Here is a 225,123-nt window from a genome sequence, read left to right as displayed (position 1 = left end):
GGGTTGTGGTACGTGTTCGAGCATTTCCATGCAGGTCACGACATCGAAGCTTTCGGGCTGTTCGGCCGCCAGGGCCTCGACGCTGACCGACCGGTACTTCACGCCGCGCGTCCCGGCCTCCAGCGCATGCAGCTGCGCCACCTTGAGGGCCTTGTCGGCCAGGTCGATGCCCAGCACCTCGGCGCCCTTGCGCGCCATGGAGTCGGCGAGAATCCCGCCGCCGCAGCCGACATCAAGCACCTTGCGCGCCGCGATCGGCGCGATGCCGTCGATCCACTCCAGTCGCAGCGGATTAATTTCGTGCAGCGGGCGGAATTCACTTTCGAGATCCCACCAGCGGTGCGCCAGTTCGGAAAATTTGGCCAGTTCTGCTGGATCGGCATTCACGGTATCAGTCATCCAGCGATTATGAATCGACGGAATTGCGGACACACGCTCGCGAGGCCTTGCCCGCGTCGCGATCGACCATAAAAAAACCCCGCCGAGGCGGGGTTTCATTAGCGATTCTTGCGAATCACTTGTTGGGGCGGGTACCGACCACTTCGATTTCCACGCGACGGTTCTTGGCGCGGCCTTCGGCAGTGCGGTTGTCAGCGATAGGCTGGCTCTTGCCCTTGCCTTCGGTGTAGACGCGGTTCTTTTCGATGCCCTTCGAGACCAGATAGGCCTTGACGGCTTCAGCGCGGCGAACCGACAGCTTCTGGTTGTAGGCAACGGTACCGATCGAGTCGGTGTGACCGACAGCGATGATCACTTCGAGGTTCACGTCCTTGATCTTCGAGACCAGGTCGTCCAGCTTGGCGCGGCCTTCGGGCTTGAGAACGTACTTGTCAAAGTCGAAGAATGCGTCAGCTGCGAAGGTAACCTTCGAAGCGGCGACAGCCGGGGGCACAGGTGCCGGCGGGGTGGGGGCTGCTGCTACGGGCGGGGGCGGGGGAACCAGCGCGCCGTCGCAACCGGCGGCAGCCGTTGCGGGCGTCCAGTTGGCATCGCGCCAGCAGAGTTCGTTGGTGCCATTTTTCCAAACCAGTTCGCCGGTGCCGTTTTGCCAGTTGTCGATCACCGGACCGCCATTCGCTGCGGTGACACGGTTCTGCGCGCCGGCGGCAGTGGCGAGCGCAGCGACTGCAAACATCATCGCCACTTTATTCAGTTTCTTCATGGTTCTCCTCTTGGGGAAAAAGCCGCAGCCGCGCTGCGAATCAAGGACGCTTTAAGTGACCACCACCCAAAACGTTGAGGCGATTGTGCCATAGGGTCTTTGGCAAACAGCCCGGCGGGCACCCCTGAAGCGTAGGACGGAGGCGGAATACCGGCCTTGTGTTGCGGCGGTGCGACACCCCAGGCAGCGTAAAATTTCGCCTCCTTGCCGTCTGCCCGCCGCCCATGACCTCGTTCGCCAAAGAAACTCTACCCATCAGCCTCGAAGAGGAAATGCGTCGCAGCTATCTCGACTACGCCATGAGCGTGATCGTGGGACGCGCTCTCCCGGATGCCCGGGACGGCCTCAAACCGGTGCACCGGCGCGTGTTGTATGCGATGCACGAACTCAACAACGACTGGAACCGGCCCTACAAGAAGTCGGCCCGTATCGTCGGAGACGTCATCGGCAAGTACCACCCCCACGGCGACCAGTCGGTTTACGACACCATCGTGCGGATGGCGCAGAACTTCTCCATGCGCCACATGCTGGTGGATGGCCAAGGCAATTTCGGTTCGGTTGATGGCGATATGGCAGCCGCCATGCGCTATACCGAGATTCGCCTTGCCAAAATTGCGCATGAAATGCTGGCTGATATTGACAAGGAAACTGTCGATTTCGGCCCGAATTACGACGGCTCCGAAAAAGAGCCTTTGGTATTGCCGAGCAAGCTGCCGAATCTGCTGGTCAATGGCGCCGGTGGTATCGCGGTGGGCATGGCGACCAATATTCCGCCGCACAACCTGAACGAAGTTGTCGACGCCTGCCTGCACCTTCTGCGCCATCCGGAAGCCAGCATCGACGACTTGATGGAGATCGTGCCGGCACCCGATTTCCCCACGGCCGGGATCATCTACGGCATCAACGGCATCAAGGACGGCTACCGCACCGGCCGCGGCAAGGTCGTGATGCGCGCCAAGTGTCACTTCGAGGACATCGATCGCGGCCAGCGCCAGGCGATCATCGTCGACGAGCTCCCCTATCAGGTCAACAAGAAGACGCTCCAGGAGCGCATGGCCGAGCTGGTGCACGAGAAGAAGATCGAAGGCATCAGCCATATCCAGGACGAGTCCGACAAGTCGGGTATGCGCTTGGTCATCGAGCTCAAGCGTGGCGAAGTGCCCGAGGTCGTACTCAACAACCTCTACAAGCAGACGCAGCTACAGGACACCTTCGGCATCAACATGGTGGCCCTCGTGGACGGCCAGCCGAAGCTGTGCAACCTGAAGGACTTGATCGAGGTCTTCCTGCAGCACCGTCGCGAAGTCGTGACCCGCCGCACCGTGTTCAACCTGCGCAAGGCCCGCGAACGCGGCCACGTGCTGGAAGGCCTGGCCGTCGCCCTCGCCAATATCGACGAGTTCATCGCGATCATCCGCAATGCGCCGACGCCGCCGGTCGCCAAGGCCGAGCTGATGAGTCGCGCCTGGGACAGCAAGCTGGTGCGCGAGATGCTCACCCGCACCCGCGCCGACGGTGGCGTGATCAACGCCGACGACTACCGCCCGGATGGTCTCGAACGCGAATTCGGCATGAACACGAACGGCCTCTACAGGCTGTCGGACACGCAGGCTCAGGAAATCCTGCAGATGCGACTGCAGCGCCTGACGGGTCTGGAGCAAGACAAGATCGTCGCCGAGTACAAGGAAGTGATGGCCGAGATCGACGATCTGCTCGACATCCTGGCCAAGCCCGAACGCGTCTCGGTGATCATCGGCGACGAGCTCGCCACGATCAAACAGGAATTCGGCCAGACCAAGCTGGGCGTGCGCCGCAGCCAGGTCGAGCACAGCGCCTTCGACCTTTCCACGGAAGACTTGATCACGCCGACCGACATGGTCGTGACTCTCTCCCACAGCGGCTATATCAAGAGCCAGCCATTGGGCGAGTACCGGGCCCAGAAACGCGGCGGCCGCGGCAAGCAGGCCACGGCGACCAAAGAGGACGACTGGATCGACCAGCTCTTCATCGCGAACACGCACGACTACATCCTCTGCTTCTCGAATCGCGGTCGCCTCTATTGGCTCAAGGTCTGGGAAGTGCCCGCAGGGTCGCGCGGCTCCAGGGGTCGGCCGATCGTCAACATGTTCCCGCTCCAGGAGGGCGAGAAGATCAACGTCGTGCTGGCGCTGACCGGCGAGAAGCGTACCTTCCCCGCCAACCAGTATGTGTTCATGGCGACCTCGATGGGCACGGTCAAGAAGACCGCGCTCGACGAGTTCAGCAACCCGCGCAAGGCCGGCATCATCGCCGTGGATCTCGATCCGGGCGACTACCTGATCGGCGCAGCGCTGACCGACGGCGCACATGACGTGATGCTGTTCTCCGACGGCGGCAAGGCGGTCCGTTTTGACGAAAACGACGTGCGCCCCATGGGCCGCAACGCCCGCGGCGTGCGCGGCATGACGCTCGAGGACGGCCAGGGCGTGATCGCCATGCTCGTCGCCGAGGACGAGCAGCAAAGCGTCTTGACGGCCACGGAAAACGGTTACGGAAAAAGAACAAGCATTACCGAGTACACGCGTCATGGCCGGGGAACCAAAGGCATGATCGCTATTCAACAGAGTGAACGTAACGGCAAGGTGGTGGCCGCGACTCTCGTGCATGCCGACGACGAGATCATGCTCATTACCGACAAGGGTGTGCTCGTGCGCACACGGGTCGCCGAAATTCGCGAACTCGGTCGCGCGACGCAAGGCGTCACTCTGATCGGGCTCGACGAAGGTGCCAAGCTCAGCGGGCTGCAGCGTATCGTCGAGAACGACGCGAACGTCGAGAACGAGCCCGGCGCCGACGACACTTCCTCATCATCTTCAACGGAGAATCCTCAGTGAAAAAAATCAAACTCGCGCTCCTGACGGTCGCGCTCGCCGGCAGTTCGCTGGCCATGGCCCAGGACAAGGCCGCGCTCATCAAGCAGTTCGTCGATCTGCAGAAGCCCGGCATCGAATCGCTGGCGCGCGGTCTGGTCGAGCAGTCGAGCGCCCCTATCGCCCAGGCAGGCTCGCAGTACCTACAGACGCAGGTTCCCGCCGAGAAGCGTGAAGCAGCAGCCAAGGCGGCCGACGCCGAACTCAAGAAGTACTTCGATGAGGCCTATCCCATCGTGCGCGACAAGGCCGTGCAACTCGCGCCGGGCGCCCTGACGCCCATCATGGAACAGAACTTCAGCGAAGAAGAAATGCGCCAGCTGCTGGCGTGGATCAACTCGCCGCTGAGCAAGAAGTACCAGGAGATGAATCCCAAGCTGCAGACCGCTTTGACGGAAAAGCTGGTTGCCGAAACGCGTGCCTCGATCGAACCCAAGATGGTCGCTCTCGACAGCAGCGTCGCCAAGGCGCTGGGCGCTCCGGTGGGTGGCGCAGCAGGAGCCAAGGCAGCGCCCGCCAAGGCGCCCGCCAAGAAGTGACGCAGCCAGCGGGTCCGCGCCCGTACAACTTCTCCGCCGGTCCGGCTGCGATGCCGGAGGCGGTGCTACAGCGTGCCGCCGCCGAGATGCTGGACTGGGAAGGCAGCGGCATGAGCGTGATGGAGATGAGCCATCGCGGCAAGGAGTTCGGCGCGATCTGCAGGCAGGCCGAAACCGACATCCGCGATCTCCTCGCGGTGCCGGAACAGTTCCACATCCTCTTCATGCAAGGGGGCGGGCTGGGCGAAAACGCGATCGTTCCGATGAACCTGTCGCGCGGTACCAGCGCGGATTTCGTGGTCACGGGCAGTTGGAGCGCCAAGTCGCAGAAGGAAGCGCAGCGCTACTGCAAGGTGAACATCGTGGCGACCAATGCTGCGGAGCAGCACACGCGCCTGCCCGACCCGTCGACCTGGAAGCTTTCGAACGATGCGTCGTACGTGCATATCTGCAGCAACGAGACGATCAACGGCGTCGAATTTCAGGCACTGCCCGACCTTGCAGCCCTCGGCAGCAAGGCCCCCTTGGTCATGGACTTCTCGTCCCACGTGGCTTCGCGGCCGGTGGATTGGCGCCGCGTCGGGCTCGCTTTCGGCGGAGCCCAGAAGAACCTGGGTCCGGCCGGCCTCACGATCGTGATCGTGCGGGATGACCTGCTCGGCCATGCACTCGGGATCTGCCCCAGCGCTTTCAACTACAAGACGGTCGCCGACAACCAGTCGATGTACAACACGCCCCCCACGTGGGGCATCTACATCGCCGGGCTGACCTTCCAGTGGCTGCGTCAGCAGACCGAGGGCGCGCTCACCGGTGTCGGTGCCATGGAAGCGCGCAACATCGCGAAGGCACGCCTCCTGTACGACTTCATCGACGGGTCCGGCTTCTATGACAACAGGGTCGACGCCGCCTGCCGATCGCGCATGAACGTGCCCTTCTTCCTGCGCGACGAAAGCCGCAACGACGCGTTCCTCGCAGGCGCGCGCGAAGCGGGCCTGCTGCAGCTCAAGGGCCACAAGTCCGTCGGCGGCATGCGCGCCAGCATTTACAACGCCATGCCGCTGACCGGAGTGCAGGCGCTCGTGTCCTACATGCGAGAATTCGAACGGTCGCATGCCTAGACGCTGCGCACCTCAACGATGACCGCACCCGCCCCCCAGCCCTCCACCCCTGACATCTCCTCCAGCCTTGCCGATCTGCGAGTGCAGATCGACTCGCTCGACCAGCAACTTCTCGATCTCCTGAACCGGCGCGCGCATGTCGCCGAGCAGGTCGGCGAGGTCAAGAAGCGCGAAGGCACGCCCTTCTTCCGCCCAGATCGGGTCGCGCAAGTCATCGAAAAGATGCAGCAGAGCAACGGCGGTCCGCTCAAGGACCTGCACGTGGCGGCCATCTGGCGAGAGATCATGTCGGCCTGCCTCGCGCTGGAGTCGCCCCAGCGGGTGGCCGTGCTGGGCCCCGAAGGCACGTTCTGCGAACAGGCCGCCGTCGAGTACTTCGGCGGCGCCGCCGACCTCATCTACTGCGCGAGCTTCGACGAAGTCTTCCACGCTACCGCCGCAGGGAGTGCTCAATACGGCGTGGTCGGCGTCGAGAATTCCACCGAGGGCGTCGTCACCCGCTCGCTCGACCTGTTCCTGCACTCGCCCACTCACGTCGTCGGCGAAGTCAGCTTGCTGGTGCGGCATCATTTGCTGCGCACCAGCAATGAACTCGAAGGCATCGAGGCGGTCCTCGCCCATCCACAAGCGCTCGCCCAGTGCCAGACCTGGCTTTCCAAGCATCTCCCGCACGCGGAACGCCGTGCAGTCTCCAGCAATGCCGAAGGCGCCCGGCTCGCAGCCGGCAATCCCGCCTGGGCCGCGCTCGCTAGCGAACGCGCCGCCACGCGCTTCGGACTGCACATCGTGGCGCATGCGATCCAGGACGACTCGTACAACCGCACCCGCTTTGCCGTCATTTGCCTGCCGCAGACCCTCGCGATGCCACCCTCGTCCGGCAAGGACTGCACCAGCCTCGTCGTGTCGGTGCCCAATCGCCCCGGCGCGGTCCATGACCTGCTGGTGCCGCTCAAGAACAACAACGTCTCGATGACCCGCTTCGAGTCGCGCCCCGCGCGCACTGGCCAGTGGGAGTACTACTTCTACATCGACCTGGACGGGCATCCCTCGCAGCCCAACGTGGCTGCCGCGCTGGCCGAACTGCGCAAGCTTTGCGCGTTCTACAAGGTCATCGGCGCCTATCCCGTCACCGCCTGAGGCCCAGCGATGTTCGAACAGTTGGGTCTGATCGGCTGCGGATTGATGGGCGGATCTTTCGCCCTGGCACTCAAGCGCGCCCGTCTGGTCAAGCGCGTGGTCGGCTACAGCAAGTCGCCTTCCACCACCGAGCGCGCCAAGCAGTTGGGCGTGATCGACGTGGCCGCGCCTTCGGCCCTGCTCGCGGTGTCGGGGGCCGATCTGGTCCTGATCGCCGTGCCGGTCGGCGCCTCCGAACAGACATTCAAGGCGATCCGCCACGGCATCACCGAGCAGATGCTGGTGATGGACGTGGGATCGACCAAGGGCGACGTGATCGAGGCCGCGCGCCGCGGACTGCAGGACCAGCTCGGTGCATTTGTTCCGGCGCATCCCATCGCCGGCAAGGAAGTCGCCGGTGTCGAGCATGCCGATGCCGGCCTCTACACCGGACGCCAGGTGGTGCTCACGCCGATCAAGGCCACGTTGCGCTCCAACGTCCAGCGGGCCACGCAGGTCTGGACCGGCATCGGCGCCAAGGTGGTGACGATGACCTACGAGGCGCATGACAGCGCCTTCGCCGCCGTCAGCCACTTGCCCCACCTGCTCGCCTTCGCTTTCACCAATGCCATTGCCGCGCAGCCACAGGGCGAACGCTTCCTGGAGCTGGCCGGCCCCGGCTTTCGCGACTTCACGCGCATCGCGGCCAGCGATCCGGCCATGTGGCGCGACGTCCTGCTCGCCAATCGCGAACAAGTGCTGCTCCAGTCGCAGGCGTTTCGCGACGCACTGACGCAACTTGAAGCCATGGTGGCGTCGGGCAATGCGCAAGCTCTCGAGGACGCCATCGCCGCGGCGAGCCGCACTCGTGCGCAATGGCAGCCGGGCGCGGCGGCTTCGCCCGACTGACGATGTTCTCGACCCCCTTCCTCGATATTCCGCCGCTCGCAGCGGCAGCCGGCACCGTCCGCCTGCCAGGCTCCAAGAGCATCTCCAACCGAGTGCTGCTGTTGGCGGCGCTCGCCAGCGGCACGACGACGGTGCGCGATCTGCTCGACTCGGACGACACACGGGTCATGCTGGATGCGCTGGCCGCGCTCGGCTGCGGCATCGACCGGTCCGACAACACCCTGCGCATCGAAGGGCTCGGCGGCAAGCTCCGCACACCTGAGGCCTCGCTGTTCCTGGGCAACGCCGGTACGGCGATGCGCCCGCTTACCGCCGCACTGGCGCTTCTGGGAGGCGATTTCGAACTGCGCGGCGTGCCTCGCATGCACGAGCGTCCGATCGGTGACCTCGTCGATGCGCTGACCCAGCTTGGCTGCCACATCGACTATCTCGGCAACCCGGGCTATCCCCCACTGCGGATTCATCCCGTCGCGCTCGATTCGCTCCAACTCGATGCACCGATCCGCGTACGCGGTGATGTGTCCAGCCAGTTCTTGACCGCGCTGCTGCTGGCCCTGCCTCTCGCGGCACGCCGGGACATCGTGATCGAGGTGGTCGGCGAACTCATATCCAAGCCTTACATCGAGATCACGCTCAACCTGCTCGCGCGCTTCGGCATCGTCGTGAAGCGGGATGGCTGGCAGCGATTCACAATTCCGGCGGGCAGCGAGTACCGCTCGCCCGGAGAGATTCACGTCGAGGCCGACGCGTCGTCGGCGAGCTACTTCATCGCGTTCGGCGCCATTGCCCACGGTTCGGGAATCCGGATCGAAGGCGTCGGCGCCGACTCGATCCAGGGCGACATCCGCTTCGTCGAGGCCGCCCGCCAAATGGGCGCCCGCGTCGAAAGCGGACCGAACTGGCTCGAGATTTCGCGGGGGATATGGCCGCTCAAATCGATCGACATCGACGCGAATCACATTCCCGACGCAGCCATGACCCTGGCCGTGATGGCGCTCTACGCGGACGGCCCCAGCACCCTGCGCAACATCGCGAGCTGGCGCGTGAAGGAAACCGATCGCATCGATGCCATGGCGAACGAGTTGCGCAAGCTCGGTGCCACGGTCGAGGACGGCCCGGACTTCATCCGCGTTCATCCGCTGGCCCCGGCGGATTGGCGCGCAGCAAGCATCCGCACCTACGACGACCACCGGGTGGCGATGTGCTTCTCGCTGGCAGCGTTCAATCCGGCCGGCGTGGCGGTGCGCATTCTGGATCCGCACTGCGTCGCCAAGACCTTCCCCGACTACTTCGAAACCTTGTTCTCGGTGGCCAGTGCCGTCGAAGTGCCGGTGATCTGCATTGACGGCCCGACCGCGTCCGGCAAGGGGACGCTCACCGTCGAAGTGGCACGCCGCCTCGGATACCACTACCTGGACTCGGGTTCGCTCTACCGCGTCACCGGCCTTGCCATGCGTCGCAGCGGCCTGGATGCCACCGCCGAGCACGAGGCCCGGATCGCCGAACTCGCCCGTACCTTGCCCTTGGGCTTCAGTGAAGGCAGCGTCCTGCTGGCCGGCGAAGACGTGAGCGACGCGATCCGCAGCGAGGCCGCCGGCATGGATGCCTCCCGCGTATCGGCGCTGCCCGCCGTTCGCACCGCCTTGCTGGCGCTGCAAAGAAGCTTCCGTCGCCTGCCGGGCCTGGTGGCCGATGGCCGCGACATGGGCACGGTGGTCTTTCCCGACGCCAAGCTCAAGGTTTTCCTCACCGCCAGCGCCGCTCACCGGGCCGAACGGCGCTATAAGCAATTGATTTCAAAGGGTATTTCGACTACAATTGATACCCTTCGCGCCGACCTGGAAGCGCGTGACCTCCGGGATTCGTCCCGCAGCGTCGCGCCACTCAAGCCGGCGCCTGACGCCCGCCTCCTGGACAACTCCTTCCTTTCGGTCGAGCAATCGGTCGAACAGGTGCTGGACTGGTGGCAGCAAGTACAGCCTTTCGAGTCTTCTTGATCGGCGTTTCGGTCCAGCAGGTCCCCGCCGCGCGACAGCGCACCGGCCTGCTGGTTGTTCAACCTCAACCGGGCCCCAAGCCCAAACAACCGCCGTCTCCAGATACAAGTCAGCCGCAATGGTGCGTCTGCAAACCCTGCGTGACGGAAGGAAAACACAATGTCTGAATCTTTTGCCGACCTATTCGAAGAATCCCTGAAGCGTTCCGAAATGCGCACCGGCGAGGTCATCACCGCCGAAGTCGTGCGTGTCGAACACAACCACGTCGTGGTCAACGCAGGCCTCAAGTCCGAAGCCTACGTGCCGATCGAAGAGTTCAAGAACGACAAGGGCGAGCTCGAAGTCCAGGCCGGCGATTTCGTTTCCGTTGCCATCGGCAGCGTTGAAAACGGCTACGGCGACACCATCCTCTCGCGCGACACCGCCAAGCGTCTGGCTTCGTGGCTCGCGCTCGAGAAGGCCCTCGAATCCGGCGACTTCGTCACCGGCACGACGAGCGGCAAGGTCAAGGGCGGTCTCACCGTCCTGGTCAACGGCATCCGCGCATTCCTGCCGGGTTCGCTGATCGACACGCGTCCCATCAAGGACCTGACCCCCTACGAGAACAAGACCCTCGAATTCAAGGTCATCAAGCTCGACCGCAAGCGCAACAACGTGGTGCTCTCGCGCCGCGCCGTGGTCGAAGCCAGCATGGGCGAAGAACGCGCCAAGCTGATGGAAACCCTGAAGGAAGGCGCAGTCGTGCGCGGCGTCGTCAAGAACATCACCGAATACGGTGCGTTCGTCGACCTCGGCGGCATCGACGGTCTGCTGCACATCACCGACATGGCATGGCGCCGTGTTCGCCACCCGAGCGAAGTGGTTCAGGCTGGCCAGGAAATCACCGCCAAGATCCTCAAGTTCGACACTGAGAAGAACCGTGTCTCGCTGGGTCTCAAGCAAATGGGCGACGACCCGTGGATGGGCGTTTCGCGCCGCTACCCACAGTCGACCCGCCTGTTCGGCAAGGTCACGAACATCGCCGACTACGGCGCGTTCGTCGAACTCGAACCCGGCATCGAAGGCCTGGTGCACGTCTCCGAAATGGACTGGACCAACAAGAACATCGCTCCGAACAAGATCGTCTCGCTGGGCGATGAAGTCGAAGTCATGGTCCTCGAAATCGACGAAGACAAGCGCCGCATCAGCCTGGGCATGAAGCAGTGCAAGGCAAACCCGTGGCAAGAGTTCGCGCAGAACACCAAGCGCGGCGACCGCGTCAAGGGCCCGATCAAGTCGATCACCGACTTCGGCGTGTTCGTGGGTCTGGCTGCCGGCATCGACGGCCTGGTTCACCTGTCCGACCTCTCGTGGAACGAAGCCGGCGAAACCGCCGTTCGCAACTACAAGAAGGGCCAAGAAGTCGAAGCGATCGTGCTGGCCGTCGACGTCGACCGCGAGCGCATCAGCCTCGGCATCAAGCAGCTCGATAGCGATCCGTTCACGACGTTCACGACCGTGAACGACAAGGGCCAGATCGTCACCGGCAAGGTCAAGACTGTGGACGCCCGCGGCGCTGAAATCGACCTCGGCGAAGACATCATCGGCTACCTGCGCGCCAGCGAAATCTCCCGCGACCGCGTGGAAGATGCACGCAACGTGCTCAAGGAAGGCGACGAAGTCACGGCCGTGGTGGTCAATGTGGATCGCAAGACCCGCAACATCCAGCTGTCGATCAAGCAGAAGGACATGGTCGACGAACAAGGCGCCATGGCCAGCCTGAGCCAGCAGTCGGCACGCGAAAACGCGGGCACGACCAGCCTCGGCGCCCTGCTACGCGCAAAGCTGGACAACAGCGACAAGTAAGCTGCGTCCGGGGACAGAGTGGGCGCATGCTCCGCTCTGTCCTTTTTTTTCGTCTCCGTTTTTTCTTGCCATGACCCGCTCCGACCTTGTCGAAGAACTCGCAGCGCGCTTCGCGCAGCTGACACACCGCGATGCCGAATACGCCGTCAAGACCATTCTTGACGCGATGAGCGACGCGCTGGTGCGCGGGCACCGGATCGAGATCCGTGGATTCGGAAGTTTCACCGTGAACCGGCGCCCTCCGCGCATCGGGCGCAATCCGCGCTCAGGCGAGAGCGTGCAGATTCCGGAGAAGCGTGTGCCGCACTTCAAGCCGGGCAAGGCCCTGCGCGAAGCGGTCGATGCACGAACCGTCGAGCTCGACGCCGCGAAACAGAAACGCGGCTGAGGCGATTGGGGTCCGCGACAGGCGGGCATAGAATTCCCCCGCCAACGGGGACGCGCATGAAATACCTCCTGTGGCTGCTTAAGGCAGCCATTTTTTTTACCCTCTTCGCCTTCGCGCTGAACAACCAGCACGACGCCACTGTCTACTTCTTCTTCGGCACCTCCTGGCGCGCCCCGCTCGTGCTCGTGGTCCTCGCAGCCTTTGCGGGCGGACTCGTGGTCGGCGCCCTCGGCATGCTGCCGGGCTGGTGGAAGCATCGCAGCGCGGCAGCCCAGTTGCCCACCACCCCGACGCCGACCGGAACCACCGCCACGACGCCCGCCCAGCCTGTCGTCACCACCGACCTACCCGCCGTACGCCAACATGGACTTTGATCTCAGCTGGTTGCTCCTCGGCCTTCCTATCGCCTTCGTCCTCGGCTGGCTCGCATCGCGCTTCGACCTCCGGCAACTGAAGATCGAGAACCGCCAAGCCCCGAAGGCCTATTTCCGCGGGCTCAACTTCCTGCTGAACGAGCAGCAGGACCAGGCCATCGACGCCTTCATCGAAGCGGTGCAGAACGACCCCGACACGCAGGAACTGCACTTCGCGCTCGGCAACCTGTTCCGCCGCCGTGGTGAATACCAGCGCGCCGTGCGCGTGCACGAACATCTGCTGGGGCGCGGCGACCTGAGCCGCGCCGACCGCGACCGCGCGCAGCACGCACTGGCGCAGGACTTCCTGCGCGCCGGTCTGCTCGATCGCGCGGAAGCCGCACTGCAAAAGCTCGAGGGCACGCGCTACGAGAACGAGGCCAGGCTGTCGCTGCTCGCCATCTACGAGCGTTCGCGCGAATGGGCCCAAGCCGCCGCGGTAGCGCAGAAGCTCGACGAATCCGAGCAGGCCAGCTACAGCGCGCGCCGGGCCCACCATCTCTGCGAACAGGCCACCGAACGCGTGGCAGCGGGCGATCTCGATGCCGCAGCGGTATCGCTGCGGGAAGCCGTGGCGCTGGCACCGCACGCGCCACGGCCGGCCATCGAGACAGCCACCCTTCAGTTGCGAAACGGCGATTCCGCCGCCGCCTTCGACACGCTCGAAGCGCTCAGCGAGAACGCGCCACTGGCGCTGCCGCTCTACGCCGCCATGCTGCAACAGGCTGCCGTCGCTTCGCAGCGTTCCGGCGAAGCGCTGGCTCTGCTGCAACGCCGGTACGTCGCATCCCCCTCGATCGACGTGCTTGAAGCGATCATCGCGCTGGGTGGCACGCCGGCCTTGCCCGACGACGCGCAATCCACGGCAGACGTCATGCTGGAGCCGCGCGACGGGTACATCGCTCATCTCGCGCACCACCCCTCCCTGGTGGCCGCATCGCGCTGGCTCAGCGGCGAGCGCTTCGAGCACGAGCAGTTTCATCCGCAGGTGCAGCGCTCGCTCGACCAGGCCACCCGACCGCTCATGCGCTATCGCTGCGCTGCATGCGGCTTCGAGGCCCATCAGTATTTCTGGCATTGCCCGGGCTGCCAGGCCTGGGACAGCTACCCTCCCCGAAGAGTCGAGGAACTCTGACCGCGTCCGGCAAGTTGGCCAGCTTGCACGCGACGGCGTCGCCGCTATCATTTTCGGCGCCAGTGCGCACGAGGCGCCTGGTGGAACGCTCCGGCGTTTCTCACAAAACAATGTCAGGGAGTTTGTATGCTGAAAAAGATCGTGGCCATCACGGCCATGTTGTTTGCTGTCGCATCCTGGGCGGCCGTCGATGCCAACAAGGCGTCGGACGCGGAGCTCGATTCGCTCAGGGGCGTCGGGCCCGCGCTCTCCAAGCGCATCGTCGAGGCGCGCAAGCAAGGTGAGTTCAAGGACTGGCCCGACTTCATGAGCCGCGTGAAGGGCGTGAAGGAAAAAGCCGCGACCAAGCTGTCGGCCGAGGGCCTCACGGTCAACGGCCAGAGCTTTGGCAATGCGCCCGCAACGGCCAAGGTCGCCAGGAACGAGTCGAGGAAGGCCGACAAGCCCGCCGTCAAGCCTTAAGCCCGCATATTGCGCGGTGCGCCGCGCTGATTCGAAGGCCGCCCCACGGGCGGCCTTTTCGCTTCGATCGCATGCGATTCGGGCCTGGGCCATGGCAGGGAAATGCCCGAGCGATGGCCCGATATTTGCACGTATGCTCCCCGTCGCCTTTTTACTTTCGCACGTTCTGGAGAGCCCATGAATCACAAGTTCGGCATTGCAATCGTTGGCCTGACCCTCGGCGCAGCCGCCTTCGCGCAGGCCAAGTGGGACCTGCCCACCGCCTATCCCGCCACCAACTACCACACCGAGAACATCGCGCAGTTCGCGAAAGATGTCGATGCGGCAACGGCCGGCAAGCTGAAGGTCACGGTGCATGCCAACGCCTCGCTCTTCAAGGCTCCCGAGATCAAGCGTGCCGTGCAGAGCGGCCAGGCCCAGGCCGGCGAGATCCTCCTGGCCAACTTTGCCAACGAGAACCCGATTTACGCGCTCGATGGCGTGCCGTTTCTGGCAACCACCTATCCTGAAGCGAAGAAGCTCTACGACGCTTCGAAGCCCGCCATGGAGAAGCTGCTCGCAGCCCAAGGGATCAAGGTCCTGTTCATGGTCCCGTGGGCCCCACAGGGCATCTATTCGAAGAAAGAGATCGGCTCGGTGGCCGACCTGCGCGGCATCAAGTGGCGCGCGTACAGCCCGGCGACGGCCAAGATCGCTGAACTGATCGGCGCGCAGCCGGTGCAGATCCAGCAGGCCGAACTCAGCGCCGCGATGGCGACCGGAGTGATCGAAAGCTACATGAGCTCCGGCTCCACCGGCTATGACACCAAGACCTACGAAAGCATCAAGAACTTCTACGACACGCAGGCGTGGATCCCGAAGAACGCGGTGCTCGTGAACCTCAAGGCGTTCGACGCGCTCGACCCCGCCACGAAGGCTGCCGTCACCAAGGCCGCTGCCGACGCAGAGGCACGCGGCTGGAAAGTCGCGCAAGAGAAGAACGACGAGTACAAGCGCCTCCTCGCCGAGCGAGGCATGAAGATCCACAAGCCCTCGCCCAAGCTCGACGCCGACATGCGCCAGGTCGGTGGGATCATGCAGGCCGACTGGCTGAAGGCCGCCGGCGCGGATGGCGCAGCCATCGTCGACGCCTTCAAGAAGAAGTAATCGATGCGCCGCTTCCTCGACCGTCTCTATGACGGCGCGGGTGCGCTCGCCGCGTTCTGCGTGTTCCTGATCTTCGTGCTCATGATCGTCGCGGGCGTCGGCCGGCAGGTGAACTGGCACGTGAGCGGGCTCAACGACGTGGTGGCCTGGCTCTGTGCCGCGGCTGCGTTCTTCGCGATGGCCCACGCCTTCCGGCACGGTGACTTCGTCCGCGTGACGCTGCTGCTCGACGTCGTTTCGCCCAAGCTTCGGCGTGCGCTCGACGTCACCTGCCTTCTGATTGCCGCGATCGCCGTGACCTACCTCGCCTACTCGGCCACCAGCTTCACCTGGGAGAGTTACGAGTTCGCGGAGATGGCTACCGGCCTCGTCGTCATTCCGATCTGGATTCCGCAATCGACCTTCGTGCTGGGCTGTTGGCTACTGCTGATCGCGATGATCGACGAGCTCGTGGGCGTCGTGCGCGGCGAGAAGCCCAGCTACCAGCGCGCAGTCGAAGAGCGCCACGCCGCAGGCGATTTTTCCTCCGACGTCTAGAAGGCAAGCAATGCTCGAAACCCTTTTGATGGGCGCGCTGCTGCTCGCCATCATGCTCGTGCTGCTGGCCGGCGGTGTCTGGATCGCGATGACCCTGGCCATCGTCGGCTGGGTCGGCCAGGCCTTCTTCACCAACACGCTGCCGGCCAAGAACCTTTTTTCTTCCTTTTGGGAATCGAACGCTTCCTGGGAGCTGGCCGCGCTGCCGCTCTTCATCTGGATGGGCGAGATCCTGTTTCGCACCAAGCTGAGCGAAGAAATGTTCGAGGGCCTGCGTCCCTGGCTCAACCGCGTGCCCGGGCGGCTGATGCACACCACGATCCTCGGCTGCGGCGTGTTCGGCTCGGTGTCCGGATCGTCCGCCGCGACTTGCGCCACCATCGCGAAAGTCGCGCTGCCTGAACTTGTGCGCCGCGGCTACAACGAGAAGCTCGCCATCGGCTCGCTCGCCACCGCCGGCACGCTGGGCATCCTGATCCCCCCTTCGATCACGATGGTGGTCTACGCGGTGGCGGCCGATGCGTCGATCATCCGCATCTTCCTGGCAGGCTTCCTGCCAGGGCTGCTGTTGATGGTGCTGTTCTCGGGGTACATCGGGTGGTGGAGCCTGCGCCATCCCGACCAGGTGCCACCGGCCGATCCGCCGACCAGCTTCATGGAGAAGATCCGCCTGTCGGGCAACCTGATCCCCTGTGCACTGTTGATCATCTTCATCGTCTGGGTGCTGGTCGCAGGTTGGGCCACGGCCACGGAATGCGCGGCCTTCGGCGTGCTGGGCTCCCTGGCCATCGCGGCCTGGGGCAAGAGCCTCACGTGGCGGAACTTCAAGGACGGGATCATGGGCGCCACGCGCACCAGCTGCATGATCATGTTCATCCTGGCTGGCGCCGCCTTCCTGACCAAGACCATGGCCTTCACCGGCATCCCGCGCGAACTGGCCGAGTGGGTCGACAGCATGCACCTTTCGCCCTACGCGCTGATCGGTGCGCTCGTCGTGGTGTACCTCGTGCTCGGCACGGCGCTCGACGGCATCTCGATGATCGTTTTGACCAGCGCGGTGGTGCTTCCGATGATCCAGAAGGCCGGCTTCGACCTGGTGTGGTTCGGCATCTTCATCGTGCTGCTGGTCGAGATCGCAGAGGTCACACCGCCGGTCGGCTTCAACCTTTTCGTGCTGCAGAACATGACGGGCAAGGACAGCAACGTGATCGCCAAGGCGGCGATTCCTTTCTTCTTCTGCCTGGTGCTCTGCATCGTCTGCATCACGGTGTTCCCGAGCATCGTGACAATCCTGCCCGACGTGGTGATGGGCGCAGAGAAGTAGCAGGCGTCCGGCTGAAGATAATCGTCTGATGCTGTTGAATGTCGTCGTCATTTGCGTCTCCGCCTGCATCGGTGCACTGCTGCGCTGGGGATTCGCGATGTGGCTCAACCCGGGCGGCCTGTTGCCATGGGGAACGCTCGCGGTGAACCTCATCGGCGGCTATCTTGTCGGCCTCGCGATCGCAGGATTCACCGCATTGCCCGACATCGATCCCGCATGGCGCCTCATCGTGGTCACCGGCTTCCTGGGCTCGCTGACCACCTTCTCCAGCTTCTCGGCCGAAGTCGTCGGCATGATCGTGGGCGGACGTCCCGGCCTCGCGCTCGGCACCGTGGCCCTGCATCTGGGCGGCTCGCTTCTGCTGACGTGGCTGGGCTTCCGGACGGTGCAGCACTTCATCGGCTGAACGAGTTCGGTGCAATGGTCGGTCGATAGAATCGATCGCAATGCCCCTCGTATTTCTCGTCGCGCTTCCCTTCATTGCCAGCGTGCTCGCGGCTCTGCTGCCGTCGAACGCGCGCAACCGGGAATCGACACTGGCGGGGTTGGTTGCACTGGGCTGCGCAGTCCAGGCCGCATGGTTTTTTCCGCAGGTCGCCCATGGCAACGTGATCCGGCAGGAGATCGAGTGGCTGCCTGCGCTTGGCCTCGATCTCTCATTCCGCATGGACGGCTTCGCATGGTTGTTCTGCATGCTGGTGCTGGGCATCGGCGCGCTGGTGGTGCTCTATGCGCGCTACTACATGTCGGCGTCGGATCCGGTGCCGCGCTTCTTCTCGTTCCTTCTCGCATTCATGGGCGCGATGATGGGCGTGGCGCTCTCGGGCAACCTGGTGCAGATGGTGTTGTTCTGGGAGCTCACCAGCCTGTTTTCTTTTCTGCTGATCGGCTACTGGCACCACCGGCGCGATGCGCGGCGCGGCGCCAGCATGGCGCTCGCTGTCACCGGCGCGGGTGGCCTGTGCCTGCTGGCGGGCGTGCTCGTGCTGGGCCGCATCGTCGGCACCTACGAACTCGACGTCGTGCTGGCCTCGGGCGACCTGATCCGCGCGCATCGGCTCTACCCTGTCGTGCTGGTGCTGGTGCTGCTCGGCGCCTTTACCAAGAGTGCGCAGTTCCCCTTCCATTTCTGGCTCCCACGCGCCATGGCCGCGCCCACACCGGTGTCGGCCTACCTGCATTCGGCCACGATGGTGAAGCTCGGCGTGTTTCTGATGGCGCGCCTGTGGCCCGTGCTCTCCGGCACCGAGCAGTGGTTCTGGATGGTGGGCGGCGCCGGCGCCATCACCTTGCTGCTCGGCGGCTACGTGGCGATGTTCCAGCGCGACCTCAAGGCGCTGCTCGCCTACTCGACCATCTCGCATCTCGGGCTCATCACCTTGCTGCTCGGGCTCAACAGTCCGCTGGCGGCCGTCGCTGCGGTGTTCCACATCATGAACCACGCGACCTTCAAGGCATCGCTCTTCATGGCGGCGGGCATCATCGACCATGAAAGCGGCACGCGCGACATCCGCAAGCTCAGTGGGCTGCTCAAGCTGATGCCGATCACCGGCACGCTGGCCATCATCGCGAGCGCGTCGATGGCGGGCGTGCCGCTGCTCAACGGCTTCCTGTCCAAGGAGATGTTCTTCGCCGAGACCGTCTTCATCCAGTCGACACCCTGGGTCAATAGAAGCCTGCCTGTCATCGCGACGATTGCGGGCATCTTCAGCGTCGCGTATTCGGCGCGCTTCGTGTTCGACGTGTTCTTCGGCCCACCGTGCGCCCCCCCTGACGTGCCGAAGCAGCCGCACGAGCCGCCGCACTGGATGCGCGTGCCGGTGGAACTGCTCGTGTTGATCTGCCTGGTGGTCGGCGTGGCGCCGGCGTGGTCGGTGGGCGCGTTCCTCGCCACGGCCGCGACGCCGGTCGTCGGCGGCGAGTTGCCGGTGTACAGCCTGGCGGTGTGGCACGGCTTCAACCTGCCGCTGCTGATGAGCCTCGTTGCGCTGGCGGGCGGGGCAGCGCTCTATCTGCTGCAACGCCGAGGTCGCGAGCGCGGCGCGCTCGAATCCACGCCCCTCATGCACGGCCTCGACGGCCAGCGCATTTTCGAGAACGCTCTCGCGCGGCTTAGCGAAGCCGGTCGCCGCAGCCGTCGCCTGCTCGGCACGCGGCGCCTGCAGACGCAATTGCTGCTGCTCGTCGCGGTCGCGCTGGCGGGCGCGGGTGCATCGCTCTGGTTCACGCCAGCCGCGCGCGGCTCCCGCGAGTTGCTCCCCTTCTCGCCGATGTTCGCGATGACCTGGCTCATCGGCTGCGTCTGCGCCGTCAGCGCGGCATGGCAGGCCAAGTTCCACCGCCTCGCTTCGCTGATGCTGGCGTCCGCCGCCGGACTGGTGTGCTGCATCACCTACATCTGGTTCTCGGCGCCCGACCTCGCGCTCACGCAGCTGGTGGTGGAGGCAGTGACGACGGTACTGATCCTGCTCGGACTCCGCTGGCTCCCGATGCGCACCGCCAAGCCGGAACCGATCCGAGCGATGCTGCGGCCCTGGGGCCGGCGCGGGCGCGACCTGATCGTCGCCATCGCGGCCGGCGCCGGCATGGCCGCGATCGCGTGGACGGTGATGACGCGACCCTTCCCGCAGAGCATCTCTCCTTTCTTCCTGGACAACGCCCTGTCCCTGGGCGGCGGAACCAACGTGGTCAACGTCATGCTGGTCGACTTCCGCGGCTTCGACACCTTGGGCGAGATCACCGTGCTCGGTGTCGTCGCGCTCACGGTGTATGCGCTGCTGCGACGCTTCCGCCCGGCGCCCGAATCGATGGCGCTGCCGCCACAGCAACGCGTGCAGCCCGATGACGGCAGCAGCGACTTGCTCAATCCGCGCCGCGCCAAGGACACCGCCGTGGGCTATCTCATGGTGCCTGCCGTGCTGGTCCGGCTGCTGCTGCCGCTGTCGGTGCTGGTGTCGGTCTATTTCTTCATGCGCGGCCACAACCAGCCAGGGGGCGGCTTCGTCGCCGGGCTCGTGATGTCGGTGGCGCTGGTACTCCAGTTCATCGTCTCGGGCACCGAGTGGGTCGAGGAGCACCTGCGCATCTATCCGCGACGCTGGATCGCGGTCGGGCTGATGCTCGCGCTTGCCACGGGCGGCGGCGCGGTGGTGCTCGGCTACCCCTTCCTCACGACGCACACGGCGCACCTGCATCTGCCGCGGCTCGGCGAGGTGCACGTGCCCAGCGCGCTGTTCTTCGACATGGGCGTGTTCGCGCTGGTCCTCGGCGCGACCATGCTGATCCTTACGTCGCTGGCCCACCAGTCGATCCGCAGCCATCGCTGGGTCGACGAGCAGGCCGAAAAAGAAGCCGCGCGTATCGCGGCCGAAACGGAGGGCGCGGCCTGATGGAAATCGTCCTTGCCATCGCTATCGGCGTACTCACCGGTTCTGGCGTGTTCCTGTTGCTGCGTCCGCGTACCTTCCAGGTGATCATGGGCCTGACGCTGATCTCCTACGCGGTCAATCTTTTCATCTTTAGCATGGGCCGTCTCAAAATCGACAGCGAGCCGGTGCTGATTCCCGGCTTCACGGCCACGCTGGCCAATACGGCAGATCCGATGCCTCAGGCGCTGGTGCTCACGGCGATCGTGATCGGCTTCGCGATGACGGCACTGTTCCTGGTCGTGCTGCTGGCCTCGCGCGGTCTCACCGGCACCGACCACGTGGACGGCGAGGAACGGCGGGGGCAGCAGGAATGATGACCCAGCTCTTCCGCCTGCTCGACCAGCTGCTCGACTTCAGCATGCCGCACCTGATCGCCGTGCCGATCCTGGTGCCGATGCTGACGGCCGCGTTGATGCTGATGCTCGGCGAGCAGCGCCGCCGTACCAAGTCGGCCCTGAGCGTGGCGTCGGGCCTCATCGGCCTTCTCGCCGCGCTCGCGCTGCTGCGCTGGGTCAATGCCGCGGACACCGGCAGCGGGCCCGGCTCGATCGGGGTCTACCTGCCCGGCAACTGGCGTGCGCCCTTCGGCATCGTGCTGGTGGCCGACCGGCTGTCGACGATGATGGTCGCGCTCACCGGTGTGGTGGCATTTGCGGCATCCATCTATTCGACTTCGCGCTGGGACCGGGCGGGCGTGCATTTCCACCCGCTGCTGCAACTCCAGCTCATGGGCCTCAACGGCGCCTTCCTGACCGGCGACCTGTTCAACTTGTTCGTCTTCTTCGAGGTGATGCTGGCCGCGTCCTATGGCTTGCTGCTGCACGGCTCCGGGCGCTTGCGCGTGCAGGCCGGCCTGCACTACCTGGTGATCAACCTGGCCGCGTCGTCGCTGTTCCTGATCGGCGCCGCGCTGCTCTACGGTGTGACCGGCACGCTCAACATGGCCGACCTCGGAGTGCGCATCGCGCAACTCGCACCGGCCGATCGTGGACTGGTGCACGCCGCCGCCGCCATCCTCGCGACAGCCTTCTTCGCCAAGGCCGGGGCGTGGCCACTCAACTTCTGGCTGGTGCCGGCCTACAGCGCCGCCGTGTCGCCGGTAGGCGCCGTCTTCGCGCTGCTGACCAAGCTGGGCATCTACACCGTGCTTCGCCTGTGGACCGTCCTCTTCGCGCCCGACACCGGCGCTTCCGCGCAATTCGGCCAGGGTGTACTGGTCACGGTAGGGCTCGCTACGCTGTTCGTCGGCGCGCTCGGCATCCTCGGGACGCAGCGGCTCTCGAACCTTGCCGGCTTCAGTGTGCTGGTCTCGGCCGGTACCTTGCTGGCGGCCATAGGGTTCGGCCAGCCGGCCATGTGGGCCGGAGCGCTCTACTACCTGCTGAGTTCGACACTGGCGGCAAGCGCCTTCTTCCTGTTGATCGACATGATCGAGCGCTGGCGCAACGCCGGCTTGAGCATTGCCCCGCACGAGGCGGCGGGCGGTGCGCCCTTCCTGTCGGAAGACCTCAGCCGGCTGGACGACGTGAACCTCGACGACGACGCGCAAGCCCTCTACGGACGCGCCATACCTGCCGGAGTGGCATTTCTCGGCCTCAGCTTCGTCGGCTGCACGCTGTTGCTCACGGGCCTGCCGCCGCTGTCCGGCTTCGTCGGCAAGTTCGCGATGTTGTCGGGCATGTTCGGCGCCGAACGCATCACACCGGCCGCCTGGACCTTCCTGGCGCTGCTGCTCGTTTCGGGCTTCTTCACGCTGCTCGCCCTGGGACGCACCGGGATTCGTCATTTCTGGACACAGGTGCACGCCACCATGCCAGCGCTCCCTGCGCTCGAAGTGCTCCCGGTTGCTGCGCTGCTGGCAGCCTGCTTCGCGCTGACCTGGGAAGCAGGGCCCGTGATGCAGCATGCCATCGCCACCGCGGAGGGCCTGCACTCGCCGACCGCCTACCGCAACGCCGTACTGGGCGCCCGGCAGGTGCCCAGCCCTGCTGCGAAACCGGAGGCTGCGAAATGAAGCGCTGGATCCCCTCCCCGCCGTTGTCGCTGGGCCTCTTCGTGGTCTGGCTGCTGCTGAACCAGTCGATGGATGCGGCCACGCTCCTGCTCGCCGCCATCCTTGCCTTCGCGGTGCCGCTCCTGACCCAGTCCCTGCGTCCCGCCACGGCGAAGATGCGCCGGCCGGGCCTCGCGCTGCGACTCTCCGGCGTGATCGTCTTCGACTTGGTGCATTCGGCGCTGACGGTGGCTCGCCTGCTGCTCACGCGGCGTAGCGCCCGGATGGAGCCGCACTTCGTGCGCGTGCCACTGGAGATGCGCGACCCCAACGCGCTGGCGGTGCTCGCGATGATTCTCTGCCTCACACCCGGCACCGCATGGGGCGAGATTTCGTTCGACCGTTCGAGCCTGCTGATCCACGTGTTCAACGAGGACGACGAGCAGGCCTTCATCGCCATGATCAAGTCGCGCTACGAGCGCCCGCTGATGGAGATTTTCGAATCATGACGCCAGTTCTCTTCTGGGCGCTCAAGCTCGCGCTGTTCCTGCTGGCGGTGGCGATGCTGTGCGCCGTCGCGCGCCTGCTCATCGGCCCCACCGCCCAGGACCGCGTGATGGCGCTGGACTGTCTCTACATCAACGGCATGCTGATGATGCTGGTCCTCGGCATCGTGTACGCGAGCAACGTCTACTTCGAAGCCGCGATGCTGATTGCGCTGTTCGGCTTCGTCGGCTCGACCGCCCTGGCGAAATTCCTGCTGCGGGGCGAGGTGATCGAATGATCCAGGGAGCGACGCCATGACGGATTTCATCATGGGCCCGCTGCCGCTCTGGGCGGAGATCCTGACGGCCGTGTTCGCCGTGCTCGGCGCCGCGTTCGCCGCCATCGGCTCGTTCGGACTGATCCGTCTCCCCACCTTTTTCCGCCGCATCCACGCACCCACGCTCGGTGCAACGGTCGGCGTGTGGTGCATCACGCTCGCCACCATCGTCTACTTCTCCGTGCAGGGCGGCAGCCTTTTCCTGCACGCGACGCTCATCGCGCTCTTCGTCGCGCTGACCGCGCCGGTCACCACCATCTTCCTGATGCGCGCCGCGCTGTTTCGCGAACGCCAGAAGGGCGGCGACGTTCCCTCGCCCGATCGGGCACCGCCTGCCGATCGCACTCCGTAGGCTCCGCCAGGCGCTCGACCTGCGCGATGCCGCGCTCATCTCACTGGCCGGTAGGGATAGCCGCTACTGCCCCCAAGGGCAATTGGCATGTGGGGCACGAAAGAGGATCATGGGATGTCCCTTCGATGAAGGTTTTCTGGAGATTTGAATGAAGAAGATTCTTGCCCTGTCCCTTGCCATGGCCATCGGCCAGATGCTCGCCATCAGCGCGCACGCTCAAGCCATAGGTGTCGACGACAAGGCCGCGGCCCGCGCCGAGCGCAAGAAGGAAGGGTCCGAAGCCGCACGCGGCCCGCAAATTGGCGAAGGCCAACCGATCCCCGCCGCCAAGCCCAAGACCTCTGCCCAGGAACGTTCCGCTGCGCGCAGCTCACGCAAGGCTGTCGGCGCCGAAGCGGCCAAGGGTCCGCAGCTGGGCGAAGGCGATCCCATACCTCACGCCGAGCCGAAGGTCTCGGGCGCCGACCGCTCATCGGCCCGCAAGACGCGCAGGACCGCGGCCGCGCAGGCCAACAAGTCCGGCCAGATCAAGTCCAAGGGCGAGACGAGTTACTGACCCGGTCGGGGCGAAGCCCACTGCGCCAGCAATGCATCGGCGGCCCGCAGGTCCGCCGTGGCGAAGCCTTCGGTGAAGCGCGTCCTCACCGATCTCAACAACTTGCGCGCAGGGGCCACGCGCCCCTGCTCCTCCCACAGGCGGCCGAGACTGGTGGCGCTGCGCAGCTCCCATGACAAGGCGCCCTGGCGGCGCGCCAGTTCCATCGATCTCTGAAAGAGCGACTCCACTTCGCCGGCGACGACACCGCGCGCCTTCAGGTTTTCCCCGTGAGCGCGAAGGATCTCCGGCGCACACCAACCGACCGTGCCGTTCTCCACACGCGCGATGCTCGCCGCACCGACCTCCGCCGCCACGAGCGTACCGAACATGTCCGACTGCTTGGGGTCTGACGGCGACACGAGCGGAACTTGCTGCGACAGCACGCGTTCGTAGTTGCGTGCCCATGATTGCCAGTATTCGAGCGCGTACTTGGTGGACTGCTCGCGCAAGGTCTGCGTCAGGCCCCGCGCGGCAACAATGTCTCCCGTCCACAAGGCCACCGGACATGCCGCCCAGCCCAACGCGTGGCACACGCCGAAGGCCACGTCCGACAGCGCGAGTTCAAAGGCCTCGGCTGCCGTGCTGGCGGCCTGTTCCGGATAGCCCTCGATCCACTGGACGCGCGCCAGGATGATGCGCATCGACACGCGGCGATCGACCGACGGCAGCTTGCTCTTCACGAACTGAAGCTGCTCCAGGGAACGGTCCAGCACGCGTTCGGCGAGATCGCGCGCCACCGCGTGATGGCCCAGGCTGTGTTGCGACTGCGCCGTCATCCTGTCGGCGATCAACGCGGCGACCGCGTCGGCATCGACCTTCGCTTCGGCAGCCATGGCCTCGGCGAGGCGAAGGGACTCGGCGTACTCTCCGGTCGCGAACGCGCCGACCCACAAGCCGAAGAGCGATTCGATCCGGTGCTGCGTCTGGCCCGTCTGCTCCGCGAGTTCGAAGGCGCGCCTGAAGGCCCGCCTCGCCACGTCATGCGCGCCGCGCGTCTGTCCCGCGAAGGCGCCGAGAGCGACATGCAGCCGGAGTTCCACCAGCGGTTGCGGCGTTTCGAGGGACGCAATGTCGCCGAGCGCCCGCTCGACGCGAACGCGGTACTCGTCGAGCAGCGACAGCTGGTACGCGAGCGACGTCGACGCTTCCGTCAATCGCACGCCGAGCGCGGGATCGCCGGCGAACGAGAACGCCCAGTCCAGGGCGGCGCGCACCTCGTCGATCAAGCGGCCATAGGTCGCCAGCCATTGCGAGCGCACCGTCGCCGGCGCATCGACGTTCGTGGCGCCGAGCAATTCACAGAGATGCTCGGCATGCCTGCGGCAGATCTTCGGACCCTCGTCGCTGCGCACCAGCTTCTCCAGCGCGTAGGTACGCGTCGTGTCGAGCAGCCGGTAGCGGGTGACCTCGTCGTTCACATCGACCGTCACGAGCGACTTGGCGGCCAGCGCGGTGAGATCGCCCAGCACGTCGACGACGCCGAAGGTACTGTCCACCGCGACCGCACCGGCCGACTCCAAGGTGAAGCCGCCCTTGAACACGGCGAGGCGCCGAAGTGTGACGCGCTCGCTGTCGGACAGCAGTTCGTAGCTCCAGTCGAGCAAGGCACGCAGGGTCTGGTGTCGTGCAAGCACGGTGCGGCGTCCGTTGGTCAGCAGGCGAAAGCGGTCGTCCAGGCGCGCGACCAGTTCGCGGATGCCGAAGAATCCGACGCGCGCCGCAGCGAGTTCGATCGCCAGCGGAAGGCCGTCGAGTCGACGGCACAGTTCACCGGCCAGCGGCGCATCGGCATCGGTGAGCTCGAAGCTGTCCAGCGTGGCAACCGCGCGTTCGACAAAGAGCTGCACGGCCGGGTAACCCAGGGCTGCTGCGGCGGTCAGATGAGGCGATTCCGGGGGCGCGGCCAACGAGGCGAGCCGGACCACCCGTTCGCCCTCGGCGCGCAGCGGTTCGCGGCTGGTCGCCAGCAGGTGAATGCCGGGCGCCGACTTGAGCACGCGCACCGCAAGCGCGGCGGCGGCCTCGATCACGTGCTCGCAGTTGTCGAGCACGATCAGCAGGCGCTTGTCTTGCAGATGAGTCACCAGGCCGGCCACCGGATCGTGGATGGCAACCGAGACGTCGAGCGCCGCGGCGAGCGCACTCGGCACGAGTTGCGGATCCGCGAGCAGCGCGAGGTCGACGAAACGCGCGCCGTGCGCGTAGCTCGCCAGCGTGTCCTCGGCCACGGCGAGCGCGAGCGTGGTCTTGCCCATGCCACCCGGCCCCACGACGCTGACGAAACGGTGTCGAGGCAACGCGGCTGCCAGCGATTCGACGAACTGCGAGCGCCCGATCATTCGGGTGAGGCGCACGGGCAGGTTGTGAATCGGCCGCTCCGCCGCCGGGGATTCGCTCGCGACGACCCGCTTCGAAGGCCGGAACACCGGTGCGACGAAGCAGTAGCCCCGTCCCGGCACGTTGGCGATGTAGCGCAGCCCATCCTGGCCGTCGCCGAGCGTCCGTCTCAGCGCCGCAATGTGCACGCGCAGGCTGTTTTCTTCCACGATCGTGTCCGGCCATGCGTGGGCGATGAGTTCGTCCTTGCTCACGACGTCGCCGGCCTGTTCGGCCAGGGCCGTGAGGATGTCGAAGGCGCGGCTGCCCAGGCGCAGCGGCTTGTCTCCTTCGAGCAGCAGCTTTTGCGAGCGCAGCAGCCGGAAAGGTCCGAAATGCAGGGCGCCTTCGATGGCCGGCATGAGTACTTCAGTCATGGAATGCGCAGCCTACATCCATCCAGGCTTCGCTTTCCTTACGCGTCCGTGCCTGCATGATGGCGTCCATGCATCTCTCGGAACTGCTCCAGCAATATGGCTATGCCGCCGTCTTCGTCGCGGGCCTGTTCGAGGGCGAGACCATCCTCATGCTCGGCGCCTTTGCCGTGCATCAAGGGTATCTCTCGCTGGTGCCGCTGATCGCCTGCGGGGCGGCGGCGGCCTTCGTCACCGACCAGTTCTACTTCCACCTCGGACGCCGCAAGGGCGTGGACCTGCTGGCCAGCCGCCCAAAGCTCCGGGCCCACATGGAACGTGTCGACGGGTTCGTTTCGCGTCATCCTGTCGCGACGATCTTCCTCATGCGGTTTGCGTGGGGATTGCGCATCGCGCTGCCGGCCACGCTGGGCATGGGCAGGATGTCAGCGGCGCTCTATGCGGCGCTCGGTGCGGTGGCGGCAGTCGTCTGGGCGACCGTGGTGAGCCTGTTCGGCGTGAAGCTCACAAGCTGGATCCACGCGGCGGTCGGCCACTTGCGACCGTACGAGCATGATCTGATCGTGGCGGCGCTGGTCATCACGCTGGCGATCGCGCTGCTCAGGCAGTGGCGGTCCCGGCGCTGAGCCGCGCCACCGCACCGGTTCAATCGCGGATTTCGAGGGAGCGGTTGACTCGCAGCGCAACGAGCGTGCAGACCGCGCCCGACAAAAGGTAGAGGCTCACGTAGCCCAGCCCGAAGTTTGCGGACAAGCCCAGGGCCACCAGCGGCGCGAAAGCGGCGCCGAGCAGCCAGGCCAGGTCGGAGGTCAGCGCGGCGCCGGTGTAGCGGTACTTCGACTCGAAGTTGGCCGTCACGGCCCCTGCGGCCTGCCCGTAGGACAACCCCAGCAGCACGAAGCCCAGCAGGATGAAGACGTCCTGGCCGAGCCGGCCGCCGTCGAGCAAGGTCGGCGCGAATCCGCTGAAGACCGCGATGAGCGCGGCGAGGCTGCCCAGCGTCTGGCGCCGGCCGACGCGGTCGGCGATGACGCCCGAAGCGACGATGCCGATGGCCGCGAGGACGGCACCGATCATCTGGATCACCAGGAATTCGGTGATGGATTGATTCGAATACAGCGTGATCCACGACAGCGGGAACACGGTGATCAGGTGGAACAGCGCATAGCTCGCCAGCGCTGCGAATGCGCCGATGACGATGTTGTAGCCCTGCGAGCGCGTCAACTCGACGACGTTGGTCGGCTGCAGTTCGCGCGCTTCGAGCAGGCGGTCGTACTCATTGGTGGACACCAGACGCAGCCGTGCGAAGAGCGCGACCACATTGATGGCAAACGCAACGTAAAAGGTGTAACGCCATCCCCAGTCCAGGAAGTCCTCGGTCGAAAGGCTGGAGTAGAGGTAGGCGAACAGCGCGCTGGCCAGGAAGAAGCCGACCGGCGCTCCCAATTGCCCCAGCATCGCGTACCAGCCGCGGCGGTTGGCCGGGGCGTTGAGTGCGAGCAGCGAAGGCAAGCCGTCCCACGAGCCGCCGAGCGCCAAGCCCTGCCCCACGCGCAGGATCGACAGCAGCACGATGGACGCAAAGCCCATGCTCGCATAGCCCGGCAGGAAGGCCATTCCGGCGGTGGAAATGCCCAGCAGGAACAAGGCGATCGTCAGCTTGGCCTCCCGCCCGAACCGGCGCTGGACGGCCATCGAAATCACGGTGCCGAAGGGGCGTGCGATGAACGCGAACGAGAAGATCGTGAAGGCGAAGAGCGTGCCTTCGAGGCGGTTCTCGAAGGGGAAGAACACCGCCGGGAAGACCAGGACCGAAGCGATCCCGTAGACGAAGAAGTCGAAGTATTCGGAGGCGCGGCCGATGACCACGCCGACGGCGATCTCCGAAGGGGTGACGTGCGAATGATCCGCGTCGCCCTCGGGGCCTTCGTGGAGAGTTTCGTGCAGCGGGGATTCGGTGCTGGAGGGACTGATGCCGGACATCATCATTTCTACTGTGGTTCGTGTGTCATCTGTACATGACGAGCGTCTCACTGAATGAAGATTGCCGCCATAGGACAAAACGTCCAATATCCGGCACGGGCCAAAACAAGTAGATTGTGGTCTCTTTGCGCTCCCTACGCTCATTCTTCGGCATGCCTCCCCTCAAGAACCTTCGCGGACTGCTCCTGCTCCCGCTCGCCCTGTTGGCGGGCTGCAACACGGTGGTGCTGAACGCGTCCGGCGACGTCGCCCGCCAGCAGGGCAACCTGATCGTCATTTCCACCGTGCTGATGCTGCTGATCATCGTGCCAGTGATAGGACTGATCGTCTTCTTTTCATGGAAGTACCGGCAGTCCAACAAGCAAACCACCTATTCACCGGACTGGGACCACTCCACCGAGCTGGAACTGGCCATCTGGGCAGCGCCGCTGCTGATCATCATCGCCCTCGGCGCGATCACCTGGATCAGCACGCACACGCTGGACCCCTACCGGCCGCTGCGACGCATCGACGTTCAACGCCCCGTGCCGGAAGGAACCAAGCCCCTGACCGTCGAAGTGGTCGCGCTCGACTGGAAGTGGCTGTTCATCTATCCCGAGCAAGGCATCGCCACCGTCAACGAACTGGCCGCGCCGGTGGACCGGCCGATCGTCTTCAAGATCACGGCTTCGTCGGTCATGAATTCGTTCTTCATCCCGGCGCTGGCGGGGCAGATCTACGCCATGCCCGCCATGGAGACCAAGCTCAATGCCGTCATCAACGAGCCGGGCGAATTCGAGGGCTTTTCCGCCAACTACAGCGGTGCAGGCTTTTCAGGCATGCGCTTCAAGTTTCACGGACTGGCCAACGCCGACTTCGACCAGTGGGTGCAAAAAGCCAAATCGGGCGGCGACGAGTTGACGCGCGAGCGCTACATGGAACTCGAGCGCCCCAGCGAACGCGACCCGGTGCGCCGATTCGGGACCGTCGCTCCCGACCTCTACGACGCGATCCTCAACCGCTGCGTCGACCGCAACAAGATGTGCGTGAAGCACATGGCGGCCATCGATGCGAATGGCGGTGTGGGCGGCGCAGTCGGTGCCTACAACATCACGACGAAGCCCTGGCAGGCTGACCAGAAGAATTCTCCGATCCGAACCTATGTCACGGCAATGTGCACGGTCGACGATCCCGCCGGCATGTCCATTCCGCGTACCAACCTTCGCATCCAAGAGTAAAGATGCCTGACCATCCTGAACTGACGAAGCTCATCTTCGGCCGCCTCTCCTGGGAGGCGATTCCGTTTCACGAGCCGATCCTTCTCGCGACCTTCATTGCCGTCATCCTTGGCGGCATGGCGCTCCTTGGCGCCATCACCTATTTCCGGGTGTGGGGCACTCTGTGGCGCGACTGGATCACCAGCATCGACCACAAGAAGATCGGCATCATGTACATCATCCTCGGGCTGGTGATGCTGCTGCGCGGCTTCGCCGACGCGATCATGATGCGTGCCCAGCAGGCCGTCGCCTTCGGCGGCGAAGCTGGCTTCCTGCCGCCGCACCACTATGACCAGATCTTCACCGCGCACGGCGTGATCATGATCTTCTTCGTGGCGATGCCGCTCGTCACGGGCCTGATGAACTACGTCGTGCCGCTGCAGATCGGCGCACGCGACGTGGCCTTCCCCTTCCTGAACAACTTCAGCTTCTGGATGACCACCTTCGGCGCCGGGCTGGTGATGGCGTCGCTGTTCGTCGGCGAGTTCGCCCGCACCGGATGGCTGGCCTATCCGCCGCTGTCCGGAATCGAATTCAGTCCGGACGTAGGGGTCGACTACTACATCTGGTCCCTGCAGATTGCGGGGGTGGGCACGCTGCTCTCCGGCGTCAACCTGATCGCGACCATCGTGAAGATGCGCGCCCCGGGCATGACGCTGATGAAGATGCCGGTGTTCACCTGGACCGCGCTCGCCACCAACATCCTGATCGTCGCCGCCTTCCCGGTGCTGACCGCCGTGCTCGCGCTGCTGTCGCTGGACCGCTACGTCGGCACGAACTTCTTCACCAACGATCTTGGCGGCAACGCCATGATGTACGTCAACCTGATCTGGATCTGGGGCCACCCGGAGGTCTACATCCTGATCCTTCCGGCCTTCGGCATCTTCTCCGAAGTGGTGGCGACCTTCTGCGGCAAGCGGCTCTTCGGCTACGCGTCGATGGTCTACGCCACGCTGGTGATCACCATCCTCTCGTACCTCGTCTGGCTGCACCACTTCTTCACGATGGGCTCCGGTGCCAGCGTGAACTCGTTCTTCGGCATCACGACGATGATCATCTCGATCCCGACGGGCGCGAAGATCTTCAACTGGCTGTTCACCATGTACAAGGGCCGCATCCGCTTCGAGCTGCCCATGATGTGGACGATCGCCTTCATGATCACATTCGTGATCGGTGGCATGACCGGCGTGCTGCTGGCGGTCCCGCCGGCCGACTTCGTGCTCCACAACAGCCTCTTCCTGATCGCGCACTTCCACAACGTGATCATCGGTGGTGTGCTGTTCGGCATGCTGGCCGGCATCACCTACTGGTTCCCGAAGGCCTTCGGCTACAAGCTCGATCCGTTCTGGGGCAAGTGCTCGTTCTGGTTCTGGGTCGTCGGCTTCTACTTCGCATTCATGCCGCTCTATGTGCTCGGCCTGATGGGCGTCACGCGCCGCGTGAGCCACTTCGAAGACCCCTCGCTGCAGATCTGGTTCCAGATCGCCGCCTTCGGCGCCGTGCTGATTGCGCTGGGCATCGCGTCGATGATCATCCAGTTCGTGGTGAGCTACATCCGCCGCGACCAGCTGCGCGACTTCACGGGCGACCCGTGGGATGGCCGCACGCTCGAGTGGTCGACGTCTTCGCCGCCGCCCGCATACAACTTCGCCTTCACGCCGCGCGTGCACGACAACGATGCCTGGGCCGACATGAAGAAGCACCACTATGTGCGCCCCGAGGAAGGCTTCATCCCGATCCACATGCCGAAGAACACTGGCGCGGGCTTCATCATTGCCGCGCTGGCCGCGGTCTGCGGCTTCGCCCTGATCTGGCAAATGTGGATCTTTGCAGGCGTCGGCTTCTTCGCGATGCTGGCCGCCATCATCACCCATACCTTCAACTACAAGCGCGACTACCACGTCCCGGCGGACGAGGTCGTTCGCACCGAAGGCGCTCGCACTCGCCTTTTGGCCGCCCATGTCTGACGTCACCGCCCTTTCAACGCCCGGCGCGATCAGCGCCAACCCGAGCGCCCGCTACTACGTGAGCGGCGAGCACCATCCCGAGAACGGCACGATGCTCGGGTTCTGGCTCTACCTGATGAGCGACTGCCTCGTCTTCGCCTGCCTGTTCGCCATCTATGGCGTGCTGGGGCGCAGTTTCGCGGCAGGGCCTTCCGGCGCCGACCTGTTCGACCTGCGGCTGATCGCGCTCAATACTTCCCTCCTGCTGCTGTCGTCGATCACCTACGGCTTCGCAATGCTGGAAATGCAGCGCGACAAGGTGCGGGGCACCATGATCTGGCTAATCGTCACCGGCCTTCTGGGCGCCGGCTTCATCGGCATCGAGCTCTTTGAATTCGCGCACCTGATCCATGAAGGCGCCGGACCGCAACGCAGCGCGTTCCTGTCCTCGTTCTTCGCACTGGTGGCCACGCACGGCCTGCACGTGACCTTCGGCATCGTCTGGATCATCGTGCTGATGGCCCAGGTGGCAAAGCACGGCTTCATCGCAGCGAACCGCCGTCGCCTGATGTGCCTCTCGATGTTCTGGCACTTTCTGGACGTGGTCTGGATCGGCGTCTTCACCTTCGTCTACCTGATGGGAGTGCTGCCATGAGCGCGCATACCGATACTCCAGCCCATGGCGCCCATCACGGTGCGCACGACGACCACCACGGCCACGACGACGGCGCCCCGCACGCCACCTTCAAGGGTTACATGACGGGCTTCGTGCTGTCGGTGATCCTGACGGCCATTCCGTTCTGGCTGGTGATGGGCAATGTGTTCGACAAGTCCAGCACCACGGCGATGGTCATCCTCGGCTTCGCGGTCGTGCAGATCCTCGTGCACATGATTTACTTCCTGCACATGAACGCCAAGTCCGAGCACGGCTGGACGATGCTGGCGCTGATCTTCACGATCGTGGTGGTCGTCATCACCCTGAGCGGCTCGTTGTGGGTCATGTATCACATGAACCACAACATGATGCCGGGCATGATGCACGACATGCACAAGGTGCCTTGACCCAGCCCCGCTCCAGCGCCGTCCTCGCCGCGCTGGCGCTCTGCGCCCTTCTCGCCTTCGCGGGATTCGTGGCGTTGGGCATCTGGCAGGTCGAGCGTCGGGCCTGGAAGCTCGACCTCATCGCCCGAATCGACCAGCGCGTGCACGCACCGGCCGTCGCGCCGCCCACGACCGACCGATGGCCGAAGCTCAATGCAACCGATGACGCGTATCGGCGCGTGCGCGCCACCGGCACCTTTCTCCACGATCGCGAAACGCTCGTTCAGGCCACGACCGAACTCGGCGCCGGGTACTGGGTCCTGACGCCGCTGCGCATGACCGACGGCAGCATCATGCTGATCAACCGCGGCTTCGTGCCGCCCGAGGCGCGGGATCGCGCGGCACGCGGTGCGGCCGACCCCGAAGGCGAGTCCACGGTCACCGGACTGCTTCGAATCACCGAGCCGGGCGGCAGCTTCCTGCGGCGCAACGATCCGACCGCCGACCGCTGGTATTCGCGCGATGTCCAGGCCATCGCGGCGGTTCGCGGCCTGAGCGGCGTCGCGCCCTATTTCGTGGATGCCGAAGCCGCCCCGTCGCGCCCCGGCACAGGCGCAGCGAACGTCCCGCGCACCTGGCCGGTCGGCGGCTTGACGGTCATCAGCTTTGCCAATAACCATCTGGTCTACGCATTCACCTGGTTTGCCCTGGCCCTGATGGTCGCCGCAGCCGCCTGGTACGTGGGGCGCGACGAGCGACGCGTGCGGCAGGGGCGCATGAACGAAGATGCCGGGCATGACTGAAGTCACTGTGATCGCTCCCGGCTCGCCCTCCGACCGGGCCGAAACCGTGAGCCACGGCGACGCGACCGGCCTCAAGAACATGCAGCAGCTCATCCAGCTGCGATGGATTGCCGTGGTCGGGCAGATCGCCACCATCCTCGTCGTTCATTTCGGCTTCGGGATCAGGCTGCCGCTCGACCAGATGCTGGCCGTGCTGGCATGCCTCGCCGCCTTCAACGCGGCGAGCCAGTTCCGCTGGCGCATCCACCGCGACGTGTCCAACACCGAGCTGTTCGTCGCGCTGCTGGTCGACGTGGCCATGCTCACCGCCCAGCTCTACCTCAGCGGCGGCGCAACGAACCCGTTCGTCTTTCTCTATCTGCTTCAGGTCATCCTGGCTGCGGTGTTGCTGGAGGCCTGGTCGACGTGGACGATGGTGGGCGTCACCACCGCCTGCTTCGCCGGGCTGGCCCTGTTCTCGGGACCGCTCTCGATTCCGCTCAACCATGACCGCGGCCTGCTCAGCCCCTACATCCTGGGCGTGCTGATCTGCTTTGCGCTCATTGCGGCCCTGCTGGTGGTCTTCATCACGCGGATCAGCCGCAACCTCCGCGGTCGCGATGCGCGCCTGGCCGCGCTTCGCCAGCGCGCCGCCGAGGAGGAACACATCGTGCGCATGGGCCTGCTCGCCTCGGGCGCCGCGCACGAACTCGGCACGCCGCTCGCCACGCTGGCGGTGATCCTCGGCGACTGGCAGCACCTGCCTCACTTCACTTCCGACCCCGAACTACTGGCCGAGGTCAGCGAGATGGAAGCGCAGGTGCAGCGCTGCAAGAGCATCCTGAGCGGCATCCTGCTGTCGGCAGGCGAGGCGCGAGGCGAGAACTCGGTCGAGACGACCGTCAGTACCTTCCTCGACGACCTGGTCGACGAGTGGCGCGATACGCGCCCCGTGACGTCCTTCACCTACGAGAACCGGTTCGGCCACGACCTGCCCATGGTTTCCGATTCGGCGCTGAAGCAGATGATCTGCAACGTGCTCGACAATGCCCTGGAAGCCTCTCCACGTTGGGTGGCCCTCGAAGCGGCACACGACGGCGACGACCTGACCCTGACGGTCAGCGACCGCGGGCCCGGTTTCGCGCTCGGAATGCTCGCGCAGTTCGGCAAGCCCTATCAGTCGACCAAAGGCCGGCCCGGCGCCGGGCTGGGTTTGTTCCTCGTCGTCAACGTCGCGCGCACGCTCGGTGGCAGGGTCGAGGCGCGCAACCGGCCGGAAGGCGGCGCGGTCGTGACGCTCACGCTGCCGCTGGCCGCCATCACCCTCGAAGAGGATGAGGACGACGAATTGGAAGACGAAGGACATGGAAGCTGAACGCCTGCTGCTGATCGTCGAGGACGACGCGGCTTTCGCGCGGACGCTCGGACGCTCATTCGAACGTCGCGGCTATACCGTGATGCTCGCCGCGAACCTGGACCAAGTGTCGACGCTCCTGAAGGAGCACTCGCCCGGCTATGCGGTGGTCGATCTCAAGCTCAACGGTGACGCTTCGGGGCTCGCGTGCGTCCAGACGCTCAACCAGCACGACCCGGCGATGCTCATCGTGGTGCTCACCGGCTTCGCCAGCATCGCCACCGCGGTCGAGGCCATCAAGCTCGGCGCCTGCCACTACCTCGCAAAGCCGTCGAACACCGACGACATCGAGGCGGCCTTCGGCCGGGCCGAAGGCAGTACGGAAGTCGAACTGACGAACCGCTCCACGTCGATCAAGACGCTCGAGTGGGAACGCATCCACGAAACGCTCGCGGAAACCGGCTTCAATATTTCGGAGACGGCGCGCAGGCTGGGGATGCACCGCCGCACGCTGGCGCGCAAGCTGGTCAAGCAGCGCGTCAAGTAGGCGTCAAGGCGGCGTCAGACCGTCCGCGTGACATCGCGTCCGTCGGCCTGCGCCAGCAACCGCGCCGTGGCTTGGGCCGCCATTTCCATGCGCCTCACGTCGCGCTCGTCGAGGTCGTCGCGCGGCTCGAAGCTGAAGCCGCACAGCACACCGTACAAGCTTCCGTCCGAGAACCTCACCGGCACGCCAATATGGGCGCCCAGGGCCTCGTAGTAATCGGGAAGGCCATTCGCGACCCGCACGCGTTTGACGTCGGGCACCAGGCAAGGCATTCGGCCATCGACGATCCGCTGGCAGATGCTTTCGGTGAGAGGGTGGAAATCCCCTGGCCGGATGATGGCCTCCAGGGCCTTTGCGGAGATCTGCCGGAACACGCGGTTCTGATCCACGAACTCGCCCACGAATACCACCTCGAGGTTGAGCTGCTCGCGCACCACGCGCAGAAGGCTTCCGATGCAGCGCTCGGTGAAACTGCCGTCCATCCCGATGCTGGTCTCCGCGGTGATCGTGGCGATCCGGGATGCCCAATCGTCCAGGCCGTCGTGCTCGCCTTGGGTTGCTTTGCTCGTCAAAACTGTTGATCCTCCGGAGCCATCGTACGACAGAGTGTTTGCGCCATTGCGAGCCCGGCAGCTCCGCACCACAATTTCCGGGCGCCGCCACGGCAAGCCCTGCCGGGGCGCGCACTCACCGGACGCGACCATGCATCATTCATTCGGTGCGCTTTGCAGTGCGTTGGTCGGGCTGAGCATGGCCGGCATCGCCGCAGACACCTCGGCGGAGACACAGCCACCGGGATTTGCCAGCGTGGCGATCATCGGGACCTATCGCACCGCCATGCCGGCGAGGAACCAATACACGCTGCTTTCCATATACCGTCAGGAATCGGCAGGGGGCCCGCCCGCCGGGATCGCCACCTTTGGCTGGCTGGACACCGGCGAGGTGCTGCTGGTCCAGTACACGGAGTACGTGCCCTCGATCACGCAAGCGATGTCGCGCCGCAGTGTGATGACGCCGGAGCCGCAGCCGCTGGACATCAAGACCGCGCCGCGCTACGTGATGGTCTGCGCGTGGCCGCTGGACACCAGGAGGGCACCCGGCAAGCCGATCGCCGTCTACGGCGAGCGGGACGACGCCAATGCGCAGATCGACACCTCGCCGAATTCCACCCTCACGACCCTGATGTGGGCTCCAGTCCCGGCCGCGCGCGCGGCCAGGAATTTCGCTGCGAGGGACTACTGTGGCGAGATCGCGCGCGAGAAGAAATCTTCGGTTCCCGCGTGGCTGATCGATGCCAGGGAATAGCGGCACTCGGCAGATGCGGGCTCGTTACGCTGGATCGCCCACTTGAAGGAACACCATGGCCGAGCTTCCCACTCCACCGCGGCGCCGCGTCGCGCTCATCGCCCACGACGGCAAAAAGACGGCGATGGTGGCTCTTGCACACGAATTCGAATCCCTGCTCCGCCAGTGCGAACTCTGCGCCACGGGCACGACGGGTGCGCGGCTGGCTTCCGAGGTGGGCCTCACGGTCGAGCGCCTGTTGAGCGGACCGCAAGGAGGCGACCTGCAGATCGGCGCGCGGCTCGCCACGGGCGGCATCGATGTCGTCATCTTCCTGCGCGACCCGATGACGGCGCAGCCGCACGAGCCGGACATCAACGCCCTCGTGCGGGCATGCGACGTCCACGACGTGCCTTGCGCGACGAACGTGGCGGGCGCGCGCCTGGTGCTCCGGCAGCTCGAGGCCGAGAAGCGCTGACCCGTCGCTAAGCGAACCGGGCCTGGCCCTGTTCCTGGAACAACGGCGTGACCGTTGCGAGGTTTGCCGGCGCGCGCACCTGCAGCGGCGCCTCGCTCAAGCCCTGGCTGACCAACCCGCGCTGCGCCGCCACGATGACGGCATGCGTGCGCGTTGTCGCATCGAGCTTTTCGAGAATTCCCTTGACGTGCACCTTGACGGTGCCGACGGCAATGCCGAGTTCCTTGGCGATCGCCTTGTTGCACGAGCCTGTCGTCAGCAAGTTCAGCACTTGCGTTTCCCGCGTGGTAAGCCGCTCGCGGGTGAGGCTGTCTGCGATTCGCCGCGAGACGGAGTGGGCCAGATAGCGCTGCCCCTGGCTCAGGGCGGTCACGCCATCGATCAGTTCGTCGATCTGGCAGCCCTGCAGGAGATAGCCGTGGATGCCGGCGTTGATGGCCGAGCGGATCTCCCACTCGCGATCGATCGGTGTGACAACCATGACCTTGGCGCCACGGTTGCGCCGCTCGCCCTTCGCTGCCTTGGTATCGGCCAGGAATGCAAGGCCGCTGCGATAGTCCGCGACGACCACATCGGGCATCACTACCCCTTCGGCCGAATGGATGGCGCCCTCTGCGGTCACGGCCAACCCGGGCCGGTTGCCCAGAATCGCGACCAGGCCGGCGGACATGACGGGATCCTCATGAATCACGAAAACCCGGATGGATTCGATCGTCGGCATGCTTTTTCCTCTCATCGGGCTGCGGCGGGATGGAAATGATCAGCGCGCGGGCACCGCGGAACAAATTAAGTGGTGTGAATCCTTGTGACGCGCGGGCCTCCCTTTGGAGGTAGTCGGCTGGGCCCCTTCAGGCAGTGTCGAAAGCACCGCCGCCCTTGAACACTCTGGGCACCCGCGCAATGATCCGCGGCGGCGAACGCGTGCGCCGCCTGCCACTGGCCTTCAAATTGCTTTCCCAGCCAGCCTTCCAACCAAGGAGCGAATCCATGATCTACGGCTTGACCCCTCTTGGCATCGTCCACACAGTCATCAGCCTTGTGGCGGTGGTGGCCGGGCTCATCGCGCTCGCGCGCTACAAGGAAATTGCGCTCGCCACGCGCACGGGACGGGTCTATGTGATCGCCACCGTGCTCACCTGCCTGACGGGTTTCGGCATCTTCCAGCACGGAGGCTTCGGCGTGCCGCACGTGCTGGGCATCGTGACGCTCGGGGTGCTGGGAACGGCGATGTTGGCGGAACGATCGCAGACCTTCGGCAAGCTGTCGACCTACGTGGCGGTGGTCTGCTATTCGCTGACCTTCTTCTTCCACATGATCCCCGGTGTGACCGAGACGGCGACCCGCCTGCCGCTGGGCGCGCCCCTGGTGGCGGATCGGGATGCATCGCCAGCCCTGCAAGGGACGATCGGCGCGCTGTTCATCGTGTTCCTGATCGGCGCGACGGTGCAGGTGCTGCGTGTGCGCGCAACGCGCCAGCGCGGTGCGCTGGACGGCCTGCGGATGCTGGGCTGATTACCGCGTCAGAGCGCCCGCAACGTACTTGAGGCCGACAACGAGCGCCACGGCGAGTACTGCGAGAAACACGAGCCGGCCCCAGCGCACCCCCGGCTGGCCCGCAAGGTCGGCGAGATCCGTCCGCTGCAACCCGGAAAACGAAGTGGAATCCGGCTTGTCTCGCGCCCAATCGTGGAAATTATCTCTGTCGGTATTCATGTAGTACATTTTAACTACACTTACACCAATTCTTACAAGAGATCGCGTCGGCGTCGACAGCCACACAAGCGACGCAACACTACACAAGATTTCGCCTCGCCATTACCGGGCGTTCACACGGCGCAAGCAGCATGGAGTCTCCTTACAGACAGGAGAGCCGCCATGAAAAAGATTGCCTTCGCCCTCGGCACCGTTGCACTGCTGTCGCTGACCACGCTCAGCGCCCCGGTACTGGCACAGCCCTATTCGGGCCGCGTCATCGTCGTCCCGGCCCCGCCTCCACCACCGGCGCGCGGCTACGTCGTGACACCCGGCTACGGCTACGCGCAACCCGGCTACGCGCCTCGCGGGCAGGGCTACTACGGACGCGACGGCCGATGGGACCGCCGCGGCTACGGCGATCGAGACCGTGACGGCGTCCCCAACCGCTATGACCGCGACCGCGATGGCGACGGCGTCCCCAACCGCTACGACTACCGTCCGGACAACCCCTACCGCTACTGAGTTCCGGCGCAGTCCAGAGCGCATGTGGACGCCGTCCAGTATCTCTGCTAAGGTTTGTGGATGCCGTACACAAACTAGGAGAGATCCATGCTCCTCGACGACAAGTGCGCCGTGATCTACGGCGCCGGCGGCGCCATCGGCGGTGCGGTCGCCCGGGCCTTTGCCCGTGAAGGCGCCAAGGTGTTCCTCGCCGGCCGCACCCCGTCGAGACTGGAGGCGGTGGCCGCCGACATCGTTGCCGCCGGAGGGCTGGCCGAAGCCACCGCGTTGAACGCCCTCGATGCCCCCGCCGTCGAACGCCATGCCGATGGCGTGGCTCGCAAAGCCGACGGCATCGACATCGCACTGAACGCCATCGGTGTCGCTCACGTCCAGGGCACGCCCTTTGCGGACTTGTCGCTCGAGGACTACGAATTCCCCATCGCGACCTACACGCGCACCAACTTCATCACCGCCAAGGCCGTCGCCCGGCATATGGCGAAGAAGGGATCGGGCGTGATCCTCACGCTCTCCACGCCGGGGGCGCGGCTCCCGGGTCCCGGGTACATGGGCAATTGCGTCGCCAGCGCGTCCATCGAAGCCATGTCGCGCCACTTGGCCGGCGAACTCGGCGCGCAGGGCATCCGGGTGGTGTGCATCCGGCCGCACGCCATCCCTGAAGCCGCGGCAGCGGGTTCGCACACGCGAGCCGTTTTCAAGCCCATGGCGGACCGCGCCGGCGTGAGCATCGAACAGATGCTGGCGGGCGCAACCGGCGACACGCTGCTGAAGAGGCTGCCCACGCTGGACGAAGTCGCGAACACGGCCGTCTTCCTCGCCTCCGGCTACGCAGGTGCCATCACGGGCACGGTCGCCAACCTCAGCTGCGGCTTCCTGGTGGATTGAGTGTGATGACGCATCGCTGGCTCGTCCCCGGCGTGCTGAGGATCGTGCTCGACCCCACGATCGTGAACCTCGCGCTGCCCACCTGAATCCGGCAGAAACGTAGGCGTTGGCCTACAGAAATTCCGCCCGCACGCGCCCACCATCAAGGCATGAAAAATCCGATCAAACTCGTCATCGACGAGCCGGCGCCCGGGTCTTTTCTCTGGACGCTGCTCGAAACCGACGCCTGCGGCGTGCCTCGAAAGGTCGTGAGAGCGGCCGAATACGGGGCAGACACCTACGAGGCGGCACTGGCGGCCGGCACCCGGATGATGGACGCCGAAATCCGCAAGAACATCAGTGCCCCGTCAGAGCGGGACAGCGTGTCGAGCTAGGCCAGGTGCGTCTTCAGCGGCACGGCCGGATCGGCCGCGACCGCAGGGTCCGGGCTGCGACCCGCTTCCAGTAACTTGCGGCTCATCATGTGGTCGACCGGTGCATTCACGGATTCGACACAGCGAAGCTGTCCGTCGACGTAATGCAGCAGCGAGAACGATGCCGCATTGGCGCCGGAGCGCCTGACGGTCACGGCACCCGCCGTGCCTTCGGGCGGCACCAGCCCGGCCATCTGGAGCCGCAGCCCGCCCTGATCCGACCAGAACCACGGCAACGCGTCATGCGGTCGCGACGCACCGGTGAGCGTCGCCACCGCGGTGCGCGCCTGGTCGTTCGCGTTCTGCACCGATTCGAGCCGCAGCGGCTGGCCCGCGCGCCGATCCGGAAAGCGCGTGCAATCGCCGACGGCCAGGATGGCCTCGTCACTGGTCTGCATGTAGGCGTCGACCACGATGCCATCCACGCACTCGAGGCCCGCCGCCTGTGCCAGCGCCGTCTCGGGCACTGCGCCGATGCCGAGCAGCAGCAGGTCGATGGGTTGCGGTTGCCCGTTCACCTCGATCGCCGCCAGCCGCGTGCCGTCGATCTTCATGACCCCACACTGCACGCCGACGCGCACATCCATTCCGGCGGCACGGTGGGTGGCGAGCACATGGGCGGACAGGTCCGGCGACACGGCGCGGCTCAACAGGCGAGGCGCGCTTTCCAGCACGAGCACCTGCTTGCCAAGCGCCAGCGCTGTAGCCGCCACTTCGAGCCCGATGAAGCCACCGCCCAGAACCGTGACGTGCTGCGCCGCAATGAGTTGTGCACGCAGCCGCGTCGCTTCGTCGACGGCGCGCACCAGGGCCACGTTCTCGAGCCCCGCCAGCGCGGCGAGCTGACGTGCCCGCGTGCCGGTCGCGAGCACCAGCCGCTCCCAGCCGAGCACCTTGCCTGAGCGCAGCGTGACGGTGTGCATCGCCCGATCGATGGACACCGCCGGATCGCCCATGTGCATGGTGATGCCCGATTCGCCGTACCACGTCTCGGCTTTGTGCGACTGCGGCGTCTCGTCTGGGCTCTTCAGGAAGGTCTTGGAAAGTGGCGGGCGGTGATAAGGAATGGCCGCCTCTTCGCAGACCAGGTGCACGCGCGCGCCCTGCCCCGCTTCCACGAGGCCGGCGCACAGTTGCGCGGCCGCATGGCCGCCGCCGATGATGACGATGTTCGAGTTCATGAAAGTATTCCGTCGCTGTCGGTGATCCCCACAATGTCGGGATTGAGCCCGCCACTGTAGCCTCAAGGACCACGTCGGCGCCCACGGACAAACCACAGAGGCAAGCAGATGAAGATTCGCATCATTGGCGGCGGCCCCGCCGGCCTTTTCTACGCCTATCTGATGAAGCGCGACGATCCGTCGCACGACATCCGCGTCTACGAACGCGACCCGGAAAGCGCCACCTACGGCTGGGGTGTGGTCTTCTCCGACGTGGCGCTCGCCTTCGTGCGCGACCTCGCGCCGGAACTGTACGAATCGATGACGCACAATCAGGAGGTGTTCGACGAGATGGCCGTCATCCACCAGGGCGTGCACGTCACGCTCGCGCACAACACCTTCCACCGCATGGCGCGCATCGACTTGCTCAAGGCGCTGCACGCGCATTGCCGCGAGGTAGGCGTGGTCATCGAGTTCGAGCAGCGCTGCGACGATGTCACGGCCTTCGCCGACGCGGACCTGATCGTCGCAGCCGACGGCGCCAACAGCGCCATCCGCACTCGCTACAAGGAACACTTCGGGCCGACGCTCGACGAGCGACCGAACCTGCTGGCGTGGTACGGCACCACGCAACTCTTCGACCCGCTCTCGCTCATCTTCCGGCAGAACCCCGACGGGCTGGCGATCGCCCACACTTACCGCTACAGCCGCACGCACAGCACCTTCCTGGTCGAAGTCGACCCGGCCACCTTCCACCGATCGGGCCTCGACCGAATGAGCGAAGCACAGAGCCTCGCATGGTGCGAAAAGGTGTTTGCCGATGACCTGCAGGGCCACAAGCTGCTGTCCAACAAGTCGAACTGGTTCCGCTACACCATCGTCAAGAACCGCAGCTGGCACTACACGAACATCGTGCTGATCGGCGATGCGCTGCGCACCGGCCACCCGTCGGTCGGGTCGGGCACGCGCCTCGCCATGCAGGATTCGATCGCGCTCTTCGACGCCTGCAAGACCTGCGGCGCGGATGTGCCGAAGATGCTCGAAGAATTCGTGCGCATCCGCCAGCCCGGCTCCGACTCGCTGCAGAAGGCCGCGATCAAGAGCACCGAGTGGTACGAGAACCTCGGGCCCAAGCTGCCACTGGATCCGATCTCCTTCGCCTACGACTACGTCACGCGCAGCGGCCGCGTCGACCATGCGGACGTGCGCAAGCGCGACCCCGAGCTTGCGGCCGCCTACGAGAAGCTGCACCCGGAACTAGCGTTTTGACCTGGAAGGAATCCACCATGCTCGAAGGCTGCGTTCCCTGGCCCGCCGAAGCGGCCCAAAAATTCCGCCAACTCGGCCTGTGGGAGGACCTCACGGTGGCCGAGATGGTCGAGCGCACGATGCGTGCGGCGCCAGAGAAGACCGCGTTGGTCTTCAACGACCGCCGCATCAGCTATGCAGAACTGGTGCGCAGTTCCAGGCAACTCGCGATGGCCCTGCTCGACCTGGGCTTGAAGCCGCGCGACCGCGTGGTGGTGCAGTTGCCGAACGTGCCGGAGTTCGTCATTGCGTATCTGGCTCTCAACTGGATGGGCGCGATCCCGGTGATGGCGCTGCGCGCGCACCGGCATGCCGAGGTGCGCCATTTCATCCGTGCCTCCGGCGCGACCGCCTACCTGGTGCCCGACGTCGTCGGCAACTTCGACTACCGGCCGATGGCTGCGGAAATGGCTGCGGAGTTTCCCTTCCTGCGCCACGTGATCGTTGCGGGCGAGCCGGCGCCGGGACAGCGTGCACTGGATCCGTTGATCGACGGCGGCGTGGGCGAAGACGACCAGTCCACGGCGAGACTGCTCGCCGCACGCCCCGCCCCCGATGAAGTGTCGACCATGTTGCTCTCCGGCGGCACGACCTCGGTGTCGAAGCTGATCCCCCGCACGCACAACGACTACGTGCTCAACGCCCGCCTCTGCGCGCAGGCGGCGGGCTTCGACCGCGAAACGGTCTTCATGGCCATCCTGCCGCTGGGCCACAACTACAACCTCGCGTCGCCGGGCCTGCTAGGCACCTTCTACGCGGGCGGCACCGTGGTGATTGCCGCGGGCACCGACATGGAGGCCACTTTCGCATCCGTCGAGCGCGAGCGCGTATCGGCCATCGCGAGCGTGGTCCCGCTCATTTCCAACTGGCTCAACAGCGACGTGCCGAAGCGCTTCGATCTCTCGTCGCTCAAGGTCGTGCAGAACGGCGGCGCACGGCTGGCGCCCGAGTTGCGCACGCGCCTGCGCGAACAGTTCGGCTGCACGCCGCAGGAGATCTATGGCACCGCCGAAGGCCTGATCAACATGACGCGGCTCGACGACCCGAACGAGCTCCTGCTCGAAAGCTCGGGTGCGCCCGTGAGCGAACTCGACGAGATCAAGGTGCTGGACGACAACGACCGCGAAGTACCCGACGGCGAGACCGGCGAACTGGTGACGCGCGGACCCTACACCATCCGCGGCTACTACAACGCACCCGAGAAGAACGCCGAAGCCTTCACGGCCGACGGTTTCTATCGGATGGGCGACATCGTGCGCAAACGCGGACGCTACGTGTTCACCGAAGGCCGCCGCAAGGACCTGATCAATCGCGGTGGCGAGAAGATCAGCTGCGACGAGATCGAGAACCTCATCTTCGGACTTCCCCAGGTGAAAGTCGTCGCGCTGATCGGCCTGCCCGATCCGGTCTTCGGCGAGAAGGCGTGCGCCTGCGTGATCCTGCAGCCCGGCACCACGCTGGAGTTCGATGAGCTGATTTCCTACCTGCGCCAGCAGAAGATCGCATCCTTCAAGCTGCCCGAGCGGCTGGAGATCATGGATGAATTCCCGGTGAGCCCCGTCGGCAAGATCCTCAAGCGCGAACTGCGCGACCGGCTCACCGCGTAGAGTGTGCCCATGATCGTTCTCTACCATTGCGTCAGCGCTCGCTCCTTTCGCCCGTTATGGATGCTCGAAGAGTTGGGCGCACCGTACGAGCTGCGCATGCTGCCGTTCCCGCCGCGCGCACTGCAGCGTTCGTACCTCGAGATCAATCCGCTGGGAACGGTGCCCTATCTGATCGACGGCGACACGCGCATGACGGAGTCCGCCGCGATGTGCCAATACCTCGCGCAGCGCTGCGATCCGGACAACACGCGCGGGCTCGCGGTTCGCCCGGACGAACCCGGCTTCGGCGCCTGGCTGAACTGGCTGCACCACGGCGAGGCAACGCTGACCTTCCCGCAGACCATCGTGCTTCGCTACGGGCGATTCGAGCCGGACGAGCGCAAGCTGCCGCAGGCTGCGGAGGACTACGCCAAGTGGTTCATCGCGCGCCTGCGCGGCATCGACGGCGTGCTGGCGAAGCACGAGTTCCTCTGCGCTGACCGCTTCACGGCGGCGGACATCTCGGTCGGCTATGCCCTGATGCTGGCCGGCGAGATCGGCCTGATCCCTCGCATTCCTCCCGCGGTCGCGGCCTACTGGGAGCGACTGAAACTGCGCGACGGCTACCGGCGCGCGCTGGCCTCGCAGCACGGCGCGGCGTTGACGCAGGGCGTCTCGCCGCAGTCTTCGCCGACTCCCTCGCCTTCCACGCCCGGCACTTGATTCGCTTCCATCAAGGCCCCGCCATTGACTCAACCGCCCTTGCGCCTGCATAACCGCAGGAATGGACTTCCACCACCCGCTCTTCCAGAGCCTTGCGCTGCCGCTGGTTCTCTCCTTCGCGGGTGCAGGGCTGCTGCGGGTGGGACTGGGGCCGGTCCACGGGCGGCGTTGGGCTTCGGCCAGCGTCGGGGTCGCGATCGTCGTCGGATCGGTATGGATCCTGGGCTGGGACATGTGGCCCCGCACGCTGACGGAAGAACTGCCCTGGATCTATATGGCCGCCGCCTTGCTGGGTCTCGGCCTGGAAGCCATGCGCGCCGCCCCCCGGACCACCTGGCTCGCGACCTGCGCCCTCTGGACGCTCGTGCTCGCGGGATTGAGCGACCAGCCGCTCGCAGTGCAGGCGTTGACCTGGCTGGTCGGCGTTGCGGTGATCGCTGCGGTGCTGGGGCAATCCGAGGAGAGCGCCCACGCACCGGCGAGCCTCGTCGTCGCCGGACTTGGACTGGCAGCGGTCGCCCTCATCAACGGCTCGGCGCTCCTGTTCGAGCTGAGCCTGTCGATCTCCGCCGCAGTCGCGGGCTGTGCACTGTGGGTCTGGCCCACGGCCCGCATCGCCTTCGGCGCCTGCGGTGCCGTGGTCTCGGTGATCGCCTGGCTATCCTTGGCGGAAGGCATCGCATTGCTGTCACCTGTGCGGCCTGTCGTGCTGTTGTTGCTCGCTTGCGCCTTCCTGTCGGGACCGATCGTGCAATGGGCGGCCCGATGGTTTCGAAGTCCGCAGCCCCATGCATCGCGGCGCAACTGGCGCGGTGCATTGATCATCGCGGTGCTGGCCGCGATCTGGGTGACCGGCGCCGTGGCGCTGGCGCTGCGCGACGATGCCAAGGCACCGGCCGGCAGCCTCGACGACCCCTACTACACGCCACGCTGGTAGACGTGGCGAGACACGCAGATCGACTTCCATGATGCCCAACCCCTCCTCGATCCCGGGCATCGATGCCCTGTGGCCTCTGTGTCTGGACATCGTTGCGCAACGCCGCGGGCACGCTGCACCGCAGCAATGGGACGCGCACTCGCCCCTGGCCTGGGATGCATCGCAGGGTTTTGCCTTGCGCGGCGTGTGGGACGACGGCGCAGTCGAGTTGTTCGACCTGCTCAAGCCCGTGCTGGACCGCCCGCGCAAGAGCAAGCCCTGGCTGATCGGCCAGCTCGGCCAAAGCCTCGACGGATGCGTGGCAACGCACGGCGGCGACTCCAACTACGTGAACGGCCCCGAGGTGCTGGTGCATCTGCATCGCCTGCGTGCGTTGAGCGATGCGGTCATCGTGGGCGCCGGCACCGCGGCCATCGACGACCCGCAACTCACGACGCGTCATGTGGCGGGCGCACACCCGGTGCGGGTGCTGCTCGATCCGGAACTCGGTCTTCCGCCGACCTTGCGTGTCTTCTCGGACCGGCAGGCTGCGACTCTGCTCGCGTGCGATGCAACCCGGGCAGCCGAAGCGGCAAATCGCGTGGGCGCCGATCAGGTACTCGGGGTGCGAGGTCTGACGGGAGTCGAGGGCGGGCTGAACCTGCGCGCACTGACGGCTGCATTGGAAGCGCGCGGCCTTCGCGTCCTGTTCGTCGAAGGCGGCGGCGTCACGGTTTCGCGCTTCATCGCGCAAGGATGCCTGGACCGGTTGCACCTGAGCGTCGCGCCTGTGATCATCGGCGCCGGTCGGCCAGGATTGCAGTTGCCGAGAAGCGCCGCGATGGTGGATTGCATGCGGCCTTCAGTGCGAATCTTCCGCATGGGGTTCGATGTGCTGTGGGATCTCGACCTACGGGCCGAGCAACCCGAAGCGCCGCGAAGCTAGACCGCCAGAATCTCCTGGTGCCCGATGCGCAGGCGGGTCTTGTCGAGGACGTCGATTCGTCTCTGAATCCATTCGCTCACCGAGCTTCGGGCCGTCGGGTCTTGCTCGATCGCCGCAGTGCCCATGCCTTCCACCATCGCGGTCAGCATCGCCGCGGCTTGTGCTTCTTCGCCGGCATCGATGTGCCAGTCGCTGTTGGCCTGGGAAACTCGAAATCCCATCGCAGGGAGACGACTGACAGCAACGCTCACCGCGTCGGCGCCGAGTGCAGGACCGAATCCCTTGTCTCGACGCTGATGTGAAGCGAAGAGTCGATCCACCTCCTCGTCGCCGGCAATGGGCGGATCCCAGGTGACGCGGCCGTCGACATTCAGGCCGAACAACATGGCCGCGCCCGCCGAGCGAACACGGCCGAACAGCGCGTCCAGCCAGGATGCGGAGACGAGGTCCAGCAGCGCCGATGCGGTAACGAGCCTTGATCCGGCAAAGGGAACAGCGCCGAGTTGCAACGCGAGGTCGATGCACAGGAGGTGTACCTCGGCCTTCCAACCCGGACCTTCGATGCGCATGGAAGTGGCTCTTGCCTCAAGCAATAAGCCGTTCTCCAACGCCCATGCCGCAAGCACGCCTGGCAATGCCTCCAGCAGCTTCGGGTCATGGTCGACCAGGATCCATCGTTGCGATCCAGCAAGGCGCGGTGCGAGTTCACGCAGGTTCGCGCCCGTTCCGCAGGCCAGGTCGAGCACCGCGAGTGTCGGATCACCACCGCGCAAACGTGTGGCGAGCGCGTTCAGCTTCAGCGAGCGCGCTGCCATGCCGCGCGCCTCGCGGTCATAGGGCTCGCGCAGCGCGAGCCAGTCGGCACTGAAGCCGGTCACGTGTCAGTCGCTCCCTGAAACCTGCGAAGAGCTGTTGCGAAACGCGCGGCGCTGTCCGCCCACGTTGGCAACCGTTGCCGCGCCGCGCGAGCGCCCTCCGACAGCTGCGCGCGCCAGTCGGCATCGTCGATCACACGCTGCAAGGCTGTGCGCAAAGCAAGGCCGTCGCCGGGCGGCACCAGCACGCCGGCATCCGCGGGCACGGTGTCCGGGATGGCGCCCGCGCTGGTGCTGATCACGGGCAGTCCATGTGCCAGGGCTTCCGCCAGCGCCATGCCGTAGCCTTCGTGAAAGGACGGCAGCACGAACGCATCGGCGCCCGCATAAAGCGCCCTCAAGCCGGCCTCGTCCTGCTCACCGTGAAGCACAATCCTCTCGGCCAGACGATGGCGTTCGATGGCCTCGATGAAAGCGCTGGCACATGCGGGATCCATCGTCAGGCTCCCGGCACAATGCAGCGTCCAGTGCCGGTCGCGCAATGCGGAGAGCGCTTCGATCAAAAGGCCGTGGCCCTTGCGCGGCGTCACGGTCGCCACGCAAAGAAGCGACAACCCGCCAGAGCCCGATCCAGCCGCGAGCGGCGCCGGCTCGGTTCCCGGTTCGACCACGGCGATGCGCGACGCGGGCACGTCGAACGCAGCCAGCGCACGCGCGGTGGAAGGACTGGTCACGATCACGCCCCGCGCGGTCGCCAAGGCGCGTCGTTCGCTCTCGAACAGCGCGAGCCGCATGGCGGCCTCAAGCCCGGTTTCCAGCGACAAAGGGTGATGAACGAGCGCGACCCAACGCAGGCGTTGCGCGTGGGCTTCGGCCAATGCGGGCATCGCGCCGAAGGCAAGGCCATCGATCACCGCGAGTTCGCCATCGGGGACGGCCTCGACGACGCGGCGCGCCAGCGCCTCCGCCGATGCACTCGGCATGGGCCAGCCCCCATCGAGTGAACGCACATCGACCTGCCATCGTCGGGCGCGCAGTCCATCGATGACGTGCCGGTCGTAGGTGTAGCCACCCGTTCGGGTGTTCAGGTCTCCCGGCACGAGAAAGGCGCAGCGAGTGTTCAACCAGCGCGCGCCGACAAGGCGCCCTCGTAGGCCGCCCAGGCCACATGCGATTCGTTGAGCCTCACGCGCAATGCTGACAGTTCGCTTGCGTGGGGTCCGAGTTCGCCCTTGGCAATGCGGTCGGCAATGCGATCGAAGATCACGCGCGCCATGAACTCGGTGGTCGTGTTCTTTCCCTCGAACGCGGGATCGTCGTCGAGGTTGCGCAGGTTGAGTTCGCTCAGCACGCCGCGCAACACCTCGGTCGCGAGCGCGATGTCGACCACCACGCCATCGGCGTCCAGTTCGACGCGGCGAAGTTCGAGGTCGACCACGTAGGTCGCACCATGCAGGCGCTGGGCGGGGCCGAACACCTCGCCGCGAAAGCTGTGGGCGATCATGAAGTGGTCGCGGACGTTGACGCTGTACATGGAGACCTTTCAGGAGTAGTCGATACGCTGGCACAAGGTGTCTGGTGCGGCAGTGGCCAGGCGGCCGAGCACCGCGGGCAACTCGTCGAATGGGGCGCTGTCGGTGATGAGCGCGTCGAGCACCGGATCGCGCAACAGCGACAAGGCGAGCGCGAGCCGGCGGTGGTGGCTCCAGCGCGAACGCTGGACAACGGCCACATGGCCCACTTGCGAGCTCTTGAGCGTGAGGCGCTGCGCGTGGAAAGCTTCCCCCAGCGGAAGCGCGACTTCGCGCCGGCCGTACCAGCTCATCTCGATGACCGTGGCCTCGAACGCCGCCAGGCGCAAGGCGGTGACAAGCCCTTGCGCGCTGCCGCTCGCATGTACGACGAGGTCCGCGTCCGGCTTGGCACCCTCCGGGCTTGCAAAGGCCACGCCCAGGACTTCAGCCACCTGTCGACGCGAGGGATTCAAATCGATCAGCTCGACCGCGCAACCCGGCAGCCGGCCCGCGAGCCATGCGACGAGAAGGCCCACCACCCCCCCGCCCACGACCGCGATGCGATCGCCGATGCGAGGCCCCGCATCCCACAAGGCATTGACGGCGGTCTCCATGTTGGCCGCCAGTACCGCACGCGGCGCGGGCACGCCTTCAGGCAGCAGGTGCAGGGCATGGGCCGGCACGACGTAGCGGGTCTGGTGCGGATAGAGGCAGAAGACGGTGCGGCCCAAGAGCGCCTCCGCCCCCTGCTCCACGATACCGACGCTGGCATAGCCGTACTTCACCGGCCCCGGAAAATCACCCTCCTGGAACGGCGCCCGCATCCGCTCGAACTCGGTGGCCGGCACCTCGCCCCGGTACACGAGCATCTCGGTGCCGCGGCTGATGCCGCTGTGCAGCGCGCGCACCAGTACGTCGCCGGCGGCGGGGGCATGCACGCCGGCACTGCGGATCGCCGCCCGGCCGGGCGCCTCGATCCAGCAAGCCCTTGACTCACCTGAAACTTCGCGGGACGGATATGCTGGCATGCTGCTTTCAGCGCTCGCTGTCCGCGAGCGACCCTGTTCAAGCCGATGGAAGCGATCTTAAGACGATGACTTCGCAGTCCTCCAATGACCGTCGCGTATTCCCGTCAAGCCATGCTGCTGCGTTGCGTCGCGATGCATGGGGGGAGGCACTGGCCTGCCTCGTGTTGCTGACGCTGATCGCCGGCGGCGCCGGGCTGCTGGCTGCGCTCGGTCCCTGGTTTCACATCAAGGCAGTGAGCGTGTTTGTCGTGGCGTTCGCGATCGTCCTGCGCGGGCTTCCGGACCATTCGCCGAATCTGCGTTTCGGCCCGGCCAACCGCGTGACGCTGTTGCGCCTGACGCTCGTGGCACTGCTCGCGGCCGGAATTGGCGAGCCCACTGCCGACGTCGCGCCGATCGCCTGGGCCGCCATCGTCATCGCCACGACCGCAGCGCTGCTCGACGCGCTGGATGGCCCATTGGCACGCACTCATGGCATCGCCAGCGAATTCGGCGCGCGCTTCGACATGGAGACGGATGCGCTGATGGTGCTCGTCCTGAGCCTGCTGGTGATTCATTTCGACAAGGCCGGCCTATGGATCATTGCGGCTGGTCTCATGCGCTACGTATTCGTGCTGGCCGCCAAGGCCTGGCCATGGCTGGCGCGGCCTCTACCGCCGAGCCAGCGCCGCAAGGCCGTGTGCGTGGTGCAGATCACCAGCCTGATCGTGTGCCTCGGGCCGATCATTCCGCTCGCGTGGAGCCAGTCCATTGCCGCGGCCAGCCTGGCCGCCCTGGCTGCATCCTTCGCAGTGGACATCGTCTGGCTGGCCCGTCGTCACCGTTCCCCCTTGGAGGTCGAACCATGAATGCGCCGCCGATCCGGAGACTGTGCGTCACCCTGTTCTCGCTGATGGCACTGGCTTCGCCGGTGCGGGCCGAGCCGGCGCGCTACGAGCTGGACCCGAACCACATCACCGTCGCCTTCATGGTCGATCACCTCGGCTATGCCAAGGTGCTCGGGATGTTTCGTGCGGCACGCGGCAGCTACAGCTTCGACGAAGCCACCGCCACCTTGAGCAACCTGCGCGTCGAGGTCGACACGCAGAGCGTTTTCAGCAACTACGGCAGGCGCGACCAGCATCTGAAGAGCGCCGACTTCCTCAACGCCAGCGAATTCCCGCGCATGGTGTTCACCGCGTCCAGCGCCAAGCGAACCGGCGACCGCACCTTCGAGATCCCGGGCCAGCTCGAACTGCTGGGCAAGCCACAGCCACTGACGCTCACCGCGACCTGGAACAAGAGCGGCCCCTCGCCCATCGACAGGGTCTACACGATGGGCGTGTCGGCACGCGGCAGTTTCAAGCGCAGCAGCTACGGAATGAACTACGGCGTGAGCAACGAGTGGGTTGGCGACGAGATACCGCTCATCATCGAGTTCGAGGCCCAGCGCAAATGATCGCCGGCGCCCGGCACTCACCGCGGACCGGGGCGGTGCCATGGCCCGGATGGACGCGATGGCTGCTGCGCTTCGGCCTGCCCTTCGCCATGCTGAATGCGATGTTCACGCTGGAGAACATCTGGCCGACGCTGTGGGCGCGACCGGGGCTGCGTCTGTCCTTCGAGTTGTGCATGGCAACGCTCGCGCTCACGGCGTGGCTGGCCGCGCGAGGCGCCGCGAGCGCCCGGATGCTGCGCGCGCTGGCCGCGCTCACCACCTTCTGGGTTGTCACGCGCTATGTAGAGGTGACTGCATCGGCCGTCTTCGGCCGGGAGATCAACCTGTACTGGGACGGCCGTCATCTGTTCGACGTGCTTCGCATGGGCAATGCTGCGGAATGGCAGATCGCCCTGGGTGCGGCAATCATTCTGGCCGTCGTGTGGCTGGCGTACCGCGTCGCTCACCATTGCTGGGCTGCCATGGCGCGCGAACTCGCATGGCACCGGCCGCGTCCGGCGATCGGCGTCTTCGGCGCACTGCTGCTGGGGATTTTCGCCATGCACGGCATGGGTGGGCGCGACACGCGTTGGTTCTTTTCGATGCCGGTCGCGCCCATCATCGCCAGACAGGCCGAGTTGCTCGCAGGGCAACTGTGGCCGGGCAGTATCGCCTCGCGCCTGTCGCCCAGCCCGGCCTTCGACACGCACCTGGGAGGACTCGGCGGCGCCGATGTTCTGTTGATCTTCGCGGAGTCCTACGGCGTGACGACCCTCGACGCCCCCGACCAGGCCGCCAGGCTCGCGTCACACCGTGCGCGGCTGGCCGAAGCCCTGCGGGCCGGCGGACGACAGGTTGTTTCGGGGCGTGTGCGATCGCCGACCTACGGCGGTGCCTCCTGGCTCGCCCACGCCGAACTGCTGAGCGGTGTCGACATGCAGAAGCCTGGGAACTACGAACTGCTGCTCGCGACGGAGCGACCCACGCTGGTGCGGCACTTCAAGGCCCACGGCTACCGAACCGTAAGCTGGATGCCGGGCCTGCAGCGGCCCTGGCCCGAAGGCAGCTTCTACGCCTTCGACCGCTACGTCGACGCTACCAACATGGGCTATCGCGGCCCGGATTTCGGGCATTGGCGCATCCCGGACCAGGCCTCGGTCGCGTTGGTGCAGGCGCAGGAGCTGGCCGCCTCACCCGCCACACGCGCGCCGCGCCTGATCGTCTTCCCGACCCTGGCCAGCCACGCGCCGTTTCGCCCCCTGGCGCCCTATGTGCCCGACTGGGACCGACTACTTCGCGCTGATGCGTACGCGCAAGACCAGGTGGCGCATGCCGTGGCCGAGCCCTTGTCGTGGCTGGAGCCGGTGCCCGCCTATCTCGATTCGCTGGCCTACACCTTCGAATGGCTGGGCGACTACCTGTCAGGCCACGCGCCGCCGAACATGCTGACGATCGTGATCGGCGACCATCAGCCGATGGCGAGCGTGAGTGGCCGTGACGCATCGTGGGATGTACCTGTTCACATCATCAGCGCCGACCCGCAGCTCCTGCAGCGCCTCGAAGCCGCCGGCTTCACACCAGGCCTGCTGCCGATGCAGCCTTCGCTCATGTCGATGCATGGCCTCACGTCCGTGCTGCTCAGTGCATTCGACGGCCGCTCAGGCAGTCGTTCCGGCGCCGCGGAATAGACCGGCAAGCCTGCGCGTTCTGTGCACTATTTCACGCTGGTTGCGGGGGCTTCTCTGATAGCCTGTCCGGCTATGCGCGCCATCGTCCTGCTTGCCAATATCGGGGTCCTTGCCCTGGCCTTCTACCTGGGATCGTGGATAGGACTGTTGATCGCGGCCGGTGTCTGCGTGGTGCTCGTTGCAGCCTTTTTCGTCTTCTCGATGGCCAAGATCGAAGCGCGCGAATCGAAGGACGTGCAGAGGGCGATGGGGCGGAACTCCACCTTTCTCGGTGGGCTCTTCCACTCCAGCAAGCGCTGATTCCGCACCCTTATTCGACGGCCGCCTTGGCCACGGCAACCGCAGCCTCCCGCGGCAGCGCAACTGCATTCTTCACTGCCAGGATCTCCGCCATCACGCTCACCGCGATCTCCGGCGGCGTCTTGCTGCCGATGTAGATGCCGATCGGCCCACGCAGGCGCGCCAGCGACGCTTCGGTCTGGTCGAAGTGATCGATCATGCGTTCGCGCCTCGCCTCGGCGTTGCGGCGGGAGCCGATGGCGCCGACGTAAAAGGCCTCGCTGTTCAAGGCTTCGAGCAATGCGAGATCGTCGAGCTTCGGGTCGTGCGTGAGCGCGACCACGCAGGTTCGGCGATCCGGCCTGAAGGCCGTCACCGCGTCGTCGGGCATTTCAGTGGTAATGGTCACGCCCGGCAAGGACCAGGCCGTGTGGTACTCCGTGCGCGGGTCGCACAAGGTGACTGCGAAGCCGCTGAACTTCGCCATCGTCGCGAGGTATTCGGCCAGTTGGCCGGCGCCGATCAGGAGCATGCGGTACTCGGGGCCGAAGGTGTTGACCAGTTCCGAGTCCGTCACCGTCAGCTCGGCGGGCGATGCCGCCTCGGCCAGCTTGACGGCGCCATCGGCGAGCGACACCGTGCGCTGCATCAGCCGTCCCTGCTCGAGCGCGGCGACGAGCGTCGCAAGCGAAGCGGGATCGGGATCGTATTCGAGCAGCAGTTCCAGCGTGCCGCCGCACGGCAACCCGAAGCGATGCGCCTCGTCGGCGGTGATGCCGTACTTGACGAGCGCCGGTGCGCCGGATGGCATCGCGCCATCGCCACCGTGCGCGCGGCTGTAGCGCGCGATCAAGTCGTCTTCGATGCAGCCGCCCGACACCGAGCCGACGACCGCGCCGTCCTCGGCCAGCGCCATGATCGAACCGATCGGCCGGGGCGACGATCCCCACGTGCGCACCACCGTGGAGAGCAGCGCACGGCGACCGGCCTGTCGCCAGTCGCGCAAGGTGCGAAGCACCATGACGTCGAGGTTTTCCATGTCTGTTTCCTGCTTTCCGAGGCGCCTTATTCGCCTGGCCTCTCGCTTGGCTTCTCGTCTGTCTTTTCGTCCGCAGCCTTGTCGGACTTCCGGCCGATGCCGAGCTTCTGCATGAACCCGGCCATGGCGCCAGTCCTTTCCGCCGGCGCTTCCTCCGCCGGCGTTTCCGCGGGCGGCGGGCCGTAGCGGCTCTGCATCTCGGCTTCGAAGCGCTTGAAGAAATCGTCGGCGGTCGACTTCGCGGCACCGTCGATCAGGCGTTGGCCCAGTTGGGCGATCTTGCCGCCCACCTGCGCCTGCACCGTGTAGTCGAGTTCGCAGCCCTCGCTGCCGTCCGCAACCGGTTTGAGCGACACGCTCGACGAGCCCTTGGCGAAACCCGCCACGCCGCCCTGCCCTTCGAACGAGAGCTTGTAGCTATTGGGCGGCTCGATATCCGCGAGACTGACCTTGCCGTTGAACTTGGCCGACACGGGACCGATCTTGACGGCGAGCGCGACGGTGTACTGGTTCTCGCCGGTCAGCTCGAACTTGTCGCAGCCGGGGATGCATTTCTTCAGCGTTTCAGGATCGTTCAGTGCTTCCCACGCCTGCTGTTGCGTGACGCCGAGCCTGCGATTGCCGAGCATTTCCATGGTGGATTCCTTTGATGTCTTGTATCGCGCGGGCGGCGGCACTACCGGCCGGATCGCATCAACTTGGCCAGACTCGCCGCCAGTTGTTCCAGAGCACTGAGATTGTGGACTGCGAGCATCGCGTCTGCATGGCGGTGCAACATGGCCGCACCGCGCGCGAGCGGCGCGTAGCCTTCATAGCGCAGCAGCGGATTGAGCCACAGCACACGCCGCGAATGGCGCTTGAGCCAGAGCAATTCGTTCTCCAGCGTTTCGGGCTCGCCGGTGTCCAGGCCGTCGCTGATCACCAGCACCAGCGTGCGGCGTCCGGTGAGGCGGCGGGCATGGCGTCGACGCAATTCACCGAGCGATGCGCCGAGGCGCGTGCCGCCGGCAAAGTCGTCGATGGCGTCGCTTGCCGCGGCCAGCATCGCATCGGTATCGGCAATGCGGAAAGCCGGCGTCAGGTCAGTCAGGTGAGTGCCGAACGCAAAAACGTCGCGCCGTCCCGAACGCCGAGTCGCTGCATGAAGAAAGGCGAGCAGCAAGCGCGCATAGCGCTCCATCGAGCCGGACACATCGACCAGCACCAGCAGCGGCAATGGCTGCTTGCGGCGCGACCACCGCGGCAGCCGGATGATCTCTCCGCCGGTGCGCGCCGCCTCGTGCAGTACGCCGGGCCAGTGCATGCGCGAATGGGCGCCGGCGTCGCCGGTCAGGCGCAGGCGCCGTGCGGGCAACGTCGGGATCGGCAGCGCGATGTCGCGAGCCAGGCGCTCGACCAGCCGGTACTCCGCGGCGCCGAGTGCGTTGAAGTCTGCGTGGTGCACCCGCAGCCGGTCGCTCGCCGTCATCGCGGCGTCGAAGTCGACCTCGCGATCGGTCTGCGCGGGCTTGACCGTATCGCGCGGCGCAGCGAGTGCCTCGCGCACGCGCGGCCGGCGCTTCGACGGTTCTGCCTTGCCTTCGGCGCTCGGCAGCATCTGGGCCAGCAGCTTGTTGGCAAGCTCCGGGTCGCGAAACCAGGCGTCGAAGAGTTCGCGGAAGACCAGGCGGTCTTCCTCGCGGCTGATCATCACGGCTTCCATCGCTGCCGCGAGGTCGAGCCGGTTGTCGACACCGACCAGCGTGGCCGCCTCGGCGGCGAGCGCGATGCGCATGGAATCGGTCCGCACACCGGCGCGTCGCAGCGCGCGGCCGAATCCCAGCATGTTGCCTGCGAGCTTGCCCCGCCGTGCATCACCCAGCTGCTGGACGCGGGTGGTCAAGGCGCAGCCTCCTCCTCGGGCTTGAGGAGATCCGATGCGAGCTCGTGCGTCAGCGCCGCCACGTCGTCACGCTGCTTGAAAAGGATGCCGGCGGTGTCGACCACGATCTCGGGGTCGAGCTCGATGGTGTCGAGCGCGACCAGCGCCTTCGCCCATTCGACGCTTTCGGCGATACCGGGCCCGCGCTGGAATGCGCTCGCGAAGGGTGCGCTGCGCAGCCGCCCGACGAAGGCCGCGACCTGCTCGGAGAGCACCGCCCCGGCCTGCGGCACCTGCGCGCGCACGATGGCCAGTTCACGTTCGCGTTCGGGGTAGTCGAGCCAGTGATAGAGGCAACGACGCTTGACGGCATCGTTGAGTTCGCGCGTGCGATTGCTGGTCAGCAGCGTGACCGGCGGCACCAGTGCGCGCACGGTGCCCAGTTCGGGAATGCTGACCTGGTATTCGCCGAGGTATTCGAGCAGGAAGGCCTCGAAAGGCTCGTCGGCGCGGTCGACCTCGTCGATCAGGAGGACGGCGCCGGGCGCCGGCGCCTGCAGCGCCTGCAACAGTGGCCGGCGGATCAGGTAGCGCGGCTGGTAGACCTCGGATTCGACGTCGCTCGAAGTGCCGTGCGCCTCGGCGGCGCGCATGTGCAGGAGCTGCGCCGCGTAGTTCCATTCATAGAGTGCTTCGCGCTGTTCGAGCCCGTCGTAGCACTGCAGGCGCAACAACTCGCGCTGCAATGCGCTCGACAGCGCCTTGGCGAGTTCGGTCTTGCCGACACCCGGCTCGCCCTCCAGCAGCAAGGGGCGCTGGAGCTTGAGCGCGAGATACACCGCCGTGGCAAGCCGCCGATCGGCGTAATAGCCGGCGCCTTGCAGCGCCTGCACGACCGCGTCGATGGTGGGGAACGGGGTGGCTGCGAGGGTATCGGTCATTGCGAGAGGATAGCGGCCACCAGGCGGGTGCCGGGCCGCCCCAAGGCGGCCTGCGGCCCCCTCGGGGGGCAGCGAGGACACGCGGTGCCGAGCGTGGGGGCCATCCCTTTAGCCGAGCGCCTTGGCGACTGCTCGCTGTGTCAACACGCTGATCAGGTTGCCACGGTAGGCGGCCGACGCATGCAGGTCGCTGTTGAGATCGCTCGAATCGATCTTCACGCCGGCCGCCGATTCGGGCGTGAAGCTCTTCGTCAGCGCCTCTTCCAACCCCTTGTGCCGGAACACTCCGTTGCCCGCACCGGTGACCGCGACGCGCACGCCGCCGTCGTACTGCGCGACGAAGATGCCGACCAACGGAAAGTTGGACGCCTTCTGGCGCAGCTTTTCATAGGCTGCGCGCTTGGGAATCGGAAAGCGAATGGCCTTGATCAACTCGCCGTCGGTCAATGCGGTGGTGAAGAGGCCCACGAAGAAGTCGTCTGCGGCGATCTCCCGCTGCGTGGTGACGACGGTGGCACCCGAACCGAGCACCGCACTGGGATAGCACGCGGCCGGGTCGTTGTTGGCGACAGAACCGCCCATGGTGCCCATGGCGCGCACCTGCCGGTCGCCGATGCGCGAAGCGAGATCGGCCAGCGCCGGATAGGCCGCCTTGATCGCGGCGCTGTTCGCGACATCGAGATGCCGCGACATCGCACCGATCAGGAAGGCATTGCCCTCCTTGGTGATGCCGGTGAGTTCCTTGACGCCGCTCAGGTCGGCGAGTTGCTCGGGCGCCGACAGGCGCAGCTTCATCGAGGCCAGCAGCGTCTGGCCGCCGGCCAGCGGCTTGGCGCCCGCTGCGGCGAGCTTGACGGCATCGGCCAGGGTGGTAGGGCGTTCGAGGGTGAAGGCGTACATGGTGTTTTTTCCTTCCGTGTTCAGGGAGCCGGACGGCCTTGGGTGCTGGCGGCCAGCGAGGGCTGCTGCGGCTGCTGCGTGGGGCTCACGCTGCCCTTCTGCATCGCCTCCCAGACGCGATGCGGTGACGCCGGCATGTCGAAGTCCTTGACGCCGAGCGGCGCCAGCGCGTCGAGCACGGCGTTGATCACCGCGGGCGGCGAACCGATGGCACCGGCTTCGCCGCAGCCCTTGGTCCCGAGCGGGTTGTGGGTGCACGGCGTGCACACCGTGTCCAGCTTGAACATGGGGAAGTCCTCGGCGCGCGGCATGGCGTAGTCCATGAAGCTGCCGGTGAGCAACTGGCCGGTCTCGTTGTCGTAGACGCAGTTTTCCATCAGCGCCTGGCCGATGCCCTGCACCAGCCCGCCGAGCACCTGCCCTTCCACGATCATCGGATTGATGATGGTGCCGAAGTCGTCGACCGCGCTGAAGCGATCGATCTTCACCTCGCCCGTCTGCTTGTCGATCTCGACCTCGCAGATGTAGGTGCCGCCGGGGAAGGTGAAGTTGGTCGGGTCGTAGAACGCGGTTTCGTTCAGGCCCGGCTCCAGCTTGTCCAGTGGATAGTTGTGAGGCACGTAGGCCGTCAGTGCCACCTGGCCGAAGGGGATCTTCTTGTCGGTGCCCTTGACGGTGAACTCGCCGTTGGCGAACTCGATGTCCGCATCGCTCGCTTCCATCAAGTGGGCCGCGATCTTCTTGGCCTTGGCTTCGATCTTGTCGAGCGCCTTCATGATCGCCGCGCCGCCGACCGAGATCGAGCGCGAGCCGTAGGTGCCCATGCCGAAGGGCACGCGCCCGGTGTCGCCGTGCACGACGTCGACTGCCTCGACCGCGATGCCGAGCCGCGCCGCGACGACCTGTGCGAAGGTGGTCTCGTGGCCTTGTCCATGGCTGTGAGAGCCCGTGAATACCGTGACGCTGCCCGTCGGATGCACACGGATCTCGCCGCATTCGAACAGGCCTGCGCGCGCACCGAGCGCGCCGGCGATGTTCGACGGCGCGATGCCGCAAGCCTCGATGTAGCTGGAGTAACCGATGCCCCTGAGCTTGCCCTTGGCCTCGCTCGCGGACTTGCGCTGCGCGAAGCCCGCCACGTCGGCCAGCGCCTTGGCCTTGTCCATGCAGGCATGGAAGTCGCCCGTGTCGTACTGCAGCGCCACAGGCGTCTGGTACGGGAAGGTGCTGATGAAGTTGCGCTTGCGGATTTCGTCCTGGCCCTGGTTCATTTCCCAGGCGCAGCGCGACACCAGCCGCTCGAGCAGGTAGGTCGCCTCGGGGCGGCCCGCGCCGCGATAAGCATCCACCGGCGCGGTGTTGGTGAACCACGCATCGACCTCCACGTAAATCTGCGGCGTGGCGTACTGCCCCGCGAGCAGGGTCGCGTAGAGGATGGTCGGCACCGCCGTCGCGAAGGTCGAGAGGTACGCGCCGAGATTGGCATCGGTATGCACGCGCAGCGCGAGGAACTTGCCTTGCGCATCCATCGCCATCTCGGCGTGGCTCACGTGATCGCGTCCATGCGCGTCGGAGAGGAAGCACTCCGAGCGCTCGGCGGTCCACTTGATGCTGCGGTTGAGCTGCTTCGCGGCCCAGGTCAGGCACACGTCCTCCGCGTAGAGAAAGATCTTGGATCCGAAGCCGCCACCGACGTCCGGAGCGATCACCCGCACCTTGTGCTCGGGCAGGCCCAGCACGAAAGCCGTCATCAGTAGCCGCTCGACGTGCGGATTCTGGTTGGAGACGTAGAGGACGTACTCCTCGGTTCCGCGGCTGTAGTTGCCGATGGCGACGCGCGGTTCGATCGGGTTGGGAATCAGCCGGTTGTTGACCAGGTCGAGCTTGGTGACGTGCGCCGCAGTGGCGAAAGCGGCGTCGACCGCCGCCTTGTCGCCGATTGCCCACTTGTAGCACTGGTTGTCGGGTGCCTCGTCATGGATGGTGACGCCGCTCTGCTTCTTCGCGGCATCGGCCACGCTGACCACCGGGGTCAGCACCTCGTAGTCGACAACGACCGCTTCGGCGGCGTTCTTCGCCTGCTCGACCGTTTCGGCCACCACCATCGCGACGTGGTCGCCTACGTAGCGCACCTTGTTGATCGCGAGTATCGGGTGCGCCGGCTCCTTCATCGGCGTGCCGTCGGGGTTGTTGATGAGCCAGCCGCAGGGCAGGCCGCCCATCTTGCCCTCGATGTCCTTGCCGCTGAAGATGCCGACCACACCGGGCATCTTCATGGCATCGGCGATGTCGACGGACTTGATCTTCGCGTGCGCGTGCGGGGAACGCACGAACACGGCGTGGCTCTGGTTGCCCATCGTCACGTCGTCTGTGTACTGGCCTGCGCCTGTCAGGAACCGATAGTCTTCCTTGCGCCGGAAGGCCTCGCCGATGTGCGGGAGGCCTGCGAAGTCGGATGCACCCATGTCGTGCTCCTCAGGCCGAGGCCGTTGCTTTGGCGGGCGCGGCGGCCATCGCCTCGCCACCCATCTGCACGGCCTTCACGATGTTCTGGTAGCCGGTGCAGCGGCACAGGTTGCCGTCGAGCAGTTCGCGGATTTCGGTTTCGCTCGACTTGGGATGGTGCGTGCACAGGTCGATGGCGCTCATCACCATGCCGGGTGTGCAGAAGCCGCATTGCAGGCCGTGGCACTCCTTGAACGCAGCCTGCATCGGGTGCATCGTGCCGTCGGGCTGGGCGATGCCTTCGATCGTGGTGATGTTGGCGCCGGCCACCTGCGCGACCAGTACGTTGCACGACTTGATCGCTCGTCCGTTGACGTGGACGGTGCAGGCGCCGCACTGCGCGGTGTCGCAGCCGACGTGCGTGCCGGTAAGGTGCAGATGCTCGCGGATCGCGTGCACGAGGAAGGTGTTGGGGGGCGCGTCGACCGTGACCTCGCGGCCGTTGACCGTGAAAGGAACCTGCATGTGGCTGTCTCCGTTGTAGGTGATGGCTGATTTCGGCCAATTGAATCTTGGCCGTGCGACCTGACCGTTAGCCTAGGCAAAACCCTAGCCGCTTGCGCGTTGCACTTGAAATTCTCAAAATGAAACAGCTTGCCGTTCGGCGAGCCGAGACAAGGCGCCGCTTCAGGCCCGAACCACACGATGACCGTCCCATCCGCTTCGCCCCTGCCCGAGCGTTCCCTCTCCATCGCCCAGGCACGGCGCGAATGGATCGAAGGCGAACCCTCGTCCAACGTGCCCGGCGTGCCCGGCGTGCCCGGTTCTCGGGTGGAGCCTTGGCTCGTGCGTTCCTGGCAGCGGTGCCTGGCGGTAGGCCATGACCCCCGGCAGCGGGTGAGTTTCGATCCGGTCTCGGCGCCGTCCGCACGGCTTGTCGCCGAGCGCAACCGGGCGCTGGTCGCGGCGGCCCGCCCGGTGCTCGACCGGTTGTCACGAGCGATCGCCGACACGCGCTACTTCGCGATCCTGACCGACGCCGACGGCATCGTGGTGGACGTCGGAGCCCTGCCCGGCGGCAGCGACGCGGCGGCCCGGCATGCGCGCGACCTCGCTCGAATCGGCGTCGACCTGTCGGAGCGCGCGGTCGGCACCACGGCCATCGGCGCTGCGCTGGCCGAGCATGAGTCGGTGTGGCTGCACCGCGGAGAGCACTTCTTCGACGACACCAGCATCTACAGCTGCGCGGGCGCGCCGCTCTTCGGACCGCAGGGCGAATGCATCGGCATGCTGGACCTGACCGGCGTGCAGGTGGTCGAGCGGCCCGAGTTGCGGCATCTGGCCGCGCTCTCGGCGCGCAGCATCGAGAACGCGCTGCTGCGCACCCACGACTGCGAGCTGCTGCTGCAGATCGGCTGGCCGGGCTGCGCGACCGGCGCGGACACCGAGGGGCTCCTCTGCATCGATGCGGACGGCAATGTGACGGGTGCCAATGCAGCGGCGCGCCACATGCTCCATCAGCCGCTCGGCGCACGACCTGCGCTCAACTGCAACGACCTCTTCGCGTTGCCGCCGCAGATGCTGTTCGACGCGGCGCGGCGCGGAGATGAGGTGCTCGAAGTGCCGCTCTGGTCGGGGCTGCGCGTGCATGCCCGGCCGCAGCTCGTCGACCAGCCCGTGCCGGCATCGGCACACGCAGCGGGCACGAACCGGCCGCGCCTGCGCGACGTTCAGACCGCGTTGATCCGCAAGGCGGTAGACGACGCGCGCGGCAACGTGGCGGAGGCGGCACGCGCACTGGGCATCAGCCGCGCGACCGTCTATCGCAAGCTGTCACAGAGCCGGCGCTCGGATTCCTGAGCCGCCCCCTGGCCCCGCGGGTGGGTGCCGGAAATCTCACGCTTTCGTTCGTGCCGTTCGCCACACGGCACTTTCCTTCTGCGCACGACTCATTTACATTTAGTTGCTATTGTTATCGTTTGTCTATAACTACCTGCACGCCGGATTGGCGGCATGACTGGACGTTTGACCATGAGCGCATCAGAGGCCCGTACCTTCACCTTGTCGCCCAAGCCGACGAGACGCCAAGTCCTGACACGCATGACCGGCGTCGCCGCGGCGGCCAGCATGGGACTGCCGGTGTTTGCGCAGGCCCGATCCATCCGCATCGGCGCCACCTTCGACAACAGCAGCGTCGAGAAAGCCAACGGCACGGGCCTGTTCCTCGGGTCGTCCGCGTATTTCAATGCACTCAACCGTGCGGGCGGCATCAATGGCACCAAAGTTGAGCTCGTGCTGGCCGACGACCAGTTCAAGCCCGACGTCGCCAAGTCGAATGCGCTCGCCTTCCATGCCGACAACTCGGTGCTCGCCATGATCCATCCGCTGGGCACGCGCCAGACGGCGGAAGTGAGCGACGCGGTTCCCGGCATGGCGGTGGTCGGCCCCAACACCGGCACGGTGTCGCTGCGCAAGAAGGCCGCGCCCAACACCTTCTGGGTGCGCGCCAACTACGACCAGGAAATCGACAAGCTCATCGCGACCGCAGCCGTGCTCGGCCAGTCGCGCATCGGCATCGTCTATTCGAACGACCCGCTCGGGCAGTCCTTGCTCGCCGGGTTCAAGGCTTCGCTGGCGAAGGCCAAGCTCGAGCCGGCGGTGATCGCCAGCACGCCGAGCACCACCAGCATGGAAGTCGAGCCCGCGGCCAAGCAGATCGCCGAGGCGAAGCCGCAGATCGTCATCATCGGACTGGCCGGCACCGCGCCCGCCTTCGTGCGCGCATTCCGCGCCGCGGGCGGCAAGAGCAGCGCCTACGGTCTGTCGATCACGGCGGGTTCGCTGGGTGCGATGGGCGACCTGGCACATGGGCTGGGCTTCGCGATCGTCGTGCCCTCGCCTTTCGCGACCAAGTTCGAGATCGTGCGTCGCTACCAGGCCGACATGCTGGCGAGCGGCGCCAAGGATTTTTCGCTGCCGAGCCTGGAAGGCTATATGGATGCGTACGTGCTCGCCGAGGGCCTGCGCCGCGCGGGGCCGTCGCCGACGCGCGCAGCCGTGCTGGCTGGGCTCGAACGGATCGAGGGCTTCGATCTGGGCGGCGTGAAGATCAATTTCGGGCCGAGGAACCGCGAGGGCAACCAGTTCGTGGATGTGGCGGTGATGAGTGCCAATGGAAGGCTGATCAGCTAGGCTCGCCCCAGGCTTCGCGCACTTCGGGTCGCTTCGCCGAACCCTGCCAGGGGCTTCAGAAAAGCATGGTCGGTCATGAATTTCGCCGCCCCGACCCGGCGTTTCGTTCGATGTCCTCGCCAGTCGCCCCAACAAGACGGTAGTCATGACGTTTCCAATCTCTCAATGACCAAACGCCCCCGGCAATCGGCGCCAATCCGACAGCTGCCAGATGCAGTTGGCCTCCTGGCCGGTGAGGCTGCTCTTACCAGTGATCAGTTGAAGCGCCGACTCGCCTAAGTCGTAGGTCGCGCCAGTTCAAGAAGCGTCTGCGCCAACTGCTGCGCCTGATCTGCCGTGATCACGCCACGTTTCGCCATCTCCGCAAGGTTGGCGGCCCGCTCCGCAGCGGCGACCTGCTGATCGATGCGACGGAAATCCTGTTCGGTGCAATTTGGGTCACGCGCCGCAGTCAGACGTGCGTTCTCCTTTCAAGATCAGCCGCTATTGAGTTTTTGATCATAGAAATCCGAGCAACTCGTTAGCATGCAGTAAGTGTATTTTTTCCCAACCAAACTGATGGGCTTGCCATGGTCATCGCCATCGACACATATGCGCACCTCAAGATCTTGGCCCTCTAAAGACTGAAGTTCATTGATCAACTGCCGAATCGACGTTGCATGTGTTGACCATTCGGAATTTCCTTGCTTCGTTTCCATATCTCCCTCACGACTGGATAGCAAATAGTAGCCGCCTTTTTTTCTCACCAAGCCGGCGGGCTTTCGACTTTCGCCATAATCGGTGGATATAAAAACCTCTCGATTTTGATTCTCAAATGTGTCGAGTTCTTCAATGAGTTGCTTGATCGATTTTCCTTGATAGACCCAGACTGGGGTTTTCCGTGTGGGAATTGCCTTAATCTCTAACAGGCTTCGTGAGGTCGGCATTAAAGACTCCAGGTCGCATCCCTAAGGCTCTGTGATTCACCGCTCGGAGTGCTGAATTCAAAGGATATGCGGACAAATGCAACGAAGGCCACGCTGCAATTAACTGTCTTCACAGTTGAGTAGCAAACAGTGGCCGTCCCTTTTCACCACCATGCTGATCGGCATATGGATTTGACCACTATCAAATGACATTCGGACCTCCAGTTCCTGATTCTCAAATGACTGGAGCTCCTCAATGAGGTGGCGTATAGTTTTCCCTTTGGTTGTCCAACCCGGATTTTTGTTTATCAACATAAATTCAATCTCTCATACGTTCCGTGAGCCTGGTGGACTGGCACAGAAAGTCGCTGCTGTCGCGCCGTCCACGATATTGAGGTTCCTGGATGCCCTTGCTTTTCCAGGTGTCCATTGTCATCCTTCGCAACCCCACACTTGCCAACCGCGCATTGTCGGCAGCCATTGCGGTCAAGGATAGCGTGTCTACCGCTTTATCACAAAGGCGATGGAACTATGTCCACACTTCACTACCGTCAGAGTAAATCCAAACTGCACCAGCGGGGGCAAAAAGATACCACCAGAGGTTATCAATGTCCTTTTCTTCTGTTTTTTCATCATATTCCTTTGGCCACGCCGCTCTAAACATGTTGAGTTGATCATCTATCGAACCACTCAAAAAGTTTTCATTGTTCGCGAGCCGCAAAATTCCTTTGTGCATCAGATTTTCCGCCAAAAAGAAGAGCCCTTCTTTTGCCTTGCCCAAGTCTCCATTGAATTTAGGATATTTTCTTGCCCACAACCAAAGCGCGACAAGAGAGCTGCCATCGTTAAATTCAAGCAATTCTTCAATATATTTTTCGTCGATCATTTGAATTCTATTTTTGCCAGGTTTCCTCGAAGGTCTGCCGGATTTCCCTTTCTATCGATGGGCCATCGTGCTTCTTTTTCTCCGTAGAGAGCTGGATAATTTGTGCACGGAAATTGTTGATCCTGCGTATTGGCCGTCGCCTATTTTCGTAGATCGTTTTATCTTGTGTAAAAGCGACGACCAATGGCGCAGGCATTGCGTTGATCTCGCCAACCGCCTAAATGTCACCGCTACTTTTTTATTTGTTGCACCGAAAAAACTGGAACTTCTCTAATACTCGCGATAGGATCTGGCACGAAGTCAGCGAATCTCATTTTCATTTTCAATCAACAACAACACCTCGGATGGGCCCAAGCAATCTCGCACCAGTTTGGCCACCTCTATAATTTCACTCGCTCTTTCTTTGTTGTTCAATCGAATTAAAAATAGACACTTTGCATTCTTCAAGCCTTGTTCATCTGCGATTTCACGATGAACTTCTGCGGCTTCTTTAATTGGCGACACAATAAAGTCAGAAGAAAAATACGAGACCTCTTTGCCTTGCAACTCAGTCATCAAACGGTTAACAACTTCAACTTCCTTCGCTGCGTAGCAAAAAATATCGATGGCCATAAGTTTCCTTAGAAAAGTTTCATGACCGAGCCAAGTCGATCGACAATCAATATTCCCTCCAATCCATTGATTGGAAATTTCGCAAACTGCTCTTTTAATCGAGAAAGATCTGCAGCGCTGTCTGATAGGTTCAGAACAATATTGCCAGCCTGGCCTGAACTGACTTTCTGTTGTATGGTGGTCCAGATATTCCGCACATTGCTCGTTTCAGGTGCATAGTTGTCGTAAATTGCTCCATTTATTTTGTAGTCTGGGTTCTTCGGCCCCTCGACTCTGGGATTCTGCTCGACATGGAATCCTGAATTGGCTGGCGCTTCTGCACTCTCGTTCTCTCTTTGCAACGATCGAGCAGTTGCAGCATCCGCTCGAGGGGGAATTACCGTTCTACTACCTGATAGTTGGCCGCCCGAAACGTATCCTGCATTCTTCGCAACTAGCTCCGCCTCTTCAAGTTTGCTGATCGCCTTAACAGCATCGCCCGTCTCAGCGGCGGCCTTGGCTTCTTTGAGGATCTTTGCTGCCCCATCGCCCAGACCCGGCACCAAACCCAGCGCAGCCAATGCATAGTCAAAGGGTGTGTCGGCCTCCAGCAAAGCCTTCAGGTCTCCCACTCCCGGCGTGAAGTCAAGAACGATCCCGGCCAACTTCACAGCCATCTGGACGGCCTGCTCGCTGGTCGCGCCTTTGAACTGAGGCGACGCCAGCAACTTGGCGGTGCCACTGAAGTCCGACCCACCCCAGTGGTAGTCCGGCAGCTTTCCAGAGACGATGAGGTTCTGTTGAGTCGCCGCGCCTTCAAGCGCAGCGGTCAGCAAGGTCTTGCACTGCGGCGAACCGGCTTGGCACGCCGTTAACAGCGCCTTGTCCTGCGTGTTGCTGATCTCCAGGTATCGGGCCCGGAGCGCACGCTCCTGGGCCGGAGAGCATCCATCTCGCTGGCAGGCCGCGAGGTCATCGGCCAGCTTAGTCCACTGATCGTGGCTTAGATAGTTATTCGCAGCGGCATTCGCGCCAGCCTGCCCCGCAAGGTTGATCTGGTTCGCATCGCCTCCGGCAACCGCCGCTGCAATGCTGCTCATCATGGCCGCGAACTGGACCGTGTCGATCTCTCGCCCGTAGAGTTCGGCCGACAGTTCCCCGATGACGGCTCCCAAGGCTCCCGCCGCACAACTGCCATCCGTCCTCGCGGCGCCAATGGCGCAGCCCGCGATCGCATGCGCCACCTTGTTGACGAATCCGTCCAGGTTCCCCCGATCCAGGTCGCCCCTTGTGCCGCAGCGGTGTCGAGGAAGGCAGTCATCAAGCCTTCCTCCAAGGCATCTTCCAGGCTGCCGCCATTGATCGCCGTACTGATCACCGCCTTCGTGGCGCCCGCAGTCAGGTTCTTGCCCAACTGGTTCATGAACTCGCTCGCACCGCCGCCGGTCGTCGGAAGCCCGGTCGGATTTAGGTTCAATCCCCCGAGCACGCCACCCGTGACGATGGCCGTCAGCAGGTTCTTCACGCTGGAGTTGCTGCCCAGGTCATCGAAGGTCTTGCCCAGGTCGCCCTTGTTGTTGATGAGCGCCACCGATGCCTGGCTCGCGAGTGCACTGACGCCAGCGGCGACTGCACCCTGGACGACGGCTCCGCCCCCCACCGAGCCTGCGACAGATGCGCCGGCTGCCGACGCCGCGCCCCAAGTCAGATAGGTCACCACCGCCGTGACAACGGCTGCACCTTCCGGCGTCAACCCGCTCTTGCCGTAGTCCCACTGCCGGTGCGCTTCGTCGATCTTCTGCCAGTCGACCTTGCCCGCGAGCTTCGGGTCGCTGTTCATCTGGCCGATCCAGCCCACGCCAGGCTGCTGCGCGAGCGCGTCAACACTGTCCTTGGCGTTCATGCCCACCGTCACACGATCGGCGTTCACCTCCAGCGAACCGGCGTTGATCTGGTTGTAGTGCAGGGTCTCGTCGGTGGTGCCGGAGTCCTTGGTGCTCTGCCAGGTCAGGTTGCTGCTGCCACCCGTGTGGCTCGTGGTGGACTCGGTCGACTGCAGCGCGAGGTTGACGCTGTCGCCTTCGAGCTTGAGCTTGCCGGGCGTGTCGATGGTCGTGCCCGCGATCGTGACGGCGCCGCTGGTACCGTTGTCGCCGGTCGCGGTGATGCTGACGTTGGCGCCACTCAGCGTGCTGTTCGCCAGCGAGCTGACATCGGCATCCCGGGTGTTCTCGTTCTTGCGGTCTAGGCCGTGCAATGCGCTGCTGACGCCGGATTTCTTCGAAGTGCTGTTGCCGACCGTGAGACCCGCTTCGTTGCGCACCGCGCAAGTACACGCTATTGCCGCCTTCGAGGTAGACGCCAACTTGACCGCTCGTGAAGGTCTGCAATGAACTTATATTGCTCGTAATTTACCATGTTGATTTTTCACTTGAACTTTATTTCAACACGATCGTGAGGCGTGATCGGTGCAAGTTGGGACTAATCGTGTAGCCACACGGCCCCGCCTGGGCATTCCCGCATTAAAAACCAAACTCCATTGTCCATTTCCTCTTCATTTTTTGGAAACAATTCACTAAATAGTTCGACTTGCTCCTCATAGGAACCCGACATTGGGATTTTCGTGTACATGTGAACCAATTTAATTTTCTTCTCCACAAGCAAACGACGAAGAATGCAAAAAAAAGCCTCGCGACGCTCTCCAAACGAAGGCGAGTCTCGTTTTAAATAAGACCAGAAGGCGCCTAACTCTTGGTCTTCCGCATAAGAGACCATTTCGAGATATCTTTCATTTGAAATTAGACTAGTCATTTGAATTTAATTTCATTTCTCGAGAAGTTTTCATTGAGTCCAATAAGCGACGGGTTGTCCTGAATATCGACTGTCCATCGCGCGGAAAATCCGGTCGAACCGATTTGCGAGCTAGACACGGAACGCAGGTTGACAACGGTTCCATCGCTCAACTGAGTCGTCCAAACACTGGGCGGGTTGCCCTTTGGAGTTAACTGGGCGCCGCCAGTAAGGCCGTTTACATATGTTCGTACTTCGCTTTCAAGCTGCGCGTTTGAAAGATTGGTCGTATCGAAAACCTTGACTGTCCCACGTTTGTTGCCCTCAGGGGTGGCTCGATAGGGTCTATCAAGAGTCAGACTTTCTGCGCCCGGGCTTTGCTTGTCAAACAACTGAGTGAGTTCATTTGTACGCGCTTGCTGAGTCTTGGTAGTGTTCTGCTGAACACTCAACATGATGAAGTCACCCATGCTCTGCTGTTCAGCCACCGGCAGGGTCGTGACGAAGTCCTTTGCCCATGCCTGCGCTTGGTCCAATGGAATTCCCTCCAAGACATTCCCGAGCCAGCGCTGCATCGCACGGGGCGATTCAAGCGGTGGCGGGCCGTATTCCTGGCTTGCCTGTTCTGGCGTTGGCAGCACCGTGGGGCCCAGCGGCTTCTTGGGCTCCGTGGAGCCAGACGTAGTGGTATTCCGTCCAAGGAGCGCATCGGCCAGCATCTCGCTGAGCGCCACCGCATTGGCCGCGCGCTCCGACATTCCTTCGTTCTGCGCTCTGAGTTCTGCTATCCGGCCCGGCAGAGCATCGACCGCCAAGGCACTGATGCCGATTAGTGCCATGCACTTGGCGCTGGTGATGCACGCCTCCATCGCTTCCACGACTACCAGGTTTCTGAAGTTGTTGGCGGCGGCATTCGCCCCTGCGTTGGCGCCGAGGTTGATCTCGTTGGCGTCTCCGCCACCAATCGCCACGCCGATGCTGGAGATCATGGCGGCGAACTGAGTCGTGTCCGGATACATCCCGTTGAGAAGGATGTCTTCCGGCGACCGGTCACGGTTGTAGAAGATCGCAGCGGCTTCGCCCAGCGCAGCGCCGACTGCACCTGCTGCACAACCTCCGCCACTGCTCACGCCCGATCGTCCCGCTCCTGCAGCGCAACCCGCGATGGCATGCGCGGCGTAGTTGGTGAACGAGCCGAGATCCGTGTTTTTGCCGATCCAGTTCGCACCTTGGGCGGCCGCTGTGTCCAGAAGTGCATTACGCAACCCGTCTTTCAAGGCGTCCTCCAGGCTGCCGCCATTGATCGCCGTACTGATCACCGCCTTCGCGGCACCCGCCGTCAGGTTCTTGCCCAACTGGTTCATGAACTCGCTCGCACCGCCGCCGGTCGTCGGAAGCCCGGTGGGATTCAGGTTCAAGCCCCCGAGCACACCACCCGTGACGACGGCCGTCAGCAGGTTCTTCACGCTGGAGCTGCTGCCCAGGTCATCGAAGGTCTTGCCGAGGTCGCCCGTGTTGTTGATGAGCGCCACCGATGCCTGCGAGGCCAATGCGGACACGCCGGCAGTCACCGCTCCGCTCACCACCAAGCCCGTCGTACCGCCACCCACCGCTCCGCTCGCCGCCGCGCCTATACCCGATGCCGCGCCCCATGTTAGATAGGTCACTACCACCGTGACGACCGCAGCGCCTTCGGGAGTCAGCCCGCTCTTGCCGTAGTCCCAGTTCCTGTGCGCTTCCTCGATCGTTTGCCAGTCGACCTTGCCCGCGAGGTTCGGGTCGCTGTTCATCTGGCCGATCCAGCCCATGCCAGGCTGCTGCGCGAGCGCATCAACACTGTCCTTGGCGTTCATGCCCACCGTCACTCGATCGGCGTTCACCTCCAGCGAACCGGCGTTGATCTGGTTGTAGTGCAGGGTCTCGTCGGTGGTGCCGGAGTCCTTGGTGCTCTGCCAGGTCAGGTTGCTGCTGCCACCCGTGCGGCTCGTGGTGGACTCGGTCGACTGCAGCGCGAGGTTGACGCTATCGCCTTCGAGCTTGAGCTTGCCGGGCGTGTCGATGGTCGTGCCCGCGATCGTGACCGCGCCGCTGGTACCGTTGTCGCCGGTCGCGGTGATGCTGACGTTGGCGCCGCTCAGCGTGCTGTTCGCCAGCGAGCTGACATCGGCATCCCGGATGTTCTCGTTCTTGCGGTCCAGGCCGTGCAATGCGCTGCTGACGCCGGATTTCTTCGAGGAGCTGTTGCCGACCGTGAGACCCGCTTCGTTGCGCGCCGCGATGATGGTCACCTCGCCGCCCTGGATGGTCAGGTCCTTGGCGGCATTGACCTGCGCACCGCGCAAGTACACGCTGTTGCCGCCTTCAAGGTAGATGCCACCTTGACCGCTCGTGATGGTGCTGGCGGCTGCATCGTCGGTGCGCGTCTCCAACGTATTGCCGACCTTCTTTTCCTGGCTCAGGTGGCGGTCGAGGAATTCGAAGCTCTTGGTGCGGCTGAGCCCGGCGCTGCTGCTGTGGGTGTCGCGGCCCTCGACGATGTTGAGTTCGTTGCCAGCGGTGATGCTCACGCCCTGCGTGCCGTTGACGTGCGAGCCGACGATATTGACGTTGTTGTCCGCATGCAGCGAGACGAGCCCGCCCTGGAAGCTGCTGCCCACGCTGGTGGAGCTTTCCTGCGACGCGGTGATCGTCGTGGTGGTGTTGGAGAACGTGCCCTTCTTGGTGGACTGGTACAGATAGTCGCTGCTGTCGTTCGCCTGGCCGTCCACGATGTTGAGGTTTCGCCCGGCATTGGCGACGAGCAGACCGCTGCCGGCATCGACGTCGGCCTGACGGGCATTGATGTCCTGGCCGGCGCCGAGGATGGTCGTGCCGTTGGTCGCGATGACGGTACCGGTCTCGCGGCTGCTGCTGTTGTACTGAAATCCTCCGGCCAGCACGTCGGTGCGGGTTCGAGGTTCGGTCACCGTGTCCAGGTTCAGGTCACGCCCCGCATTCAGGCGCGTCAGGCCGCTCCCGCTCGCGGGGTTGGCGCTATCGCGGTTCGAGACGACGGCACCCGTGAGGTTGATGTCCCGACCCGCATCCACTTGGAGTGTGCCGCCGGGGCCGGTGACGTACAGACCGGCCACGCGGTCGATCGTGGTCGACGACTCCGCGAGGGCAGTCTGCCGAGTCGTCGTAGTGGTCACGACATTGACATCGCGCCCGGCGTTCAGGCTCAGGCTGTTGCGCGCATCGATGGTGGAGCCGATGTTGTCGATGTCCTGCCGCGCATCGAGCTTGACGCTACCGCCCGTGATCCGGCCGCCATCGAGGTTGCGGACGTTGTCGGCGTTGAGTTCGACCACGCTCCGTCCAGCGATGGTGCCTCGATTGACGATGTCGCCAGCGCCTTCGGCACCGTTGATGCGCACCTTGTCGGCGCTCAGCAGGGTGCCGTTGCCGTCGATGTCGCCAGGGCGAACGCGCACGTAGACCTGAGGAACAAGCACGCGCTGGGTGCTGCCATCAGGGAGCGTCACCGTCTGCTCGACGAGCCACACGATGTCGCTGGTCAACTGCGCCATCTGCTCGGCCGTCAGCGCGATTCCGGGCGTCAGCTGGAACTTCTGCGCGAAGGTCGCGCCCGCGTTCATGAGTGCCGTGTACTGTTCTTCGTCGCTGCCGAAGCCCTCCAGATAGCGTGAGCCGGTGAGTTGGGCCACCTGCTCACGTATCAGGCGCTGTTCATAGTGGCCGTCACCCAGCCGCTTGAGCATGTTGCGGGGATCGAGGCCCAGATTGTTCAGGAGGTAGTCGCTACTGAGCCACTGGCGGTAGCTGGCGTAGCGCGGGTCGGTCTCGACCAGGTAGCCGTTGCCGTGGGGCCGCAGGTTGAAGAGGCTCGATCCCGGAAGTGCCGCGCTCGCGGGCGCGGTGCGCACGACGAGCGAACCGGCGCCGGGCACCTCGACGATTGGACGGCTGCCGCCACCGCCGAAGTTGGGCTCGCCCGCACCGCCGCCGCCGAGGTTCGGATCGCCGGCCCCGCCGCCGGGGGCGTTGCCGCCGCCGCTGGCGCCGGGCGTTTGATTGTTGACGGCCGCGCCGCCGCCTCCCGGCGCGCCCCATGACGTGAGCGCATAGGTGGTCGGTTGGTTGTTGATGGGGGTGACGGTGAGGGGAACGTCACCGCTTGTGTTGGGGTTGATGCCAACAGCCAGATAGGTGGAGGTGCCGCTTTCTCGGCGCTCACCGGGCGTAGGCTCGTTGACGACGGGCATGCTTGCACTGAAGGTGCCGCCGGCCAGCACTTGGCTGTCGCGGTTGGTCAGGCGGCCGTCGACTTCGATGTCGCCTCCGGCGAGGATGTGCGCGGCCTGGGCGTTGCGGGCCTGATCTTCTTCGACGGTGAGCTCGATGACCTGAATGCTGTAGCCGGGGCCCATGCGGACCCAGGTGCCGTCCGATTGCTTCACGAGCAGGTAGCGCCCCTCCGGCGTGCCGGGGGGGCCGGCAACCATGGCCTCGGTGCCTTCAGGAAGGACGATGCCGGCAACTGTGATGATGGAGCGGGCGGGCAGTACCGTCGTGACGCGTTCGACAGTCAGGTGCGTGTCGATGTTCTGGATGTCGGCCGCACGCAGCGTCATGCTCTCGTTGGCGCTGATGAGTGCGCTTTCGTTGCGCAGGACGGCGGCTTTGCCGGTGGCGATGCCATCGTCGTCAAGCTCGCCGGCGATGGTCATGCCGCCTTCGGAGAGGAGTTCGCCCCGATTGACGATACTTGTCGCGCCGACGTCGAGATAGCCACGCGCGGCGATGACGGCGCCCGCTTCGTTCACGACACTGGCACCGTCGCCCACGGACAGCCACGTACCGTAGATCCGGGAGGTGTTCGTGATGCTGCCGCCGCGTACCTGAGTGTCTTCGCCGTCGATAGTGCCGTTGTTCGTCAGGCTTCCATCGGCGAGCAGGTAGGTATGGTTGCCCGAGCTGAGCAGGCCCGTGCTGCCGTTGACGATGTTCACGCCCTTGGCAATGAGGGTGTCGGTGGCTTCGATCGCGCCGCTGTTCGTCAGCGTGCCTTGAGCATTGATCTCCACACGGTGGCCGCTCATCGACGCGCCCGCGCTGTTGACGAGGTCGTGGCTCTTGCCGCTCAGCGTCTCGCCGGCAGACATAGTGCCTTTGTTGGTCAACGTGCCGGCGAAGTCGTAGCTGATATTGCCGCCGCTCTGGATGACTTCGCTGTTGGTCCAGCCGGCCGCGCCGCGAAGGTGGATGTCGCCGTCCGAAAGCACCTTGCCAGAACCGGCGCCGATGCTTTCGCCGATGCCCAGGTTGACATCACTCACACCGACGAGTCGGCCTCCGATGTTGTCGAGTTTCAGGCTGCCGCCGCTCTGGTCTGAGAGGCTCAAGGTGCCGCCCGAGGCGATCAGGCCGGCCGCATTGTTTGCCTTCGCGACCACGAGGGTTGTGTCGCCCACGGCGCTGATGGAGCCGTTCTGATTGTTCAGGCTGTCGGCCGCGAGGTCCACGTTTCCATTGGCGACGATGGCGCCGCCTTGGTTAGAGGTGGCACCGCTCGTCGTGCTGGAGATGCTGCCCGCCGAGGCGATGCGTCCGCCGTCGTTGCCGAAGCTACCGGCCTGGATGGTGGCGTCACCGTTGCTCGCGATGCTGCCTGCGGTGTTGTCGATGACGCCGGCCACCGCGATGCGGGCCGCCCCGGTTCCGGTCTGGACAATCTCGCCGCCGTTCGAGTTGGTGAGATTCGAGGCGCGCAAATCCAACTGTCCCGCGTTCAGCTTGCCGGCGTCGTTCACGAGCGTCGCGCCCGCTAGGGCTTGGGCGCTGACGCTCAGCGCGCCGGCCGTGGCGACAGTGGCTCCGCTGGTGATCACATTGCCGTTGATCGCGGTGATGGCAATGTTCGCGGCGTTGGTCTTGCTGGCCAAGAGATCGACGCTCGCGCCTTGCAGCACGGCTTCGCCGGCAGCGACGTTGGTGCCCTGGGCAACCAGAGCGCCCGTGGTCTTGACATGCAGATCACCCGTTGCGCCGAGGCTGTTGTCGCTCTGCACACCGGCACCGAGGACGCCCGTGCTGCCGCCTTGCACGCTGTCGGCCGTGATGGTGACATTCCGCGCGGCCGTGACACTGCCGTCGTTGGTCAGGGCGTTGGCGGCGACCACCTCTGCGTCGTTGCCTGCGCGCAGCGAACCGCTGTTGGACATTGACCCGGCGCGTACCGCCAGATCGGTTGCCGCTCCGATGCGGCCCGAGTTCGTCACTGTGGTCGCAACGGAAAGTGAAGTGCCGGCCGCCGCCGAAGCCACGGTTCCAAGGGTGTTGTCCAGAGACTGTCCCCGGATCGAGACGGCCTGGTTGGCGAGTAGCGAGCCCGAGCTGTTCTGGATCGCGCCTGAGACATCAGCGGTGAACGAACCGGCAGCGGATATTGCGCCGCGCGTATTGTTGACCGAACCAGCTACGGCAAAGGTCGCGTCGCCGGCGCTCTCGATCGTTCCGTCCTGGTTGTTGAGGTCGCCCGTGGTCGCGATGTCCACGCGTCCCGCACTCAGCTTACCGCCCGCACTGTTATCGAAGCTGCTGACGTTGGCCTGGAAGCCATTGGTCACTTGAAGCGTGCCGCCAGCGTTGCTGAAAGCGGGGCCGGTAACCGAGAGGTTGGACACTTCGAGCTTGCCGCCCGCGTTCGAGACGTTGGGCGTTTGCAGCTCGATCGGGCCACCCGCGTAGATTCGACCGCCGTCGTTGCGGATCGTGCCGGCTGCGCTGATGACGCCGGGCGCGACCGGTGCCGCTGGCGCAGCCGCCGTGCCACCACCAACCGCACCCGCCGAGGGATCACCGGATGCACCCGCGCTCGAACCAGCGCCAGCGCCGCCCGTGTCGGCCCCTGCGCCAGAACTGCTCCCGCTGGGGCCGCTTCCCGCGCCTGCGCCAGAGGAGTCGGCGATCGGCTCATGGCCGATGGTGCCGCCGTTGGTGTTGACCAGCGTCGGGGCCGCGAGCGTGAGCGCGGCCATGCTGGTCTGCCGGATCGTTCCGGCATTGGTGATATCGCCGGCGCTCGCCAGCTCGACGCGTGACCCTTCGAGCGTGCCAGTATTCTCCAGGCGACCGGCCGCCGTCACGACGAGACCTCCCGCACCGGCGCCGATGTTGCCGGCGTTGCGCACACCGAGCCCGGCTTCGGTTCCGATCAATCTGATCTTGTTGGCGAACATTCCACCAAGAGCCGCCACGTCGAGAGCGAAGGCAGGGGCTCCACCGGACCCCGCGATGGGAATGATCTCCCCGTGTTCCGCGGAGATCTGGTTGGCTCCCGTTGCCACCGTCAGATCGTTGGCCCAGATGCCCGCGTTGACCTGCATCGCACGGGCATAGATCGCGGCATAGTCAGTCTGACTGAGGTCGAGACCTTGGCCGTCGATGCTGATGTTGCCGCCGCCGACGCGGAAGCTATCGAGGCCGCCCATGGCATTGAGTTGCGGCACGCCGGTTGTCAGCGTCACGCGAGAGGCGTTCAAGAACCCCCCTCCATCGACGACGATCCCCGCCGGGTTGGCAATGACAACCTCGGCGCGCTGGCCGGCCACTTCCGCAAAGCCGCGAAGCTGCGACGGATTGCCCGAGTTGATCTCGTTGAGAATCACGCGCGCCGGGCCGGTCGCGAGCCATGGATTGCCTTGCACCCAACCGCCCAGCTGAGTCTGAGCGTTCGTGCGACTGTTATTGAGAATGACGCCGTTTCGCTCAATGTCGAAACGGCTGTAGACGTTTCGAGAGACGCCCGCGGCGCTGGGAGTTTGTATGTTGACGACGGGGACGGCGTTGGGCGCGACCAGCACCGTGGGCCGCTGATTCCCGGGGACGTTGGGGGCTCCGATAATTTGCCCCTGCGCAGAGGCCACGCCAAGCAAGGCCGACAGCGCCACACCAATTCCGCCGGCGCTCGTGTTGGACTTGCCCACGCTGCGCGCGGTCTCCTGCACGACCATGCGCATGCCGCGCACGGCGTTGAAGATGATGCGGTGAAGATTCTTGTTCATCGTTTCTTTCCCCTGGCGGCTGCGCCGCCCCTCGTCAAAGTTGGGCGCGCAGTTGCGAAGCGACGCGCTTCGCGAGGGCTTGAATCGCGACGTCGTAGCTCTCGGCCACTTCGTCGGACTTGGACATCAAGGTGTCGAAGTCGGGGTAGCGGTACTTGGGATCGGCGGGCGCGCTCCAGTCGTCGTCGCCGCTGGAATCGGCACCGAAGAAGAAGGTCTCGCTCACGAGCCACGCCTTGTCGCCGGGGCGTGCCCAGAGTTGGGCCGACACATTGACCTTGGGTTGGTAGTCGATGGACAGGCGGCCCGCGTACATCCCGACCTCATCGAAGGTCACATGCAGGACAGGCTCGCGTGTCGGCAAGCGCTTGTAGTCGATAGCGTCCGGATCGTCGGCGGGCCGGTGAACGTTCTCAAGAAGAGTGACTTCGAAGCCTTGGGCCGCCAGTTCTTTCAGCAGCGCAGCAGTCATCTTCTCGCCCATCGCCTTGCGAACGCTCGCGAGCTTCTCGTCGAAACGCGCGCTCTTCCAGCGGTTGTCGATCGACGAGACGATGAGTGCCGGCACCAGAGGCAACGCCAGCGTCTTGTTCGCGGTACTGACGTGGAGCGGCGACGCGACCGGGATGAGCGTAAACCGACGAATCTCGGGCTTGGGTTCCGCTGGCCCGGACGCGCAGCCTGCCAACGCCGCTGCGATCGAAACCGTCAGAAGTAGCGCTATCGCGCGAGACTTTGCTCTCATATGCCTGGTGACTCTCAGAAGCTGAAATTGAGGTTGAAGCCCGCCGTGACTGACGCTGTGCGGAAGCCCTCGGGTTTGTTGATGGGTGCGCCCACGAACATGTCGTAGTTCAGTCCTTGGAAGACGCCCCGCAGCCCGATCACGCCGCCGGCGAGATGGCTGCCAATCAACTGGTCAACGAAGAGGCCGCCGACCTCGCCGTAGTCGATGCCCGCATACAACTCGGCGCCGCTCGCTCCGAGCGCCAAGCCGATGTCGTTTCGGACAAGCCACCCACGGTCGCCCGACAAGGTCAACTCGCCATCGAATCCGCGCACGGTGAAGCGCCCGCCGATGGAGAACATGTCCTGCGGCGTGAGCGGCGTGCGGTTCCACTGCGCGCGCCAGAGACCTGAATAGCGGAGCGTCTGTCCGTTGAGTTCGAAGGGCAGGTTCACGCCCAGGTCGGCCGTGATGATTCGCATGCGGGAGGTGCCTTCGCCAAAAGGCTCCTCGGGCGCGGGAATGGATCCAAAGGCCCCCGTGCCGCGTCGGTAGACGAGATTGCCGTCGAGCGTGGCCGGGCCGATGAACTCGCGGTGGTTCAGGCCCAGTTCCCAGCCGCCGACGACACGGCGCTGGACTTCGATCTCGGTGTCGTCGATGTAGTTGTGCGAGGAGCGCCGGAAGGCTCGCACGCTCGCGATGGTCTTGCGGTGCTGATCGCGATATAGCAATCGGGAGACACTGGCTCCGGCGTTGCTGCTCTCGCCGGCATAGACGTAGTTCTGAAAGTAGCCCGCAACGTTCTGGTGGTAGTCGTTCTGCGATGCCGTCGTGCTGAACAGCCAGTCGCCATAGGGAACGGAGTAGTGAACGATCTGTCCGCCGGTGCTTTTGTCGGGATTCGTGAACCAGTGGCCGTCGATGCTATGGGTGGCGTTGACGTAAAAAAGGTCATTCAGGCCGAAGGGGTTGTCGACGGAAACTGTGACGCCCGCTTGGTAGAGGCCTGTCGATTCGGTGCCGCTGTCGTCGATGCTGAGCGACGAACGCAGGTGCCGGCTCTGCGCATACTTGACGACGAGATCGCTGTCGCCGGGCTGCGCATTGACGGCATTCGACGGCTCGATCTGGATGTCGGCCTCTGCGGTGGGCACGCGTTTGAGGTTTTCCAGGCCCTGCTCGATGTCGCGCAGGTTGAGAAGGTCGCCAACTCGCGCGGGGATGGCGGTGCGCAGGCTGGTGGGCGTGCCCTCGCCGTCGAAGCGGATGGCGGCGATGCGGCCGGGAATCAGCGTGAGGGTGAGTTCGCCCTTGGTGAGGTCTTGTGAACCCGCGAGCACGCGCGAGGTGACATAGCCGGCCGCGATGACCGCCTGTTGCACGCGCGTGAGCACGATGTTGACGCCCTCGGTGCCGAGGCAACGACCGACGGGTGAGTCGTCACCCTGGGGGCCGGCGATGGCGTCGAGCGCCCACTGGAACGCGTCGGAGCGCTCGCCGGAGAGGACCACGCGATCTATGCGGAAGCACGGCGTTTCATCATCGGGCAGGCGCTGTGATTCTGCGGCTGCCTGTCGGGGCACGCGCGCATCGACCGTGCGCTCCTGCTGCTCGCGCAGCGCACGTTCGCGCTCTTGCTGGCGCTGCTCCTCGATGACGGGACGCGGTGTCGAAGCGATCTGCGCGTGAGCCGCGAACGACGCGGCCAACCCAGTCAGAAGGAGGGGCGAGAGGATGGAGGCCGAGATTTTTGGAGCACGGTGAGCAGCCACCGTGGGCCGCGCCCACCGGCGGGAAAGAAATGACATCGTTCTTATTGCCGCGTCGAATGGGCGCGGGTATGGAGCTTCTCGGCGTGCAGGAAGAGCAGACGCCTCTTGCTGGTCAGTCTATGAACGGCCGCATCAAAGAGTCCATCAGATTTGTCCGAAAACTCAGCGGAGATCTCTTTACCGCACGCGGCCCGGCGGAGCCGGTTCCGCGGCGTTCCACCAACGGGCCGCGCTTCGGCGGCCGCGTGACAAGCGAAGTTGCTGCCGGTCGCGCAGAATCTTGCGATGAATGAAAGTTATGCGACTGTTGCACCTTCGCGCGCGGAGGTCGACGCGCTTCCCGGTCTCACGGTGGTCGAGTTCGGAACCGATTGGTGTGGCTTCTGCAAGATGGCGCAGCCGCTGATCGCCGAAGCCTTTTCCGGCGCGTCGCCATTGCGGCACCTTAAGATCGAGGATGGGAGCGGGCGGCCTCTGGGTCGGTCGTTTCGCATCAAGCTGTGGCCGACGCTGGTCTTCATGCGGGATGGCAAGGAAGTGGGCCGGGTGGTGCGGCCAGAGAGCGCTTCGCTGATCCGGCGGGAGTTGGAACAAGCGCAAGCTGCCGAGCGCTAGGCCACGACTGCCCGCGCCCGCGCATCAGGCTCCGGCCGGCACCTTGTCGAGGAAGCCCGTTACCGAGCGCAGCTTGCCTGCCTCGAGTTGGACGAAGTCCGTTCCCTCGATCAGGTCTTCCGATCCGCTCGGGCCAAGGGTCCATGAGAAGCGGAGCTGATCGCCGTGGCCGTCGGGCCGGCCCTTGAGCGCGAAGCGGAAACCGGGGTAGCGCTGGTGCACGCCGCCGACCAGCGCGCTGATCTGCGAGCGACCGCTGCCCTGCATGATGGGGTCGACGTAGTGCGCATCGTCGGCCCAGTGAGTTTCGAGCAGCTTCAGCCGACGGGATTCGTCAGTCTCGTTCCAGACGGCGATGTAGTGCTCTGCGACATGGTCGGCATCGGAAGTGGCGGTGTTCATGGCGATTCCTTTTCAATGTTCACGACCCGCAACAGCGCGGGGTGAATGAATGGTCGCAATGACAGTGCCGCAGGTCGATGACGTGGCAGGTCATGTCCACGCACCGCCGGATCAGGCCTTGTCCGATTTCCCCGCCGCGTTCGCAAATTTGCTGAGCATCCGATCAACGAGCCAGGGTTGGCGGTTCTCGTCTTCCGCACGCTCCTTCCGGCGGATCGCGTTGCGAACCACGATGGAGCCGACATAGCGGATCGGCTCCGGCGGAAAGTGGCCGAGCGGCCCTTTCGTCAGCGGGCTCCGGGTCCATGCGTTGTCCTGGTCGAGCAGCATGGACGACAGGATCTGGCCGCCCATGTAACTCGGCCCGACGCCATTGCCCGAGTAGCCGAAGCCGTAGCAGATGTGCGGGGCGCCGTCGAGCTTGCCAAAGAAGGGGAAGCCTGTGACGGAACGGTCCGATGGCCCGTTCCAACTCGCCGTGATCGGCGTGTCGCGCAATGCCGGGAAAAACGAACGCAATGCCTCCGTCAGCTCTGCCTCGTAGGGCGACCTCTGGTCAAAGACCGGTGCGATGCGCCCTCCCCACGAAAAGGTATTGCCGCCCTTGCCCAGCATGATCCGCCCGTCGACCGTGCTGCGGTAGTAGTAGACGAAGGTGCGCGAATCCAGCACCGAGACACCGTCGACCAGACCGCTCTGCCGGAGCAGGTCCGGGCATCGTTCGGTGATCACCATGTCGCTCGACACGACGGCGATGGTGCGTTCGAACTGCGGGAAGGTGCTCGCCATCCATGCATTGATCGCCAGCACCAGCTTCTTCGCCTCGATGCTGCCGCAGGGCGTGCGCACGGTGACCGGATGGCCGGTGCTGAAGTCGAGCATCGGGCTGCGCTCGTAGATTCGGATCCCCATCGCAAGCGCTGCGCGGCGCAGGCCGCGAACCAGCTTGCCGGGATGCACGGTCGCCGCGATCGGCGAATACACCCCGGCGAGATTGCGCGCCGAACCGGAGCGGCGCGCCACTTGCTCGGGTGGCAGCGGATAGTACGACTTGATGCCGCAACCCTCCAGAGCCTGCATCACCGGATCGAGTGTGCCTATCTGCGCCTGCGAGGTCGCGGTGTAGAGCGTCCCGTCCTGGCGCAGTTCGGCGTCGATGTCGTGCGCGCGGCAGAAGCCGGCGATGTGGTCCACCACCGCTTCCGAGGCCTTCACCAATCGGATCGCCTCGGCTTCGCCAAAAAGCCGGCGCAAGGTGAAGAACTTGGCAGACCATGTCAGAAGGCAGCCGCCGTTGCGCCCGCTGGCGCCCGCCCCGCAGAGATCGCTCTCGACGATCGCGATGTCCAGCGACGGATCCTGCTGCTTGGCCTGGATCGCCGTCCAGAGGCCGGTGAAGCCGCCTCCGACGATGCAGACATCGGCACGCTGCGCGCCTTGCAGGGCCGGCGCGAGATCGCCGTCGTTGAAGAGCGCCTGCTCGATCCAGAACGGACGCATGCCGGTCTAGGCCGCTACGGCTGCACGCCGATGATCGGCGGCGCAGGTTTCCATGTGGCGAACGAAATGCGCCAGGTCCGGCACCACGGCATCGGCGGACTTGGCCGTGTCGTCCCAACGGCGCAGGCGCACCGCGTCGCTGGCGAAGGGCAGGGCTTCGAAGGCCTTGGCCTGCGCGTCGTCGAAGACGCCGCCTTGCAGCGCCAGGCTGCGCTTCGAATCAGGCGATAGCGATTCGAGGTAACCGGCCACGCGGGCGCACAGGAAGCGCTTCGCGTCCACGTGCAGCCGGATCGGCTCCAGCGTTGCCGGACCGAACAGCGAACGAAGAAAGGGCAGGCAGCGGTACTGGTGCAGATCGTCCAGACCCTGCTGCGTCGGCGTGCCGCCGAAGTCGTGCAGTAGATGGCCAAGATCGTGCAACAGCGAGGCCGTGATCAAGGCACTGTCGGCGCCCTCCTGCTCCGCCAGATGGGCAGACTGCAGCGCATGCTCGAGTTGTGTCACCGGCTCGCCGTCGTACTGGGCGTGGCCTTTCGACTCGAACAGGCCGACGATGTCGGAAATGGTGAGGCTCATGGTTACCAGGGGAGCGAATAGGTCTTGCTGTTGGTGAAGCTCTTCATCGCTTCGAGCACGCCTTCCTTGTAGCCCAGGCCCGAGTCCTTGATGCCGCCGAAAGGCGTGAGTTCGAGCCGGTAGCCCGGCACCTCGCGAACGTTGACGCTGCCGACGTGGAGCTCGCGGATGAAGCGCGTGATGTAGTCGAGCCGGTTCGTGCATACCGATGACGACAGGCCATAGGCCGTGCCGTTGGAGATGCGGATCGCTTCCTCGATGCTGCCGAAGCGGATGACCGGCGAAACCGGGCCGAAGGTCTCGTGCTTGGCCACCGTCATCTCCGGGTCGACGCGGTCGAGCACGGTCGGCGAATACAGCGCGCCACGGCGCACGTTGCCGCAGAGCAGCTTGGCTCCCCCAGCGATGGCTTCGTTGACCACCGACTCGAACTGGATCGCAGCGGCTTCGTCGATCACCGTGCCCATGTCCATGGTCGGATCCATGGGGTCGCCATACTTCAGGGCCTTGGTTTTCTGCACCAGCAGTTCGACGAACCGGTCCGCCACGGCCTCGTGCACGAGCATGCGCTTGATGGCCGTGCACCGCTGGCCCGAGTTCTTGTACGAGCCGCTGGCGGCGAGCGTGGCGGCCTCCTCGATGTCGGCATCCTCCATCACGATGATGGGATCGTTGCCGCCGAGTTCGAGGATCTGCCGCTTGTAGGTGGCCTTGCCCGCGATGTACTTGCCGATCGCGACGCCGCCGGTGAAGGTGACGAGATCGACGTCAGGGTTCGTCAGCATCTCGTCGGCAATCTCGCGCGGGTCGCCGGTGATGACCGAGAGCATCTCCGGCGGCAGGCCCGCTTCATACAGGATGTCGGCGAGGACAAAGGCAGTCAGCGGCGTCTTCTCGCTCGGCTTGAGCACGATGCGGTTATTGGTCGCGATGGCCGGCGCCACCTTGTGGATCACCTGGTTCAGCGGATGGTTGAAGGGCGTGATCGCCGTGATGACACCCAGCAGCGGCTCGCGCAGCGTGTAGACCTTGCGGCTCTTGCCGTGATGCGTCAGGTCGCAGGAAAAGACCTGGCCGTCATCGACCAGCGCCTGGTTCGCGGCGAAGAGCAGCACATCGGAGGCACGGCCGACTTCGTACAGCGAGTCCTTGCGGCAAAGGCCGGATTCGAGCGTGATCGTGCGGGAGATTTCGTCGAGTCGCGAGGCGATGATTTCGCCGGCGCGCATCAGGATCTTGTAGCGTTCGTAGCGGGTCAGCGTCGGCTTGTAGTCGCGTGCAATGCGGTAGGCGCGGCGCACGTCTTCCAGCGTCGCCTTGGGCACGGTGGCGACCACCTCCCCCGAGTACGGATAGGTGACCTCGATCACCTCGTCGCGATAGACGCGCTCGCCGGCAATGCGCAGGGCTTCGCAGTGGATGTCGGCTGGCTTCGGCATGGGCTGGCTCATCGTGGTGCTTCCGTGCGACGTTACTGGGCGTGGTTCAGCGCGAGATCGAGAGCGTCGAAGTTGCGCAGGCGACGGCTGCTGGCGATGCCGTTGACGGGCCGGTTGCAGATCAGCGGCACGCGCTGTTCCGACACGCCGCCGTGCGAGCGCAGTGGCACTTCGAGCGCGGACAGATCGTGCCGGCTGGCCGAGGTGCCGATCACGGTGTTGCGTTCGCTGACGACGACGATGTCGCCGATGCGGTCCGGCGGCAGCTCGAAGCGCTTCGCCGCTTCGGCGCGGGAGAGTACCGACTCCATGCCCGGCACCTCCTTGATGCGCAGGATCCATTGCGCAGCGGTGGCTTCGTCGGGCGCATACACCGTCGCGAAAGAACCGAGCGCGCCGTGGTGCACCACGTAGGGGTCGGTGATCGGGAGGATGACGCGCGCCTTGTCGACGCCATACCAGCCGTCCAGCACATCCTGCAGGTAGATCACGTTGGGCTTGCCGTCGCTGTCGTGCTTGTCGTTCATGCCGTGGTCGGCCGTGAGCACGATAGTGGCGCCGAGCTCGTCGAGCTGCGCGAGGTAGCGGTCCATCATCGCGTAGAACGAGTTCGCGGCGGCGCTGCCGGGCGCTGCCTTGTGCTGTACGTAGTCGGTGGTCGACAGGTACATCAGGTCGGGGCGGCGCGTCTCCATCAGCTTGACGCCGGCAGCGAAGACGAATTCGGACAGTTCGGCGCTGTACACCGAAGGCACCGGCATGCGGACGAGATCGAGCACGTTGTCGATGCCGTTCTCGACCAGCGTCACCTGGTCGGCCTTCTCAGACGAGAAGCAGATGCCCTTCATGTGGTTGCCGAGGAGCTTGCGCAGCTTGTCCTTGGCCGTGACCACGGCCACCTTGGCGCCCGCGTCCGCGAACGCGGCCAGCACGGTGCCGGCGCGCAGGTACTTGGGGTCGTTCATCATGACTTCCTCGCCGAGTTCGCGGTCGAAGAAGTAATTGCCGCAGATGCCATGCACGGCCGGGGGCGCGCCCGTGACGATCGACAGGTTGTTGGGGTTGGTGAACGAAGGCACCACGCAGTCCGCCAGCAGATTGGCGCCCGTCTTCATCATGCGCGCGAGGTACGGGGCAACGCCTGCTGCCACGGCGGCGTCGAGATAGGCGGGCTCGCAGCCGTCCACGCACACAACGACCACGGGCCGGCTCATCCAGCGGTAGTTCCTGGCGTTGACTTCGATGGTCTCCGTTGTCATTTCAAGCTTCCTTGGTAGGTGAGTGAGTGATTGGCACGATTTGCGCGGTATCAGAGCGGCCCAGGGCCTTGTGCATTCGAGCGCGGCTGCCCGCGACGTGCTCGCGCATCACGCGGCCAGCACGGTCGGCATCGCCGGAAGCGATGGCCTCGACGATCTCGCGGTGTTCATCGACCGACACGCGCAGGCCGCCGCCGCCATCGAGGGCGCGCATGCGAAACAGGGACAGCTCCTTGATCAGGCGCTTGTAGGTCTCGGTCAGCTTCTGGCTGCCTGCGGTGTCGAGCAGGATCTCGTGGAACTGCAGATTGAGCTGCGCGTACTGCTCCAGGTCCTCCGCCTGCGCGGCGGATTTCATGGGGTCGAGCATGGCCTTGAGGCGCTCGAGCGCATCAGGCGCGATGGCGCGCGTCACGCGGCGGCCGATGATTTCTTCCAGCGCCTCGCGAAGTTCGTAGATCTCGTCGGCTTCCTCGAAGGCGATCTCGCGCACGAACACGCCGCGGTTCTTTTCGTTGCGCACCAGGCCCGCTTCTTCCAGCGCCCGCAAGGCCTCCCTGATCGGGCCGCGGCTGGTGTTGAAGCGCAGCGAGAGTTCACTCTCGTTGATGCGGCTCCCGACCGCCAACTCGCCCGTCATGATGAGTCGCTCGATCTCCTCTTGCACCAGCATCGGCAGCGAACTGGATTGCAGAAAAGCTAGGGCGGCGGTCGACTTGTTCGTTTGCATGCAGCGCATTTTTCGCTTCGAATTGCCAACTGTCAACAATTTTTTATTGACAGTCTCCAATCGACAACCTACATTGAGCCCACCGAAGCCAGTCAAGAGCTTGGGCAGTGATCAGTCCAACCCCCTCTCTACCGGAGAAAACGATGAACACACGAAAGAGCGCGCGTCCTCTCGCGATCGCCCTGTGCGCCGCCATGCTTGCCTTTGCCACGGGTGCCGCGCTGGCCCAGCAACGGACGCCACTTCTCGTCTACACCGCCCTCGAAACCGATGCGATGAAGCTCTACAAGGACGGCTTCGAAAAGGCCAATCCGGACATCGAAGTGAAGTGGGTTCGCGACTCCACCGGCATCGTGACCGCCAAGCTGCTGGCCGAAAAAGCCAATCCCCAGGCCGATGTGGTGGCCGGCGTCGCAGCCAGCAGCCTCGCCCTCCTTGACCAGGAAGGCATGCTCGCCGCGTATGAGCCGAAGGGCTTCAAGGCGCTGACGCCCGCCTATTCGGACAGCAAGAGCCCGCCCGCCTGGGTCGGCATGGACGTCTGGGCCGCGACGATCTGCTTCAACACGGTCGAAGCCCAGAAGCGCGGATTGCCAAAGCCCGAGAGCTGGAAGGACCTCACGAAGCCCATCTACAAGGGCGCGATCGTGATGCCGCACCCGGCTTCCAGCGGCACCGGCTATCTCGACGTGGCCGCCTGGCTGCAGATGTGGGGCGAGCCCGAGGGCTGGAAGTACATGGATGCCCTCCATGAAAACATCGCGCAATACGTGCATTCGGGCTCCAAGCCCTGCAAGCAGGCCGGTGCCGGGGAATTCCCGATTGGCATCTCCTTCGAGTTCCGGGCACACCAGGTGAAGAAGTCGGGCGCGCCGGTCGAACTGGTCTTCCCCAAGGAAGGCCTGGGCTGGGACATCGAGGCCACCGGCGTCATGAAGACCACCAAGAAGATGGAGCAGGCCAAGCGCCTGGCGGACTGGATGGCCAGCAAGGAGGCCAACCAGGTCACCTCCAACTGGTGGGCCATCGTCGCCTACCCCGGCGTGGCGAAGAAGCTGGAAGGCATCCCGGAAAACTACGAAAAGCTGCTGGCCAAGAACGACCTGAACTGGTCAGCCAAGAACCGCGAGCGCATCCTGGCCGAATGGAGCAAGCGCTACGAAGGCAAGGCAGAAGCGAAAAGTAACTAGGCTCGCCCCCAGGTTGGCTCACTTCGTGTAGCCGCCCCCCCCTGCCGGGGGCAACACCAGCGGCCCGGCAAAGCCGGTTCCGCGGTGTTTCTGGCAGGGATACGCGTCTCATGTGTTCCGGAGTTGCTCTCAATGGATATGACCGCCGCCAAGTTCATCGCAGACGAACTGCAACAAAAGACCGCCGCCCTCGAGGTCGTCGGCATCCGCAAGGACTTCGAGTCCTTCAGCGCCCTGCGCGACGTGCACCTGCGCGTGAAGCCCGGCGAGATGCTGTGCTTCCTCGGTCCCTCCGGCTGCGGCAAGACCACGCTGCTGCGCATCATCGCGGGCCTCGAGGCGCAGACCTCCGGGCAGATCCTGCAGAACGGACGCGATGTCTCGTGGCTGCCGCCCGACAAGCGCGACTACGGCATCGTGTTCCAGTCCTACGCCCTCTTCCCCAATCTCACGATTGCGGACAACGTGGGCTACGGCCTGGTCAACGGCAAGGCGAAGAAGGCCGAGATCAAGGCGCGCGTCGAAGAGCTCCTCGCGCTGGTCGGCCTGCCGACCTCGGGCCAGAAGTATCCGAGCCAGCTCTCGGGTGGCCAGCAGCAGCGCGTCGCGCTTGCGCGTGCCCTCGCCACGCGCCCTGGCCTGCTGCTGCTGGACGAGCCGCTGTCGGCGCTCGACGCGCTGGAGCGGATTCGCCTGCGCGGTGAAATCCGCCGGCTACAGAAGCAGGTCGGCATCACGACCATCATGGTCACGCACGACCAGGAAGAAGCCTTGTCGATGGCCGACCGCATCGTGGTCATGAACCACGGCGTCATCGAGCAGGTCGGCACGCCGATGGAAATCTACGAGCGGCCTGCCACACCTTTCGTCGCTGACTTCGTCGGCAAGGTCAATGTGCTGCGCGGTCACGCACTGGGCGGCAATCTCTTCCGCGTCGGCGACATGGAACTGCAGTGCGACGCCTGCGATACGGGCTTCGAACCTGGCGATGCGGTGAATCTCTACCTGCGCCCGGAAGACCGCGTTGCCGAGCACCTCGGCCCCGACACGCCCAATCGGCTCAACGCACTGGTCACCAAGGTCGAGTTCCTCGGTGGCCTTTGCATTGCGGAGGTGACCGCCGACGCACTGCACGGCCAGACGCTCGGCCTGCACTTCTCGCTCAACCAACTCCACGACCTCGACATCCGCGAAGGCAATCACATCGACATCGCGCTGCGCGCGAACCGCATCCGGGCCTTTTGCGAGAGGACCTCGAAGAGATGAACACACTGGCACACGCCCACCCTGTCCGGGCCGCGTGGCACGGTCGTTCCGGTATGCGCTGGAGCCGCGACGAACTCATCGCGCGCGGCGTGCTGCTTCTCGTGATGGCGATGCTTTTCGTGTTCCTGATCGCGCCGCTCTTCACGATCCTGATCAACGCCGTGCTGGACAAGGAAGGCCGCTTCGTCGGCCTCGCGCACTTCATCACCTACTTCCAGACGCCGAGCCTGATGCGGGCAGCGTGGAACTCGATCTGGGTCTCGACGGTGGTCGTGCTGATCTCGGTGCCGACGGCCTTCGTCTGCGCCTATGCGCTCACACGCACCTGCCTGCCGACGCCGTTCAAGGCCACGTTCCGGCTGATCGCGCTGATTCCGCTGCTGGCTCCTTCGCTGCTGTCGGCCATCTCTTTCGTGCAGTGGTTCGGCAACCAGGGCGCGCTCAAGTTCCTGCTCGGCGGCGCATCGATCTACGGCGCGCCGGGGATCATCCTGGCGGAGGTCTACAACACCTTTCCGCACGCGCTCATGATCCTCGTCACCGCTCTGTCGCTCGCCGACGGGCGGCTGTACGAAGCGGCCACGGCGTTGCGCACGCCCGCCTGGCGCCAGTTCACGACGATCACGCTGCCCTCGTGCAAGTACGGCCTGATCAGCGCGGCGACTGTCGTCTTCACGTACGTGGTCAGCGACTTCGGCGCGCCCAAGGTGATCGGCGGCAACTTCAACGTGCTGTCGGTGGATGTGTTCAAGCAGGTGGTCGGGCAGCACAACTTCTCGATGGGTGCGGTGGTCGGCATGCTGTTGCTGGTGCCTTCCCTGATCTCGTTCGCGATCGACTACACGGTGCGGCGCAAGCTCAAAGCGCAGCTCACGGCCCGTTCGGTGCCCTACAGCCCGAAGCCGAGCCGGCTGGGCGACACACTGCTGGCGCTGTTCTGCACGGTGGTATGCCTGCTGCTGCTGGCCACGATCGGCATGGCGGTCTACACCTCGCTGATCAAGCTCTGGCCGTACGACCTCTCGTTCACGCTCAAGCACTATCACTTTGCGCTGGTCGAGAGCGACATGGCGGCGGCCTACACCAACAGCCTGATCCTGGCGATCTCCACCGCGGTCGCTGGCTCGCTGATCGTCTTCGTGGGCGCCTACCTGATCGAGAAGACGCGCAACATCGACCTGATGCGCCGCACGATGCACCTGATGGCCGTCCTGTCGATGGCCGTGCCGGGCCTGGTACTGGGCCTGGGCTACGTGATGTTCTTCAACCATCCGGCCAACCCACTCAACTTCATGTACCAGACGATGGCGATCCTGATCGTGTCCACCATCGTCCACTACTACACGTCGAGCCACCTCACTGCGGTGACGGCGCTGAAGCAGATCGACAACGAATTCGAGGCAGTGTCGGCCTCGCTGAAGGTGCCGTTCTTCAAGACCTTCATCCGCGTGACGGTGCCCGTGTGCCTGCCGGCCATCCTGGACATCGGCCGCTATTTCTTCGTGGTCTCGATGGCGAGCCTGTCGTGCGCGATCTTCCTGTATTCGCCGGAGACGATCCTGGCTTCCGTCGCGATCATGCATCTGGACGAGGCCGGCGACATCGGCCCCGCGGCGGCGCTGGCGAGCTTGATCGTGGCGACCTCGACCGTCGTCTGCATCGCCTATTCGCTGCTCACGCGAGTGATGCTGACCCGCACCCAGGCGTGGCGCAACTTGCGGCGTGCCTGATCTTCATCCTCATTCCTGCTGACCTTCCCTCACCTGGAGACACCATGAGTCAAGCCTCCCACCCGATCCTCCTCACACCCGGTCCGTTGACGACGTCCGACCGCACGCGGGCCGCCATGCTGCGCGACTGGGGTTCATGGGATTCGGATTTCAACCAGATCACTGCACGCATTCGCCAGCAGGTGCTGCGCATCGTCCACGGCGAGGGCACGCACGAATGCGTCCCGTTGCAAGGCAGCGGCACTTTCTCGGTCGAGGCAGCCATCGGCACGGTGGTTCCGCGCGGTGGCCATGTGCTGGTGCCGAACAACGGCGCGTACTGCCAGCGCATTGCGCGCATCTGCAAGGTGCTGGGGCGCAAATTGACAACGATCGACTACACGGAGGACAAGCAGGTGACAGCGGCGGATGTGGATCGCGTGCTGGCGGCCGATCCGACGATCACGCACGTTGCGCTGGTGCACTGCGAGACCGGAACGGGCGTGCTCAATCCGCTGCACGAGGTTGCGCTGGTCGTGGCCAAGCATGGCCGCGGGTTGATCGTCGATGCGATGAGTTCTTTCGGCGCGCTGGAGATCGATGCGCGCAAGACACCCTTCGATGCGGTCGTCGCAGCCTCTGGCAAGTGTCTCGAAGGCGTGCCGGGGATGGGCTTCGTGGTCATCAAGCGCAGCACTCTCGAGAAGTGCGAAGGTCACTGTCATTCGCTCGCGATGGATCTGTACGACCAGTGGGTCTACATGGGCAAGACGACACAGTGGCGTTTCACGCCGCCGACGCACGTGGTCGCGGCGCTCGACGAGGCGATCACGCAGTACTTCGAGGAAGGCGGCCTGGAAGCGCGTGGCGGTCGGTATGCGCGCAATTGCAAGGCTCTGATCTCGGGTCTCGCGGCGCTCGGCTTCCGCACCTATCTCGATCCTGCGATCCAGGCGCCGATCATCGTGACCTTTCACGCGCCAGACGATCCGAAGTACGACTTCAAGACCTTCTACCAAGAGGTCAAGAAGCGTGGGTACATCCTCTATCCGGGCAAGCTGACGCAGGTGGAAACCTTCCGCGTCGGATGCATGGGGCACTTTGGCGATGCGGGGATTCCGGGAGCTGTAGCCGCCGTCGCGGATACGTTGAAGGCGATGGGGATCCGGCAGGTTTCCGCTGCGGCTTTGGCATAGGCTCTGACGGTTGGGCGCTTGTTCCTTTGGGGCGGGCGCCCGGTGACGTCGGCCGGCACAAGGCACACCGCCCGACGACGCTGCCCACCAACCTCAGTTCAAGCAGGAACGCCCGCCGGCCGAGCAGTACCGCGAGGACCCGAACTCGGCGCCAGATAACGATCGACGGACAGCCCATCCGTGCGAATGTCCGGCCGACGTCCCATCACTTGGTCCGCCACCACCTTGCCCGACCCGCACGCCATGGTCCAACCCAGCGTGCCGTGGCCGGTGTTGAGGTACAGGTTGGCGTACGGCGTCGCGCCGACGATGGGCGTGCTGTCCGGCGTCATCGGTCGCAGGCCCGTCCAGAACGTGGCACGCGGCAGGTCGCCGCAAGGGAACAGATCGGTGATCACGCGCTCCAGCGTTTCGCGCCGGCGCGGGTTCAGGCGAAGGTCGAAGCCGCCCAGTTCGGCCATACCACCGACGCGGATGCGGTCGTCGAAACGCGTGACAGCGACTTTGTAGGTTTCGTCGAGGACGGTCGATTGTGGCGCCGCCGATGGGTCGATCAACGGCACCGTCAGCGAATAGCCCTTGACCGGGTACACCGGGATGTCCAGGCCCAACGGCGCGATGAAGTCGCGCGAATAGCTGCCGAAGGCGAGCACGTAACGGTCGGCCCTCAGCACCTCGCGAGACGCGCCACCCAGACGAACGCCGGCAATGCGACCGCCTTCGGTGATGAGGCCATCGACCGACTGCTCGAAGCGGAAGTTCACGCCGAGGCCGCGAGCGATGTCCGCCAGTCCGCGCGTGAACAGGTTGCAGTCGCCCGTCTCATCGTTCGGCAAACGCAGGCCGCCGGCCAGCAGATCGCCCGTGTGAGCCAACGCCGGCTCGACCGTGGCGAGTTGCGTGCGATCGAGCAATTGATAGGGAACGCCGCACTCCTGCAGGACCGCGACGTCGCGCTGCACGGCGTCCAACTGCGCCTGCGTACGAAACAGCTGCAGCGTGCCCTGTGTGCGGTGCTCATAGCGGATGCCAGTTTCGGCACGAAGCTCACGCAGGCAATCGCGGCTGTATTCGGCCACCCGCATCATGCGTTCCTTGTTGACCGCGTAGCGCTCGGGCGAGCAGTTCTTCAGCATGGCGGCCATCCAACGCAACTGGAACAGCGTGCCGTCCGGCCGGATCGACAGCGGCGCGTGCTTCTGGAACATCCACTTCAGCGCCTTCAAGGGGATGCCGGGCGCGGCCCACGGGGTCGAATAACCGGGCGACACCTGCCCGGCGTTGGCAAAGCTCGTTTCCTGCGCGGGGCCATCCTGACGGTCGACCAGCGTCACCTCGGCGCCAGCGCGGGCCAGGTAGTAAGCGGTCGTGACACCGATGACTCCGCCACCCAAAACGATCACTTTCATCGCGAAACCCTTTGCATGCAGGAAAGGATTCAAGCGTATTCTTCGGATCGCCATAAACTCCACTGAAATGTGCTCCATGCTCAGTGGTTCTTGCTGATTTTTGAGGCCAATAGGCTCCGGAGGAGTGAAATGATCGATCTCGACCGCACCGACCGAAAAATCCTCGACATCCTCCAACGCCAGGGACGCATTTCCATGACCGACCTGGCCGAGCAGATCGGGCTTTCGACCTCCCCCTGCTCGGAGCGCGTTCGGCGCATGGAGCGTGACGGCGTGATCACGGGCTACCACGCCCGAATCGATCCGCAGGCGATCGGCAAGACGCTGCTGGTGTTCGTCGAGATCACGCTGTCGTCCAAGTCGGGCGACGTCTTCGACAAGGTGCGCAAGGAGTTGCTGCACGTGCCGGAAGTGATGGAATGCCATCTGGTGTCCGGCGGCTTCGACTACCTCATCAAGGCGCGGCTGCGCGCCATGAGCGACTACCGCAACCTCTTGGGCGACCTGTTGAAGAAGCTGCCGGTCACGGCGGAGTCGCGCAGCTACATCGTGATGGAAGAAGTCAAGGAAAGCCTGTACCTTCCGATGGACCGATGAACCGCCATCCTGGAGTTGCCCGATGCGCGTCTTTCAACTTGCCATTCGCCTGATCCTGCTTTGCGCCGTGTGGGCAAGCGCCGCGGCACAACCGAGCCAGCAATTCGTAGTCAGGGGTGACCGCGCACTCGATTGAAAGCGCTGTTCAGGGCGCCAGGAATCCGGCCCGGCGCAAGGCCTGCTGCCCGGTGCCGCTGCGCAGATCATCCGCAAAGGCCTGCGCCGGCTGGGGCGCACCACTTCGCACGGCAAGCCCGTAATCCGCACTCACATTGATCGCGGGCGGAACGTCGATCATCTGCAGGCCCGGTTCCTCGTTGACAGCCAGCACCGCGTTCGTGCAATAGGTCAGGAAGACGTCGGCCTGGCCGCTCGCGACCAGCATGCCGTATACGTTGCGTCCCGCAGGTGGCGCAGGTGAATTCGGCCCGCCGGTCAATTGCAGCGCCTTGTCGGCCAATGACTTGGCGGACCCGGCAGGCGCGGCGCCGCTGCGCTCCACTTTCTCGAAAAGTTCGAAGGCGTAGTCGCCCGAGGGGTCGGCCCTCGGTGTCGAGGTGCCGAGCTTGATCGACGGATCGAGGAGCAGTGGGACCAGCGTGTCGCGCGTCACCTTGAGGCCGGGCCGAGCGAGCGCACACAGCGCGTTGCGCGCAAAGGCCACGGTCGACCCCCAATTGCCGCCCGCAGCCAGCGATTGCGGATGCGCCATGTTGGCCGATGCGAACACATCGACGCGCTCGCCCGCAGCGATGCGATCGCGCAGCAGGCCCGACGCGCCGAAGGTCAGTGCGATACGAGTACCCGGGTTCGCCTTCTCGAAGGCCTGCGCCGCCTGCGTGATCGGCCGACGCAGGCTGCCGGCCGCGAAGACCGACACGGTCGCGTCGGGTGACGCTGTCTGAGCCCCGTCCGCGCCTGTGATCAGACCTGAAGCGAGCAGCGCGGCACCCAGCACCTTACTTGGTGGCATTGGGGAAGAACAACTGCTCGCCGCCGATCTTGTAGCTCGCGATGGTCGACTGCCCGGCTGGCGAGATCACCCAATCCACGAACTTCTGCGCGCCCGCGCTGTTGAGTTGTGGAAACTTCGTCGGGCTCACGACCATCACGCCGTATTGGTTGAACAGGCGCTTGTCGCCTTCGACCAGCACCGCCAGATCCGCACGGTTCTTGAAGCTCAGCCAGGTTCCGCGATCGCTCAGCACGTAGGCACCGCTCGATGCCGCGATATTGAGCGCCGGGCCCATGCCGCAGCCGCATTCCTTGTAGCCCGTGCCTTTCTTTTCGTTGGGTACGGGCTGGCCCGTTTCGACGATGCCGGTCTGCGACCACAGCCGGCGCTCGGCGGCGTCCGTGCCGCTCTTGTCGCCGCGCGAGACGAAGGGTGCGTTGGTCGCGGCGATCTTCTTCAGCGCGGCGACGATGTCGTTGCCCTTCACGCCGGCCGGGTCGGCCTTCGGGCCCACGAGCACGAAGTCGTTGTACATGACGGGGAAACGCTGGGCCGCGAATCCCTCGGCGACGAACTTCTCCTCCGCAGCCGTGTCGTGCACGAAGAGCACATCCGCATCGCCGCGCTTTGCCATGTCGATCGCCTGGCCGGTGCCAACGGCAACCACCTTGACGTCGATGTTGCTGGCTTGCTTGAACGCCGGCAGCAGGTGGGCGAACAGGCCCGACTGCTCGGTCGACGTGGTCGAGGCCATCGTGATGGTCTCGGCATGTGCAGCCAGCGTACCCGCCGTGAGGACGATCGCGCCAAGCGCAGAACGCGCCCTCTTGGGCAGATTGAAATAGCTCATACCAACTCTCCTTTGACAAAAAGACGGGCTTCCTCTGGCAGGGGTCCACTGAAGAAATCGTGTGCCGGGAGATCGGCGAGTACGCGGCCGTGCTCCAGATAGATCACGCGGCTCGCAAGCCGTTTGACCTGGCCGAGGTTGTGGCTGGCAAAGACCAGCGTGCGGCCCTGCGCAGCATCGGCAATCAATGCCTCGACCTCGCGCTTGGCGGTAGGGTCCAGGCTGGCCGTCGGCTCATCCAGGAACAGCACGTCAGGATGCAGCACCCAGGCTCTTGCGAGCGCCATGCGCTGCTGCTGACCGCCCGACAGCGTGCGCGCGTTGCGCCCCGCGAGGTCGGCGAGCCCGACCCTCCCGAGCGCATCGACGGCCTGCTGTCGCGCATGACGCCAGCGCGCGCCGTGCAGCCACAGGGCGAGCGCGACGTTGTTGCGCACGCTCGCGCGCAGCATGTGCGGCCGCTGGAACAGCATCGCCTGCGCGCGGCGCGGCACCCTGCTGACGACTGCGCCGCGGGCATGCGGCACGAGACCATGCAACACGCGCAGCAGAGTGCTCTTGCCGCTGCCGTTGGCGCCGATCAGCGCGACACGCTCGCCGGGATGGATCGACAAGGTGGCGCCGGCCAGCGCCCGTACGCGGCCGAATTGCACATCGACGCCGTGCAGGCTGAAGAGCGCCTCGTCGTTCGCCGAACCGTCACCCGTCCCGCTCACGAAGCCACCTCCAGATGCCGCACCGCGGACGCATCGGCAGCGCCGCCGTCGACCCGCTCGCGCCAGCCGCGCAGGGCCGATATGGCGAAGTTGAGCACCAGCACGACACCCAGCAGCACGAGTCCGAGTGCGAGCGCCAGGGGCAGGTCACCCTTGCTGGTTTCCAGGGCAATGGCCGTGGTCATCACCCGCGTGAAGCCGTCGATATTGCCGCCGACGATCATCACCGCCCCGACCTCCGACACCGCACGGCCGAAGGCGGCGATCACCACGGTGACCAGCGCGTAGCGTTCGTCCCACACGAGCAGCAGCGCGCGCGCGAAAGCACCGGCGCCGAGCGATCGAAGTTGCTCGCCGTGCGCGCGGTCGGCGTCCTCGATGGTCTGGCGCGTGAGGGCCGTGACCACCGGGAGCACGAGGATCGTCTGGGCGAGCACCATGGCCTTGAAGCTGAAGAGCCAGCCCAGGAAACCGAGCGGCCCCGAGCGCGACAACAACAGGTAGATCACCAGCCCCACGACCACCGAGGGAAGCGCCAGCAAGGTATTGAGCAGGGTGAGCAGCAAGCCCCGGCCGGCGAACCGGCTCACCGCGAGCCATGCCCCCAGCAGCAAGCCGAAGCCGCAGGCCAGCAGGCAGGCAGTGGCGCTGACTGCGAGCGACCGGCCGACGATGGCGAGCAAAACGGGATCGCCCGAAACAACGAGGTGTCCAGCAGCGGCAACGCTATCGGCAAAGGTGTTCATTCAAGGGGTGGTTCAGAAAAGCGCACGCAGTATGGGCAAGCATCGACGCGCTACCTATGCAATCTCTTGCATAGGTAGACGACCGCGTCTGCATAATCCTTCGCGCCATTCACACGCCCCCCACTCCTTGTGCAACAGATCGAACTCTCCTATGCCATCGCGCCGCGCCGCAATGGCCGTGCGCTGATCCGCAATCCGCTCATGGAACTGCTGCACGCAGTGCGCGAGCACGGCTCGATCTCGGCTGCCGCGCGTGCGCTCGGCTTCTCCTACCGGCACGTGTGGGGCGAACTGAAGCGCTGGGAACAGACGCTGGGCCATCCGCTGGTGACGGGCGACCAGGGACGATCGGCGCAGTTGTCCGAGTTCGGCGACAAACTGTTGTGGGCCGAGCGCCAGGCCCAGGCGCGGCTGGCGCCACAGATCGAAGCGCTGCACGCCGATCTCGAACGCGCGTTTGCGCTTGCATTCGATGACCGCACGCATGTGCTGAGCCTGCATGCAAGCCACGATGACGCGCTCGTCCTCCTGCGCGCCCATGCGGCCGCGACGGCCCAACTGCAACTGGACATCCGGTTCACCGGCAGCGTGGATGCGATCAGCGCGCTCAACCAGGGCCGGTGCGTGATGGCGGGCTTTCACACCATCGAGCGGCCGCCGATCGGCTCGATCGCGCAGCGCACCTACAAGCCGCTGCTGAAGCCCGGCCTGCACAAGATCATCGGATTCGCACGGCGCACGCAGGGCCTGATCGTCGCGTCCGGCAATCCACTGCAGTTGAACGGCCTCCCGGATGTCATTGCGCGCCGGGCGCGCTACGTGAACCGGGCGCTCGGCACGGGTACACGCGTTCTGCTCGACGAGCTGCTGGCTCGCGATGGGCTCGACGCCGATGCGGTCGACGGGTACGCGAGGGATGAGCCTTCGCATGCAGCCGTCGCACATGCGGTCGCGGCCGGCCAGGCCGATGCGGGGCTTGGGCTCGAATCCGCGGCACGCACTGCGGGTCTTGGCTTCGTGCCGCTGGTGAACGAGCGCTACCACCTGGCCTGCCTCAAGTCGGCACTCGACCAGCCGGCGATCGAAGCGCTGCTCAAGTTGTTGCGCGGTGCTGCCTGGCAGCATCGGCTGGGCACGTTGCCGGGCTACGAAAGCGCAAGCAGCGGCGAGGTGCAATCGCTGAGCGCGCTGCTGCCGTGGTGGAATTTCAAGCCGAAGAAGGCCGGGTAGCCAGCATCAAAGCGAACAGGTCCTGAAGCCGAAGAATCCGTCGTCGCGCGCGGGCGATGCAAAGCCCCGGCGCTTCGGCGAACGCAGCCGTGCGCGCGTCGCGAACGATGCGCCGCGCAGCACACGAGCCTTTCCAAAAGCAGGCTGAGGATCGAACTCGGTGCCTTCGCTCCACGGGTCCGGCGCAAAGCCCTCCCAGGGCTGCAAGGTGCCAGCGGTCCATTCGTGCACATCGGCCCACCGGAAGCCACGGCGTCCCAGGGTGTGCGCGGCAATCTCCCACTCGACTTCGGTGGCGATCCGGCGCCCGGCCCAGCGCGCCCATGCGTCCGCTTCCCACCAGCTCACGTGCACGGCGCTCTGGTTGCCCGCCGCGCGCACGGTCCGGCCGAAATGCTGCTGCAGCACCGAGCCGCCGGTGCCGTGGCGCGCCGCGCCGATCTGCTCCACGTGTCGCGGCCCGCGTCGCCCTTCGGTCTGGCTTTCGAGCCATTGCAGTCCCTCGGGCCGCCACAGTTCGGCCCGGTCGTAGCCACCGTCATCGACGAACTCCACGTACTGGTCCCAGGTCACGGGCTGGGCATCGATCTCGAACTCCGGCACATCGACCCGCTGCAAGCCGCGCTCCTGCGCGAAGACGAACCCCGAGTCGGGCAGCCCGAGTTCCCACGGCGTCGCAGGCACCAGAAGCGGCTCCCGCGTGACCGCGGCCGGCGGCAGTTCGACGCCCAACGGCAAGCCGAGCGTCTGCGCCATGACGACCAGTTGCTCGCCGCGCAAATCTTCATGAAACAGGGCGAGCCGGTAGAAGTACAAGCCGGCATCGGTTTCGGCCGCGTGCTCGAGCAGTTCGAGCGTGCTCTCCAGCGTTTCGAGCAAATAGGCTTTGGTCTGCGTCAGATCGGGCATCTCGGGCGACCAACGCTCGTGCACGTCGATCTGCAGCGGGTTCCACCATGCGTCGGCATCTGGCTCGATCGCGGCCAGGCGCGTGGGCCGCACCGGGCATTCCGTACCGAACGCGCGCTGCGTGTTGCGCGCAATCCACCACTCCGCGAACCAGCCGATGTGGCCGGCCAGCCATACGGGCGGATCGACTCCCTCGACCCGGGGCACGGCCAGCGCCGCTGAGCCGAGCGCCTGCTCGTAGAGCGACAGAAGATGCAGCGTGTGGTTGCGCGCGTCGATCAGCGCCAGCGAAAGCAGTTCGCGACCCGCGCGACGCATGTCCGGCGAGTCGATGGAATGCGGCAGGCCGGGCGTGCTGAACGGCGTCGATGACGGCGGGCTCGAGGGCATCGGCCATTATGGCGAGGCGCATCGACCGCGTTGGCGCAGTGCAATCCGCCTCGGGGTAAACCCGGGCACGAGCACAGGGAAGAGCAGGCGCTACAGAGCGTTACCATTGTCAACTTTGCGCCAAACGACCCGGCGCCACCGCATTCATCCCGCAGGGAGACAAAACGTTGTCAGCATTCCTCAAATTCGCGCTCGTCATGGACTGGATCAGCGCCAAGCTCGGCAAGGTCGCCGCCTGGGCCGTGCTGGCCGCTTCGGTCATCTCCGCCGGCAACGCCGTCATCCGCTATGGCCTGGACCTCAGCAACAACGCGTGGCTCGAGATTCAGTGGTATCTGTTCGCCGCCACTGTCATGCTCGGTGCCCCGCTGGTGCTCAAGCTCAATGAACACGTTCGCGTCGACATCATCTACGGCAAGCTCAAGCGCAACGGCCCCGTCTACGTCGACTTGTTCGGCCTGGTGTTCTTCCTGCTGCCCGTGATGGGCCTGCTGTTCTGGCTCACCTTCCCTTTCTTCCTCAACATGCTGCGCACAGGCGAGATCTCGGGGAACATCGGCGGCCTCATCCGCTGGCCCGCGGCGTTGATGATGCCCCTGGGCTTCGGCGCGATGTTCCTGCAAGGCGTGGCCGAAATCATCAAGCGCATTGCCTACCTGCGTGGCCTGATCGAGATGGACACGCACTACGAGAAGCCCGTGCAATGAGCGCCCTCCTCACAAGCAACGCCCGCCTCTCGCACCGCTTCGCAGGATAAGAAAAATGGAAATGGAAAACTTCGCCCCGATCATGTTCGCGGGGCTGGTCGTGATCATGCTGATCGGGTTCCCGGTCGCGTTCTCTCTCGCCGCACTCGGCCTGTTCAGCGGTTTCTTCGCGATCGAGATGGGCTGGTTCCCGGCCGGCTTCATGGCCAACCTGCCGCTCAATGTGTTCGGCATCCTGTCCAACGAGACGCTGCTGGCGATTCCCTTCTTCACGCTGATGGGCGCGGTGCTCGAGAAATGCGGGCTGGCCGAAGACATGCTCGATTCGATGGGCCAGCTCTTCGGTCCGATCCGCGGCGGCCTGGGCTACTCGGTGATCATCGTCGGCTTCATCCTCGGCGCCATCACCGGCACCGTGGCCGGCCAGGTGATCGCGATGGCGATGATCTCGCTGCCCGTGATGATGCGTTACGGCTACAACATGCGGTACTCGACGGGCGTGCTGGCCGCCTCCGGCACCATCACGCAGCTCGTGCCGCCATCGCTGGTGCTCATCGTCATGGCCGACCAGCTCGGCACCGACGTGGGCCAGATGTACAAGGGCGCGTGGGGCCCGTCGATCCTGCAGGTGCTGATCTTCGCGGTCTACACCTTCCTGATCTCGCGCATCCGTCCGAGCTACGTTCCGGGCGTGCCCGCTTCGGCGCGCACGCTCACCGGCTGGGCGCTGTGGGGCAAGTGCCTGCGCGGCATCATCCCGTCGGCCATCCTGATCTTCGCAGTGCTCGGTTCGATGGGCGGCCTGCCCTTCATGGACCACGCGATCGCCACGCCGACCGAAGCCGGCGCCATGGGCGCCGTGGGCTCGCTGATTCTCGCGGCGATCCATCGCCGCCTCAACTGGCCGATGCTCCGAGACGCAATGGACGGCACCATGCGCCTGACGGCCATGGTGGTCTTCATCCTGATCGGCTCGCGGATGTTCTCGCTGGTGTTCCAGGGCGTGGACGGCGCGAAGTGGATCGAACACTTGCTCTCGGGCCTGCCGGGCGGACAGATCGGCTTCCTGATCGTCGTCAACATCTTCGTTTTCTTCCTGGCCTTTTTCCTCGACTTCTTCGAGATCGCCTTCATCATCCTGCCGATGCTGGGCCCGGTCGCTGCCAAGCTCGGCATCGACATGGTCTGGTTCGGCGTGCTGCTGTGCGTGAACATGCAGACCTCGTTCATGCACCCGCCCTTCGGCTTCGCGCTGTTCTATCTGCGCGGCATTGCCGACACGCTGTTCAAGAACGGCGCGCTGCCGCGAAAGATCGAGTCGCGCGACATCTACCTCGGCGCCATTCCGTGGGTCGGGTTGCAGCTGCTGCTCGTGGCGATCGTCATCTTCTTTCCGCAGACCGTCACTGTCTTCCTCGAAAAGAAGGTCGTGGTCGACGTGGACAAGGTGCAGCTTGAAATGCCGGCCGAATCGCAAGGTTCGGACAACAGCGGCATGAACATGGAAGATCCGTTCGGCAACCAGAAGCAGGCCGCGCCGGAAGAGGCCGCGCCGGCCAGCCCGGCGCCGGACGCCGGCACCAAGCAGTGAGCGCCACCCAGGCAGGAGAAACCGGCGCGCCGGGCGAGATCGAGGAAACCCCGGCCGCGCTCGAGAGCCCCGCCTATCCACCCTTCGTGCGGGTCCTGGCGGTCATCCTCGTGGTCGATCTGATCGGCTTCGGCATCTGGAGCCTGCCTGCGCTCAGTGGTGCGTCGTGGTCCGTCAGCAGCATCGTGCTTTTCGGGTTGGCTGCGCTGTGCATTGCTTGGATGGGCTACTGGATTGTCAGCAGCCGCACGCGCCTGGATGGCGACGTGCTCACGCAGACATGGCTGTGGAACAAGCGCGAGCACGCGGCCGACGTGGCCCATCTCAAGCTCGTGCACTGGCGCTGGCTTGAACGAATCATTGCGCCGCGCCTGCTGGTGCGCCGTCGCAATGGCGCCGTCACGTGGATCCATTCGGCCGATGCGCGCCTGCTGACGGGCTTTGCCGAGCGCGTTGCGGCGCGCAGCTTCCCGAACGCCAAGCCCTGAGCTTCGATCAGCGCGCCCATGAAAAAAGCCCCGCTGTTGCCAGCGGGGCTTTTTGCTTTGGGGAGCCGGCCTGAGCCGGCCCCGCTCACAGCTTTTGTTGCTGCATGAAGCGGTCGAAGGTGCCTTCGGTGAAGCGGAACCAGGCGTTCTGGTCGGCCAGGAACTTCGAGTAGTCGCCGTAGACTTTCTTCCACTCGGGATTGCTGCCGTTGAGGTCGGAGTAGATCTGCTGGGCCGACTTGAAGGCCGCGTTCATCACGTCCTGCGTGAAGGGACGCAGCTTCGTGCCGGAACCGACGAGTTGCTTCAGCGCGACGGGATTGCGTGCATCGTACTTCGCCGTCATGCCGATGTTGGCCTGCGCGGCTGCCGCGGTGACGATCGCCTTGTACTCGGCCGACAGGCCTTCCCAGGCCTTGGTGTTGATGTAGAAGTCCAGCTGCGGGCCGCCCTCCCACCAGCCAGGGTAGTAGTAGAACGGTGCGACCTTGTTGAAGCCGAGCTTCTGGTCGTCATACGGGCCAACCCATTCGAGCGCGTCCAGCGTGCCCTTTTCGAGCGCCGGGTAAAGGTCGGCGCCGGGGATCGATTGGGGAATCACGCCGAAGGGTTCGAGCACGCGGCCCGCGAACGGGTTGGTGCGGAACTTCAGGCCCTTCAGGTCGGCGACCGACTTGATTTCCTTGCGGAACCAGCCGCCCATCTGCGCGCCGGTGTTGCCGCCCGGCAGGTTGTAGATGTTGTACTTGGCGTAGAAGTCGCGCATCAGCTTCAGGCCATTGCCTTCATACATCCACGCGTTCATTTGGCGGGTGTTGAGGCCAAAGGGCACTGCGCAGCCGAGGCAGAAGGTCGGGTCCTTGCCGTAGAAGTAGTAAGGCGCGGTGTGCGCCATTTCGACCGATGCGTTCTGCACGCCATCCACCACGCCGAAAGCGGGCATCAGTTCGCCGCCGGCATGCACGGAGATCTGGAACTTGCCGCCGGTCATGTCGCTGACGCTCTTGGAGAACGTTTCAGCCGTTCCGAAAATGGTGTCGAGGGACTTGGGGAAGCTCGATGCCAGGCGCCAGCGGACGGCTGCCTGCGCGTGAACTGCCGGCGCGATGCCGGCAGCGAGGACGCCGGCAATGCCGGCGTTTTTGATGAGGGAACGACGATCCATTGAATTCACTCCGAGTGCTTTTAGAAAACGAGAACGCGGCTTGTGGCCGCGTTGCTGACTTTTTGAGTCGACAACGATTGTAAAAAACGCTTACAAGGCGCCGGGGGGGGTTTTCCCTGCGGCGACGCGATCGAAGCGTTGCCGAATCGACTGTTCGATGCCGATTGCATCGAGTCCGATACCGGCCAGGAGCTTGCTCGGGTCGCCATGCTCGATGAAGCGATCGGGCAAGCCGAGTTGCAGCACAGGCTTCTGGATGCCGGCGGACTGCAAGGCCTCCAGCACCGCGCTGCCCGCGCCGCCCATGATGGCGCCCTCTTCCACCGACACGATGGCATCGTGCGTACCCGCAACCTTCAACAGCAGGTCGATGTCGAGCGGCTTGGCCCAACGCATGTTCACGACCGTGGCATCCAGCGCCTCGGCCGCCTGCAGTGCCGGATAGAGCAAGGTGCCGAACGCCAGGATCGCGATCCGCTGGCCTTCGCGGCGAATCTCGCCCTTGCCGAAGGGCAGCGCCTCGAGCGTGAGATGCGGCGTGACGCCGGCACCGGCGCCGCGCGGATAGCGCACCGCGACCGGATGGTTCTGCTCGTAGGCCGTGGTCAGCAGTTGACGGCATTCGGCCTCGTCCGCCGGGCATGCCACGCTCATGTTCGGAATGCAGCGCAGGAAAGGGATGTCGTACGCGCCGGCATGCGTCGCGCCATCGGCCCCCACGAGGCCGGCGCGATCGAGCGCGAAGACCACCGGCAGGTTCTGGATCGCGACGTCGTGGATGAGCTGGTCATACGCGCGCTGCAGGAAGGTCGAGTAGATTGCCACCACTGGCTTGAGACCTTCGCATGCGAGTCCGGCCGCGAAGGTCACGGAGTGCTGCTCGGCAATGCCCACGTCGTAGTAGCGACCGGGAAAGCGCTGTTCGAATTCGACGAGCCCCGAGCCCTCGCGCATGGCCGGCGTGATGCCGACCAGGCGGCCGTCCTGCGCAGCCATGTCGCACAGCCATGTGCCGAAGACTTGGGTGAAGGTCTGCTTGGGTGCGGTCGCCGGCTTGACGAGGCCGACGGCCGGATCGAACTTGGTGGGGCCGTGATAGGCCACCGGGTCGGCCTCGGCCAGCTTGTAGCCCTGGCCCTTCTTCGTGACCACGTGCAGGAACTGCGGACCCTGCAGATGCTTGAGGTTCTCGAGCGTGGGCACCAGCGAATCGAGGTCGTGCCCATCGATCGGCCCGACGTAGTTGAAGCCGAACTGCTCGAACAGCGTGGCCGGCACGACCATGCCCTTGGCATGCTGCTCGAAGCGCTTGGCCAACTCGAAGAGCGGCGGCGCCGCGCGCAGCACGCTCTTGCCGACGTTCTTGGCAGCGGCGTAGAAGTTGCCGCTCATCAACTGCGCAAGATACCGGTTGAGCGCACCGACCGGCGGGCTGATCGACATGTCGTTGTCGTTCAGGATCACGAGCAGCTTGCAATCGTCGCACACGCCCGCGTTGTTCAGTGCCTCGAAGGCCATGCCTGCAGTCAATGCGCCGTCGCCGATGATCGCGACGGAATGACGGTCTTCGCCCTTCTGGCGCGCAGCCATCGCCATGCCCAGCGCGGCCGAGATGCTGGTCGACGAATGGGCGGTGCCGAAGGTGTCGTACTCGCTCTCGGTACGCTGCGGGAATCCGGAGATGCCGCCGAGCTGCCGCAGGGTGGGCATGCGCTCGCGCCGGCCGGTGAGGATCTTGTGCGGATAGGTCTGGTGGCCCACGTCCCACACCAGCCGGTCGTGCGGGGTGTTGAACACATGGTGCAGCGCGACCGTGAGCTCCACCGTGCCGAGGTTCGAGCTCAGGTGCCCGCCGGTGCGCGACACGTTGTCGAGCACGCAGGTCCGCACTTCGTCGGCCAGCTGCTTGAGCTGGGCGCGGTCGAAGTGTCGCAGGACGGAAGGGTCGTGGATGGTTGGAAGCAACGGAGCCATGGGATGTTGTTGTTGTCTATCGATCGCGATCGACGACCATGTGGGCCAGCGCGCGCAGTGCGCCGGTATCGGCCAGTGTGCTGCGGTCCAGCGCGGCGAGCGCCTCGGCCAACAGTTCGCGGGCCTGGGCGCGGGCGCCGTCGAGGCCGAGCAGGGACACATAGGTGGGCTTGTCGCTCGCGGCGTCCTTGCCTGCCGTCTTGCCGAGTGTTTCCGAATCGGCGATGACGTCGAGGATGTCATCCACCACCTGGAAGGCGAGGCCCATGGCCGCGCCGTACTCCCGCAGTGCATCAAGGACGTGGGGCGCGAGCGCATTGCCGCAGGTCGCGCCCATTTCCACGCTGCCCTGCAGCAGGGCGCCGGTCTTGAGCCGATGCATTTCGCGCAGTTGCGCTTCATCGAGCGCAAGGCCGACGCTCGCCAGATCGATCGCCTGGCCCCCCGCCATGCCCTGGCTGCCAGCGGCGCGTGCCAGAAGGCGGCACAGGTTGGCCTGAACGGCGGGCGCGATGGCGTCGCCATCGGGCGTGAGCAGTTCGAAAGCCAGCGCCTGCAGGGCATCGCCGGCCAGCAGCGCATCGGCTTCGCCGAACTTCACGTGCACGGTCGGCTTGCCGCGACGCAGCACGTCGTTGTCCATGCACGGCAAGTCGTCGTGCACGAGCGAATAGGCGTGGATCAATTCAACCGAGCATGCCGCGCGCAAGGCCGCTTCGGCGTGGCCGCCGACGGCTTCGCTCGCGGCAAAAACCAGCATCGGTCGCAGCCGCTTGCCACCGTCGAGCACCGCGTAGCGCATCGCGTCGCCGAGTTCGACAGGTGCGTCGACACCGACCCATTCGGACAATGCGGCTTCGACACGGGACAGCTTCGGCTCACTCCACGCGGCAAGGCGGGCGGCGTCCCAGCGCAAGGTGTCGGCGACCGTCATTCGGCCGCCCAGACCTTGAGGCTGCCCGCATCGAGCACCTTGATCTGGTCTTCGACCGCCTGCAGCTTGTCGCGGCAGAACGCGAGCAGCGCCGCGCCCCGCTGGTAGCTGCCGAGCAGCTGGTCGAGCGGCAATTGACCCGACTCGAGTTCGGTCACGAGTTGTTCGAGTTCCTGGAGCCCGGCTTCGTAGCTCGCTGGCAGCGCGCCGGTATCGGGCGCGTCTGGCGAGGCCGACGGGGAGGAGGAAGGCACCTTGGGCATGCGGGGCGGATCGTGGTGAAACATGGGATTTTAAGTTCACCCCCAGGCTTGCCCACTTCGTGTGGCCGCCCACCCCCTTCCGGGGGCGCTGCCTTCGGCCCGGCAGAGCCGGTTCCGTGGCAGCCCTGGCACTTGCCGGATCGAGGGCGCGGGGGGAAAAATTTCTCCGGGGTACAATCCGCGGCTCCCTGGCCGGCAGCTGCCGGCGCAATCTTCGGGCCGTCCCGCACCTTCGACGGCAGCCTTCCGTTCTATCTTTCTCCCTGTGGGGAGCTTGGTCAGGTCACCCATGTCTGATTTAAGTCTTCAACTGCAGCAGGCTTCCAGCCAACTCCCGGTTTCCGCGTACTTCGACGAGGCGCTCTATGCCCGCGAGCTGCAAACGCTCTTCGCGGCGGGGCCGCGCTACGTCGGCCATCGTCTCGCGGTGCCTGAACCGGGCAACTTCCACACCTTGCCGCAGGAGCATCAGGGTCGTGCGCTCGTCCACACGCCCAAGGGCGTGGAACTGATCTCCAACGTCTGCCGCCATCGCCAGGCCCTGATCCTCCAGGACCGCGGCCAGCTCGACACACAGGCCGGCGGCAACATCGTCTGCCCCCTGCATCGCTGGACGTACGCCGCTGCGGACCCGCGCACCACAGGCACGCTGATCGGGGCGCCGCACTTCGAGCAGGACCCCTGCCTCAGTCTGCACAACTACCCGCTGACCGAGTGGAACGGCCTGCTGTTCGAGAAGAACGGCACGGGCAAGGGTCGTGACGTCGCATCCGACCTCGCGAACATCGGCGCCCGCGCGGATCTCGACTTCGAGGGCTATTCGCTCGACCGCGTCGAGTTGCACGAGTGCAACTACAACTGGAAGACCTTCATCGAGGTGTACCTCGAGGATTACCACGTCGGCCCCTTCCATCCAGGACTGGGCAGCTTCGTCACCTGCGACGACCTGCGCTGGGAATTCGGCCGTCATCACTCGGTGCAGACGGTGGGTGTCGCCAACCGGCTCGGCCGCGCGGGCAGCCCGGTGTACCAGAAGTGGCAGGAACAGCTCCTGAAGTACCGCGAAGGCAAGCCGCCGAAGTACGGCGCGATCTGGCTCACCTACTACCCGCACGTGATGGTCGAGTGGTATCCGCACGTGCTGACCGTCTCCACGCTGCACCCCATCGGCCCGCAGAAGACGCTCAACATGGTCGAGTTCTTCTATCCCGAGGAGATCGTCGCGTTCGAACGCGAGTTCGTCGAAGCGCAACAGGCCGCCTACATGGAAACCTGCGTGGAAGACGACGAGATCGCGGAACGCATGGATGCCGGCCGCCGCGCCCTGATGCTGCGCGGCGACGACGAAAGCGGCCCGTACCAAAGCCCGATGGAAGATGGCATGCAGCAGTTCCACGAGTGGTACCGCCGCGAGATGTCGTCCTGATGCGATCGATGCCCCCCACACCCGCTGTGCCAGAAACACCGCGGAACCGGCTCTGCCGGGCCGCTGGTGTTGCCCCCTGCAAGGGGGATGGCGAAGCGACACGAAGTGCGCGAAGCCTGGGGGTGAGCTCCTGATGCAAGCGCTCTGGATGGTGCTGGGCGCACTGATCTTCGCCACGATGGGCGTGTGCGTGAAGATTGCTTCGGCCTGGTTTTCCAGCGCCGAGTTGGTCCTCTATCGCGGCCTGATCGGCATCGTGTTCCTCTGGGTGCTCGCGCGCAGCCGCGGCGTCACGCTCGCCACCCGATACCCCGGCATGCACGCATGGCGCAGCCTGATTGGCGTCGTGTCCCTTGGCGCGTGGTTCTTCGCGATCGCGCACATGCCGCTCGCCACCGCGATGACGCTCAACTACATGAGCAGCGTCTGGATCGCCGCCTTCCTGGTCGGCGGCGCCCTGCTCGCCTGGGTGCCGGTTCCCGGACGCGACGGCAGCGTGCCGCGCCCGCCGCTGCAAGGCCCGCTGGTCCTCACGGTGCTCGCGGGCTTCGGCGGCGTCGTGCTGATGCTCAAGCCCACCGTCGGCGACAACCAGGGATTCGCGGGTCTGATGGGGCTGCTGTCCGGCCTCACGGCCGCCTTTGCATACATGCAGGTGGTGGCACTTTCGAGGCTCGGAGAACCCGAAGCGCGCACGGTGTTCTATTTCGCGGTCGGCTCGGCCGTGGCGGGCGGCCTCGGAACGTTGCTGGGCGAATCCACCCCATGGTCGAACTGGACGTGGTCGCACGCGCTCTGGCTGCTGCCCGTCGGCGTTCTGGCGGCACTCGGCCAGCTTTGCATGACGCGCGCCTATGCCAGCGCCAAGACCGAAAGCGGTACGCTGCTGGTTGCCAATCTCCAGTATTCGGGCATCGTCTTTGCCGCGATGTACAGCGTGCTGCTGTTCGGGGATCGCATCGATGCCGCGGGCTGGGCCGGCATGGCGCTGATCGTCGCGAGCGGCATCGCGGCCACGGTGCTGCGCCAGCGGTCGCTGCCGAAGGCACCGGCCGAGGAACATTGAAGGAGTTCGCATGTACACGACGCTGATTTCCGCCGAAGAGCTCATCGCCTTGCAGGCCAGCGACCTGCCGTTGATGATCTTCGACTGCACCTTCGACCTGATGAAGCCCGAATCCGGCGCACAGCAGTACCGGGCGGCGCACATGCCTGGCGCGGTGTACGCCAACCTCGATACCGACCTCAGCGCGAAGCACGGCGTGGCCGGCGCCCACGGCGTCGTCGTGGCGCAGGACGAAGGCCCTCCCGCCTCGGGCGGCCGCCACCCGCTGCCGAGCCGTGAGAAGTTCGCGGCCTGGCTGTCGAGCGTGGGCTTTGCCAACAACATGCAGGCGGTGGTGTACGACCGCAACGGCGCCAACTATTGCGGCCGGCTCTGGTGGATGCTCAAGTGGATGGGCCACGATGCCGTGGCCGTGCTCGATGGCGGCCTGCAGGCCTGGCAGGCGGCGAGCGGTGCAGTCACCGGTCGCGAGGAGCCATCGCACTTCCAGTCGAATTTCGTCGCCGACAAGCCTCTGCTCTCGCTCACCGACACCAAGACCGTGGCCGCGCGTCTCGAGCAAGCCGGCCAGACGCTGATCGACGCGCGCGCGGCGGCAAGATATCGCGGCGAGGTGGAACCTCTGGACCCGATCGCAGGTCACATCCCGGGGGCCCTCAATCGGCCCTTTACCGAGAACCTCGGCCCCGACGGGAAGTTCAAGCCGGCCGCGCAGTTGCGCGCCGAATTCGAAGCACTGTTGGCGGGCCGGGATCCCACCACGGTCGTCCACCAGTGCGGCAGCGGCGTGAGCGCGTTGCCCAACCTGCTCGCCATGCAGATCGCAGGTCTCGGGCCGACCGCGCTCTATGCCGGCAGCTGGAGCGAGTGGAGCAACACGCCGGGGCTGCCGACCCGGCAAGGCGCACAACCATGATCCTGACGAGCAGGCCGCTCTCGACCCTCGCACTGACCGCTTTCTTCGCACTCACCGCATTTCCTCTCGCCGCCTCGGCTCAGACCCAGCACGCCCACGTGCATGGCCAGATCAAGCTCGACGTCGTCGTCGAAGGCCCCACCGTCGTGATCGAGATGGGATCGCCGCTCGACAACTTCGTCGGCTTCGAACGCGCGCCGCGCACCGATGCCGAGAAAAAAGCCGTCGTCGATGCCGTCGCACAGCTTCGCGCAGCGGATCATCTCTTCAAGATCGATCCCACCGCCAATTGCAAGCTCGGTCCGGTGACGCTGCGCTCCGCCGCGCTGGGCTTGGGCAAGCCAGACGCCACTGCCACCGAAGGCCACGCCGACCTCGACGCCACCATCGCGTTCAACTGCACCAACGCCGGGGCGGCGAAATTCATCGACATCGATCTCTTCAATGTCTTCAAGGGTCCACGCCAGATCGAGGCCCAGATCGTTTCGCCGCAGGGCCAGTTCAAGCGCACGCTGAAACGGCCGGCCACGCGACTGACCTGGACCAAGTGATTCGCTCGTGACGCTCGTCCTTTCCGCCGAATCGCTGCGCTTCGCCTGGCCCGGCGCCCAAACGCCCTGCATCGACATCGAACGGCTCGACATTTCGGCCGGCGAGGCCGTCTTCCTGCATGGCCCCAGCGGCTGCGGAAAGAGCACGCTGCTGTCGCTGCTGGCCGGCGTGCTGGTGGCCGACGCGGGCCGCATCACCCTGCTCGGACACGATTGGGCCGCACTCTCGGGAGCCGCGCGCGACCGATCGCGCGTCGCGCATGTGGGCTACATCTTCCAGCAGTTCAACCTGCTGCCGTACCTCAGCGTGCTCGACAACGTGCTGCTGCCCTGCCGCTTCTCGGCGCGGCGCATGGAACGGGCGTCGCGCGATGGCACGGCGCGGGCGCAGGCTGAAGAGCTGCTCGCGCAGATGGGCCTGGATGCCAGCCTGTGGCAGCGCCAGGCGATGCAGCTGTCGGTCGGCCAGCAACAGCGCGTGGCCGCCGCGCGTGCGCTCGTCGGTCATCCCGAAATCGTGATTGCCGACGAACCGACCTCGGCGCTCGACGAGGACCGCCGCGAAGCCTTCCTCGACGTGCTGCTGTCGGCTTGCCGGACGAACCACAGCGCGCTCGTGTTCGTGAGCCATGACCAGCGCATCGCCGAACGCTTCTCGCGCCATGTACTGTTGCCCGAGATCAATCGTGCGGCTTCGGGGGGGGCTGGCATGAGCGCCGCGCCGGACCGCTCCAAGCAAGCTCGCACCGCAGTGCGAAGCACGGAGGTTCCCCAATGAGCGCCCTCTTTGGCATCGCGTGGCGCAGCGCGTGGAACCGCCGCTTCACCCTCGCTCTCACCGTGCTGTCGATCGCGCTATCGACCTTTCTGCTGCTCGGCGTCGAGCGCATCCGTACCGAACTGCGCGAGAACTTCTCGTCCTCGGTGTCGGGTACCGACCTGATCGTCGGCGCGCGCACCGGCTCGACGCAGTTGCTTCTCTATTCCGTGTTTCGCATCGGCGCCGCCACCAACAACGTGCAGTGGAAGAGCGTGCAGGCGCTTGCCGCGCACCCCGGCGTCGACTGGGTCGTGCCGCTGTCGCTGGGCGACTCGCACCGCGGCTTCTCGGTGCTGGCCACCACGCCCGCCTACTTCGAGCACTTCCACTACAGCAACCGCCAGCCGCTCCGGATGCGCGAGGGCAAGCCCTTCGGCGAACTCTTCGACGCCGTGGTCGGCGCCGAGGTGGCCGACAAGCTGGGTTATCACGTCGGCCAGAAGATCACGCTGGCCCACGGGAGCGGCGAGCTGAACGTGTCCGAGCATGCCGACAAGCCTTTCACCGTGGTGGGTGTGCTGGCGCGCACCGGCACGCCGGTCGACCGCACGGTGCACATCGGGCTCCCAGCGATGGAAGCCATCCACCTCGAATGGATGGGCGGCGCCCCGATGCCGGGCGTCAAGATCCCGGCCGAACAAGTTCGCAAGTTCGACCTCACGCCCAAGAACGTGACCGCCGCGCTGGTCGGCCTGAAGAACCGCGCCGCCGTGTTCGCAGTGCAGCGCTGGGTCTCCACCTATGCGGACGAGCCGCTGATGGCCATCCTCCCGGGCGTGGCGCTCGACGAGCTGTGGGGCGTGATCGGCGTCGGCGAGAACGCGCTGCTGCTGATGTCGGCGCTGGTCGCACTCGTCAGCCTCGCAGGGCTGGTGTCGGTGGTGATGGCCAGCCTCAACGAGCGGCGCCGCGAGCTGGCCGTGCTGCGCGCTGTCGGCGCCAGCCTGCGCCACGTGCTCGCGCTGCTGGCGCTCGAAGGCGCGCTGGTCACGCTGCTGGGCGTGGCGATCGGCGTCGTCTTTGCCGTGCTGGGTGTCACCCTGCTTTCCCCCTGGCTTCAATCGCAGTTCGGACTGGCGCTGCACTTGTCCGAACCTACACTGAACGAATGGACGCTGCTCGCGGCCCTCGTCGTGGCCGGCTGGGTCGCCAGCCTGCTGCCGGGCATCCGCGCCTACCGGCTTTCACTCGCCGATGGCCTCTCTCCAAGGATCTGAACATGACATTGCGCCTTCCCGTTTCCTTCCTTCTCGCGGTCGTCATCGCCGGCAGCGCATGGGCCGCCGAGCCCTCGCCACAGGCCACCTCCCCGACCAACCCGCTCGGTGGCAAGCCCGCCGACGCCAAGGCCGCACCCGGCCAGCCTCGCGTCATCTCGTGGGAAGAACTGGTGCCCAAGGACTGGGACCCGATGAAGGAACTCAAGGGCATGGACCTGAGCAAGCTCGACGACAGCGACCCGCGCGCCAACGAGATGCTTATGAAGCTCCAGGACGCGTCGAACAACGCGCCGACCAACGCCGCGATGAACGGCGTCGAGGTGAAGATCCCCGGGTTCATCGTGCCGCTCGAAGAGAACAAGGGCGAAGTCACCGAGTTCCTGCTGGTGCCCTACTTCGGCGCCTGCATCCACACACCGCCGCCGCCGGCCAACCAGATCCTGCACGTGCGCCCGAAGCAAGGCGCGAAATTCCGCGCCATGGACACCGTGTGGGTCACCGGCAAGCTGCAGACCCTGCGCAACGATTCGATGATGGGCGTGAGCGGCTACCACGTCACAGCCGACAGCGTCACCAAGTACACCGGCGGCGCGAAGTAACCGACAACCTCCGCTACAGCGACCTCGTCATGAAGACGCTGTGGGGATCATCGACGTAGTTGCCGAAGGGAGCGCAGCGCGTGAACCCGAACGACTCGTAGAGCTTCTGCGCCGGCTCGAACGCCTTCATCCGGCCCGTCTCCAGACTCAATCGATCGTAGGAACGCGTCCGCGCTTCCTCGATGATGCGATGAAGCACGGCGCGTGCGACCCCTTGTCCCCGATGGGCATCCGAGGTTCGCATCGACTTGACCTCGCCATGTTTCGGCGAAAGCTCCCGAAGCGCGCCGCATCCGAGCAGTTCATTGCCTCCCCACGCCGTCCAGAACGTGACATCGGGCTGTCGCAGTTTGTCGATGTCCAACGCGTGAACGCTGCAGGGCGGCGAAAGCTCGTGCATGTTGCGCAGATGGGCTTGTAGCAACGCACGAATCTCCGGGCCCGAGAGATCGTCGAGGTCGATCCGAATGACTGCAGATGAAGGGTTCATCGACGCTTGACCATCATTTCGAGTATTGAAGTTGCGGGAAGCATATTGCACGCCCGTGCCGCCACAGGCAGGTGCGGGACATGGACAAGCAAGCCCCGGGTTTCAACTAGGAGTGCTGAACGCCCATGCCGTGCCAACATGGCGCGGCGAGGCACGCGCAATTCGCACGTCCCCCTGCGACAGGAGGCCCCCATGTCCAATCACGTCTACAAGCTCCTCGAACTCACAGGCTCATCGCCGACGAGCAGCGACGATGCCGTGCTGCGCGCCATCGCCAAAGCCAGCGAATCCGTGCGCAACATCCAGTGGTTCGAAGTGACCGAAACGCGCGGCCATGTGATCGACGGCAAGGTAGCCCATTGGCAGGTGACGATCAAGGCCGGCTTCACGCTGGAGGACTAGACCCGCGCCATTCCGGGAATGCCGCGGAACCGGCTTTGCCGGGCCGCAGGCATTGCCCCCGGCAGGGGGTGGGCGGCCACACGAAGTGAGGCAAGCCTGGGGGTAAGCTTGGTCAATCCGGGGCCTGAATCACGCGGTCAAACTCCTCGTCCGCCGGCACGTTGTCGGCATCGAGCTCACTGGCATCGGTCAGGTCGATGCCGGTTTCTTCGGACAGCTCATCGGTCGCTTCGGCGTCATCTTCTTCGAACGCCTCGTCGTCCTCGGGCAATGTGTCTTCGGCTTCGTCGATCTCGGGTTCGTCTGCGGCTTCTCCGGGACGCAGAGGGGGGTCGGCGCTGATCATGATCGGACTCCTGGCTGACTGATGTTTGCATGATGCACCCCGAGTGTGGGTCCCAGCCGAATCAGCCACTTCGGCGAAGGGGCAACAAGCGTGTCAGAAAGTGCCGCGGGTGTCCACTCAGTGCTTGTGGTCGGACGCCCCGTGCGCGTGGTCCGGATCGGCAACGCCGCCGTGCGCATGGTCATGGTCGGCATGCGCGAACCGGCTCACGAGCGTGACGAGCAGGATGCCGATCGCCAGCCACACGATCTGCAAGGCCGTCTGCCGCGCCGGCAGCCGCTTCTGCAGCTGCGGGATCAAGTCGGCCAGCGCCACGTAGACGAAGCTGCTGGCCGCCAGCACCAGGAAATAGGGGAGCCACCCATGCAGCTGGTCGACCAGCCACCAGCCCACCAGGCCGCCAAGCGCGGTCATCGTCCCGGCCAATGAGACCTTGACGAGCGCCACGCGCTGGTTGGACGAACTCTGGCGCAGCACGACCAGGTCACCGATGTGGTGAGGCACCTCGTGCGCGAGCACGGCGATCGCAGCCACCAGGCCCAGGCGCATGTCCGCGACGAAGGCCGAGGCGATCAGGATGCCGTCGCCGAAGCAGTGAACGCTGTCGCCGGTGAGCACGGCCCAGCCGCCGCCCTTGGCGTCGTGCGCATGCGCATGCGCATGGTCGTGGGCGTGAACGTGAAGGTGGTGATGGCCTTGATCGTGCGGATTGGCTCGGCTGTGCCCAGGTTCGTCGACGTGCTCGCCATGATGATGCTCGTGCCCGTGGTGCCACAACTCTGCCTTGTCGAGCAGAAAAAAGAAAACCAGTCCGAACAACAGCACGCCGAACAGCACGGCCGGCGCGATGTGGCTCTCGAAGGCTTCGGGCAGCAGGTGCATGAAGGCGGTCGCCAACAGCGCGCCCGCGGCGAGGCTCAGCAAATGCTGCGGATTCACGCCGCCGGCCCCGCTACGCACGCCCACGCGCAGCAGCAGCGCGGCGATCCAGACACTTCCGATGCCGGCGACCAGGGTCGCGGCGATGATGGCTAACAAATTCATGACTGCTTGCGCAATGGTGGCAAAAAACAAAAGCCGTCCATCGGACGGCTTTCGATTGAAAGCGGCTAGCGGATGTGGCTAGGCCACACCGTTGGCTTTGAACCAGGCCAGGGCGCGCTTCCATCCGTCTTCGGCCGCCTCTTTGACGTAGCTGGACCGGTTGTCGGCATGGAACGCATGGCCCGCTTCGGGATACACGACGAACTGCGAAGCCTTGGCAGCCGGTGAACCGGTTGCCAGGGCGGCTTTCATCTTATCAACCGTGTCAAGCGGAATCCCCTGGTCCTTGCCGCCGTACAGGCCCAGCACCGGCGCCTGCAGGTTGGCGGCGACGTCGATGGGATGCCGGGGCGTCAGCTCCGAAGGCTGCCCGATGAGCCGGCCGTACCAGGCCGCGCCGGCCTTGACCTTGCCCGTGGCCGCATAGAGCCAGACGATGCGTCCGCCCCAGCAAAAGCCCGTGATGGCCGCTTCCTGAACGTCGCCGCCGTTCGCAGCCGCGTACTTGAGCGCGCCGTCGAGGTCGGCCATGACCTGCGCATCGGGAACCTTGCTGACGATGTCGGCCTGCAGTTTCGGGATGTCGGTATACCCCTTCGGGTCGCCCTGACGCGCGTAAAGCTCGGGCGCAATGGCCAGGTAGCCGGCCTTGGCGAAGCGGCGGCAGGTGTCGGCGATGTATTCGTGCACACCGAAGATCTCCTGGACCACGAGCACCACCGGCAAGCCGGTCTTGCCGGCCGGCGCGGCGGCATAGGCCGGCACCTCGAAGCCGTTCACCGTGTACTTGACGGGGCCGGCCTTGAGGCCCTCGTCGGACGTCTTGACGACGGTTTGCGCCGCGATCGGCAAGGTGGCCGCCGCATAACCCACCCCGATGGCGGCCTTGAGCGCCGTGCGGCGCGTCGCGCCCTGCTCGGTGCTGTCGCCGGGGCGGAGCGAATCGAAATCGGCTTGCAGATCGGAAGCATTCTCGGAACGAGTCATACGGGCGAACTCCTGTGAAATCGACGGACAAAGGCTGGCGCGCGAAGCGCAGGCCGCAATGTAGGCGATCAGGCGAGGACGCGTGGGGCTGGCGCCGAAACCCCGTCGTAGGCGCGCGCCGCGAGCGCGGACGCAAGAACCTGCGCCGGGTCGACCAGTCTCAGCCCACCGACCGACGCCGAGCCCTCGAGCCCGAGGGGAATCTCGGTGCATCCCATGACGATGGCCACCGATCCATGACGCCGCGCGAGTTGCAGTGCGACCTCGCTGAAGCAGGCCTGCGCCAACGGCATGTCACCCGCCTTCACGCCGTCGTAGATGCCACGCATGAGCATCCGACGTTCCTCTGCAAGCGGCAGGTGGCAGGCCATGCCGGCGTCCGCCATCGCCTGCTCGTACAGGCCGATGCGGTAGGTGCCTTCGGTCGCCATCAACGCCACGTCCCGAACGCCCTGCGCCGCCAGATGCGCCGACACCTCGCGCGCGACGTGCAACACCTCGACCTGCGGAAAGCGCTCCTGCAAGGTGGCGTGCCACGCATGCGCCGTATTGCAGGCAATCGCGACCGCCCGGCTGCCCAGCGCCGCCAGCCGCCCCAATGCCTGCAACATCGGCTCCAGCGGCTGATGCGCACCCAGCCCTTCCGACTCGAGCGCACCGCTGCGATCCGGCACCGGCACCTGCGCCAGCCAGTGCTCCGGAAAGCCCTGGTCCCGCACCGTCTCGCCGCGCGCCCGCATCCGCCGCGCACAAGCATCGACGAACAGGCGCACGAAATCCGCGCCCGCTGCCGGCCCCATGCCACCGAGGATGCCAACTACTTGTGTCATGCCATGCGCCTCAATTCGCCAGCCCCTTCACAGCCCCTTCCAGAAACACCACGGATCCGGCTCCGCCGGTCCGCAGGTGTTGGCCCCGCAAGGGGGTTGGCGGCCACACGAAGTGGGCAAGCCTGGGGGGTGCCTACGTCGCTGGCTTGTCGCTCGGCGACTTGATGTTCTCGCGCAACTGCGGGCTCATCGGCAGGTTCAGCGGCATGCCCTTGGGCGGGATCGGCTGCATGAACCACTTGGTATACATCTTCTCGAATTCGCCGCTCTTCATGAGACCGACGATGGTGTCGTCCACCACCTTCTTGAAGGCCGGGTCGTCCTTCGCCAGCATGCAGCCGTAGGGCTCGACCTGCAGCGCATCGCCCACCACTTCGAAGTCGCCCGGACTCTTGGCGTTGGCGATAAGGCCGAACAGAAGGATGTCGTCCATCGCGAAGGCCACGGCGCGGTCGCTTTCCACCAGCAGGAAAGCGTCGGCGTGATCCTTGCCGAGCACGATGTCCATGTCGAGGTTCTTCTCGGTGTTGTACTTGCGCATGACCAGCGCATTGGTGGTGCCGGTGGTGCTGGCCACGGTCTTCTTCCCGAGGTCGCCGTAGTTCTTGATCCCCGAAGACTTCTTCACGAGCAGCCGCGTGCCCGTGTAGAAGTGATTGATGGCGAAGGCCACGTCCTTGCCGCGGGCGGTGTTGTTGGTGGTGGAGCCACACTCCAGATCGATGGTGCCATTGGTGATCAGCGGGATACGGTTCTGCGAGGTCACCGCCATCAGCGCCACTTCCAGATTGGGCTTGTTGAGTTTCTTCTTGACCGCGTCCACCACCGCATTCGACAGCTCGACCGAGAAGCCGACCGGCTTGTTCGGACCGTCGAGGTAGCTGAAGGGCACCGACGACTCCCGATAGGCCAGCGTGATCTTGCCGGATTCGGCGATCTTGGCCAGGGTGTCGGCGGCTTGTGCGCCCGTGACGGCGGCAGAGAGCAGGACGGCTGCCATCAATGCGGATAGTTTCATGCGAGCCCTTTCGGTGGATTTGAAGTGAAACGAAGTGTAGGAAGCATTCGCCCGCCCGTCACAATTCCTTTTGCGCCCAAGCCCATGACCAAATGTTATGGATTCGTGGTCCCATGAGCTTTGGCTATGGGCCGCGATGCTTTTGGCATTTCCCGATGGAGCGCACCCCGCCTAGAGTCGGCGCATTCGAACTTCAGAGGAGGAAGCGCCATGCGCGTGTGCGTGCTGGGTGCCGGCATCGTGGGCTTGGCCACCGCGTGGCAGCTGAACCGCGACGGCCACGAGGTGAGCGTGATCGACCGCGCCGCCCCGGGCGCCGGTGCGAGCGGCGGCAACGGTGCTCAGCTGAGCTATTCCTACGTGCAGCCGCTGGCGGATCCGGCGATCTGGAAGCAGTTGCCCAAGCTGCTGCTCTCGCCCTCCTCCCCACTCAAGCTGCGACCGCAGCTCGATCCGCTGCAGTGGCGCTGGGGCATGGCCTTTCTGGCGGCCTGCAATGCGGAGACCTCGCGCGACACCACGGCTCGCCTTCTCGCCATGGCCGCGCAGAGCCGTGCCGCGTTCGAGGAAATGCGTGCGGACATTTCGCCCGATTGCGACTTTTCGGCGACAGGCAAGCTGGTTCTCTATGCCAGCGCATCGTCGCTCGAAGGCGCGCGCCGGCAGCTCGAACTGCAGCGCACGCTGGGCAGCGAACAGCGCCTGGTCACCCCTGATGAATGCGTCGCACTCGAACCGGCGCTGGCCAGTTACCGCGGGCAGATGGCCGGCGCGATCCACACGCCGAGCGAGTGCGCCGCGGACTGTCTCAAGGTGTGCACGGAGCTGTTGAATGCCCTGCGCGCGCGAGGTGTGCGCTTCATGCTCGATACGGAGATCCATGGCTTCGACGTGCGCGGCGGCCGGGTCGCGGCAGTGCAAACCGCAGCGGGCGACGTGGAAGGGGATGCCTTCGTGATGGCATTGGGCTCGGCTTCGCACCGGCTCGGGCGTCGGTTGGGCGCCTATTTGCCGGTCTATCCGCTCAAGGGCTACAGCATCACGGTCGATGTCGATCCGACGCCGGGCGCCGCGCCTCAGGTGAACGTCACGGACAGTGCTCGCAAGGTGGTGTTTGCCCGCATCGGATCGCGGCTGCGGGTGGCGGGCATGGCCGAACTGGTCGGGCACGATGCGAGCATCCCGGCCACGCGCATCGAGACGCTGGCGGAGGCTACGCGCGCCGTGTTTCCGGATGCCAGTCGTCTGGATGAATTGCATCCCTGGACGGGAATGCGGCCGGCTACGCCGACGGGAGTGCCCATCGTCGGTCGGCTTGGTGCTGCTCCCGACAACATGCTCTTCAATACCGGGCATGGGGCGTTGGGCTTCACGCTGGCTTTTGGGTCGGCGCAGAGGGTGGCGCGCGAGCTCGATGGCGTTGCCGTTGGGGCGGGCGCCCGGTAGGCGGTGCGGGGTGTGCGACGGTCATGTACGCGTCTAACGTCTTTTTCCTGCGCGCAAATCACAGCCGGTGACGTCGGCCGGCACAGGGCACACCGCCCGACGACGCCACCCCCAACCCATCAACTCATCTCTTCAATAGCCTCCCGCATGAACCGCGTGATGCTCCGCACGGCCACTGAATCCGGCCTCCCGGCAAATCGCAGCGCACGAATCGGCACGGGAATGTGCGGCTCCAGCGTCAGCACATCCACCTTGTCGCGATCCGCAGAATTTGCAGTACACCCATCGACCAGCGCAACGCCCAGTCCGTGGTGTGCCATCGCCAGCGCCGCATGGTACGTCTGCACGGTCACCACCGCCTGCTGAAATCCAACCCCGGCCTGCCGGCAGGCCTGGCTCAGGCTGGTCCCGACCGGATCGCGGCTGTCCAGCCCCACTACCGGCAAGTTCACCAGGTCGTGCAGCGCCACCGATCCATTGCGCAACAGCGCGCGCGACAGCATCCCCTTGGGCGCGATGCACACCATGCGGCTGTCGGCAACCGACTCCTGGGTGAGTGACGGGTGCACTGCCGGACTGAACGCGAAACCGACATCCGCCTCCTGCAGCAGCAGCGCCGACATGATCTGCGGCGAATGCAGCGACTCGACTGTCACTGCGATGCCCGGATGCTTCCCCCGAAAACGCTTGAGCGCGCGCGGCAGTACCTCATAGCTCAGCGCCAGTACAGAGAGGATGCGCAACTCCCCCGCATCGCTTCCCATTCGCAGATTGGCTGCAAGCCTCTGCACTTCGTCGAGTTGCGCGAACAGCCGCTCGATGTGCGGATACAGCGCCAGCGCCTCGGTGGTCGGCGTCAGCCGCCCCTTGGCACGCTGGAACAGCGAGAACCCGAGCTGGATCTCCGCATGCTGCAAGGTCCGGCTGACCGCCGGCTGCGTGATGTTGATGAGCCGCGCCGCCGCGCTCACGCTCCCCGTGAGCATGATGGCGTTGAAGACCTCGATGTGGCGAAGGCGCATCGCAGAAGGAGTTGGACCGCCGTTGCCTCAGGGAGCCGGCCGCGCCGACACCTTGCCACGCGAGATGTCCATGATGAGCTGCGCCGCGAGGTAGAGACGCGGCTCGATGGAGTCCACCAGCACGTACTCGGCGTCGGCAGAATGCGCGCCAAAGCCCTGCAGCCCGAAGCGCTCGACCACGGCCGCATGGGTCTTGAGCGCGGCGAAGGCGGCATCGGTGCCGCCGCCCGCAACCTTGTCGTCCGCACCCAGTTCCTTGCCGAGTTGCTTGTAGATCTGCTGCGCGTGGAGCCCCAGTGCACGCGAAGCATCCGTGGCTTCCAGTGGCGGGCGGCGGCGCTCGAACTTCATCTCGACCTTGGCCTGCGGAATGAGTTGCTTCTTGACGCGCTCCTGGATCTGCTGCTCGATGCGGTCGTAGTCGCTGACCTTCAGCACCCGCACGTCAGCGCCCGCCGTGGCTGTCGCCGGAATCACATTTCGGTTGGAACCCGAACGGGAGACGGTCCAGTTCATCTTCAGGCCCGTCGCCGGATCGGACAGGTCGCGCATCTGCAGGATCTGGTGCGACAGTTCGTACAGCGCATTCACGCCGAGTTCAGGCGCGGAGCCCGCATGGGAGGCCTTGCCCGTCACGTTGAGCGTCACCGAGGCGATGCCCGCGGTGGCGAGCGAGAGCTTGTCTTCCTTGACCGATGAGCCCTCGAACGACATCACGACATCGTGCTCCCCGCCCAGGCGCGTGATAAGCGTGCGAGCGCCGGGAGAGCTGATTTCCTCGTCGCCATTGATGAGCACCGTCAGCGTGCCGTACTCCTTGAAGTCCATCGCCTTCAGCAACGCGATCGTGTGCGCGATGACCGCGATCCCCTGCTTGTCGTCCGCAATCCCGAGGCCATAGGCCTTGTCGCCCTCGACGCGGAAGGGCTGCTTGTTCAGCATGCCGATCTGGTACACGGTGTCCATGTGCGCGATCAGCATGATCTTCTTGGTGCCCGTTCCCCTGAAAGTCGCGCGCACCACCTTCCCGATCTTCTCCGGCGTGTCCTCCATCCGATAGGCATCGGCCGAAGGATCGATGAGCTCGACCTGTCCACCGAGCGCCTTGAACTTGTCGGCGATCAGGTTGGCAATCTTGTCGAGACCTTCAAGGTCACGACTGCCGGATTCGATCGACACCAGCTGATTCAGCGTCTCCAGCAACGCCGGCTTCTCCTTGGCAGCAAGCGAAGCGATGCGTTGATCAGGTGCAGCAAAAGCGCAAGCACAACCCGCCGCAAGCGCAGCAATCAAAAAGACCTTTCGGCCCGTGGCAATAGCAGTGTTCATGAGTCCCAAACTCTCCTCAACATTCAAAAGACAGATTCCAGAAATACCGCGGAACCGGCTCCGCCGGGCCGCCGGTATTGCCCCCGGTCAGGGGGTAGGCGAAGCGACACGAAGTGCGCGCAGCCTGGGGGCGATCTCAGCTAGTGTGCTTTGTCCCAATTGGGCCCAAAGCCGATCTCGGCCAGCAACGGCACCTTGAGCTCCGCCACGCCGGCCATGAGCCGCGGGATCTCCGTGCGCACCCACTCGACCTCATCCTCAGGCACTTCGAACACCAGTTCGTCATGCACCTGCATGATCATCTTCGTGCCGCGCTTCTCGGCGTCGAGCACCTCCTGCACCTTGACCATGCTGAGCTTGATGAGATCGGCCGCGGTGCCCTGCATCGGTGCGTTGATCGCGGCGCGTTCGGCACCGCCGCGGCGCGGGCCGTTCGGCGAGTTGATCTCGGGCAGGTAGAGGCGGCGGCCGAAGACGGTCTCCACGTAACCCTTCTGCTTGGCGAGCGCCTTCGTCTCGTCCATGTACTGCTTCACGCCCGGATAGCGCGAAAAGTAGCGCTCGATATACGAGGCGGCGGCCTTGGTCTCGATGCCCAGGTTGCGCGCGAGCCCGAAGCTGCTCATGCCGTAGATCAGCCCGAAATTGATGACCTTCGCATAGCGGCGCTGCTCGTTCGACACCTGGTCCACCGCGACGCCGAAGACTTCGCCTGCCGTCGCGCGGTGCACGTCGATGCCTTCCGTGAAGGCGCGCAGCAGCGACTCGTCGCCGCTGATGTGGGCCATGATGCGCAACTCGATCTGCGAGTAGTCCGAACTCGCGATCACGCTGCCGGCCGGCGCCACGAAGGCTTCGCGCACGCGGCGGCCTTCGGGGGTGCGGATCGGGATGTTCTGCAGGTTCGGATCGTTGCTCGACAACCGCCCCGTCACAGCCACGGCTTGTGCGTAGTGCGTATGCACGCGGCCGCTGCGCGGATTGGCCAGCAGGCCGAGCTTGTCGGTGTAGGTGCCCTTGAGCTTCGACAGGCCCCGGTGTTCCAGGATCTTGGCGGGCAGCGGGAAGTCTTCGGCGAGCTTTTCCAGCACCTCTTCATCCGTGCTCGGCGCACCGCTCGGGGTCTTCTTGACGATCGGCAGGCCAAGCTTGGTGAAGAACACTTCGCCGATCTGCTTGGGCGATCCGAGATTGAAAGGCTGGCCCGCGAGTTCGTAGGCCTCCTGTTCCAGCGCCATGATGCGCTTGCCGAGTTCGTTGCTCTGCGCGGACAGCGTGGGCGCATCGATCAACACGCCGTTGCGCTCGACGCGGTAGAGCGTTTCGCTCGATGCGATCTCCAGCTCGTAGATGAATCGCAGCTTCTCGTTCGCTTCGAGTTGGGGCCACAGCGCGTGGTGTACGTCCAGTGTCTGGTCGGAGTCCTCGCACGAGTACTCGGCCGCCTTTTCGATCGACACCTGGCTGAACGGGATCTGGTGCGCCCCCTTGCCGCACAGGTCTTCGTAGTCGATGCCGGTGCGCCCGAGGTGCCGCTCTGCCAGGCTGGCGAGCCCGTGCGGCTTGTGCACTTCGAGCACATAGCTCTGCAGCATGGTGTCGTGTGCATAGCCCTGCACCTCGATGCCGTGGTTGGCGAACACATGGCGGTCGTACTTGACGTGCTGACCCAGCTTCCTTTTCGCACCGTTCTGCAGCCATGGCTTGAGCTTCGCGAGCACCTCGTCCCGTGGCAACTGGACAGGCGCGTCGGGATAGTTGTGGCCGACCGGGATGTAGGCGGCTTCACCGGGTTTCACGCTGAAGCTCAGGCCGACGATCTCGGCGCGCATCTCGTCGAGCGAGCTCGTTTCGGTGTCGATCGCCACCAGCTCGGCGGCCTCGAGCTTCGCGAGCCAGGCATCGAAGGCGTCCCACGTCATCACGGTCTCGTAGAGCAGATTGGTCGCCATGGATGCGGCTTCGAAACTCGGGTCGTCGAAGAGGCCGGTGCCGCCCTCCGGGCCCTTGCGCTTCTTGTTTTCCTCGATCAGCTCGGGCTGCACCTCGTGCGCCTCCAGCGTCTTCACGAGGCTCTTGAAACCGTACTGTTCGTAGAAGGTCTTCAGGCCATCGATCTGCTGCGGGCCGATGGCGATCGCGTCGAGCGCTGGCAGGCCGCCCACGTGCCCGTCGAGGTCGCAATCTGTGCGGATGGTCACGAGCCTGCGGCCCTGCGGGAGCCAGTCGAGCGCCTTGCGCAGGTTCTCGCCGGCCTGGCCCTTGACCTCGGCGGCATGCGCGATCAGATCGTCGAGCGAGCCGTACTGGAGCAGCCATTTGGCGGCCGTCTTGGGGCCGACCTTTTCCACGCCGGGAACGTTGTCGACCGTATCGCCCACCAGCGTCTGGTAGTCGATCATCAGGTTGGGCGGCACGCCGAATTCGGCCGTCACGCCGGCCACGTCGCGCTTCTTGCCGTTCATGGTGTCGATGATCGTGATGTGCTCGTCCACCAGTTGGCTCAGGTCCTTGTCGCCGCTGGACACGATCACCTCGATGCCTTGGCTGGCGGCCGTGCGCGCGAGCGTGCCGATCACGTCGTCGGCCTCGACATCGGGCACGCACAGCACCGGCCAGCCGAGCATACTGACCACCTGGTGGATCGGCTCGACCTGGCTGCGCAGGTCGTCGGGCATCGGCGAGCGGTTCGCCTTGTAGTCGGGGTACCAGTCGTCGCGGAAGGTCTTGCCCGGCGCATCGAAGATGCAGGCCGCGTAGTCGGCCCGCACCTCGCGGCGCAGGGCCTGCATCATGTTGATCATTCCTCGGATGGCGCCGGTCGCGGGGCTGCTGCTGTCCCCCGGTACGGCGCGAAGGTCGGGCATCGCATGGAAGGCACGGTAGAGATAGCTCGATCCGTCGACGAGCAGCAGCGTTTTCTTGTCGGTCATCGGGGCATTTTGCCGTGCCGGGACGGGGGCCCCGAGCAGCGCGAAAGTTCCTCACTTTCTAGTACCCCTGCGCGAAACGCGGACCTACAATCTCTTCATGTCCTCCTCCACGCTCCACGTTCGCCGCACCCGGCTTGTTTCGCTGGTGCTGGCCTGCGCCGCGCCGAGCGCCGCCGTGCTTGCACAGAATCCGCAGCCACCGGGCTCGACGCCCACCCAGACGCTGCCGGATCCGGACAAGGCAGCAGGCCGCCACAACCAGAAGATCGAGCGTATCCACGTCGAGGACCGCAACGCGACGGTCGACGAGCTCCGTGTCGGCGGCCAGACCGAAAGCATCACCGTGAAGCCCGCCAACGGGCCGTCCTACCAAGTGATGCCCAACGAAACCGAACGCATGCGCAATCAAGGGCAATCCGACCAGAGTTCCGGCGAGAACGGTTCACGGGTCTGGTGGAACGTCTTCAAGTTCTGAGCGCGCAGTGGCGGTTTTCACGGAAGTCGGATTCGACGAAGCCGACGCACTGGTGCGTCGGCTCGGTCTGGGTGCCCTCACCGATCTGAGGGGCATCGAGGGTGGCATCGAGAACACCAACTATTTCGCGACCACGGAGTCGGGCGAGTTCGTACTGACGCTGTTCGAGCGACTCGGTGCCGATCAGCTCCCGTACTACCTTTGCCTGATGAAGCACCTCGCGGCACGCGGTCTCCCGGTGCCCGGGCCGGTGGCCGACCCGGAAATCCCGCCGCCCACTGGCCATCCGCTATCCATTCCGGGCAACGCGCCTTGCGAACTGCTGCACACCGTGGCCGGCAAGCCGGCCGCCATCGTGCAACGCCTGAAAGGCAAGAGCGAACTGGCGCCGACGGCCGCCCATTGCGCCGAACTGGGCCGCCTGCTGGCCCGGATGCATCTCGCGGCGCGCAACTATCCCCGCATTCAGCCGAATCTGCGCGGTCTGCCCTGGTGGAACGACACTGTGCCCGTGGTCCTGCCCTACCTGGAAGCCCCGCAAGCCGCGCTGCTGCGCAGCGAACTGGCCTACCAGAACCACGTGGCCGAATCTTCCGCCTACGCGGCCCTGCCGCGCGGCCCGGTGCATGCCGATCTGTTTCGGGACAACGCCATGTTCGACACCCACGCCAGCGCCGATGCGCCACGGCTGACCGGCGTGTTCGATTTCTACTTCGCGGGCGCCGACACTTGGCTTTTCGACTTGGCCGTGTGCCTGAACGACTGGGCCATCGATCTCGCATGCGGCCGCCACGATGCCGCGCGCGCCGACGCCCTGCTCGCCGCCTACGGCACGGTGCGCCCTCTGTCCGGCCCCGAGCGTGCCTTGCTGCCCGCCATGCTGCGCGCCGCCGCGCTTCGCTTCTGGATTTCGAGGCTGTGGGACTACCACCTCCCGCGCGAGGCGAGCATGCTCAAGGCTCATGATCCGACCCACTTTGAACGCGTGCTGCGCGAACGTGCCCATGCGAGCTTCGAGTTCGACCGCGGCGCCGAAACGCTGGCCGCCTGACCTGACCCGATGAAACTCAACCTCGTGCCGGCGCGCACCGGCGTGCTGTGGGTCCGTACCGGCCTCCAGGCTTTCGCGCGACAGCCGCTGGCCTTCATTTCGCTGTTCTTCTTTTTCATGGCGATGGTGTCGATCGCCTCGCAGGTGCCGCTGATCGGCGCAGCCTTCGCATTGATGCTGCTGCCCACCATGACGCTGGGCCTGATGGCAGCTGCCGCGCAGGCGGCGGGGCCGGAAAAGCCGCCGGCGGGAACGGTGTTCATGGCCGCGCTGAATGCCATCCGGACGGACGTGCGGCCCATGGCGGTGCTGGGTGCGCTCTATGCGGCGCTGTTCCTCGGCGTCATGGCGATCTCCGCGCTGGCCGATGGGGGCCAGTTCGCCCGTGTCTATCTGCTCGGCGGCCCGCTCACCCGCGAGCTGGCCGAGACCACCGAATTCCAGATCGCGCTCTGGATCGCGATGGGCCTGTACCTGCCGTTGTCGCTGGCTTTCTGGCATGCGCCGGCGCTGGTGCATTGGCATCGCGTGCCGCCGGCCAAAAGCCTGTTCTTCAGCTTTGTCGCCTGCTTCAAGAACTTCGGCGCGCTCACCGTGTTCGGCCTGGTCTGGGTCGGCGTCTTCATTGGCGCCGGCATCGTGCTGAGCCTGCTGGCGACGCTGCTGGTTGCGGTCGGCGCGATGGGCATCGGGGAAGGCGCTTCGGCCGCGGGTGGCGCTGTCATGATCGGCGGCGCGCTGGTGATGGCCGCCATGTTCTTCACGAGCACCTGGTTCACGTTCCGCGATAGTTTCCAGGAGTAACCCCCAGCCTCGCCCACTTCGTGTGGCTCGGGCACCCCCTTTCAGGGGGCCACCACGGGAGGCCCGGCGAAGCCGGCTCCGCCGTGTTTCACCAATGGGGCTGGCTACGCCGGCCCGGGATCGGCTAGACCGGCGTCAGCTTCGCGACCGAGAGGGCCAGCCACTTGACACCGTGGCGCGGGAAATTCACTTGCGCGCGGGCGTCGTCGCCGCTGCCTTCCAGCGCAGTCACGGTGCCCTCGCCGAACTTGTTGTGGAACACCTGCATGCCTGAACGCAAGCCGTGCGAGGGTGCGGTCTTCTGCGGGGGCACGGGCGGGCTGGCGAAAGTTTCCTTGCTGCTGTAGCCGCCCCCGCCGCCGCGCGTGGTGGCATAGCCGCCGCCGTAGCCGAAGGCCGACGGGGTGAATCCCTGGTTCTTGGGCGTCAACCACTTGAGCGCGCTTTCCGGCAGTTCCTCGAAAAAGCGGCTCTTGACGTTGTAGCGGGTCTGGCCGTGCAGCATTCGCGTCTGCGAGTGGCTCAGGTAAAGGCGCTTGCGGGCGCGCGTGATGGCCACGTACATCAGCCGGCGTTCTTCCTCGAGGCTTTCGTGGTCGCTCATCGAGTTCTCGTGCGGGAACAGGCCCTCCTCCAGGCCGGTGATGAACACGCAATCGAATTCGAGACCCTTGGCCGCGTGCACTGTCATCAGCTGCACGGCGTCCTGGCCGGCCTGTGCCTGGTTGTCGCCCGACTCCAGCGCGGCGTGCGTGAGGAATGCCGCAAGCGGGCTCAGCGTCTCGCCGGTTTCCGCATCGGGGGCCAGCGCCTCGTCGACGAGGGGGCGATTGGGATCGAGACCCTGGCTTGCGGGTGATTGCCGCAGTTCGTCGACGGGCAGCGCCACCGCGTCGCGGCCGAAGCCTTCCTGCGTGACAAAGCTCTCGGCGGCGTTGACCAGTTCGTCCAGGTTCTCCAGGCGGTCGGCTCCTTCGCGATCGGCCTTGTAGTGCTCGACCAGGCCGCTGTGGTCGAGAACCAGTTCGATGATCTCGCGCAGCGACATGCCCTGCGTCTGCTCGCGCAGCACGTCGATCTTGGCGACGAAGGCCGAGAGATTGCCGCCAGCCTTGCCGCCGACCGCGCTCACCGCGTCGTGCAGCGACCGGCCGGCCGCACGGGCCGCATCCTGGAGCTGCTCGATGCTGCGCGCACCGATGCCTCGCGGCGGGAAGTTGACGATGCGAAGGAAACTCGTGTCGTCGTCCTTGTTCTCCAGCAGCCGCAGGTAAGCCAAGGCGTGCTTGATTTCGGCGCGCTCGAAGAAGCGCAAGCCACCGTACACGCGGTACGGCACGGCCGCATTGAAAAGCGCCGTTTCGATCACCCGGCTCTGCGCATTGCTGCGGTAGAGCACGGCCATTTCCTTTCGGTCGATCCCGTCGCGCACCAGTTGCCGCATTTCCTCGACCATCCACTGCGCCTCGGCGAAATCGCTGGTCGACTCGTACACGCGCACGGGCTCGCCCGGGCCCTGGTCGGTGCGCAGGCTCTTGCCGAGACGCTTCTTGTTGTGGCTGATCAGCTCGTTCGCCGAATCGAGGATGTTGCTGTAGCTGCGGTAGTTCTGCTCCAGCTTGATCTGATGCGAAACATCGAACTCGCGCACGAAGTCGGCCATGTTGCCCACGCGGGCACCGCGGAAGGCGTAGATGCTCTGGTCGTCGTCGCCGACCGCGATCACGCTGTTGTCGCCCGGCACGAAGCGGCCGTCAGTCGTCGTGCCCGAGAGCATCTTGATCCACGCGTACTGCAGCCGGTTGGTGTCCTGGAACTCGTCAATGAGGATGTGGCGGAAGCGCCGCTGGTAGTGCTCGCGCACCGGATCGTTGTCGCGCAGCAACTCGTAGCTGCGCAGCATCAGCTCGCCGAAATCGACCACGCCTTCGCGCTGGCATTGTTCCTCGTAGAGTTGGTAGAGCTCGACCTTCTTGCGGTCGTCGTCGCTCCGGATCTCGACGTCGCGCGGGCGCAGGCCGTCTTCCTTGGCGCCGGCAATGAACCATTGCGTCTGCTTGGCCGGAAAACGCTCGTCGTCGACGTTGAACTGCTTCATCAGTCGCTTGATGGCCGAAAGCTGATCCTGGGTGTCCAGGATCTGGAAGGTGGACGGCAGGCCAGCCAGCTTCCAGTGCGCGCGCAGGAAACGATTGCACAGACCGTGGAACGTGCCGATCCACATGCCCCGCACGTTGACCGGCAGCATCGAGCCCAGCCGCGTCATCATTTCCTTGGCGGCCTTGTTGGTGAAGGTGACAGCCAGGATGCCGCCCGGTGATACCTGGCCGGTCTGCAGCAACCATGCGATGCGGGTGGTCAACACCCGAGTCTTGCCCGAGCCGGCGCCCGCAAGGATCAGTGCATTGCCGGCCGGGAGCGTCACGGCGGCACGCTGCTCCGGGTTGAGGTTTTGAAGCAGCGGCGAATCTGCGGCGGCCGCGAGGTCGGTGAACATCCGTCGATTGTAGAAAGCACTGCGTATGGGGGTTATACGAAGCGGCTGAAGTCACTTTCAGGGCCGGGCGGGTAGAATCAGTCACCGGGCCCAAGTTTCTTGACGTCCGGTTTTTTTGTGCCTGCGCACAGCAGGGTTCGGTCGCGCCGCCACGGCGCACCCGCAGATCCGGTCTCCAAGCCAAGCGCCCCATCGCCGCCGGAATCCTTCGGCGACGACCTTTTCAAGGAGCTTGGATCTCATGCAAATCTTCGACTACGACAACATCCTTCTGCTGCCGCGCAAGTGCGTGGTGGAAAGCCGCTCCGAGTGCGACGCCAGCGTCACCCTCGGCGGACGCAGCTTCCGCATCCCGACGGTGCCCGCCAACATGAAGACGGTGGTCGACGAGATCATCTGCACCTGGCTCGCGAAGAACGGCTACTTCTACGTCATGCACCGCTTCGACCTGGATAACGTGCAGTTCGTGAAGGACATGCGCGCCAAGGGTGTGTTCGCCTCGATCTCGCTGGGTGTCAAGAAGCCGGACTACGACACGGTCGATCAGTTGGCCGACGCCGGCCTGGCGCCTGAATACGTGACGATCGACATCGCACACGGCCATGCGGACACCGTGAAGAACATGATCGCGTACCTCAAGAAGAAGTTGCCCAAAACCTTCGTGATCGCGGGCAACGTCGGCACGCCGGAGGCCGTGATCGACCTGGAGAACTGGGGCGCGGACGCCACCAAGGTCGGCATCGGCCCGGGCAAGGTCTGCATCACCAAGCTCAAGACCGGCTTCGGCACCGGCGGCTGGCAGTTGTCGGCGCTCAAGTGGTGCGCCCGCGTGGCGACCAAGCCGATCATTGCCGACGGCGGCATCCGCGACCATGGCGACATCGCCAAGAGCATCCGCTTCGGCGCATCGATGGTGATGATCGGTTCGCTCTTCGCAGGTCACGAGGAATCGCCGGGACAGACCGTGGAAGTCGACGGCACGCTCTTCAAGGAGTACTACGGCTCGGCCAGCGACTTCAACAAAGGCGAGTACAAGCATGTCGAAGGCAAGCGCATCCTCGAACCGATCAAGGGCAAGCTCGCCGACACGCTGGTCGAGATGGAGCAGGACATCCAAAGCTCCATCAGCTACGCGGGCGGCCGCAAGCTCATGGACATCCGCAAGGTCAATTACGTCACGCTGGGTGGTGACAACGCCGGCGAACACCTGCTGATGTAAGGCCGCCGGCGCGCCTCAGGCGTCGACCAATTGCGCGGCGAGACTGTGCAGCCGCTGGCCGGGGTCGGCCAGCGCATCCACGACGCCGAAGTGGTCGAGCCCCGGAAGCACCTCGCAGACGGGGACCACTTTGGGGCCCCACACCTCGCGGATCAGCGTGTTGTGGCGGATGAACTCATCGCTCTCCTCGCCACCAGCGACCGTGTAGAGCCGGCCGCGCGTCGGCGCCGGCCAGAGCGCCGGACTGAGGCGCAGTGCATCGGCATCGCTCAGCCGGATCGCATCCGCGATGAAGGGCGCATGCTGCAGCGGCCGCAAGTCGTAGAGGCCGGAGATCGAGAGCGCGTTGCGAACGAGTTGCGCCGGCAGATCCGGTGCCACGGCCTTCCAGTCGCAAGCCAGCAGCATCGCAGCGAGGTGACCGCCGGCCGAATGGCCGGTCACGGTGATGCGCGAGGGATCGCCACCGTGGGACGCGACGTTGCGCCAGGTCCATTCGAGCGCGCGCACCATCTGCAGCGCGATGTCCGCGATGCCGACCGGCCGTGCGGGCGTGCCTGGGCACAGTGCGTAGTTGGGTACCACGACGCACACGCCGCGGTCGTTGAACGCCCGGGCGATGAATGAATGATCGCTCTTGTCGAGCGAGCGCCAATAGCCGCCATGGACGAACACCAGCATTGGCGCATCCGCCACCGGCGCGGGAAAGACGTCGAGCGTCTCGCCGGGCTCGTCGCCGTAGCGCACGTCCACGCTGCACGGCAGGGAGGCTCGAAGTGACGCGGAATCCGCCGCCCAGCGTTCGAGGTACGCGGGATGACCCGGTACGCGCGCCCGGTTGTTGTACATGCGGTCCAGCCAGGCGGGATCGTACGAGACCATTCTTCTTGCTCCGGAGTTGGGGAGGCGCGCATCTTGGCATGCGCCGCCAAGGCTGCACGGAGTCCCGGGTTCTGGTTAGAATTCTCCTTGCGTTGGGGGGGTAGCTCAGCTGGGAGAGCGCCGCGTTCGCAATGCGGAGGTCGGGAGTTCGATCCTCCTCCTCTCCACCAACCCGTCTCGGCCCACTACGGGCCTCTCAGCACCAAGCGCCAGCCTCCGGAGGCGTCAGCGACGCAGTCGCAGGTAGCGGAGCATAACGTTGGCCATCGTTCCGGCGCGTTGAAATACCGGCTCGAACAACGCGTTGTAGACGCCCGTGCCGATCACCGAACCGAGGCCGATCGCGACGATCGAGAACAGCGTCGCCACGAAGTTCTCCACCCCCGCAAGACGATCATTGCCGACGAGTTCGGCCATCCCGATGAGACCCAGCGATCCGGGCACCAGCAGCCACAGTGCCGGCGTGAAAGTCACCATCGAGGGCGGCCCGCCCAGCCGGTACTGCACCATGTAGGACACCGGCGTGATCAGCATGGCGGCGAAGAAGCCGCTCATGTAGCCACCGAACGCCGCATTGCCGACCAGTTGGCCCGCCTGGGCGACGCACAGGAGCGCGAGCATCCACGGCAAGGTCCGAAGGCGCGCGGAGTAGTGCAGCACGTGCCCCACACCGAAGAGCAGCACGCCAAGCCAGGGCGCCCACGCCCGCACCGCACCTTCCGGTCCTGGCGTAAGCAACTTGTCCGGCGGCAGGCCGACCAGCGATGCCGCAGCCAGCATGCCCAGAACGAGAAACACGAGTTGCAGCAAGCCGTACACGAAGCGCGTGCCGCCTGAAACGATGTCGCCATAAGCCAGCTCGACCGTCGCGACCGCGAGCGTCCCGCCGGGCAGGAAGGTCACCAGCGACGCGACGAGCACATAGATCGGACTGGCCGCAAAACCGTGCTGCGCCGCGAGCAGCGACACCAGCGCCACGACGAAGGCCGCGACGGTCGGCAGCAGCGTCGTGATGATCCCGCGGTTGCGCGCCAGCACCTTGAGCACGCCGACCACCAGCCCAAAGAACGCGGCCGCGCCCACCACGTCGGCGGCAGGGCGCAGCACCAGCGCGATCCCGACGGTGACCATCACATGCCCGAGCACGCCCCACGGCAGTCCGAGCCGGGGCTGCATCGACAAGATGGCATAGATGCGCTTCAGGCCCTCGGCCGGGTCGATAGGTTCGCGCTCCGCGTCGCGCGCCAGTTCATAGGCCGCCTCGATCTGGTCGAATCGCAGCACGAGACCCTGCTCGGCGGTGAACTCGATCTGCAGCGAATCCTCCTCCGCGAAATTGACGAACACCACTGTCGGCAGTGCGAGCGCATTGAAGTGCTCGATCTGGTAGACACGAGCCATGCGCCGCAGCGATGTCTCGACAAGCCCCGCAGGCGCGCCAGTGGCCAGCAGCAGGTGGCCGAGGCGCAGCAGGAAGCGCAGCAGATGCCGACGCTCGGCCACCGAACGCCCGCCGCCAGCGTCCGTCGGTGCCGCGGGCGGTGGATTCGCTGGCTCGGATTCGGAGTTCATGCCGAAACTGACTGCCTTCCATTACCCCGCCGGGGCTCGCGTTTCACGTGCCTTTCGTCGGCTCCGGCGCCGCCTTGATCTCCATCTCAGCGCGACCAGCGAGTGCCAGCCAGGCCGGCAGGACCGCCAGGCACAACAAGGGCAGCAACTCGATGCCCGGGATCATGACCGCGCCCATGAAAAGACTCAACCATCCATCGCGCGTGGCGACCAGCGTGAAGCCGAGCACGGCACAGGCCACGGTCAGCGCCATCGGCACCGCCGGAAAGAGTTGGTGCACCAGCAAGCCGAAGGCAACCCCCACGAAGACCAGCGGAAAGATACGCCCGCCGCGGAACCCGCAGGTCGCGGAGATCAGCACTGCGACGAGCTTGATGACGACGATGAGTGCCAGTCCCGCCGCGTCGTACTGCCCTGCCGTGGATGCCAGCGTCTTCATCTCGCCCAGCCCCTTGAACATGGTGATCGGCCCGCCGACCAGGCCCAGGATGCCGAGCAGAAACCCGCCCAGCGTCAATGCCAGCACAGGATGCCTGAGCGACAGGAAGAAGCGATGCAACAGCGGGAACACCCAGACCGCCACCATCCCGATCACGACAGCAGCCAGCGCGACGAGCATGCCAGTTCCGATGTCCACGATCGTGGGATTGAGGTAGGGCGTCACCGCGAGCGAGAAATCCATGACCTCGAAATGCGACATGGTCAGCGCACCCGATCCTGCCGCCACCAGCGGTGCAAAGAGCTGATCCCAGACGGGCTCGCTTTTTTCCTTGTCGGACGCAACCATCTCCGAGAACAGCAATGCGGCCGCGACGGGCGTGCCGAACATCGCGCCGATCGTGCCGGCCGCCGCCAGCATGACCCAGCCTTTCGCCGGCACGCGAGGCATCAGCTTGGCACCGATCGCCACGGTGAGCCCCACGATGATCGCGATGATCGGGTTCTCCGGGCCGAGGCTCACGCCACCGGCCAGCGCCAGGATGAGCGCCACCGCCAGGCCCGGCAACACGATGATGGGCGTCGGAGGGCCGAACAGCGAGACCGTCGCGGGGTCCGGCCCGGCATGTCCCGGCGCGAAGCGCACGACGAGGCCGACGGCCAGTCCGGTCAGCGTCAGCATACCCAGCGTCCACCACCATGTCGTGGCCGTCGCACCGAACGTCGGCGGCAGCACCTGCCAGAGAAAGTGCTGCAGCAGATTGGCGGCGAGCACCACGACCAGCAGGATCAGGGCGGCAGCCACGCCGACCACGATCGCCGGCACCGCCAGCGCGACCATTCTGCGCACACGAGGGTCCATCATTTCATCTCCGCCGTTCTCTCGAGGTTGCCCGACATCCCGAATCAGCCGAAGGGCCCGCTGTCGAACACCATGCTCGCAATAGCAAGCAAGCCGATGATCAGAAGCAGGAGTGCGACGAGCAGCGTCAGGGAAACAGGGAAATGGCTCTCGGCATGAACGAGCCCCTGCGCCTTCAGCGCCTGGCGCTCCTTTCGCAGCCCGACCATGAAGAAGCAGTGGTAGCCGATGCCCGATACCAGCATGGCAACGCCCAGCAGGACCAGCGCAATGCCGAAATGGCGCGCCGACTCGCTGCTCTTGAGGACTTGCGAGTCGTGGAGCTTCTGGAACACCTGATAAATGGTGAAACCGAAGCCGATCAGCGACAACGACGTGCGAATCACCGACATCAGCGTCCGGTCCGCGCTCATGCGCGTGCGCTGGAACGACATGCCGGTCCTGCGCGAAGACAGTTCAACCGACATGCGCTCCGACTCCGAACCCGTTCCCATCAGTGGCTTTTCGTCAGGCATTCAGGACTCCCAGATCGCGCAACGCATGCAGGATGATGGTCACCGCGAGAGCGACCTGGAGCACGCCGAGCACGGCCCCCAGGATCTCGAACACGATGGCCGTAGTGCCTCCCAGCATGCGACGCGCGTAAAGCATGGCAAGAAGATTCAACAGCATCACGCCGACCAGGATGGCAAAGATCGTCAACGTGCGTTCGACGTCGTGCGTGTGCGTGAGCAGCACGATGACCGAGGCGGTCCCATAGGGCGTGACCACGGTCGGAAAGGCGATCCGCATCGCCGCCGCCATCGGTGAATCCGGCAGGCGCGCAGGCGGCGTGGCGGCCGGCGCGTACTGCTCCAGTACCACGCGCATGCCCACGACGAAGAAGATGGCACCCCCTGCAAGCAGGAGCGCGGGCGGCGATATGTTCCAGCTTTGAAGAAGTGCGCGGCCCACCAGCGCGCCGGCGACCACTGCGACCAGGGCGACGAAGAATGCGCGAATCGCGACCTTCCTCACCGCCGATTCGTCCAGCTCGTGCGTGAGCCTGGCGAAAGGGCCGATGACCTTCAGCGGCCCGAGCATGACAAACATCAACGTGAAGATGCTTCCCGCTCCGAGGTAGAAGTTGGTGTCGTGCATTGTCGATGCGTTGCTCATCGCCCTCGGACCACCGCTGGCGGCGTCCAACTGCCGTCGAGCGCGGCCTGTTCCGGCCAGTAGGACCGGATGTAGAGCGAGAACTCGCTCGCTCCATCGGCAGGCGCGGGGAGCCAGTTGCTCTCCATGTCAGCGCCCGGTGACTGGCTCTGCACGTAGATCGTCAGCGAACCATCCGTGCCGTACTGCAGCGTCTTGTTCTTGGTGCCGACTGAGTAACGCGCCAAGGGATTCGGCTCGAAGAAGTGATGGCGGTTGTAGAGCGTGAGCGACCAGAACCCCTTGACCGGCGGCGTCGCGCCCTTCGGGAAGGTCACCGTGTAGCGGTTCGCGCTGTTCAGCCGCTCGCCGCCATCGTCGAGGTCCTGGTAGAAGTACTTGGTCTCGTTCTGCTTGTTGACGAAGATGTTCGACTTCGCCACCGCCGTGCGAGTGAAATAGTCACTGCCGAAGTTCGCGCCGTTCGCGATGGTCGACCAGTGGTGAGGCAACTGCCGCCCGTAGTTGCGGAACTGGAACAGGGGCTCGATCAGTTCCTTGTCCGCCGCTGCCAACGCCTGGTTGAAGACGTCCCTGACGCGCGCGTCCTTGCTCGCCGCATCCACCACCGCCAGCACCTGCGCGTAGCGCGCCGATTCACCGGCCATCGGCTTCGCATCGGCCAGCGCGCCCGGCAGCATGTCCAGGAACTTCTCCGGCGGCACCCATCTGGTCTCGGCACCGTCGCCTCCGCTGTCCGACGGGTTCTTCACCGTCGGTACCTTGCGCCAATCAGTGACCTTCATCTTTCCGTCGAAGCTCGCCACCGGATACAGGGCGATCCTGTTGATGACCGACTGGACCGCCTGCAGATCCTGCACCGTGTCTTCGCGAAACACGCGCGGCACCACCACGCCGGTGCCGCTCTGCGACACGAACACCTTGCTGATGCCCTGCGGCACGGTGCCCACCCAGTTCGGCCCGGCCAGCAGGTAGAAGCCGGGGCGCGTGCCGTACATCCGCCCCAGCTCTGCAAAACTGTCGGTGCGCGAGTCCACCACCTGATAGACCCAGAAGCGATCGCCGAAATCCGGTACCTGCACCACCACCGGCGACACGTCCAGCGCGAGGATGCTGTTGCCGTAGACCACATCCTGGTTGGGGCACGCCACCGCGCGCTCGGCAGGGTCGATGTAGTCGGTGAGCATGGTCACCGAATTGAGGGGCCCGACCGGCAGCACGCCGCCCAGCAGCATCGGATGCGGCAAGGGCGCGAAAGTGAGGCGCCGGTTGTAGACGTTGACGATCGGCCATGCCCAGAAAAAGGCGTCCCGAGCGACGAGTCGCACGTAGTCGTCGGTGAGTTTCATCTGGGTGTCGGGCCCGGGGATCACGTGCGCCATCGTCATCTCCTGGTGAAGTCGCGTTCGGCTCAGGCTGCGAACACCTTGTTCCAGTCGCGCTGCATGCTCACGACTTCGATGCCGTACTCGCCTGCTTTGTCGAGCGCCTCGACCAACGGGCTGAGACGGAACTCACGGTCATAGGCGAACTCGCGCTGCGCGTCGTCGTGATGCAACAGCAACGCCAGTCGCGCGCCGCTTCCCGACTTGACGTAACGCAGCATCGACAGGTCGCCATCGGAATTTCCGAAGGCCAGGATCGGCCGGCGACCGATGTGCAACCCGATGTTCTGCGGCTTGACGTCTCGGTCGTCGAAGGTGCCCAGTTCCGACAGCTTGAAGAGTTCGGCGCGCCCATCGCGCATCTCGAAACGTGTCTTGACACTGCTGCCGATCACCTGCTCCGGCGGAATGCCGTAGACCTCTTCCGCAAAGGCGCGCATCAAGTCGATGCCGCCGCCGGAGACGATGAAGTTCTTGAAGCCATTGGCGCGCAGGTGGTCGAGCAGTTCGATCTGGGGTTGGTAGACGCACTGCGTGAAGGGTCGCCCCAGCTTGGGGTGCCTGGCCGATGCCAGCCAGGCGCGCGCCGCGTCCATGAACTCGTCCTCGGTGAGCCCGGCATGGGTTGCGAACGCGATCTCGAACGCGCCCTGCTTGCCCAGACTCATGATGGTCTTGAGATCGTGTTCGAGGAAGGCCTTGTAGGGCTGGCGGTCCTTGAGGGTCGGATCCTTCGCCGCCAGAGCCTTGAGGCGATCGTCGGCGAAGAAGAGCTGAACCTGGATGGGCTGCTCGCACCACAAGGTGCCGTCGTTGTCGAAAGTGGCGATGCGCTCCGCGGGGCGCACGAAATCGGGCCCGCCCTCCTTCGTCACGCGGGCGACGAAGTCGAGCAGAGTCCGCTTGACCGGGCCGTCGGTCCAGGAGGCGAGAGGCGCTGCGTCCATGGCAGTCAGCAACTGGGGGCGTCGCGGCCCTCAGTTGCTGCCTCCGGCTGCGGCCTCCGACATCTTCGCGAGCGCGTCGTCGATCGTGAAGGTGTTGGGCTTCTGGATGGGTGGAAAGTCCTTGAACGTGGCCGCGAACTGGTCCGCGATGGCGTATGCGCCGTAGAGGATGTACGCGTGGTAGAGGAACCACTCGTAGTAGCTGTTGGAGGTCACGTCGGCGCGCTCGAACGGATCCGTTCGAAGGTTGAACAACTTGGGTAGACGCAGCGCGACGAAAGGCTCACCCCAGATTCGCATGGTCCCCTGGACGCGCTGCTCCATGAACACGACCTTCCAGTTGTCGTAGCGGATGCCCAGCACGTCGCCGTCGTCGCTGATGTACACGAAGAGCTTGCGCGGACTCTCCTTCTCCTTCCCCGTCAGGAAGGGAAGCAGGTTCACGCCGTCGATATGGTTCTTGTACTTGCGCCCGATCGCGTCGACGCCCTTCTTCACCTTTTCGACAACATCCGGCTCGCCGGCCATCGCGAGGAAGGTGGGTAGCCAGTCATGGTGCTGCACGATGCCGTTGGTGACGGTGCCAGCGGCAATCTTGCCGGGCCAGCGGACGACCATCGGCACGCGAAACGCGCCTTCCCAGTTGCTGTTCTTTTCGCTGCGGAACGGTGTCATGGCGCCGTCCGGCCAGCTGTTCATGTGAGGGCCGTTGTCCGTCGAGTACATCACGAAGGTGTCCTCGGTGATGCCCAGTTCGTCGAGATAGTCGAGCAGTTGGCCCACGTTCTTGTCGTGGTCGATCATCGTGTCGTGGTACGGCGACTGCCAGCGGCCGGCCTGCCCCAGGCTTTCCTTCTTCGTGTGCGTGAAAAGGTGCATGTGGGTGAAATTGAGCCACACGAAGAAGGGCTTGCCGACCTTGTGCTGCCGCCCGATGAAGTCCTTGGCAGCCGCCGCGAACTCGTCGTCGCAGGTCTCCATTCGCTTCACGCTGAGTGGCCCGGTGTCTTCGATCTTCTGCTTGCCTACGCGGCCCCAGCGCGGCTCTTCGGTCGCGTCGTCCTTGTCCGTCGCCCAGGAATGGACTACGCCGCGCGGGCCGACCTTCTTCCTGAAATCCGGGAAGTCCTTCTCCGGGTAGTAGTCGTACATCTCCGGCTCTTCCTCGGCGTTCAGGTGATACAGGTTGCCGAAGAATTCGTCGAAGCCGTGGTTGGTCGGCAGCATGCTGTTCATGTCGCCCAGATGGTTCTTGCCGAACTGGCCGGTCGCGTAGCCCTGGTTCTTGAGCAACGCCGCGATGGTCACGATGTTGCTGTTCATGCCGATGGGCGCACCCGGAATGCCGACTTTCGACAGGCCGGTGCGATACACGCTCTGCCCGGTGATGAATGAGGAACGGCCCGCGGTGCACGATTGCTCGCCGTACGAATCAGTGAACTTCATGCCCTCTTTCGCCAGCCGATCGATGTTGGGCGTCCGATAGCCCATCAATCCATCCGAATAGCAGCTGAGGTTGGTGATGCCGATGTCATCACCCCAGATCACGAGAATGTTGGGCTGCTTCGTTGCCGCTGCCGGCTTCTTCGATGCCATTACGAGCTCCTTGGTTGGTCCACAGGCATTCGCCCGGTGCTCCAGGCGGGCCTGGGCGGTCAGGGCGATCGATGGCCGCGGGCGCAACGGAATTCCGCCGCGCCGAGGCGTACCGCTAGCATGCGCACGCCGTCCGCAAAGCGCACTTGTCCCAAGGTGAAGCGGCTCTTGCACCTTGGTGCAAGGAATGGCGGGGCACTTGGCCCGCAAGTCAGGAGGGTCTTGAGAGCGTCAGGTGTCGAGCGTCAGATGCTGCCCGTGCAATGCCGCGGCGGCAGGGGATGCCAGGAAGGCGATGGTCTGCGCCGCCACGCCGGTCGACACCCACTCGGCCGGATTGGCATCCGGCATGGCCTGCCGGTTGGCAGGCGTATCGAGCACGCTGGGCGCGACGCTGTTGACGTTGATGCCGTGCGGCGCCAGTTCCGCCGCCGACGCCTCGACCAGGCGCTGCAAGGCGCTCTTCGACGCGATGTACGCCGACATGGCCGCGGCGCCGCGCGATGCGGTCTTGGCGGTGACGGCGATCACGCTGCCGGCCTTTCGCTCGATCATCGAAGGCACCAGCGCCTGCGAGACCGCCACGAAGGACCAGGCGTTCAGGGTCATCATCCGGTCCCAGGCCTCGCGGCTCAGCGCATGGACGGGCTCGCCCATCTCGAAGCCTCCGGCGATGTGGACCAGTGCGTCGACCTGCCTGAAGGCGTTCAGGATGCGCTGCGCCGCCCCGACCATCGCCGGCACCGAGGTGACGTCGGCTTCGAGCAGCAGGTGCTGGGAGTTCTCGAGCCCCGGGAACGCACTCGACAGGTGATCCATCCGATGGTCGATCAGGGCCACGCGAGCCCCTTGGTCGAGAAAATGCTGGACGACGGCTCGGCCGAGCGCGCCGGCCGCGCCTGTCACGACCACGTGACGGTGATTGGCTTCGATCATTAGGGGCTCCTTGTTGGGGCACGGATGGTAACGCCGGCGTCAAACCGGTTCGTCGCGAACGGCCTCTGGACTGGCATCATCGACATTTTCGTTTTTGCATCGGAGACTTTTCATGAAAGAAGTGGTTGTTGTCAGCGGCGTACGCACCGCCATCGGAACCTTCGGCGGAGGACTCAAGGACGTCCCTCCCACCAAGCTGGCGGCGTTGGTCACCAAGGAGGCGCTGGCACGCGCCAAGGTCGACGGCAAGGACGTCGAAAACGTCGTCTTCGGCCACGTCATCAACACCGAGCCGCGCGACATGTACATGGCGCGCGTGGCAGCCATCGAAGGCGGCTGCGCCCAGGAAACGCCGGCACTGACGGTCAACCGCCTGTGCGGATCGGGCCTTCAGGCCATCGTGAGCGCGGCGCAGAGCATCCAGCTCGGCGACGCCAAGGTCGCCGTGGGCGGCGGCGCCGAGAGCATGAGCCGCGCGCCCTTCGCCTCGCTCAGCGCGCGCTGGGGCGCCCGCATGGGCGACACCAAGATGGTCGACATGATGCTCGGCGCCCTGCACGACCCCTTCCAGACCGTCCACATGGGCATCACGGCAGAGAACGTCGCCAAGAAATGGGGCATCAGCCGCGAGACGCAGGACCAGACGGCGCTCACCAGCCACCAGCGTGCCCAGAAGGCGATCGAGAGCGGCTATTTCAAGTCGCAGATCGTTCCGGTGACGCTGGAAAGCCGCAAGGGCCCGACGCAGTTCGACACCGACGAGCATGTGCGCTTCAACGCGAAGATCGAGGACATGAGCAAGCTCAAGCCCGCCTTCCTGAAGGAAAACGGCACCGTGACCGCGGGCAACGCCTCCGGTGTCAACGACGGGGCTGCCGCCGTGGTGCTGATGGAGAAGGAAGAAGCCGCACGCCGCGGCCTCAAGCCGATGGCGCGCATCGTGTCCTACGCCTTCGCCGGCGTCGATCCGGCCTACATGGGCATCGGGCCGGTCCCGGCATCGCGCAAAGCGCTGGAGAAGGCGGGCCTGAAGGCCTCCGACATGGACGTGATCGAGGCCAACGAGGCCTTCGCCGCACAGGCCTGCGCGGTGAGCAAGGATCTGGAACTCGATCCCGCCAAGGTGAACCCCAACGGTTCGGGCATTTCACTCGGCCACCCTGTGGGCGCGACCGGAGCGCTGATCACCGTCAAGGCGCTGTACGAGCTGGAGCGCATCCAGGGGCGCTACGCCTTGGTGACCATGTGCATCGGCGGCGGACAGGGCATCGCGTGCATTTTTGAACGAGTGTGAACGACCGGCCCAAAGTTGTGGCTATAATCGTGGGATTGCCTGAAACGACATTCAAGTCGTCGCTCAGGGGCTCTTAGCTCAGTTGGTAGAGCAGCGGACTCTTAATCCGTAGGTCGAGTGTTCGAGTCACTCAGGGCCCACCACCAACACTGAAAAAGCCTGCTACCGGAAACGGCAGCAGGCTTTTTTCTTGCGCTTCGCGGGCCCGCTCACCCGTGCGCCAGCAGCATCTTCAGGAAGGTGATGCCGTTACGCTGCCCTTTGTCCTCGTCGCAGTTGTTGAAGATGATGTGCGTGTTGCGCACCTTGTAGGCAATGCGCAGGGCCTCGACGACCAGTTCGCGGATCTCCTCGTCGGGGTAGTCGTAGTCGAATCGCTCGGCGGCCGACGACGCGCCCTTGGCGTTGTAAGTCTCGGTGTTCCGGCCATGCAGCCGCACCAGCCCATAGTCCGGGTGCGTGGTTTCGACCAGCATCGGAACGCTGTTGGCAAAGCCCTGCGGTCCGTCCACGATGGTGTGCACGACCTTCATCTCGCGGAGGAAATCGAGGGTTCGCGCGCGGTGGGCTTCGTCGAGCCACGACTGGTGCCGGAACTCGACGCTGACGGTGTGGCCCTCCATCATCTCGATGCAATGCTCGACGTGCGCATGGCCCTCCGGGTTGCACATCAGCCAGGGCGGAAACTGGAAGTGGACCAGCCCCAGCTTGCCGGCGATCCTGAGCGGCGCCAGCGCATCGACGAAACGCCGCCACAGCTCTGCCCGGATCTCTGGCGCGGTGCTGCGGTAGTAGAGCGTCTTGGTCGTGCCCAGGGCTTCCTTGATGTCCTTGTGCATCACTTTCGGGTCCGTCTGGTGGCCAGTGAAGAGCCGGAAGGCCTTGACGTTGAAGGTGAAGGTCTCGGGCGTGCGCTCGACCCAGTTCTGCGCGGTGACCGGGTCCGGGATCGCGTAGTAGCTCGAATCGACCTCGACCAGCGGAAAGATCGACGCGTAGTAGCGCAGCCGCGCCTCGGGCGTCTTCGCCTCCTTCGGGTAGAAGCGCCCGCAGTCGATCAGCGTCTTGTCAGTCCAGGAGGCGGTGCCGACGAGGATGGCCATCGGCGCATGCTAATGGCGCCATCGGGCCAATGCGATTTGTTACGTGCCCAGGTACGCCCGCATCGCGGTCCGCGCCTGCCGCGCGACAACGCAGTTCGGTGGCTGGACAAGCCACCGGGGATTGCTGCACGCTGCGCCTTTCATTCCTGAAAAGCAGAAAGGCGGTCATTCCATGGACTTGAATCTCAAAGGCAAGCTCGCGCTGGTCTCCGGCAGCACCGCGGGCATCGGCCATGCCATCGCGGCCGCGCTCGCAGCCGAAGGCGCACGGGTGATCGTGAACGGACGCTCCCAGTCTTCCGTCGATGACGCAGTGGCTCGCATTCGCGCGGGAGAAGGCGGTGAAGTGCTGGGCTTCGCCGGCGACCTGGCCACGCCCGCCGCAGCCGACGCGCTGGCGGCCCGGTTCCCGAACATCGAGATCCTCGTCAACAACCTCGGCATCTTCGAACCCAAGCCCTTCGAGGACATCCCTGACGAGGACTGGACACGTTTCTTCGACGTCAACGTCCTGAGCGGCGTCCGGCTGGCACGCCTGTGCCTGCCGGCGATGAAGCGCGCGAACTGGGGCCGCATCATCTTCATATCGAGCGAAAGCGCGCTGCAGATTCCAGCCGAGATGATCCACTACGGCATGACGAAGACCGCGCAGATCGCCGTGGCGCGGGGGCTGGCCGAATCGCTCGCAGGCACCGGGATCACCGTCAACAGCGTGCTGCCCGGACCGACGAAATCCCGCGGAGTCGGTGAATTCGTCGAGACCCTCGCCAAGGCCGACGGCAAGTCCTTCGAGGCCTTCGAGAAAGAGTTCTTCGAGAAGGTGCGGCCGACCTCGCTCATCAAGCGCTTCGAATCGCCCGAGGAAATTGCCAGCCTGGTCGCCTACGTGGCAAGCCCGCTGTCTTCGGGAACGACCGGTGCGGCGCTGCGTGTCGATGGGGGCTGCACGAAGAGCGCTTTCTGAGCCTCAGGCACAAGCACGCGGCGCGCAGGCGCGAGGTCACATTGGCGTTTCTGGGCGCTTTCGCTTGAACGGCACATCAGGGACTAACTGTCGATTGCCCCAAAGGACTATTGCGGCGCGAGGCATCCGGAGCGGAGACTCCGCCTTTCGCCGCCGAAACGGCCCGGCGCATCGCGCGCACAACCCGAGGAGCAACCGTGTTCAAGTCCCTCTTTGGATGGCTCGCAGCCGCCCTGATTGCCAGCGCGGCCCAGGCCCAGGTGCCGCCGTTCCCTCCGAGCTTCAAGACCCAGGAGATGGCCGTCAACGGTACCAAGGTGCATGTCCGCGTCGGCGGCAAGGGGCCGGCAGTGACCCTCATTCACGGCTACGGCGAGACGGGCGACATGTGGGCGCCGATGGCGGCCGACCTCATGAAGGAGCACACCGTCGTCGTGCCCGACCTTCGGGGCATGGGCCTCTCGGCGCATCCTCCTGGCGGCTTTGACAAGAAGAACCAGGCCGTCGACATCGCGCAGGTGCTCGACACCCTCAAGATCGACAAGACCGACCTCGTCACGCACGACATCGGCAACATGGTCGGATTCGCGTTCGCCGCGCAGTACCGCGACCGGGTCGGGCGTTTCGTGCTGATCGATGCGCCGGTGCCCGGCGTCGGCCCGTGGGAGGAGATCCTCAAGAACCCGCTGCTCTGGCACTTCCGCTTCGGCGGCCCCGACATGGAGCGCCTGGTCGCCGGCCGCGAACGCATTTACCTGGATCGATTCTGGAACGAGTTCTCGGCCGATCCGAAGAACTTCGACGAGGCCTCGCGCCGGCACTACGCCAAGCTCTACGCCAGGCCCGGCGCCATGCATTCGGGCTTCGCTCAATTCGCGGCCTTCGATCAGGACGCGGTCGACAACAAGGCCTTCCTGGCGGACAAGGGAAAGCTCACCGTGCCGGTAATGGCAATCGGCGGCGAAAAGTCCTTCGGGCCGACCATGGCGGTCGTCATGCGTTCCGCCGCCGACAACGTCACGGAGGGCGTGATCCCCGGCTCGGGCCACTGGATCATGGAAGAGAACCCGCAGGCGACCGTGAAGATGGTGCGCGGGTTCCTCAGCGGAGCGAACTGACCGCGCGGTGCGGCGTCCGGTGTCGCCAACGACGCCGAAGGCCGCACCCCGGCAGGCGCTTATTGCGAGAGCTGCTTGACCATGCGGTACATGAACTCGCGGCCGTCGTAGAGCCGCGGGATCGCGACGCGCTCGTCCAGACCGTGAGCGCGTGCGTCGCTGGGCTCCGAGAAGATGCCGGAGACGCCGTACATCGGAATGCCGATGTTGCGCATGAAGCGACTGTCGGTGGCGCCCGTGCTCATCGTCGGGACGACGGGGATGCCCGGCCACATCTGCTGCGTGAGGGAATCGACAACGCCCAGCACGTCGGCGCGCAGCGGCGACGGCGGGCTCTTCAGCGGCGGATTGCTCGCTTCCATCTTGATGCGGCTGCTGCCCAGCACCTTGCGCAGTGCGGCATCGACTTCGGCAGGATCGTCGTGCGGCAGGATGCGGCAGTTGACTGTAGCCTTGGCCGACTGAGGCAGTGCGTTCTCCGCATGGCCGGCCGTGATCTGCGTTGCGACGCAAGTGGTGCGCAGCGTGGCGTTGTAGAGCGCCGAGCGCGACAGGCGATCGATCGCGGCGTCATCCGGCTTTCCCGACGCGACGGCGCGCATGTCCTCTGACATCTGGCCGGTTTCGAACTGGGCGCTTTTCTCGAAATAGCTGCGCGTGACGTCGGCCAGCTTCACGGGGAAGCGGAAAGCGCCCAGCCGGTCCAATGCCGCGCTGAGTTCGTAGATGGGGTTGGCGGGCGTCGGCAACGAGCTGTGGCCGCCGACATCGCGCACTTCGAGCTTGTAAGTCGTGTACATCTTCTCGGCCACCTGCACCCTGTGCAACACCGGCTTGCCGTTGTTGAGCTGGCCGCCACCGCCTTCGTTGATGCCGAACTCCGCATCGAGCAGCGCACGCTGGTTGTTCACCAGCCAGAATGCGCCGTTGGTAGGCACGTCGCCGAGTTCCTCGTCCGCCGTGAGTGCGAGCACGATATCGCGGGTGGGCTTGAAGGCCTCGCGCTTGAGCTGGCTGAAGATCGACACGAACGAAGCCGCCATGGCCTTGTCGTCCGACGCGCCGCGCGCCGTGAAGTAGCCGTCGTCCTCCTTGAGCTTGAACGGATCGGTCTTCCAGTCCGCGCGGCGCGCCTCGACCACGTCGATGTGGGCCAGCAGCAGCAGCGGCTTCTTTCCGCCCGTACCCTTGAAGCGAACGACCAGATTGCCCTTGTTGGGGTAGGGCTCGAAAAGTTGAATTTCGTCCGCCTTGAAGCCGGCATCGAGCAGGTGCTTGCGCATGGCCTGCGCCGCTTCGGTGTTGTTGCCCGTCAGATGCGTCGTGTTGATCTCGACGAGTTCCTTGTAGATGTCGTGGAAGCGTTGTTGCTCGGGCGTCAGCGGCGGCATCTGCGTGGGCGTTTGGGCACCAGCCCAGGAAGTGACACACAGCAGGGCTGCCGCGGCGCAATGTCGTAGCTTGATATTCATTAAGTATTAGTCTTCAGATTGAACGCGATGCAGGCCTCGCCATAGATGCGGCGCAGGCCCGATTCAGTATATGAGGCAGCTTGCGACGAACGCTGTCCCAGAAACGACGCTCCCCGGTGTTCGGCGCAAACACAATCGCGACCTCCTTCGCGGCCTCGCCGATCTCCGCCCTTCTGCGCGAATGGCTGAAGCCCCAGGCATTGCCCACGTTGTGTGGCCGTCCAGCCGGTTCAGCGGTGTTTCAGGAGCCGCGGCCCGTTGTGCCGGCTTGCCCGTGTGACGCGAGGGGCTTTGGCGGGACAATCCGGGTCTCGTCCCCACTGTTCGGCGCGTGCGCGCCCTCTTGCGTGAATCTGCATTTCGACCTTTTCGACCTGAAGCTCTTTGCCTACGTGGCTGACGCCAGGAGCCTGACGCGCGGCGCGGACAAGGCTTGCATCTCGCTGGCCGCCGCATCGACACGCATCAAGCAGATGGAGGAAGCCATCGGCGGCAAGCTGCTGCACCGCAATGCCCAGGGCGTGACGCTCACCGCGGCGGGCGAGGCCCTGCTCTACCACGCCAAGCGCGTGATGCAGCAGATGGAGCACCTGCGCATCGACATGCAGGACTTCGGCAAGGGCATCAAGGGGCACGTGCGCGTGTTCGCCAACACGACGTCCATCACCGAATACCTGCCAGAGAAGTTGGCCGGCTTCCTCACGCGGCATCCGGCGGTGCAGGTGGACCTGCGCGAATACCTCAGCGAGGAGATCGTGCGGTCGGTGGCCGATGGCGGCGCGGACATCGGCATCCTCGCCGGCGACGTGCACACCGGCGACTTCGATGCCCGCCCCTTCGGCCGCAATCAGCTGGTGCTGGTCGTCCCCGCGACGCATCGCTTCGCGGGCGCGGAGTCGATCGCCTTCGTCGACACACTCGAAGAGCAGCATGTGGGCCTGCACCATGGCAGCGCCATTCATCGCTTCCTGCAGCGCAAGGCGGAACTGGCAGGCCGGGGCTACAGCCCGCGCATCCAGGTCGGCAGCTTCGAGGCGATCTGTCTCATGATCGAAGCGGGGGTCGGCGTTGGCGTGCTGCCCGCCTCTTCCGCGCGACGCCTGTCGCGCGCCTTGCGCATCACCACCGTGGCGCTGGCCGATGCATGGGCCGAGCGCGAACTCAAGATCGTCGCGCGCGATCGCGAGCAGTTGCCGGCTTCGGCACGCGAGCTGTTCGACTATCTGGCCAGTTGAATCAGCCCCAGGCCTTCAGGGAGTCTGGGGACGCCCAGTCATCGCGGCACGCAGCACTGCTTGCGCCTTGAGCACCACGGGCCGATCGACCATCTTGCCGTCGACCGTGACCGGCGCACCGCCGCTGGCCGCATCGGCGTCGATCACGCGCCTCGCCCAGTCGACCTGTGCCAGTGTCGGCGAGAAGCCCCGGTTGACGACCGCGACCTGCTTCGGATGAATGCACAGCTTGCCGCCGAAGCCCATGCGCCTCGCGTGCAGGGCATCCGCTTCAATGCGCGCCGGATCGTCGATGGCGGTGCTCACGCCGTCGACAGGTGACTGCAAGCCCGCGAGACGCGAGGCCAGCACGATCCGCGAACGGAAGAACAGCAACTCCTGGCCATCGCCTTCGATGTCGAGGTCGGCCTGGAAGTCGATGGTGCCGAACACCAGGCGCTGCACGCCGGGCGCCGACGCGATTTCGTCCAGCCGCGCGATCCCGCGCGCGGTTTCGACGAGGGGCCACAACGCCACCGCGGGCAGCACCGTGGCGATGGCGCGCAACACGGCGGCGTCCTCGGCCTTCGGCAGCATCAGTGCCTCGACGCCCGCGCCGGCGCACAACGACCGGTCGGCTGCATGCCAGGGCGTGTCCGCGGCGTTGATGCGAACCGCGACCAGGGCATGAGGTTCCGTGCCGACCCGCCGTGCGGCAAGCCACTGGCCCACCTGCGCGCGTGCGTCCTCCTTGCGGTCGGGCGGCACGGCATCTTCGAGATCGAGCACGACGGCGTCAGCACCGCTCTGGCAGGCCTTGTCGAACCGCGCGGCCTGGTGACCGGGCACGAACAGCAGGCTGCGCGCAACAGCCTTGCCGGAAGAAGGAGCGAGTGACATCGGCCCTGCCCTTCAGCCCAGCAACCGCCCGACGCGGGCCTCGCCAGCGAGGGCCCAGACGCGTTCGCACAGGGCCTGCGCCTCCTGCGGCGTGGCGGCCTCGCCGTACTGGGTCAGCCGCTTCATCTTGTCCTCGATCTCCGCGCGGCTCAGCGTGTTGCCGGGGTCGCCCTTGGGCTCGTCCACTCGACCCGATAGCGTGCGGCCGTCGGACGTGGTCACGCTGACCTTGCCGATCCAGCGCGCGGGATACGCGGTGTCGACTTCGCGGTCGAGTTCCATCATGACCTTGTCGCGGAAGGCGGCGACTTCGGGCGCGACAAAGTCGCGGTCGAACTCGGTGAGGCCCGCGCGACCGTGTACCGCAATCAGGCCCAGCACCGTGCCCATCGAGAACTTGCCCTGATGCACCGTCGCCGGCACCACCACGCGGCCCAGCACATCGATGGCTCCCTGGTGCACGTGAGTGACGACACGCTCGATGTCGCCGGCCTTCAGGCCGTTCTGCGTCATGACCTCGAGCAGCGCATCGGCCGCAGGATGCGTATGGCGGCACGACGCGTGGTACTTGAACGAAGTCTCCGCCAATGCCCAGCGCGTGCCCAGCCCATCCGTGAGGCGCGCCGGATCCGCATCGGTCGACATGCCCACGCCCAGGCCCTGTGCGCCTTCGAGCACCCGCGCGGCACCGGTGAAGCCGTCCTGCGCGAGGTAGGCCGACATCAGGCCACTGGCCGCCGCATGGGCGCAGTGCAGTTGCTTCGAATCGGCGGCGTCGCGCAGGAACTCCCACACGCCCGCGGACTGCGTACCGGCCGAGCCGAAGGCATGCAGCATCTGCGCCGGAGACAGGTCGAGCAGACGACCGACCGCCGCAGCAGCGGCCAAGGTGCCGGCCGTCGCCGTGGTGTGGAAGGTCCGGTAGTGCGAGCGCCCCAGGAACTCGCCGACGCGGATGCCGACCTCGTAGCCGGCGACGACCGCCGTCAACAATTGCGCTCCGCTTGCGCCCACGGCCTGCGCCGTCGCCAGGGCCGGCGCGAAGACCACCGCCGCCGGATGGAACACCGAGCCGTTGTGCACGTCGTCCTGCTCCACGTAGTGCGACGCGGCCGCATTCACGAGCGCTGCGAAGACGGGCGATGTCGTGCGGCGCGAGATCAGCACTTCGCTCGGCCCGTCGGCAGGACCCATCATTTCCGCGAATCGCTGGATGCTTCGCACCGGCCGCGCCGAGCGCGCGGCGAGCACGGAGCCCAGCCAGTCGAGCATCAGGTCTTCGGTGCGGCGGATCACCGCATCGGGAACTTGCTCGAACGAGAGTTCAGCTGCAAAGGTGGCCAGGGCCTGACTGGGATGCTTGTTCATGGCAACGGTCGATCAAGAAGTGAAAAAAGGATCGGGAGTGCAGGACCCACACGAGGAAGTCGAGGGTGGGGGCAGGCCGGCTGCGATCTCACACCGCACCTTCGGCACGGAGAGATGCAATCGCTGCCGCGTCGTAGCCGACTTCGGCCAGGATCGAATCCGTGTGCTGCCCCAGCGTGGGAACCGCGTCCATTCGAGGATCCCACTCGCGCGGCATGCCCGGCGGCCACAGCGCGGGAATCGCGCCAGCACCCGTGCCTACCTCGGTCCAGCGCTCGCGAGCGCGCAGTTGCGGGTGCGCCCACACGTCCTGCATCGTGTTGGCTTGCGCATTGGCGATCTGGGCCGCGTCGAGCCGCTCGATGATCTGTGCCGCGTTGAAGGGCACAAAGGCCTGGATGATGATCTCGCGCAGTGCCTCGCGCGACGCCGTGCGCAGCGTGTTCGAGGCAAAGCGCGCATCGGTCGCGAGCGCCGGCTGCTCCAGCACCATGGCGCAGAAGACCTGCCACTCCCTTTCGTTCTGCAGGCCCAGCATCACCATCTTGCCGTCGCCGGCCGGGAACGGGCCGTAGGGGTAGATGGTGGCGTGCGCGGCCCCTGCGCGCGGCGGCGGGGCCGCGCCGTCGAAGGCGTAGTACAGGGGAAAGCTCATCCACTCGACCATGCTCTCCAGCATCGAGACGTCGATGCGACAGCCCTTGCCCGTCGTGCCGCGCTGCAGCAGCGCCGCGAGGATGTTGCTGTACGCGTACATGCCCGCCGCGATGTCGGCGATCGAGCAGCCGGCCTTGGCCATTTCGTCCGGCGTTCCAGTGACTGAGAGGAAACCCGATTCGCTCTGGATCAACAGGTCGTAGGCCTTCTTGTCGCGGTAGGGACCGGGCTGTGCCGCGTCATCGCCATAGCCGGAGATGTCGCAGACGATCAACCCCTTGTGCTCGGCCGACAGGGCCTCGTAGGACAGGCCCAGCCGCGCCGCGGCACCGGGCGCAAGGTTCTGCACCAGCACGTCGGCCTCGCCGACCAGGCGCTTGAGCACGTCCCGCCCCTGCGGATGCTTCACGTCCAGCGTCAGGCTTTCCTTGGAGCGATTGGTCCAGACGAAATGCGACGCCAGGCCGTTCACGCGCTGGTCGTAGGCACGCGCGAAGTCGCCGGTACCCGGCCGCTCGACCTTGATGACGCGCGCGCCCAGGTCGGCCAACTGACGCGTGCAGAACGGCGCCGCGATCGCATGTTCGAGCGTGAGGACGGTGATGCCTTCGAGCGGACGCATCAGAAGCTCCTTGGCAGCCCGAGCATGTGCTCGGCGACGTAGCTCAGGATGAGATTGGTCGAGATCGGTGCCACCTGGTAGAGCCGCGTCTCGCGGAACTTGCGCTCCACGTCATACTCGGCGGCGAAACCGAAGCCGCCGTGGAACTGCAGGCAGGCATTGGCCGCTTCCCAAGACGCCTTGGCCGCGAGGTACTTCGCCATGTTGGCCTGCGCACCGCAGGGCTCGTGCGCGTCGAATCGGCGGCAGGCCTCGTAGCGCATCAGGTCCGCTGCCTCGATCTCGATGAAGGCCTCGGCGATCGGAAACTGCACACCCTGGTTCTGCCCGATCGGGCGACCGAAGACGACGCGCTCCTTGGTGTAGGCCGTCACCTTGTCGATGAACCAATAGCCGTCGCCGATGCACTCCGCCGCGATCAGCGTGCGCTCGGCGTTCAGGCCGTCGAGGATGTATTTGAAGCCCTGCCCTTCCTCGCCGATGAGGTTCTCGGCCGGGATCTCCAGGTTCTCGAAGAACAGCTCGTTGGTCTCGTGGTTGACCATGTTGAGGATGGGCCGCACGATGAGTCCGTTGCCGATGGCCTCTCGCAGGTCGACGATGAAGATCGACATGCCCTCGGATTTCTTCTTGACCTCGGCCAGCGGCGTGGTGCGCGCCAGCAGGATCATCAGGTCGGAGTGCTGGATGCGCGAGATCCAGACTTTTTGGCCGTTGATGACGTAGCGGTCGCCCTTCTTCACCGCGGTGGTCTTGATCTTGGTGGTGTCGGTGCCGGTGGAAGGCTCGGTCACGCCCATCGACTGCAGCCGCAGGTCGCCGCTCGCGATCTTCGGCAGGTACTGCCGCTTCTGCGCTTCGGAGCCGTGGCGCAGCAAGGTACCCATGTTGTACATCTGGCCGTGGCAGGCGCCGGAGTTGCCGCCAGCGCGGTTGATCTCTTCCATGATCACCGAGGCTTCGGTGAGCCCGAGACCCGAGCCACCGTACTCCTGCGGGATGAGCGCGGCCATCCAGCCGGCCTTGGTCAGCGCGTCGACGAACTCGGCCGGATAGGCGCGCGCCTCGTCGACCTTGCGGAAGTATTCATTGGGGAACTGCGCGCACAGGTCGCGCACGGCGTCGCGGATGTCCTGGTGACGGTGAGTGGAGTCGCTCATGTTTGTGGCTTTGATTGAGTGGAAACGCGCTTCATTCCATTTGCGCAGTCGCTTGCATGAGCAGGGCGCCCTGTGCGTCCTCGGCCCATAGCGTGACGGAGCCGTCGGGTTGCGGCGCATGGCCGCACACGCGCAGCAATTTGCCGCAGGTCAGCGGCCGTACGGCCTTGAAGCTGTACGAACGCACCGACCGACCTGAGTTGTGCTGCTGCGCCGCTTCGAGCAGCAGCGTGGCGATCAGCGGACCATGCACGACGAGGTCGTCGTAGCCCTCGACCTGCGTGACGTAGGGATAGTCGTAATGGATGCGGTGACTGTTGAAGGTCAGCGCCGAATAGCGAAACAGCAGCGGCGCATCGGGCCGGTGCTCCATGGACCAGGCCGCATCGGCCGGCGGGGTCTGCGGTGGGGCGGACTCGCCGGGCTTGGGCGCTTCGCGATAGACGATGTCGTGTCCCTCGCGCAGCAACAGCGTGCCGCCGGCATGCACTTCGTGCTGCACCTTCACGAACACGAGCGCCCCGCCCTTGCCCTGCTTCAGGCTGACATCGGCCACACGCGAGGTCTTGGTCGCCGGAGCCGCGAGTTGCAGCGGCGCGAAGAATTCAAACTGGCTGCCCGCCCACATGCGCCGCGGCAGCGGCACCGGCGGCAGGAATCCGCCGCGCGCGGGATGGCCATCCGGCCCGAGCCCGTTCTGCGGCGCGGTCGGCAGGAAATAGCACCAGTGCCACAGCGGCGGCAGCGCCTGCCCCGCTTGCCAGTCGTGCCCGTCGTTGCGCACCGTCGCGGCCATCGCGCTCGCGGTCCAGGGCGACATGAGTTCGTCGCGCGTCTCGAGGCGGCCGATCCAGCCGCGCAGGTGGTCGAGGTCCAGGGTGTCGGTCATGCGGGAATCCTTCGCTCAATCCTGGCGCGGACCACCGGCTTCGCGCTCCACGCGCTGCCAGATCTCCACACCCATCGGGTCGTTGATTTCTTCGAGGATGTGGCCCACGAGCCCGATCGCGCGCGCCATCACGCCGAAGCCGCGAATGATGCGCCACGGAAAGCCGAACTCGGCAGCGATCGCCCCGATGGCGCCCGTTGCATTGATGGGCAGCGACTTGCCCGACACACGCTCGGCCTCGGCCTGCACCGCCTGCATCAACGCGACGTAGTGGCTCGACAGGCCGTTCTCGGCCGCTATCTGGAACAGGCGCGGCGTGCGCGGGTCGATCGGCTTGTGCAGCGGATGGCCGAGGCCAGGCACGATCTCCTTGCGGGCGCGGTAGTCGGCCACGATGTCGCGCGCCATGTCGGCGAGCGGGCGCTCCGGCTTCGAGCCGAACGGAATGGCCTCGTACAGCATGCGCGCCGCGCCCTCGGTGCTGCCGACGAACACCGTGCCCAGGCCACAGAGACCGGCTGCGACGGCGGCCTGCAATGCCTCGGGCGCGCCGGCGTAGGTCAGGCGGGCAGCCAGCGCGCTGGGCGTAATCCCGTGCTCGACGAGCGTGACCACGATGGCGTTGAAGGTCACGGACTCCTGCGGCGTCGGGATGCGGCCCGTGAGCTCGAGGAAGGCCATGTCACCCAGGTTGAGGTGGCCGAGGATTTCGGACGGCAAGTCGCGCCCGCGCACGGTGACCTTGTCCGGCGTGCTGTGCCCGAGGTCGGTGTGCAGGTGCTTATTGATCTTCGTCATTGGAGGGGCTTGCAAGGAAAACGGCGACGAAGCGAATCTATTCCTCTGGCGGCGATGCGGGTCAGTGTTTGCCGAACCCTCCCTTCCGCAATGGCGAATGCCAATCACTGGCAGCGATGCTGTCCCAGCGCCAACTGGGCGGCTCGCTGGCTTTCGGCGTTGGTGCGGACTGGATCGCCGCGTGGTCATCGGCGGGCGCTGGCAAAGAATCGTCAGCACTCGCCAATCACCGGCGTGCTAACTCTTCTTGGAGGTTTTCGCGAAGAACTGAGTCGGCTGGTGCTGGACGGCGTCACTGCCGCACTTCGGGCAATGCAAGCGAGCAATCTCATGCTCGGCCACGTGTTCGACGTGCTCGAAAACCTCGCCGCACTTTACGCAACGATATTGGTAAGTAGGCATGGCGCTTCTCCAACACATTAGCGGGCGGCGCAGATGCTACTTGGATGCCGGGCGCCCCTCGTGCCGCATCCTACGACGATGGCGCCGCCTTGGAAACTCTTGCGCGAAGAGCGTTCGGCACGACATCATCTGCAAACACTGCCCGGACGGATCGCGGCCTGCACGTGAAGGAGACGACGACATGAACGACCTTGCCCACCGCCAGACGATCGCCGACCTGCTTCACCGCAGCGCGAGGCGCACTCCTGCGAAGACAGCCATCGCGTGCGGCGACGTCCGCTGGACCTATGCCGAGTTCGACCGGATCTGCGATCGCGTCGCCGCAGGCCTCGGCGAGCTCGGGATCGACAAGGGCCACCGCGTGGCGGTGCTCGCGCGCAACTCGCACGGCTTCGCGGCGTTGCGCTTCGCATTGGCGCGCCTCGGTGCGGTGCTGGTGCCGATCAACTTCATGCTGAAAGCCGAAGAGGCGGCCTACATCCTGCGTCATGCGGGGGCCCGCCTGCTGGCGACCGACAGCGGCCTGGCCGAGTTGGCACGCGCGGCCGCGGCCATGGACACTGCCGTGCGCGACTTCGTCTGGCTGCCCTCGGAGGAGCCCGGTGCGCCCGCACCCGGGATGACGTCGTTCGACGCACTGGCCGCGTCGTCCGCACCATCGCCGGAGGTGGAGCTTGCCGGAAGCGACCTGGCCCAGATCGTGTACACGAGCGGAACCGAGTCCCTGCCGAAGGGCGCGATGCTGACGCACGAAGCGGTGATCTGGCAGTACGTGAGCTGCGTCGTCGACGCGAGCATCTCGGGCGACGACCTCACGCTGCATGCCCTGCCCCTGTACCACTGCGCGCAGCTCGACGTGTTCCTCGGGCCGTCGATCTACGTCGGCGCCAGCAATGTGATCACCGCCAAGCCGACTCCCGACAACCTGTTGCCGCTGATCGAACGCCATCGCATCGGCTCCTTCTTCGCGCCGCCGACGGTCTGGATCTCGCTTCTTCGTTCGCCGCTCTTCGACACGACCGACCTGTCGAGCCTGCGCAAGGGCTACTACGGCGCCTCGATCATGCCGGTCGAAGTCCTGCGCGAGCTCGCGGCCCGGCTGCCGGACGTGAGGCTGTGGAATCTCTACGGCCAGACCGAGATCGCGCCGCTGGCGACGTTGCTCGGCCCCGACGATCAGTTGCGCAAGCCCGGCTCCTGCGGCCGCGCGGTGCTCAATGTCGAGACCCGCGTCGTCGACGACCGGATGCAGGATGTCGCGCCGGGAGAAGTCGGCGAGATCGTCCACCGTTCTCCGCACCTGATGCTGGGCTACTTCCACGACGACGAGCGCACCCGGGACGCCTTCGAGGGCGGCTGGTTCCATTCCGGCGACCTCGGCACCATCGACGACGAGGGCTACATCGCCGTCGTGGACCGCAAGAAGGACATGATCAAGACGGGCGGCGAGAACGTCGCCAGCCGCGAGGTCGAGGAGGCGGTCTATCGCCTGCCCCAGGTTTCGGAGGTCGCGGTGGTCGGCGTGCCGCATCCGCTCTGGGTCGAGGCGGTCGTCGCGGTCGTGGTGGCCAAGAGCGGCCACGCGCTGACGGAGAAAGACGTCCTCGCGCATTGCGCAACGCACCTGGCCGGTTTCAAGGCGCCCAAGCGGGTGGTACTCGTCGAGAGCCTGCCGAAGAATCCGAGCGGAAAGCTGCTGAAGCGCCAGCTGCGGGAAACCTTGTCCGGGCTTTTTGCCGCGGACTGATCAGGGTGTGCAGGAACTTCTTGATCTTGGTGCAGGCGCCCCCGCGAGCTTCAGCGTCTCTCCATCTCAAATCGTCGAAGTCTTGTTGCGTCAGCCTGAGGACGGCTGCGCGCCGAGCGAGCTGGCGTAGTCGACGAAGAACGCCAGGCTGCACGGGTTCTGCATGGCGTCCGGGCTGGCGACCTTGCCCGCCTCCGCGCCCAACAGCAGCTTGCGACAGCAGTTGCTCCGGTCCGGGAGTTCAGAGGATTTCGGGTGCGGGGGAAGGCGAATCGTTTTGCATGGCAGGTCCTGAGGCTCTCCATCAGTTTTGAAGCTTGCTATCGTTGACGCGGTGTAGCCTGAAGACTCATCGCATGATATGTCCATATGTTGTCATACTATGTGGCGATGAACTCACTGACGCAAGACCTTTCTAAAGAGACAGATCCATGGTTAACTCTAAGACGAACGAAGAATCTGCAAGGATTGAACTGGCCAATCGGGTATTCTTCCGCTTGTATCAATGTGCCAATATGTTGCATAAAACAGGCACAAAGGCGGTCGAAGCCGAGGGCCTGACGACGCAGCAATGGGCTGTGCTCGGTGCGCTGTCCAGGCCCGCCGCGACCGGAGGCATGAGCGTGGGCGATCTGGCGCGCTACCTCAAAGTGAGCAGGCAGAACCTCTCCGGTCTGCTCAGTCGCATGGAACGAGACGGACGAATCCAGACCGCGGCTGACGAACGCGACCGCCGGTCGCGTCTCGTGTCAATGACGACAGCGGGGCTGCGCGTATGGCAACACGAGGCTCTGCCGAAAATTCACGGCTACTACGCGCAGGTGCTCGAGGGGTTTTCGGTGAACGACATCACTCACACCTTGCACTACTTGCTCAAGATTCTGGAAAACATGCAAGAGGTCGACGAACGACAAGGAGGTGGCGACGAGGCTGTTTCAGAACTTTGATCGGCCTCGCAGGTGCCGAAGCGCTGGCATTCAGGCTGTGTTCATCTCCGCGGCTCAGGATGAGTTTTCCTCCGGACCCTACTCAAAGGTCCTTGCCCGCTTCGGCGGGCTTTTTCATGGGCGCCCAGGTCGGCCACTTCGCACGATCCCGGCTACAGAGGCAGGTCGCGAACGCCATTCGCCAACTCGGTCGGCCGCCGCTCACCAGAAATGTGGATTGCCGACATCTCGAAACTGCCCAATACTGCTCGGTCCGATCAACCATCGGTCAACAACGCCATGAACTCGTCCACAGCGGCAACCCGGCTGCGCCAGTTCGACGAACTGCCCGGTCCACGTGCCGTGCCGGTGTTCGGCAACCTGCTTCAGGTCGACTCCACTCGGCTGCATTTGCAACTGGAACAGTGGTGTGAAGAGCACGGCCCGATCTTCAGGCTGCGCCTCGGCCCTCGCCGCGCGGTGGTAGTGGGTGACCATGAATTGATCGCGACAGCCTTGCGTGACCGCCCCGACGGCTTTCGTCGCACCACCAAGCTGGAACAGGTGTGGACGGAACTCGGCCTGATGGGTGGCGTGTTCGGTGCCAACGGCGAGACCTGGCGACGCCAGCGACGCATGGTGATGGCCGGCTTCGACCCCGGCAGCGTCAGGCGCTATCACCCTGCGCTGCAGCGCGTCGGACTGCGACTGGCCCAACGCTGGCAGCAGGCCGCGCGCCAGGGCAGCACCATTGATCTGCAGGCCGACCTGATGCGCTATACGGTGGATGCGATTGCGGGTCTCGCGTTCGGCGCCGAAGTCAACACGCTGCAAAGCGACGAGGATGTGATCCAGAAGCACCTGAATCGCCTCTTTCCGGCGGTGTTCAAGCGCATCTTTGCGCCACTTCCACTGTGGCGCTGGTTCCCGTCGGCCGAAGATCGCGCTCTGGTGCGCAGCGTGACCGAGGTGAATGCGGCCGTCAATGGCTTCATCGTCGAAGGGCGCAGGCGACTTCAGGCGAATCCGGCCCTGCGCGAGCACCCATCCAACCTGCTGGAGGCCATGCTGGTTGCCGCTGACGAACCCGACAGTGGGATGGACGACAAGCAAGTGGCAGGCAACGTGCTCACCATGCTCCTGGCCGGTGAAGACACCACCGCCAACACGGTGGCCTGGATGATCCACTTGCTCTGGCAAAACCCGCAGGCGCTCGCCAAGGCCACAGCGGAAGTACGCCGCGTGTGCGCCGATGGCGAGCCGCCCGACATCGACCAGATCGGTCAGCTGGACTACGTTGAAGCCTGTGCCCACGAGACCATGCGCCTGAAGCCGGTGGCGCCGCAGAACGCGATGCAAGCCCTGCACGACACCACGCTCGGCGACGTGCACATCCCGGCCGGCATGGTGGTGATCGCAGTGATGCGGCGCGACGCAGTGAGTGAACGCCACATTCGCAATGCCGCCAGCTTCGACCCCGAACGCTGGCTGGCGGACGGCCACCCCGGGCAGACTGCCAGTGCCGCCAAGCGCATCTCCATGCCCTTTGGAGCTGGCCCGCGCATCTGCCCTGGACGCTTCCTGGCCCTGGTTGAAATGAAGATGGCAATGGCGGTTCTGTTGAGCCGCTTCGACATCCAGTACGTTGGCACAGCCGACGGCAAGGAGCCGCGCGAGCTGCTGCAGCTTTCGATGGCGCCGGTGGGATTGACGATGAAGGTGCGCGAGCGGCCACTCATCTGAGCGCCGGCGAAGCTAAGGCGTGCTCGCCACCTCGACCGCACCGCTGCGCGCTGCCTGCGCAAACGTTTCGTGGTCACGCCGGGTCTGGTCCGCATAGGCGGCCGCAAAGCGCACCAGCGCGTCGTCGAAGGCTTCCGACTTGCCGAGGTAGCCGGCAATCATCGCCGCGTCGCCTGACTTGGCATGCGCCAGCGCGAGGGCCCAGCCGCAGAGCCTGCAGTATTCGGCGAATGCGGACGGGGTGGTTTCGCCCATGTCGAGTTCGATGCCACCCTTCATGTCGCGCAACTGGCGCACGTAGAAGTCGGTTCCGTCGAGTTGCCCCCAGCCCAGAAAGATGTCCGGCGAGCCCTGGATCAGCCGCTGGCCCACCACCACCCGCTGTCCTTCGTTCAGGGGCCCCTTGCCGGACCCGGGCCAGGGGACGTAGGGCGACAGCACCGAGGGCTCCGCTTCCTTGATCTGGAGGAAGAATGGATCGTCCTCGTCCCGCCCCTGCATCAGCACCACCCAGCAGCGCGTACCGACGCTGCCCACGCCCACCACCTTCTGCGCCACATCGAGCACCCGGTAGCGCGACAGCAGGAAGCGGCGCTCGGGCGCGAGCGAATCGAGGTAGGTCGCCAGGAAGTGGCCCAGCGCGTCCTCCACCGGCCTGCCGGCCGAGGTGTGGCTCACGCGCACGATGAACGGATGCTGCTCGATGATCCGGTGTTGGTCGTCCACCAGATCGGTCATCTTGTCGAGCACCTGCAGGTGGTTTCGCTTCCGCGCCTTGTCCAGCAACGCCGAGGCGGCGCTGCGGAACCAGGGCGACAGCGTCTCCAGCAGCCGCGCGCTGTCGATGGTGTCGTACCAGACCTCGAGCAGTCCCATGCCGGCATAGCGCCGCATCCGCTGGCGGTAGGAGGCCGCGGCGAAGCGAACCGCGGCCTCGCGCGCCTCGCGGTCGCCGCCCAGGTGCTGGCATGCGACATGTGCGCTGGCGGCGAGCCGCTTGATGTCCCACTCCCAGGGGCCGGGCTGGGTCTCGTCGAAATCGTTGATCGCGAACACGAGTTGGCGTTCGGCCGACGCGAACACGCCGAAGTTCGCGACATGCATGTCGCCGCAGGCCTGCACGCGCAGCGCGGTCGTGGGGCTCGCCGCAAGGTCGGCGGCCATCACCGCGGCCGAGCCGCGCAGGAAGGCGAATGGCGACTGCAGCATGCGGGCATGGCGAACCGGCACCAATTTCGGCAGCCGCGTGCGGGCCTGCGCAAGCAGGATGCCCACCGGGTCGACGCCCGGGGGCCGCTCGAACGTGGCGAGGCTCGCACGGGGAACCCGTTCGCGAATCGTCTTGCCGATCGCCATGCGTTCGGCGACCGTCGGCTTGCGCGCGGTGAATGCGTTCGACAACTCCTGGGCCCGCGTCGCGTCTTCCGCTCCCGCGTCGGCCTTCTTCTTACGTGCCATGAATGCTCCGGTCCGCCATGCACAGGTCAATGCGCGATCTGCTGGCGCCACTCCCTGGGCGAGCAACCGAAGCGCTCGCGGAAAGCGCGGCTGAAATGCGCCGCGTCGCTGAATCCCCGGCCATACGCGATCTCGCCCATCGGCCGTCCGGCCAAGCGCGGATCGAGCAGGTCGCGGCTGCAGGCCTCGAGCCGCCGCTCCCAGATGTATTGCGAAGGCGTCAGCGGCTCGCTCTTGAATACGCGATGGATCTGGCTCACCGACATCCCGACCTCGGCGGCCAGCGTGCCCACTGACAGCGCGGGATCGTCCAGCCGCGCATCCACTTGCCGCTTGATGCGCGCCAAGTGAAAGGCCGTGAGGTTGCTCAGCGCCGGCGAGCGCGCAGCCGGCAGCGTCTGCAGGCCGGCCACGAGGATGCTCAGCACGCCATTCGCAACCGCCAGCGCGGATGCGGGCTGCAGGGCGTCGATGTCCTCGCGCAGAGTGCGGATCATGCCGAGCAGCAGGTGACCCGCGCCTTCGCGACCCGATACCGTGGTCGCGGTCAGCGCCTGCGTCTCGCGCAGTTCGCTGCGCAGGCGCTCGCCGGGCAGCTTGAGCACGATCTGCTCGAAGGCATCGTCGAACAGCAATTGGTAGGGCCGGGTGCTGTCGTACAACGCAAAGTCTCCGACCGACAGCACGGCATCGCGCCCGTCCTGTCGGACCACGCCCCGGCCCTGGGACTGGATGCTGACCAGGAAGTAGTCGTCGGACGAACGGGCAATGTGGCTGGGAGTGCGCATCACCTTTTGCGGCCCGGAGCTGACCACCGACACGTCGAGACTCGGCAGCGCGTGCTGCCGGATGCTGCCCTCGAAGTCGCCGGCGGTGCGGCTCGTCTGCACCGGATCGCACCCGAGCTGGACGTAGACGTTGCAGATCATGTCCGTCCAGTACGCGAGCCGCTGTTCGCGCTCAACGACGTCGGTGCTCAGCAACTGGGCCATGGGGATCCTTCCGAGGTGCGGTGTGCAACGCTGGATCAAGAACGCTGCGAAATCCGGACAAGCCGCTTTCAGGCGGCGAACTTACGCTTCCAGCAACCCCCATGCCACAGCGCTAACCCGAAGGAGTCCACCATGTCCAGCAAGACCCATCCCCGTCTTCGTGTCGCGGCCGTGCAGGCCGCGCCCGTGTTTCTCGACCTCGACGGCACCATCGACAAGACCATCGAGCTGATGGCGCAGGCCGCTGGCCAGGGCGTACAGCTGATCGCCTTCCCGGAAACCTGGGTGCCGGGCTACCCGTGGTGGATCTGGCTCGATTCGCCGGCCTGGGGCATGCAGTACGTGCAGCGCTACCACGACAACTCGCTGATCGTCGGCTCGGCGGAATTCGACCGGATCCGCGACGCTGCCCGCAAGCACCGGATCTGGGTTTCGCTCGGCTACAGCGAAAAGGCCGCGGGCAGCCTTTACATCGCGCAGGCACTGATCGACGACCAGGGAAACACCCTGCAGACGCGGCGCAAGCTCAAGCCGACGCACGTGGAGCGCACGGTGTTCGGCGAAGGCGACGGCTCCGACCTGAGCGTGATCGAGACGCCGATCGGCAATATCGGGTCGCTCTCGTGTTGGGAACATCTGCAGCCGCTCAGCAAGTACGCGATGTATTCGCAGAACGAGCAGATCCATTGCGGCGCATGGCCGAGCTTCTCGCTCTACCGCGGCGCGGCGTATGCACTGGGCGCCGAGGTCAACAACGCCGCGAGCCAGGTGTATGCCGCCGAGGGCCAGTGCTTCGTGATCGCGCCCTGCGCGACGGTCTCGAAGGCGATGCACGAGATGCTGTGCACCGATCCGGGCAAGCAGCAGATGCTGCTGGCGGGCGGCGGCTTTGCGCGCATCTACGGGCCGGACGGATCGCCGCTCGGCACCAACCTGCCGGAAGACCAGGAAGGACTGGTGGTCGCGGACATCGACCTGGGCCAGATTTCGCTCGCCAAGGCGGCCGGCGATCCGGCGGGGCACTACTCTCGGCCGGACGTCACCCGGCTGCTGTTCAACAAGACACGGCGCGAGCCGGTGGTGCTGCAGAGGCAGCCCGAGCGGGAAGCGCCCGCCGCCGAATCAACCGCGGTCCAGAGCCAGGGCGAGTCCGTCTCCACCTGACGCGCGTCAGGCCGCGAGGCCCGGCGCGCCGCGCATGATCGCCTCGCGCAGCGCCGCTGGAATCTCCACCGCCCGATGGCTGTCGAGCGACGTCGTGACCAGCACCTGGTGCATGCGCATGCGTGTTTCGCCCTCGCGGTCGAAGCAATGCAATCCGAGCGTGAGCGAGCGCGAGCCCAGTCGCTCGACCGTGAGTCCGAGGATCACACGGTCGCCCAGCCGGCTCACCGCGCGGAAGTCGGCCTCCAGGCGCACGGTCGGCAGGCCGATGCGCTGCTCTGCGATGAGCTTGTGGTAGCCGATGCCCAGCTCTTCGTTCACCCAGTCTTCCACCAGTCCGTTGAACATGACGAAGTACTGCGGATAGAAGACGATGCCCGCCGGGTCGCAGTCCGAGAAACGGATCAACCGCTCGCGGCGGAACTCCGCTGTCGTCTTCGTTTCGCTCACGCGCTCTCCTCGGCCGGCGGCTCGCCTCGCATCACGTGCACCCGGAGCTGGCCGAGTTGGCTGTGCAACTGGCGCACGGTCTTCATGTCGAGCCCGGCGAACATTTCCAGGATCCATTGCTCGTGTTCCTTGGCCATCGCCTCGAAGCTTCGGCGGCCCTTGGGCGTGAGGCTGACGATCCATGCCCGGCGGTCGTCCGGGCTGGCGGTGCGCGACACCACACCTTCGCGCTCCAGTTCGTCGGTGAGGCCGGTGACGTTGCCCCCGGTCACCATCAGGTAGCGCGAGAGCACGCGCATCTTGAGCCCGTCTCGGTAGCGGTAGAGCTGCGCCATGTAGTCGAAGCGTGCCAGCGTGATGTCGAAGCGCTCGCGCAGGCGCTTACGGATCTCGGCCTCGATCTGCGTCGTGCTCGCCAGCATGCGCAACCACAGCTTGAGCACCGCATGGTCCTCCTGGCCGGCGCGCGCCTCATGGCCGAGTTCTTCCGCGTCGCTCAGCGCGGCATGCGAGGGGTCGTTGCCGATGTCCGTCATGTCACTTCTCCCCCCGAGACCGAGATCGACTGCCCGGTCATCGACGCGGCGCCTTCTCCGCACAACCAGCGCACGGCGTCCGCCACCTCGGCAGGCTGCACGATGCGGCGCTGCGGATTGACGCCGGCAAACTCCGCCAGCGCATCGGCTTCGCTGCGGCCTGTCTTGCCGACCACGTTGGCAACGCTGGCGCGCAGGATGTCGGTGTCGGTGTAGCCGGGGCATACCGCGTTGACGGTGACGCCCTTGCGGGCCACTTCGAGCGCGAGCGAGCGCGTGAGCCCGATCACCCCGTGCTTTGCCGCCGTGTAGGCCGCCACGTAGGCATAGCCCTTCTGGCCCGCAGTGCTCGCGATGTTGACGATGCGGCCCCAGCCCAGTTCCAGCATGTCGGGCAATGCCGCCTGCGCACACAGGAAGCTGCCGGTGAGGTTGACCGCCAGCATGCGCTGCCACAGCTCCACCGAAGTCTTCAGGAAGGGCGCGCTCTCGGCCTGGCCCGCGTTGTTGACGAGGATCGTCACGGGGCCGGACGCCACACGGAGGGCTTCGAACGCAGCGCGCACGGACTCGGCGTCGCCCACATCGGCGACGACCACGCCGTGACCGGTGCCCTGCAGCTCGTCCTGCACGCGCTGCAGCGCCGCGCGGTCCCGGCCGAGCAGGGTGACGCGCGCGCCTTCGGCTGCGAGGGTCCTGGCGATCTCGGCGCCGATGCCGCGTGCGGCGCCCGTGACGACGGCATGCCGCCCATTCAGTGCTTGGCTCATGGATTGAAATTTGGTTGACAACTAAATAATTTTAACGGCGCGGATTTCGACGGCCCCCATGGGGGCTTCATCGCATCAGCCGTCCCCCGTTGAGGTCGAGCGTCGCGCCCGTGATGAACGCACCCGCAGGCGACGCGAGGTAGACGACTGCTGCGGCCACCTCCTGCGCCTCGCCGAAACGGCCGAGCGGAATGCCGGCCCGCACCGCGCGCTGACGCGCCTCGTCCATCGCGTCGAGCATCGGGCTTCGGATCGCGGCAGGTGCAATCGCATTCACCGTGACCCCATGCGGCGCGAGTTCCTGCGCGAAAGAGCGCGTGAGCGCGAGGATGCCCGCCTTCGACGCGGCATAGTGGGCGCCAGTCGCCGCACTGGCCTGCTGCCCGGCAACCGACGACAGATTGACGATCCGTCCAGCACCTCGATCACGCATGTGCCGTCCGGCGATGCGGCAGCCAAAGAAACTGCCGCGCAGGTTCACCGCCATGACCCCGTCCCACTCGTCGGCTGCGATGTCCCATAGCGAAGTCGACGGCGTCAAAGCCGCGTTGTTCACCATCACGTCGATGGCTCCGAGGCGCTGCACGGCTGATTCGAAGCACTGGGCAAAGGCGGTCTCGTCGCGCACATCGAGCGGCATCGCGATGCATTCGTGGCCCTTGGCGCAGAGGTCGGCCGCGTCGGCGTCGACCGCCGCCGCGTCGATGTCCGTCAGCGCCACGCGCGCACCCGCTTCGGCCAGGCCGCGTGCGATCGCGGCCCCGAGACCTTGCCCCGCGCCGGTCACGAAAGCCGTTCGTCCGGACAGCGAGAACATGGTGTCAGCCTTTTGCCGCCTTGCGGCCAGCAGGGCGCCGGTCCCATGTCTGCGGTGTCACGCCGCGTTCGCGCAGCTTGTACTTCTGCACTTTGCCGTTCTCGGTGCGCGGAAGGTCGGCCAGCACGTCGATGTAGCGGGGCACGGCGAAGTAAGGCAGGCGCGCTTCACAGAACAGCGTGAGTTCGTCCGGGTCGACGCTGCGATCGGGCCGGACCACCAGCGCGGCCATCACCTCGTCTTCCGCCAGCTCGGAGCGCACCGGATAGACCGCGCAAGCCGCCACGCAGGGATGGCTCAGCAACACCTGTTCGACCTCGAAGGAGGAGATGTTCTCGCCCCGACGCCGGATCGCATCCTTGATGCGGTCGACGAAGCGATAGGCGCCGTCGGCATCGCGCACCACGCGGTCGCCGGTGTGGAACCAGAGATTGCGCCAGGCTTCGACGGTCTTCTCCGGCATGTTGAAGTAGCCGCTCGCAAAGGCATAGGGCTCGTCCGCGCGCAGCAGCAGTTCGCCGGCTTCGCCGGGCGGCAGTTCGACGTCGTCCTCGTCGGCGACGCGCGCATCGAAACCTGGGCGCAGCCACCCCATCACGCCGCCGCGTGGCGAGTCGGGCGCCGTGGCGATGGCGAAGTTCGTTTCGGTCGAGCCGTAGCCTTCGAGCAACCGGACCCCCGTGCGCTCCATGAAGGCCTGCCCCGCCGCCGCCGGCACACCCGGGCCGAGGCCGGTGCGGACGCGGTGATCCCGCTCGCCAGGGCCTTCAGGCTGCGCCAGCAGGATCGGCACCATCGCGCCGAGCAGGTAAACGACGGTCGCGCCGCTCGCGCGCATCGCCGGCCAGAAGCCCGAGGCCGAGAATCGCGACTCGAACACGACCTCGCAGCCAGTCACCGCAGCCTGCGCGAAGGTGTTGAGCGCGTTGATGTGAAAAAGCGGCAGCGTGGTGCACAGCACGTCATCGGCGCCGACGCCGAGCACCTCCGCACTGTTCACGCCCCACCAGAAATACTGCGCGTGCGGGCAGATCACGCCCTTGGCCGGTCCGGTGGTGCCGGAGGTGTAGAGGATGGCGAGCGGATCGCCCGGCTGCACCGCGGCCGGCGGGATCGCCTCGGCGCCGGCGGGATAAGGTGTCGATCGCACGCCCTCGGGCGCCTGCCAGGCGACAGATGGCTCCTGCGATTCGCCGACCACCCAGACTTCGCGCAGCTTCGTGCGGCCGAGATCGGCCGTCTTCAATCGCTCCAGGAACTCGGCCTCGATCACGAGCAACCTGGCCTCGCTGTTGGCGAGGAAGTATTCGATCTGCGGCCCCATCGATGCGATATTGACCGGCACCACCGACGCTCCGAGCCAACCCGCGCCGAAGAACACTTCGAGAAACTCGATGCGGTTTCCGCACATCACGGCGACCCGGTCGCCGCGTGCCACGCCAGCCTGCGCCAGCACCGCGGCGCGCTCGCCCGCCGCCCGGGACGCATCGCCATGAGTCCACGCGCGCCCCGCGATCCGAAGCAGCGGCCGCCCCGCGAACTGCGCTGCCTGGCGCTGCAGCATCGCGGGCAGCGTGCGCTGCGACGGCGGCAGCGCGCGGGCTTCAGTCGTCATCGTGGGTGCCTCCGCCCAGATAAGTGGCCTGCACGCGAGGATCGCTGGCGAGGTCCTGCGAGGCACCCGACAGCGCGATCTCGCCGGTCTCCAGCACGTAGCCGTGATCCGAGGTTTCGAGCGCGGCGCGTGCGTTCTGCTCGACGAGCAGGATCGACACGCCGTCCTCGCGCAGCTTGCGCACGATGGTGAGGATGTCGCGCACGATCAGCGGGGCGAGGCCCAGGCTGGGCTCGTCGAGCATCAGCAGTCGGGGCGCGGACATCAACGCACGGCCCACGGCGAGCATCTGGCGCTCGCCACCCGAGAGCGTGTCGGCACGCTGCGCACGGCGTTCGGCCAGGCGCGGGAAGCGGTCGTACACGGACTGCAGGCGGCTCTTCAATGCATCGCTGCGAAGGCGCCGGGAGTAGGCGCCGAGTTGGAGGTTGTCGAGCACGCTCAGTTCGCCGAAGAGCTCGCGCTTCTCCGGCACGAGGCACAGGCCACGCTCGACGCGCGCTTCCACGTCCAGGCCGTGCAGATCCTCGCCCTCGAAGCGCAGGATGCCCTTGCACGGCAGCAGCCCCATCGCCGCGGCCAGCAGCGTGGTCTTACCCGCGCCGTTGGGGCCGATCACCGAGATGATCTGGCCATGTTCCAGGTTGAGCGTGACGCCGCGCACCGCATCGACCTGCCCATACGAGACGTGCAGGTCACCAATCTCCAGCATCGCGGTCATACCACGCTCCCAAGGTACGCAGCCTGCACGCGTTCGTCAGCACGCACGGCCGAGGGCGCGCCTTCGACGAGCTTGGAGCCGAAGTTCATCACCACCAACCGGTCCACGAGTTTCATCACGAAGTCCATGTCATGTTCGACGATGAGGATGGTCACGCCCTCCTCCCGCAATTTGCGCAGCAGGTCGCCCAGCGCCATCTTTTCCTTGCGACGAAGCCCGGCGGCCGGTTCGTCCAGCACCAGCAGCACCGGGTCGGCGGCCAGGGCGCGCGCGATTTCCAGGATGCGCTGTGTGCCGAGCGGCAGGCTGCCTGCCAGCTCGTGGGCGCGGTCGCCGAGGCCGATTCGGTCCAGCTGGCGTTGCGCCTCCTGCAGGATCTGGCGCTCCTCGGTACGGTCCAGCCGCAAGCCGGCCTTGAGCACGCCGGTCGTCGTCCGCGAATGCGCGCCGAGCGCAACGTTATCGAGCAGGCTCATGTGCGGCCGCAGCTTCACGTGCTGGAAGGTGCGTGCCAGCCCGAGCCGCGCGACCTTGCGCTGCGGCAGGCCTGCGATGTCCTGGCCCAGGAAGCGCACTTGCCCCGCCGTCATCGGCAGCGTGCAGGTCAGCAGGTTGAACATGGTCGACTTGCCTGCGCCGTTCGGCCCGATCAGCCCGACGATCTCACCCGCCTTCACGTCGAAGCTCACGTCGTTGACGGCCACCAGTCCACCGAAGCGCTTGACGGCGCCCGTCACCGACAGGATCGGCGATCCGCGGTCCGGCAGCGTGCGGTGGGGCAGCGGTTCTACCGGCGTCGTTGGCTCGCGCGACGGCGGCGCGGCGAAACGGCCGCGCGTCCAGCGCCGCACGAAGCCCATCAGGCCGCCGCGTGCAAAGTGCAGCAGCAGGATGAAGAGCGTCGCGAAGGCCACCGCCTCCAGCTGGCCGGCGCGCTGCGTGAGCATCGGCAGCACGTCCTGCAAGCCGTTCTTCAGGATGAGCACCAGGGCAGAGCCGACCAGGGCGCCTGCGAGTTGCCCGAGCCCGCCGGCCACGGCCATCAGCAGGTACTCGATGCTGGCCCGCACGTCGAAGGGCGACGGGCTCACGAAGCGGTTCATGTGCGCATAGAGCCAGCCCGCGAGACCGGCGAACAGCGCGGCGGTGACGAAGAGCGACAGCCGCACGCGGTACGCGTCCTCGCCGACGCTCGCGAGCAGTGTCGCGCCGCCCCGCAGGCTGCGGATGGCGCGGCCCGGCCGCGATTCGAGCAGGTTGCGGCTGAACAGGAAGGCCAGCCCGACCAACGCCCAGATCAGGTAGTAGATCGCTCGCGGATCGGCCAGCGACCAGGCACCGATCTTGAGCGCCGGAATGTTCGACAGTCCCGTGTGCCGGCCGAGCGCATCGACGTTGCCGAACAGCATCGCGATCGACAGCCCCCATGCGATGGTGCTGAGCGGCAGGAAGTGCCCGCCCAGGCGCAGCGTGAGCATGCCGATGGCGAGGGCCGACAGGCCGGTCAGCAACAAGGCGAACAGCAGCCCGAGCCACGGCGACAATCCTTGCGCAGTAGTGAGCCAGGCCGTCGCATAGGCCGCGATGCCGACGAAGGCCGCCTGCCCGAAGGAGGTAGCGCCGCCGATACCGGTCAGCATCACCAGCCCGAGCGCGACCAATGCGCCGATGCCGATGTCATTCAGGAGCGAGACCGTGAAGTTGCCGGCCACTGCGGGCGCAATCGCGATCGCGGCAACGACGAGGCCGATCCAGAGCTTGCGTTGGACGAGCGGGCTCATTGGTCCACCTCGTCTTCTTCCTCTTCGGAGTGCACGCTGAGGAAGGACCTCAGCATGAGCACCGGTATGAGCAGACTGAACACGATCACATCTTTCAGCGCGCCGCTCCAGAACGACGCGAAACTTTCGACCACACCCACCGCGAGGGCCCCGACGGCCGTCATCGGGTAGCTCACGAGACCGCCGATGATCGCGGCGACGAAGGCCTTCAGCCCGATGATGAAGCCGGAGTCGTAGTACATGGTGGTCACGGGCGCGATGAGCACGCCGATCAGCCCGGCCAGCAGGGACGCGCTGCCGTACGCCAGCAAGGCGGTGCGCGCAGGCCGGATGCCGACCAGCCGTGCACCGACGCGATTGACGGCCGTGGCACGCAGCGCCTTGCCCGCCACCGTGCGTTCGAACACCAGGAAGAAGAGCCCGCTCAGCACGATCGCCGAGCCGACCATCAGCACCACCTGCCCGCTGACCGAGAAGCCGTCGCCCAGCGGAATGGTTCCGCTCGCGAGCGGCGCGGTGCGCGAGCCTTCAGGCCCGAAGAACAGCAGGCCCAGGCCCGACAGCAGGAAGTGCAGCGCCAGCGACACGATCAGCAGCACCAGCACCGACGCATCCGCGATCGGCTGGAACACGACGCGTGCCAGCAGCGGCGCGATCGGCACCACCAGCAACACCGTCACCGCGATCTGCACCGCGGCCGGAATGCCGGGCCGGGCGGTTGCCCAGGCCAGCAAGCACGGCAGCAGCGGCAGCACGCCCCAGGCCAGGATGGCCTTGGGCACCTTCTTCGCCTCGCCGCGCCGCAGCAGGCTGCCAACCTCGGTCGCCGTCGCCAGCGCCGCCAGCACCATGACCAGCCCGATGGTGGGAGGAAGGCGGCCGGTCTCGAAGGCCGCCAGCGTCAGCGCGGCAAAGGCCGCGATGTCGCCGAAGGGCACGAACACCACCCGCGTGACGGAAAAAATCAGCACCAGTCCCAGCCCGGCGAGCAGATAGACCGCGCCATTGGCGAGCCCGTCGATGCCCAGGATGAGCGCCACGTCCCATGTCATTGAAAAGTCCTTTGCGTAATCTTCTGGTCGGTCAGGCCTGGAGGCTCAGCGTTCAGGTCAGGGCGCCAATTTCCACTGGCCGTTTTCGAGCTTGACGATCACGCGCGCGCGCTCATCCACGCCGTAGAGATTGCCCGGCTTGAAGTTGTAGACGCCGTGCGTGCCGACGACTTCCTTGGTGCTCGCGATGGCATCGCGCAGCGAGAGCCTGAACTCGGGCGTGCCGGGCTCGCCCTTGGCGCGCGCGGCGGCATCGGTGAACACCAGCCAGCCGTCGAAGGAATAGGCAGAGAAGGCATCGCTGGTCGGTGCATTGTTGACCTTCTGGAACACCGAGCGGAAGTCCATCGCGATCTTCTTGGTGGGGTACTCGGCCGGCAGTTGCTCGGCCACGATCACCGGGCCGGTGGGCATCAGCGCGCCCTGGCCCGAAGCACCGACCACGCGCACGAAATCGGGGTTGATGAGGCCGTGCTGTCCGTACACGGGGCCCTTGAAGCCGCGCTCGGTCAGCGCGAGAAAGGGAAGCGCGCCCGGCGTGCCGGCGCCGCCAGTCATCACCGCGTCGGGCTTCATCGCGACCAGCTTCAGCACCTGGCCGGTGACGGAGGCATCGGCGCGTGCATAGCGCTCGTTGCCCAGCACCTTGATGCCAGCCTCGGGCGCGGACTTCATCAGCGCGTTGTAGACCAGGTCGCCCCAGGCGTCGGAAAAGCCGATGTAGCCGACGGTCTTGATGCCGTCCTTCTTCATGCGCTGGACCACCGCGTCGATCATGAGCTGGGTCGGCTGCGCGACGGTGAACACCCACGCGTTCTCGGCCGGGTCGAGCTGAATCGGTGTGAGGCCGATCATCGGCACCTTGGCATCGCGGCCGACTTGCGCCATCGCGATCGCGGCGGGCACGCCGGAGGTGCCCATCAAGATGTCGACCTTGTCCTCTTCGACCAGCTTGCGCGCATTGCGGCCGGCCGTGGTCGGGTCGGAGCCATCGTCCAGCACGATCAGCTGGATCTTGCGGCCGTTGACCTCGGGCTTGTACGCGAGTGCCGCCTGCATGCCCTTGGCGTACGGCACGCCGAGCGAGGAGTTGGGGCCGGAGAGCGAAACGCTCAGGCCGACTTTGAGATCGGCCGCGAACGCGCTCATGGCGAAGCCGGCACCCAGTGCGGCGGCCAACGCGGTGCGCGTCAAGGTCTGCATCAAGCTCTTCATGTCGTGACTCCTGGTGGGGGTGGAATGGTTGAGCGTTCGCTCAGATGAACAACTGAATGGCCGGCAGTGCGCGCCCGGCGTTGAGGAGGTCGACGCGTTTCTGGCGGATCGCCCAGCCGTCAGGCGTTCGCACGAGCCGATGGCGGCAGGTGCCGGCGAGCAGGACTTGGTCGTCCCCGCGGGCCTCGACGTAGATGAAAGGCGTGCGCAGCGTGATCTCGCCGGAGGCTTCGTCCTCGCGCTCGATGGCGGAGCGCTGGAGCACGTGCTGGCAATGGCTCGCGGGATGCTGCGAGTGCGCGCGCGGGTTCTTCAGCCGGTCTACGCGCAACTGCAGCAGCAGCCGGTCTTCGTAGGCCAGCGAGTTGTGGGAGTACGGATCCACTTGTGCCGCGCCGAGCAGCGGCACCCAGTAGTGGCCGTCGTCGGTGAACAACGCCAGCCAGTCGTCGAATCGGCCGGCGTCGAGCAACGCGGCCTCGGCGGCGATGAAGTCTTCCGGCTGCATCACGCTGCCGTCTCCATGCCGGCCGTCATGTAGCGGGCCCAGGCGCGGAACTGGTTGCGCATCAGCAGTTCATTGGTGCCGTTGGTCGTGATCGATGCCTGCTCGAGTTCGGCCGGATCGAAGTTGCGATGCAGGCTCACCCATTCGTTGCCTTCGCCGCGCAGGCCCTGCTGCATGCTCTCGAAGAGATGCACGTCGTCATGGGCGACCACCGACATCGGCGAGAAGACGAGCCGGTTGTAGTTCATCGCGCGCTCGAAGAGCAGATCCGGCGCACCCGCCGCGCGGAAGCTCCAGGCCTCGATCAGCGTGCGGTTGGCGGCGAGCGGGCGGATCACCCGGATCGCCTGCGGCGAGCCCTTCACCGACAGGCTGGGAAAGAAGACAGAGTTCTGCGGCGAGCGCTGCAGGATCTCCGCGGCGCGCTCGGCACCATGCGCGGCGCGCATCGCTTCCTCGTACTCGGGCAACTGCGCGTAGTTCGAATGGATGCTGAAGTTCACGCCGAGCACACTGTGCCCGTTGGCGAAGACGCGGCCGCCCATCTTGTCGAAGAACTCGTAGCCGGAACCGAAGGGCAGGATCTGTTCCATCGCCATCGGCTTGGGCGCGTCGGGCGCCCGCCCCTCCCACAGCGCATCGGCCGCCTGCGTGGCGGACTCGTGCGTCGACATCGGATGGACCGTGTCGTTGATGTTCTCGAGGTACATCTTCCAGTTGCAGTGGATGATGTTGCGCATCACGCCACCGCCGACCGTCAGGCGGCCCTCTGGCGAGCGGCCGACCATGTTGTCGATCGCATGCAGCACTTCGCCGAAATAGCTCGCGAAGTCCGGGCCTTCGCTGGAGAGGCGCGCGAAGACGAAGTCGCGGTAGACGTAGACGTTCCGGATCGCGGTGAGCCCCTGCCCCGATTCGCACTCCTTCAGCCGCGTGCCCTCGTAGCCGCTCTTGAGCGGGATGGCGAGCGGCGCACCGTCGAGCTTGTAGGTCCAGGCGTGGTACGGGCAACGAAAGAACTTGCCGGTGTTGCCGCACTCGTCGGTGACGAGCCGGCTGCCCTTGTGCGCGCAGCGGTTGTAGAACACGCGCACCGCACCATCGGGCTGGCGGACCATCATCACCGGCCGCCCAGCGAGGTCGAGCGACCAGAAGTCACCGGCATTGGGCACCTGGCTCGCGTGGCCCACGTAGAGCCACGTGTTGGCGAAGAACTGCTCCTGCTCCAGCGCGAAGAGCTCGTCGCTCAAGTAGACGTCGCGATGCACGCGGTCGTCCTGCACCAGCGCTCGGATCGCGTCGGGACGGTTGCGGTAGGTGTTCATCGCGGCGCTGCTTGCTGCCAGGTCGACGTCAGGGCACCAGCTTCCACTGGCCCTTTTCGCTGCGCACGATGACAACCGCGCGCTGATCGGAGCCGTAGCGGTTGTCGGGCTTGAAGTTGTAGATGCCGTGAGTGCCGGTCAACTCCTTCGTGCTCACGATCGCGTCGCGCAGCGCCGCGCGGTACTGCGGCGTGCCCGGCTCGCCCTTGGTGCGCGAGACCGCATCCGCGAGCAGCAGGTAGGCGTCGTAGGTGTAGGACGAGAAGGCATCCGTCGGCACCGAGCCGTTGGCCTTCTTGTACGCATCGCGGAACCCCATCGACACCTTCTTGATCGGGTTGCTGTCCGGCAACTGGTCGGCCACCAGCACGGGGCCGCTGGGCACTTGCAGGCCTTCGATGGAGGCACCACCCACACGCACGAAGTCCGCGTTGATGAGGCCGTGCGTGCCGTAGATCTGACCCTTGTAGCCACGTTCGGCGAGCGCAAGATAAGGCAGCGCGCCTGGCGTGCCGGAGTTGCCGGCGAACACCGCATCGGGGCGGGCCGAGATGATCTTCAGCACCTGTCCGGCAACGGAGGAGTCGCTGCGCGCATAGCGCTCGTTCGCGACCACCTTGATGCCGGCGGCCTCGGCGCTCTTCACGAGCGAGTCGTACGCCAGATCGCCCAGCGCATCGGAGAAGCCGATGAAGGCGACCGTCTTGACGTTCGACTTCTTCATGCGCTCGACGACGGCAGCGACCATCAGCGGGAAGGGTTGCGACACGGTCACGGTCCATGCGCCCTCGGGGCCGGGGATGGTGACGGGCGTGGGCGAGATCAACGGCGTGTTGAGCTCGCGCGCCACTGCGGCGATGGCCATCGCACCGGGCACGCCCGAGGTGCCGATGAGCACGTCGACCTTGTCCTCGACCACGAGCTTGCGTGCGTTGCGTCCGGCCGTCGTCGGGTCGGAGGCATCGTCGAGCACGATCAGCTCGACCTTGTGGCCGGCGAGCGCCGGATGCTCGGCGATGGCCGCGCGGATGCCCTTCTCATAGGGAATGCCGAGCGCCGAGACCGGGCCCGAAAGCGAGCTGATGAAGCCAACCTTGAGGTCCGCCGCAAGCGCCTGTGTAGCCGCGAGGGCAATGGCCGATACGCCGAGGAAAGCGGTGAGTCTTTTCATGATCCAGATCAGTACGTGGGTTATTCAGGAATACCGCGGAACCGGCTTTGCCGGGCCGCTGGTATCGCCCCCTGGAAGGGGGTGGAGAGCGACACGAAGTGCGCGAGCCTGGGGGTCAAGGAACAAGCTTCCATTGACCCTTTTCGAGCTTGACGATGACGCGGGAGCGTTCGTCCGAGCCGTAGCGGTTGTCGGGTTTGAAGTTGTAGACGCTGTGCGTACCGACCAGCTCCTTGGTGGAGACGATCGAATCGCGCAGTGCGACGCGGTAGGCGGGCGTACCGGGCTCACCCTTGGTACGAGCCGCAGCGTCGAGGAACAGCAACCATGCGTCGAAGGAATACGCAGAGAACGCATCGGTCGGCGGAGCACCGTTCGCCTTCTGATAGGCCGTGCGGAAGTCCATCGACACCTTGCGGATCGGATTCGAGTCGGGCAACTGTTCGGCGACGATGACCGGGCCGGTGGGTGCCAGCAGTCCTTCGACCGCCGTGCCGCCGACGCGCACGAAGTCCGGGTTGATGAGCGCATGCATGCCGTAGATCTGGCCCTTGTAGCCACGATCCGCCAATGCGAGGTAAGGCAATGCCCCCGGCGTGCCCGAGGTGCCGGTGATGACCGCGTCGGGACGCAGCGCAACGATCTTCAGCACCTGGCCCGTGACCGACGAATCGCCGCGCGCATAGCGTTCGTTCGAGACGATCTTGATGCCGGCCGGCTCGGCGCTCTTCTGCAGCGCGTCGTAGACCAGATCACCCCAAGCGTCGGAGAACCCGATGTAGCCGACCGTCTTCACGCCCGACTGCTTCATGCGTTCGACCACCGCGCTCACCATCAACGGTGCGGGCTGCGGCAGCGTGACCATCCATGCGCCTTCTTCGCCCGGCAGGTTGGCGTTCGCGATGGAGATCAGTGGCGTCTTGGTTTCGCGTGCGACAGCGGCAATCGCCAGCGCGCCCGGCGAGCCGGCCGTGCCGATGATGACGTCGACCTTGTCCTCGTCGATCAGCTTGCGGGCGTTGCGTGCGGCCGTGGATGGGTCCGACGCATCGTCGAGCTGCACCATCTGGATCTTGCGGCCGTTCAGCTCCGACTTGTAGGCCACCGCGGCCTTGATGCCCTTCTCGTACGGAATGCCGAGCGACGACACCGGGCCCGACAGCGAGGTGATGAACCCCACCTTGAGATCAGCCGCCCATGCACTCGCGGCAGTCACGGCGCTGAGGCCAGCGGCAATGCCCGCCAGGGCACAGATTCGGGTCAGGACTTTCATGCAAACCTCCAGGGGGTGAACAAGCACATGATTTATGAACTATTTAGATGTCAAGAATGCTAGCGAGGCGATGACGTGGTGACAAGGGAGAGAACGATGAGTTGGGTGGAGATGCGTGCAACGCACCGCTAGAGGGCCAGACTGCCCACGCTGGTGCCGCCGCACACGTAAAGGACCTGACCCGTGACGAAGCTGCTCGCAGGGTCGGCAAAGAAACGCACGGCCCGTGCCACATCGGCCGATTCGCCAAGCCGCTTGACCGGCACCGATGCGGCGAGCGCGCGTTCCTTCTCGCTGCCGGCTTCGACGACGTCGTAGAACATGTCGGTGCGGATCGGCCCCGGCGCGACGACGTTGACCGTGATGCCGTCGCCCGCGAGTTCGAGCGCCCAGGTGCGCGCCATTCCCAGCATGCCAGCCTTGGTCGCCGAGTAGCTGGTGCGCGTGGCGAGGCCCAGCGCGGCGCGCGAGGACAACAGCACGACGCGACCGAAGCGCTGCGCCCGCATTGTCGGCAATGCGGCCTGCACGAGCTGGATCGCGCAGCCCAGGTGCAGATCGACCAGCGCATCGAGATCATCGAGCTTCACGTCGGCCAGCAGCGCGGGACGGATCACGCCGGCGTTGTGGACCACGGTCGTCACCTCGAAGCGGCGGACCAGGTCCGCCACCGCCTGCGCCGTGGCCGCGCGGTCCGCGAGATCGACCTCGATGCTGTGCAGCTTCGGGTGATCGATGTCGGAGCGGCGGCGCGCCAGCGACACGACTTCGTAGCCTTGTGCGAGCAGGTCTTCGCAGATCGCCTTGCCGATGCCCGCGCTACCGCCGGTGACGGCGGCAACCTTCGGTACTGCGCTCATGGCTGCGCTCCGATCAGCGCGAGCACGCGCAAGGGACTGCCGCTGCCCTTCTCGATCTTGAGCGGCGGGCAGATCAGCACCGCGCCAGATGGGGGCAGCAAGTCGAGGTTGCTGAGGCACTGCAGGCCGTAGCGCCCCGCACCGTGCATGTAGTAGTGGCACGGGTACGGCGGCCGCAGGTGGTAGCCCTGTCCCGCATCGGTGCCGATGGCTTCGGAGCCGAAGCCGAGCACGTCGCGCTGCTCGACGAGGAAGCGCACGGCCTCGGTGCTCGGGCCGGGAGTGTGCTGGCCGGTCTCGTCGAAGTTCTGGTAGGCCTCCGGGTCCTGGCGCTTCGACCAGTCGGTGCGCATCAGCACCCAGGCGCCCTTCGGGATGCGGCCATGGTTCGCTTCGTAGCCTTCGATGTCTTCGATGGTGAGCAGGTAGTCGGGATCGTCCTTGACCTGCGGCGAGCAATCGATCACGCAAGCAGGCGCGACGAAGTGCTGCACGGGAATCGTGTCCACCGAGTTGTTCGGCAGATCGCGGCCCGAGATCCAGTGGATGGGCGCATCGAAGTGCGTACCCGTGTGCTCGCCGCAGGAAAAGTTGTTCCAGTACCAGCCGGGGCCGCGCTCGTCGTACTTCGACACTTCCTCGATGCGGAAGGGCCAGCACTGGCCCATCTCGGGCGGCAGCGCGATCTGCGGAAACTCGGGCGTCAGGGTCTGCGTGAGGTCGACCACCCGGATGCGGCCGGTCGACATGGCGCTCACCAGGCCGCCGAGGATTTCGGCGGTGGACATCAGTTCGGTTGTTGCTGTGCTCATCGTGTTGCTCCTGATCTCAGCCGCCGCCCGCTGCGAGTTCGCGCTCGAGGATCTTGGGGTTGTCGCGCCAGCGTTCGAGCCATTCCTGTGCCACGTCGCCGGGGTACACGTCCTCGACGCCGTCGCGCAACGCCTTGACGATCGCGTTCGCCAATGCGCTCGCACCCAGCTTGGGCGGCGGCGTGTGCTGGTTCCATTCATCGTCGATCGGCCCGGGGAACAGGTTGATCACGCGGATGCCGGCCGGCCGCATTTCGGCGCGCAAGCATTGCGCAAGCGAATGGGCCGCGGCCTTCGATGCGCTGAAGGTGCCGTGCGGCGGAAAGTTGCTCAGCGCGTAGATCGACAGAAGGTTGACCCACGCGGTCGCACCGGTCACGCCATCGGCCGAGCGGCCCTTCAGCGCCGGACCGAACTCCTGCGCGAGCCGCAGCAGCCCGAAGTAGTTGATGTCCATCTCGGCCTTGGCCACGTCAGTGCCGCGCCGCGCGCCGATACCGAAGCTGCGATGCACCTCGGCGTTGTTGATCACGATGTCGACCTTGCCGCCGATCTCGCCGGCCAGTTCGCTCACGGAGCGACCATTGGTCAAGTCGAGCGGCACCAGCGTGACCTGCGGCAAGGCCGTGATGTCGTCGAGCCCGCCGCCCATCTTCTTCCACGGCTCGGCGTGGCCCACCCACACGATGTCGGCGCCGGCCTTGACGAGCGCACGCACGATGGCCTGGCCCACTTCGGTCTTGCCATCGGTCACGAGCACCTTGCGGAACTTCGGGTCGCTCGTCATTTCTCTCAGCATCTTGTCGTCAGCCATGTGGGAGCTCCCTTCGTTCGGAAATCCAATGAGTACGGCCTGGCCCGCGCGATCGAGTCGGGCACCGACGCGCACGCGCGTGGGTGCATCGCCGACTTCGCCATGCAGGTGCACCATCAGCGTCGGCCCAGCATCGAGGTGCACCAGGCCCAGCCGCCACGGCAGCCGCTCGCGGAAGAACAGGTCGTTGCTGTGGTGCAGCGTGGTGCTGCTGAGCAGTTCGCCCTCGCCGCTCTGCTCGCGCCAGTGCAGGCGCGGCGAGAGGCATTTGTGGCAGGCCTCCCGCGGCGGGTACTGCACGGTGCCGCAGTCCTCGCAGGTCTGCAGTTCGAAGCGGCCTTCGGCGGCGGCAGCGGTGATGCCGAGCGCCACGCGGCCTCGCGCCCACGGCGGCAGGTTCATCTGCCGGGTGCGGAGCACCGGGTTCTTGCGCTTGGGGCGCATCAAGGGCATCGTCATGCCGGCCTCCCGAGAATGACTGCGCCTGTGCACAGGCAACGGTCGTAGGTCACCATGCCGAAGCCGGCGACAAGACCCAGTTGGGCATCGGGCACAGTGCGCGGACCTGCCGTATCGGTGAGCTGCCGGATGGCCTCGGTCATGCCGAGGAAGCCACCCGCCGCACCGGCCTGCCCGGCCGAGAGCTGCCCGCCGCTGGTGTTGTTGGGAAAGCTGCCGTCGTTCGTCATCGTGTGCGATTGCACGAAGGCTGAGCCCTCGCCTTTCTCGCAGAAGCCGAGGTCCTCGAACTGCATCATCACGATCACCGGGTAGTCGTCGTAGGTCTGCACGAAGTCGATATCCGTCGGCGCCGCACCGGCCTGGGCGTAGAGGTCGTCACGGTCCATGCGCCAGCCGCCGCGGATCATCACCGGGTCTTCCGAGTACGCGTTGTGCCGCTCGATCGCACCGCGAATCACCACGTGGACCAGCCCGAGGTCTCGCGCGCGCTCCTCGCTCATCACGAGGAAGGCTTCCGCGCCGGCGCAGGGCATCACGCAGTCGAACAGGTGGATCGGGTCGGAAATCGGCCGCGCAGCGATGTACTCGTCGAGCGTCAGCGGCTTCTTGAACATCGCGTGCGGATTCTTGAGCGCATTGGTGCGCTGGTCGACGGCGATGCGGCCGAAGTCCTCTCGGGTCGCGCCGAAGGTGCGCATGTAGTGCGCGGTGATGAAGGCGAAGATCGAGTTGGGCCCGCCCGAGCCATAGGGATAGGTCGCGTCGCGCGCGAAGTTGCTGAAGCTGCCCAGCGTCTGCCGGAAGGAGTCGACGTGGTTGGTATCGGCCGCGACGCAGGCGACCACGTCGGCATCGCCCGCCTGCACCGCACGTGCCGCGCGCCGCAGGCACATCACGCCCGAGGCGCCGCCGGTGGGCATGTGGTCGAGCCAGCGGGGAGACAGGCCCAGGTGCTGCGTCACGCCGACGGCGGTATCGGGCGCGAGCGAGAAGCTGCTGACGCACAGGCCGTCGATCTGCTCCTTCTTCACGCCGCTGGCCTGCACCAGCGCCTCGATCGCCTGGCCGAGGAACCAGTGAGCGGTACGCGTCGAATAGCGCACGTAGGGCACGGTGACCGGCACGGCGACTGCCACGCCTTCGTAAGACTTGCGTCGCTTCATGATTGCCTCTTCTTCATGGCGCGCGTGTCGATGCAGTGAGGCTGCCCCGGCAATGCCTGCGCGAGTTCGCGCAACTGGCCGCGCTGGATCTTCTGCGAGGCCGTGAGCGGCAAGGCATCGACGAATGCGACGTAGCCCGGCGCCTTGTAGTAGGCCAACTGCGCGAGCGCATGCTCGACGATGCTGGCCGCGACCTGCGAAGGCGAGGACGCATCGACGTCATCGCGCATGACGATGCAGGCCAGCACCTCGTCACCGCGCACCGCATCCGGCGTGGCGGCCACGGCGGAGGTCTTCACGGCCGGGTGCTGGTTGAGCACGCTTTCCACCTCGACCGCCGAGATGTTCTCGCCGCTGCGGCGGATCACGTTCTTCTTGCGATCGACGAAGTAGTAGTTGCCTTCGACGTCGCGCCGCACCATGTCGCCCGTGTGGAACCAGCCATCGGCCCAGGCCTCGCGGGTCGCATCCTCGTCCTTCAGGTAGCCGGAGAAGAAGTAGCGCTTCGGATCCGCGCCCGACGATCGCACCAGCAGTTCGCCCGGCGTTCCGTCGGCTGCGTCGCGCCCTTCGTCGTCCACGAGGCGGATCTCCACGAATGCCTCGCGGCGGCCGAAGCAACTCGTGCCGACATGGCGCGGTTCATGGTTCGCCATCACGCAGGCGGCGGCGCCGGTCTCGGTCATCGCCCAGGCTTCAACCAGCGGGAAACCGAAGCGCGACTCGAAAGGCGCGTGGTTCTTGCGATCCACGCCGGCGCCGAAGCCCCAGCGGATGGCGTGCTCGCGGTCGGACGCCATCGCGGGCGCCGACAGCAGCATGGCCGGCATCACGCCCAGGTAGTGCGCGATGGTGGCGCCGCTCTCGCGCGCGCTCTGCAGCCACGACTTCGGATGGAAGCGATCGAGTTGCACCAGGCAGCCACCTGCGACCAGCACGACCATGGTCGAAAACGCCATCGCGTTCACATGGTTGAGCGGCAGCGGCGTGATGATGCGTTCGGCATCGGGGCGGACGGGGCAGAGATCGCCGAGTTCCGCATACCACTGGCCTGCGCGCAGGAAGTACTCGTTGCTCAGCATGCAACCCTTGGGTCGGCCGGTGGTGCCCGAGGTGTAGAGCAGCGCGCATTCGGTCGCGAGCCCGATCGGTTCGCCGGCGCGAGGCGGCGTGGTCTTCGACAGCGGCACGGCGTCGTCCGGACCCATCGTCTCGAAGGCGATGCCCGCCGACTCGGCGGCGGCGCGCAGGTCGGCTGCGCGGTGCGCCAACGTCACGGCCAGGCCGATCTCGCTGTGGCCGATCAGGTAGCTCAATTCGGCGGAACGCATTTCAGCGTTGATAGGCACCACGCTCACGCCCAGCGCATTGAGTGCGAACCAATGAAAGAGAAAGGCCGGCCGGTTCTCCAGCAGCAAGCCGACGCGATGACCATGGCCATAGCCTGCGCCGGCGTAAGCGAGTTTCAGCCGCTCGACTTCGGCAGCGGCCTTGCCCCACGAAATGGCGCCCGACTCGATGCCGTAGGCCGCGGCGGTGACAGACTCGGTGAACAGGAACTCGGCCTGCGGCGTGCGTCGGGCGCTCGCGCTGAAGGCGTCGTGAACGGTAGCGTTCATGGTGTGCCTAGATGAAGAGCTGCACGGCCGGCAAGGCGGCATCGCAGTTGAGCAGGTTCACGCGCTTCAGCGTCATGCGCAGCGCGCCGCCTTCCACCGTGAGGTGATGGAAGAAGGTGCCTACATAGAACTGCAACTCGTCGCCCTGCGACTCGGTGTAGTGGAACTCCGTGCGCACGACGAAGCGATTGGCGACGTCATCGAACTCTTCGACCGTCGGCGTTTGCAGCAGGTGGTGACAACGGCTCGGGGGCTGTTGCGAAAACGCGCGCGGGCTCTTGAGCCGCTCGATGCGCAGATCGCGCAGCAGCTTGTCCTCGTAGAGGTGCGAGGTGTGATTGATGCCGTCCTCCTGGTCGGGGACGAGCGGAACCCAGTAGAACGCGTCATCAGTGAAGAGTGCATTCCATTCCTCGTAGCGCTTGGCATCGAGCAGGCGCGATTCATTCACCACGAAGTCGATCAGGTCCTGGCGGGTCACTGCGGCCTCCATCACATCGTCTCCGTCATGTAGCGGGCCCAGGTGCGGTATTGATTGCGCATGGGTAGTTCGCTCGTGCCTACGGTCGTGATTTCGCCGCCAGCGGTTTCTGCGGGGTCGTAGTTGCGATGCAGGCTCACCCATTCGTTGCCACTCGCATGCAGCCCGGCCTGGATGCCTCGATAGGCTTGCAGGTCGTCGTGCCCCACCACCGAGAACGGCGAATTGATGAGCCGGTTGTACATGGTCGTGCGTTGCAGCAACTCGGGCGGGGCGCCTTTGAGGCGGAAGGTCCAGCTTTCGATGAGCGTCTTGTCGACAGAGATCGGTCGCACCACGCGGATGGCCTGGATCGCGCCCTTGATCGTGAGGTTCGGGTAGTAAACCGTGTTGTGCCGCGCCATGCCGAGGATCTGCGCGGTGCGCTCCTCGCCGTAGGTGGCCTTCATTGCGTTGTCGTACTCGGGGATTGCCTTGTACTTGCTGTGGATGCTGAAGTTCACACCCGTGAAGCTGTGGCCGTTGTCGTAGGTGCGCACACCCATGTCCTCGAAGAACTTGTAGTCCGACATGAAGGGCACGAACTGCTCGATGGCCATCGGCTTCGGTTCGTCGGCCGGCTTGTCGGCCCACATGTTCTTGGCAGTGCCGGCGGAGGATTCGTGGGCGACCATCGGGTGCATCGTGTCGTTGAGGTTCTCGACGAACATCTTCCAGTTGCACTGGTGCACGAAGCGCAGGCAGCCACCGGCGATTTCAAGTTCACCCTCGGGCGAGCGGTCGGCCATGTTGTCGATGGAGCTCAGCGAGTCGCCGAAGAATTCCTCGAAGTCGGGGCCCACGTCGTTGATCTTGATGAAGATGAAGCCGCGGTAGCTGCGCACGTTCTTCAGCGTGGTCAGGCCCTTGGCCGATTCGCATTCGTGCAGCTGCGTGCCTTCATAGCCGTTCTTGAGCGGGATCGACAGCAGCGAGCCGTCGGTCTTGAAGGTCCACGCGTGGTATGGACAACGAAAGAACTTGCCCGTGTTGCCGCAAGGCGCGGTCACCAGCCGCGAGCCCTTGTGCGCGCAGCGGTTCATCATGGCGCGCACGGAGCCATCGGTGTGGCGGACGATGATCAGCGGGCGGCCGGCGATCTCGGTGTTGAGGTAGTCGCCCGACTTCGGGATCTGGCTTTCGTGGCCTGCGTAGTTCCAGGTATTGGCGAAGAAGTGCTCCTGCTCCAGCTCGAACAGCTCGGCGCTGGTGTAGAGGTCGCGGTGCACGCGGTCGGGCTGCACCAGCGCGCGCACGGCGTCGGGGTTGCCTCGGTAGGAAGTCATGTTTCGGTCTCCTTCAGATGTCCAGCACCAGCCGCTGTCCCTTGATGCGCGAGATGCAGATCTGCATGACGTTGCCTTCGGACTTCTCGCGGGCGGTCAGCACGTAGTCGCGGTGGTCGATGTCGCCTTCGAGCACCGGCGTCGCGCACACGCCGCATTCGCCGCGCTTGCAGTCGAACATCGGATCGCAGCCGTGCTCGATCAGGCAGTCGAGGATGCTCTGGTCGGCCGGCACGGTGAAGCGTTGGCCCGATTGGGCGAGCTCGACCTCGAAGGCGTGGTCTCCCTCTTCCACCACCGGCGTGGTGAAGAGTTCGAAATGCACGCGGTCGTGCGTCCAGCCGCGCGCCTGGGTCTGGGCGAGCACGGCGTCGAGCATGACCTTCGGCCCGCACACGTAGAGCCGGTCACCCGCCGGGATGCCATCCAGCAGCGCGCCGATGTCGAAGGCGCCGCCCTGCTCGACGTCCGAATGAACCAGCAGGTCATCGCCCAGCACGGCTTGAAGCTCGGGCAGAAACGCCATCAGGTCGCGGCTGCGGCCGGCGTAGTGCATGCGCACCGGCAGTCCTTCGGCGCGGCGGCGCGTCGCCATGCTCGCGAGCGGCGTCACGCCGATGCCACCGGCCAGCAGCACGGTGCCGCCGGGGCCGGCGTGCAGGGGAAAGTCGTTTTTCGGCACTTCGATGGTCACGACATCGCCTTCGCGCAGCCGCTCGTGCATGAAGCGCGAGCCGCCACGGCCCTCGTCTTCCTTGCGCACCGCGATGACGTAGTCGGTGGGCGCATCCGTGGCGTCGGCCTGCGTGGCGAAGTTGATCAGGGAGTAGTGGCGCCAGTCCTGCGTGCCATCGGGCAACTGGACCTGAATCCGGATGTGCGCACCGGCGGTATAGCCGGGCAGCACGCCGCCGTCGAGGGGCTTCAGCCGGAAAGTCTTGATCAGCGGATTGAGTTCACGCGCCTCGACGACGCGCATTTGCAGGGTGGCGGGCTGGGCAGACATGGGCAGGGTTCCGGATCAGGCGAGCGCGTGCTGGACCAGCGCGGCGCGCAGTTTGTGGCCGTGTTCGTCGGCGAGCGCCGCGTCGCGCAGTTCGCGCAGGGTGGCGGGCGCGATGGCCGAGCCGGCGCGCTGCAGGGCGTCCATCACGGTGTCGTAGTTGCGCAGGCCGCGCTCATGGGTGTCGCTGTAGCCTTTGACGAGGCGCTGGCACTGCGCGACCTCGATGGCGAGCGCGGGGTTGTTCTTGGCAATGTCGCCGATGCGCTCCAGCCATTCCTCGATGCGGCGGTTTTCGTCGGCATAGCGCAGGGTCGAACGGCGCCAGCGCTTCATCGCGGCGACGGTACTGAGCATCAGGTAGCCGCGCAGCGAACTGGTCTGGATGACGCGGCCTTGCTGCGTGAGGCGCTCGACCAGCTTGCGCGGCAAGGTCGAATTCATCAGCCAGCGGCCGAAACCCGCCGGCAGGGTCTCGCAGATTTCCTGCAGGCGCGGGTGCATGTATTCGTTGATGGCGAGCACCTGCCCGTCCTGCACGCTGGCTTCGCCGCGCACGCGTTCGAAGCGCGACGAGCGTGTCTTGAGGGCCGCGACGCGGGCAGTGTCTTCATAGGACATCCACAGCGCGAGGTGGCGTGCCGTTTCGCGCAGCAGGCGGCCGTCGTCGTTGGCTGGCAAGGCGGAGATGGCGGCCATGCGATCGAGGTAGAGGCCGGCATAGGCGACGTCCTGGTAGTCGATCAGCCGACGTACGCCTTCGAGGAGCAGGGGATGCGCGGAGGCCGCAAAGTCACGCTGCACGCGCTCGACCAGTGCGCGCACGGCGGGATGGCGCGGTTGCGGCGGCGCCGCCTCGACCACTGCGGCCTCGGGCTCCAGCGCGCCCTGTGCGCGTGCGAAGGCCGCGCCGAAAGCCTTCAGGCTGGGCTTGACGCCGACGCCGCCGCGTTCGATGGTCGCCTCGAACTGCGCACGGCTGAAAGGCAGGACGCCGGCGCCGGCCAGTGCGCCGAAGAGCACGGCGCTGATGACGCTGCCCGATGCTTCGGCGGCCTGCGCCATATCGAAGCGGATGAAGCGCTTGGCCGCGTGCTCGGCATGCGCGAGCAATTCGGCACTATCGACCCGGCCGTCGCCCATCGCACTCTTCTCCGCGATGGAATAGACGCGGTGGGTCGATGCGATGAAGGTGGTGCGGTCGCGCGTGACGAGCCCGCGCTGCACGGCGCGGCCGGCTTCCATCAACTCCGAGGCGAGGACGATGTCGACATCGCCCGGCAGCGGCATGAGCGCCAGCACCGGCTGGCCGCCATCGCCCTGGGCTTGCGCCTCGGGATAGAGCTCGACGTAGTAGATCGTGGCACCCGTGCGTTGGGCCACGCCCGGGACGGACGTGGTCTGGGCGACGTAGCCATTGGCCTCGCCCATGTCCACGATCCAGTCGGCGAGAACCCCCCCGCCTTCGCCACCCATGGCGAGGATTGCAATCTTGATCGGTTGTTGTCGCATGAATGCCTGTTCAGAACGCATAGGCCGCGCGGCGCTTGGCCTCGCCGCGTTGCAGCCAGCCGATGACCCGCATGCGAATGCCTTCGCGCAACAGGTCCCAGCGGCTCGGATTGCTGACGATCTGCGCCTTGTAGAACGACGGGCACAGCACGGCCGCATGCGAGACCTCGCCGCACACGCCGCAGCCGACGCAGCTGTCGAGCACGGTCGCCACCGGATCGGTGCGCAGCGGATCGGGATTGGGCTTGATCGACAGCGACGGGCAACCCGAGAGCCGGATGCACGAGTGGTCGCCCGTGCAGGTGTCGGAGTCGACGCCGAACTTCTCGCGCACCACGCGCTTGCCGCTGGCGATGGCCTTGCGCACCAGCGGCTTCTCGCGGCGCTGCTTGTTGAGCATGCATTCCGACTGCGCGATGAGGACCTTGGGGCCCTTCTCCTGCGTGGTCAGCGCTTCCTTGAGTGCATCGCGCATGCCGGCGACGTCATAGGTGCGGCGCATGGTCTTCACCCACTTGACGCCGACACCGCGTACCGCACGTTCGATCTCGTGGCCGGTGCTGCGCGTCGCGTTCAGCGCGTTGGACGAGAGGACGTCCTGGCCGCCGGTCGCGGAGGTGTAGTTGTTGTCGACGACGATGGTCAGGTTGTCGCTGCGGTTGAAGACCGCGTTGGCGACGCCGCTCGTCAGGCCGTTGTGCCAGAAGCCGCCGTCGCCCATCATCGAGATCGCGCGCTTGCCTGCGGGCGCATTGAGCGCCGAAGCGCCCGCGCCGCCCAGGCCGTAGCCCATCGTCGTGTTGCCGATGTTGAAGGGCGGCAGGATCGAGAACAGGTGGCAGCCGATGTCGGCGCTCACGTGGTGCGGGCCCAGTTCGCGCTCCACCAGCTTCATCGCACTGAAGATCGGGCGCTCGGGGCAGCCGGTGCAGAAGCCCGGCGGCCGCGCGTGCACGCTGTCGCCCAGTGGCCTCGCAGGTTCGGGCGCGGCGTCGACGCCGATCTCCGCCACTTCGGTCAGCGGAATCACCTTGCGCACCGCGGCAGGCACGGGCAAGGGCTGCAGCCGGCCGTAGCGCTCGCAAAAGGTGCGCGCGCCCTTGAGCAATTCTGCCGCCGTGTACTCGCCGGCGACCGGGAGCATGTCCTTGCCGTGCAAAGCCGTCGTCGAGTCGGCCTGGCGCAGGATGGTCGCTAGGTTCTGCTCGACGAAGTTGGGCTGGCCCTCCTCCACGATCAGCACGGCGCGCTTGCCTTCGCAGAAGCGCAGCACCTCGCTTTCGATCACGGGGTAGGCGACGTTCATCACGTACAGCGGCACCTTGGTGTTGCCGTAGACGTCGGCCAGCTCCAGCCTTTCGAGTGCCCGGATCATCGTGTTGTAGCTGCCACCCTGCACGATGATGCCGATGTCGTCGGCATCTTCGGAGAAGAACTCGTTGAGCTGGCGCTCCTCGATGAAGCGCACCGCGGCGGGCCAGCGCTCCTTCACCTTTTCCTGCTCGTGCACGAAGCTCGCGGGCGGCAGCACGATGCGGCTAACGTCGCGCTGCGGGTTCTCCAGCGCCTCCTTGATCGAGAATTTCGGCCGGCGGTTGTCGCCCGCGATGAAGTGGCCGTGCACGTGGCAGGCGCGGATGCGCAACTGCAGCATCACAGGCGTATTGCTGGCCTCGGAAAGGTCGAAGCCCTGCTTCACCGCCTCGACGATGCTCGGCAGGTTCGGGCGCGGATCGAGCAGCCACATCTGCGATTTCATCGCGAAGGCATGGCTGCGTTCCTGCATGATCGACGAGCCCTCGCCGTAGTCCTCGCCGACGATGATCAGCGCGCCGCCCGTCACGCCGCCCGAGGCCAGGTTGGCCAGTGCGTCGGAGGCGACGTTGGTGCCCACGGTCGCCTTGAAGGTCACGGCGCCGCGCAGCGGGTAGTTGACGGATGCGGCCAGCGTCGCGGCGGCGGTGGCTTCGCTGGCGCTGTTCTCGAAGCGGATGCCCTGTTCGGCGAGGATGTCTTGCGCGTCGGCCAGCACGTCCATCAGGTGGGAGATGGGCGCGCCCTGGTAGCCGGCCACGTAGGAGACCCCGGATTCGAGCAGCGCCTTGGTGACTGCCAGAATGCCTTCACCCCGGAAGACTTCGCCACCGGAAAGCCGGAGCTTCTTGACTTCCTCTACGAACGATCGCTCAGCCATGGCGGCCCTTTCTTGTCAGGAATCGTGGGGTTCCTTTCGAAACCTCGGCCTCTATAATGTTTAGAACTGAATGTATTCACAATCATGAATAACCCTAGACATGCAAGCAGCGTGCCCGCCGAGGGTCAGGGGCCATTCACCGACGAAGCGCCTGCCGGGACGCTGCGTTTCGTCGACGACTACCTGCCGGCGCTGCTGGCGCAGGCGAGCCAGCTCATCTCGTCCGAGTTCCACCGCGTGGCGCGCCAGCATGGGTTTTCAGTGTCGGAATGGCGGGTGATGGCGTCGCTGGCGGGCGGCGCGCCGATCAGCATCGGGCAGTTGGCGCAGATCACCGTCACCAAGCAGCCGACGGTGACGCGGCTGCTGGACCGGATGGAGGCGCGCGAGCAGGTCGAGCGCCTGCCCCACGACAGTGATCGGCGTGTCACTCTGGTGCGCATCACGCGCAAGGGTGCGAAGGCCGTGGAGCACCTGATGGAACTGGCGCGCGAACACGAGCGCCGCGTGCTCGAACCCTTCGGGCTTCAGCGTGCGGAAGACCTCAAGAGCACGCTGCGCCACATCATCGAACTGCACGCGGCGGCGCCGGGCGAGGCGCCGGACGCGGACTAGGCCCTCAGCGCGACGGCACGAGCACCGCGCGGCCCCGGTGGCCCCGGCGGCTGATCCAGTCCATCGCCGTTGCCGCTTCGTCGAGCGCGAAGGGCTGCACGTCGAGCTTCAGGCGACCATCTGCAAGGCGGGCCAGCAATTCGGGCGCGGCCGCGCGGCCGACAGCTTCACGACGGAACATGTTGAGCGGCAGCAGTGCGACGTCGCGTTGCAGGAAGTGGGCGATGTCCAGCGCGAGCGAGTTGCCCGCCGTGTAGCCGATCAGGACGGCGCGGCCGCCAGGGCGCACGCGAGTCAGTGCGGCGGCGAGGATCGGACCGCCGACGGTATCGACCAGCAGGTCGACGGATACCGGCTCCAACGCGGCTGGCAGTTCATCCAGCAGGACAACGACCTTCGCGGCCGAGGGCATCGCGGCAGCTTGCTCCGCACTGCTCACGAGCACGGTCACTTCGGCACCGGCATCGAGCGCAAGCTGCACCACGAGCGATCCGACCGCCCCCGTTGCGCCCGTCACCAGGACACTTTCACCCGCGCGCAGGTGGGCGACTTCGCGCAGCGCCACCCACGCGGAAGTGCACGGCGAGAAGAAGGCCGCGCCGATCGTTGCCGGCACCGCATCCGGCAGCACGCCGAGCGCCTCGTCGGGCGCATCGATGAATTCGCACCACGTGCCGTCGAACAGCGTGCCGAGTCCGCTGCCGCGCAGCCACACGCGCTGGCCTTCCGCATGGATGGCGCTTGCGACGACGACGCCGGCCGCCTCGACGCCCGGCGTGTAGGGAAAAGGCGGATGTTTCAGGAAGCTGCCGCGCCACACGGTGCGATCGATGTGACCGACGGTGGCCGCCTCCATACGCACGATCGTGCGGCCGGGCCGCTGCTGGGGCTCGGCGACGTCTTCCAGCACGGGCGCCGCATTGAAGGCATGCACGCGCACGGCTTTCATGCCAGCGTCTCCAGGAAATCGAGCACTGCTTGCGCAAAGGGCCCGGGCATCTGGTCGGGCAAGGGGACCATGCCGCCTTGGATGTCGACGATGCGCGCGTTCGAGAGGTCCTCGTGCAGTTCGGCCGCATGGGGCGAGGCGAACGGATCGTCGGTGGCGCGGATGATGAGCGTGGGATGGACGACACGCTGGATGCGGTCCTCCATCCGGTAGGCCGCGACGGCGCGGTGCCCGTCCTCGAGTCCGCCACTCGCCTTCAGGGCATCGAGAACGAAGGCTTCGAGCAGCTCGGGGCGTTTCACCGGATAAAAGCCCTGCCGTCGCTGCCACAGGGCCGCGAGATGGCTGCCGTCTTCGCTGGCCTCGACCTCGTCGATCGGCGGTCGTCCGGCGCGCGCGACGCGGAAGGCCTCATGGGTGAAGGGCGTGGAAGACAGCACCAGCCCACGCACCCGATCGGGAAAAGCCGCAGCCAGCTCGACCGCGATGACGCCGCCCGTGTGATGACCCACCACGTCGGCACGCTCGATGCCCAGTGCGTCGAGCAATTCAAGCGCGACCTTGGCCCATTGTTCGATGCTGGCTGGCACATCGCCCGCGTCGGAATCGCCGAACCCGGCGGTGTCCATTGCGATCGCCCGGTAGTGCGCACCGATCAACGGCAGCACCTCGCGGTACTCGGCCCAGCTGCGTGGCGACTGGTGCAGCAACAGCACGGCCGGCGCATGCGCATCGCCGCACTCGGCGTAGTGGACCTGCCCCACCGAGAGATCGGCGAACGCGCGCCGGATCTTCATTCGCGCGTCTCGGCCGCGGGCGGCTGCCACAGCCCGGCATGCTTGAGCATGCCGAGGGTTCGCGAGAGCACGTCGCGTCGGTAGGCTCCGACGTCGCGCCCCTCGTACTCGTAGAAGCCGCTACCGCTCTTGAGGCCCAACCGTCCTTCCTCGACCATGCGGTCCACGATGGCGGGCGCGGTGTAGCGTGCGCGGTCGATCGACGCCGCCATCTCGCGGCTCGCGTGATGGAGGATGTCGCAGCCGCCGAAGTCGATGAACTCGACCACGCCGAGTGCCGCGAATCGCAGTCCGAGCCCGTAGCGCGTGGCCTTGTCGATTTCCTCCGCGGTGGCGGCGCCCTCCTCGATCATGCGGGCCGCTTCATTCATTACCAGCGCCTGCAGCCTCGGCACGATGTAACCCGGCGATGCGCCGCAGACCACCGGCAGCTTGCCGATGGCTTCCATCAAGGCCTTGGTGCGTTCGAGCACAGCCGGATCGGTGCCAGGGTGGCAGCTGAGCTCGACCACCGGGATCACGTACGCCGGATTGAGCCAGTGCATGTTGAGAAAACGCTCCGGCCGGTACACCAGCGCCGCCAGTTGCGTCACGAGGATGCTGCTGGTGGTCGAGGTGAGGATCGCGTCCTCGCGGCAATGCCGGTTGATGTGCTCGAAGGCATCGCGCTTGGCTTCGAGCGTCTCGGGGACACCCTCGAAAACCAGCTCGGCAGCCGCCAGTGCGGCAGGCGCATTGGCTGCGTCGACAAAATCGACGCGCGCGGCGATGGCGCCAACCTGTCGGGCGTCGATCACCCCGAGTTGGGCGAGGCCCGCAAGGCTGGCTTCGATCTCTGCCTGGGCCTCGCCACGCAGCTTCTGCCATGCCTCGTCGCTGCGCGGACGCAGGTCGACGAGCGAGATGCGGTGTCCCGCATAGGCGAATGCGATCGCGATGCCGCGACCCATCCGTCCCGCGCCTACCGCGGCGAAGCGGGGAAGCTCATTCGCCATCGTGCAGCCTTTGCTTGAGCTGCGCCGGCGTCAGGCCGGCGAGGCCGAGCGTTTCGAGCGTGCGCGGACCCTTGCGCAGGTCACGGCCAAGGAAGCCACCGACGATGGCCAGCAGGCCGTGTGCAATCGGCGCGTCGACACCGACGAAGCGCGCGGCCGACGCGAGAAAGGCGAGACCGAGTTCCGTGTCTTCGGTGATGTACCGATGCGCATAGAGGTCGATGTTCTCGCGCCAGTCGCCGGATTTCACCAATTGCTTGTGTGCATCGCCGTACATCCACTGGTCGTTGTTGTAGTGGTCGGCCAGCGGATAGTGCGGCGCGCCCTGGCCCAGGGCCTCGCGCACGGCGATGCGCTCCTGATCGAGCCGGTCGGTCACGTCGCGCACCGCGCGCTGCGTGCCTTCGTTGTGGATGTCCCAGCGCTCGAAGTGCTGCAGCGGAGCGGCGTTCATCACCATCAGCGGCGGATGAATGACGGGGCCGGCGTTCATCAGCGCGCCCGACAACGCATCGCCGCAGCCATGCACGCTGGGGTAGGCCTTGCGGATGACTTCGATGGCCTCGCGCTCCTTGCGCGCCGGGTACACGCCGGTGGGCAGGCGGATGGCGCGGATGGTTACGTTCACCTCGCGCTCGCCGTGCTTGCGCGCGAGGTAGGGCAACGTTCCAGTCTCGGCCCAGGCCACGTCGGCGCGGTTGCCCACTTCTTCGACGAGCCGCGCCATGACATAGCTGCCGAAGGTGCCGGGCGGCAGAAACACGACCTGGCCATCGACCAGGTGCGGGGCCATCGCTCGGGCGATGTCTTCCTGCGCGATTGCCGGCGTGGGAATGACGATCAACTCCGCACCCCGCATGGCGGCGCCGATGTCGGCAGTGGCCAGTGCGATCCGCACGTCGCGGGAACCGGCTGCGTCCTTCAACGTGATGGATCCGGCCTTGGCGACCGGCTCCAGCGCGCCCGCGTCGCGGCGCCAGAGACGCACTTCATGATCAGCTTCGGACAGGTCCGCAGCAGCCGCGTAGGCGCCGTGGCCGCCGCCGAGAATTGCGATTTTCATAGGTCGACAGTGGAAAGAATGAAGTGGATGAACCGGCCGCCAGCAGGCCACCGGAGGACTTGAGCCGTCAATACATTACTTTTCAACTGTTCAGGTGTCAACTAAAAAGGACGCCTATTCGCGTTTCCCACTAGGAGCCGACACGGGCACTGCATGGCCCATGCCAAACGAACAAAAGCCCGCATTTCCAGGGAAATGCGGGCTTTGTGAAATGGGATGCGGCTCAGGGCCGCTCAGGCTCAGCGGCTGGGCTTGAAACCGCGCTTCTGCGCGTCACGCGGAACGAAGACCTTGCCGCCGCCGGCATGCCCACGGGGAGCAAAGCCGTCGCCGCGGCCGGCACCACCGCCAGCGCCGCCGCGCGGGGCGCTGTCGCCCCAGCCCGGCTTGCGGCCGAAACCACCGTCGTCACGGCCGCCGCCGAAATTGGCGTTGCCCTGGTTCTGGAAACCACGCGGTGCACCAGCGGCGGGGCCGCGTGCATTGCGATCGTTGAAGCCGCTGGCGCCGGCGTAACCGCCGCCGCCACCGTATCCACCGCCGTTGCCGCCGCGATGACCACCGCCGCCGAACTTGCGATCGCGCGAATGGTTGTCACGGCCACGGCCACCGAAGTCGCCTTGCGGACGCGCTTGCGGCGCACGCTGTTGCGGCTCGAGGCCTGGAATCACTTCCGACTTGAACTGCTGGCGGCTGTACGACTCGATGTCGAAGATCCGGCGACGATCGCGCAACTCGGCGAAGGTCACGGCAATGCCGTCGCGCCCTGCCCGGCCGGTACGGCCGATGCGGTGGGTGTAGTCCTCGGCCTTCATCGGAAGGCCGAAATTGAACACGTGCGTGATGGTCGGCACGTCGATGCCGCGCGCGGCCACGTCGGTGGCGACGAGGATCTGCACCTGGCCCTGGCGCAGCGCCATCAACCGGCGGTTGCGCAGGCCCTGGCTCAGCGCGCCGTGCAGCGCGACGGCGCTGAAGCCGTCCTGTTGCAGGTCATTGGCGAGACCGTCGCACTCGACCTGCGTGCTCGCAAACACGATGGCCTGGTTGATGGTGGTGTCGCGCAGCCAGTGGTCGAGCAACTTGCGCTTGTGCTGCATGTTGTCGGCCCAGAACAGCACCTGCTTGATGTTGGCGTGCTTTTCCTGCGGGCTGTCGATCGTCACGCGCTGCGGTTCGCGCATCACGCGGGTGGCCAGTTGCTGGATGCGCGACGCAAAGGTCGCGCTGAACATCATCGTCTGCTGGCGCTCGATGGTGAGTTGGTTGACTTCGGCGAGGTCGTCCGAGAAGCCCAGGTCGAGCATGCGGTCGGCTTCGTCGACGACGAGGAACTTGACCTGGTCGAGCTTGATCTGCATCGAGCGCTGCAGGTCGAGCAGGCGGCCCGGCGTGGCGACGACGAGGTCGGCGTTTTGCAGCTTCGCGATCTGCAGTTGGTAGGGCATGCCGCCCACCACGTTGGCAATGCGCAGGCCACGGCAGTGCTTGACCAGATCGATGGCATCGTGCGCCACCTGTTGCGCGAGTTCGCGCGTGGGGCACAGGATCAGTGCGCCGGGCGTGGCGGCTTTGAAGTGGCGCGCGTTGGTCGGGTCCTTGCGCTTCGGCTTCTTGGGCGGCGCTTCGCCGCGGGCAGCAGCCTCGGCGGCCAGACGCTGGAATTCGGCCTTGGCTGCGGCCTCGGCTTCGGCCTGGCGTTGCAGCAGGGTGTGCAGCACGGGCAGCAGGAAGGCGGCGGTCTTGCCGCTGCCGGTCTGGCTCGACACCATCAGGTCGACGAAGCGCGTGGGGCCGTCGGCGTGGCCGCTGGCCGTCATGGCGCGCGGGATCACCTGCTCTTGCACGGTGGTGGGCTGGGTGAAGCCGAGGTCTTCGACCGCGGCGATCAACTCGGGCGCGAGGCCCAGCTTGATGAAGCCGTTCGGCAGCTTCGGTGCCTCGGCCGGCTCGACGGCATCGAGTGCCTCGAAAACGGGAGCGGCGTTGGAAGAGTCGGGGGAGGATTCGAGTTCGCGCGAAACGGCGGAAACGGCGAATTCATCGGATTGCACAGGCGCGAACTCGCCCTGCGCTTCAAAAGCGTCGGTCATTCAGTAATCTCATACGCGAGCACAGCCGTGGGCGGTGCTCCGTCGGGTGGTGAAAAACATCAACCATCCAACGACGTTCAGCAATGACTTTCGTCTTTGCCGCGGCCCGTTCATTCGGGCGCGATGTGCAAGATAGGGAGATGCAAGAAAACGCTGCAAAACAGCGAAGCCGTCGATTATCGCATGGCTCGGGGTTTTTACCTAATCCTGAATGCGCAGGAAGGTTTCACGGTAGTGCGCGAGTTCCTCGATCGATTCGTGCACGTCGGCGAGCGCCGTATGGGCCTGCTGCTTCTTGAAGGCGTTGTACGCGGCCGGCTTCCAGCGCTTGGCGAGTTCCTTGAGGGTGCTGACGTCCAGGTTGCGATAGTGGAAATAGGCTTCCAGCTTGGGCATGTACTTCACGAGGAAGCGGCGGTCCTGGCCGATGGTGTTGCCGCACATAGGCGAGCCGCTTTTCGGGATGTAGCGCGAGATGAATTGGATCAACTGCTGCTCGGCGGTGGCTTCGTCGAGCGTGGAGGCTTTCACCTTGTCGATCAGGCCGCTGCGTCCGTGGGTGCCCTTGTTCCAGGAGTCCATTCCGTCGAGGACTTCGTCGCTCTGGTGGATGACGAGCACGGGTCCGTCGATGCAGGGAGTCAGGTCGGGACCGGTCACGACAACGGCGATTTCGAGCAGGCGCTCCTTTTCGGGGTCGAGACCGCTCATTTCGCAGTCCAGCCAGACGAGGTTCTGGTCACTCTTCTTGAGCGTGGCTGCGGGCGCGGGCGCAGCCGGTTCGATGGATTCGGGCATCCGGCGATTGTCGTCGATGACCCTGAGCGCGGCCGGGCTTCCCGCACTGGAGCGCCCTTTCCACCGACAGGGCAACCGGCGAACGCCGAGGCTGCGGGCTAAACTCGACCGCCATGTCCGCCCCCTCATCCACCTCCCTCGCCTTCACCCTGGCCTTCGCCCTCGCGCTGATCGCCGGGCTGGTCGTGAAGTTCTGGCTCGCCACGCGGCAGGTGCGCCACGTGGCACGCCATCGCGATACGGTTCCCCCGGTTTTCCAGCAGGCCATCACGCTCGCCGCCCACCAGAAGGCCGCGGACTACACGATGGCCAAGACCCGCTTCGGAATCGTCGAAATGGCGTGGGGCGCTGCGGTGCTTCTGGGGTGGACCCTGCTGGGCGGTCTCGACCTGCTCAACAAGCTGCTGCTCGGCTGGCTGGGCGGCGGCATGCTGCAGCAACTCGCCCTGCTCGCCGCCTTCGCGCTGATCGGCGGCCTGCTGGAATTGCCCTTCACGCTGTGGCAGACCTTCAGGCTCGAGGAGCGCTTCGGGTTCAACAAGATGACGTGGCGGCTTTGGCTCGCCGACGCCGTCAAGGACATTGTGCTGGGTGCGCTGATCGGCCTGCCGATCGCGGCGCTGATCCTCTGGCTCATGGGTGCCGCCGGCAGCCTGTGGTGGATCTGGGCGTGGGGCGCCTGGATGGCATTCAACCTGCTGTTGATGCTGGTCTACCCCACTTTCATCGCTCCGATCTTCAACAAGTTCCAGCCGCTGGACGATGCAGCTCTCAAAGAACGCGTGAACGCGCTGATGCAGCGCTGCGGCTTCGCGGCCAAGGGGCTGTTCGTGATGGACGGCAGCACGCGCAGTGCGCACGCCAATGCCTATTTCACGGGCTTCGGCGCGAGCAAGCGCGTGGTGTTCTACGACACGCTGCTGCGCCAGCTTAATGCTGGCGAAGTCGAGGCGGTGCTGGCGCACGAGCTGGGCCACTTCAAGCACCGGCACGTCATGAAGCGGATGGCGGCGATGTTCGCGCTGAGCCTCGCCGGCTTTGCCCTGCTGGGCTGGCTGTCGACGCATACATGGTTCTATGCGGGCCTGGGCGTGCAGCCGAACATGGCGGCGCCCAACAATGCGCTCGCCATCCTGCTTTTCATGCTCGCGGTGCCGGTCTTCGGCTTCTTCGTTGCGCCGCTGCCGGTGCTGATTTCACGCAAGCACGAGTTCGAGGCCGACGCCTACGCTGTCGCGCAAACCAGCGGCGCCCATCTGTCGGCAGCCTTGCTCAAGCTCTACCAGGACAACGCGTCGACGCTGACGCCCGATCCGGTGTTCGTCAAGTTCTACTACTCGCACCCACCCGCCACCGAGCGCCTCGCGCGCATGGCCGCGATCAGCCCCTGAAAGCCGATGATGAGCAGCATGTTCAAGACCAAGGATTGGAAGACGCACGCACGCCGCGCCATGAGCGCCACGGAAATCGTGGCGAGCCTTGCACGATTGGAAGGATGGAAGCTCACGGGCGACGGCGCCGGCGTCGCGATCGAGAAGACCTTCACCTTCGCGAACTATTTCGAGACCATCGCCTTCGTGAATGCCCTCGCGTGGGTGGCGCACCGGCAGGACCACCATCCCGACCTCTCGGTCCACTATGACCGCTGTGTCGTGCGCTTCAACACGCACGACGTGGGCGGCATCTCGTCGACCGACTTCGACTGCGCTGCTCAGGCCGATGCGCTGATTGCGGACTGACCCGATGGAACGCGCCCTTGGCTAAGCAGCGCGGCGGCACGGCCAGCGGCGTGGTGCTGCGCGACGGACTGGTCGTCGCAAGCCACGGCCGCCACTGCCTCGTCGAAACGCCGGAGGGCGAACGCCTGATCTGCCACCCACGCGGCAAGAAGAGCCACGCCGTCGTCGGCGACCGTATCCAGTGGCAGGCGAGCGAAGATGAGGGCACGATCGAAAAGGTGCTGCAGCGGAAGAACCTGTTCTATCGCCAGGACGAGATCCGCACCAAGTCGTTCGCGGCCAACCTTGATCAGGTGCTGATCCTGATCGCGGCAGAGCCGGAGTTCTCCGAGACACAGTTGACGCGCGCGTTGATCGCGGCGGCGGCGGAACGCATCACACCCATCATCGCGCTCAACAAAAGCGACCTCACCGTGCCTTTCCAAAGGGCCTGGAGCCGGCTGGCGCCCTACCGCCGCATGGGCTACCAGGTCTTACCGCTGGCGCTGACTGCCTCCGACCCATCGGATCGCGCGACCATGTCGACGATGCTGGCCAGCAAGACGACCCTCGTGCTTGGTCCCTCCGGCGCTGGCAAGAGCACGCTGATCAACCTGCTGGTGCCAGGCGCGACCGCACTGACGGGCGAAATCTCACAGGCGCTCAACTCGGGCAAGCACACCACCACCAGCACGACGTGGTACTGGGTGGACGCCGCACGAAGCACCGCGCTGATCGACTCGCCGGGTTTCCAGGAATTCGGCCTGCATCACATCGAGGCGATGCAACTGGCGCACCTGATGCCGGACATCGCGGAGCAGGCCACAGACTGCAAGTTCTATAACTGCACGCACCTTCACGAACCGGGATGTGGCGTGATTGCGCAGGTGGATTCGCCCGACCATCCGGGCGCGATCAGCGCTTCGCGCTACAGGATCTACGGCGAGTTGTTCGCTGAACTCACCCAATCGAGATACTGAGTCGCTCCCTACAGGGGGCAGACGATGATCTCCGCAAGCGCTTCGACCAGCGCCGAACACTGGGCGCGCGTGCCGACCGTGATGCGCAGGTATTGAGCAATGCGCGTCTGCCTGAAATGACGCACGAGAACGGCCCGCGCCCGCAGCGACGCCGCGAGTTCGGCTGCATCGTATGCGGGGTGACGCACGAACAGGAAATTGGCCTGCGAAGGCAGCACCTCGAAGCCTAGATCCTCCAGTTGCAGCACCAGGCCCTCGCGAGTGTCGACAACGTCATCGCGGGTCTTGGCGAACCACGCCTCGTCTCCGAGCGCGGCGATGGCTCCTGCGGAGGCGAGCCGGTCGATCGGGTAGGAATTGAAGCTGTTCTTGACACGCTGAAGGGCGTCGATCAAGTGCGCCTGCCCACACGCAAATCCAACGCGCAGGCCCGCCAGGGAGCGCGACTTGGACAAGGTCTGCACGACCAGCAGATTCGGGTATCGAGCAATGAGCGGCAACGCACTTTCACCGCCGAAATCGACGTAGGCCTCATCGACCAGAACCACACTATCCTCGCATGCCTTGAGCAGGGCTTCGATGCGGGAGAGCGGCAGCCCGATGCCGGTCGGCGCATTCGGGTTCGCGATGACGATGCCTGCGCAGCCTGCAGCCGCGCGCACGGCCAGGGCGCGGTCGTCGATGCGCAGAGCATCGTCGACCGGCTGCAGCTCGCACGCAATGTCGTAGAGCTGCGCGTAGACGCGATAGAAGCTGTACGTGACATCGGGGATCAGCAGCGGTTCGGCTTGTTGGAAGAAGGCGAAGAAGGCATGGGCCAGGACCTCGTCGGAGCCGTTGCCCACGAACACCTGCTTGATGTCCAACGCGTGGCGCGTGGCGATCGCTTCGCGCAACTGCGTGGATTCGGGATCCGGGTAGAGCTGCAATCCGTTCTCGGCCGCGCGGCAGATGGCATCGATCGCTCGCGGCGATGGTGGATACGGGTTTTCGTTGGTATTGAGCTTGACCAGGCTCGCGATACGGGGCTGCTCACCCGGCACATAGGGCTCGAGCGCCGCGATGCGCGGACTCCACAAGCTTGCAACGTTGGACAACGTCTGAACCCTGACAGGCCGCTCAGCCCAGCAATCGCGCCAGAGTGAGGAGAGCGAGCAACACCATCCACATCACGACCGACCGCCAGACCAGGCCCACAACGCTGCGCAGGTGCGCAGGTTCGGGCTCGCGTCCCGGCGTGCTGCCGCTGTCGGAACCGCGTCCATCCACGAACGATTCACCGGCCTGTGCGCGCGGCAACGGATCGGTGATCGGCATCACGCTCAGCGCGCCGCCTCCGAGCCTGACGTTCACCGCACCGGAAGTCGCCGCGAGGATCACGCCGTCGTTCTCGTTGGGAAAGCGCCGCGCATCATTGCGCCAGCAATCGATCGCCTCTTCGAAGCTGCCGACCACGGCGAAGCCCAATGCGGTGATGCGCGCGGGCAGCCAGTCGATCACGCCCCACGCACGGTCCGCCGCTTGCTGCACCCAGATGCTGGACGGCTGCGTCGACGCGCCGTTCTTGTGCGCCCAATAGCGCGATACGAATTCGCTCATGCGGTAGAACACCGCGCCCGCAGGCCCGAGACCGATGGCTGCAAGAATCGAAAACCATGCGAGCACGCCAAAGACGTGCCGATGCGCCGCGATCACCGAGTGCTCGATCACATGCCGCACGATCTCGCTGCGTGGCAGGTTGGCTGCGTCGACATGCTGCCAATGCGCGAGCAGCGAACGCGCGAGCGCTTCGTCGCCCTCGTCGAGCGCGTCTCGAATGCCGGTGAAATGATGACTGAACTGGCGAAAGCCCAGCGTGACGTAGAGGATGGCGATGCTCCACAGCACCGCGAAAGGCAGTCCGAGCGTGAGGATCAGGAGCCAATGCACGGCCAGCGCAAGCACGGTCGGCACGAACACCGCCAGCGACCAGGCCACCCAGCCATGGTTCGGCTTGCCGGCGTCGAAGTTGCGGCTGGTCCAACGCGTCCAGGCGAGCACGCCGCCGTACACCGGGTTGTGATACGCAAGCGGACGCACCTGCTCGATCAGCAACGCGCACAGGATGGCAAAGAAGCTCATCAAAGGATTCTAGAACCGCCGGATTGACTCATTTCGCGCTGCGTCTTGGGCAAAACCCGCGGCCGCCTAGTTGAACCCGCGGACCAAGGAGAGGGACCGGTCAAGCGCTCAGAAAGCGGTAGAGGTTGCGCAGCATGCCCGCCGTCGCTCCCCAGACGTAGCGTTCGTGGGGACCGTCCTGGTAGGGCATGGACAGCCATTCGCGCGACATCTGGTCGTCGTCGACCAATGAGTGGCGACGATGGTTCGCCGGGTTCATCAGGAAACCGAAAGGCACTTCGAAGGCTTCCGCGACCTCGTGGGGGTTGATCGAGAGTTCGAAATCCGGCCGCACGAGCGCCACGACCGGCGTCACGATGAACGAGGTGACGGTCGTGTACGTCGGCAGGCTGCCGAGCACTTCGATGTACTGCGCCGACAGGCCGACCTCTTCCCAGGCCTCCCGCAGTGCGGCGGCGGCGATATTGGCGTCTTCGGGGTCCACGCGTCCGCCGGGAAAGGCCACCTGGCCTGAATGCGTCGACAGGTTCGTGGTGCGCTCGGTCAGCAGGACGGTAGGCTCGTCCCGCATCACGATTGGGATGAGCACGGCAGCTTGCGCGGGCGGCCGGTCGAACATTCGCGGCTCGCGCCGCATCTCGGGTGTCCACGCGGGGGGCGTGGCGAACCGCGAACGCAGGGCGCGGGCGCTGAGGCGATCGTGGGGGACTGCCGGCAGGTCAATGTCGATTCCGCTCACCGGCACTTCACGCGGATCGAAGGACTGCAACACCGGGGGGATGACGGCATTGATGGTTTCGACGGGAGAAGCGCGCATGGACGATGAGAGGATAGTCAAGAAAATACTTACTGAGTTAAACGATGCAAGGACCGCGCACGGATGACACGCAGCCCTAAAACTAAATCACGATCGCCTCACTGCGTGGAGGCACCAATGCAAAAAGCCGCCTCGAACGGCGGCTTTTTGCGCGACAAGCGGATGCTGCTTATTGAGCGGCCGACGCTGCCGACGACTTGCCCGGCAGCTTTTCCTTGATGCGAGCCGAACGGCCGCTGCGCTCGCGGAGGTAGTACAGCTTGGCGCGGCGCACATCGCCACGGCGCTTGACTTCGATGCTGGCGATCAGCGGGCTGTAGGTCTGGAACGTGCGTTCCACGCCTTCACCACTGGAGATCTTGCGCACCGTGAAGCCGCTGTTGAGGCCGCGATTGCGCTTGGCGATCACGACGCCTTCGTAAGCCTGCACGCGCTTGCGGTTGCCTTCGACGACTTTCACGCTGACGATCACCGTGTCACCGGGCATGAAATCGGGGATGGTCTTGCCGAGGCGGGCGATTTCTTCCTGCTCGAGGGTCTGGATGAGGTTCATGGTTTCCTGATGTTCGATCGTGTCCACGCTACACAAAAGGCGCCTTGCTCAACAATGGTCGAATGCCGGCGCGGCTGGGCAGAGGATCGGGGAACCGAGGATTATAGCTTTTTTTGAAGCGTCTTCTCGTCCGCCGCACTCAGCCGGCCTGCACTTCGGGCCGCGTCGATGAGGTCGGGGCGCCTGTCACGGGTGATGAGCAGTCGCTGGTCGCGGCGCCAGCGTTCGATCTGGACGTGGTGGCCCGACATCAAGGCAGGGGGGACGCCCTCGGCGCGCCATTGCTCGGGACGCGTGTAGTGGGGACAGTCGAGCAGGCCGTCGAGCGCCGGATTGAAGCTGTCCTGCACATGGCTGGCTTCATCGCCCAGTACACCGGGCTGCAGCCGGGCGACAGCATCCAGCAAGGCCATCGCGGCAATTTCGCCACCTGAAAGCACAAAGTCTCCGAGGCTGATCTGGTGCGTGACTCTCGCATCGATGAAGCGCTGGTCGATGCCTTCGTAGCGGCCACAAACCAGGACTGCCCCCTCGCCGGCCGACCAGCTTTCGACCGTCTGATGCCGCAGGGTTTCGCCGATCGGGGAGAACAGCACGACCGGCGCGGAAGCGCCGCGCGCGGCCAGTGCCGCGTCGAGGCACGCCGACAACGGCTCGGCCATCATGACCATGCCAGGACCACCGCCGAAGGGTCGATCGTCGACTCGCCGGTAGTTGCCCTCGGCGAAATCACGCGGATTCCACAGGACAACCTCGACCTGCTTCGATTCGTACGCGCGACGCGTCACGCCGCTCGCGAAGAACGGCGCAAACAGCTCGGGGAACAGTGTGAGAACGTCGAAGCGCATGGAGGCGCCGAGCGGGCCCGGGTCTAGTAGTCGGGCTGCCAGTCGACCGTGATCAGCCGACCTGCCAGATCGACCTTGTCGACGAAGGCCGAGACGAAAGGAACCATGCGCTCGACCGGCTTGCCGCTTTCTTCGGCGTCAAGCACCAGCGTCGTCTGCGGGCCGGAGGCAAGCAATTCGCGTACGGTGCCGAGCGCAACGCCTTCGCGGTTCACGACCGCGAGGCCGATCAGGTCGACCCAGTAGTACTCGTCATCACCGGCCGTCGGAAAGCTCGACCGGGGCACGAAGACCCGCGCACCGCGAAGTGCCTCGGCCGCATTGCGGTCCGGCACGTCCTCGGACGAGGCGACGATGCAGTCGGAATGTTCCTTGGCCTCGCGGATGGCGAGCTTGAACGCGCGGCCCGTTGCTGCACCCGGAGGCTGCAAGAACCAGCGCTTGGAAGAAAAAAGTGCCTCAGGCTGGGCGCTGTGGGGCAAGACCTTGAACCAGCCCTTGATGCCCCAGGCGTCGGCGATGCGCGCCACTTCGATCGCATCCGCCGGCAATTCGGCGGTTTCGAGGGTGGGCAGCATCGCCGGGCCGGCGGCTTAGGCAGCCGCCTTGGGGGCGGCAGCCGCGGCCTGCTTGATCAGGCGGGTCACTGTCGGGGAAGCTTGCGCGCCAACGCTCTTCCAGTAGGTCAGGCGATCCTGCGCAATGCGGATGCTTTCTTCATTTTCCTTGGCGGTCGGGTTGTAGAAACCCAGGCGCTCGATGAAACGGCCATCGCGGCGAACGCGCTTGTCCGACACGACGATGTTGAAAAACGGACGGCCTTTGGAACCGCCGCGGGAGAGTCGAATGACGACCATGATTTATCCTTCGGGTGGTGCAGCAAACCCGAATAGGTTCGCCCACAGTGTTCTTCCAGCGTCGAGACACGCGACATGGCCACCCGGCCAGCGACACGCTGAAAAGCCCACGATTATAGCCCGCACTCCATTTTTCTCATCCTTGGCCTCGCCAAGCGCTCCCGAATGACCCTCATCCGACCCAGCCGCGACGAAGACGTCGCAGCCATCACCGCCATCTACGCCCACCATGTGCTGCACGGCACGGGCACCTTCGAAACCGAACCACCGACCGCCGGCGACATAGCCACCCGCCGGGCCGACGTCCTCTCAAAGAAGCTCCCCTACCTCGTCGCAGAGCGTGAGGGCGAACTTCTCGGCTTCGCCTACTGCAACTGGTTCAAGCCGCGTCCCGCCTATCGCTTCTCGGCGGAAGACTCGATCTACCTCGCCGAGAACGCGCGCGGACAGGGCCTCGGTGCCAAGCTGCTGGCCGCACTTGCCCAGGCCGCCGAGACCGTCGGCGTGCGCAAGCTGATCGCGGTGATCGGCGATTCCGCCAACGCGGGTTCCATCGGCGTGCACCGCGCCCAAGGCTTCAGCCACGTGGGCGTACTCAAGGACTGCGGATGGAAGTTCGGCGAGTGGCGCGACGTCGTGCTGATGGAAAAGGTACTGGGCGAAGGCAGTTCGACCAAGCCCGAATGAAGAACAAGACCGTGGCCGCATGGCTGGCCTTCCTGGGCGGCCCGTTGGGTCTGCACTGCTTCTATCTTCGCGGCCTTTCCAACACCCTCGGCTGGTTGCTCCCGATCCCGACCGCCCTTGGCCTGTACGGCATCGAGCGCGTGCGGCTCCACGGCCTTGACGATGGATTGAGTTGGGCGCTAATCCCGCTGCTCGGCTTCACCATCTCCGGCTGCGCGCTCACCGCCATCGTCTACGGATTGATGTCACCGGAAAAGTGGAACGCCCGCTACAACGCGGGACTTGCCGACGCCGAGGCCACCACGGCCGGCAACACGACCTGGCTGACCATCGGTGCGGTCGTCCTGGCGCTGTTCTTCGGCAGCACCATCCTCATGGCCAGCCTGGCATTCAGCTTCCAGCGCTACTTCGAACACGAAATCGAAGCAGGTCGGAAGATTTCCCAGTAAAGCCGAGCTAGAAAACCTGAATGCCGATCCAGTAGGCGATCGCGGCAACGAAGGCCGACGCGGGGATCGTGAAGATCCAGGCCCACACGATGTTGCCGGCGACGCCCCAGCGCACCGCACTCGCGCGCTGTGCCGAGCCCACCCCGACGATGGCGCCCGTGATCGTGTGCGTCGTCGACACCGGGATGCCGAGCGCCGTCGCGAGGAACAGCGTCAACGCCCCACCGGTTTCTGCGCAGAAGCCGCCGACGGGCTTGAGCTTCGTGATCTTCTGCCCCATCGTCTTGACGATGCGCCAGCCCCCGAACATGGTGCCGAGCGCGATGGCGGTATAGCAGCTCACGATCGTCCACATCGGCGGCGCATCCGCATCGGCGGCAGCGTAGCCGGTGGCGATCAGCAACATCCAGATGATGCCGATGGTCTTCTGCGCGTCATTGCCGCCGTGACCCAAGCTATAGGCGCCGGCCGAGACCAGTTGCAGCCTCCGGAACCATCGATCCACTCGCGACGGTGTGGAACGCCTGAACGTCCAGGCGACCACGACCATCATCAGCGAACCCAGCAGGAAGCCGAGCAACGGCGACACGAAGATGAATGCCACCGTCTTCCAGATGCCCGAGGCAATCAGCGAGCCTGAGCCCGCCTTGGCGATCACTGCACCCACGATGCCGCCGATCAGCGCGTGCGACGAACTGCTCGGAATACCGTAATACCAGGTCACGAGGTTCCAACTGATGGCACCCACCAGCGCGCCGAAGACGACGTGCACGTCCACGATGCCGGGCTGCACGATCCCCTTGCCGATCGTCGCCGCCACGCTCAGGTGAAACACGAAGATCGCGATCAGGTTGAAGAAAGCCGCAAAGACGACCGCCTGGCCGGGCTTGAGAACACCGGTCGACACGACGGTGGCGATCGAATTCGCCGCGTCGTGAAATCCGTTCATGAAGTCGAAGGCGATGGCCAGCGCGACCAGCACTACTACCACCCAAAGGGCGACCTGAACCGTTTCCATTCGCGGCCCGCGGTCAGGAGTTCTCGAGGACGATGCCCTCGATCACGTTGGCGACGTCTTCGCACTTGTCGGTGATCGTTTCGAGCAGCTCGTAGATGGCCTTGAGCTTGATGACCTCGCGCACGTCCGGCTCTTCGCGGAACAGCTTGCTCATGGCGCTGCGCATCACGCGGTCCGCATCGGATTCGAGCCGGTCGATCTCTTCGCAGGTCTTGAGCGTGGCCTCGGCCGTCGCCGGATCGGTGATCTTGCCGAGGAACTTGACGGCGTCCTTCACCCGTTCGCAGCACTTCACGCTGAGCATGGTGAGGCGCGTGATTTCCTCGGTCATGTGGCGCACGTCGTAGAGCGCCATGGTTTCCGCCGAATCCTGGATCAGGTCGGCGACGTCGTCCATCGTGTTGATCAGCTTGTGGATCTGCTCACGATCGATCGGCGTGATGAAAGTCTTGTGGATCAGCCGGTTGACGTCATGCGTCACGCGATCGGCCGCACGCTCCGCGTTGTCGACGTCGCGGTTGTACTGCTCGCGCAGGTGCAGATCGTTGTAGTTGGCGACCAGATGTTCGAAGGCGCGCGCGGCTTCGACGATTCGGTCGGCGTGCTGATTGAACATCTCGAAAAAATTCCCCTCGCGGGGCAGCAGCTTGCCGAACATGGCGCTCTCCTGGGTTCGCGGTGGTCACAGCGCAGACGTGTGACACCTTCGTGAAAAACCGCGCAAGTGTAATGGGCGGGCCTGAACGAGGCTCTCAGAGCCGCTCGATCCGTTGGTCGGCCACGTGAGCGATCTGCTCGCTCGTGACTTGGTCCGGCGCGATTTCAGCGAGTGGCAAGAGGACGAACGCCCGTTCGTTCATGCGCGCATGCGGAAGCGTCAGAGTTTGGGTTTCGATCACGGCATCGCCATGGCGCAACAGGTCGAGATCGAGCGTGCGCGGCGCGTTCCGGTACGGGCGTTCGCGACCCGCGACGGCCTCCAGGCGATGGAGTTCAGCCAGAAGCGCGTGCGGATCGAGTTCTGTCTGCAGTTCCACGACGGCGTTAATGAAATCCGGGCCCGTCGCATCGACGGGCGCAGTCCTGTAAAGCGATGAGCGCGCAGTCACGCGCGTCTTCGGCAAGCTTGCCAGGTCGGCGATGGCACGCTCCACGGTCTCGCGCGCATCGCCGAGGTTGGCGCCGATCGCGACGAAGGCCTGCGTCGTCATTCAGCGGCGACGCTGCCGGCCTCGCCCCCGCCGGTGCGCGGCTTGCGCCGGCGGCGGCGCTTGCGCGGTGCCGAGGCGACTTCTCCGTCCGGCGGCAGAGCGGCCTCGGCCTCGGCCTCGGCCTCGGGCTTGGGAGCGGCCGCTCGATGCCCGGGCGATGAATCCGCCGATGCGCGCGCCGGCACGCGTTGGCGTGTCTTCTTGTGCTGTTCGTCGCGCACCTGGTCCATCAGGTCCTGCCGGCGAACGTCGTCAGCCGTGCTGAATTCCTGCCACCACTCGGCGATCGCTTCGCCGATTTCACCGACGTCGGCGCGCAGCCGCATGAAGTCGAAGGCCGCGCGGAAGCGAGCCTGATCGACCAGGCTGTAGGGCGTGGCGCCGCTGCGCTTGTCGAATCGCGGCTGCATCATCCAGATCTCGCGCATGTCGGCCGCCAGCTTGCCGCGGCCAGAGACGTCGCCGATGCGAGCGTTGAACACGTCATCGATCGCATCCTGCAGCGCCGGAAACGGGGCCTGGGGGCGCTGGCCGTGCCGCGCTTCCATACGCTGCGCCCAGCCGTCGCGAACGTCGGCCCACAGCACGCAGGCCAGCAGGAAGCTGGGTGCCACGGGCTTGCCTTCGCCGACGCGACGGTCGGTGTCCACCAGGGCGGCGTTGACGAAGGGCTGCTCGGCGCGCTCCACCACGACATCGAGCAACGGATAGATGCCGGTCGAGAGGCCCAGCTTGCGCAGCTGCGCCACAGTGGCGACGGCGTGGCCGGTCTGCAGCAGCTTGAGCATCTCGTCGAACAGACGGCTTTGCGGCACGTCGGCCAGGAGCCGGCTCGATTCGATCAGCGGCGCAGCCGTCTTGGGTTCGAGCTTGAACCCGAGTGCCGCCAGCTTGGCCGAGAAGCGGATCGCGCGGATGATGCGCACCGGATCCTCGCGATAGCGCGTGATCGGATCGCCGATCATGCGCAGTGTGAGCTTCTTCGCGTCCTTGATGCCGTTGTGATAGTCGACCACGATCTGGCTCGCCGGGTCGTAGTACATCGCGTTGACGGTGAAGTCGCGCCGCGCCGCGTCTTCTTCCTGCGGACCCCAGACGTTGTCGCGCAGCACGCGGCCGCTCGCATCGACGGCGTGCTTCATGCCGGCGAGTTCGCCCTTGCTGGTGCGTTCGTTGCCGGCCACCTGCTCGGCGCCCGCGCTGTCCATGTAAGCGCGGAAGGTCGAGACCTCGATCACTTCATGGTCGCGCCCACGCCCGTACACCACATGGACGATGCGAAAGCGCCGGCCGATGATGAAGGCACGGCGGAACAGGCTCTTCACCTGTTCGGGCGTGGCGTTGGTCGCGACGTCGAAATCCTTCGGCCGCAGGCCCAGCAGCAGGTCGCGCACCGCGCCGCCGACCACATAGGCCTCGAAACCGGCCCCCTGCAAGGTCGTGACCACGTTCTTCGCGCGCTCATCGACCAGTGCCGGATCGATGCCGTGCACCGACGCGGCGACCTCCTGGCGTTTGCCGAAGCGGGCCTTGCCGAGCGAAGCATCACCGGATTTGCCGAGGAGTTTGTCGATGAATTTCTTGATCATTGGGAGGAAGGGTTCGGCGCGCAGGGCACCTTATTCATTTTCGAGCATCGACCGGATCAGCGGGATGGTGATCGCGCGCTGCGTCTGCAAGGCGTAGCCGTCGAGCTGCGTGAGCAGTTCCATCAGGCTTCCGAGGTCGCGGCTGAATCGATGCAGCATGTAGTCGAGCACATCGTCCGACAGCATCAGGCCGCGGGTGTCCGCAGCTTGACGCAGGACCGCGCGTCGCTCGGTCTCGCTCAGCACCTGCAAGTGGAACACATGTCCCCAGCCGAGGCGCGTGCGAAGATCCTCGCGCAACTTCAGATCGGCCGGAGGCACGGCACCGGCTGCGACGACGCCGCGCTGAAGGCTCTGGGCGTTGACGAACCAGTTGAAGGCCGCGTGCTGCTGGACGGCGGTGAAGAGATGCACGTCGTCGAGCAGCACGGCACCCCATCGCTCGTCGAACTCAGGCGGATTCGACAACGCCGGGCTCAGCCAGCCGATGCTGGCGCCCTGCTCGCGCAATGCGCCGCCGACGGCTTCGAGCAGATGGGACTTGCCGCAGCCGCCCTCCCCCCAGAGATAGGTCGGCACCGGCGAATGGAGCGTGGGCGCGCGCGCATCGCCCACCCACAGTGTCAGGTGCCGCAGCGCCGGCTCGTTCGGCCCGGCGAAGAAGCCCGCGAGCGTCGGACCGGTCGCGAGGCCAATGTCGAGCGCAAGTTGCTTCATGCCATGACCGCTGCGAGCGGCTGAGGGGGCGCGGATGACGCGAAAGAAGGGTTCATGGGGCAGGACTGACAAGCCTGAGGGAGGGCAGCCGATGAGCGCCCTTAAAATCGTGGCGAATTCTATCGGCCCGACCGCATCGGTTGCCGGCGTCATTGTCCTCCTCCTTCCGCCCTTCCCCTCCTCCAGCCCGGCCCGCCATGAACTCCAACTCCACCACTCCGCTCAGCTACAAGGATGCGGGCGTCGACATCGACGCCGGCGACGCGCTGGTCGACCGGATCAAGCCCCTCGCCAAGAAGACGATGCGCGAGGGCGTGCTGGCCGGCATCGGCGGCTTCGGCGCCCTGTTCGAAGTGCCCAAGCGCTACAAGGAACCAGTCCTGGTGAGCGGCACCGACGGCGTGGGCACCAAGCTCAAGCTCGCATTCGAATGGAACATGCATGACACCGTGGGCATCGACCTGGTGGCCATGAGCGTGAACGACGTGCTGGTGCAGGGCGCCGAACCGCTCTTCTTCCTTGACTACTTCGCCTGCGGCAAGCTCGACGTGGACACGGCCGCGGCCGTGGTCGGCGGCATCGCCCGGGGCTGCGAGCTCAGCGGCTGCGCACTGATCGGCGGCGAGACGGCCGAAATGCCAGGCATGTACCCAGCGGGCGAGTACGACCTGGCGGGCTTCGCCGTGGGCGCGGTCGAGAAATCGTTGATCCTGACCGGGCAGAACGTCAAGCCCGGCGACGTGGTGCTGGGCCTGGCCTCGGCCGGCGTGCACTCCAATGGATTCAGCCTGGTGCGCAAGGTGATCGAGCGCGCAGGCGACGCCCTGCCCCCGACGCTGGACGGCAAGCCCTTCCGCGAAGCCGTGATGGCGCCGACGCGCCTCTACGTGAAGCCGGTGCTCGCCGCGCTCGCCAAGCACCCTATCAAGGCCCTGGCCCACATCACCGGCGGCGGCCTGCTCGAGAACATCCCGCGCGTGCTGCCCGAGGGAACGGCAGCCCACCTGCGCAAAGGCAGCTGGCCGCAGACCGAACTCTTCGCCTGGCTGCAGAAGGTTGCCGGCATCGACGACATCGAGATGAACCGCACCTTCAACAATGGCATCGGTATGGTGGTGGTCATCGACGCGGCCGAAGCCGCCGCCTGCGCAGCCACGCTGCGCGCGGCCGGCGAGACAGTGCACGAGATCGGCGTCATCGCCGAGCGCGGGTCCGGCGCACCAGTCGTCGTCGCCTGAACAGCTTGCGCCGAGTGAGCGAGCTGACCCGCACCCCGTCGCGTTCCCTGGTCACGGCGAGCTATCTGCTCATTGCCGGGACTCTGCTCTTGATCATGTGGCAGGGCTTGCTGCCGGGACTGCTGTGCGTGTGCATCGGATTTCTCGGCACACGCTGGATCGCCCGGGTGCTGCATTCGGGCCTCCGCCGATCGCGAAAGATCAGCGCGAACGATCCGGCGTGGGCCATGACTCCACCGTTCCCGCGCATCACCGCGGCGACCTTCGTGATGCTGGCGCCGATCGGGCTCCTCATCCTCGGCTTTTCGGAGGCGCGCGAATTCGTGCTCAACGCTCCGGAGCAGTACCAGGAACTGCTCGACTTCGTCGCGCGGACAGTGCTCGAACTGCGCCTCAAGCTGCCCCCGGACATCGCCGCCTACCTGCCGGAAGGCTCGGCGGAGGTACAGCGGACCATCGCCGGCTTCTTGCGCGCGCAGGCCGGCTCGCTCGCACTGACAGGCCGGGCGTGGCTGGGCGGGCTGCTGTTCGCCTACGTGGGCCTGATCATCGGCGCGCTGGCCGCCATCGCCACGCAAGTCCCATCGCGCCGTCCGCTGGCCCAGCAGATCAAGGAACGCATCGTGCTGTTCGGCGAGGCCTTCGGCCAGATCGTGGCGGCTCAGTTCTGGATCGCCGCCTTCAACACCTTCCTGACGGCCATCTTCCTGCTGTTTCTGCTGCCCGCGTGGGAGATGGAACTGCCCTATACGCCGGCGCTGATCACCCTGACCTTCGTCGCCGGGTTGGTGCCGATCGTCGGCAACCTCGTGTGCAACGCGGTCATCACGCTGGTGGGGCTGTCGGTGTCGCCGATCGTCGCCCTGGCCTGCCTGGTGTTCCTGATCCTGATCCACAAGGCCGAATACCTGATCAATGCCAAGGTGGTCGGCAGCCGCACGCAGATGGCGGTGTGGGAGCTTCTGGCGGTGATGTTCGTGGCCGAAGCCGTGTTCGGCCCGGCCGGGCTGGTCGCGGCACCGCTGTTCTATGCCTACCTCAAGAAAGAATTGAAGGCAGCTGAGCTGGTTTAGGCGGAGGTCATGTCCTGAATTGATCGATTCCGGTCCGCGCCGGCTCGGACGAATCGACCTCCATGCGTGAAAATTGGGGGTATCAATCCCCCTTTCACCAGGAGTTGCGCGCCATGAAGAGCTGTCTGATAGTGATCGATGTTCAGGAGTCGTTCCGCCACCGCCCCTATTTCGACGAACGAAGCCTGCCCGCGTACCTCGGCGCCCAGAACGCGCTGATTTCGGGCTTCGCCGCCGCGGGCGCACCCATCGTCCGGATCTTCCACACCGACGGACCGGCCGTGGCGAGCAATTCCTTCGCTGTCGAATCGGGGCATGTGCGGCCGCTCGAAGGACTGGCCGGCTTCGACGCCGCAGCCACCTTCACCAAGCGCCGTCATAGCGCCCTCGTGGGCACCGGACTGGACGTCTGGCTGACCCAAAACCGCGTCGACCGCCTCGTCATCAGCGGCATCCGCACCGAGCAATGCTGCGAAACGACCGCGCGCCACGCCTCCGACCTCGGCTGGCAGGTCGACTATGTTCCCGATGCCACACTGACCTTCGACATGGTCCAGCCCGACGGCAAGCCGCTGACCGCGGCCGACATCAAGGCCCGGACGGCCACCGTACTCGATGGCCGATTCGCGAATATCTGCGGCGTGGACGAAGCGCTCACGCGCCTCGCCGAAAGGACGAAGGAAGCGGTGTGAACCCCACGCTGCGTGTTGCGATCCTCGCGTTCGACGATGTCGAGGCGCTGGATCTCGCCGGGCCTTACGAGGTCTTCACCACGGCCAGCCGCATGGCCCGGCGAGCCGCACCGGACGCACCCTCGCTCTTCGAGGTGACTTGCGTAGCGCGCAGCCTGGCGCCAGTGCGCATGCGGGCCGGGCTTTCCGTTCTGCCGAAGCATTCGTTTGCCGACGCGCCTCCCGCGGACGTCCTGATCGTGCCCGGCGGCGTGGTCGACGCCGCGATGCAATGCGCGGCCACGCTGGAGTGGATCGCAAGCGCGAGCCGCGATGCCCGCGTTACCGCATCGGTCTGCACCGGCGCCTTCCTCCTGGCGGCCAGCGGCGTGCTGCGCGACGAGCCTGTCACGACGCATTGGGAAGACATCGCGGACTTGCGAACGCGCTTCCCTTCGCTCGATGTGCGCGAAGGCGTGCGCTGGATCGACCAGGGCAGCATCGTCACATCCGCCGGCATCACCGCGGGTATCGACATGAGCCTGCATCTCGTGGCCCGACTGGCCGATGAAGCGCTGGCCCTGCGTACGGCGCGACAGATGGATTTCACATGGACGAGACCCGACTAGCTGGCAGCGCTCCCATCCGAGTCGTCTTTGCGCTGCTGCCCCACAGCCTGATCCTCGATTGGGCCGGCCCAGCGGAAGCGCTGCGCATCGCCAACCAGTTGCTGGTCGCAAGCGGGAGGCCGGCGCGCTTCGAACTCGTCTTCGCAAGCTCCCGGTCGACATCGACGAGTTCCGTCGGCGTCACGCTCGCGGAACTCCAGCCGCTGCCGTCCCAATGGAAGGGTCCGGCGTGGATCGTGCTGGTCGGCCTGCCGGGCGACACGGTGGCCATCGACAACGAGCACGCACAGACGCTGCTGCACTGGTTGCGCCGTCTGCGCCTCGAAAGCGGACGGCTGGAGCTGATCACGGTCTGTGCCGGCACCCTTCTCGCAGCCCATGCGGGCCTGCTGAGCGGACGCCGCGCGACGACGCACCACCACCACCTCGACGAACTGCAACGCGTCGACCCACGCTGCGAGGTGGTCGCCAACCGAGTCTTCGTTCTGGATCCACCGCTCTACAGCAGCGCCGGTGTCACGACGGGCATCGACCTCATGCTTCACCGCATCGCCGAAACCTGCGGCGAATCGCTCGCCGCGCGCGTAGCCCAGACCATGGTCGTCGCCATGCGACGCGGCCCCCACGACCCGGAACTGTCGCCCTTCCTGGCCTACCGCAACCACCTGCATGCCGCCCTGCACCGTGTGCAGGACGCCGTGAGCGAACAACCGCAAGCCGACTGGAACGTACCCCGCATGGCCGACGTCGCCCACACATCGCCGCGACACCTGACACGCCTCTTCGTCGAACACGCCGGCGTAGCGCCACTTGCCTACCTGCGTCGCTTGCGCCTCGCGACCGCACAACTCGCACTGCAATCCGGCGCCAACGTCACCCGCGCGGCAGACATCTCGGGCTTCGGCTCCGACACTCAACTGCGCCGAGCCTGGCGCCAGTTCGGCCTCCCCGGCTCCCCGTCAACCCACGAAAGCGCACCGATGAGAGCGTGAAACACCGCGGATCCGGCTCCGCCGGCCCGCAGGTGTTGCCCCCGGCAGGGGGTGGGCGGCCACACGAAGTGGGCAAGCCTGGGGGCGAGTTAGAGATACCCGCAAAAGCGAAGTACGTGCCCATCTGGCTCGCGGATCGCGAACTCGCGCAAGCCCCATGGCTGGGAGGTCGGCGGCTCGATCACCACCACGCCGCGCTTGACGTAGGCCGCGTGCAGTCCATCGACGTCGCGTCCGACATGAATCACGATTTCGCCGCGCCAGGGACTGGCCTCGCGCCGGCCACACTGCCAGAGGCGCAGGTACACGGGATCCCCGTAGCTGCGATCACCCTTCTTCACCCGCGCGTAGCTTGGTGGTTCGCCGGCGATGAAGTCGAGTTCGAAGCCGAGCACATCGCGGAAGTAGCGCGCCGCGCGTGTGACATCGGCCACCGGCAGCACTGGTTGGACGCCATGGAATTCATGCAGCGTCCCGAGGTCCACCGCCGAAGCCTTGGCCGGCTCCATCAGCTTTCCGCCCGGCGGAGCGCCGCCACGCGTTCGGCGATGGCATCGATGTCGAGCGCGTCTTCAGCGTGCGCCAGATAGGTTTCGAGGTCGCGCACCGCAAGTGCGCAGTTGCCCTGCTCCGCATGGGCCAGTCCGCGGTCGCGATGCTCGCCCCACGCCTCGGGCAGCAGGGCGATCAAGCGATCCTGAACGGCAATCGCCCGCTGCCAGTCTTCCTGCGCGTGATGGATTTCCTTCAGGTTGCGCAACATGCGCCCGATGATCTCGCGCGGCGTCGCGGGTTGGAGATAGAGGCCGAGCGGTACGTCGAAATCACCGACCAGGCCGTTGCTGCGCTTGTAGGGCTCCAGGCGTTCGCTGAGTTCTTCGCGCGAGAGCGACTTGCCGGTGAACGGGTCGATCACCACCTGCCCCTTCGGCAGCGTGACCTTGAGCATGAAATGCCCCGGAAAACCCACGCCGCGCGCTTGCAGGCCAAGGCCCTGAGCAAGTTCCATCCACAGCACGGCGAGCGAGATCGGAATGCCCCGCCGCGTGCGCAGCACCGCGTTGAGGTAGCTGTTGTCGGGATCGTAGTAATCGTTGACGTTGCCGCCGAAGCTCAGGTCATGAAAAAAGAACTGATTGAGAATCCGCAAACGCTGCAGGTGCGCCGCGTCTGCCGGCAGGCGCCGCTTGAGCCTGGCAAGCAACTGGTCGACATCACCCAGCACCTGCTGCACGTCGAGTTCGGGATATTCGTCCTGCGCAAGGCTGGCCGCCGCTTCGAGCAACGGAAACTGCTCGTCGCTCTTCACGAGTGAACTGAAGTACTCGAGAGCAGTGGGCGTCGAGAAGCTGAACGTCATGTGGCTTTGTAGAGGAGCAATCGGGGAGCGTCAAGGCGGTAACGCCGAAGGGCTTCAGCGCCGCACAAAACTGCGCAGCTTGACGCCAGCGACGGCGAGCACGGTGAAATAGATGGCCGCGGCACCCGCGATCAGCGCGGCCAGCAGGCCGATGCGCTGCAGGCGCACGGCGCGTAGGCCGATCCAGTCGAAATGCTGCGCGCCCCAAACCAGCAAGGCGGCGAGCACCAGCGTGGCGACCAGCACCTGAAGAATGAACTTCCCCCACCCCGGCAAAGGTTTGTAGCTGCCGCGACGGATCAGGCCGACCAGCAGCCAGGTCGAATTGACCAGGGCGCCGATGCCGATGGTGAGCGTCAGGGCTGCATGCTGCAACACCGGCACCAGGAAGAAGTTGAGGATCTGCGTGAGGACCAGCACGCCGACCGCGATCAGCATCGGCGTGCGCATATCGTGTTTCGCGTAGTAGCCGGGCGCGAGCACCTTGATCGCGACGGTGCCGACGAGGCCCACGCCGTAGCCCATCAGCGCCGCGGTCGTGCGCTGCACGTCCAGGGCGCTGAACGCACCGTTGTGGAACAGCACGGCGACCAACGGTTTCGAGAAAACGAGCAGGGCCACTGCGCATGGCGCGGAAAGCAGCACCACGAGGCGCAGCCCCCAGTCGAGCAGGGATGAATAGCGGGCATCGTCCTTCGCGGCCCGCGCGCCCGCCAGCTGCGGCATGAGCACCACGCCCAGCGCCACGCCGAGCAGCGCCGTCGGGAACTCCATCAGGCGATCGGCGTACGTGACCCAGGTTACGCTGCCGGGCGCCAGGTGCGATGCGATCTGTGTGTTGATCAGCAGCGAAATCTGCGCCGCGCTGACACCGATCAGCGCTGGCAGCATGAGTTTCACGATCTTGCGCGTCGTCGGGTCGGCCCAGGCCGTGCGGATCGCACGCAGGCTCACACCGATGCGCGGCAGCATTCCCAGCCCGTGCAGAGCCGGCAACTGCAGGGCCAGTTGCAGCACCCCGCCCACGATCACGCCCACGCACTGCGCGTAGATCGGCTCGATGCCGTGCCGCCTGAACCAGGGCGCGCCGACGAGGATCGAGAGGATCAGCGACACATTCAGCAGCACCGGCGATGCGGCGGGCACCGCGAACTTGCGCCAGGTGTTGAGGATGCCGCCGGCCAGCGCCACCAGCGACATGAACCCAATGTACGGGAACATCCAGCGCGTCATGACCACGGCAGCGTCGAACCCCTGGGTCGTCTGCTTCAGGCCGCTGGCCATCGCCCAGACCATCAGCGGCGCGCCAACCACACCCGCAACGCAAAGAACGACCAGCGTCCACGTCAGCAGGGTGGCAACATGGTCGACCAGTTGGCGGGCCCCCTCATCGCCGCTTTCCGTGCGGGTGGCGGCCAGCACCGGCACGAAAGCCTGGCTAAACGCACCTTCGCCGAAAACCCGCCGGAACAGGTTGGGGATGCGAAAGGCGACATTGAAGGCATCGGTCAGCGCGCTGACCCCGAATACCGAGGCCATGAGCAGATCGCGAATCAGCCCGGTCACCCGGGAGGCGAGCGTCAGCAGCGAGACGGTGGAGGCGGATTTGAGCAGGGACACAGGCCGGAAGTGTATGTGGCCGCGCGCCCTCTTCCGGGCGCCTGGGACGGCTTCGCGCCCTTCGCCTATAATGGAGGGCTTTGCTGCATCATCCCCAGACACCTTAGGAAATCAATCCATGGCATCCACCAAGCCCAAGAAGAAGAACCCGCGCCTCGCGTCGGGCCGTAAACGCGTCCGCCAGGACGTCAAGCTCAACGCCGCGAACACCTCGCTGCGCTCCAAATACCGCACCGCCGTAAAGAACGTCGAGAAGGCCGTTCTGGCCGGTGACAAGACCAAGGCGGCAGAACTCTTCGCGAAGGCCCAGAGCATCGTCGACACCGTCGCCGACAAGGGCATCTTCCACAAGAACAAGGCTGCTCGCGACAAGAGCCGCCTGTCGGCCAAGGTCAAGAACCTGGCCCTCGCCCCTGAAAAGGCCGCCGCCTGACGCTTTCAGGCAAACAGCCCGGACCGGTTCGCCAGTCCGCCGTTTGATCGGGGTGCGCTGCAGCAAAAGTGAAAAACCGCCTTCGGGCGGTTTTTTCATGGGCGCGCCTTTTTGCGGGCGCTACTTCCTGGCGGGTTCCTGAAGCGCCGGCACGTCCGGTACCAGGCAAGCCTCGGCCACCTGCAGGTTATTGTCTTTCGCGAAATTGAGGCAGAAATCCCAGGCCATCGGCTCGGCATCGCGCAAGGCGCGGTTCACCACGACGCACTTGACCCCGTTGATGACGGTCGGCACGCACCAGGGCGAATAATTGAGGTGGCTTCCGGGCTGCGGACCGCCCGGGCGGAACGAGCACATGACGCCCGCCAATCGTTCAGCCCAATCGCTGGGGCGAAATGTCCGGCCATCCAGGGTGATGCCCTGGATGAAAACTTCTTTTGCGTCGGGAGAAACCATCAGTCGGGAGAGGAAGGCACAGGCTCATGCTGCGCCGCACAACGATTCTATCCGGGGGGTCGCGCGAGCGACATTTGCAGGGGCATTGCTGTGATGCGCAATCCTCACTGAAGCGGTCAAATCACACGCCTAGAATCCGCGTTCCCTTTTCCGGAGAACCGCATGAGCGCCACTGCCGCCCCCTCGTCGCCCCACGTCATGAACACCTACGGACGCCTGCCGATCGCGCTGTCGCACGGCCAGGGCTGCCGAGTGTGGGACACCGAGGGGCGAGCGTACCTGGATGGCCTCGGCGGCATCGCCGTCAACACGCTGGGCCACAACCACCCCGAATTGGTGCCCGCGCTGCAGGACCAGATTTCGAAGCTAATCCATAGCTCGAACTACTACCACGTGCCCGGCCAGGAGCAGCTCGCGACCAAGCTGACGGAACTCTCCGGGCTCACCAACGCCTTCTTCTGCTGCACGGGCCTGGAAGCCAACGAAGCCGCGATCAAGCTCGCGCGCAAGTTCGGCCACGACAAGGGCATCGAGCGGCCTGAAATCGTGGTCTACGAAGCCGCCTTCCATGGCCGCAGCATCGCCACGCTGTCCGCCACCGGCAATCCCAAGGTCCAGCAAGGCTTCGGACCGCTGGTCGAGGGCTTCATCCGGGTTCCGCTCAACGACTTCGAAGCGCTCAAGAAGGCGACCGAAGGCAATCCGAACGTCGTGGCCGTGTTCTTCGAGACCATCCAGGGCGAAGGCGGCATCAACCCCATGCGCTGGGAATACCTGCGCCAGGTGCGCCAACTGTGCGACGAGCGCGACTGGCTCATGATGATCGACGAGGTGCAATGCGGCATGGGCCGCACGGGCAAGTGGTTCGCGCACCAGTGGGCCGGCATCAAGCCGGACGTGATGCCGCTGGCCAAGGGGCTGGGCTCGGGCGTGCCGATCGGTGCCGTCGTCGCCGGACCGCGCGCCGCCCACATCTTCGGCCCGGGCAACCACGGCACGACCTTCGGCGGCAATCCGCTCGCCATGCGCGCCGGCATCGAGACGATCCGCATCATGGAAGAGCAGAAGCTGCTCGACAACGCAGCCAATGTCGGTTCGCATCTCAAGGCTGCGCTGGAGCGCGAGCTGGGCAGCCTGCCGGGCGTGAAGGAGATCCGCGGCCAAGGCCTGATGCTCGGCATCGAGCTCGACCGGCCCTGCGGCGTGATCCTGAACCGCGCGTGCGACGCCGGCCTGCTACTGAGCGTGACGGCCGACAGCGTGATCCGCCTGGTGCCGCCCCTGATCCTGAGCATCGCCGAAGCCGACGAGATCGTCGCGATCCTGGTGCCGTTGGTGAAGGCCTTTCTCGCGGAGCCGCAGCCATGACCGATACGCCCGCCATTCGGCACTACCTGCAGTTCTCGGACTTCACGGCCGACGAGTACGCGCACGTCTTCGCGCGCGCTGCGCTGATCAAGAAGAAGTTCAAGGCGTACGAGAAGCACCAACCCCTGGTCGATCGCACGCTCGCGATGATCTTCGAGAAGGCATCGACCCGCACGCGCGTGAGCTTCGAGGCTGGCATGTACCAGCTCGGCGGCAGCGTGGTGCACCTCACCACCGGCGACAGCCAGCTGGGCCGCGCCGAGCCCATCGAGGACAGCGCCAAGGTGATCAGCCGCATGGTCGACCTCGTGATGATCCGCACCTTCGAGCAGACCAAGATCGAAGCCTTCGCGGCGCACTCGCGCGTGCCGGTCATCAACGGGCTGACCAACGAGTTCCATCCCTGTCAGATCCTCGCGGACATCTTCACCTTCATCGAGCACCGCGGCTCGATCGCGGGCAAGACCGTGGCCTGGGTGGGCGACGGCAACAACATGGCCAACACCTGGCTGCAGGCCAGCGAAATCCTCGGCTTCAAGGTGCATGTGAGCACGCCGAGCGGCTACGAGGTCGACCAGTCGATCGCCGGCATCCGCTCGGCCGAGAGCTATAAGGTCTTCAAGGACCCGATGGAAGCCTGCCGCGGCGCCGACCTAGTGACCACCGACGTCTGGACCAGCATGGGGTACGAGGCCGAGAACGAGGCCCGCCGTGCCGCCTTCGCCGACTGGTGCGTCGACACCGAAATGATGCGCGTGGCCCAGCCTGACGCCCTCTTCATGCACTGCCTGCCCGCGCACCGCGGCGAGGAAGTCGAGGCCGATGTGATAGACGGCCCTCAGTCGGTCGTGTGGGACGAAGCCGAGAACCGCATGCACGTGCAGAAGGCGCTGATGGAGTTCCTGCTGCTAGGGCGCCAGACCTGAGTTTTTCGCGAGCGGCGCTGTTTCCAATCTGTTGGAAATAACCGACACCACGAGTCCCTTCGCGGCGCTAACTTTGCGCCATGAACCAACGACTCTGGGACATCTCCCCGCCGGTGCATGAAGGCGCGCCGGTTTTCCCCGGCGACACGCCCTATCGCCAGCGCTGGGCCGCCACCATCGCGCCGGGCTGCCCGGTCAATGTCAGCGAAATCACGCTGTCGCCGCACGTCGGTGCGCATGCGGACGCACCGCTGCACTACGACCCGGCCGGCGCGACCATCGGCAACGTCGACCTCACCCCCTACGTCGGTCCCTGTCGCGTGATCCATGCGATCGCGCGCGGGCCGCTGATCGAGTGGGAGCACATCGCCCATGCAGTCGACGGGCTTCCGCCGCGCGTGCTCGTGCGCACGTACGAGAGCGCACCGGTCGATCGCTGGGATGGCCGGCTCGCCGCCTTTGCCCCCGCCACCATCGAACGCCTGGCATCGCTGGGCGTGAAGCTGGTCGGCATCGACACGGCGAGCATCGATCCGGCCGACAGCAAGACGCTCGAGAGCCACCAGGTCATCCGCCGCCTCGATCTGCGCGTGCTGGAGAACCTCGTACTCGACGAGGTGGCCGAGGGCGACTATGAGTTGATCGCCCTCCCCCTCAAGCTGGTGAGCGCCGATGCCTCGCCTGTGCGCGCGATCCTGCGTGAACTCCAGCCCGCCCGACCATGACGCACGACGACTGCAAGCGCCTCGACGCGCAAGATCCTCTTGCCGGATTGAGAGACCAGTTCTTCCTGCCCGAAGGTGTCATCTACCTGGACGGCAACTCGCTCGGCGTGCTGCCCAAGACTGCTCCCGCACGCATTGCCGAGGTGGTCGCCAAGGAATGGGGCGAAGGCCTCATTCGCTCGTGGAACAGTGCGGGCTGGTTCGACTTGCCGCAACGGCTCGGCGACAAGGTGGCGCGCCTGATCGGTGCGGCGCCTGGCGAAGTCGTCTGCACCGACAGCACCTCAGTCAATCTCTACAAGGTGCTGGTCGCGGCGCTGAACCAGGTCCGGCAGGCCGGGGAAGCTGGCAGCCGGCGCCGTGTCGTGGTCAGCGAGCGCAGCAACTTTCCCACCGATCTCTACATCGCCGAATCGCTGTGCCTTGAACGCGGCTTCACGCTCAAGCTGATCGATGCGAGCGAGTTGCCCGCCGCGCTCACGGACGAAGTGGCGGTGCTGATGCTGACCCATGTGAACTACCGCACCGGCGCGATGCACGACATGAAGTCCGTCACGGCCGCAGCCCATGCGGCCGGTGCGCTGACGGTGTGGGATCTCGCACACAGCGCCGGCGCGGTACCGGTCGCACTCAACGAAAGCAACGCCGATTTCGCGGTCGGCTGCGGCTACAAGTACCTGAACGGCGGCCCCGGAGCGCCAGCCTTCGTCTGGGTGCACACACGGCACGCCGGGCAGTTCGAGCAGCCGCTGTCGGGCTGGTGGGGGCACGCTGCACCCTTCGAGTTCACGCCGAACTATCGGCCGGCTCCAGGCATCGCGCGCTACCTCTGCGGCACGCAACCGATCGTCGCGCTGGCCGGCCTCGAATGCGGGCTCGACACCGTGCTCGCCGCCGAAGCCTTCTCGGGCGGGCAAGGCAGCATGGCGGCGCTGCGCACCAAATCACTGGCGCTGACCGATGCATTCATCGCACTCGTGGAAGCACGCTGCGCAGGCCGTTTCACGCTGGTCACGCCGCGCGATCATGCGCAGCGCGGATCGCAGGTATGCCTGGCCTTGAGCGATGGCGGACCGGGCGCGTATGCCATCGTGCAGGCGCTGATTGCGCGCGGCGTGATCGGCGATTTCCGCGCCGGCGACTCGCAGATGCCCGACATCCTCCGCTTCGGCTTCACACCCCTGTACCTCAGCTTCGAGGACGTGTGGCACTCGGTCGAACACCTCGTGCAAGTCCTGGACAGCGAGGAATGGAAGCGGCCCGAATTCAACCAGAAGCAGGCCGTGACCTGAAGATCCCCAATGAGCACAAGCACGGAACAAATCGTCCACGACGAAAAGGCGCAGCTCGATTTCAGCGCCTCGATGAGCTACACCGACTATCTGAGTCTCGACACCATCCTGAACGCGCAGCATCCGCGGTCGCCGGCGCACGACGAACTGCTCTTCATCGTGCAGCACCAGACCAGCGAACTCTGGATGAAGCTCATGCTGCACGAACTGCGCGCCGCAATCCACTGCATTGCGGAGGATGACCTGTCCAGCGCCTTCAAGATGCTGGCGCGCGTATCGCGCATCATGGAGCAGTTGGTCCACGCATGGGACGTACTCGCCACCATGACGCCGCCCGAATACAGCGCCATGCGGCCCTACCTCGGCGCCTCCAGCGGCTTTCAGAGCTGGCAGTACCGCTGCATCGAGTTCGCGCTGGGCAACAAGAACGCCGCGATGCTCAAGCCGCATTCGCACCGCCCTGAGTTGCTGGCCGAGGTGGAGGCCGCCTGGCGCGCGCCTTCTCTCTACGACGAAGCCCTGCGCCTGCTGGCGCGCCGGGGGCTCGACGTGCCGGCCGACCATCTGGAGCGCGACTGGTCGAAGCCCTACGAGTCGAGCGACGGCGTCGAGCAGGCCTGGCTGGTGGCCTATCGCGACCCGAAGAAGTATTGGGAGCTCTACCAGCTCGGCGAGGAACTCACCGACCTCGAAGATGCATTCCGCCTCTGGCGCTTCCGCCACGTGACCACGGTCGAGCGGGTGATCGGCTTCAAGCGTGGCACGGGCGGCACGGGCGGCGTAAGCTACCTGCGCAAGATGCTCGACGTGGTGCTGTTCCCGGAGATCTGGAAGCTCAGGACGGATCTCTAGGCTGCCCGCTGGCGCGAACCCGCATCCCATCACGACAAAGAGGAGACGAGATGGACAACGATTTCTTCGGCGATGAGGAGCTTGCGCATCTGCGCTCCCATGGCATTGCGCTCTTCGCGCGGCGCGTGATCTTCGACGCGCAGCCGCCGATGACGCAGGAGCAGATCGCGTCGGTGCAGGCCGTCTGCGCGGGGCCGCTTCCGCCCGAACTGCTCGCGCTGTGGCGGCTCACGGCTGGTGGCCGCGTCGACTACGACCTCCACCTGCACATGAACGGCAACGAGGAATCGGTCGGCTGGAGCGAACTGTTCTGGAACGGCAGCGACTCCTTTCACGACCTGCAAGGCTGGATCGGGCACGAGCTCGAAGGTGCGAAGGAAGCTGCCGCGGAGAGCGACGAGGCCTGGGATGGCAAGCTGACCCTGCTGCCGATCGGTGGACTCGAAGACTGCGACCGCATCTATGCGGTGGTGGAGTCAGGCGCGGACTACGGCCACGTCCTCGCGTGGAAGCAGGGCCTGCCGGCGGCCTGGGCGCACGAGATGCACGAGGACGGCATGACGACTGTCGCGCACGACCTGTGCGCCGCATTCGAGGCTCTGCATCTCGACGAGGACCCGCTGGAACCCGCAGGCGAGTACTTCACCGGGCAGACGCTGTTCGAGTATCTCGACCAGCGACACCAGGAGCACGGTCTGACCATCGAACTGATGGACAAGCTGGTCGCCTTCTATCGCCGCGCAATGGTCGACTGGCGAACTCCGCTGGCCGAAGGAACGTTGGGCCAGAACGGGCCGCTCTCGCGCATCGCGCTGCGCCATGCGGTCGCGACCGACGACGCTGAGCTGGTCGGCCGGCTGATCGCCGCCGGCGTGCCGGTCGACGGCCCGCTGCACGGCAGCGCGATTGCCACCGATCTGGCGCTGAGCCACGGCGCCCATGCCGCGGCCACTGCGCTGGTGCGCGCCGGCGCACCCGTGGCGCCCGATGCACTGGACTACATCGACAACGCCGTCTCGCCCGAGCTCGTCAGCCTGCTTCTGGCGCACGGTGCCCAACCCAGCCCCACGGCCATTGCCGAGTGCGTCGCCTGCGGCGCACCTGCGGCAGCGCGGCTGATTGCGAACGCCTATGGGCAAACCCATGACGACCTGCCGGTGGCCTATGCTACGGTCCGCGATGGATTGCTGGCTGAACTCGAATCGTCACTGATCGAAGTGCGCGAGGGCCGGCTGACGCACTACCTTGGCCTCGCAGGGCTGACCAAGCGCGTCGATCACCTGCAGAGCTTCAGCCTCTGAATTCAGGCGTCGTAGAGCCAAGGCACGTCGAGCAGGCGCCCCCCCAACAGGCGCAGCGCCGCATCGCGCCCCACGCGCACGAGTCCGGTGGCATGGAAGATTTCGCCATTGCGCCGAGCCCGTGCCTGCACCTGTGCG

Annotated in this window: 216 protein-coding genes and 2 tRNA genes (2 of these 218 only partly in view); 98 read left to right on the top strand and 120 right to left on the bottom strand. The window is 65.5% G+C overall.

Translation table 11 applies throughout. From position 1 onward, the window contains the following. Nucleotides 1–399: the 5' portion of a bifunctional 2-polyprenyl-6-hydroxyphenol methylase/3-demethylubiquinol 3-O-methyltransferase UbiG gene (gene ubiG, locus QTI24_RS08780; RefSeq protein ID WP_286600079.1), read on the bottom strand. It extends 321 nt beyond the left edge of the window; only the first 399 of its 720 coding nucleotides appear in the window; the start codon lies at nt 397–399; its stop codon lies beyond the left edge, outside the window. Between the two features lie 115 nt (nt 400–514). Then, nucleotides 515–1,162: an outer membrane protein OmpA gene (ompA, locus tag QTI24_RS08775; RefSeq protein WP_286599786.1), complete on the bottom strand. Its 648-nt coding sequence runs from the start codon at nt 1,160–1,162 to the stop codon at nt 515–517. 224 nt (nt 1,163–1,386) lie between these two features. Here ompA and gyrA point away from each other — a divergent pair, with 224 nt between their 5' ends. The 22 genes from gyrA to QTI24_RS08665 all read left to right on the top strand — a co-directional run bounded on the left by gyrA (nt 1,387) and on the right by QTI24_RS08665 (nt 24,152). Next, entirely contained in the window at nt 1,387–4,035 is a 2,649-nt protein-coding gene (gyrA, locus tag QTI24_RS08770) for a DNA gyrase subunit A (protein WP_286599785.1), read from the top strand. Then, entirely contained in the window at nt 4,032–4,610 is a 579-nt protein-coding gene (locus QTI24_RS08765) for a DUF2059 domain-containing protein (RefSeq protein ID WP_286599784.1), read from the top strand. Before gyrA ends, QTI24_RS08765 begins: the two co-directional genes overlap by 4 nt. Next, entirely contained in the window at nt 4,607–5,728 is a 1,122-nt protein-coding gene (serC, locus tag QTI24_RS08760; RefSeq protein ID WP_286599782.1) for a 3-phosphoserine/phosphohydroxythreonine transaminase, read from the top strand. The genes QTI24_RS08765 and serC overlap by 4 nt, the downstream gene beginning before the upstream one ends. 18 nt (nt 5,729–5,746) lie before the next feature. After that, complete coding sequence (gene pheA, locus QTI24_RS08755) at nt 5,747–6,865, top strand: prephenate dehydratase (RefSeq protein ID WP_286599781.1); 1,119 nt, start codon at nt 5,747–5,749, stop codon at nt 6,863–6,865. Nucleotides 6,866–6,874: 9 nt separating this feature from the next. Then, entirely contained in the window at nt 6,875–7,753 is an 879-nt protein-coding gene (locus QTI24_RS08750; RefSeq protein WP_286599780.1) for a prephenate dehydrogenase, read from the top strand. A 2-nt stretch (nt 7,754–7,755) separates the two neighbouring features. Beyond that, a complete protein-coding gene (locus QTI24_RS08745; protein WP_286599779.1) occupies nt 7,756–9,750 on the top strand; it encodes a bifunctional 3-phosphoshikimate 1-carboxyvinyltransferase/cytidylate kinase in 1,995 nt (664 codons plus the stop codon). 159 nt (nt 9,751–9,909) lie between these two features. Then, a complete protein-coding gene (gene rpsA / locus QTI24_RS08740) occupies nt 9,910–11,595 on the top strand; it encodes a 30S ribosomal protein S1 (RefSeq protein ID WP_286599777.1) in 1,686 nt (561 codons plus the stop codon). A gap of 70 nt (nt 11,596–11,665) precedes the next feature. Continuing rightward, on the top strand, nt 11,666–11,983 hold the full coding sequence (locus tag QTI24_RS08735) for an integration host factor subunit beta (protein ID WP_286567171.1): 318 nt from the start codon (nt 11,666–11,668) through the stop codon (nt 11,981–11,983). A 56-nt stretch (nt 11,984–12,039) separates the two neighbouring features. Then, nucleotides 12,040–12,357 carry a LapA family protein gene (locus QTI24_RS08730; protein ID WP_286599775.1) on the top strand — a complete coding sequence of 106 codons (318 nt, stop codon included), beginning with the start codon at nt 12,040–12,042 and terminating at the stop codon, nt 12,355–12,357. Then, the gene (gene lapB / locus QTI24_RS08725) at nt 12,347–13,531 is read left to right on the top strand and encodes a lipopolysaccharide assembly protein LapB (protein WP_286599774.1); all 1,185 of its coding nucleotides are present in this window, start codon (nt 12,347–12,349) and stop codon (nt 13,529–13,531) included. Before QTI24_RS08730 ends, lapB begins: the two co-directional genes overlap by 11 nt. A 126-nt stretch (nt 13,532–13,657) precedes the next feature. Further along, the gene (locus QTI24_RS08720) at nt 13,658–13,993 is read left to right on the top strand and encodes a ComEA family DNA-binding protein (protein WP_286599772.1); all 336 of its coding nucleotides are present in this window, start codon (nt 13,658–13,660) and stop codon (nt 13,991–13,993) included. Between the two features lie 177 nt (nt 13,994–14,170). Continuing rightward, nucleotides 14,171–15,139 carry a TRAP transporter substrate-binding protein gene (locus QTI24_RS08715; RefSeq protein ID WP_286599771.1) on the top strand — a complete coding sequence of 323 codons (969 nt, stop codon included), beginning with the start codon at nt 14,171–14,173 and terminating at the stop codon, nt 15,137–15,139. A 3-nt stretch (nt 15,140–15,142) separates the two neighbouring features. Further along, on the top strand, nt 15,143–15,676 hold the full coding sequence (locus QTI24_RS08710) for a TRAP transporter small permease (RefSeq protein WP_286599769.1): 534 nt from the start codon (nt 15,143–15,145) through the stop codon (nt 15,674–15,676). A gap of 10 nt (nt 15,677–15,686) precedes the next feature. Next, nucleotides 15,687–17,000: a TRAP transporter large permease gene (locus QTI24_RS08705; protein WP_286599767.1), complete on the top strand. Its 1,314-nt coding sequence runs from the start codon at nt 15,687–15,689 to the stop codon at nt 16,998–17,000. A 28-nt stretch (nt 17,001–17,028) separates the two neighbouring features. Further along, nucleotides 17,029–17,406, top strand: coding sequence for a fluoride efflux transporter CrcB (gene crcB / locus QTI24_RS08700; RefSeq protein WP_286599765.1), 378 nt, complete (start codon nt 17,029–17,031; stop codon nt 17,404–17,406). 40 nt (nt 17,407–17,446) lie between these two features. Beyond that, on the top strand, nt 17,447–20,389 hold the full coding sequence (locus tag QTI24_RS08695; protein WP_286599763.1) for a monovalent cation/H+ antiporter subunit A: 2,943 nt from the start codon (nt 17,447–17,449) through the stop codon (nt 20,387–20,389). Beyond that, nucleotides 20,389–20,742 carry a Na+/H+ antiporter subunit C gene (locus tag QTI24_RS08690; RefSeq protein WP_286599762.1) on the top strand — a complete coding sequence of 118 codons (354 nt, stop codon included), beginning with the start codon at nt 20,389–20,391 and terminating at the stop codon, nt 20,740–20,742. The genes QTI24_RS08695 and QTI24_RS08690 overlap by 1 nt, the downstream gene beginning before the upstream one ends. Next, a complete protein-coding gene (locus tag QTI24_RS08685) occupies nt 20,739–22,442 on the top strand; it encodes a monovalent cation/H+ antiporter subunit D (protein WP_503011226.1) in 1,704 nt (567 codons plus the stop codon). Before QTI24_RS08690 ends, QTI24_RS08685 begins: the two co-directional genes overlap by 4 nt. After that, nucleotides 22,439–22,930 carry a Na+/H+ antiporter subunit E gene (locus tag QTI24_RS08680; protein ID WP_286599759.1) on the top strand — a complete coding sequence of 164 codons (492 nt, stop codon included), beginning with the start codon at nt 22,439–22,441 and terminating at the stop codon, nt 22,928–22,930. The genes QTI24_RS08685 and QTI24_RS08680 overlap by 4 nt, the downstream gene beginning before the upstream one ends. Next, nucleotides 22,927–23,205: a K+/H+ antiporter subunit F gene (locus QTI24_RS08675; RefSeq protein ID WP_286567182.1), complete on the top strand. Its 279-nt coding sequence runs from the start codon at nt 22,927–22,929 to the stop codon at nt 23,203–23,205. The genes QTI24_RS08680 and QTI24_RS08675 overlap by 4 nt, the downstream gene beginning before the upstream one ends. Before the next feature lie 16 nt (nt 23,206–23,221). Further along, on the top strand, nt 23,222–23,596 hold the full coding sequence (gene mnhG / locus QTI24_RS08670) for a monovalent cation/H(+) antiporter subunit G (RefSeq protein ID WP_286599758.1): 375 nt from the start codon (nt 23,222–23,224) through the stop codon (nt 23,594–23,596). Between the two features lie 148 nt (nt 23,597–23,744). Beyond that, nucleotides 23,745–24,152: a hypothetical protein gene (locus QTI24_RS08665; protein ID WP_286599757.1), complete on the top strand. Its 408-nt coding sequence runs from the start codon at nt 23,745–23,747 to the stop codon at nt 24,150–24,152. Here the strand turns inward: QTI24_RS08665 and QTI24_RS08660 are convergent. Then, on the bottom strand, nt 24,146–26,947 hold the full coding sequence (locus tag QTI24_RS08660; protein WP_286599756.1) for an ATP-binding protein: 2,802 nt from the start codon (nt 26,945–26,947) through the stop codon (nt 24,146–24,148). The genes QTI24_RS08665 and QTI24_RS08660 overlap by 7 nt on opposite strands. A gap of 68 nt (nt 26,948–27,015) precedes the next feature. Here QTI24_RS08660 and QTI24_RS08655 point away from each other — a divergent pair, with 68 nt between their 5' ends. Beyond that, the gene (locus QTI24_RS08655) at nt 27,016–27,570 is read left to right on the top strand and encodes a DedA family protein (protein ID WP_286599755.1); all 555 of its coding nucleotides are present in this window, start codon (nt 27,016–27,018) and stop codon (nt 27,568–27,570) included. 19 nt (nt 27,571–27,589) lie between these two features. On the opposite strand, the gene QTI24_RS08650 is transcribed toward QTI24_RS08655, so the two are convergent. Then, complete coding sequence (locus tag QTI24_RS08650; RefSeq protein ID WP_503011225.1) at nt 27,590–28,933, bottom strand: MFS transporter; 1,344 nt, start codon at nt 28,931–28,933, stop codon at nt 27,590–27,592. A gap of 146 nt (nt 28,934–29,079) precedes the next feature. Here QTI24_RS08650 and cyoA point away from each other — a divergent pair, with 146 nt between their 5' ends. The 7 genes from cyoA to QTI24_RS08615 are packed head-to-tail and all read left to right on the top strand — an operon-like array spanning nt 29,080 to nt 35,853. Further along, nucleotides 29,080–30,144 carry a ubiquinol oxidase subunit II gene (gene cyoA / locus QTI24_RS08645; protein ID WP_286599752.1) on the top strand — a complete coding sequence of 355 codons (1,065 nt, stop codon included), beginning with the start codon at nt 29,080–29,082 and terminating at the stop codon, nt 30,142–30,144. A 2-nt stretch (nt 30,145–30,146) separates the two neighbouring features. Then, a complete protein-coding gene (gene cyoB / locus QTI24_RS08640; RefSeq protein ID WP_286599751.1) occupies nt 30,147–32,150 on the top strand; it encodes a cytochrome o ubiquinol oxidase subunit I in 2,004 nt (667 codons plus the stop codon). Beyond that, nucleotides 32,143–32,784: a cytochrome o ubiquinol oxidase subunit III gene (cyoC, locus tag QTI24_RS08635; protein ID WP_286599749.1), complete on the top strand. Its 642-nt coding sequence runs from the start codon at nt 32,143–32,145 to the stop codon at nt 32,782–32,784. The genes cyoB and cyoC overlap by 8 nt, the downstream gene beginning before the upstream one ends. Further along, nucleotides 32,781–33,191, top strand: a complete 411-nt coding sequence (gene cyoD, locus QTI24_RS08630; RefSeq protein ID WP_286599747.1) for a cytochrome o ubiquinol oxidase subunit IV — start codon at nt 32,781–32,783, stop codon at nt 33,189–33,191. The genes cyoC and cyoD overlap by 4 nt, the downstream gene beginning before the upstream one ends. Next, nucleotides 33,188–33,973 carry an SURF1 family protein gene (locus QTI24_RS08625; RefSeq protein ID WP_286599746.1) on the top strand — a complete coding sequence of 262 codons (786 nt, stop codon included), beginning with the start codon at nt 33,188–33,190 and terminating at the stop codon, nt 33,971–33,973. Before cyoD ends, QTI24_RS08625 begins: the two co-directional genes overlap by 4 nt. Next, a complete protein-coding gene (locus QTI24_RS08620; RefSeq protein ID WP_503011224.1) occupies nt 33,957–35,327 on the top strand; it encodes an ATP-binding protein in 1,371 nt (456 codons plus the stop codon). The genes QTI24_RS08625 and QTI24_RS08620 overlap by 17 nt, the downstream gene beginning before the upstream one ends. Then, nucleotides 35,317–35,853 carry a response regulator transcription factor gene (locus tag QTI24_RS08615; RefSeq protein WP_286599744.1) on the top strand — a complete coding sequence of 179 codons (537 nt, stop codon included), beginning with the start codon at nt 35,317–35,319 and terminating at the stop codon, nt 35,851–35,853. Before QTI24_RS08620 ends, QTI24_RS08615 begins: the two co-directional genes overlap by 11 nt. Before the next feature lie 14 nt (nt 35,854–35,867). Here the strand turns inward: QTI24_RS08615 and QTI24_RS08610 are convergent, their stop codons facing one another. Beyond that, nucleotides 35,868–36,425 carry a GAF domain-containing protein gene (locus QTI24_RS08610; RefSeq protein ID WP_286599743.1) on the bottom strand — a complete coding sequence of 186 codons (558 nt, stop codon included), beginning with the start codon at nt 36,423–36,425 and terminating at the stop codon, nt 35,868–35,870. 130 nt (nt 36,426–36,555) lie between these two features. Here QTI24_RS08610 and QTI24_RS08605 point away from each other — a divergent pair, with 130 nt between their 5' ends. Beyond that, complete coding sequence (locus tag QTI24_RS08605) at nt 36,556–37,158, top strand: hypothetical protein (protein WP_286599742.1); 603 nt, start codon at nt 36,556–36,558, stop codon at nt 37,156–37,158. 55 nt (nt 37,159–37,213) lie between these two features. Beyond that, nucleotides 37,214–37,615, top strand: a complete 402-nt coding sequence (locus QTI24_RS08600) for a methylglyoxal synthase (RefSeq protein WP_286599741.1) — start codon at nt 37,214–37,216, stop codon at nt 37,613–37,615. 7 nt (nt 37,616–37,622) lie between these two features. Here QTI24_RS08600 and QTI24_RS08595 read toward each other — a convergent pair whose 3' ends face one another. After that, nucleotides 37,623–38,336 carry a LuxR C-terminal-related transcriptional regulator gene (locus tag QTI24_RS08595; protein WP_286599740.1) on the bottom strand — a complete coding sequence of 238 codons (714 nt, stop codon included), beginning with the start codon at nt 38,334–38,336 and terminating at the stop codon, nt 37,623–37,625. A 266-nt stretch (nt 38,337–38,602) separates the two neighbouring features. Here QTI24_RS08595 and QTI24_RS08590 point away from each other — a divergent pair, with 266 nt between their 5' ends. Next, entirely contained in the window at nt 38,603–39,127 is a 525-nt protein-coding gene (locus QTI24_RS08590; RefSeq protein ID WP_286599738.1) for a hypothetical protein, read from the top strand. Here the strand turns inward: QTI24_RS08590 and QTI24_RS08585 are convergent, their stop codons facing one another. Beyond that, nucleotides 39,128–39,337: a hypothetical protein gene (locus QTI24_RS08585; RefSeq protein ID WP_286599736.1), complete on the bottom strand. Its 210-nt coding sequence runs from the start codon at nt 39,335–39,337 to the stop codon at nt 39,128–39,130. It lies immediately after the preceding gene. A gap of 153 nt (nt 39,338–39,490) precedes the next feature. Here QTI24_RS08585 and QTI24_RS08580 point away from each other — a divergent pair, with 153 nt between their 5' ends. The 3 genes from QTI24_RS08580 to QTI24_RS08570 all read left to right on the top strand — a co-directional run bounded on the left by QTI24_RS08580 (nt 39,491) and on the right by QTI24_RS08570 (nt 41,091). Further along, the gene (locus QTI24_RS08580; protein WP_286599735.1) at nt 39,491–39,832 is read left to right on the top strand and encodes a thrombospondin type 3 repeat-containing protein; all 342 of its coding nucleotides are present in this window, start codon (nt 39,491–39,493) and stop codon (nt 39,830–39,832) included. Between the two features lie 87 nt (nt 39,833–39,919). Beyond that, nucleotides 39,920–40,717, top strand: a complete 798-nt coding sequence (locus QTI24_RS08575; protein WP_286599733.1) for an SDR family NAD(P)-dependent oxidoreductase — start codon at nt 39,920–39,922, stop codon at nt 40,715–40,717. A gap of 149 nt (nt 40,718–40,866) precedes the next feature. Further along, nucleotides 40,867–41,091, top strand: a complete 225-nt coding sequence (locus QTI24_RS08570; RefSeq protein ID WP_286599732.1) for a hypothetical protein — start codon at nt 40,867–40,869, stop codon at nt 41,089–41,091. Here QTI24_RS08570 and QTI24_RS08565 read toward each other — a convergent pair. Continuing rightward, the gene (locus tag QTI24_RS08565) at nt 41,088–42,311 is read right to left on the bottom strand and encodes an NAD(P)/FAD-dependent oxidoreductase (RefSeq protein ID WP_286599731.1); all 1,224 of its coding nucleotides are present in this window, start codon (nt 42,309–42,311) and stop codon (nt 41,088–41,090) included. The genes QTI24_RS08570 and QTI24_RS08565 overlap by 4 nt on opposite strands. Nucleotides 42,312–42,419: 108 nt before the next feature. On the opposite strand from QTI24_RS08565, the gene QTI24_RS08560 reads away from it, so the two are divergent. The 5 genes from QTI24_RS08560 (at nt 42,420) to QTI24_RS08540 (ending at nt 47,769) form a co-directional block, all read left to right on the top strand. Then, nucleotides 42,420–43,559: an FAD-dependent monooxygenase gene (locus QTI24_RS08560; protein ID WP_286599729.1), complete on the top strand. Its 1,140-nt coding sequence runs from the start codon at nt 42,420–42,422 to the stop codon at nt 43,557–43,559. 17 nt (nt 43,560–43,576) lie between these two features. Continuing rightward, a complete protein-coding gene (locus QTI24_RS08555; protein ID WP_286599727.1) occupies nt 43,577–45,205 on the top strand; it encodes a (2,3-dihydroxybenzoyl)adenylate synthase in 1,629 nt (542 codons plus the stop codon). A gap of 9 nt (nt 45,206–45,214) precedes the next feature. Continuing rightward, nucleotides 45,215–45,907, top strand: a complete 693-nt coding sequence (locus QTI24_RS08550; RefSeq protein WP_286599725.1) for a glutathione S-transferase family protein — start codon at nt 45,215–45,217, stop codon at nt 45,905–45,907. A gap of 61 nt (nt 45,908–45,968) precedes the next feature. Continuing rightward, a complete protein-coding gene (locus QTI24_RS08545) occupies nt 45,969–46,844 on the top strand; it encodes a hypothetical protein (RefSeq protein ID WP_286599724.1) in 876 nt (291 codons plus the stop codon). Nucleotides 46,845–46,872: 28 nt separating this feature from the next. After that, nucleotides 46,873–47,769, top strand: a complete 897-nt coding sequence (locus QTI24_RS08540) for a RibD family protein (RefSeq protein ID WP_286599722.1) — start codon at nt 46,873–46,875, stop codon at nt 47,767–47,769. Here the strand turns inward: QTI24_RS08540 and QTI24_RS08535 are convergent. The 4 genes from QTI24_RS08535 to QTI24_RS08520 form a co-directional block, all read right to left on the bottom strand. After that, nucleotides 47,766–48,515: a class I SAM-dependent methyltransferase gene (locus QTI24_RS08535; protein ID WP_286599721.1), complete on the bottom strand. Its 750-nt coding sequence runs from the start codon at nt 48,513–48,515 to the stop codon at nt 47,766–47,768. The two genes, QTI24_RS08540 and QTI24_RS08535, sit on opposite strands and share 4 nt — an antisense overlap. 128 nt (nt 48,516–48,643) lie before the next feature. Continuing rightward, nucleotides 48,644–49,708: a glycosyltransferase family 4 protein gene (locus tag QTI24_RS08530; protein WP_286599719.1), complete on the bottom strand. Its 1,065-nt coding sequence runs from the start codon at nt 49,706–49,708 to the stop codon at nt 48,644–48,646. Further along, nucleotides 49,705–50,118, bottom strand: a complete 414-nt coding sequence (locus QTI24_RS08525; RefSeq protein WP_286599717.1) for a 6-pyruvoyl trahydropterin synthase family protein — start codon at nt 50,116–50,118, stop codon at nt 49,705–49,707. Before QTI24_RS08525 ends, QTI24_RS08530 begins: the two co-directional genes overlap by 4 nt. 9 nt (nt 50,119–50,127) lie before the next feature. After that, complete coding sequence (locus QTI24_RS08520; protein WP_286599716.1) at nt 50,128–51,036, bottom strand: zinc-dependent alcohol dehydrogenase; 909 nt, start codon at nt 51,034–51,036, stop codon at nt 50,128–50,130. 155 nt (nt 51,037–51,191) lie between these two features. On the opposite strand from QTI24_RS08520, the gene QTI24_RS08515 reads away from it, so the two are divergent. From QTI24_RS08515 to QTI24_RS08500, 4 genes are all read left to right on the top strand, one after another. Further along, nucleotides 51,192–51,974: a CDP-alcohol phosphatidyltransferase family protein gene (locus QTI24_RS08515; RefSeq protein WP_286599713.1), complete on the top strand. Its 783-nt coding sequence runs from the start codon at nt 51,192–51,194 to the stop codon at nt 51,972–51,974. Next, nucleotides 51,971–52,564 carry a YceI family protein gene (locus QTI24_RS08510; protein WP_286599711.1) on the top strand — a complete coding sequence of 198 codons (594 nt, stop codon included), beginning with the start codon at nt 51,971–51,973 and terminating at the stop codon, nt 52,562–52,564. Before QTI24_RS08515 ends, QTI24_RS08510 begins: the two co-directional genes overlap by 4 nt. Before the next feature lie 35 nt (nt 52,565–52,599). Further along, on the top strand, nt 52,600–54,231 hold the full coding sequence (locus QTI24_RS08505) for a sulfatase-like hydrolase/transferase (RefSeq protein ID WP_286599709.1): 1,632 nt from the start codon (nt 52,600–52,602) through the stop codon (nt 54,229–54,231). 72 nt (nt 54,232–54,303) lie between these two features. Then, nucleotides 54,304–54,531: a hypothetical protein gene (locus QTI24_RS08500; protein WP_286599708.1), complete on the top strand. Its 228-nt coding sequence runs from the start codon at nt 54,304–54,306 to the stop codon at nt 54,529–54,531. A gap of 10 nt (nt 54,532–54,541) precedes the next feature. Here the strand turns inward: QTI24_RS08500 and QTI24_RS08495 are convergent, their stop codons facing one another. The 7 genes from QTI24_RS08495 to QTI24_RS08465 all read right to left on the bottom strand — a co-directional run bounded on the left by QTI24_RS08495 (nt 54,542) and on the right by QTI24_RS08465 (nt 62,221). Further along, nucleotides 54,542–55,549: an XdhC family protein gene (locus QTI24_RS08495; protein WP_286599706.1), complete on the bottom strand. Its 1,008-nt coding sequence runs from the start codon at nt 55,547–55,549 to the stop codon at nt 54,542–54,544. 26 nt (nt 55,550–55,575) lie between these two features. After that, nucleotides 55,576–56,184, bottom strand: a complete 609-nt coding sequence (locus tag QTI24_RS08490; protein ID WP_286599705.1) for an SRPBCC family protein — start codon at nt 56,182–56,184, stop codon at nt 55,576–55,578. A 41-nt stretch (nt 56,185–56,225) separates the two neighbouring features. Beyond that, nucleotides 56,226–57,374, bottom strand: coding sequence for a vWA domain-containing protein (locus tag QTI24_RS08485; RefSeq protein ID WP_286600077.1), 1,149 nt, complete (start codon nt 57,372–57,374; stop codon nt 56,226–56,228). A 53-nt stretch (nt 57,375–57,427) separates the two neighbouring features. Further along, entirely contained in the window at nt 57,428–58,351 is a 924-nt protein-coding gene (locus QTI24_RS08480) for an AAA family ATPase (RefSeq protein ID WP_286599703.1), read from the bottom strand. Between the two features lie 108 nt (nt 58,352–58,459). Further along, nucleotides 58,460–59,251 carry an FAD binding domain-containing protein gene (locus tag QTI24_RS08475; protein WP_286599702.1) on the bottom strand — a complete coding sequence of 264 codons (792 nt, stop codon included), beginning with the start codon at nt 59,249–59,251 and terminating at the stop codon, nt 58,460–58,462. Nucleotides 59,252–59,271: 20 nt separating this feature from the next. Further along, on the bottom strand, nt 59,272–61,716 hold the full coding sequence (locus tag QTI24_RS08470; protein WP_286599701.1) for a xanthine dehydrogenase family protein molybdopterin-binding subunit: 2,445 nt from the start codon (nt 61,714–61,716) through the stop codon (nt 59,272–59,274). Between the two features lie 10 nt (nt 61,717–61,726). Then, a complete protein-coding gene (locus QTI24_RS08465; protein WP_286599700.1) occupies nt 61,727–62,221 on the bottom strand; it encodes a (2Fe-2S)-binding protein in 495 nt (164 codons plus the stop codon). 180 nt (nt 62,222–62,401) lie between these two features. Between QTI24_RS08465 and QTI24_RS08460 the strand changes: the two genes are divergently transcribed. Next, nucleotides 62,402–63,556: a helix-turn-helix domain-containing protein gene (locus tag QTI24_RS08460; RefSeq protein ID WP_286599698.1), complete on the top strand. Its 1,155-nt coding sequence runs from the start codon at nt 62,402–62,404 to the stop codon at nt 63,554–63,556. Between the two features lie 171 nt (nt 63,557–63,727). Then, on the top strand, nt 63,728–64,888 hold the full coding sequence (locus tag QTI24_RS08455; protein ID WP_286599697.1) for an ABC transporter substrate-binding protein: 1,161 nt from the start codon (nt 63,728–63,730) through the stop codon (nt 64,886–64,888). Nucleotides 64,889–65,364: 476 nt separating this feature from the next. Here the strand turns inward: QTI24_RS08455 and QTI24_RS08450 are convergent, their stop codons facing one another. From QTI24_RS08450 to QTI24_RS08410, 9 genes are all read right to left on the bottom strand, one after another. Beyond that, entirely contained in the window at nt 65,365–65,814 is a 450-nt protein-coding gene (locus QTI24_RS08450; protein ID WP_286599696.1) for a hypothetical protein, read from the bottom strand. 508 nt (nt 65,815–66,322) lie between these two features. Next, nucleotides 66,323–66,679, bottom strand: a complete 357-nt coding sequence (locus QTI24_RS08445; RefSeq protein ID WP_286599695.1) for a DUF596 domain-containing protein — start codon at nt 66,677–66,679, stop codon at nt 66,323–66,325. A 300-nt stretch (nt 66,680–66,979) separates the two neighbouring features. Next, nucleotides 66,980–67,291 (bottom strand): CDI system immunity component, encoded by a 312-nt coding sequence (locus QTI24_RS08440; protein ID WP_286599694.1) that lies wholly within the window; start codon nt 67,289–67,291, stop codon nt 66,980–66,982. Between the two features lie 8 nt (nt 67,292–67,299). Next, nucleotides 67,300–68,373, bottom strand: coding sequence for a CdiA C-terminal domain-containing protein (locus QTI24_RS08435; RefSeq protein ID WP_286599693.1), 1,074 nt, complete (start codon nt 68,371–68,373; stop codon nt 67,300–67,302). Continuing rightward, nucleotides 68,370–69,593 carry a DUF637 domain-containing protein gene (locus tag QTI24_RS08430; protein WP_286599692.1) on the bottom strand — a complete coding sequence of 408 codons (1,224 nt, stop codon included), beginning with the start codon at nt 69,591–69,593 and terminating at the stop codon, nt 68,370–68,372. The genes QTI24_RS08435 and QTI24_RS08430 overlap by 4 nt, the downstream gene beginning before the upstream one ends. 158 nt (nt 69,594–69,751) lie before the next feature. Next, nucleotides 69,752–70,045 carry a DUF596 domain-containing protein gene (locus tag QTI24_RS08425; RefSeq protein WP_286599691.1) on the bottom strand — a complete coding sequence of 98 codons (294 nt, stop codon included), beginning with the start codon at nt 70,043–70,045 and terminating at the stop codon, nt 69,752–69,754. A 32-nt stretch (nt 70,046–70,077) separates the two neighbouring features. Next, nucleotides 70,078–78,126 carry a two-partner secretion domain-containing protein gene (locus QTI24_RS08420; protein ID WP_286599690.1) on the bottom strand — a complete coding sequence of 2,683 codons (8,049 nt, stop codon included), beginning with the start codon at nt 78,124–78,126 and terminating at the stop codon, nt 70,078–70,080. A 34-nt stretch (nt 78,127–78,160) separates the two neighbouring features. Continuing rightward, nucleotides 78,161–78,871 carry a hypothetical protein gene (locus QTI24_RS08415; protein WP_286599689.1) on the bottom strand — a complete coding sequence of 237 codons (711 nt, stop codon included), beginning with the start codon at nt 78,869–78,871 and terminating at the stop codon, nt 78,161–78,163. Between the two features lie 14 nt (nt 78,872–78,885). After that, entirely contained in the window at nt 78,886–80,664 is a 1,779-nt protein-coding gene (locus QTI24_RS08410) for a ShlB/FhaC/HecB family hemolysin secretion/activation protein (protein ID WP_286599688.1), read from the bottom strand. Between the two features lie 249 nt (nt 80,665–80,913). On the opposite strand from QTI24_RS08410, the gene QTI24_RS08405 reads away from it, so the two are divergent. Beyond that, nucleotides 80,914–81,243, top strand: coding sequence for a thioredoxin family protein (locus QTI24_RS08405; protein ID WP_286600075.1), 330 nt, complete (start codon nt 80,914–80,916; stop codon nt 81,241–81,243). 24 nt (nt 81,244–81,267) lie between these two features. Here QTI24_RS08405 and QTI24_RS08400 read toward each other — a convergent pair whose 3' ends face one another. From QTI24_RS08400 to QTI24_RS08375, 6 genes are all read right to left on the bottom strand, one after another. Beyond that, nucleotides 81,268–81,645 (bottom strand): nuclear transport factor 2 family protein, encoded by a 378-nt coding sequence (locus QTI24_RS08400; protein ID WP_286599687.1) that lies wholly within the window; start codon nt 81,643–81,645, stop codon nt 81,268–81,270. 111 nt (nt 81,646–81,756) lie between these two features. Beyond that, nucleotides 81,757–83,145 carry an FAD-dependent oxidoreductase gene (locus tag QTI24_RS08395; protein ID WP_286599686.1) on the bottom strand — a complete coding sequence of 463 codons (1,389 nt, stop codon included), beginning with the start codon at nt 83,143–83,145 and terminating at the stop codon, nt 81,757–81,759. A gap of 6 nt (nt 83,146–83,151) precedes the next feature. After that, nucleotides 83,152–83,724, bottom strand: coding sequence for a phosphonate degradation HD-domain oxygenase (locus QTI24_RS08390; RefSeq protein WP_286599685.1), 573 nt, complete (start codon nt 83,722–83,724; stop codon nt 83,152–83,154). Nucleotides 83,725–83,726: 2 nt separating this feature from the next. Continuing rightward, nucleotides 83,727–85,163, bottom strand: coding sequence for a phosphonoacetaldehyde dehydrogenase (gene phnY / locus QTI24_RS08385; protein ID WP_503011223.1), 1,437 nt, complete (start codon nt 85,161–85,163; stop codon nt 83,727–83,729). Between the two features lie 32 nt (nt 85,164–85,195). After that, a complete protein-coding gene (gene phnA, locus QTI24_RS08380; RefSeq protein WP_286599683.1) occupies nt 85,196–86,422 on the bottom strand; it encodes a phosphonoacetate hydrolase in 1,227 nt (408 codons plus the stop codon). 1 nt (nt 86,423) lies between these two features. After that, nucleotides 86,424–87,152 (bottom strand): phosphonate utilization associated transcriptional regulator, encoded by a 729-nt coding sequence (locus tag QTI24_RS08375; RefSeq protein ID WP_286599682.1) that lies wholly within the window; start codon nt 87,150–87,152, stop codon nt 86,424–86,426. A 143-nt stretch (nt 87,153–87,295) separates the two neighbouring features. Between QTI24_RS08375 and QTI24_RS08370 the strand changes: the two genes are divergently transcribed. From QTI24_RS08370 to QTI24_RS08355, 4 genes are all read left to right on the top strand, one after another. Next, entirely contained in the window at nt 87,296–88,342 is a 1,047-nt protein-coding gene (locus QTI24_RS08370) for a putative 2-aminoethylphosphonate ABC transporter substrate-binding protein (RefSeq protein WP_444814739.1), read from the top strand. 132 nt (nt 88,343–88,474) lie between these two features. Then, nucleotides 88,475–89,608 carry a putative 2-aminoethylphosphonate ABC transporter ATP-binding protein gene (locus tag QTI24_RS08365; protein ID WP_286599681.1) on the top strand — a complete coding sequence of 378 codons (1,134 nt, stop codon included), beginning with the start codon at nt 88,475–88,477 and terminating at the stop codon, nt 89,606–89,608. Continuing rightward, nucleotides 89,605–91,338 carry a putative 2-aminoethylphosphonate ABC transporter permease subunit gene (locus tag QTI24_RS08360; protein ID WP_286599680.1) on the top strand — a complete coding sequence of 578 codons (1,734 nt, stop codon included), beginning with the start codon at nt 89,605–89,607 and terminating at the stop codon, nt 91,336–91,338. Before QTI24_RS08365 ends, QTI24_RS08360 begins: the two co-directional genes overlap by 4 nt. A 44-nt stretch (nt 91,339–91,382) precedes the next feature. Then, nucleotides 91,383–92,513 (top strand): 2-aminoethylphosphonate--pyruvate transaminase, encoded by a 1,131-nt coding sequence (locus tag QTI24_RS08355; protein WP_286599679.1) that lies wholly within the window; start codon nt 91,383–91,385, stop codon nt 92,511–92,513. Nucleotides 92,514–92,611: 98 nt separating this feature from the next. Here the strand turns inward: QTI24_RS08355 and QTI24_RS08350 are convergent, their stop codons facing one another. After that, complete coding sequence (locus QTI24_RS08350; protein ID WP_286599678.1) at nt 92,612–93,922, bottom strand: D-amino acid dehydrogenase; 1,311 nt, start codon at nt 93,920–93,922, stop codon at nt 92,612–92,614. Between the two features lie 129 nt (nt 93,923–94,051). On the opposite strand from QTI24_RS08350, the gene QTI24_RS08345 reads away from it, so the two are divergent. Further along, nucleotides 94,052–94,519 (top strand): Lrp/AsnC ligand binding domain-containing protein, encoded by a 468-nt coding sequence (locus QTI24_RS08345; RefSeq protein ID WP_286599676.1) that lies wholly within the window; start codon nt 94,052–94,054, stop codon nt 94,517–94,519. Nucleotides 94,520–94,664: 145 nt separating this feature from the next. On the opposite strand, the gene QTI24_RS08340 is transcribed toward QTI24_RS08345, so the two are convergent. From QTI24_RS08340 to QTI24_RS08325, 4 genes are read right to left on the bottom strand one after another with little or no spacing between them, the layout of a single operon-like run. Continuing rightward, complete coding sequence (locus tag QTI24_RS08340) at nt 94,665–95,492, bottom strand: molybdate ABC transporter substrate-binding protein (protein ID WP_286599674.1); 828 nt, start codon at nt 95,490–95,492, stop codon at nt 94,665–94,667. Continuing rightward, on the bottom strand, nt 95,479–96,324 hold the full coding sequence (locus QTI24_RS08335; protein ID WP_286599673.1) for an ABC transporter substrate-binding protein: 846 nt from the start codon (nt 96,322–96,324) through the stop codon (nt 95,479–95,481). Before QTI24_RS08335 ends, QTI24_RS08340 begins: the two co-directional genes overlap by 14 nt. Then, nucleotides 96,321–97,040, bottom strand: a complete 720-nt coding sequence (locus QTI24_RS08330; protein WP_286599672.1) for an ABC transporter ATP-binding protein — start codon at nt 97,038–97,040, stop codon at nt 96,321–96,323. Before QTI24_RS08330 ends, QTI24_RS08335 begins: the two co-directional genes overlap by 4 nt. Then, nucleotides 97,037–97,786 carry an ABC transporter permease gene (locus tag QTI24_RS08325; RefSeq protein ID WP_286599671.1) on the bottom strand — a complete coding sequence of 250 codons (750 nt, stop codon included), beginning with the start codon at nt 97,784–97,786 and terminating at the stop codon, nt 97,037–97,039. The genes QTI24_RS08330 and QTI24_RS08325 overlap by 4 nt, the downstream gene beginning before the upstream one ends. 129 nt (nt 97,787–97,915) lie before the next feature. Here QTI24_RS08325 and QTI24_RS08320 point away from each other — a divergent pair, with 129 nt between their 5' ends. After that, nucleotides 97,916–99,016: a substrate-binding domain-containing protein gene (locus tag QTI24_RS08320; protein WP_286599670.1), complete on the top strand. Its 1,101-nt coding sequence runs from the start codon at nt 97,916–97,918 to the stop codon at nt 99,014–99,016. Nucleotides 99,017–99,022: 6 nt separating this feature from the next. On the opposite strand, the gene QTI24_RS08315 is transcribed toward QTI24_RS08320, so the two are convergent. Further along, nucleotides 99,023–100,315: an SUMF1/EgtB/PvdO family nonheme iron enzyme gene (locus QTI24_RS08315; RefSeq protein ID WP_286599669.1), complete on the bottom strand. Its 1,293-nt coding sequence runs from the start codon at nt 100,313–100,315 to the stop codon at nt 99,023–99,025. Nucleotides 100,316–100,482: 167 nt separating this feature from the next. Between QTI24_RS08315 and QTI24_RS08310 the strand changes: the two genes are divergently transcribed. Genes QTI24_RS08310 through QTI24_RS08300 form a run of 3 tightly spaced genes read left to right on the top strand, consistent with a single transcriptional unit; the run spans nt 100,483 to nt 103,101 of the window. Beyond that, entirely contained in the window at nt 100,483–101,022 is a 540-nt protein-coding gene (locus QTI24_RS08310) for a TRAP transporter small permease subunit (protein ID WP_286599668.1), read from the top strand. A gap of 55 nt (nt 101,023–101,077) precedes the next feature. Next, complete coding sequence (locus QTI24_RS08305; RefSeq protein WP_286599667.1) at nt 101,078–102,613, top strand: TRAP transporter large permease; 1,536 nt, start codon at nt 101,078–101,080, stop codon at nt 102,611–102,613. Further along, a complete protein-coding gene (locus tag QTI24_RS08300) occupies nt 102,610–103,101 on the top strand; it encodes a hypothetical protein (protein ID WP_286599666.1) in 492 nt (163 codons plus the stop codon). Before QTI24_RS08305 ends, QTI24_RS08300 begins: the two co-directional genes overlap by 4 nt. 85 nt (nt 103,102–103,186) lie before the next feature. Here QTI24_RS08300 and QTI24_RS08295 read toward each other — a convergent pair whose 3' ends face one another. The 4 genes from QTI24_RS08295 to xseB all read right to left on the bottom strand — a co-directional run bounded on the left by QTI24_RS08295 (nt 103,187) and on the right by xseB (nt 107,437). After that, nucleotides 103,187–104,266: a TRAP transporter substrate-binding protein gene (locus QTI24_RS08295; RefSeq protein WP_286599664.1), complete on the bottom strand. Its 1,080-nt coding sequence runs from the start codon at nt 104,264–104,266 to the stop codon at nt 103,187–103,189. A 90-nt stretch (nt 104,267–104,356) separates the two neighbouring features. Beyond that, on the bottom strand, nt 104,357–106,240 hold the full coding sequence (gene dxs, locus QTI24_RS08290; RefSeq protein ID WP_286599663.1) for a 1-deoxy-D-xylulose-5-phosphate synthase: 1,884 nt from the start codon (nt 106,238–106,240) through the stop codon (nt 104,357–104,359). A 16-nt stretch (nt 106,241–106,256) separates the two neighbouring features. Continuing rightward, nucleotides 106,257–107,174: a polyprenyl synthetase family protein gene (locus tag QTI24_RS08285; protein ID WP_286599662.1), complete on the bottom strand. Its 918-nt coding sequence runs from the start codon at nt 107,172–107,174 to the stop codon at nt 106,257–106,259. After that, a complete protein-coding gene (xseB, locus tag QTI24_RS08280; protein ID WP_286567250.1) occupies nt 107,171–107,437 on the bottom strand; it encodes an exodeoxyribonuclease VII small subunit in 267 nt (88 codons plus the stop codon). Before xseB ends, QTI24_RS08285 begins: the two co-directional genes overlap by 4 nt. A 289-nt stretch (nt 107,438–107,726) precedes the next feature. On the opposite strand from xseB, the gene QTI24_RS08275 reads away from it, so the two are divergent. The 7 genes from QTI24_RS08275 to QTI24_RS08245 all read left to right on the top strand — a co-directional run bounded on the left by QTI24_RS08275 (nt 107,727) and on the right by QTI24_RS08245 (nt 114,035). After that, nucleotides 107,727–108,863, top strand: coding sequence for an aromatic ring-hydroxylating oxygenase subunit alpha (locus tag QTI24_RS08275; RefSeq protein ID WP_286599661.1), 1,137 nt, complete (start codon nt 107,727–107,729; stop codon nt 108,861–108,863). 133 nt (nt 108,864–108,996) lie between these two features. Then, nucleotides 108,997–109,929 carry a DMT family transporter gene (locus QTI24_RS08270; protein ID WP_286599660.1) on the top strand — a complete coding sequence of 311 codons (933 nt, stop codon included), beginning with the start codon at nt 108,997–108,999 and terminating at the stop codon, nt 109,927–109,929. Nucleotides 109,930–109,939: 10 nt separating this feature from the next. Continuing rightward, a complete protein-coding gene (locus tag QTI24_RS08265; RefSeq protein WP_286599659.1) occupies nt 109,940–110,845 on the top strand; it encodes a sulfurtransferase in 906 nt (301 codons plus the stop codon). Then, on the top strand, nt 110,842–111,396 hold the full coding sequence (locus QTI24_RS08260; protein ID WP_286599658.1) for a DUF2796 domain-containing protein: 555 nt from the start codon (nt 110,842–110,844) through the stop codon (nt 111,394–111,396). Before QTI24_RS08265 ends, QTI24_RS08260 begins: the two co-directional genes overlap by 4 nt. 7 nt (nt 111,397–111,403) lie before the next feature. Further along, nucleotides 111,404–112,174 (top strand): ABC transporter ATP-binding protein, encoded by a 771-nt coding sequence (locus tag QTI24_RS08255; protein ID WP_286599657.1) that lies wholly within the window; start codon nt 111,404–111,406, stop codon nt 112,172–112,174. Next, nucleotides 112,171–113,433, top strand: coding sequence for an ABC transporter permease (locus QTI24_RS08250; RefSeq protein WP_286599656.1), 1,263 nt, complete (start codon nt 112,171–112,173; stop codon nt 113,431–113,433). Before QTI24_RS08255 ends, QTI24_RS08250 begins: the two co-directional genes overlap by 4 nt. A 2-nt stretch (nt 113,434–113,435) precedes the next feature. Next, a complete protein-coding gene (locus QTI24_RS08245) occupies nt 113,436–114,035 on the top strand; it encodes a DUF3299 domain-containing protein (protein ID WP_286599655.1) in 600 nt (199 codons plus the stop codon). A gap of 13 nt (nt 114,036–114,048) precedes the next feature. Here the strand turns inward: QTI24_RS08245 and QTI24_RS08240 are convergent, their stop codons facing one another. Then, nucleotides 114,049–114,525 (bottom strand): GNAT family N-acetyltransferase, encoded by a 477-nt coding sequence (locus QTI24_RS08240; RefSeq protein ID WP_286599654.1) that lies wholly within the window; start codon nt 114,523–114,525, stop codon nt 114,049–114,051. Between the two features lie 192 nt (nt 114,526–114,717). Between QTI24_RS08240 and QTI24_RS08235 the strand changes: the two genes are divergently transcribed. Continuing rightward, nucleotides 114,718–114,927: a dodecin gene (locus QTI24_RS08235; RefSeq protein ID WP_286599653.1), complete on the top strand. Its 210-nt coding sequence runs from the start codon at nt 114,718–114,720 to the stop codon at nt 114,925–114,927. Nucleotides 114,928–115,039: 112 nt separating this feature from the next. On the opposite strand, the gene QTI24_RS08230 is transcribed toward QTI24_RS08235, so the two are convergent. The 5 genes from QTI24_RS08230 to QTI24_RS08210 all read right to left on the bottom strand — a co-directional run bounded on the left by QTI24_RS08230 (nt 115,040) and on the right by QTI24_RS08210 (nt 119,152). Then, nucleotides 115,040–115,273: a hypothetical protein gene (locus QTI24_RS08230; protein ID WP_286599652.1), complete on the bottom strand. Its 234-nt coding sequence runs from the start codon at nt 115,271–115,273 to the stop codon at nt 115,040–115,042. 117 nt (nt 115,274–115,390) lie between these two features. Continuing rightward, nucleotides 115,391–116,317, bottom strand: a complete 927-nt coding sequence (locus tag QTI24_RS08225) for a ZIP family metal transporter (RefSeq protein WP_286599650.1) — start codon at nt 116,315–116,317, stop codon at nt 115,391–115,393. Between the two features lie 78 nt (nt 116,318–116,395). Beyond that, nucleotides 116,396–117,304: a dienelactone hydrolase family protein gene (locus QTI24_RS08220; RefSeq protein WP_286599648.1), complete on the bottom strand. Its 909-nt coding sequence runs from the start codon at nt 117,302–117,304 to the stop codon at nt 116,396–116,398. Nucleotides 117,305–117,372: 68 nt separating this feature from the next. Further along, nucleotides 117,373–118,134: an aspartate/glutamate racemase family protein gene (locus tag QTI24_RS08215; protein WP_286599647.1), complete on the bottom strand. Its 762-nt coding sequence runs from the start codon at nt 118,132–118,134 to the stop codon at nt 117,373–117,375. A 133-nt stretch (nt 118,135–118,267) separates the two neighbouring features. After that, entirely contained in the window at nt 118,268–119,152 is an 885-nt protein-coding gene (locus QTI24_RS08210; RefSeq protein WP_286599645.1) for a transporter substrate-binding domain-containing protein, read from the bottom strand. 210 nt (nt 119,153–119,362) lie between these two features. Between QTI24_RS08210 and QTI24_RS08205 the strand changes: the two genes are divergently transcribed. Then, entirely contained in the window at nt 119,363–120,598 is a 1,236-nt protein-coding gene (locus tag QTI24_RS08205) for a D-amino acid dehydrogenase (RefSeq protein ID WP_286599644.1), read from the top strand. A gap of 119 nt (nt 120,599–120,717) precedes the next feature. On the opposite strand, the gene QTI24_RS08200 is transcribed toward QTI24_RS08205, so the two are convergent. The 3 genes from QTI24_RS08200 to polA form a co-directional block, all read right to left on the bottom strand. After that, entirely contained in the window at nt 120,718–121,620 is a 903-nt protein-coding gene (locus QTI24_RS08200; protein ID WP_286599643.1) for a LysR family transcriptional regulator, read from the bottom strand. A 27-nt stretch (nt 121,621–121,647) separates the two neighbouring features. Then, nucleotides 121,648–122,949 (bottom strand): M20/M25/M40 family metallo-hydrolase, encoded by a 1,302-nt coding sequence (locus QTI24_RS08195; RefSeq protein ID WP_286599642.1) that lies wholly within the window; start codon nt 122,947–122,949, stop codon nt 121,648–121,650. 140 nt (nt 122,950–123,089) lie between these two features. After that, entirely contained in the window at nt 123,090–125,882 is a 2,793-nt protein-coding gene (gene polA, locus QTI24_RS08190; protein WP_286599641.1) for a DNA polymerase I, read from the bottom strand. A gap of 97 nt (nt 125,883–125,979) precedes the next feature. Between polA and QTI24_RS08185 the strand changes: the two genes are divergently transcribed. The 3 genes from QTI24_RS08185 to QTI24_RS08175 are packed head-to-tail and all read left to right on the top strand — an operon-like array spanning nt 125,980 to nt 128,212. Beyond that, a complete protein-coding gene (locus QTI24_RS08185; protein ID WP_286599639.1) occupies nt 125,980–126,357 on the top strand; it encodes a hypothetical protein in 378 nt (125 codons plus the stop codon). 7 nt (nt 126,358–126,364) lie between these two features. After that, on the top strand, nt 126,365–127,408 hold the full coding sequence (locus tag QTI24_RS08180) for a homoserine kinase (protein ID WP_286599638.1): 1,044 nt from the start codon (nt 126,365–126,367) through the stop codon (nt 127,406–127,408). Between the two features lie 9 nt (nt 127,409–127,417). After that, nucleotides 127,418–128,212, top strand: a complete 795-nt coding sequence (locus QTI24_RS08175) for a BPSS1780 family membrane protein (RefSeq protein WP_286599637.1) — start codon at nt 127,418–127,420, stop codon at nt 128,210–128,212. Between the two features lie 124 nt (nt 128,213–128,336). On the opposite strand, the gene QTI24_RS08170 is transcribed toward QTI24_RS08175, so the two are convergent. After that, nucleotides 128,337–130,709: a UvrD-helicase domain-containing protein gene (locus tag QTI24_RS08170; RefSeq protein ID WP_286599636.1), complete on the bottom strand. Its 2,373-nt coding sequence runs from the start codon at nt 130,707–130,709 to the stop codon at nt 128,337–128,339. Nucleotides 130,710–130,950: 241 nt separating this feature from the next. Here QTI24_RS08170 and QTI24_RS08165 point away from each other — a divergent pair, with 241 nt between their 5' ends. Further along, nucleotides 130,951–131,928, top strand: a complete 978-nt coding sequence (locus tag QTI24_RS08165; RefSeq protein WP_286599634.1) for a GMP reductase — start codon at nt 130,951–130,953, stop codon at nt 131,926–131,928. A 15-nt stretch (nt 131,929–131,943) separates the two neighbouring features. Here QTI24_RS08165 and QTI24_RS08160 read toward each other — a convergent pair whose 3' ends face one another. Beyond that, the gene (locus tag QTI24_RS08160; protein WP_286599633.1) at nt 131,944–132,810 is read right to left on the bottom strand and encodes an alpha/beta hydrolase; all 867 of its coding nucleotides are present in this window, start codon (nt 132,808–132,810) and stop codon (nt 131,944–131,946) included. Nucleotides 132,811–132,904: 94 nt separating this feature from the next. Between QTI24_RS08160 and QTI24_RS08155 the strand changes: the two genes are divergently transcribed. Beyond that, nucleotides 132,905–132,980 (top strand) — tRNA-Ala (locus QTI24_RS08155). Nucleotides 132,981–133,035: 55 nt separating this feature from the next. Here the strand turns inward: QTI24_RS08155 and QTI24_RS08150 are convergent. The 8 genes from QTI24_RS08150 to QTI24_RS08115 all read right to left on the bottom strand — a co-directional run bounded on the left by QTI24_RS08150 (nt 133,036) and on the right by QTI24_RS08115 (nt 141,704). Next, nucleotides 133,036–134,382: a threonine/serine exporter family protein gene (locus QTI24_RS08150; protein ID WP_286599632.1), complete on the bottom strand. Its 1,347-nt coding sequence runs from the start codon at nt 134,380–134,382 to the stop codon at nt 133,036–133,038. A gap of 43 nt (nt 134,383–134,425) precedes the next feature. Then, nucleotides 134,426–135,685, bottom strand: coding sequence for an ion channel protein (locus QTI24_RS08145; protein WP_286599631.1), 1,260 nt, complete (start codon nt 135,683–135,685; stop codon nt 134,426–134,428). A 41-nt stretch (nt 135,686–135,726) separates the two neighbouring features. After that, nucleotides 135,727–136,197 (bottom strand): YidH family protein, encoded by a 471-nt coding sequence (locus QTI24_RS08140; protein WP_286599629.1) that lies wholly within the window; start codon nt 136,195–136,197, stop codon nt 135,727–135,729. After that, entirely contained in the window at nt 136,190–136,840 is a 651-nt protein-coding gene (locus QTI24_RS08135) for a MarC family protein (protein WP_286599627.1), read from the bottom strand. The genes QTI24_RS08140 and QTI24_RS08135 overlap by 8 nt, the downstream gene beginning before the upstream one ends. Then, nucleotides 136,837–138,222, bottom strand: coding sequence for a DUF1214 domain-containing protein (locus QTI24_RS08130; protein WP_286599626.1), 1,386 nt, complete (start codon nt 138,220–138,222; stop codon nt 136,837–136,839). The genes QTI24_RS08135 and QTI24_RS08130 overlap by 4 nt, the downstream gene beginning before the upstream one ends. Nucleotides 138,223–138,251: 29 nt before the next feature. Next, complete coding sequence (locus QTI24_RS08125; protein ID WP_286599625.1) at nt 138,252–139,172, bottom strand: HAD family hydrolase; 921 nt, start codon at nt 139,170–139,172, stop codon at nt 138,252–138,254. A 30-nt stretch (nt 139,173–139,202) separates the two neighbouring features. Continuing rightward, a complete protein-coding gene (locus QTI24_RS08120) occupies nt 139,203–140,768 on the bottom strand; it encodes an arylsulfatase (protein WP_286599624.1) in 1,566 nt (521 codons plus the stop codon). A 231-nt stretch (nt 140,769–140,999) separates the two neighbouring features. Further along, nucleotides 141,000–141,704, bottom strand: coding sequence for an SDR family NAD(P)-dependent oxidoreductase (locus QTI24_RS08115; RefSeq protein WP_286599623.1), 705 nt, complete (start codon nt 141,702–141,704; stop codon nt 141,000–141,002). Between the two features lie 112 nt (nt 141,705–141,816). Here QTI24_RS08115 and bktB point away from each other — a divergent pair, with 112 nt between their 5' ends. Next, nucleotides 141,817–142,998: a beta-ketothiolase BktB gene (gene bktB / locus QTI24_RS08110; RefSeq protein WP_286599622.1), complete on the top strand. Its 1,182-nt coding sequence runs from the start codon at nt 141,817–141,819 to the stop codon at nt 142,996–142,998. A 67-nt stretch (nt 142,999–143,065) separates the two neighbouring features. After that, nucleotides 143,066–143,141, top strand: a tRNA-Lys gene (locus QTI24_RS08105). A gap of 66 nt (nt 143,142–143,207) precedes the next feature. Here the strand turns inward: QTI24_RS08105 and QTI24_RS08100 are convergent. Next, on the bottom strand, nt 143,208–144,101 hold the full coding sequence (locus QTI24_RS08100; protein WP_286599621.1) for a DUF72 domain-containing protein: 894 nt from the start codon (nt 144,099–144,101) through the stop codon (nt 143,208–143,210). Nucleotides 144,102–144,273: 172 nt separating this feature from the next. Here QTI24_RS08100 and QTI24_RS08095 point away from each other — a divergent pair, with 172 nt between their 5' ends. After that, entirely contained in the window at nt 144,274–145,065 is a 792-nt protein-coding gene (locus QTI24_RS08095; protein ID WP_286599620.1) for an SDR family NAD(P)-dependent oxidoreductase, read from the top strand. A 197-nt stretch (nt 145,066–145,262) separates the two neighbouring features. Continuing rightward, nucleotides 145,263–146,183: an alpha/beta fold hydrolase gene (locus QTI24_RS08090; protein WP_286599619.1), complete on the top strand. Its 921-nt coding sequence runs from the start codon at nt 145,263–145,265 to the stop codon at nt 146,181–146,183. Between the two features lie 59 nt (nt 146,184–146,242). Here the strand turns inward: QTI24_RS08090 and QTI24_RS08085 are convergent, their stop codons facing one another. Next, nucleotides 146,243–147,655 carry a M20/M25/M40 family metallo-hydrolase gene (locus tag QTI24_RS08085; protein ID WP_286599618.1) on the bottom strand — a complete coding sequence of 471 codons (1,413 nt, stop codon included), beginning with the start codon at nt 147,653–147,655 and terminating at the stop codon, nt 146,243–146,245. Between the two features lie 347 nt (nt 147,656–148,002). Here QTI24_RS08085 and QTI24_RS08080 point away from each other — a divergent pair, with 347 nt between their 5' ends. Next, nucleotides 148,003–148,890, top strand: coding sequence for a LysR family transcriptional regulator (locus QTI24_RS08080; protein ID WP_286599616.1), 888 nt, complete (start codon nt 148,003–148,005; stop codon nt 148,888–148,890). A gap of 15 nt (nt 148,891–148,905) precedes the next feature. On the opposite strand, the gene QTI24_RS08075 is transcribed toward QTI24_RS08080, so the two are convergent. The 7 genes from QTI24_RS08075 to QTI24_RS08045 all read right to left on the bottom strand — a co-directional run bounded on the left by QTI24_RS08075 (nt 148,906) and on the right by QTI24_RS08045 (nt 155,665). Next, nucleotides 148,906–149,769, bottom strand: coding sequence for an HpcH/HpaI aldolase/citrate lyase family protein (locus tag QTI24_RS08075; protein ID WP_286599615.1), 864 nt, complete (start codon nt 149,767–149,769; stop codon nt 148,906–148,908). 12 nt (nt 149,770–149,781) lie between these two features. Then, complete coding sequence (locus QTI24_RS08070; protein ID WP_286599613.1) at nt 149,782–151,137, bottom strand: MmgE/PrpD family protein; 1,356 nt, start codon at nt 151,135–151,137, stop codon at nt 149,782–149,784. An 88-nt stretch (nt 151,138–151,225) separates the two neighbouring features. After that, nucleotides 151,226–152,416: a CaiB/BaiF CoA transferase family protein gene (locus tag QTI24_RS08065; RefSeq protein WP_286599611.1), complete on the bottom strand. Its 1,191-nt coding sequence runs from the start codon at nt 152,414–152,416 to the stop codon at nt 151,226–151,228. After that, entirely contained in the window at nt 152,416–153,576 is a 1,161-nt protein-coding gene (locus QTI24_RS08060) for an acyl-CoA dehydrogenase family protein (protein ID WP_286599610.1), read from the bottom strand. The genes QTI24_RS08065 and QTI24_RS08060 overlap by 1 nt, the downstream gene beginning before the upstream one ends. A gap of 31 nt (nt 153,577–153,607) precedes the next feature. Then, nucleotides 153,608–154,465, bottom strand: coding sequence for an HTD2 family dehydratase (locus QTI24_RS08055; protein ID WP_286599608.1), 858 nt, complete (start codon nt 154,463–154,465; stop codon nt 153,608–153,610). 15 nt (nt 154,466–154,480) lie between these two features. Next, complete coding sequence (locus QTI24_RS08050) at nt 154,481–155,263, bottom strand: citryl-CoA lyase (protein WP_286599607.1); 783 nt, start codon at nt 155,261–155,263, stop codon at nt 154,481–154,483. Nucleotides 155,264–155,500: 237 nt separating this feature from the next. Beyond that, entirely contained in the window at nt 155,501–155,665 is a 165-nt protein-coding gene (locus tag QTI24_RS08045) for an FmdB family zinc ribbon protein (RefSeq protein WP_286599606.1), read from the bottom strand. A gap of 181 nt (nt 155,666–155,846) precedes the next feature. Between QTI24_RS08045 and QTI24_RS08040 the strand changes: the two genes are divergently transcribed. From QTI24_RS08040 to QTI24_RS08030, 3 genes are all read left to right on the top strand, one after another. Further along, complete coding sequence (locus QTI24_RS08040; RefSeq protein ID WP_286599604.1) at nt 155,847–157,412, top strand: acyl-CoA synthetase; 1,566 nt, start codon at nt 155,847–155,849, stop codon at nt 157,410–157,412. Between the two features lie 431 nt (nt 157,413–157,843). Next, nucleotides 157,844–158,359 (top strand): MarR family winged helix-turn-helix transcriptional regulator, encoded by a 516-nt coding sequence (locus QTI24_RS08035; RefSeq protein ID WP_286599603.1) that lies wholly within the window; start codon nt 157,844–157,846, stop codon nt 158,357–158,359. A 279-nt stretch (nt 158,360–158,638) separates the two neighbouring features. Beyond that, complete coding sequence (locus QTI24_RS08030) at nt 158,639–160,081, top strand: cytochrome P450 (protein WP_286599602.1); 1,443 nt, start codon at nt 158,639–158,641, stop codon at nt 160,079–160,081. A 12-nt stretch (nt 160,082–160,093) separates the two neighbouring features. On the opposite strand, the gene QTI24_RS08025 is transcribed toward QTI24_RS08030, so the two are convergent. Both QTI24_RS08025 and QTI24_RS08020 read right to left on the bottom strand, forming a co-directional pair. Beyond that, nucleotides 160,094–161,539, bottom strand: coding sequence for a DUF2252 domain-containing protein (locus tag QTI24_RS08025; protein WP_286599601.1), 1,446 nt, complete (start codon nt 161,537–161,539; stop codon nt 160,094–160,096). Between the two features lie 26 nt (nt 161,540–161,565). Continuing rightward, nucleotides 161,566–162,531, bottom strand: coding sequence for an AraC-like ligand-binding domain-containing protein (locus QTI24_RS08020; protein WP_286599599.1), 966 nt, complete (start codon nt 162,529–162,531; stop codon nt 161,566–161,568). A gap of 132 nt (nt 162,532–162,663) precedes the next feature. Between QTI24_RS08020 and QTI24_RS08015 the strand changes: the two genes are divergently transcribed. Then, the gene (locus tag QTI24_RS08015; RefSeq protein WP_286599598.1) at nt 162,664–163,695 is read left to right on the top strand and encodes a carbon-nitrogen hydrolase family protein; all 1,032 of its coding nucleotides are present in this window, start codon (nt 162,664–162,666) and stop codon (nt 163,693–163,695) included. 6 nt (nt 163,696–163,701) lie between these two features. On the opposite strand, the gene QTI24_RS08010 is transcribed toward QTI24_RS08015, so the two are convergent. The 23 genes from QTI24_RS08010 to QTI24_RS07900 form a co-directional block, all read right to left on the bottom strand. Further along, on the bottom strand, nt 163,702–164,145 hold the full coding sequence (locus QTI24_RS08010; RefSeq protein WP_286599597.1) for an acyl-CoA thioesterase: 444 nt from the start codon (nt 164,143–164,145) through the stop codon (nt 163,702–163,704). Further along, nucleotides 164,142–164,681 carry a MarR family winged helix-turn-helix transcriptional regulator gene (locus QTI24_RS08005; RefSeq protein WP_286599596.1) on the bottom strand — a complete coding sequence of 180 codons (540 nt, stop codon included), beginning with the start codon at nt 164,679–164,681 and terminating at the stop codon, nt 164,142–164,144. Before QTI24_RS08005 ends, QTI24_RS08010 begins: the two co-directional genes overlap by 4 nt. Then, on the bottom strand, nt 164,678–165,451 hold the full coding sequence (locus QTI24_RS08000) for an SDR family NAD(P)-dependent oxidoreductase (protein ID WP_286599595.1): 774 nt from the start codon (nt 165,449–165,451) through the stop codon (nt 164,678–164,680). The genes QTI24_RS08005 and QTI24_RS08000 overlap by 4 nt, the downstream gene beginning before the upstream one ends. A 67-nt stretch (nt 165,452–165,518) precedes the next feature. Beyond that, nucleotides 165,519–166,268 carry an SDR family NAD(P)-dependent oxidoreductase gene (locus tag QTI24_RS07995; RefSeq protein ID WP_286599594.1) on the bottom strand — a complete coding sequence of 250 codons (750 nt, stop codon included), beginning with the start codon at nt 166,266–166,268 and terminating at the stop codon, nt 165,519–165,521. A gap of 4 nt (nt 166,269–166,272) precedes the next feature. Next, on the bottom strand, nt 166,273–167,883 hold the full coding sequence (locus tag QTI24_RS07990; RefSeq protein ID WP_286599592.1) for an ATP-dependent acyl-CoA ligase: 1,611 nt from the start codon (nt 167,881–167,883) through the stop codon (nt 166,273–166,275). Beyond that, nucleotides 167,873–168,604, bottom strand: coding sequence for an ABC transporter ATP-binding protein (locus QTI24_RS07985; RefSeq protein WP_286599590.1), 732 nt, complete (start codon nt 168,602–168,604; stop codon nt 167,873–167,875). The genes QTI24_RS07990 and QTI24_RS07985 overlap by 11 nt, the downstream gene beginning before the upstream one ends. Then, the gene (locus tag QTI24_RS07980) at nt 168,601–170,385 is read right to left on the bottom strand and encodes a branched-chain amino acid ABC transporter ATP-binding protein/permease (RefSeq protein WP_286599589.1); all 1,785 of its coding nucleotides are present in this window, start codon (nt 170,383–170,385) and stop codon (nt 168,601–168,603) included. Before QTI24_RS07980 ends, QTI24_RS07985 begins: the two co-directional genes overlap by 4 nt. Then, nucleotides 170,382–171,437: a branched-chain amino acid ABC transporter permease gene (locus QTI24_RS07975; RefSeq protein WP_286599588.1), complete on the bottom strand. Its 1,056-nt coding sequence runs from the start codon at nt 171,435–171,437 to the stop codon at nt 170,382–170,384. The genes QTI24_RS07980 and QTI24_RS07975 overlap by 4 nt, the downstream gene beginning before the upstream one ends. Nucleotides 171,438–171,494: 57 nt before the next feature. Next, the gene (locus tag QTI24_RS07970; protein ID WP_286599587.1) at nt 171,495–172,652 is read right to left on the bottom strand and encodes an ABC transporter substrate-binding protein; all 1,158 of its coding nucleotides are present in this window, start codon (nt 172,650–172,652) and stop codon (nt 171,495–171,497) included. 40 nt (nt 172,653–172,692) lie between these two features. Further along, on the bottom strand, nt 172,693–173,163 hold the full coding sequence (locus QTI24_RS07965; RefSeq protein ID WP_286599586.1) for an aromatic-ring-hydroxylating dioxygenase subunit beta: 471 nt from the start codon (nt 173,161–173,163) through the stop codon (nt 172,693–172,695). Next, nucleotides 173,160–174,485, bottom strand: coding sequence for an aromatic ring-hydroxylating dioxygenase subunit alpha (locus tag QTI24_RS07960; RefSeq protein ID WP_286599585.1), 1,326 nt, complete (start codon nt 174,483–174,485; stop codon nt 173,160–173,162). The genes QTI24_RS07965 and QTI24_RS07960 overlap by 4 nt, the downstream gene beginning before the upstream one ends. 28 nt (nt 174,486–174,513) lie before the next feature. After that, complete coding sequence (locus QTI24_RS07955; RefSeq protein ID WP_286599584.1) at nt 174,514–175,656, bottom strand: ABC transporter substrate-binding protein; 1,143 nt, start codon at nt 175,654–175,656, stop codon at nt 174,514–174,516. A gap of 115 nt (nt 175,657–175,771) precedes the next feature. After that, entirely contained in the window at nt 175,772–176,929 is a 1,158-nt protein-coding gene (locus QTI24_RS07950) for an ABC transporter substrate-binding protein (protein ID WP_286599583.1), read from the bottom strand. Between the two features lie 128 nt (nt 176,930–177,057). Continuing rightward, nucleotides 177,058–177,789 carry an SDR family NAD(P)-dependent oxidoreductase gene (locus QTI24_RS07945; protein WP_286599582.1) on the bottom strand — a complete coding sequence of 244 codons (732 nt, stop codon included), beginning with the start codon at nt 177,787–177,789 and terminating at the stop codon, nt 177,058–177,060. Then, on the bottom strand, nt 177,786–178,601 hold the full coding sequence (locus QTI24_RS07940; protein WP_286599581.1) for a cyclase family protein: 816 nt from the start codon (nt 178,599–178,601) through the stop codon (nt 177,786–177,788). The genes QTI24_RS07945 and QTI24_RS07940 overlap by 4 nt, the downstream gene beginning before the upstream one ends. A gap of 16 nt (nt 178,602–178,617) precedes the next feature. Further along, on the bottom strand, nt 178,618–179,874 hold the full coding sequence (locus QTI24_RS07935) for an SDR family NAD(P)-dependent oxidoreductase (RefSeq protein ID WP_286599580.1): 1,257 nt from the start codon (nt 179,872–179,874) through the stop codon (nt 178,618–178,620). Then, entirely contained in the window at nt 179,871–181,040 is a 1,170-nt protein-coding gene (locus QTI24_RS07930; RefSeq protein ID WP_286599579.1) for a thiolase family protein, read from the bottom strand. Before QTI24_RS07930 ends, QTI24_RS07935 begins: the two co-directional genes overlap by 4 nt. After that, the gene (locus tag QTI24_RS07925; RefSeq protein ID WP_286599578.1) at nt 181,037–182,659 is read right to left on the bottom strand and encodes an AMP-binding protein; all 1,623 of its coding nucleotides are present in this window, start codon (nt 182,657–182,659) and stop codon (nt 181,037–181,039) included. The genes QTI24_RS07930 and QTI24_RS07925 overlap by 4 nt, the downstream gene beginning before the upstream one ends. 7 nt (nt 182,660–182,666) lie before the next feature. Beyond that, entirely contained in the window at nt 182,667–183,152 is a 486-nt protein-coding gene (locus QTI24_RS07920) for an aromatic-ring-hydroxylating dioxygenase subunit beta (protein WP_286599576.1), read from the bottom strand. Further along, complete coding sequence (locus QTI24_RS07915; protein ID WP_286599575.1) at nt 183,152–184,465, bottom strand: aromatic ring-hydroxylating dioxygenase subunit alpha; 1,314 nt, start codon at nt 184,463–184,465, stop codon at nt 183,152–183,154. The genes QTI24_RS07920 and QTI24_RS07915 overlap by 1 nt, the downstream gene beginning before the upstream one ends. 13 nt (nt 184,466–184,478) lie before the next feature. Further along, entirely contained in the window at nt 184,479–185,471 is a 993-nt protein-coding gene (locus QTI24_RS07910; RefSeq protein WP_286599574.1) for a PDR/VanB family oxidoreductase, read from the bottom strand. Between the two features lie 15 nt (nt 185,472–185,486). Beyond that, nucleotides 185,487–186,980, bottom strand: coding sequence for an indolepyruvate oxidoreductase subunit beta family protein (locus QTI24_RS07905; protein WP_286599573.1), 1,494 nt, complete (start codon nt 186,978–186,980; stop codon nt 185,487–185,489). A gap of 10 nt (nt 186,981–186,990) precedes the next feature. Beyond that, a complete protein-coding gene (locus QTI24_RS07900) occupies nt 186,991–189,174 on the bottom strand; it encodes a thiamine pyrophosphate-dependent enzyme (RefSeq protein WP_286599571.1) in 2,184 nt (727 codons plus the stop codon). An 84-nt stretch (nt 189,175–189,258) separates the two neighbouring features. On the opposite strand from QTI24_RS07900, the gene QTI24_RS07895 reads away from it, so the two are divergent. Then, nucleotides 189,259–189,789 (top strand): MarR family winged helix-turn-helix transcriptional regulator, encoded by a 531-nt coding sequence (locus QTI24_RS07895; protein ID WP_286599570.1) that lies wholly within the window; start codon nt 189,259–189,261, stop codon nt 189,787–189,789. A 4-nt stretch (nt 189,790–189,793) separates the two neighbouring features. Here the strand turns inward: QTI24_RS07895 and QTI24_RS07890 are convergent, their stop codons facing one another. The 6 genes from QTI24_RS07890 to orn all read right to left on the bottom strand — a co-directional run bounded on the left by QTI24_RS07890 (nt 189,794) and on the right by orn (nt 196,484). Next, a complete protein-coding gene (locus QTI24_RS07890) occupies nt 189,794–190,738 on the bottom strand; it encodes a quinone oxidoreductase family protein (protein WP_286599569.1) in 945 nt (314 codons plus the stop codon). Further along, nucleotides 190,735–191,535 carry an alpha/beta fold hydrolase gene (locus tag QTI24_RS07885; protein WP_286599568.1) on the bottom strand — a complete coding sequence of 267 codons (801 nt, stop codon included), beginning with the start codon at nt 191,533–191,535 and terminating at the stop codon, nt 190,735–190,737. Before QTI24_RS07885 ends, QTI24_RS07890 begins: the two co-directional genes overlap by 4 nt. Next, entirely contained in the window at nt 191,532–192,530 is a 999-nt protein-coding gene (locus QTI24_RS07880) for a 3-hydroxybutyryl-CoA dehydrogenase (protein WP_286599567.1), read from the bottom strand. The genes QTI24_RS07885 and QTI24_RS07880 overlap by 4 nt, the downstream gene beginning before the upstream one ends. Further along, a complete protein-coding gene (locus QTI24_RS07875) occupies nt 192,520–193,593 on the bottom strand; it encodes an NAD/NADP-dependent octopine/nopaline dehydrogenase family protein (RefSeq protein ID WP_286599566.1) in 1,074 nt (357 codons plus the stop codon). Before QTI24_RS07875 ends, QTI24_RS07880 begins: the two co-directional genes overlap by 11 nt. A 239-nt stretch (nt 193,594–193,832) precedes the next feature. Next, a complete protein-coding gene (locus QTI24_RS07870) occupies nt 193,833–195,686 on the bottom strand; it encodes a DEAD/DEAH box helicase (RefSeq protein WP_286599565.1) in 1,854 nt (617 codons plus the stop codon). A gap of 201 nt (nt 195,687–195,887) precedes the next feature. Next, complete coding sequence (orn, locus tag QTI24_RS07865; RefSeq protein WP_286599564.1) at nt 195,888–196,484, bottom strand: oligoribonuclease; 597 nt, start codon at nt 196,482–196,484, stop codon at nt 195,888–195,890. 113 nt (nt 196,485–196,597) lie between these two features. Between orn and QTI24_RS07860 the strand changes: the two genes are divergently transcribed. From QTI24_RS07860 to rsgA, 3 genes are read left to right on the top strand one after another with little or no spacing between them, the layout of a single operon-like run. Further along, a complete protein-coding gene (locus tag QTI24_RS07860) occupies nt 196,598–197,875 on the top strand; it encodes a M48 family metallopeptidase (RefSeq protein ID WP_286599563.1) in 1,278 nt (425 codons plus the stop codon). 9 nt (nt 197,876–197,884) lie between these two features. Next, a complete protein-coding gene (locus QTI24_RS07855; protein ID WP_286599562.1) occupies nt 197,885–198,223 on the top strand; it encodes a 4a-hydroxytetrahydrobiopterin dehydratase in 339 nt (112 codons plus the stop codon). Nucleotides 198,224–198,240: 17 nt separating this feature from the next. Beyond that, on the top strand, nt 198,241–199,182 hold the full coding sequence (rsgA, locus tag QTI24_RS07850) for a ribosome small subunit-dependent GTPase A (protein WP_286599561.1): 942 nt from the start codon (nt 198,241–198,243) through the stop codon (nt 199,180–199,182). An 8-nt stretch (nt 199,183–199,190) separates the two neighbouring features. Here the strand turns inward: rsgA and hisC are convergent, their stop codons facing one another. The 7 genes from hisC to rpsP all read right to left on the bottom strand — a co-directional run bounded on the left by hisC (nt 199,191) and on the right by rpsP (nt 204,378). Beyond that, nucleotides 199,191–200,279: a histidinol-phosphate transaminase gene (gene hisC / locus QTI24_RS07845; protein ID WP_286599560.1), complete on the bottom strand. Its 1,089-nt coding sequence runs from the start codon at nt 200,277–200,279 to the stop codon at nt 199,191–199,193. Between the two features lie 22 nt (nt 200,280–200,301). Then, entirely contained in the window at nt 200,302–201,303 is a 1,002-nt protein-coding gene (locus QTI24_RS07840; RefSeq protein WP_286599559.1) for a CobD/CbiB family protein, read from the bottom strand. Between the two features lie 100 nt (nt 201,304–201,403). Then, a complete protein-coding gene (locus tag QTI24_RS07835; RefSeq protein ID WP_286599557.1) occupies nt 201,404–202,120 on the bottom strand; it encodes a CoA pyrophosphatase in 717 nt (238 codons plus the stop codon). Between the two features lie 169 nt (nt 202,121–202,289). Further along, entirely contained in the window at nt 202,290–202,673 is a 384-nt protein-coding gene (rplS, locus tag QTI24_RS07830; protein WP_286599556.1) for a 50S ribosomal protein L19, read from the bottom strand. A 101-nt stretch (nt 202,674–202,774) separates the two neighbouring features. Beyond that, nucleotides 202,775–203,521, bottom strand: a complete 747-nt coding sequence (gene trmD / locus QTI24_RS07825) for a tRNA (guanosine(37)-N1)-methyltransferase TrmD (RefSeq protein ID WP_286599555.1) — start codon at nt 203,519–203,521, stop codon at nt 202,775–202,777. A 23-nt stretch (nt 203,522–203,544) separates the two neighbouring features. Next, nucleotides 203,545–204,099, bottom strand: coding sequence for a ribosome maturation factor RimM (gene rimM, locus QTI24_RS07820; RefSeq protein WP_286599554.1), 555 nt, complete (start codon nt 204,097–204,099; stop codon nt 203,545–203,547). A gap of 15 nt (nt 204,100–204,114) precedes the next feature. Continuing rightward, complete coding sequence (gene rpsP / locus QTI24_RS07815) at nt 204,115–204,378, bottom strand: 30S ribosomal protein S16 (protein ID WP_028248676.1); 264 nt, start codon at nt 204,376–204,378, stop codon at nt 204,115–204,117. Between the two features lie 165 nt (nt 204,379–204,543). Between rpsP and QTI24_RS07810 the strand changes: the two genes are divergently transcribed. Together QTI24_RS07810 and QTI24_RS07805 are read left to right on the top strand one after the other, a co-directional pair. Further along, a complete protein-coding gene (locus QTI24_RS07810) occupies nt 204,544–205,065 on the top strand; it encodes a GNAT family N-acetyltransferase (RefSeq protein ID WP_286599553.1) in 522 nt (173 codons plus the stop codon). Continuing rightward, entirely contained in the window at nt 205,062–205,514 is a 453-nt protein-coding gene (locus QTI24_RS07805) for a TM2 domain-containing protein (protein ID WP_286599552.1), read from the top strand. The genes QTI24_RS07810 and QTI24_RS07805 overlap by 4 nt, the downstream gene beginning before the upstream one ends. Nucleotides 205,515–205,521: 7 nt before the next feature. Here the strand turns inward: QTI24_RS07805 and QTI24_RS07800 are convergent, their stop codons facing one another. The 5 genes from QTI24_RS07800 to hda all read right to left on the bottom strand — a co-directional run bounded on the left by QTI24_RS07800 (nt 205,522) and on the right by hda (nt 210,049). Next, entirely contained in the window at nt 205,522–206,532 is a 1,011-nt protein-coding gene (locus tag QTI24_RS07800) for an inorganic phosphate transporter (RefSeq protein WP_286599551.1), read from the bottom strand. A gap of 13 nt (nt 206,533–206,545) precedes the next feature. Further along, nucleotides 206,546–207,190 carry a DUF47 domain-containing protein gene (locus tag QTI24_RS07795; protein WP_028248672.1) on the bottom strand — a complete coding sequence of 215 codons (645 nt, stop codon included), beginning with the start codon at nt 207,188–207,190 and terminating at the stop codon, nt 206,546–206,548. A gap of 94 nt (nt 207,191–207,284) precedes the next feature. Continuing rightward, nucleotides 207,285–207,743, bottom strand: coding sequence for a 2-amino-4-hydroxy-6-hydroxymethyldihydropteridine diphosphokinase (folK, locus tag QTI24_RS07790; protein ID WP_286599550.1), 459 nt, complete (start codon nt 207,741–207,743; stop codon nt 207,285–207,287). Beyond that, the gene (gene pcnB / locus QTI24_RS07785) at nt 207,740–209,332 is read right to left on the bottom strand and encodes a polynucleotide adenylyltransferase PcnB (RefSeq protein ID WP_286599549.1); all 1,593 of its coding nucleotides are present in this window, start codon (nt 209,330–209,332) and stop codon (nt 207,740–207,742) included. Before pcnB ends, folK begins: the two co-directional genes overlap by 4 nt. A 30-nt stretch (nt 209,333–209,362) precedes the next feature. Beyond that, entirely contained in the window at nt 209,363–210,049 is a 687-nt protein-coding gene (gene hda / locus QTI24_RS07780; RefSeq protein ID WP_286599548.1) for a DnaA regulatory inactivator Hda, read from the bottom strand. Nucleotides 210,050–210,246: 197 nt separating this feature from the next. Here hda and purM point away from each other — a divergent pair, with 197 nt between their 5' ends. From purM to QTI24_RS07755, 5 genes are all read left to right on the top strand, one after another. Then, nucleotides 210,247–211,287 (top strand): phosphoribosylformylglycinamidine cyclo-ligase, encoded by a 1,041-nt coding sequence (gene purM / locus QTI24_RS07775; protein WP_286599547.1) that lies wholly within the window; start codon nt 210,247–210,249, stop codon nt 211,285–211,287. A 95-nt stretch (nt 211,288–211,382) separates the two neighbouring features. Further along, nucleotides 211,383–212,360, top strand: coding sequence for an AI-2E family transporter (locus QTI24_RS07770; protein WP_503011235.1), 978 nt, complete (start codon nt 211,383–211,385; stop codon nt 212,358–212,360). Nucleotides 212,361–212,473: 113 nt separating this feature from the next. Next, entirely contained in the window at nt 212,474–213,052 is a 579-nt protein-coding gene (locus QTI24_RS07765) for an isochorismatase family protein (protein WP_286599545.1), read from the top strand. Continuing rightward, nucleotides 213,049–213,660, top strand: coding sequence for a DJ-1/PfpI family protein (locus QTI24_RS07760; protein WP_286599544.1), 612 nt, complete (start codon nt 213,049–213,051; stop codon nt 213,658–213,660). Before QTI24_RS07765 ends, QTI24_RS07760 begins: the two co-directional genes overlap by 4 nt. After that, nucleotides 213,642–214,652, top strand: a complete 1,011-nt coding sequence (locus QTI24_RS07755; protein WP_286599543.1) for a GlxA family transcriptional regulator — start codon at nt 213,642–213,644, stop codon at nt 214,650–214,652. The genes QTI24_RS07760 and QTI24_RS07755 overlap by 19 nt, the downstream gene beginning before the upstream one ends. Nucleotides 214,653–214,741: 89 nt before the next feature. On the opposite strand, the gene QTI24_RS07750 is transcribed toward QTI24_RS07755, so the two are convergent. The 3 genes from QTI24_RS07750 to murJ are packed head-to-tail and all read right to left on the bottom strand — an operon-like array spanning nt 214,742 to nt 217,632. Beyond that, nucleotides 214,742–215,161: a bleomycin resistance protein gene (locus QTI24_RS07750; RefSeq protein WP_286599541.1), complete on the bottom strand. Its 420-nt coding sequence runs from the start codon at nt 215,159–215,161 to the stop codon at nt 214,742–214,744. Beyond that, entirely contained in the window at nt 215,161–216,012 is an 852-nt protein-coding gene (locus QTI24_RS07745; protein ID WP_286599539.1) for a SirB1 family protein, read from the bottom strand. The genes QTI24_RS07750 and QTI24_RS07745 overlap by 1 nt, the downstream gene beginning before the upstream one ends. A 54-nt stretch (nt 216,013–216,066) precedes the next feature. Beyond that, nucleotides 216,067–217,632: a murein biosynthesis integral membrane protein MurJ gene (gene murJ / locus QTI24_RS07740; RefSeq protein ID WP_286599537.1), complete on the bottom strand. Its 1,566-nt coding sequence runs from the start codon at nt 217,630–217,632 to the stop codon at nt 216,067–216,069. Nucleotides 217,633–217,750: 118 nt separating this feature from the next. Between murJ and rpsT the strand changes: the two genes are divergently transcribed. Continuing rightward, on the top strand, nt 217,751–218,065 hold the full coding sequence (rpsT, locus tag QTI24_RS07735) for a 30S ribosomal protein S20 (RefSeq protein WP_286567397.1): 315 nt from the start codon (nt 217,751–217,753) through the stop codon (nt 218,063–218,065). Nucleotides 218,066–218,185: 120 nt separating this feature from the next. Here rpsT and QTI24_RS07730 read toward each other — a convergent pair whose 3' ends face one another. Further along, the gene (locus QTI24_RS07730; protein WP_286599536.1) at nt 218,186–218,521 is read right to left on the bottom strand and encodes a DUF3579 domain-containing protein; all 336 of its coding nucleotides are present in this window, start codon (nt 218,519–218,521) and stop codon (nt 218,186–218,188) included. Between the two features lie 162 nt (nt 218,522–218,683). Between QTI24_RS07730 and QTI24_RS07725 the strand changes: the two genes are divergently transcribed. The 6 genes from QTI24_RS07725 to QTI24_RS07700 all read left to right on the top strand — a co-directional run bounded on the left by QTI24_RS07725 (nt 218,684) and on the right by QTI24_RS07700 (nt 224,985). Beyond that, the gene (locus QTI24_RS07725; protein WP_286599535.1) at nt 218,684–219,889 is read left to right on the top strand and encodes an aspartate aminotransferase family protein; all 1,206 of its coding nucleotides are present in this window, start codon (nt 218,684–218,686) and stop codon (nt 219,887–219,889) included. Then, a complete protein-coding gene (gene argF / locus QTI24_RS07720; protein ID WP_286599534.1) occupies nt 219,886–220,815 on the top strand; it encodes an ornithine carbamoyltransferase in 930 nt (309 codons plus the stop codon). The genes QTI24_RS07725 and argF overlap by 4 nt, the downstream gene beginning before the upstream one ends. An 80-nt stretch (nt 220,816–220,895) precedes the next feature. Then, nucleotides 220,896–221,540 carry an arylformamidase gene (gene kynB / locus QTI24_RS07715; protein WP_286599533.1) on the top strand — a complete coding sequence of 215 codons (645 nt, stop codon included), beginning with the start codon at nt 220,896–220,898 and terminating at the stop codon, nt 221,538–221,540. Beyond that, on the top strand, nt 221,537–222,832 hold the full coding sequence (gene kynU / locus QTI24_RS07710) for a kynureninase (RefSeq protein WP_286599532.1): 1,296 nt from the start codon (nt 221,537–221,539) through the stop codon (nt 222,830–222,832). The genes kynB and kynU overlap by 4 nt, the downstream gene beginning before the upstream one ends. A gap of 9 nt (nt 222,833–222,841) precedes the next feature. Next, nucleotides 222,842–223,684 carry a tryptophan 2,3-dioxygenase gene (gene kynA / locus QTI24_RS07705; protein WP_286599531.1) on the top strand — a complete coding sequence of 281 codons (843 nt, stop codon included), beginning with the start codon at nt 222,842–222,844 and terminating at the stop codon, nt 223,682–223,684. 50 nt (nt 223,685–223,734) lie between these two features. After that, nucleotides 223,735–224,985: an ankyrin repeat domain-containing protein gene (locus tag QTI24_RS07700; RefSeq protein WP_286599530.1), complete on the top strand. Its 1,251-nt coding sequence runs from the start codon at nt 223,735–223,737 to the stop codon at nt 224,983–224,985. A gap of 2 nt (nt 224,986–224,987) precedes the next feature. Here the strand turns inward: QTI24_RS07700 and QTI24_RS07695 are convergent, their stop codons facing one another. Further along, nucleotides 224,988–225,123, bottom strand: the 3' portion of a protein-coding gene (locus QTI24_RS07695; RefSeq protein WP_286599528.1) for an FAD-dependent monooxygenase. It continues 1,043 nt past the right edge of the window; only the last 136 of its 1,179 coding nucleotides appear in the window; its start codon lies beyond the right edge, outside the window; the stop codon is at nt 224,988–224,990.

The organism is Variovorax sp. J22P240, assembly GCF_030316855.1.
In the GTDB taxonomy this organism is placed as follows: Bacteria; Pseudomonadota; Gammaproteobacteria; order Burkholderiales; family Burkholderiaceae_C; genus Variovorax.
The sequence above is the reverse complement of the archived record's forward strand: the minus strand, read 5'-3'. Positions and strand labels throughout refer to the sequence as shown.

Coding starts and splice junctions, on each gene's coding strand:
- ompA (WP_286599786.1), bottom strand. CDS start 1,162: ATGAAGAAACTGAATAAAGTGGCGATGATGTTTGCAGTCGCTGCGCTC.
- gyrA (WP_286599785.1), top strand. CDS start 1,387: ATGACCTCGTTCGCCAAAGAAACTCTACCCATCAGCCTCGAAGAGGAA.
- pheA (WP_286599781.1), top strand. CDS start 5,747: ATGACCGCACCCGCCCCCCAGCCCTCCACCCCTGACATCTCCTCCAGC.
- QTI24_RS08750 (WP_286599780.1), top strand. CDS start 6,875: ATGTTCGAACAGTTGGGTCTGATCGGCTGCGGATTGATGGGCGGATCT.
- QTI24_RS08745 (WP_286599779.1), top strand. CDS start 7,756: ATGTTCTCGACCCCCTTCCTCGATATTCCGCCGCTCGCAGCGGCAGCC.
- rpsA (WP_286599777.1), top strand. CDS start 9,910: ATGTCTGAATCTTTTGCCGACCTATTCGAAGAATCCCTGAAGCGTTCC.
- QTI24_RS08735 (WP_286567171.1), top strand. CDS start 11,666: ATGACCCGCTCCGACCTTGTCGAAGAACTCGCAGCGCGCTTCGCGCAG.
- QTI24_RS08730 (WP_286599775.1), top strand. CDS start 12,040: ATGAAATACCTCCTGTGGCTGCTTAAGGCAGCCATTTTTTTTACCCTC.
- lapB (WP_286599774.1), top strand. CDS start 12,347: ATGGACTTTGATCTCAGCTGGTTGCTCCTCGGCCTTCCTATCGCCTTC.
- QTI24_RS08720 (WP_286599772.1), top strand. CDS start 13,658: ATGCTGAAAAAGATCGTGGCCATCACGGCCATGTTGTTTGCTGTCGCA.
- QTI24_RS08715 (WP_286599771.1), top strand. CDS start 14,171: ATGAATCACAAGTTCGGCATTGCAATCGTTGGCCTGACCCTCGGCGCA.
- QTI24_RS08710 (WP_286599769.1), top strand. CDS start 15,143: ATGCGCCGCTTCCTCGACCGTCTCTATGACGGCGCGGGTGCGCTCGCC.
- QTI24_RS08705 (WP_286599767.1), top strand. CDS start 15,687: ATGCTCGAAACCCTTTTGATGGGCGCGCTGCTGCTCGCCATCATGCTC.
- crcB (WP_286599765.1), top strand. CDS start 17,029: ATGCTGTTGAATGTCGTCGTCATTTGCGTCTCCGCCTGCATCGGTGCA.
- QTI24_RS08695 (WP_286599763.1), top strand. CDS start 17,447: ATGCCCCTCGTATTTCTCGTCGCGCTTCCCTTCATTGCCAGCGTGCTC.
- QTI24_RS08690 (WP_286599762.1), top strand. CDS start 20,389: ATGGAAATCGTCCTTGCCATCGCTATCGGCGTACTCACCGGTTCTGGC.
- QTI24_RS08685 (WP_503011226.1), top strand. CDS start 20,739: ATGATGACCCAGCTCTTCCGCCTGCTCGACCAGCTGCTCGACTTCAGC.
- QTI24_RS08680 (WP_286599759.1), top strand. CDS start 22,439: ATGAAGCGCTGGATCCCCTCCCCGCCGTTGTCGCTGGGCCTCTTCGTG.
- QTI24_RS08675 (WP_286567182.1), top strand. CDS start 22,927: ATGACGCCAGTTCTCTTCTGGGCGCTCAAGCTCGCGCTGTTCCTGCTG.
- mnhG (WP_286599758.1), top strand. CDS start 23,222: ATGACGGATTTCATCATGGGCCCGCTGCCGCTCTGGGCGGAGATCCTG.
- QTI24_RS08665 (WP_286599757.1), top strand. CDS start 23,745: ATGAAGAAGATTCTTGCCCTGTCCCTTGCCATGGCCATCGGCCAGATG.
- QTI24_RS08660 (WP_286599756.1), bottom strand. CDS start 26,947: ATGACTGAAGTACTCATGCCGGCCATCGAAGGCGCCCTGCATTTCGGA.
- QTI24_RS08655 (WP_286599755.1), top strand. CDS start 27,016: ATGCATCTCTCGGAACTGCTCCAGCAATATGGCTATGCCGCCGTCTTC.
- QTI24_RS08650 (WP_503011225.1), bottom strand. CDS start 28,933: ATGATGATGTCCGGCATCAGTCCCTCCAGCACCGAATCCCCGCTGCAC.
- cyoA (WP_286599752.1), top strand. CDS start 29,080: ATGCCTCCCCTCAAGAACCTTCGCGGACTGCTCCTGCTCCCGCTCGCC.
- cyoB (WP_286599751.1), top strand. CDS start 30,147: ATGCCTGACCATCCTGAACTGACGAAGCTCATCTTCGGCCGCCTCTCC.
- cyoC (WP_286599749.1), top strand. CDS start 32,143: ATGTCTGACGTCACCGCCCTTTCAACGCCCGGCGCGATCAGCGCCAAC.
- cyoD (WP_286599747.1), top strand. CDS start 32,781: ATGAGCGCGCATACCGATACTCCAGCCCATGGCGCCCATCACGGTGCG.
- QTI24_RS08620 (WP_503011224.1), top strand. CDS start 33,957: ATGCCGGGCATGACTGAAGTCACTGTGATCGCTCCCGGCTCGCCCTCC.
- QTI24_RS08615 (WP_286599744.1), top strand. CDS start 35,317: ATGGAAGCTGAACGCCTGCTGCTGATCGTCGAGGACGACGCGGCTTTC.
- QTI24_RS08605 (WP_286599742.1), top strand. CDS start 36,556: ATGCATCATTCATTCGGTGCGCTTTGCAGTGCGTTGGTCGGGCTGAGC.
- QTI24_RS08600 (WP_286599741.1), top strand. CDS start 37,214: ATGGCCGAGCTTCCCACTCCACCGCGGCGCCGCGTCGCGCTCATCGCC.
- QTI24_RS08595 (WP_286599740.1), bottom strand. CDS start 38,336: ATGCCGACGATCGAATCCATCCGGGTTTTCGTGATTCATGAGGATCCC.
- QTI24_RS08590 (WP_286599738.1), top strand. CDS start 38,603: ATGATCTACGGCTTGACCCCTCTTGGCATCGTCCACACAGTCATCAGC.
- QTI24_RS08585 (WP_286599736.1), bottom strand. CDS start 39,337: ATGTACTACATGAATACCGACAGAGATAATTTCCACGATTGGGCGCGA.
- QTI24_RS08580 (WP_286599735.1), top strand. CDS start 39,491: ATGAAAAAGATTGCCTTCGCCCTCGGCACCGTTGCACTGCTGTCGCTG.
- QTI24_RS08575 (WP_286599733.1), top strand. CDS start 39,920: ATGCTCCTCGACGACAAGTGCGCCGTGATCTACGGCGCCGGCGGCGCC.
- QTI24_RS08570 (WP_286599732.1), top strand. CDS start 40,867: ATGAAAAATCCGATCAAACTCGTCATCGACGAGCCGGCGCCCGGGTCT.
- QTI24_RS08565 (WP_286599731.1), bottom strand. CDS start 42,311: ATGAACTCGAACATCGTCATCATCGGCGGCGGCCATGCGGCCGCGCAA.
- QTI24_RS08560 (WP_286599729.1), top strand. CDS start 42,420: ATGAAGATTCGCATCATTGGCGGCGGCCCCGCCGGCCTTTTCTACGCC.
- QTI24_RS08555 (WP_286599727.1), top strand. CDS start 43,577: ATGCTCGAAGGCTGCGTTCCCTGGCCCGCCGAAGCGGCCCAAAAATTC.
- QTI24_RS08550 (WP_286599725.1), top strand. CDS start 45,215: ATGATCGTTCTCTACCATTGCGTCAGCGCTCGCTCCTTTCGCCCGTTA.
- QTI24_RS08545 (WP_286599724.1), top strand. CDS start 45,969: ATGGACTTCCACCACCCGCTCTTCCAGAGCCTTGCGCTGCCGCTGGTT.
- QTI24_RS08540 (WP_286599722.1), top strand. CDS start 46,873: ATGATGCCCAACCCCTCCTCGATCCCGGGCATCGATGCCCTGTGGCCT.
- QTI24_RS08525 (WP_286599717.1), bottom strand. CDS start 50,118: ATGTACAGCGTCAACGTCCGCGACCACTTCATGATCGCCCACAGCTTT.
- QTI24_RS08515 (WP_286599713.1), top strand. CDS start 51,192: ATGACTTCGCAGTCCTCCAATGACCGTCGCGTATTCCCGTCAAGCCAT.
- QTI24_RS08510 (WP_286599711.1), top strand. CDS start 51,971: ATGAATGCGCCGCCGATCCGGAGACTGTGCGTCACCCTGTTCTCGCTG.
- QTI24_RS08500 (WP_286599708.1), top strand. CDS start 54,304: ATGCGCGCCATCGTCCTGCTTGCCAATATCGGGGTCCTTGCCCTGGCC.
- QTI24_RS08495 (WP_286599706.1), bottom strand. CDS start 55,549: ATGGAAAACCTCGACGTCATGGTGCTTCGCACCTTGCGCGACTGGCGA.
- QTI24_RS08490 (WP_286599705.1), bottom strand. CDS start 56,184: ATGGAAATGCTCGGCAATCGCAGGCTCGGCGTCACGCAACAGCAGGCG.
- QTI24_RS08485 (WP_286600077.1), bottom strand. CDS start 57,374: ATGCTGGGATTCGGCCGCGCGCTGCGACGCGCCGGTGTGCGGACCGAT.
- QTI24_RS08480 (WP_286599703.1), bottom strand. CDS start 58,351: ATGACCGATACCCTCGCAGCCACCCCGTTCCCCACCATCGACGCGGTC.
- QTI24_RS08475 (WP_286599702.1), bottom strand. CDS start 59,251: ATGTACGCCTTCACCCTCGAACGCCCTACCACCCTGGCCGATGCCGTC.
- QTI24_RS08470 (WP_286599701.1), bottom strand. CDS start 61,716: ATGGGTGCATCCGACTTCGCAGGCCTCCCGCACATCGGCGAGGCCTTC.
- QTI24_RS08465 (WP_286599700.1), bottom strand. CDS start 62,221: ATGCAGGTTCCTTTCACGGTCAACGGCCGCGAGGTCACGGTCGACGCG.
- QTI24_RS08460 (WP_286599698.1), top strand. CDS start 62,402: ATGACCGTCCCATCCGCTTCGCCCCTGCCCGAGCGTTCCCTCTCCATC.
- QTI24_RS08455 (WP_286599697.1), top strand. CDS start 63,728: ATGAGCGCATCAGAGGCCCGTACCTTCACCTTGTCGCCCAAGCCGACG.
- QTI24_RS08450 (WP_286599696.1), bottom strand. CDS start 65,814: ATGCCGACCTCACGAAGCCTGTTAGAGATTAAGGCAATTCCCACACGG.
- QTI24_RS08445 (WP_286599695.1), bottom strand. CDS start 66,679: ATGATCGACGAAAAATATATTGAAGAATTGCTTGAATTTAACGATGGC.
- QTI24_RS08440 (WP_286599694.1), bottom strand. CDS start 67,291: ATGGCCATCGATATTTTTTGCTACGCAGCGAAGGAAGTTGAAGTTGTT.
- QTI24_RS08435 (WP_286599693.1), bottom strand. CDS start 68,373: ATGATGAGCAGCATTGCAGCGGCGGTTGCCGGAGGCGATGCGAACCAG.
- QTI24_RS08425 (WP_286599691.1), bottom strand. CDS start 70,045: ATGGTCTCTTATGCGGAAGACCAAGAGTTAGGCGCCTTCTGGTCTTAT.
- QTI24_RS08420 (WP_286599690.1), bottom strand. CDS start 78,126: ATGAACAAGAATCTTCACCGCATCATCTTCAACGCCGTGCGCGGCATG.
- QTI24_RS08415 (WP_286599689.1), bottom strand. CDS start 78,871: ATGAGAGCAAAGTCTCGCGCGATAGCGCTACTTCTGACGGTTTCGATC.
- QTI24_RS08410 (WP_286599688.1), bottom strand. CDS start 80,664: ATGTCATTTCTTTCCCGCCGGTGGGCGCGGCCCACGGTGGCTGCTCAC.
- QTI24_RS08405 (WP_286600075.1), top strand. CDS start 80,914: ATGAATGAAAGTTATGCGACTGTTGCACCTTCGCGCGCGGAGGTCGAC.
- QTI24_RS08400 (WP_286599687.1), bottom strand. CDS start 81,645: ATGAACACCGCCACTTCCGATGCCGACCATGTCGCAGAGCACTACATC.
- QTI24_RS08395 (WP_286599686.1), bottom strand. CDS start 83,145: ATGCGTCCGTTCTGGATCGAGCAGGCGCTCTTCAACGACGGCGATCTC.
- QTI24_RS08390 (WP_286599685.1), bottom strand. CDS start 83,724: ATGAGCCTCACCATTTCCGACATCGTCGGCCTGTTCGAGTCGAAAGGC.
- phnY (WP_503011223.1), bottom strand. CDS start 85,163: ATGCCGAAGCCAGCCGACATCCACTGCGAAGCCCTGCGCATTGCCGGC.
- phnA (WP_286599683.1), bottom strand. CDS start 86,422: ATGACAACGGAGACCATCGAAGTCAACGCCAGGAACTACCGCTGGATG.
- QTI24_RS08375 (WP_286599682.1), bottom strand. CDS start 87,152: ATGCAAACGAACAAGTCGACCGCCGCCCTAGCTTTTCTGCAATCCAGT.
- QTI24_RS08370 (WP_444814739.1), top strand. CDS start 87,296: ATGAACACACGAAAGAGCGCGCGTCCTCTCGCGATCGCCCTGTGCGCC.
- QTI24_RS08365 (WP_286599681.1), top strand. CDS start 88,475: ATGGATATGACCGCCGCCAAGTTCATCGCAGACGAACTGCAACAAAAG.
- QTI24_RS08360 (WP_286599680.1), top strand. CDS start 89,605: ATGAACACACTGGCACACGCCCACCCTGTCCGGGCCGCGTGGCACGGT.
- QTI24_RS08355 (WP_286599679.1), top strand. CDS start 91,383: ATGAGTCAAGCCTCCCACCCGATCCTCCTCACACCCGGTCCGTTGACG.
- QTI24_RS08350 (WP_286599678.1), bottom strand. CDS start 93,922: ATGAAAGTGATCGTTTTGGGTGGCGGAGTCATCGGTGTCACGACCGCT.
- QTI24_RS08345 (WP_286599676.1), top strand. CDS start 94,052: ATGATCGATCTCGACCGCACCGACCGAAAAATCCTCGACATCCTCCAA.
- QTI24_RS08340 (WP_286599674.1), bottom strand. CDS start 95,492: ATGCCACCAAGTAAGGTGCTGGGTGCCGCGCTGCTCGCTTCAGGTCTG.
- QTI24_RS08335 (WP_286599673.1), bottom strand. CDS start 96,324: ATGAGCTATTTCAATCTGCCCAAGAGGGCGCGTTCTGCGCTTGGCGCG.
- QTI24_RS08325 (WP_286599671.1), bottom strand. CDS start 97,786: ATGAACACCTTTGCCGATAGCGTTGCCGCTGCTGGACACCTCGTTGTT.
- QTI24_RS08315 (WP_286599669.1), bottom strand. CDS start 100,315: ATGCCCTCGAGCCCGCCGTCATCGACGCCGTTCAGCACGCCCGGCCTG.
- QTI24_RS08305 (WP_286599667.1), top strand. CDS start 101,078: ATGGAAATGGAAAACTTCGCCCCGATCATGTTCGCGGGGCTGGTCGTG.
- QTI24_RS08295 (WP_286599664.1), bottom strand. CDS start 104,266: ATGGATCGTCGTTCCCTCATCAAAAACGCCGGCATTGCCGGCGTCCTC.
- dxs (WP_286599663.1), bottom strand. CDS start 106,240: ATGGCTCCGTTGCTTCCAACCATCCACGACCCTTCCGTCCTGCGACAC.
- QTI24_RS08285 (WP_286599662.1), bottom strand. CDS start 107,174: ATGACGGTCGCCGACACCTTGCGCTGGGACGCCGCCCGCCTTGCCGCG.
- xseB (WP_286567250.1), bottom strand. CDS start 107,437: ATGCCCAAGGTGCCTTCCTCCTCCCCGTCGGCCTCGCCAGACGCGCCC.
- QTI24_RS08275 (WP_286599661.1), top strand. CDS start 107,727: ATGTCTGATTTAAGTCTTCAACTGCAGCAGGCTTCCAGCCAACTCCCG.
- QTI24_RS08270 (WP_286599660.1), top strand. CDS start 108,997: ATGCAAGCGCTCTGGATGGTGCTGGGCGCACTGATCTTCGCCACGATG.
- QTI24_RS08265 (WP_286599659.1), top strand. CDS start 109,940: ATGTACACGACGCTGATTTCCGCCGAAGAGCTCATCGCCTTGCAGGCC.
- QTI24_RS08260 (WP_286599658.1), top strand. CDS start 110,842: ATGATCCTGACGAGCAGGCCGCTCTCGACCCTCGCACTGACCGCTTTC.
- QTI24_RS08250 (WP_286599656.1), top strand. CDS start 112,171: ATGAGCGCCCTCTTTGGCATCGCGTGGCGCAGCGCGTGGAACCGCCGC.
- QTI24_RS08245 (WP_286599655.1), top strand. CDS start 113,436: ATGACATTGCGCCTTCCCGTTTCCTTCCTTCTCGCGGTCGTCATCGCC.
- QTI24_RS08240 (WP_286599654.1), bottom strand. CDS start 114,525: ATGAACCCTTCATCTGCAGTCATTCGGATCGACCTCGACGATCTCTCG.
- QTI24_RS08235 (WP_286599653.1), top strand. CDS start 114,718: ATGTCCAATCACGTCTACAAGCTCCTCGAACTCACAGGCTCATCGCCG.
- QTI24_RS08230 (WP_286599652.1), bottom strand. CDS start 115,273: ATGATCAGCGCCGACCCCCCTCTGCGTCCCGGAGAAGCCGCAGACGAA.
- QTI24_RS08225 (WP_286599650.1), bottom strand. CDS start 116,317: ATGAATTTGTTAGCCATCATCGCCGCGACCCTGGTCGCCGGCATCGGA.
- QTI24_RS08220 (WP_286599648.1), bottom strand. CDS start 117,304: ATGACTCGTTCCGAGAATGCTTCCGATCTGCAAGCCGATTTCGATTCG.
- QTI24_RS08215 (WP_286599647.1), bottom strand. CDS start 118,134: ATGACACAAGTAGTTGGCATCCTCGGTGGCATGGGGCCGGCAGCGGGC.
- QTI24_RS08210 (WP_286599645.1), bottom strand. CDS start 119,152: ATGAAACTATCCGCATTGATGGCAGCCGTCCTGCTCTCTGCCGCCGTC.
- QTI24_RS08205 (WP_286599644.1), top strand. CDS start 119,363: ATGCGCGTGTGCGTGCTGGGTGCCGGCATCGTGGGCTTGGCCACCGCG.
- QTI24_RS08200 (WP_286599643.1), bottom strand. CDS start 121,620: ATGCGCCTTCGCCACATCGAGGTCTTCAACGCCATCATGCTCACGGGG.
- QTI24_RS08195 (WP_286599642.1), bottom strand. CDS start 122,949: ATGAACACTGCTATTGCCACGGGCCGAAAGGTCTTTTTGATTGCTGCG.
- polA (WP_286599641.1), bottom strand. CDS start 125,882: ATGACCGACAAGAAAACGCTGCTGCTCGTCGACGGATCGAGCTATCTC.
- QTI24_RS08185 (WP_286599639.1), top strand. CDS start 125,980: ATGTCCTCCTCCACGCTCCACGTTCGCCGCACCCGGCTTGTTTCGCTG.
- QTI24_RS08175 (WP_286599637.1), top strand. CDS start 127,418: ATGAAACTCAACCTCGTGCCGGCGCGCACCGGCGTGCTGTGGGTCCGT.
- QTI24_RS08170 (WP_286599636.1), bottom strand. CDS start 130,709: ATGTTCACCGACCTCGCGGCCGCCGCAGATTCGCCGCTGCTTCAAAAC.
- QTI24_RS08165 (WP_286599634.1), top strand. CDS start 130,951: ATGCAAATCTTCGACTACGACAACATCCTTCTGCTGCCGCGCAAGTGC.
- QTI24_RS08160 (WP_286599633.1), bottom strand. CDS start 132,810: ATGGTCTCGTACGATCCCGCCTGGCTGGACCGCATGTACAACAACCGG.
- QTI24_RS08150 (WP_286599632.1), bottom strand. CDS start 134,382: ATGAACTCCGAATCCGAGCCAGCGAATCCACCGCCCGCGGCACCGACG.
- QTI24_RS08145 (WP_286599631.1), bottom strand. CDS start 135,685: ATGATGGACCCTCGTGTGCGCAGAATGGTCGCGCTGGCGGTGCCGGCG.
- QTI24_RS08140 (WP_286599629.1), bottom strand. CDS start 136,197: ATGCCTGACGAAAAGCCACTGATGGGAACGGGTTCGGAGTCGGAGCGC.
- QTI24_RS08135 (WP_286599627.1), bottom strand. CDS start 136,840: ATGAGCAACGCATCGACAATGCACGACACCAACTTCTACCTCGGAGCG.
- QTI24_RS08130 (WP_286599626.1), bottom strand. CDS start 138,222: ATGGCGCACGTGATCCCCGGGCCCGACACCCAGATGAAACTCACCGAC.
- QTI24_RS08125 (WP_286599625.1), bottom strand. CDS start 139,172: ATGGACGCAGCGCCTCTCGCCTCCTGGACCGACGGCCCGGTCAAGCGG.
- QTI24_RS08120 (WP_286599624.1), bottom strand. CDS start 140,768: ATGGCATCGAAGAAGCCGGCAGCGGCAACGAAGCAGCCCAACATTCTC.
- QTI24_RS08115 (WP_286599623.1), bottom strand. CDS start 141,704: ATGATCGAAGCCAATCACCGTCACGTGGTCGTGACAGGCGCGGCCGGC.
- bktB (WP_286599622.1), top strand. CDS start 141,817: ATGAAAGAAGTGGTTGTTGTCAGCGGCGTACGCACCGCCATCGGAACC.
- QTI24_RS08100 (WP_286599621.1), bottom strand. CDS start 144,101: ATGGCCATCCTCGTCGGCACCGCCTCCTGGACTGACAAGACGCTGATC.
- QTI24_RS08095 (WP_286599620.1), top strand. CDS start 144,274: ATGGACTTGAATCTCAAAGGCAAGCTCGCGCTGGTCTCCGGCAGCACC.
- QTI24_RS08085 (WP_286599618.1), bottom strand. CDS start 147,655: ATGAATATCAAGCTACGACATTGCGCCGCGGCAGCCCTGCTGTGTGTC.
- QTI24_RS08075 (WP_286599615.1), bottom strand. CDS start 149,769: ATGTCACTCGCTCCTTCTTCCGGCAAGGCTGTTGCGCGCAGCCTGCTG.
- QTI24_RS08070 (WP_286599613.1), bottom strand. CDS start 151,137: ATGAACAAGCATCCCAGTCAGGCCCTGGCCACCTTTGCAGCTGAACTC.
- QTI24_RS08065 (WP_286599611.1), bottom strand. CDS start 152,416: ATGCGTCCGCTCGAAGGCATCACCGTCCTCACGCTCGAACATGCGATC.
- QTI24_RS08060 (WP_286599610.1), bottom strand. CDS start 153,576: ATGAGCGACTCCACTCACCGTCACCAGGACATCCGCGACGCCGTGCGC.
- QTI24_RS08055 (WP_286599608.1), bottom strand. CDS start 154,465: ATGACCGACACCCTGGACCTCGACCACCTGCGCGGCTGGATCGGCCGC.
- QTI24_RS08050 (WP_286599607.1), bottom strand. CDS start 155,263: ATGACGAAGATCAATAAGCACCTGCACACCGACCTCGGGCACAGCACG.
- QTI24_RS08045 (WP_286599606.1), bottom strand. CDS start 155,665: ATGCCTACTTACCAATATCGTTGCGTAAAGTGCGGCGAGGTTTTCGAG.
- QTI24_RS08040 (WP_286599604.1), top strand. CDS start 155,847: ATGAACGACCTTGCCCACCGCCAGACGATCGCCGACCTGCTTCACCGC.
- QTI24_RS08035 (WP_286599603.1), top strand. CDS start 157,844: ATGGTTAACTCTAAGACGAACGAAGAATCTGCAAGGATTGAACTGGCC.
- QTI24_RS08030 (WP_286599602.1), top strand. CDS start 158,639: ATGAACTCGTCCACAGCGGCAACCCGGCTGCGCCAGTTCGACGAACTG.
- QTI24_RS08025 (WP_286599601.1), bottom strand. CDS start 161,539: ATGGCACGTAAGAAGAAGGCCGACGCGGGAGCGGAAGACGCGACGCGG.
- QTI24_RS08020 (WP_286599599.1), bottom strand. CDS start 162,531: ATGGCCCAGTTGCTGAGCACCGACGTCGTTGAGCGCGAACAGCGGCTC.
- QTI24_RS08015 (WP_286599598.1), top strand. CDS start 162,664: ATGTCCAGCAAGACCCATCCCCGTCTTCGTGTCGCGGCCGTGCAGGCC.
- QTI24_RS08005 (WP_286599596.1), bottom strand. CDS start 164,681: ATGACGGACATCGGCAACGACCCCTCGCATGCCGCGCTGAGCGACGCG.
- QTI24_RS08000 (WP_286599595.1), bottom strand. CDS start 165,451: ATGAGCCAAGCACTGAATGGGCGGCATGCCGTCGTCACGGGCGCCGCA.
- QTI24_RS07995 (WP_286599594.1), bottom strand. CDS start 166,268: ATGTTCTCGCTGTCCGGACGAACGGCTTTCGTGACCGGCGCGGGGCAA.
- QTI24_RS07990 (WP_286599592.1), bottom strand. CDS start 167,883: ATGACGACTGAAGCCCGCGCGCTGCCGCCGTCGCAGCGCACGCTGCCC.
- QTI24_RS07985 (WP_286599590.1), bottom strand. CDS start 168,604: ATGACCGCGATGCTGGAGATTGGTGACCTGCACGTCTCGTATGGGCAG.
- QTI24_RS07980 (WP_286599589.1), bottom strand. CDS start 170,385: ATGAGCCCGCTCGTCCAACGCAAGCTCTGGATCGGCCTCGTCGTTGCC.
- QTI24_RS07975 (WP_286599588.1), bottom strand. CDS start 171,437: ATGACATGGGACGTGGCGCTCATCCTGGGCATCGACGGGCTCGCCAAT.
- QTI24_RS07970 (WP_286599587.1), bottom strand. CDS start 172,652: ATGAAGAGCTTGATGCAGACCTTGACGCGCACCGCGTTGGCCGCCGCA.
- QTI24_RS07960 (WP_286599585.1), bottom strand. CDS start 174,485: ATGAACACCTACCGCAACCGTCCCGACGCGATCCGAGCGCTGGTGCAG.
- QTI24_RS07955 (WP_286599584.1), bottom strand. CDS start 175,656: ATGAAAAGACTCACCGCTTTCCTCGGCGTATCGGCCATTGCCCTCGCG.
- QTI24_RS07950 (WP_286599583.1), bottom strand. CDS start 176,929: ATGAAAGTCCTGACCCGAATCTGTGCCCTGGCGGGCATTGCCGCTGGC.
- QTI24_RS07945 (WP_286599582.1), bottom strand. CDS start 177,789: ATGAGCGCAGTACCGAAGGTTGCCGCCGTCACCGGCGGTAGCGCGGGC.
- QTI24_RS07940 (WP_286599581.1), bottom strand. CDS start 178,601: ATGAGCACAGCAACAACCGAACTGATGTCCACCGCCGAAATCCTCGGC.
- QTI24_RS07935 (WP_286599580.1), bottom strand. CDS start 179,874: ATGACGATGCCCTTGATGCGCCCCAAGCGCAAGAACCCGGTGCTCCGC.
- QTI24_RS07930 (WP_286599579.1), bottom strand. CDS start 181,040: ATGAAGCGACGCAAGTCTTACGAAGGCGTGGCAGTCGCCGTGCCGGTC.
- QTI24_RS07925 (WP_286599578.1), bottom strand. CDS start 182,659: ATGAACGCTACCGTTCACGACGCCTTCAGCGCGAGCGCCCGACGCACG.
- QTI24_RS07920 (WP_286599576.1), bottom strand. CDS start 183,152: ATGGAGGCCGCAGTGACCCGCCAGGACCTGATCGACTTCGTGGTGAAT.
- QTI24_RS07915 (WP_286599575.1), bottom strand. CDS start 184,465: ATGACTTCCTACCGAGGCAACCCCGACGCCGTGCGCGCGCTGGTGCAG.
- QTI24_RS07910 (WP_286599574.1), bottom strand. CDS start 185,471: ATGTCTGCCCAGCCCGCCACCCTGCAAATGCGCGTCGTCGAGGCGCGT.
- QTI24_RS07905 (WP_286599573.1), bottom strand. CDS start 186,980: ATGCGACAACAACCGATCAAGATTGCAATCCTCGCCATGGGTGGCGAA.
- QTI24_RS07900 (WP_286599571.1), bottom strand. CDS start 189,174: ATGGCTGAGCGATCGTTCGTAGAGGAAGTCAAGAAGCTCCGGCTTTCC.
- QTI24_RS07895 (WP_286599570.1), top strand. CDS start 189,259: ATGAATAACCCTAGACATGCAAGCAGCGTGCCCGCCGAGGGTCAGGGG.
- QTI24_RS07890 (WP_286599569.1), bottom strand. CDS start 190,738: ATGAAAGCCGTGCGCGTGCATGCCTTCAATGCGGCGCCCGTGCTGGAA.
- QTI24_RS07885 (WP_286599568.1), bottom strand. CDS start 191,535: ATGAAGATCCGGCGCGCGTTCGCCGATCTCTCGGTGGGGCAGGTCCAC.
- QTI24_RS07880 (WP_286599567.1), bottom strand. CDS start 192,530: ATGGCGAATGAGCTTCCCCGCTTCGCCGCGGTAGGCGCGGGACGGATG.
- QTI24_RS07875 (WP_286599566.1), bottom strand. CDS start 193,593: ATGAAAATCGCAATTCTCGGCGGCGGCCACGGCGCCTACGCGGCTGCT.
- QTI24_RS07870 (WP_286599565.1), bottom strand. CDS start 195,686: ATGACCGACGCTTTTGAAGCGCAGGGCGAGTTCGCGCCTGTGCAATCC.
- orn (WP_286599564.1), bottom strand. CDS start 196,484: ATGCCCGAATCCATCGAACCGGCTGCGCCCGCGCCCGCAGCCACGCTC.
- QTI24_RS07860 (WP_286599563.1), top strand. CDS start 196,598: ATGTCCGCCCCCTCATCCACCTCCCTCGCCTTCACCCTGGCCTTCGCC.
- QTI24_RS07855 (WP_286599562.1), top strand. CDS start 197,885: ATGAGCAGCATGTTCAAGACCAAGGATTGGAAGACGCACGCACGCCGC.
- QTI24_RS07840 (WP_286599559.1), bottom strand. CDS start 201,303: ATGAGCTTCTTTGCCATCCTGTGCGCGTTGCTGATCGAGCAGGTGCGT.
- QTI24_RS07835 (WP_286599557.1), bottom strand. CDS start 202,120: ATGCGCGCTTCTCCCGTCGAAACCATCAATGCCGTCATCCCCCCGGTG.
- rplS (WP_286599556.1), bottom strand. CDS start 202,673: ATGAACCTCATCCAGACCCTCGAGCAGGAAGAAATCGCCCGCCTCGGC.
- trmD (WP_286599555.1), bottom strand. CDS start 203,521: ATGCGCTTCGACGTTCTCACACTGTTCCCCGAGCTGTTTGCGCCGTTC.
- rimM (WP_286599554.1), bottom strand. CDS start 204,099: ATGCTGCCCACCCTCGAAACCGCCGAATTGCCGGCGGATGCGATCGAA.
- rpsP (WP_028248676.1), bottom strand. CDS start 204,378: ATGGTCGTCATTCGACTCTCCCGCGGCGGTTCCAAAGGCCGTCCGTTT.
- QTI24_RS07810 (WP_286599553.1), top strand. CDS start 204,544: ATGACCCTCATCCGACCCAGCCGCGACGAAGACGTCGCAGCCATCACC.
- QTI24_RS07805 (WP_286599552.1), top strand. CDS start 205,062: ATGAAGAACAAGACCGTGGCCGCATGGCTGGCCTTCCTGGGCGGCCCG.
- QTI24_RS07800 (WP_286599551.1), bottom strand. CDS start 206,532: ATGGAAACGGTTCAGGTCGCCCTTTGGGTGGTAGTAGTGCTGGTCGCG.
- QTI24_RS07795 (WP_028248672.1), bottom strand. CDS start 207,190: ATGTTCGGCAAGCTGCTGCCCCGCGAGGGGAATTTTTTCGAGATGTTC.
- folK (WP_286599550.1), bottom strand. CDS start 207,743: ATGACGACGCAGGCCTTCGTCGCGATCGGCGCCAACCTCGGCGATGCG.
- pcnB (WP_286599549.1), bottom strand. CDS start 209,332: ATGATCAAGAAATTCATCGACAAACTCCTCGGCAAATCCGGTGATGCT.
- hda (WP_286599548.1), bottom strand. CDS start 210,049: ATGAAGCAACTTGCGCTCGACATTGGCCTCGCGACCGGTCCGACGCTC.
- purM (WP_286599547.1), top strand. CDS start 210,247: ATGAACTCCAACTCCACCACTCCGCTCAGCTACAAGGATGCGGGCGTC.
- QTI24_RS07770 (WP_503011235.1), top strand. CDS start 211,383: ATGTGGCAGGGCTTGCTGCCGGGACTGCTGTGCGTGTGCATCGGATTT.
- QTI24_RS07765 (WP_286599545.1), top strand. CDS start 212,474: ATGAAGAGCTGTCTGATAGTGATCGATGTTCAGGAGTCGTTCCGCCAC.
- QTI24_RS07755 (WP_286599543.1), top strand. CDS start 213,642: ATGGACGAGACCCGACTAGCTGGCAGCGCTCCCATCCGAGTCGTCTTT.
- QTI24_RS07750 (WP_286599541.1), bottom strand. CDS start 215,161: ATGGAGCCGGCCAAGGCTTCGGCGGTGGACCTCGGGACGCTGCATGAA.
- QTI24_RS07745 (WP_286599539.1), bottom strand. CDS start 216,012: ATGACGTTCAGCTTCTCGACGCCCACTGCTCTCGAGTACTTCAGTTCA.
- rpsT (WP_286567397.1), top strand. CDS start 217,751: ATGGCATCCACCAAGCCCAAGAAGAAGAACCCGCGCCTCGCGTCGGGC.
- QTI24_RS07730 (WP_286599536.1), bottom strand. CDS start 218,521: ATGGTTTCTCCCGACGCAAAAGAAGTTTTCATCCAGGGCATCACCCTG.
- QTI24_RS07725 (WP_286599535.1), top strand. CDS start 218,684: ATGAGCGCCACTGCCGCCCCCTCGTCGCCCCACGTCATGAACACCTAC.
- argF (WP_286599534.1), top strand. CDS start 219,886: ATGACCGATACGCCCGCCATTCGGCACTACCTGCAGTTCTCGGACTTC.
- kynB (WP_286599533.1), top strand. CDS start 220,896: ATGAACCAACGACTCTGGGACATCTCCCCGCCGGTGCATGAAGGCGCG.
- kynU (WP_286599532.1), top strand. CDS start 221,537: ATGACGCACGACGACTGCAAGCGCCTCGACGCGCAAGATCCTCTTGCC.
- kynA (WP_286599531.1), top strand. CDS start 222,842: ATGAGCACAAGCACGGAACAAATCGTCCACGACGAAAAGGCGCAGCTC.
- QTI24_RS07700 (WP_286599530.1), top strand. CDS start 223,735: ATGGACAACGATTTCTTCGGCGATGAGGAGCTTGCGCATCTGCGCTCC.